This window comes from Rhodovulum sp. P5 (assembly GCF_002079305.1).
Classification (GTDB): domain Bacteria; phylum Pseudomonadota; class Alphaproteobacteria; order Rhodobacterales; family Rhodobacteraceae; genus Rhodovulum.
Map to the genome: position 1 here is coordinate 1,726,359 of NZ_CP015039.1, position 224,418 is coordinate 1,950,776.

Annotated in this window: 212 protein-coding genes and 1 pseudogene (2 of these 213 running past the window's edge); 79 read left to right on the forward strand and 134 right to left on the reverse strand. The window is 65.4% G+C overall.

Features of this window, described 5'->3' with window-relative positions:
- The 6 genes from RGUI_RS08430 to RGUI_RS08455 form a co-directional block, all read right to left on the reverse strand.
- Positions 1 to 1,195, reverse strand: partial view of a xanthine dehydrogenase family protein molybdopterin-binding subunit gene (locus RGUI_RS08430; protein ID WP_081532640.1) — the 5' portion only. It extends 1,172 nt beyond the left edge of the window; only the first 1,195 of its 2,367 coding nucleotides appear in the window; it begins with the start codon at positions 1,193 to 1,195; its stop codon lies off the left edge, out of view.
- Between the two features lie 88 nt (positions 1,196 to 1,283).
- Entirely contained in the window at positions 1,284 to 1,784 is a 501-nt protein-coding gene (locus RGUI_RS08435; protein ID WP_081536026.1) for a (2Fe-2S)-binding protein, read from the reverse strand.
- Positions 1,785 to 1,934: 150 nt separating this feature from the next.
- On the reverse strand, positions 1,935 to 2,933 hold the full coding sequence (locus RGUI_RS08440) for a molybdopterin-binding protein (RefSeq protein ID WP_081532641.1): 999 nt from the start codon (positions 2,931 to 2,933) through the stop codon (positions 1,935 to 1,937).
- Positions 2,933 to 3,913, reverse strand: coding sequence for an XdhC family protein (locus RGUI_RS08445; RefSeq protein ID WP_156883074.1), 981 nt, complete (start codon positions 3,911 to 3,913; stop codon positions 2,933 to 2,935). Before RGUI_RS08445 ends, RGUI_RS08440 begins: the two co-directional genes overlap by 1 nt.
- A 388-nt stretch (positions 3,914 to 4,301) precedes the next feature.
- Complete coding sequence (locus RGUI_RS08450; protein ID WP_081532643.1) at positions 4,302 to 5,561, reverse strand: VWA domain-containing protein; 1,260 nt, start codon at positions 5,559 to 5,561, stop codon at positions 4,302 to 4,304.
- An 80-nt stretch (positions 5,562 to 5,641) separates the two neighbouring features.
- Complete coding sequence (locus RGUI_RS08455) at positions 5,642 to 6,565, reverse strand: MoxR family ATPase (RefSeq protein ID WP_081532644.1); 924 nt, start codon at positions 6,563 to 6,565, stop codon at positions 5,642 to 5,644.
- 123 nt (positions 6,566 to 6,688) lie between these two features.
- On the opposite strand from RGUI_RS08455, the gene RGUI_RS08460 reads away from it, so the two are divergent.
- On the forward strand, positions 6,689 to 7,909 hold the full coding sequence (locus tag RGUI_RS08460; protein WP_081532645.1) for an acyl-CoA dehydrogenase: 1,221 nt from the start codon (positions 6,689 to 6,691) through the stop codon (positions 7,907 to 7,909).
- Positions 7,910 to 8,111: 202 nt separating this feature from the next.
- Here the strand turns inward: RGUI_RS08460 and RGUI_RS08465 are convergent, their stop codons facing one another.
- Entirely contained in the window at positions 8,112 to 8,717 is a 606-nt protein-coding gene (locus RGUI_RS08465) for a hypothetical protein (RefSeq protein WP_156882914.1), read from the reverse strand.
- Between the two features lie 33 nt (positions 8,718 to 8,750).
- Complete coding sequence (locus RGUI_RS21165; protein WP_156882915.1) at positions 8,751 to 9,428, reverse strand: hypothetical protein; 678 nt, start codon at positions 9,426 to 9,428, stop codon at positions 8,751 to 8,753.
- Positions 9,429 to 9,623: 195 nt separating this feature from the next.
- Here RGUI_RS21165 and RGUI_RS08470 point away from each other — a divergent pair, with 195 nt between their 5' ends.
- Positions 9,624 to 10,244: a LysE family translocator gene (locus RGUI_RS08470; protein ID WP_081532647.1), complete on the forward strand. Its 621-nt coding sequence runs from the start codon at positions 9,624 to 9,626 to the stop codon at positions 10,242 to 10,244.
- Positions 10,245 to 10,316: 72 nt separating this feature from the next.
- On the opposite strand, the gene RGUI_RS08475 is transcribed toward RGUI_RS08470, so the two are convergent.
- On the reverse strand, positions 10,317 to 10,523 hold the full coding sequence (locus RGUI_RS08475; RefSeq protein WP_081532648.1) for a hypothetical protein: 207 nt from the start codon (positions 10,521 to 10,523) through the stop codon (positions 10,317 to 10,319).
- A 206-nt stretch (positions 10,524 to 10,729) separates the two neighbouring features.
- Here RGUI_RS08475 and pyrC point away from each other — a divergent pair, with 206 nt between their 5' ends.
- The 16 genes from pyrC (at position 10,730) to RGUI_RS08550 (ending at position 25,604) form a co-directional block, all read left to right on the forward strand.
- Positions 10,730 to 11,776 (forward strand): dihydroorotase, encoded by a 1,047-nt coding sequence (pyrC, locus tag RGUI_RS08480; protein ID WP_081532649.1) that lies wholly within the window; start codon positions 10,730 to 10,732, stop codon positions 11,774 to 11,776.
- A 77-nt stretch (positions 11,777 to 11,853) separates the two neighbouring features.
- Entirely contained in the window at positions 11,854 to 12,528 is a 675-nt protein-coding gene (locus RGUI_RS08485; protein ID WP_081532650.1) for an orotate phosphoribosyltransferase, read from the forward strand.
- A 222-nt stretch (positions 12,529 to 12,750) separates the two neighbouring features.
- A complete protein-coding gene (locus RGUI_RS08490; protein ID WP_081532651.1) occupies positions 12,751 to 14,244 on the forward strand; it encodes a replicative DNA helicase in 1,494 nt (497 codons plus the stop codon).
- 41 nt (positions 14,245 to 14,285) lie between these two features.
- Complete coding sequence (alr, locus tag RGUI_RS08495; RefSeq protein WP_081532652.1) at positions 14,286 to 15,338, forward strand: alanine racemase; 1,053 nt, start codon at positions 14,286 to 14,288, stop codon at positions 15,336 to 15,338.
- The gene (locus RGUI_RS08500) at positions 15,338 to 16,114 is read left to right on the forward strand and encodes an ABC transporter permease (RefSeq protein WP_081532653.1); all 777 of its coding nucleotides are present in this window, start codon (positions 15,338 to 15,340) and stop codon (positions 16,112 to 16,114) included. Before alr ends, RGUI_RS08500 begins: the two co-directional genes overlap by 1 nt.
- Positions 16,111 to 16,857: an ABC transporter ATP-binding protein gene (locus tag RGUI_RS08505; RefSeq protein ID WP_081532654.1), complete on the forward strand. Its 747-nt coding sequence runs from the start codon at positions 16,111 to 16,113 to the stop codon at positions 16,855 to 16,857. Before RGUI_RS08500 ends, RGUI_RS08505 begins: the two co-directional genes overlap by 4 nt.
- Entirely contained in the window at positions 16,854 to 17,300 is a 447-nt protein-coding gene (locus RGUI_RS08510; RefSeq protein ID WP_081532655.1) for a paraquat-inducible protein A, read from the forward strand. Before RGUI_RS08505 ends, RGUI_RS08510 begins: the two co-directional genes overlap by 4 nt.
- 112 nt (positions 17,301 to 17,412) lie before the next feature.
- Positions 17,413 to 18,780, forward strand: coding sequence for a DNA repair protein RadA (gene radA / locus RGUI_RS08515; RefSeq protein WP_081532656.1), 1,368 nt, complete (start codon positions 17,413 to 17,415; stop codon positions 18,778 to 18,780).
- Between the two features lie 18 nt (positions 18,781 to 18,798).
- Positions 18,799 to 19,380, forward strand: a complete 582-nt coding sequence (locus RGUI_RS08520) for a CvpA family protein (RefSeq protein ID WP_081532657.1) — start codon at positions 18,799 to 18,801, stop codon at positions 19,378 to 19,380.
- A gap of 322 nt (positions 19,381 to 19,702) precedes the next feature.
- Positions 19,703 to 21,160 (forward strand): amidophosphoribosyltransferase, encoded by a 1,458-nt coding sequence (purF, locus tag RGUI_RS08525; RefSeq protein WP_081532658.1) that lies wholly within the window; start codon positions 19,703 to 19,705, stop codon positions 21,158 to 21,160.
- A 135-nt stretch (positions 21,161 to 21,295) separates the two neighbouring features.
- Positions 21,296 to 22,051 carry a hypothetical protein gene (locus tag RGUI_RS22100; protein ID WP_081532659.1) on the forward strand — a complete coding sequence of 252 codons (756 nt, stop codon included), beginning with the start codon at positions 21,296 to 21,298 and terminating at the stop codon, positions 22,049 to 22,051.
- The gene (locus RGUI_RS22490; protein ID WP_371587421.1) at positions 22,045 to 22,095 is read left to right on the forward strand and encodes a hypothetical protein; all 51 of its coding nucleotides are present in this window, start codon (positions 22,045 to 22,047) and stop codon (positions 22,093 to 22,095) included. Before RGUI_RS22100 ends, RGUI_RS22490 begins: the two co-directional genes overlap by 7 nt.
- A 132-nt stretch (positions 22,096 to 22,227) precedes the next feature.
- The gene (locus tag RGUI_RS08535; protein WP_081532660.1) at positions 22,228 to 22,890 is read left to right on the forward strand and encodes an SDR family oxidoreductase; all 663 of its coding nucleotides are present in this window, start codon (positions 22,228 to 22,230) and stop codon (positions 22,888 to 22,890) included.
- Between the two features lie 91 nt (positions 22,891 to 22,981).
- A complete protein-coding gene (gene surE / locus RGUI_RS08540) occupies positions 22,982 to 23,767 on the forward strand; it encodes a 5'/3'-nucleotidase SurE (protein WP_081532661.1) in 786 nt (261 codons plus the stop codon).
- Entirely contained in the window at positions 23,764 to 24,405 is a 642-nt protein-coding gene (locus tag RGUI_RS08545) for a protein-L-isoaspartate(D-aspartate) O-methyltransferase (RefSeq protein WP_081532662.1), read from the forward strand. Before surE ends, RGUI_RS08545 begins: the two co-directional genes overlap by 4 nt.
- A gap of 53 nt (positions 24,406 to 24,458) precedes the next feature.
- Positions 24,459 to 25,604, forward strand: coding sequence for a peptidoglycan DD-metalloendopeptidase family protein (locus RGUI_RS08550; RefSeq protein ID WP_156882916.1), 1,146 nt, complete (start codon positions 24,459 to 24,461; stop codon positions 25,602 to 25,604).
- A 27-nt stretch (positions 25,605 to 25,631) separates the two neighbouring features.
- On the opposite strand, the gene RGUI_RS08555 is transcribed toward RGUI_RS08550, so the two are convergent.
- Positions 25,632 to 26,258 carry a DnaJ domain-containing protein gene (locus tag RGUI_RS08555; RefSeq protein ID WP_081532663.1) on the reverse strand — a complete coding sequence of 209 codons (627 nt, stop codon included), beginning with the start codon at positions 26,256 to 26,258 and terminating at the stop codon, positions 25,632 to 25,634.
- A 75-nt stretch (positions 26,259 to 26,333) separates the two neighbouring features.
- Between RGUI_RS08555 and RGUI_RS08560 the strand changes: the two genes are divergently transcribed.
- Complete coding sequence (locus RGUI_RS08560) at positions 26,334 to 26,591, forward strand: BolA family transcriptional regulator (RefSeq protein WP_081532664.1); 258 nt, start codon at positions 26,334 to 26,336, stop codon at positions 26,589 to 26,591.
- Positions 26,592 to 26,595: 4 nt separating this feature from the next.
- On the opposite strand, the gene RGUI_RS08565 is transcribed toward RGUI_RS08560, so the two are convergent.
- The 5 genes from RGUI_RS08565 to gatB all read right to left on the reverse strand — a co-directional run bounded on the left by RGUI_RS08565 (position 26,596) and on the right by gatB (position 31,387).
- Positions 26,596 to 26,997 (reverse strand): DUF4177 domain-containing protein, encoded by a 402-nt coding sequence (locus RGUI_RS08565; protein ID WP_081532665.1) that lies wholly within the window; start codon positions 26,995 to 26,997, stop codon positions 26,596 to 26,598.
- Positions 26,998 to 27,133: 136 nt separating this feature from the next.
- Positions 27,134 to 29,053, reverse strand: a complete 1,920-nt coding sequence (locus tag RGUI_RS08570) for a tetratricopeptide repeat protein (protein WP_081532666.1) — start codon at positions 29,051 to 29,053, stop codon at positions 27,134 to 27,136.
- A gap of 1 nt (position 29,054) precedes the next feature.
- Complete coding sequence (locus RGUI_RS08575) at positions 29,055 to 29,450, reverse strand: hypothetical protein (RefSeq protein ID WP_156882917.1); 396 nt, start codon at positions 29,448 to 29,450, stop codon at positions 29,055 to 29,057.
- A 200-nt stretch (positions 29,451 to 29,650) separates the two neighbouring features.
- Complete coding sequence (locus tag RGUI_RS08580; protein WP_081532668.1) at positions 29,651 to 29,872, reverse strand: hypothetical protein; 222 nt, start codon at positions 29,870 to 29,872, stop codon at positions 29,651 to 29,653.
- Positions 29,873 to 29,878: 6 nt separating this feature from the next.
- The gene (gene gatB / locus RGUI_RS08585; RefSeq protein ID WP_081532669.1) at positions 29,879 to 31,387 is read right to left on the reverse strand and encodes an Asp-tRNA(Asn)/Glu-tRNA(Gln) amidotransferase subunit GatB; all 1,509 of its coding nucleotides are present in this window, start codon (positions 31,385 to 31,387) and stop codon (positions 29,879 to 29,881) included.
- Positions 31,388 to 31,868: 481 nt separating this feature from the next.
- Here gatB and RGUI_RS08595 point away from each other — a divergent pair, with 481 nt between their 5' ends.
- Positions 31,869 to 32,969 carry an ABC transporter ATP-binding protein gene (locus tag RGUI_RS08595; RefSeq protein ID WP_081532671.1) on the forward strand — a complete coding sequence of 367 codons (1,101 nt, stop codon included), beginning with the start codon at positions 31,869 to 31,871 and terminating at the stop codon, positions 32,967 to 32,969.
- Between the two features lie 18 nt (positions 32,970 to 32,987).
- On the opposite strand, the gene RGUI_RS08600 is transcribed toward RGUI_RS08595, so the two are convergent.
- Positions 32,988 to 33,368 carry a rhodanese-like domain-containing protein gene (locus RGUI_RS08600; protein WP_081532672.1) on the reverse strand — a complete coding sequence of 127 codons (381 nt, stop codon included), beginning with the start codon at positions 33,366 to 33,368 and terminating at the stop codon, positions 32,988 to 32,990.
- Between the two features lie 218 nt (positions 33,369 to 33,586).
- Here RGUI_RS08600 and tatA point away from each other — a divergent pair, with 218 nt between their 5' ends.
- The 6 genes from tatA to RGUI_RS08630 all read left to right on the forward strand — a co-directional run bounded on the left by tatA (position 33,587) and on the right by RGUI_RS08630 (position 37,913).
- A complete protein-coding gene (gene tatA, locus RGUI_RS08605) occupies positions 33,587 to 33,799 on the forward strand; it encodes a twin-arginine translocase TatA/TatE family subunit (protein WP_081532673.1) in 213 nt (70 codons plus the stop codon).
- Between the two features lie 21 nt (positions 33,800 to 33,820).
- Positions 33,821 to 34,267, forward strand: a complete 447-nt coding sequence (tatB, locus tag RGUI_RS08610; protein WP_081532674.1) for a Sec-independent protein translocase protein TatB — start codon at positions 33,821 to 33,823, stop codon at positions 34,265 to 34,267.
- Positions 34,264 to 35,148: a twin-arginine translocase subunit TatC gene (gene tatC / locus RGUI_RS08615; protein WP_081532675.1), complete on the forward strand. Its 885-nt coding sequence runs from the start codon at positions 34,264 to 34,266 to the stop codon at positions 35,146 to 35,148. Before tatB ends, tatC begins: the two co-directional genes overlap by 4 nt.
- Before the next feature lie 44 nt (positions 35,149 to 35,192).
- Entirely contained in the window at positions 35,193 to 35,987 is a 795-nt protein-coding gene (locus tag RGUI_RS08620) for an ATP-binding protein (protein ID WP_081536028.1), read from the forward strand.
- 258 nt (positions 35,988 to 36,245) lie between these two features.
- Positions 36,246 to 37,217 (forward strand): cobaltochelatase subunit CobS, encoded by a 972-nt coding sequence (gene cobS / locus RGUI_RS08625; RefSeq protein WP_156882918.1) that lies wholly within the window; start codon positions 36,246 to 36,248, stop codon positions 37,215 to 37,217.
- A 285-nt stretch (positions 37,218 to 37,502) separates the two neighbouring features.
- Positions 37,503 to 37,913 carry a hypothetical protein gene (locus RGUI_RS08630; protein ID WP_081532677.1) on the forward strand — a complete coding sequence of 137 codons (411 nt, stop codon included), beginning with the start codon at positions 37,503 to 37,505 and terminating at the stop codon, positions 37,911 to 37,913.
- 102 nt (positions 37,914 to 38,015) lie between these two features.
- Here RGUI_RS08630 and RGUI_RS08635 read toward each other — a convergent pair whose 3' ends face one another.
- Complete coding sequence (locus tag RGUI_RS08635) at positions 38,016 to 38,738, reverse strand: aspartate/glutamate racemase family protein (RefSeq protein WP_081536029.1); 723 nt, start codon at positions 38,736 to 38,738, stop codon at positions 38,016 to 38,018.
- 161 nt (positions 38,739 to 38,899) lie between these two features.
- Here RGUI_RS08635 and cobT point away from each other — a divergent pair, with 161 nt between their 5' ends.
- Positions 38,900 to 40,774: a cobaltochelatase subunit CobT gene (cobT, locus tag RGUI_RS08640; RefSeq protein ID WP_081532678.1), complete on the forward strand. Its 1,875-nt coding sequence runs from the start codon at positions 38,900 to 38,902 to the stop codon at positions 40,772 to 40,774.
- 133 nt (positions 40,775 to 40,907) lie between these two features.
- Here the strand turns inward: cobT and RGUI_RS21175 are convergent, their stop codons facing one another.
- On the reverse strand, positions 40,908 to 41,390 hold the full coding sequence (locus RGUI_RS21175; protein ID WP_156882919.1) for a hypothetical protein: 483 nt from the start codon (positions 41,388 to 41,390) through the stop codon (positions 40,908 to 40,910).
- Positions 41,391 to 41,693: 303 nt separating this feature from the next.
- Here RGUI_RS21175 and RGUI_RS08645 point away from each other — a divergent pair, with 303 nt between their 5' ends.
- Together RGUI_RS08645 and RGUI_RS08650 are read left to right on the forward strand one after the other, a co-directional pair.
- Positions 41,694 to 43,499, forward strand: a complete 1,806-nt coding sequence (locus RGUI_RS08645) for an aminopeptidase P family protein (RefSeq protein WP_081532679.1) — start codon at positions 41,694 to 41,696, stop codon at positions 43,497 to 43,499.
- A 90-nt stretch (positions 43,500 to 43,589) separates the two neighbouring features.
- Positions 43,590 to 43,931: a DUF427 domain-containing protein gene (locus tag RGUI_RS08650; RefSeq protein ID WP_081532680.1), complete on the forward strand. Its 342-nt coding sequence runs from the start codon at positions 43,590 to 43,592 to the stop codon at positions 43,929 to 43,931.
- Between the two features lie 16 nt (positions 43,932 to 43,947).
- On the opposite strand, the gene RGUI_RS08655 is transcribed toward RGUI_RS08650, so the two are convergent.
- On the reverse strand, positions 43,948 to 45,636 hold the full coding sequence (locus RGUI_RS08655) for a chloride channel protein (protein ID WP_253799026.1): 1,689 nt from the start codon (positions 45,634 to 45,636) through the stop codon (positions 43,948 to 43,950).
- A 103-nt stretch (positions 45,637 to 45,739) separates the two neighbouring features.
- Here RGUI_RS08655 and RGUI_RS08660 point away from each other — a divergent pair, with 103 nt between their 5' ends.
- Positions 45,740 to 47,113, forward strand: coding sequence for an FAD-binding oxidoreductase (locus tag RGUI_RS08660; protein ID WP_081536030.1), 1,374 nt, complete (start codon positions 45,740 to 45,742; stop codon positions 47,111 to 47,113).
- Positions 47,114 to 47,119: 6 nt separating this feature from the next.
- On the opposite strand, the gene RGUI_RS08665 is transcribed toward RGUI_RS08660, so the two are convergent.
- The 17 genes from RGUI_RS08665 to RGUI_RS08745 form a co-directional block, all read right to left on the reverse strand.
- Entirely contained in the window at positions 47,120 to 47,506 is a 387-nt protein-coding gene (locus tag RGUI_RS08665) for a hypothetical protein (RefSeq protein ID WP_081532682.1), read from the reverse strand.
- 4 nt (positions 47,507 to 47,510) lie between these two features.
- Entirely contained in the window at positions 47,511 to 49,163 is a 1,653-nt protein-coding gene (recN, locus tag RGUI_RS08670) for a DNA repair protein RecN (RefSeq protein WP_081532683.1), read from the reverse strand.
- A gap of 20 nt (positions 49,164 to 49,183) precedes the next feature.
- Positions 49,184 to 50,023, reverse strand: a complete 840-nt coding sequence (locus tag RGUI_RS08675) for an outer membrane protein assembly factor BamD (protein WP_081532684.1) — start codon at positions 50,021 to 50,023, stop codon at positions 49,184 to 49,186.
- A 123-nt stretch (positions 50,024 to 50,146) separates the two neighbouring features.
- A complete protein-coding gene (gene lpxC / locus RGUI_RS08680; protein WP_081532685.1) occupies positions 50,147 to 51,064 on the reverse strand; it encodes a UDP-3-O-acyl-N-acetylglucosamine deacetylase in 918 nt (305 codons plus the stop codon).
- Between the two features lie 321 nt (positions 51,065 to 51,385).
- Positions 51,386 to 52,975, reverse strand: coding sequence for a cell division protein FtsZ (ftsZ, locus tag RGUI_RS08685; protein WP_081532686.1), 1,590 nt, complete (start codon positions 52,973 to 52,975; stop codon positions 51,386 to 51,388).
- 485 nt (positions 52,976 to 53,460) lie between these two features.
- Positions 53,461 to 54,042: a VPLPA-CTERM sorting domain-containing protein gene (locus tag RGUI_RS08690; RefSeq protein ID WP_081532687.1), complete on the reverse strand. Its 582-nt coding sequence runs from the start codon at positions 54,040 to 54,042 to the stop codon at positions 53,461 to 53,463.
- Positions 54,043 to 54,151: 109 nt separating this feature from the next.
- Positions 54,152 to 54,763 (reverse strand): VPLPA-CTERM sorting domain-containing protein, encoded by a 612-nt coding sequence (locus tag RGUI_RS08695; protein ID WP_156882920.1) that lies wholly within the window; start codon positions 54,761 to 54,763, stop codon positions 54,152 to 54,154.
- A gap of 79 nt (positions 54,764 to 54,842) precedes the next feature.
- Entirely contained in the window at positions 54,843 to 56,177 is a 1,335-nt protein-coding gene (gene ftsA, locus RGUI_RS08700) for a cell division protein FtsA (protein ID WP_081532689.1), read from the reverse strand.
- Positions 56,174 to 57,052 carry a cell division protein FtsQ/DivIB gene (locus RGUI_RS08705; protein WP_081532690.1) on the reverse strand — a complete coding sequence of 293 codons (879 nt, stop codon included), beginning with the start codon at positions 57,050 to 57,052 and terminating at the stop codon, positions 56,174 to 56,176. The genes ftsA and RGUI_RS08705 overlap by 4 nt, the downstream gene beginning before the upstream one ends.
- A complete protein-coding gene (locus tag RGUI_RS08710; protein ID WP_253799029.1) occupies positions 57,040 to 57,918 on the reverse strand; it encodes a D-alanine--D-alanine ligase in 879 nt (292 codons plus the stop codon). Before RGUI_RS08710 ends, RGUI_RS08705 begins: the two co-directional genes overlap by 13 nt.
- 84 nt (positions 57,919 to 58,002) lie before the next feature.
- On the reverse strand, positions 58,003 to 58,932 hold the full coding sequence (gene murB, locus RGUI_RS08715; RefSeq protein ID WP_371587348.1) for a UDP-N-acetylmuramate dehydrogenase: 930 nt from the start codon (positions 58,930 to 58,932) through the stop codon (positions 58,003 to 58,005).
- Complete coding sequence (locus RGUI_RS08720) at positions 58,932 to 59,219, reverse strand: hypothetical protein (RefSeq protein WP_081532693.1); 288 nt, start codon at positions 59,217 to 59,219, stop codon at positions 58,932 to 58,934. The genes murB and RGUI_RS08720 overlap by 1 nt, the downstream gene beginning before the upstream one ends.
- Positions 59,216 to 59,470 carry a DUF2484 family protein gene (locus RGUI_RS08725; RefSeq protein ID WP_081532694.1) on the reverse strand — a complete coding sequence of 85 codons (255 nt, stop codon included), beginning with the start codon at positions 59,468 to 59,470 and terminating at the stop codon, positions 59,216 to 59,218. Before RGUI_RS08725 ends, RGUI_RS08720 begins: the two co-directional genes overlap by 4 nt.
- Before the next feature lie 31 nt (positions 59,471 to 59,501).
- Complete coding sequence (locus tag RGUI_RS08730; protein ID WP_081532695.1) at positions 59,502 to 61,136, reverse strand: hypothetical protein; 1,635 nt, start codon at positions 61,134 to 61,136, stop codon at positions 59,502 to 59,504.
- Positions 61,137 to 61,149: 13 nt separating this feature from the next.
- Positions 61,150 to 62,547 (reverse strand): UDP-N-acetylmuramate--L-alanine ligase, encoded by a 1,398-nt coding sequence (gene murC / locus RGUI_RS08735; protein ID WP_081536031.1) that lies wholly within the window; start codon positions 62,545 to 62,547, stop codon positions 61,150 to 61,152.
- Positions 62,548 to 62,576: 29 nt separating this feature from the next.
- Positions 62,577 to 63,671 carry a glycosyltransferase gene (locus tag RGUI_RS08740; RefSeq protein ID WP_081532696.1) on the reverse strand — a complete coding sequence of 365 codons (1,095 nt, stop codon included), beginning with the start codon at positions 63,669 to 63,671 and terminating at the stop codon, positions 62,577 to 62,579.
- On the reverse strand, positions 63,668 to 64,834 hold the full coding sequence (locus RGUI_RS08745; RefSeq protein WP_081532697.1) for a putative peptidoglycan glycosyltransferase FtsW: 1,167 nt from the start codon (positions 64,832 to 64,834) through the stop codon (positions 63,668 to 63,670). Before RGUI_RS08745 ends, RGUI_RS08740 begins: the two co-directional genes overlap by 4 nt.
- 177 nt (positions 64,835 to 65,011) lie before the next feature.
- On the opposite strand from RGUI_RS08745, the gene RGUI_RS08750 reads away from it, so the two are divergent.
- A complete protein-coding gene (locus tag RGUI_RS08750; RefSeq protein WP_081532698.1) occupies positions 65,012 to 66,163 on the forward strand; it encodes a DUF2235 domain-containing protein in 1,152 nt (383 codons plus the stop codon).
- A 9-nt stretch (positions 66,164 to 66,172) separates the two neighbouring features.
- Here the strand turns inward: RGUI_RS08750 and RGUI_RS08755 are convergent, their stop codons facing one another.
- The 13 genes from RGUI_RS08755 to RGUI_RS08815 form a co-directional block, all read right to left on the reverse strand.
- The gene (locus tag RGUI_RS08755) at positions 66,173 to 67,345 is read right to left on the reverse strand and encodes a type III PLP-dependent enzyme (protein WP_172841114.1); all 1,173 of its coding nucleotides are present in this window, start codon (positions 67,343 to 67,345) and stop codon (positions 66,173 to 66,175) included.
- Positions 67,346 to 67,574: 229 nt separating this feature from the next.
- Positions 67,575 to 68,999, reverse strand: coding sequence for a UDP-N-acetylmuramoyl-L-alanine--D-glutamate ligase (gene murD, locus RGUI_RS08760; RefSeq protein WP_081532700.1), 1,425 nt, complete (start codon positions 68,997 to 68,999; stop codon positions 67,575 to 67,577).
- A gap of 61 nt (positions 69,000 to 69,060) precedes the next feature.
- Positions 69,061 to 71,031 carry a tetratricopeptide repeat protein gene (locus tag RGUI_RS08765; protein WP_081532701.1) on the reverse strand — a complete coding sequence of 657 codons (1,971 nt, stop codon included), beginning with the start codon at positions 71,029 to 71,031 and terminating at the stop codon, positions 69,061 to 69,063.
- Positions 71,009 to 71,257 (reverse strand): hypothetical protein, encoded by a 249-nt coding sequence (locus RGUI_RS08770; RefSeq protein WP_081532702.1) that lies wholly within the window; start codon positions 71,255 to 71,257, stop codon positions 71,009 to 71,011. The genes RGUI_RS08765 and RGUI_RS08770 overlap by 23 nt, the downstream gene beginning before the upstream one ends.
- A 62-nt stretch (positions 71,258 to 71,319) precedes the next feature.
- Entirely contained in the window at positions 71,320 to 71,724 is a 405-nt protein-coding gene (locus RGUI_RS08775) for a hypothetical protein (protein WP_081532703.1), read from the reverse strand.
- Positions 71,725 to 71,748: 24 nt separating this feature from the next.
- On the reverse strand, positions 71,749 to 72,834 hold the full coding sequence (mraY, locus tag RGUI_RS08780) for a phospho-N-acetylmuramoyl-pentapeptide-transferase (RefSeq protein WP_081532704.1): 1,086 nt from the start codon (positions 72,832 to 72,834) through the stop codon (positions 71,749 to 71,751).
- A complete protein-coding gene (gene murF, locus RGUI_RS08785; RefSeq protein WP_081532705.1) occupies positions 72,834 to 74,282 on the reverse strand; it encodes a UDP-N-acetylmuramoyl-tripeptide--D-alanyl-D-alanine ligase in 1,449 nt (482 codons plus the stop codon). The genes mraY and murF overlap by 1 nt, the downstream gene beginning before the upstream one ends.
- Positions 74,279 to 75,766, reverse strand: a complete 1,488-nt coding sequence (locus tag RGUI_RS08790) for a UDP-N-acetylmuramoyl-L-alanyl-D-glutamate--2,6-diaminopimelate ligase (protein ID WP_081532706.1) — start codon at positions 75,764 to 75,766, stop codon at positions 74,279 to 74,281. The genes murF and RGUI_RS08790 overlap by 4 nt, the downstream gene beginning before the upstream one ends.
- A gap of 8 nt (positions 75,767 to 75,774) precedes the next feature.
- Positions 75,775 to 77,559, reverse strand: a complete 1,785-nt coding sequence (locus RGUI_RS08795; RefSeq protein ID WP_081532707.1) for a penicillin-binding protein 2 — start codon at positions 77,557 to 77,559, stop codon at positions 75,775 to 75,777.
- The gene (locus tag RGUI_RS08800; RefSeq protein WP_081532708.1) at positions 77,556 to 77,888 is read right to left on the reverse strand and encodes a cell division protein FtsL; all 333 of its coding nucleotides are present in this window, start codon (positions 77,886 to 77,888) and stop codon (positions 77,556 to 77,558) included. Before RGUI_RS08800 ends, RGUI_RS08795 begins: the two co-directional genes overlap by 4 nt.
- Positions 77,889 to 78,887, reverse strand: a complete 999-nt coding sequence (rsmH, locus tag RGUI_RS08805) for a 16S rRNA (cytosine(1402)-N(4))-methyltransferase RsmH (protein WP_081532709.1) — start codon at positions 78,885 to 78,887, stop codon at positions 77,889 to 77,891.
- A gap of 2 nt (positions 78,888 to 78,889) precedes the next feature.
- Positions 78,890 to 79,393, reverse strand: coding sequence for a division/cell wall cluster transcriptional repressor MraZ (gene mraZ, locus RGUI_RS08810; protein ID WP_081532710.1), 504 nt, complete (start codon positions 79,391 to 79,393; stop codon positions 78,890 to 78,892).
- A gap of 585 nt (positions 79,394 to 79,978) precedes the next feature.
- A complete protein-coding gene (locus tag RGUI_RS08815) occupies positions 79,979 to 81,055 on the reverse strand; it encodes an Mrp/NBP35 family ATP-binding protein (protein WP_081532711.1) in 1,077 nt (358 codons plus the stop codon).
- A gap of 662 nt (positions 81,056 to 81,717) precedes the next feature.
- Between RGUI_RS08815 and RGUI_RS08820 the strand changes: the two genes are divergently transcribed.
- Positions 81,718 to 83,148: a diguanylate cyclase gene (locus tag RGUI_RS08820; protein WP_081532712.1), complete on the forward strand. Its 1,431-nt coding sequence runs from the start codon at positions 81,718 to 81,720 to the stop codon at positions 83,146 to 83,148.
- Positions 83,149 to 83,164: 16 nt separating this feature from the next.
- Here RGUI_RS08820 and RGUI_RS08825 read toward each other — a convergent pair whose 3' ends face one another.
- Together RGUI_RS08825 and RGUI_RS08830 are read right to left on the reverse strand one after the other, a co-directional pair.
- Entirely contained in the window at positions 83,165 to 85,528 is a 2,364-nt protein-coding gene (locus RGUI_RS08825; RefSeq protein ID WP_081532713.1) for an ATP-dependent helicase, read from the reverse strand.
- Between the two features lie 92 nt (positions 85,529 to 85,620).
- Positions 85,621 to 86,304 carry an SIMPL domain-containing protein gene (locus RGUI_RS08830; RefSeq protein WP_081532714.1) on the reverse strand — a complete coding sequence of 228 codons (684 nt, stop codon included), beginning with the start codon at positions 86,302 to 86,304 and terminating at the stop codon, positions 85,621 to 85,623.
- 158 nt (positions 86,305 to 86,462) lie between these two features.
- Between RGUI_RS08830 and RGUI_RS21880 the strand changes: the two genes are divergently transcribed.
- Positions 86,463 to 88,682 carry a hypothetical protein gene (locus tag RGUI_RS21880; RefSeq protein ID WP_081532715.1) on the forward strand — a complete coding sequence of 740 codons (2,220 nt, stop codon included), beginning with the start codon at positions 86,463 to 86,465 and terminating at the stop codon, positions 88,680 to 88,682.
- 107 nt (positions 88,683 to 88,789) lie between these two features.
- Positions 88,790 to 90,676 (forward strand): monovalent cation:proton antiporter-2 (CPA2) family protein, encoded by a 1,887-nt coding sequence (locus RGUI_RS08840; protein ID WP_081532716.1) that lies wholly within the window; start codon positions 88,790 to 88,792, stop codon positions 90,674 to 90,676.
- A 70-nt stretch (positions 90,677 to 90,746) separates the two neighbouring features.
- Here RGUI_RS08840 and RGUI_RS08845 read toward each other — a convergent pair whose 3' ends face one another.
- The 5 genes from RGUI_RS08845 to RGUI_RS08865 all read right to left on the reverse strand — a co-directional run bounded on the left by RGUI_RS08845 (position 90,747) and on the right by RGUI_RS08865 (position 95,703).
- A complete protein-coding gene (locus RGUI_RS08845; RefSeq protein WP_081532717.1) occupies positions 90,747 to 91,256 on the reverse strand; it encodes a CarD family transcriptional regulator in 510 nt (169 codons plus the stop codon).
- Between the two features lie 273 nt (positions 91,257 to 91,529).
- Entirely contained in the window at positions 91,530 to 91,868 is a 339-nt protein-coding gene (fdxA, locus tag RGUI_RS08850) for a ferredoxin FdxA (RefSeq protein ID WP_081532718.1), read from the reverse strand.
- Between the two features lie 52 nt (positions 91,869 to 91,920).
- Positions 91,921 to 92,298: an RNA-binding S4 domain-containing protein gene (locus tag RGUI_RS08855; RefSeq protein WP_081532719.1), complete on the reverse strand. Its 378-nt coding sequence runs from the start codon at positions 92,296 to 92,298 to the stop codon at positions 91,921 to 91,923.
- Positions 92,299 to 92,301: 3 nt separating this feature from the next.
- Positions 92,302 to 95,175, reverse strand: a complete 2,874-nt coding sequence (locus tag RGUI_RS08860; protein ID WP_081532720.1) for a helicase-related protein — start codon at positions 95,173 to 95,175, stop codon at positions 92,302 to 92,304.
- A 24-nt stretch (positions 95,176 to 95,199) separates the two neighbouring features.
- Positions 95,200 to 95,703 carry a tetratricopeptide repeat protein gene (locus RGUI_RS08865; RefSeq protein ID WP_253799034.1) on the reverse strand — a complete coding sequence of 168 codons (504 nt, stop codon included), beginning with the start codon at positions 95,701 to 95,703 and terminating at the stop codon, positions 95,200 to 95,202.
- Between the two features lie 121 nt (positions 95,704 to 95,824).
- On the opposite strand from RGUI_RS08865, the gene RGUI_RS08870 reads away from it, so the two are divergent.
- From RGUI_RS08870 to RGUI_RS08880, 3 genes are all read left to right on the forward strand, one after another.
- Positions 95,825 to 96,112, forward strand: a complete 288-nt coding sequence (locus RGUI_RS08870) for an SCP2 sterol-binding domain-containing protein (RefSeq protein ID WP_081532722.1) — start codon at positions 95,825 to 95,827, stop codon at positions 96,110 to 96,112.
- A 4-nt stretch (positions 96,113 to 96,116) separates the two neighbouring features.
- Entirely contained in the window at positions 96,117 to 97,082 is a 966-nt protein-coding gene (locus RGUI_RS08875) for an alpha/beta fold hydrolase (protein ID WP_081532723.1), read from the forward strand.
- Between the two features lie 235 nt (positions 97,083 to 97,317).
- On the forward strand, positions 97,318 to 97,899 hold the full coding sequence (locus RGUI_RS08880) for a hypothetical protein (protein ID WP_081532724.1): 582 nt from the start codon (positions 97,318 to 97,320) through the stop codon (positions 97,897 to 97,899).
- Between the two features lie 106 nt (positions 97,900 to 98,005).
- Here RGUI_RS08880 and RGUI_RS08885 read toward each other — a convergent pair whose 3' ends face one another.
- A complete protein-coding gene (locus RGUI_RS08885; protein WP_081532725.1) occupies positions 98,006 to 98,935 on the reverse strand; it encodes a hydroxyacid dehydrogenase in 930 nt (309 codons plus the stop codon).
- 71 nt (positions 98,936 to 99,006) lie between these two features.
- On the opposite strand from RGUI_RS08885, the gene RGUI_RS08890 reads away from it, so the two are divergent.
- Both RGUI_RS08890 and RGUI_RS08895 read left to right on the forward strand, forming a co-directional pair.
- The gene (locus RGUI_RS08890) at positions 99,007 to 100,014 is read left to right on the forward strand and encodes a ligase-associated DNA damage response exonuclease (RefSeq protein WP_081532726.1); all 1,008 of its coding nucleotides are present in this window, start codon (positions 99,007 to 99,009) and stop codon (positions 100,012 to 100,014) included.
- Positions 100,011 to 101,594 carry an ATP-dependent DNA ligase gene (locus tag RGUI_RS08895; RefSeq protein WP_081532727.1) on the forward strand — a complete coding sequence of 528 codons (1,584 nt, stop codon included), beginning with the start codon at positions 100,011 to 100,013 and terminating at the stop codon, positions 101,592 to 101,594. The genes RGUI_RS08890 and RGUI_RS08895 overlap by 4 nt, the downstream gene beginning before the upstream one ends.
- A gap of 59 nt (positions 101,595 to 101,653) precedes the next feature.
- Here the strand turns inward: RGUI_RS08895 and ribD are convergent, their stop codons facing one another.
- The 11 genes from ribD to RGUI_RS08945 form a co-directional block, all read right to left on the reverse strand.
- Positions 101,654 to 102,754, reverse strand: coding sequence for a bifunctional diaminohydroxyphosphoribosylaminopyrimidine deaminase/5-amino-6-(5-phosphoribosylamino)uracil reductase RibD (gene ribD, locus RGUI_RS08900; RefSeq protein WP_256387883.1), 1,101 nt, complete (start codon positions 102,752 to 102,754; stop codon positions 101,654 to 101,656).
- The gene (gene nrdR / locus RGUI_RS08905) at positions 102,751 to 103,218 is read right to left on the reverse strand and encodes a transcriptional regulator NrdR (protein ID WP_081532728.1); all 468 of its coding nucleotides are present in this window, start codon (positions 103,216 to 103,218) and stop codon (positions 102,751 to 102,753) included. Before nrdR ends, ribD begins: the two co-directional genes overlap by 4 nt.
- A gap of 97 nt (positions 103,219 to 103,315) precedes the next feature.
- Positions 103,316 to 103,732 carry a secondary thiamine-phosphate synthase enzyme YjbQ gene (locus RGUI_RS08910; protein WP_081532729.1) on the reverse strand — a complete coding sequence of 139 codons (417 nt, stop codon included), beginning with the start codon at positions 103,730 to 103,732 and terminating at the stop codon, positions 103,316 to 103,318.
- Between the two features lie 68 nt (positions 103,733 to 103,800).
- Positions 103,801 to 104,721: a U32 family peptidase gene (locus RGUI_RS08915; protein WP_081532730.1), complete on the reverse strand. Its 921-nt coding sequence runs from the start codon at positions 104,719 to 104,721 to the stop codon at positions 103,801 to 103,803.
- A 2-nt stretch (positions 104,722 to 104,723) separates the two neighbouring features.
- Positions 104,724 to 105,722 carry a peptidase U32 family protein gene (locus RGUI_RS08920; protein ID WP_081532731.1) on the reverse strand — a complete coding sequence of 333 codons (999 nt, stop codon included), beginning with the start codon at positions 105,720 to 105,722 and terminating at the stop codon, positions 104,724 to 104,726.
- Positions 105,719 to 106,255 (reverse strand): SCP2 domain-containing protein, encoded by a 537-nt coding sequence (locus RGUI_RS08925; protein WP_253799038.1) that lies wholly within the window; start codon positions 106,253 to 106,255, stop codon positions 105,719 to 105,721. The genes RGUI_RS08920 and RGUI_RS08925 overlap by 4 nt, the downstream gene beginning before the upstream one ends.
- 180 nt (positions 106,256 to 106,435) lie before the next feature.
- The gene (locus tag RGUI_RS08930; RefSeq protein WP_081532732.1) at positions 106,436 to 106,891 is read right to left on the reverse strand and encodes a hypothetical protein; all 456 of its coding nucleotides are present in this window, start codon (positions 106,889 to 106,891) and stop codon (positions 106,436 to 106,438) included.
- A gap of 183 nt (positions 106,892 to 107,074) precedes the next feature.
- Complete coding sequence (locus RGUI_RS21185) at positions 107,075 to 107,545, reverse strand: hypothetical protein (RefSeq protein ID WP_156882921.1); 471 nt, start codon at positions 107,543 to 107,545, stop codon at positions 107,075 to 107,077.
- A gap of 42 nt (positions 107,546 to 107,587) precedes the next feature.
- On the reverse strand, positions 107,588 to 109,585 hold the full coding sequence (gene rpoD, locus RGUI_RS08935; RefSeq protein ID WP_081532733.1) for an RNA polymerase sigma factor RpoD: 1,998 nt from the start codon (positions 109,583 to 109,585) through the stop codon (positions 107,588 to 107,590).
- A 190-nt stretch (positions 109,586 to 109,775) separates the two neighbouring features.
- On the reverse strand, positions 109,776 to 111,731 hold the full coding sequence (gene dnaG, locus RGUI_RS08940) for a DNA primase (RefSeq protein ID WP_081532734.1): 1,956 nt from the start codon (positions 111,729 to 111,731) through the stop codon (positions 109,776 to 109,778).
- 117 nt (positions 111,732 to 111,848) lie between these two features.
- The gene (locus RGUI_RS08945; RefSeq protein ID WP_081532735.1) at positions 111,849 to 112,928 is read right to left on the reverse strand and encodes a polysaccharide biosynthesis/export family protein; all 1,080 of its coding nucleotides are present in this window, start codon (positions 112,926 to 112,928) and stop codon (positions 111,849 to 111,851) included.
- Between the two features lie 252 nt (positions 112,929 to 113,180).
- Between RGUI_RS08945 and RGUI_RS08950 the strand changes: the two genes are divergently transcribed.
- Positions 113,181 to 116,102 carry an error-prone DNA polymerase gene (locus RGUI_RS08950; RefSeq protein ID WP_081532736.1) on the forward strand — a complete coding sequence of 974 codons (2,922 nt, stop codon included), beginning with the start codon at positions 113,181 to 113,183 and terminating at the stop codon, positions 116,100 to 116,102.
- 14 nt (positions 116,103 to 116,116) lie between these two features.
- Here the strand turns inward: RGUI_RS08950 and RGUI_RS08955 are convergent, their stop codons facing one another.
- The 7 genes from RGUI_RS08955 to RGUI_RS08980 all read right to left on the reverse strand — a co-directional run bounded on the left by RGUI_RS08955 (position 116,117) and on the right by RGUI_RS08980 (position 124,331).
- Positions 116,117 to 116,797 (reverse strand): VPLPA-CTERM sorting domain-containing protein, encoded by a 681-nt coding sequence (locus RGUI_RS08955; protein WP_081532737.1) that lies wholly within the window; start codon positions 116,795 to 116,797, stop codon positions 116,117 to 116,119.
- Between the two features lie 105 nt (positions 116,798 to 116,902).
- A complete protein-coding gene (locus RGUI_RS08960) occupies positions 116,903 to 118,201 on the reverse strand; it encodes a lytic murein transglycosylase (protein ID WP_081532738.1) in 1,299 nt (432 codons plus the stop codon).
- Positions 118,202 to 118,330: 129 nt separating this feature from the next.
- A complete protein-coding gene (gene rnr, locus RGUI_RS08965) occupies positions 118,331 to 120,586 on the reverse strand; it encodes a ribonuclease R (protein ID WP_081532739.1) in 2,256 nt (751 codons plus the stop codon).
- A 53-nt stretch (positions 120,587 to 120,639) separates the two neighbouring features.
- Positions 120,640 to 121,788, reverse strand: coding sequence for a succinyl-diaminopimelate desuccinylase (gene dapE, locus RGUI_RS08970; RefSeq protein ID WP_081532740.1), 1,149 nt, complete (start codon positions 121,786 to 121,788; stop codon positions 120,640 to 120,642).
- Positions 121,789 to 121,855: 67 nt separating this feature from the next.
- Positions 121,856 to 122,575, reverse strand: coding sequence for a VWA-like domain-containing protein (locus RGUI_RS22495; RefSeq protein WP_371587422.1), 720 nt, complete (start codon positions 122,573 to 122,575; stop codon positions 121,856 to 121,858).
- Complete coding sequence (locus RGUI_RS22115) at positions 122,506 to 123,213, reverse strand: hypothetical protein (protein ID WP_371587358.1); 708 nt, start codon at positions 123,211 to 123,213, stop codon at positions 122,506 to 122,508. The genes RGUI_RS22495 and RGUI_RS22115 overlap by 70 nt, the downstream gene beginning before the upstream one ends.
- Positions 123,213 to 124,331 carry an AAA family ATPase gene (locus RGUI_RS08980; protein WP_081532741.1) on the reverse strand — a complete coding sequence of 373 codons (1,119 nt, stop codon included), beginning with the start codon at positions 124,329 to 124,331 and terminating at the stop codon, positions 123,213 to 123,215. Before RGUI_RS08980 ends, RGUI_RS22115 begins: the two co-directional genes overlap by 1 nt.
- Positions 124,332 to 124,541: 210 nt before the next feature.
- Here RGUI_RS08980 and RGUI_RS21190 point away from each other — a divergent pair, with 210 nt between their 5' ends.
- Together RGUI_RS21190 and hemP are read left to right on the forward strand one after the other, a co-directional pair.
- On the forward strand, positions 124,542 to 124,700 hold the full coding sequence (locus RGUI_RS21190) for a hypothetical protein (RefSeq protein WP_156882922.1): 159 nt from the start codon (positions 124,542 to 124,544) through the stop codon (positions 124,698 to 124,700).
- Positions 124,701 to 124,712: 12 nt separating this feature from the next.
- Entirely contained in the window at positions 124,713 to 124,844 is a 132-nt protein-coding gene (gene hemP, locus RGUI_RS08985; protein WP_081532742.1) for a hemin uptake protein HemP, read from the forward strand.
- A 37-nt stretch (positions 124,845 to 124,881) separates the two neighbouring features.
- Here the strand turns inward: hemP and RGUI_RS08990 are convergent, their stop codons facing one another.
- Positions 124,882 to 126,648 (reverse strand): methyl-accepting chemotaxis protein, encoded by a 1,767-nt coding sequence (locus RGUI_RS08990; protein ID WP_081532743.1) that lies wholly within the window; start codon positions 126,646 to 126,648, stop codon positions 124,882 to 124,884.
- Positions 126,649 to 127,084: 436 nt separating this feature from the next.
- Between RGUI_RS08990 and RGUI_RS08995 the strand changes: the two genes are divergently transcribed.
- The gene (locus tag RGUI_RS08995) at positions 127,085 to 128,407 is read left to right on the forward strand and encodes an AarF/ABC1/UbiB kinase family protein (protein WP_081532744.1); all 1,323 of its coding nucleotides are present in this window, start codon (positions 127,085 to 127,087) and stop codon (positions 128,405 to 128,407) included.
- A gap of 90 nt (positions 128,408 to 128,497) precedes the next feature.
- Here RGUI_RS08995 and dxs read toward each other — a convergent pair whose 3' ends face one another.
- From dxs to RGUI_RS09060, 13 genes are all read right to left on the reverse strand, one after another.
- Positions 128,498 to 130,417 carry a 1-deoxy-D-xylulose-5-phosphate synthase gene (dxs, locus tag RGUI_RS09000; protein ID WP_081532745.1) on the reverse strand — a complete coding sequence of 640 codons (1,920 nt, stop codon included), beginning with the start codon at positions 130,415 to 130,417 and terminating at the stop codon, positions 128,498 to 128,500.
- 188 nt (positions 130,418 to 130,605) lie between these two features.
- Positions 130,606 to 131,697, reverse strand: a complete 1,092-nt coding sequence (gene pufC / locus RGUI_RS09005; protein ID WP_081532746.1) for a photosynthetic reaction center cytochrome PufC — start codon at positions 131,695 to 131,697, stop codon at positions 130,606 to 130,608.
- Between the two features lie 3 nt (positions 131,698 to 131,700).
- Positions 131,701 to 132,669 carry a photosynthetic reaction center subunit M gene (pufM, locus tag RGUI_RS09010; protein WP_081532747.1) on the reverse strand — a complete coding sequence of 323 codons (969 nt, stop codon included), beginning with the start codon at positions 132,667 to 132,669 and terminating at the stop codon, positions 131,701 to 131,703.
- A 2-nt stretch (positions 132,670 to 132,671) separates the two neighbouring features.
- Entirely contained in the window at positions 132,672 to 133,532 is an 861-nt protein-coding gene (gene pufL, locus RGUI_RS09015; protein WP_081532748.1) for a photosynthetic reaction center subunit L, read from the reverse strand.
- Positions 133,533 to 133,676: 144 nt separating this feature from the next.
- On the reverse strand, positions 133,677 to 133,835 hold the full coding sequence (gene pufA, locus RGUI_RS09020) for a light-harvesting antenna LH1, alpha subunit (protein ID WP_081532749.1): 159 nt from the start codon (positions 133,833 to 133,835) through the stop codon (positions 133,677 to 133,679).
- A gap of 14 nt (positions 133,836 to 133,849) precedes the next feature.
- A complete protein-coding gene (gene pufB, locus RGUI_RS09025; RefSeq protein WP_081532750.1) occupies positions 133,850 to 133,996 on the reverse strand; it encodes a light-harvesting antenna LH1, beta subunit in 147 nt (48 codons plus the stop codon).
- A 126-nt stretch (positions 133,997 to 134,122) separates the two neighbouring features.
- On the reverse strand, positions 134,123 to 134,344 hold the full coding sequence (gene pufQ, locus RGUI_RS09030; protein WP_081532751.1) for a cytochrome PufQ: 222 nt from the start codon (positions 134,342 to 134,344) through the stop codon (positions 134,123 to 134,125).
- Positions 134,341 to 135,822: a chlorophyllide a reductase subunit Z gene (gene bchZ / locus RGUI_RS09035; protein ID WP_081532752.1), complete on the reverse strand. Its 1,482-nt coding sequence runs from the start codon at positions 135,820 to 135,822 to the stop codon at positions 134,341 to 134,343. Before bchZ ends, pufQ begins: the two co-directional genes overlap by 4 nt.
- A complete protein-coding gene (gene bchY / locus RGUI_RS09040) occupies positions 135,822 to 137,402 on the reverse strand; it encodes a chlorophyllide a reductase subunit Y (RefSeq protein WP_081532753.1) in 1,581 nt (526 codons plus the stop codon). The genes bchZ and bchY overlap by 1 nt, the downstream gene beginning before the upstream one ends.
- 132 nt (positions 137,403 to 137,534) lie before the next feature.
- Positions 137,535 to 138,536, reverse strand: a complete 1,002-nt coding sequence (locus RGUI_RS09045) for a chlorophyllide a reductase iron protein subunit X (RefSeq protein ID WP_081532754.1) — start codon at positions 138,534 to 138,536, stop codon at positions 137,535 to 137,537.
- Positions 138,526 to 139,473 carry a chlorophyll synthesis pathway protein BchC gene (gene bchC, locus RGUI_RS09050; RefSeq protein WP_081532755.1) on the reverse strand — a complete coding sequence of 316 codons (948 nt, stop codon included), beginning with the start codon at positions 139,471 to 139,473 and terminating at the stop codon, positions 138,526 to 138,528. The genes RGUI_RS09045 and bchC overlap by 11 nt, the downstream gene beginning before the upstream one ends.
- A gap of 120 nt (positions 139,474 to 139,593) precedes the next feature.
- Positions 139,594 to 140,742: a methyltransferase gene (locus RGUI_RS09055; protein WP_081532756.1), complete on the reverse strand. Its 1,149-nt coding sequence runs from the start codon at positions 140,740 to 140,742 to the stop codon at positions 139,594 to 139,596.
- Entirely contained in the window at positions 140,742 to 141,611 is an 870-nt protein-coding gene (locus tag RGUI_RS09060; RefSeq protein ID WP_081532757.1) for a polyprenyl synthetase family protein, read from the reverse strand. Before RGUI_RS09060 ends, RGUI_RS09055 begins: the two co-directional genes overlap by 1 nt.
- A gap of 129 nt (positions 141,612 to 141,740) precedes the next feature.
- Between RGUI_RS09060 and crtD the strand changes: the two genes are divergently transcribed.
- Both crtD and crtC read left to right on the forward strand, forming a co-directional pair.
- Positions 141,741 to 143,231, forward strand: coding sequence for a 1-hydroxycarotenoid 3,4-desaturase CrtD (gene crtD / locus RGUI_RS09065; RefSeq protein ID WP_081532758.1), 1,491 nt, complete (start codon positions 141,741 to 141,743; stop codon positions 143,229 to 143,231).
- 41 nt (positions 143,232 to 143,272) lie between these two features.
- The gene (gene crtC / locus RGUI_RS09070; RefSeq protein WP_081536034.1) at positions 143,273 to 144,148 is read left to right on the forward strand and encodes a carotenoid 1,2-hydratase; all 876 of its coding nucleotides are present in this window, start codon (positions 143,273 to 143,275) and stop codon (positions 144,146 to 144,148) included.
- A 357-nt stretch (positions 144,149 to 144,505) separates the two neighbouring features.
- On the opposite strand, the gene RGUI_RS09075 is transcribed toward crtC, so the two are convergent.
- The 3 genes from RGUI_RS09075 to RGUI_RS09085 are packed head-to-tail and all read right to left on the reverse strand — an operon-like array spanning position 144,506 to position 147,647.
- Positions 144,506 to 144,988, reverse strand: coding sequence for a TspO/MBR family protein (locus RGUI_RS09075; protein ID WP_156882923.1), 483 nt, complete (start codon positions 144,986 to 144,988; stop codon positions 144,506 to 144,508).
- Between the two features lie 27 nt (positions 144,989 to 145,015).
- A complete protein-coding gene (gene crtB, locus RGUI_RS09080; protein WP_081532759.1) occupies positions 145,016 to 146,071 on the reverse strand; it encodes a 15-cis-phytoene synthase in 1,056 nt (351 codons plus the stop codon).
- Between the two features lie 4 nt (positions 146,072 to 146,075).
- A complete protein-coding gene (locus tag RGUI_RS09085) occupies positions 146,076 to 147,647 on the reverse strand; it encodes a phytoene desaturase (protein WP_371587423.1) in 1,572 nt (523 codons plus the stop codon).
- 131 nt (positions 147,648 to 147,778) lie between these two features.
- Between RGUI_RS09085 and RGUI_RS09090 the strand changes: the two genes are divergently transcribed.
- Genes RGUI_RS09090 through bchO form a run of 5 tightly spaced genes read left to right on the forward strand, consistent with a single transcriptional unit; the run spans position 147,779 to position 152,130 of the window.
- Entirely contained in the window at positions 147,779 to 148,555 is a 777-nt protein-coding gene (locus RGUI_RS09090) for a hypothetical protein (RefSeq protein WP_081532761.1), read from the forward strand.
- Positions 148,552 to 149,565, forward strand: coding sequence for a magnesium chelatase ATPase subunit I (gene bchI, locus RGUI_RS09095; protein WP_081532762.1), 1,014 nt, complete (start codon positions 148,552 to 148,554; stop codon positions 149,563 to 149,565). Before RGUI_RS09090 ends, bchI begins: the two co-directional genes overlap by 4 nt.
- Complete coding sequence (locus RGUI_RS22500; protein WP_371587365.1) at positions 149,552 to 150,712, forward strand: hypothetical protein; 1,161 nt, start codon at positions 149,552 to 149,554, stop codon at positions 150,710 to 150,712. The genes bchI and RGUI_RS22500 overlap by 14 nt, the downstream gene beginning before the upstream one ends.
- A gap of 32 nt (positions 150,713 to 150,744) precedes the next feature.
- Positions 150,745 to 151,257, forward strand: a complete 513-nt coding sequence (locus RGUI_RS22505) for a VWA domain-containing protein (protein WP_371587367.1) — start codon at positions 150,745 to 150,747, stop codon at positions 151,255 to 151,257.
- A 9-nt stretch (positions 151,258 to 151,266) separates the two neighbouring features.
- Positions 151,267 to 152,130 (forward strand): alpha/beta fold hydrolase BchO, encoded by an 864-nt coding sequence (bchO, locus tag RGUI_RS09105; protein ID WP_081532763.1) that lies wholly within the window; start codon positions 151,267 to 151,269, stop codon positions 152,128 to 152,130.
- Positions 152,131 to 152,189: 59 nt separating this feature from the next.
- On the opposite strand, the gene RGUI_RS09110 is transcribed toward bchO, so the two are convergent.
- The 14 genes and pseudogenes from RGUI_RS09110 to bchF form a co-directional block, all read right to left on the reverse strand.
- Positions 152,190 to 152,627, reverse strand: a complete 438-nt coding sequence (locus tag RGUI_RS09110) for a cytochrome c family protein (RefSeq protein ID WP_081532764.1) — start codon at positions 152,625 to 152,627, stop codon at positions 152,190 to 152,192.
- A 172-nt stretch (positions 152,628 to 152,799) separates the two neighbouring features.
- A complete protein-coding gene (gene puhE, locus RGUI_RS09115) occupies positions 152,800 to 153,618 on the reverse strand; it encodes a putative photosynthetic complex assembly protein PuhE (RefSeq protein WP_371587369.1) in 819 nt (272 codons plus the stop codon).
- Positions 153,615 to 154,730, reverse strand: coding sequence for a magnesium-protoporphyrin IX monomethyl ester (oxidative) cyclase (gene acsF / locus RGUI_RS09120; protein ID WP_081532765.1), 1,116 nt, complete (start codon positions 154,728 to 154,730; stop codon positions 153,615 to 153,617). Before acsF ends, puhE begins: the two co-directional genes overlap by 4 nt.
- A complete protein-coding gene (locus RGUI_RS09125; RefSeq protein ID WP_081532766.1) occupies positions 154,727 to 155,023 on the reverse strand; it encodes a hypothetical protein in 297 nt (98 codons plus the stop codon). The genes acsF and RGUI_RS09125 overlap by 4 nt, the downstream gene beginning before the upstream one ends.
- A gap of 51 nt (positions 155,024 to 155,074) precedes the next feature.
- The gene (gene puhC, locus RGUI_RS09130; protein WP_081532767.1) at positions 155,075 to 155,542 is read right to left on the reverse strand and encodes a photosynthetic complex assembly protein PuhC; all 468 of its coding nucleotides are present in this window, start codon (positions 155,540 to 155,542) and stop codon (positions 155,075 to 155,077) included.
- Between the two features lie 3 nt (positions 155,543 to 155,545).
- Positions 155,546 to 156,178 (reverse strand): photosynthetic complex putative assembly protein PuhB, encoded by a 633-nt coding sequence (puhB, locus tag RGUI_RS09135; RefSeq protein WP_081532768.1) that lies wholly within the window; start codon positions 156,176 to 156,178, stop codon positions 155,546 to 155,548.
- Between the two features lie 17 nt (positions 156,179 to 156,195).
- Positions 156,196 to 156,984 carry a photosynthetic reaction center subunit H gene (gene puhA / locus RGUI_RS09140; RefSeq protein ID WP_081532769.1) on the reverse strand — a complete coding sequence of 263 codons (789 nt, stop codon included), beginning with the start codon at positions 156,982 to 156,984 and terminating at the stop codon, positions 156,196 to 156,198.
- Positions 156,985 to 157,001: 17 nt separating this feature from the next.
- Positions 157,002 to 158,441: a PucC family protein gene (locus RGUI_RS09145; RefSeq protein ID WP_081532770.1), complete on the reverse strand. Its 1,440-nt coding sequence runs from the start codon at positions 158,439 to 158,441 to the stop codon at positions 157,002 to 157,004.
- Between the two features lie 112 nt (positions 158,442 to 158,553).
- Positions 158,554 to 159,123 (reverse strand): annotated as a pseudogene (gene bchM / locus RGUI_RS09150) (magnesium protoporphyrin IX methyltransferase); the annotation flags it as partial.
- Positions 159,123 to 160,019 carry a ferredoxin:protochlorophyllide reductase (ATP-dependent) iron-sulfur ATP-binding protein gene (bchL, locus tag RGUI_RS09155; RefSeq protein ID WP_081532771.1) on the reverse strand — a complete coding sequence of 299 codons (897 nt, stop codon included), beginning with the start codon at positions 160,017 to 160,019 and terminating at the stop codon, positions 159,123 to 159,125. The pseudogene bchM and the gene bchL, both read right to left, overlap by 1 nt.
- A 21-nt stretch (positions 160,020 to 160,040) precedes the next feature.
- Positions 160,041 to 163,616, reverse strand: coding sequence for a magnesium chelatase subunit H (locus tag RGUI_RS09160; protein WP_081532772.1), 3,576 nt, complete (start codon positions 163,614 to 163,616; stop codon positions 160,041 to 160,043).
- The gene (gene bchB, locus RGUI_RS09165) at positions 163,606 to 165,147 is read right to left on the reverse strand and encodes a ferredoxin:protochlorophyllide reductase (ATP-dependent) subunit B (protein WP_081532773.1); all 1,542 of its coding nucleotides are present in this window, start codon (positions 165,145 to 165,147) and stop codon (positions 163,606 to 163,608) included. The genes RGUI_RS09160 and bchB overlap by 11 nt, the downstream gene beginning before the upstream one ends.
- Positions 165,144 to 166,433, reverse strand: a complete 1,290-nt coding sequence (locus RGUI_RS09170) for a ferredoxin:protochlorophyllide reductase (ATP-dependent) subunit N (RefSeq protein WP_081532774.1) — start codon at positions 166,431 to 166,433, stop codon at positions 165,144 to 165,146. Before RGUI_RS09170 ends, bchB begins: the two co-directional genes overlap by 4 nt.
- On the reverse strand, positions 166,430 to 166,933 hold the full coding sequence (gene bchF, locus RGUI_RS09175; RefSeq protein ID WP_081532775.1) for a 2-vinyl bacteriochlorophyllide hydratase: 504 nt from the start codon (positions 166,931 to 166,933) through the stop codon (positions 166,430 to 166,432). The genes RGUI_RS09170 and bchF overlap by 4 nt, the downstream gene beginning before the upstream one ends.
- A 296-nt stretch (positions 166,934 to 167,229) precedes the next feature.
- On the opposite strand from bchF, the gene RGUI_RS09180 reads away from it, so the two are divergent.
- Genes RGUI_RS09180 through idi form a run of 6 tightly spaced genes read left to right on the forward strand, consistent with a single transcriptional unit; the run spans position 167,230 to position 173,450 of the window.
- Positions 167,230 to 168,012, forward strand: a complete 783-nt coding sequence (locus RGUI_RS09180; RefSeq protein WP_081532776.1) for a B12-binding domain-containing protein — start codon at positions 167,230 to 167,232, stop codon at positions 168,010 to 168,012.
- A gap of 49 nt (positions 168,013 to 168,061) precedes the next feature.
- Positions 168,062 to 169,486, forward strand: a complete 1,425-nt coding sequence (ppsR, locus tag RGUI_RS09185) for a transcriptional regulator PpsR (protein ID WP_156882924.1) — start codon at positions 168,062 to 168,064, stop codon at positions 169,484 to 169,486.
- Positions 169,487 to 169,541: 55 nt separating this feature from the next.
- Positions 169,542 to 170,444, forward strand: coding sequence for a chlorophyll synthase ChlG (gene chlG / locus RGUI_RS09190; RefSeq protein ID WP_081532777.1), 903 nt, complete (start codon positions 169,542 to 169,544; stop codon positions 170,442 to 170,444).
- A 1-nt stretch (position 170,445) separates the two neighbouring features.
- Positions 170,446 to 171,735, forward strand: coding sequence for a BCD family MFS transporter (locus tag RGUI_RS09195; protein WP_081532778.1), 1,290 nt, complete (start codon positions 170,446 to 170,448; stop codon positions 171,733 to 171,735).
- Between the two features lie 6 nt (positions 171,736 to 171,741).
- Positions 171,742 to 172,923: a geranylgeranyl diphosphate reductase gene (locus RGUI_RS09200; RefSeq protein WP_081532779.1), complete on the forward strand. Its 1,182-nt coding sequence runs from the start codon at positions 171,742 to 171,744 to the stop codon at positions 172,921 to 172,923.
- Positions 172,920 to 173,450, forward strand: a complete 531-nt coding sequence (gene idi / locus RGUI_RS09205; protein WP_081532780.1) for an isopentenyl-diphosphate Delta-isomerase — start codon at positions 172,920 to 172,922, stop codon at positions 173,448 to 173,450. Before RGUI_RS09200 ends, idi begins: the two co-directional genes overlap by 4 nt.
- Before the next feature lie 9 nt (positions 173,451 to 173,459).
- Here idi and RGUI_RS09210 read toward each other — a convergent pair whose 3' ends face one another.
- Both RGUI_RS09210 and RGUI_RS09215 read right to left on the reverse strand, forming a co-directional pair.
- On the reverse strand, positions 173,460 to 173,939 hold the full coding sequence (locus tag RGUI_RS09210) for an NUDIX hydrolase (RefSeq protein ID WP_081532781.1): 480 nt from the start codon (positions 173,937 to 173,939) through the stop codon (positions 173,460 to 173,462).
- 160 nt (positions 173,940 to 174,099) lie between these two features.
- Positions 174,100 to 175,065: a DUF808 domain-containing protein gene (locus tag RGUI_RS09215; RefSeq protein ID WP_081532782.1), complete on the reverse strand. Its 966-nt coding sequence runs from the start codon at positions 175,063 to 175,065 to the stop codon at positions 174,100 to 174,102.
- A gap of 161 nt (positions 175,066 to 175,226) precedes the next feature.
- On the opposite strand from RGUI_RS09215, the gene RGUI_RS09220 reads away from it, so the two are divergent.
- From RGUI_RS09220 to RGUI_RS09240, 5 genes are all read left to right on the forward strand, one after another.
- Positions 175,227 to 176,066, forward strand: coding sequence for an ArsR family transcriptional regulator (locus tag RGUI_RS09220; protein ID WP_081532783.1), 840 nt, complete (start codon positions 175,227 to 175,229; stop codon positions 176,064 to 176,066).
- Positions 176,063 to 177,061: an ArsJ-associated glyceraldehyde-3-phosphate dehydrogenase gene (locus RGUI_RS09225; RefSeq protein ID WP_081532784.1), complete on the forward strand. Its 999-nt coding sequence runs from the start codon at positions 176,063 to 176,065 to the stop codon at positions 177,059 to 177,061. The genes RGUI_RS09220 and RGUI_RS09225 overlap by 4 nt, the downstream gene beginning before the upstream one ends.
- Positions 177,058 to 178,323, forward strand: a complete 1,266-nt coding sequence (gene arsJ / locus RGUI_RS09230) for an organoarsenical effux MFS transporter ArsJ (protein ID WP_081532785.1) — start codon at positions 177,058 to 177,060, stop codon at positions 178,321 to 178,323. Before RGUI_RS09225 ends, arsJ begins: the two co-directional genes overlap by 4 nt.
- Before the next feature lie 96 nt (positions 178,324 to 178,419).
- A complete protein-coding gene (locus RGUI_RS09235; protein ID WP_081532786.1) occupies positions 178,420 to 179,295 on the forward strand; it encodes a nitrilase-related carbon-nitrogen hydrolase in 876 nt (291 codons plus the stop codon).
- Between the two features lie 170 nt (positions 179,296 to 179,465).
- Positions 179,466 to 180,275, forward strand: a complete 810-nt coding sequence (locus RGUI_RS09240) for a B12-binding domain-containing protein (RefSeq protein WP_081532787.1) — start codon at positions 179,466 to 179,468, stop codon at positions 180,273 to 180,275.
- Positions 180,276 to 180,345: 70 nt separating this feature from the next.
- Here RGUI_RS09240 and RGUI_RS21710 read toward each other — a convergent pair whose 3' ends face one another.
- Positions 180,346 to 180,879 carry an HdeD family acid-resistance protein gene (locus RGUI_RS21710; protein WP_172841115.1) on the reverse strand — a complete coding sequence of 178 codons (534 nt, stop codon included), beginning with the start codon at positions 180,877 to 180,879 and terminating at the stop codon, positions 180,346 to 180,348.
- A gap of 340 nt (positions 180,880 to 181,219) precedes the next feature.
- Between RGUI_RS21710 and fabI the strand changes: the two genes are divergently transcribed.
- Both fabI and RGUI_RS09255 read left to right on the forward strand, forming a co-directional pair.
- On the forward strand, positions 181,220 to 181,984 hold the full coding sequence (gene fabI, locus RGUI_RS09250; protein ID WP_081532788.1) for an enoyl-ACP reductase FabI: 765 nt from the start codon (positions 181,220 to 181,222) through the stop codon (positions 181,982 to 181,984).
- A 20-nt stretch (positions 181,985 to 182,004) separates the two neighbouring features.
- Positions 182,005 to 184,323, forward strand: a complete 2,319-nt coding sequence (locus RGUI_RS09255) for a DUF3141 domain-containing protein (protein WP_081532789.1) — start codon at positions 182,005 to 182,007, stop codon at positions 184,321 to 184,323.
- Between the two features lie 70 nt (positions 184,324 to 184,393).
- Here RGUI_RS09255 and rpoN read toward each other — a convergent pair whose 3' ends face one another.
- From rpoN to nifE, 12 genes are all read right to left on the reverse strand, one after another.
- Positions 184,394 to 185,692: an RNA polymerase factor sigma-54 gene (rpoN, locus tag RGUI_RS09260; protein WP_081532790.1), complete on the reverse strand. Its 1,299-nt coding sequence runs from the start codon at positions 185,690 to 185,692 to the stop codon at positions 184,394 to 184,396.
- 100 nt (positions 185,693 to 185,792) lie between these two features.
- Positions 185,793 to 186,002, reverse strand: coding sequence for a hypothetical protein (locus RGUI_RS21195; RefSeq protein ID WP_156882927.1), 210 nt, complete (start codon positions 186,000 to 186,002; stop codon positions 185,793 to 185,795).
- A gap of 32 nt (positions 186,003 to 186,034) precedes the next feature.
- Complete coding sequence (gene nifW / locus RGUI_RS09265; RefSeq protein ID WP_081532791.1) at positions 186,035 to 186,370, reverse strand: nitrogenase-stabilizing/protective protein NifW; 336 nt, start codon at positions 186,368 to 186,370, stop codon at positions 186,035 to 186,037.
- The gene (nifV, locus tag RGUI_RS09270) at positions 186,367 to 187,569 is read right to left on the reverse strand and encodes a homocitrate synthase (RefSeq protein WP_081532792.1); all 1,203 of its coding nucleotides are present in this window, start codon (positions 187,567 to 187,569) and stop codon (positions 186,367 to 186,369) included. Before nifV ends, nifW begins: the two co-directional genes overlap by 4 nt.
- Positions 187,570 to 187,580: 11 nt before the next feature.
- Positions 187,581 to 188,285 carry an iron-sulfur cluster assembly scaffold protein gene (locus RGUI_RS09275; protein ID WP_081532793.1) on the reverse strand — a complete coding sequence of 235 codons (705 nt, stop codon included), beginning with the start codon at positions 188,283 to 188,285 and terminating at the stop codon, positions 187,581 to 187,583.
- Between the two features lie 10 nt (positions 188,286 to 188,295).
- On the reverse strand, positions 188,296 to 188,616 hold the full coding sequence (locus RGUI_RS09280) for an iron-sulfur cluster assembly accessory protein (RefSeq protein WP_081532794.1): 321 nt from the start codon (positions 188,614 to 188,616) through the stop codon (positions 188,296 to 188,298).
- Between the two features lie 347 nt (positions 188,617 to 188,963).
- Complete coding sequence (gene fdxB / locus RGUI_RS09285; protein ID WP_081532795.1) at positions 188,964 to 189,266, reverse strand: ferredoxin III, nif-specific; 303 nt, start codon at positions 189,264 to 189,266, stop codon at positions 188,964 to 188,966.
- A gap of 17 nt (positions 189,267 to 189,283) precedes the next feature.
- Positions 189,284 to 189,493 (reverse strand): CCE_0567 family metalloprotein, encoded by a 210-nt coding sequence (locus RGUI_RS09290; protein ID WP_081532796.1) that lies wholly within the window; start codon positions 189,491 to 189,493, stop codon positions 189,284 to 189,286.
- Positions 189,494 to 189,527: 34 nt separating this feature from the next.
- Entirely contained in the window at positions 189,528 to 190,001 is a 474-nt protein-coding gene (locus tag RGUI_RS09295; RefSeq protein WP_081532797.1) for a NifX-associated nitrogen fixation protein, read from the reverse strand.
- Entirely contained in the window at positions 189,998 to 190,441 is a 444-nt protein-coding gene (nifX, locus tag RGUI_RS09300; protein ID WP_081532798.1) for a nitrogen fixation protein NifX, read from the reverse strand. Before nifX ends, RGUI_RS09295 begins: the two co-directional genes overlap by 4 nt.
- Positions 190,442 to 190,454: 13 nt before the next feature.
- Positions 190,455 to 191,849, reverse strand: coding sequence for a nitrogenase iron-molybdenum cofactor biosynthesis protein NifN (gene nifN / locus RGUI_RS09305; protein ID WP_081532799.1), 1,395 nt, complete (start codon positions 191,847 to 191,849; stop codon positions 190,455 to 190,457).
- A gap of 3 nt (positions 191,850 to 191,852) precedes the next feature.
- Positions 191,853 to 193,331: a nitrogenase iron-molybdenum cofactor biosynthesis protein NifE gene (nifE, locus tag RGUI_RS09310; protein WP_081532800.1), complete on the reverse strand. Its 1,479-nt coding sequence runs from the start codon at positions 193,329 to 193,331 to the stop codon at positions 191,853 to 191,855.
- Between the two features lie 294 nt (positions 193,332 to 193,625).
- Between nifE and RGUI_RS09315 the strand changes: the two genes are divergently transcribed.
- On the forward strand, positions 193,626 to 194,045 hold the full coding sequence (locus RGUI_RS09315; protein ID WP_081532801.1) for a DUF1810 domain-containing protein: 420 nt from the start codon (positions 193,626 to 193,628) through the stop codon (positions 194,043 to 194,045).
- On the opposite strand, the gene RGUI_RS09320 is transcribed toward RGUI_RS09315, so the two are convergent.
- The 3 genes from RGUI_RS09320 to RGUI_RS09330 all read right to left on the reverse strand — a co-directional run bounded on the left by RGUI_RS09320 (position 194,028) and on the right by RGUI_RS09330 (position 197,722).
- The gene (locus RGUI_RS09320) at positions 194,028 to 195,785 is read right to left on the reverse strand and encodes a sugar phosphorylase (RefSeq protein WP_371587378.1); all 1,758 of its coding nucleotides are present in this window, start codon (positions 195,783 to 195,785) and stop codon (positions 194,028 to 194,030) included. The genes RGUI_RS09315 and RGUI_RS09320 overlap by 18 nt on opposite strands.
- A gap of 157 nt (positions 195,786 to 195,942) precedes the next feature.
- Positions 195,943 to 197,223, reverse strand: a complete 1,281-nt coding sequence (locus RGUI_RS09325) for a glycerate kinase (protein ID WP_256387884.1) — start codon at positions 197,221 to 197,223, stop codon at positions 195,943 to 195,945.
- Between the two features lie 58 nt (positions 197,224 to 197,281).
- Entirely contained in the window at positions 197,282 to 197,722 is a 441-nt protein-coding gene (locus RGUI_RS09330; RefSeq protein WP_081532804.1) for an Rrf2 family transcriptional regulator, read from the reverse strand.
- 214 nt (positions 197,723 to 197,936) lie between these two features.
- Between RGUI_RS09330 and cydD the strand changes: the two genes are divergently transcribed.
- The 5 genes from cydD (at position 197,937) to cydX (ending at position 204,309) form a co-directional block, all read left to right on the forward strand.
- The gene (gene cydD, locus RGUI_RS09335) at positions 197,937 to 199,583 is read left to right on the forward strand and encodes a thiol reductant ABC exporter subunit CydD (RefSeq protein WP_253799075.1); all 1,647 of its coding nucleotides are present in this window, start codon (positions 197,937 to 197,939) and stop codon (positions 199,581 to 199,583) included.
- Complete coding sequence (locus RGUI_RS09340; RefSeq protein ID WP_081532805.1) at positions 199,580 to 201,235, forward strand: amino acid ABC transporter ATP-binding/permease protein; 1,656 nt, start codon at positions 199,580 to 199,582, stop codon at positions 201,233 to 201,235. Before cydD ends, RGUI_RS09340 begins: the two co-directional genes overlap by 4 nt.
- A 162-nt stretch (positions 201,236 to 201,397) precedes the next feature.
- Entirely contained in the window at positions 201,398 to 202,999 is a 1,602-nt protein-coding gene (locus RGUI_RS09345; protein ID WP_081532806.1) for a cytochrome ubiquinol oxidase subunit I, read from the forward strand.
- A gap of 5 nt (positions 203,000 to 203,004) precedes the next feature.
- Positions 203,005 to 204,168 carry a cytochrome d ubiquinol oxidase subunit II gene (cydB, locus tag RGUI_RS09350; protein ID WP_081532807.1) on the forward strand — a complete coding sequence of 388 codons (1,164 nt, stop codon included), beginning with the start codon at positions 203,005 to 203,007 and terminating at the stop codon, positions 204,166 to 204,168.
- A 15-nt stretch (positions 204,169 to 204,183) separates the two neighbouring features.
- Entirely contained in the window at positions 204,184 to 204,309 is a 126-nt protein-coding gene (cydX, locus tag RGUI_RS09355; protein ID WP_081532808.1) for a cytochrome bd-I oxidase subunit CydX, read from the forward strand.
- 88 nt (positions 204,310 to 204,397) lie between these two features.
- Here the strand turns inward: cydX and RGUI_RS09360 are convergent, their stop codons facing one another.
- Entirely contained in the window at positions 204,398 to 204,790 is a 393-nt protein-coding gene (locus RGUI_RS09360; protein ID WP_081532809.1) for a hypothetical protein, read from the reverse strand.
- A gap of 109 nt (positions 204,791 to 204,899) precedes the next feature.
- On the opposite strand from RGUI_RS09360, the gene hemF reads away from it, so the two are divergent.
- Complete coding sequence (gene hemF / locus RGUI_RS09365; RefSeq protein WP_081532810.1) at positions 204,900 to 205,793, forward strand: oxygen-dependent coproporphyrinogen oxidase; 894 nt, start codon at positions 204,900 to 204,902, stop codon at positions 205,791 to 205,793.
- A 130-nt stretch (positions 205,794 to 205,923) separates the two neighbouring features.
- Positions 205,924 to 206,400 carry a PRC-barrel domain-containing protein gene (locus RGUI_RS09370; RefSeq protein ID WP_081532811.1) on the forward strand — a complete coding sequence of 159 codons (477 nt, stop codon included), beginning with the start codon at positions 205,924 to 205,926 and terminating at the stop codon, positions 206,398 to 206,400.
- A gap of 96 nt (positions 206,401 to 206,496) precedes the next feature.
- Here RGUI_RS09370 and hemE read toward each other — a convergent pair whose 3' ends face one another.
- Positions 206,497 to 207,528 carry a uroporphyrinogen decarboxylase gene (gene hemE, locus RGUI_RS09375; protein WP_081536040.1) on the reverse strand — a complete coding sequence of 344 codons (1,032 nt, stop codon included), beginning with the start codon at positions 207,526 to 207,528 and terminating at the stop codon, positions 206,497 to 206,499.
- Between the two features lie 104 nt (positions 207,529 to 207,632).
- Here hemE and hemC point away from each other — a divergent pair, with 104 nt between their 5' ends.
- Entirely contained in the window at positions 207,633 to 208,583 is a 951-nt protein-coding gene (gene hemC, locus RGUI_RS09380) for a hydroxymethylbilane synthase (RefSeq protein ID WP_081532812.1), read from the forward strand.
- Between the two features lie 39 nt (positions 208,584 to 208,622).
- Here hemC and RGUI_RS09385 read toward each other — a convergent pair whose 3' ends face one another.
- The gene (locus RGUI_RS09385) at positions 208,623 to 209,597 is read right to left on the reverse strand and encodes a magnesium transporter (RefSeq protein ID WP_081532813.1); all 975 of its coding nucleotides are present in this window, start codon (positions 209,595 to 209,597) and stop codon (positions 208,623 to 208,625) included.
- 78 nt (positions 209,598 to 209,675) lie between these two features.
- A complete protein-coding gene (locus RGUI_RS09390) occupies positions 209,676 to 210,371 on the reverse strand; it encodes an arylesterase (RefSeq protein ID WP_081532814.1) in 696 nt (231 codons plus the stop codon).
- Between RGUI_RS09390 and RGUI_RS09395 the strand changes: the two genes are divergently transcribed.
- Positions 210,370 to 211,065: an ABC transporter ATP-binding protein gene (locus tag RGUI_RS09395; RefSeq protein WP_081532815.1), complete on the forward strand. Its 696-nt coding sequence runs from the start codon at positions 210,370 to 210,372 to the stop codon at positions 211,063 to 211,065. The two genes, RGUI_RS09390 and RGUI_RS09395, sit on opposite strands and share 2 nt — an antisense overlap.
- On the forward strand, positions 211,062 to 213,584 hold the full coding sequence (locus RGUI_RS09400) for an ABC transporter permease (RefSeq protein WP_081532816.1): 2,523 nt from the start codon (positions 211,062 to 211,064) through the stop codon (positions 213,582 to 213,584). The genes RGUI_RS09395 and RGUI_RS09400 overlap by 4 nt, the downstream gene beginning before the upstream one ends.
- A 79-nt stretch (positions 213,585 to 213,663) precedes the next feature.
- Here RGUI_RS09400 and RGUI_RS09405 read toward each other — a convergent pair whose 3' ends face one another.
- The 3 genes from RGUI_RS09405 to RGUI_RS09415 are packed head-to-tail and all read right to left on the reverse strand — an operon-like array spanning position 213,664 to position 215,679.
- Positions 213,664 to 214,449: a metal ABC transporter permease gene (locus RGUI_RS09405; RefSeq protein WP_081532817.1), complete on the reverse strand. Its 786-nt coding sequence runs from the start codon at positions 214,447 to 214,449 to the stop codon at positions 213,664 to 213,666.
- Positions 214,439 to 215,194 (reverse strand): metal ABC transporter ATP-binding protein, encoded by a 756-nt coding sequence (locus tag RGUI_RS09410; protein ID WP_081532818.1) that lies wholly within the window; start codon positions 215,192 to 215,194, stop codon positions 214,439 to 214,441. The genes RGUI_RS09405 and RGUI_RS09410 overlap by 11 nt, the downstream gene beginning before the upstream one ends.
- Positions 215,191 to 215,679, reverse strand: coding sequence for a Fur family transcriptional regulator (locus tag RGUI_RS09415; protein WP_081532819.1), 489 nt, complete (start codon positions 215,677 to 215,679; stop codon positions 215,191 to 215,193). Before RGUI_RS09415 ends, RGUI_RS09410 begins: the two co-directional genes overlap by 4 nt.
- A 79-nt stretch (positions 215,680 to 215,758) precedes the next feature.
- Here RGUI_RS09415 and RGUI_RS09420 point away from each other — a divergent pair, with 79 nt between their 5' ends.
- Complete coding sequence (locus RGUI_RS09420) at positions 215,759 to 216,709, forward strand: zinc ABC transporter substrate-binding protein (protein ID WP_081532820.1); 951 nt, start codon at positions 215,759 to 215,761, stop codon at positions 216,707 to 216,709.
- 4 nt (positions 216,710 to 216,713) lie between these two features.
- On the opposite strand, the gene RGUI_RS09425 is transcribed toward RGUI_RS09420, so the two are convergent.
- Positions 216,714 to 217,652 (reverse strand): LysR family transcriptional regulator, encoded by a 939-nt coding sequence (locus RGUI_RS09425; protein WP_081532821.1) that lies wholly within the window; start codon positions 217,650 to 217,652, stop codon positions 216,714 to 216,716.
- Positions 217,653 to 217,775: 123 nt separating this feature from the next.
- On the opposite strand from RGUI_RS09425, the gene RGUI_RS09430 reads away from it, so the two are divergent.
- The 4 genes from RGUI_RS09430 (at position 217,776) to RGUI_RS09445 (ending at position 222,751) form a co-directional block, all read left to right on the forward strand.
- The gene (locus RGUI_RS09430; RefSeq protein ID WP_081532822.1) at positions 217,776 to 219,197 is read left to right on the forward strand and encodes a form I ribulose bisphosphate carboxylase large subunit; all 1,422 of its coding nucleotides are present in this window, start codon (positions 217,776 to 217,778) and stop codon (positions 219,195 to 219,197) included.
- A 33-nt stretch (positions 219,198 to 219,230) separates the two neighbouring features.
- On the forward strand, positions 219,231 to 219,584 hold the full coding sequence (locus RGUI_RS09435) for a ribulose bisphosphate carboxylase small subunit (RefSeq protein ID WP_081532823.1): 354 nt from the start codon (positions 219,231 to 219,233) through the stop codon (positions 219,582 to 219,584).
- A 61-nt stretch (positions 219,585 to 219,645) separates the two neighbouring features.
- Entirely contained in the window at positions 219,646 to 220,449 is an 804-nt protein-coding gene (locus RGUI_RS09440; protein WP_081532824.1) for a CbbQ/NirQ/NorQ/GpvN family protein, read from the forward strand.
- Between the two features lie 10 nt (positions 220,450 to 220,459).
- Positions 220,460 to 222,751 (forward strand): nitric oxide reductase activation protein NorD, encoded by a 2,292-nt coding sequence (locus RGUI_RS09445; protein WP_081532825.1) that lies wholly within the window; start codon positions 220,460 to 220,462, stop codon positions 222,749 to 222,751.
- A gap of 37 nt (positions 222,752 to 222,788) precedes the next feature.
- Here RGUI_RS09445 and bhcD read toward each other — a convergent pair whose 3' ends face one another.
- A complete protein-coding gene (gene bhcD / locus RGUI_RS09450; RefSeq protein ID WP_081532826.1) occupies positions 222,789 to 223,757 on the reverse strand; it encodes an iminosuccinate reductase BhcD in 969 nt (322 codons plus the stop codon).
- Positions 223,758 to 223,870: 113 nt separating this feature from the next.
- Positions 223,871 to 224,418, reverse strand: partial view of a 3-hydroxy-D-aspartate aldolase BhcC gene (gene bhcC, locus RGUI_RS09455; RefSeq protein ID WP_081532827.1) — the end only. It continues 616 nt past the right edge of the window; only the last 548 of its 1,164 coding nucleotides appear in the window; the start codon falls outside the window, past its right edge; it ends in the stop codon at positions 223,871 to 223,873.

The following is a 224,418-nucleotide window of genomic DNA, read 5'->3' on the forward strand; positions in this document are numbered from 1 at the left end:
CCGGGTCCATCCCCAGCTCCCGCGCGGCCTTGTCGATCACCCGTTCCAGCTGGAAGGTCGCCTCGGGCCGGCCCGCGCCGCGATAGGCATCCACCGGCACCGTGTTGGTGAACACCGCCTTGACGTTCACATAGATCAGCGGTGTCTTGTAATTGCCCGCCATCAGCGTGCCGTGCAGCCAGGTCGGGATCGACGGCGCGAAGGTCGACAGATACGCGCCCATATTGGCGTAAGTCTCGGTCCTGAGCGCGGTGAAGTTGGCCTCGGCATCCAGCGCCAGTTCGATCTTCGTGACATGATCGCGGCCATGGGCATCGGAGATGAACGCCTCCGACCGCGTGCAGGTCCATTTCACCGGGCGCCTGATCGCCTTCGCGGCGAAGGTGCAGAACGCCTCTTCCGCATAGTGGAAGATCTTCGACCCGAAGCCGCCGCCCACATCCGGGGCCACCACGCGCAGCTTGTGCTCGGGGATGCCCAGCACGAAGGCCCCCATCAACAGCCGGATCACATGGGGGTTCTGCGAGGTGGTGTAAAGCGTGCTGTCCTCGGTCGCGGGGTTGAAATCGCCCACCGCCACCCGCGGTTCCATCGCGTTGGGGATCAGCCGCTGGTTCACAAGCTCCAGCGTGGTGACGTGATGGGCCGCCTCGAACGCGGCATTCACCGCCTCGCGGTTCTCCTCCACGAAGCCCCAGTCATAACAAAGGTTCGAACTCAGATCGTCATGCACCCTGGGCGCGCCGTCCGCCAGCGCCGCCTTCATGTCGAGCACCGGGTCCAGTTCCTCGATATCGGGGTCGACGGCCTCGGCCGCGTCGCGGGCCTGGTCCTCGGTCTCGGCCACCACCACGGCGATCGGGTCGCCCACATGGCGCACCTTGCCCTGGGCCAGCACCGGGTGGCCGGGTTCCTGCATCGGTTCCCCATGCCGGTCGGTCACCTGCCAGCCGCAGGGCAGGCCCCCCACGCCCTCGAAATCCGCACCGGTGAAGACGCGGATCACGCCGGGCATCGCTTCGGCGGCCGCGGTGTCCACCCCGTTCAGTTTCCCATGGGCCACCTGGGAGCGCACGAAGACCGCATAGGCCTGCCCCGCCAGGTTGATGTCGTCGGTATACCGGCCCCGGCCGGTCAGGAACCGCTTGTCCTCGCGCCGCTTGGAACTGGCGCCGATGCCGTGATCTTTCGGCATGTCTCTGTCCTCCCTCAAGGAATGTCCGGTGCGCGGGACGGCCCCGTCCGGGCCCCCATGCCCGCCCGCCGCTGGTGGTGTGCCGCGCCTATTCCGCCGCGATGGCGTCGCCGCCGATATGGGACACGTCCTGACCGCTGGCCGCCAGGATCGCCTTGACGATGTTGTGGTAGCCCGTGCAGCGGCAGATATTGCCCTCCAGATAGGCGCGCACCTCCGCCTCGGTCGGCTTGGGATTGTCCGCCAGAAGCGCCGCCGCCGACATCACCATCCCCGGCGTGCAGAACCCGCATTGCAGCCCGTGATGGTCCTGGAACGCCTGCTGGATCACGCTCAGCGAACCGTCCGCATTGGCCATCCCCTCGATCGTGACAACCTCCGCCCCGGCCGCCTCTGCCGCCAGCATCGTGCAGGACTTCACCGCCCGACCGTCCACATGCACAACACACGCCCCGCATTGCGACGTGTCACAGCCAACATGCGTCCCCGTCAGGCCCAAACCCTCCCGCAGAAACTCGACAAGCAGCGTACGACCCTCAATAGCCCCACTCAACAAACGGCCGTTCACCGTCATGGATATTTCAACCATCGACATTCCTCCCTGTCATTAGTCTCAAGTTAAGCACGCACCCCCGGCTTTGAGAACCGTTTATCGGAAGCGCGACCTCCCCCCTTCTTCTTGGCCCAAATACCCACGGCACACCGCCGCCGCCCGGACCAATGGCCGGGCAAGGGCGCCTCACCCCTCCCGCGGCTGGGGGCGCGACGGGATTTCCTTCAATAGCCCCCCCACCCCCATCTGCGCGATCTCGTCGCTTGCCACGGTCAGCCCGCAGGCCACGCGTTCCAGCACCCAGTCGGCCCCGTTCAGCGCGGGCGATCGGGCACAGCCGGGAAGCCCGATCACGGGACGCGCGTCCAGTTTTCCGATGAACAGCAGGTTGCCGGGATCCACGGGCATGCCGAACCGCTCCACCACGCCGCCTGCGGCGCGCAGGGCCTCTGGCGCGGTGTCATGGGCGTCGGAGGTGGCGGAACCGCTGAGGATCAGGGCGATCTCCCCCGGCAGATCGGACAGCGCCGCGGCCATGTCCGTGACACGGTGCGGGACGACCCGTACCGCCTCAAGCTCGATCCCAAGGGCGGACAGGCGCGCGGCAATCGCCTCTCGCCCCTTGTCGATCAGACCGGGTTTCTGGCCCGGCACCTCGGACAGCACCAGACCTGCGCTTTTCCGGACAACCGGCGATACCCGCAACGCGCCGGCGGCCACGGCACAGGCATCGGCAAGGACCGGGCCCGAGACCGCATAGGGAATGATCTTGACCGTCCCGACCAGCAGGCCGGGCGTGACCCGGGTGAAGGGCGCGAGCGTGGCCAGCGTCACGCCCGGATCAATCCGGTTGAGCGCGTGGATTTTCTCGACATCCAGCCCGACGACACCGGGGCAGACCGCGTGCAGGTTGACCCGCCCCCGCGCGGCGGGCCCCACCCGCAGGAAAGCCGTGGCCGGATCGGGCACCAGCGCCCGGGCCAGTTGACCGGCCGCCGCGTCTTCGGCCACGTCACCGGGGTCGAGCCGGGCGACCGTCACCTCAAACACCCCCGCGTCCCGCAACGCGGCGAGTTCGGCGGGGCCAAGCACGATGCCTTTCTTCAGCATGACGGCGCCGGCCCGCACGGAATGGGCGAGGGTCGCGCCCTCGGCCCCGTCAACGGGCACCGGCCCGAAGCGCATCAGCCCTGCCTCAGGCGCTGGATCACCTCAGCCAGGATCGACACCGCGATTTCGGCCGGCGATTTCGCCCCGATGTTCAGCCCGACGGGGGCGTGGATCCGCGCGATGCGATCCGCGGGCACGCCGGCCGACTCCAGCCGCGCCACGCGTTTGGCATGGGTCCGGGTGGACCCAAGGCAGCCCAGATAGAACATGTCGGAGTCAAGCGCTGCCAGAATCGCGGGGTCATCCAGTTTGGGATCATGGGTCAGCGTCACCACCGCGGTGCGCGCATCCAGCCCGTGGGCGGCCAGTGCCGCATCGGGCCAGTCGTCAAGGATCGTCTCGCCCGGAAACCGCTCGGCGGCGCCAAAGGCCGGGCGCGGGTCGATCAGCGTGGGCGCAAAGCCGGCAAGACGGGCCATCTGCACCAGCGGCTGCGCGATATGCACCGCGCCGACGATGGCCATGCGCAAGGGCGGGTTGTGGATACCGACGAAGGTTTCGCCCTCGAACCCCGATTTGTCGCTTCGCATCCGTTCTGCAATCACGGCCCCCAAGTCGGGATCGTCGGGGCCGGCAAGCCGCCGCTGCCAGCGTACTACATCGACGACATAGGCGATGGCCGTCCGCTGCGCACGGGCCGCGACAAGATCCGCCAGCAGCGCCACGGGCAGGGCTGCCCCCACCGGTTCGACCAGAACCCGGATGCGCCCGCCACAGGCCAGACCCACGGCAAAGGCGTCCTCGTCGCTGACGCCGAACTCCAATAAGCGCGGCTTGCCATCCTCCAGCGCCTCCAGCGCCTCGGCGATCACCGCCCCCTCGACACAACCGCCCGACACCGACCCGGCCATCCCGGCCTCGCCCGATATCGCCAACTGGCTGCCGACGGGCCGGGGCGCACTGCCCCAGGTTTCCACGACGGTGGCAAGGGCGGCCTTCTTGCCACTCTGGTGCCAGTCCAGCGCAAGTTCCGGAATCGCATCATGATCGCCGATCTGCATGGGGTCCTCCTCCTCACGTTTCGGAATATTGGGCGGCGGAACGGCCCTTGGCCAGTCATCAAAAAGGAGGAGACCGGGGCGCACGGCACTGCACGGTCCACCCCAGAAAAGGCGGCGGCGCACGGGGTCGGCGGCAGCACCGGCCGGAATGCAACATTCCAAAATCCCAAAGAAAAACGCCGTGGGAGGGAGGGCCCACGGCGTCTCATGATTTGGTGCCTCGGGAGGGAGGGCCCTCGGCACCCGGGAACCTGTGTTGGGAAAGACACAGGGACGTGATGTGCGGTTCACCGGAGAATGTCGGGAAGTCATTCACCGCCGCAATCCGTATATCTCAAATGCATCTTTGAGTCGACCCGAACTTTGATCCAGATCAAACTAGTCAGGATTGCCGCATCATTTTCAGCATCCTGTCCCGGTCCCCGACATCGTCGGCGCGGGAAATCGCCTGCGCCAGATCCTCCAGCGACTGGATCGAATGGCCCGCGCGAAAGCAGTCCACATGCGGCAGGATCGTTCGTATCCCCTTGGCTTTCGGGGCAAATCCGTCCCAGCGCAGCAGCGGGTTGATCCAGATCAGCCGCCGTGCCGACAGGTGCAGGCGCTCCATCTCCTGCGACAGGGTGTCCGCCTCGTCCCGATCCAGCCCGTCGGTGATCATCAGCACGACAGCGCCGGTGCCCAGGACCCGCCGCGACCAGTCGCGGTTGAAGGCGTGCAGCGCCGTTGCGATTCGCGTGCCGCCCTCCCAATCCTGCGCTTCGGCCCCCGCGGCGGCCAGCGCGGCATCGACATCGCGCCGGGCCAGTTGCCGGGTGATGTTGGTCAGCCGGGTACCGAAGGTGAAGGCATGCACCTTGGCCCAGCCCGCGCCCTTTTCATTGGCGACCGCATGCAGGAAATGCAGAACCATGCGCGAATATTGCGACATCGACCCCGAGATATCGCACAGCACCACGAGGTTGGGCCAACGCTGGCGGCGGTTCTTCTGGGCGAACTCCCGGATCTCTCCGCCCTGCCGCAGGGCCGTGCGCATGGTCCCGCGCCAGTCGGGCAACCGCCCATGCCGGTCGGCCCGTGTCCGGCGAGAGGTCAGCGGTTTGACCGGCAGCGACAGCCGGGCCAGCATCCGTTTCGCCTCGGCCACCTCGGCGGTGCTCATCTGCTCGAAATCGAGGGTCTTGAGACGTTCCCGCCCCGACTGGGTCTGGCTGGCGTCGATCTCGATTTCCTCGCCCGGTTCCTCCTCGGGCACCTCCGGCAGCTCCGGCTCGATCCCGTCCAGCAACGCCTCTGCCGCCCGCTTCTCCGCCGCCTTGGCCTTCCGCTCCTCCGCCACTCCGCGCATCGAGGGCAGCATCAGGCTCATCATATGCTCCAGAAACCGCGGGTCGCGCCAATACAGGCGAAACACCTGATCATAAACCTGCCGGTGTTCGGGGCGCGAGATGAAGCAGGCGGCCAACGTGTGATAGAAATCGCCCCGTTCGGAAAACCCCGCGGCCTCTACCGCGCGGATCGCATCGATCACCCGGCCGGGCCCCACGGGCAGGCCCGCCTTTCGCAGCGCCCGTGCGAAATGGAGGATGTTGTGAGAGAGCTTTGGCTCTTCGGGGATATCGAGCGGGGGGAGGTTTGCCATACTGGATCCCGGTTCTTGGCGGAGAGGTCCGGGGCTGTCCGCCCCCGGCCCCCCAAGGATATTTGCGACCAGAAGAAGGGTCAGGCGGGGGCAAGCTCGGCGCGCACCTCGTCCAGCAACCGCTTCGCCTCCGACCCCTCGATCTTCTGGATATCGTCCTGGTATTTCAGAAGCGCCCCGACCGTGTCGGCAATGACTTGCGGCGACAAATCAATCACATCCAGCGCCAGAAGACATTTCGCCCAGTCGATGGTTTCAGCCACGCCCGGCTTCTTGAACAGGTCCTCGGTGCGCAGCTTCTGCACGAAGGCCACGATCTCGCGGCTCAGCGTCTCGGCGGCCTCCGGCGCGCGGGCGTGCAGGATGTCGAGTTCCCTTTCGAAATCGGGATAGTCGACCCAGTGATACAGGCACCGGCGTTTCAGGGCGTCATGCACCTCTCGCGTGCGGTTGGAGGTGATGACCACGATCGGCGGATGCTCCGCCCGGATCGTGCCGAGTTCGGGGATGGTGACCTGAAAATCGCTCAGCGCCTCCAGCAGGAAGGCCTCGAACGGCTCATCGGTGCGGTCAAGCTCATCGATCAGCAGCACGGGCGGCCCTTCGACATGGGGGCGCATGGCCTGCAAAAGCGGCCGTTCGATCAAGTAGTCCTGCGAGAACAGCTCATCCTTCAGCGCCTGCCGATCCGCGCCCGCGCCCTCGAACCCCATCGCCTCGGCGGTGCGGATGGCGATCATCTGTTCGGCAAAGTTCCACTCATAGACCGCACTGGCCGCATCCAGCCCCTCATAGCATTGCAGGCGGATAAGCCTCCGGCCCAGTGCGGCCGCGATGGCCTTGGCGATCTCGGTCTTGCCGGTGCCGGGCTCGCCCTCCAGAAACAGGGGCTTGCCCAGCCGCATCGCCAGAAACACGACCGTGCCCAGCGCCCGGCCACAGACATAGTTCTGCCCCGCCAGCATCTTCTGCACATCGTCGATCGACCCGAGCGTTTCGCCCATACCTCGTCCTCCCCTTTTCCCCAGACCTGCACGGGGAACGCGAGCGGTCAAGCCAACCGCCGCGATTGCCCCACCCTGCCCCGCGCGCTATCCCTCGTCCATAAGCCTAAAGGAGGACACCGCATGGACAGCGCCGCGCCCGTCAAACCCAAGGACGCCCCGGACCTTTCGCGCTTCGACTGGGAGGACGCCCTGCGGCTGGAGGACAGCCTGAGCGAGGACGAACGCATGCTGCGCGACGCGGCGCGGACCTTTGCGCAGGACAGGCTGCAACCCCGCGTGATCGACGCCTACGCGCAAGAACGGGTCGAGCCGGAAATCTTCCGAGAAATGGGCGAGGCGGGTCTGCTGGGCGTGACAGTCCCCGAAGAATACGGCGGGCTTGGCGCGTCTTACGTCACCTATGGCCTTGTGGCGCGGGAAATCGAGCGGGTGGATTCCGGCTATCGGTCGATGATGTCGGTGCAATCGTCATTGGTGATGTACCCGATCTACGCCTACGGGACAGAGGCGCAGCGCCAGAAATACCTGCCCGGTCTGGCGGCGGGTACGCTGATCGGCTGTTTCGGCCTGACCGAACCCGATGCCGGGTCGGACCCGGCGGGGATGAAATCCAAGGCGGAAAAGACCGCGACCGGCTATCGCCTGACCGGCACCAAGACCTGGATTTCCAACAGCCCGATGGCCGATGTCTTCGTCGTCTGGGCCAAGTCGGAGGCCCATGGCGGCAAGATCAAGGGATTCGTTCTGGACAAGGGCATGGCCGGCCTGTCCGCACCCAAGATCGGCGGGAAGCTGTCGTTGCGCGCCTCTCCCACCGGCGAGATCGTGATGGACGGGGTCGAGGTCGGCGAAGACGCCCTGTTGCCGGGCGTGGAGGGGCTGAAAGGCCCGTTCGGCTGTCTGAACCGCGCCCGCTATGGCATCGCTTGGGGGGTTCTGGGGGCGGCTGAATTCTGCTGGCACGCGGCGCGGGCCTATGGGCTGGATCGCAAGCAGTTCGGCAAGCCGATTGCGGGCACTCAACTGTTCCAGAAGAAACTGGCCGATATGCAGACCGAAATCACCCTTGGCCTGCATGCCTGCCTGCAGGTGGGGCGCCTGATGGACGACGCAAAGGCCGCGCCCGAGATGATTTCCCTTATCAAGCGCAACAACTGCGGCAAGGCGCTAGACATCGCCCGCGCGGCCCGCGACATGCATGGCGGCAACGGGATTTCCGAAGACTTTCAGGTGATCCGCCACATGATCAACCTTGAGACGGTAAACACCTATGAGGGCACCCATGATGTCCACGCGCTCATCCTGGGGCGGGCACAGACGGGGTTGCAGGCGTTTTTCTGAGGGGCGGCTAGTTGCCTGAGTCTTCTTGGCTTTGAGCGCGACTAACAATACCCTTTCAGAAACCTCGAACCAAAAGGAGTCTTGGACCCACCGGACGACCGGAGAGCTGGTGCAATCGACAAGCTCTCGCCACCTTATTTCAAAATCATATCAGCAGCATATCAGCAGCACATCATAATCAGCCAAATAGCATTCACCATAGCTAAAAGGAAGTACAATTTTCCGCATCCATTTCGTAAGTAACACTATCAATAATAACAATTATTTCATTCGCAGATCCCGTCATGATAACGGCAAACCCACCGATAACGCTGCTCAGGTCTTTGTCACTGACATCAATAACGTAGGTGTTCCAATCGGAATTAAGGCGAAGCCTTCCTGTCGAAACAAAAAACGAATCCTTGAACTGCCGCCCAACAGCCTCTATTCCCCCGAATTTAAACTCCACTATTTCACCACCGGAATGACCCTTAGCTCTAACTCGCACACATCGGCACCCGGAGAAGTCCTCCCCCCTAAATTCGCCCCAATTATTTGCAGAATTCTGCCAGTAGACCCCAGCCCACCTATTCGGACCCTCTCGATAGGTTAACTTATAATCAATATCCAATTGCCCCGTCGAACCGGAAATCATTTCCAATATAAGGTATTCGCCCCCCAACTCTCCGTCACCCATCCAGCCAGAGGGGACAAAACTGTCAGTGACGTTTGCGTCAGTGATGTTTGCCGAGCACACCGGCAACGGCATCGCGATAAGAATACACAAAAACCCGAATGAAAAACAATGCCTTACGTTGATCGCCTCCACTAGGCCCTCCTTCATGTTGCGATACTCACGCCATCATGGACACGCCATGATGATTTCGAACCTTCCGTCAATTGCAAAGAACAACGAGGAAACTGGAGCCTCCGAACTCTGAGCACTCTCACTTGACCTCGGATTGCATTTCCAGGCTATCAACATTTCCGGGTCAGGTCGCGCCCCCAACTCTCCTTCAAGGAGGTCGGCCACCGGAATACCAAACCTGCAAATTGTTTTTCCACCACAACAAGATTCGATTTTCGTAGTGGCATCAATCCACTCCCGCCCCTTGCCGACGATTGCTCGCTCTACTCGAATACTCCGACCGATAAGAAGCACTGGCGCCGATGGATCACCCGCCCCCTCTCTTAGGTCACCGCTCAAACTTTTCTGCTTAATCTGAACTATGCCATGAAGATCCATCAAGGCTTCGTACAGCGCAATTTGGCGACCAACCTCACCCACCAATTCATCAACACGAACATCCAACGCATCAACTTTACCCATGTACAAATATAGCCTTGTAAGACTCCACGAGGTTGAAATTATCAAAGCCACGAAGGAAAGCACAACAAAGGCCACTTGGAAGGATTGCAGCAAACTCAGCACGGAAAGCTTGCCGCCATCAGAATTCACCTCTTGCGATCCCACCACATCCCACGAAGCCCCAATGAAATAATCGCAGCAATGATACATCGAAACCAAAGAAAATGTCAATACTCCCGGAACTCACACCCAATCCAATCAACCAGTAAGATTGGCCGACCGTTAATTGAAACCGGAAAAGCATGACATTTTTCGCATGCGGTCAGGCGCCAAAGTTATGGTGACACGCACCCTGGCGACTTCCTCCGAATTCCCATTGCACCGGTCCCCATCCCATGCCTTCCTGCCGTCAAAGGAGTCCCGCCCATGCCCTTCGATCTCTGGCTTGCCTTCGCCGCCGCCTCGACCGTCCTTCTGATCATCCCCGGCCCGACGATCCTGCTGGTTCTCTCCTACGCGCTCAGCCAGGGGCGGCGGGTTGCAGTCGCGATGGCCTTGGGCGTGGCCTTGGGGGATTTCATCGCGATGAGTGCGTCGCTTGCGGGCCTCGGCGCGCTGGTCTTGGCCTCGGCCACGCTGTTCACCGTGCTGAAATGGATCGGCGCGGTCTACCTCGTCTGGCTGGGCATCAAGCTCTTGCGGTCGCGGCCCGTGCTTGCCGCCGATCTCGCGCCGGAACCCAAGGCCGCACGGGCGATCTTTTCCCATGCCGCGGCGGTCACCGCGCTGAACCCCAAATCCATCGCCTTCTTCATCGCCTTCGTGCCCCAATTCCTGCGCCCCGAAGCGGCCCTCGCCCCGCAATTCGCGACGCTGATCGCCACCTTCGTAAGCCTCGCGGCGATCAATGCGCTGGCCTATGCCCTGCTGGCCGACCGGCTGCGCGCACAGATTCGCCGCCCGTCCGTGCTGCGCTGGATGACCCGGGCCGGTGGCGGCGCGCTGATCGGGATGGGGGCGCTGACGGCCACGGCCAGCCGCGCCTGAGACGTGCCGCAAACGGAAATCGCCCGGCGCTTGGCAAAGCACCGGGCGACTGCGCTGACCTTTCAGGTCGTATCAGACGTAATAGCGATCGCGGAAGATGTGCCGCACCACATCCTGGCGGGTCACGCCGCGCGCGGCCAGTTCCTCATCGCTCATCCGGCTCAACTTCTCGATCTGCCGCGTATGCGGGTGGTTTTCCATCAGTCCAACGAGGAAATCGACGATCGACGTGAGAAACGAGCCGTGACGTTCCGTAACATTCGTGTTTGCAAGTGCCATTTCTGGAAACTCCTGTTCGCGCTTACAGTGTTCCCCCCATGCGACCAAGATAGGGCAGAATAGCTTACGTTTCAAATTCCCATCCGGAAGCCCAGCCTTGCGCCGGGCGGGCAGCTTGAGCCACGGTTTTTTCACCTTTGTGTGCTGGGGCCGCGCTGCGCTATGGCACTGGAAAGCGCCGCCGCGATTGTGTATCGCCCGGGTCCATGACCGATACCCTCACGATCCGCCGCCCCGACGACTGGCACCTGCATCTGCGCGACGGCGCCATGATGCAAGGCGTCCTGCCCGAAAGCGCCCGGCATTTTGCCCGCGCCATCGTCATGCCGAACCTGATCCCGCCCGTGGTGACCGGAACCGATGCCCGCGCCTATCGCGACCGCATCCTCGCCGCCCTGCCGGAGGGTGCGGACTTCACGCCGCTGATGACGCTCTACCTGACCGAGGACACCGACCCGGCCGACGTCGCCGCGGCCCATGCCGACGGGCTGATCGCGGCGGTGAAGCTCTACCCCGCCGGGGCCACGACGAACTCCGCCTCGGGCGTGACCGATTTCGACAAGGTCCGCGGCGTGCTGGAAAAGATGGCCGAGATCGGCTGCCCCCTTTGCGTCCATGGAGAGGTCGTGGACGCCGACATCGACATCTTCGACCGTGAGGCGGTGTTCATCGACCGCGTGCTTGACCCGATCCGCCGCGCCACCCCGGGCCTGCGCGTGGTGATGGAGCATCTGACGACATCGGACGGTGTCGATTATGTCCGCGCCCATGACGCGGATCTTGGGGCGACGATCACCACCCATCACCTGATCATCACCCGCAACCATATCCTCGTGGGCGGGATCAAGCCGCATTTCTACTGCCTGCCGGTGGCCAAACGGGCCGCGCATCGCGATGCGCTGGTGGCTGCCGCCACCTCTGGCGATGCGCGCTTTTTCCTTGGCACCGACAGCGCGCCCCATACCGACCCCAACAAGGAATGCGCCTGTGGCTGCGCCGGAATCTTCTCGGCGACCAACACGCTGTCCTGTCTGGCAGAGGTGTTCGAACGCGAAGGCGCGCTGGATCGGCTGGAAGCGTTCGCCTCTCTCAACGGCCCCGCATTCTACGGGCTGCCGCCGAACGAGGACCGGATCACGCTGACCAAGGGTGCGGCGGTCGTCTATCCCGACAGGATCGACACCGGCGCCGGGCCCGTCACCGTCTTCGACCCCGGATTCCCGCTGCATTGGCGGGTGGAGGACAGCGCCTGACCCGCCGCCCTTCCTGACCGCCCCTCACCTATCGCCACAATCCGGGCGCCCGCCCGCCGACCCCGACAGGACCGCCCATGATCCCCAGCGCCTTCCCCGACAAGACCGAAATCGCCCGCCTGACCGCGCGCATGCTTCTGGAAATCAAGGCGGTGCATTTCAATGCGGAGGAGCCGTTCACGCTGGCCTCCGGCCTGCCCTCGCCCACCTATATCGATTGCCGCAAGCTGATCTCCTTCCCGCGCATCCGGTCCACGCTGATGGACTTCCTCGCCGTCACGGTGATGCGCGATGCGGGCTTCGAGGCGTTCACCAATGTCGCGGGCGGCGAAACCGCCGGTATCCCCTTTGGCGCGCTGATGGCCGAACGCCTTGCCCTGCCGATGACCTATGTCCGGAAAAAGCCCAAGGGCTACGGCCGTAACGCCCGGATCGAGGGCGTTATGGGCGAAGGCGACCGGGTGCTGCTGGTCGAAGACCTGACCACCGATGGCGGATCGAAGCTCAGCTTCGTCGATGCGATCCGCGAAACCGGCGCCACATGCGCGCATACGGCGGTGATCTTCTACTACGGCATCTTCCCCGAAACGGTGAAGACACTGGGCGATCACGGCGTCACGCTGCACCACCTGTGCACCTGGGCCGACGTGCTGACGGAGGCGCGGGAACAGTCCGCTTTCGATACCGCCACGCTGGACGAGGTCGCCGCCTTCCTGCTGGACCCGCGCGACTGGCAGGCCGCCCACAAATAACGGTGGAGCGATCTGGGGACGAGATGTGGACACTTTGCCCACAGAATCGTTCCGACCAAACACATCTTGTGTTACCGTGCCGAAAATAACCAAGATTTCGGCCAGAGCAGACATAACCCACGCGCATGCACATGCTTCCGGGCGGCTTATCCACAAGGATATCCGCCTAGCCTGACGGCGTATCGGTGCGCTATCCGGGCCGAACGAGAAGCGGGCAGCACAATGAACGAGATCAGGACGATCCAGCCAGAGGGCGACGCGGACGACACCGCGATGCCCCACAACATCGAGGCCGAGCAGCAACTCCTCGGCGCGATCCTCACCAACAACGACGTGTTCGACCGGATCGCGGCGATCGTGGGTCCCCACCATTTCTACGAACCCGTGCACAGCCGCATCTTCGAAATCGCGGCCACGCGGATCCAGAAGAACGCGCTGGCCTCCCCCGTCACGCTCAAGGCGTTCATGGAGGATGACGAGGGGCTGAAGGAACTGGGCGGTCCCGCCTATCTTGCGCGGCTCGCGGGGGCGGCGATCTCGACCTTCGCGGCGCGCGACTATGCGCGGATGATCTACGACCTTGCGATCCGGCGGGAACTGATCCTTCTGGGGCGCGACATCTCCGACAAGGCGGCGAAGGTCGATATCTCCTCCGAACCCAAGGCGCAGATCGTCGAGGCGGAGCAGGCGCTCTACAAGCTGGGTGAACAGGGGCAGGCCGAAAGCGGGTTCCAGTCGTTCCTGAGTGCTGTGACGGATGCGGTACAGGTCGCCAACGCCGCCTATCAGCGAGAGGGGCAGTTGTCCGGCCTGTCGACCGGGCTGACCGATCTGGACAGAAAACTCGGCGGGCTGCACCGCTCCGACCTTCTGATCCTTGCCGGGCGTCCCTCGATGGGGAAGACGTCGCTTGCCACCAACATCGCCTTCAACATCGCCCGCGCCTATCGCAAGGGTCTGAAATCCGACGGCACCGAAGGCGCGGTCGACGGCGGCGTGGTGGGCTTTTTCAGCCTTGAGATGAGCGCCGAACAGCTTGCCGCGCGGGTCCTGTCGGAAGCCTCCGAAGTGCCCAGCGAACAGGTCCGCCGCGGCGACATGACCGAGGGCGAGTTCCGCCGCTTCGTGCAGGCCGCGAAGGATCTGGAGGCCAGCCCGCTTTTCATCGACGACACCCCGGCCCTGCCGATCAGCCAGCTGGCCGCCCGCGCCCGGCGGCTGAAACGAACCCACGGGCTGGATGTGTTGATGGTCGACTATCTTCAGCTTGTGCGCCCGGCCTCGGCCAAGGACAGCCGGGTGAACGAGGTCAGCGAGATCACCCAAGGTCTAAAGGCCATTGCCAAGGAACTGGATATTCCGGTCGTGGCGCTGTCGCAGTTGTCCCGTCAGGTTGAATCGCGCGACGACAAGCGCCCGCAACTGTCGGATCTCAGGGAATCAGGCTCCATCGAGCAGGACGCCGACGTCGTGATGTTCGTCTTCCGCGAAGAATACTACAAGGAACGCGAAAAGCCGGGCGATCACGACCTTGAAGCCATGGCAAAATGGCAAGAACAGATGGAGGCCGTGCACGGGAAGGCCGAGGTGATCATCGGCAAGCAACGGCACGGCCCCATCGGCACCGTCGAACTCAGCTTCGAGGGCCGGTTCACGCGCTTCGGCAACCTCGTCAAACCATGGCAGCAGGGCGAGGGCGCGGACGGGTTCGCCTAAAACGCGCTTGACCTCTGCCCCCCGACTGGCACAACAGCCCTATGGCTACCGGAACCCTGACCATCGATCTCGACGCGCTGCGGCGCAACTGGCAAGCCCTTGACCGGGCAAGCGGCGCGGATGTCGAAACCGCCGCCGTCGTGAAGGCCGACGGCTATGGCCTTGATGCGGGGCGCGTCGCGCGCGTGTTGGCAGAGGCCGGGGCGCGCCGCTTCTTCGTTGCCATGGCCGAGGAAGGCGCCGCCGTCCGGCAGGCCATCGGCCCGGGTCCCGAAATCTCCGTCTTCTCCGGCCACATGCCCGGCGACGCCGACATGATCGGCGACCTGGACCTTGTGCCGATGCTGAACTCGGTCGAACAACTCACCCGCCATTTCGAGGCGCTGCCGGGCCACGCCTTCGGCATCCAACTCGATTCCGGCATGAACCGGCTGGGCATGGAACCGGCCGAATGGGCGGCGGTGTCGGAAATCGCGCTCTCTGCCGGTCCGACCCTCATCATGAGCCATCTGGCCTGCGCGGATGAGCCCGACCATGGCTTCAACGCCCAGCAATTGGCCGCCTTCAAGGACATGACCGCCGGCACCGGCGTGCCCCGGTCGCTGTCGGCCACCGGCGGCATCCTTCTGGGCGAGGACTATCATTTCGAGGTCACCCGCCCCGGCATCGGCATGTATGGCGGCCGCCCGTTTCAGGACGCCACCCCGGTCGTGACCCTGTCCCTGCCGGTGATCCAGACCCGCGATCTGGAACCGGGCGAAAGCGTGGGCTATGGCTGCACGTGGCAGGCCGACAGCCCCTGCCGGATCGCCACCGTCGCGGCGGGATATGCCGATGGCATTCATCGCGCCATTTCGAACAAGGCCATGCTCTATTTCGAGGGCACCGCCTGCCCTCTCGTCGGACGCGTCTCGATGGACCTGATCACCGTCGACATCACCCATCTGCCGACAACACCCGCATCGCTTGACATCCTTTGCGCGGACCAGGGCGTCGATATCGTCGCCGACGCCGCCGGGACCATCGGTTATGAACTCCTCACAGCGCTGGGGGCGCGGTATGCGCGGCGCTACACCGGCGGGATGGGCGCGTGATGGTGCGGTTTCTCGCGGCCATCGGGCGCTCCACGATGGGCGGGCTGGCCGGGCTGGGCCGGATCACCCTGTTCCTGCTGGAAACGCTTTACGCCATCGTCCGGCCCCCGTTCTATGTGCGGGAATTCGGGCAGGCGCTGTGGGTCATCGGCTATAACAGCCTTCCGGTCGTCGGCCTGACGGCGATCTTCACCGGCGCCGCGCTGGCCCTGCAGATCTACGAGGGCGGCTCCCGCTTCAACGCCTCGCAGGTGGTGCCCTCGATCGTCGCCATCGGCATGACGCGGGAACTGGGCCCCGTGCTGGGCGCGCTGATGGTGGCCGCCCGCGTCGCTTCCTCCATCGCGGCCGAGATCGGCACGATGAAGGTCACCGAACAGATCGACGCGCTGGTGACGCTGTCGACCGACCCGATGCGCTATCTCACCGTACCGCGGGTTCTGGCCGCCACGCTCAGCGTGCCGGTGCTGGTGGCGGTGGGCGACTCCATCGGCATTTTCGGCGGCTATCTGGTCGGCACCGGGCGGCTCGACCTCAACGCCGCGGCGTATCTGAAGAACACCGCCGCCTATCTGGAGGTGTGGGACGTCACCTCGGGCCTGATCAAGGGCGCGGTCTTCGGTTTCATCATCGCGCTGGTGGGCTGCTATTTCGGGATGAATTCCGGCCGCGGCGCGCAGGGCGTCGGCCGCGCGACCAAGCAGGCGGTCGTCACCGCCTCGGTCATGATCCTTGCGGCCAACTACATCCTGACGGAGGTCTTCTTCGCCGCATGATCGAACTTGTCGAGGTCCACAAGGCGTTCGGCGCCAACCGCGTGCTTCAAGGCGTCAACCTGACGGTGCCCAAGGGCGAAAGCATGGTGATCATCGGCGGCTCGGGCACCGGCAAGTCGGTGCTTCTGAAATGCATCCTGGGCCTTGTGAAACCCGACAGCGGGCAAATCCTGATCGACGGGCAGGACGCCCGAAAGGCAGAGCGGGAGGATTTCCTCGCCCGCTTCGGCATGCTGTTTCAGGGCGCCGCGCTTTTCGACTCCCTTTCGGTCTGGGAAAACGTGGCCTTCCGCCTGCTGCGGGGCAAGACCAAGCGCCCCAAGGCCGAGGCGCGCGACATCGCCATCGAGAAACTGCGCCGCGTCGGCCTAAAACCCGCGGTCGCCGACCAGTACCCAGCGGAACTTTCCGGCGGCATGCAGAAACGCGTGGGCCTTGCCCGCGCCATCGCGGCCGAGCCCGAGATCATCTTTTTCGACGAACCCACCACGGGCCTCGACCCGATCATGGCGGGCGTGATCAACGAACTGATCCGCGAAATCGTGGTGGAGATGGGGGCGACGGCCATGACCATCACCCATGACATGAGCTCCGTCCGTGCCATCGCCGACGACGTGGCGATGCTGCATGGCGGTGTGATCAAGTGGACCGGCCCGGTTGCCGACATGGATGCCAGCGGCGACCCCTATCTCGACCAGTTCATCCACGGCCGCGCCGAAGGCCCGATCGAGGCGGTCAGATGAGGGCCTTGGCCTTCGCCAACCTCGCCCTCCTGATCCTCTTCCCCATCGCCTGGTTCGCGCCGCTCCTGCGCGCTGGCCTTTTGCCGCTGTTCGGCCTGTCCGAGATCTCGGTCATCTCCGGGCTACAGGCGCTGTGGGGCACCGATGTGGGCCTGGCGCTGCTGGTCACCGTCTTCGCCCTGTTCGCGCCCTATACAAAGGTCATCGGGCTGGCGCTGATCCAGTTCGGCCTTGCCTCCCCCCGGTTGTTGCCGGCGCTCCACCTGATGGGCAAGCTGGCGATGGCCGACGTGTTCCTGATCGCCATCTACATCGTCGTGGTGAAAGGCGTCGGCATGGCCCGGGTGGAAACCGCCTGGGGCCTGTATCTTTTCACCTTCTGCATCCTCGCCTCCCTCACCCTCTCGCTTCTGACCGCGCGCCGCCTGACGCCCGCGCCCTGAGCCTGCTTCTTCTTGGCCGAAATACCCCGGGGGAGGCGCCCGTCACGGGCGGCGGGGGCAGCGCCCCCATTCCCCGCTTGCGGCCGGTGCCCCGGTCCGCCAAGAACGCCCCATGGCCCGGCCGACCACCAGTTTCACCTGCACTTCCTGCGGCGCCGTCCACAAGAAATGGGCCGGGCGCTGCGACGCCTGCGGCGCGTGGAACAGCATCGTGGAGGAGGCGCCGCTTTCCGCCGCGCCGTCCGCCAAATCGCTGGGCGCGGCCCGCGGCAAGACCGTACCGCTTTCCGATCTTTCGACGGGAGAGCCCGAACCGCCCCGCGCGGCCTCCGGGATGGCAGAGCTTGACCGGGTTCTGGGTGGCGGGCTGGTCCCGGCCTCGGCGATCCTTGTGGGCGGCGATCCGGGGATCGGCAAATCCACGCTTCTGTTGCAGGCCGCGGCCAGTTTCGCCCGGGCGGGGCTGAGATGCCTCTACGTCTCGGGCGAGGAAGCCGGCGCACAGGTGCGCATGCGGGCCGAACGGCTGGGGCTGGCGGATGCGCCCGTCAAGCTCGCCAATGAAACCAACCTGCGCGACATCCTGACCACGCTGGATGCCGAACGCCCCGACCTTGTCATCATCGACTCGATCCAGACCATGTGGGCCGACATGGTGGACAGCGCGCCGGGCTCGGTCGCGCAGGTCCGCGCGGCCGCCCATGAACTGACCGCCTTTGCCAAACGCCGGGGCTGCGCGGTGATGATGGTGGGCCATGTGACGAAAGAGGGCCAGATCGCCGGCCCCCGCGTCGTCGAACACATGGTCGACACGGTGCTCTATTTCGAGGGAGAGCGCGGCCACCAGTTCCGCATCCTGCGCGCCGTCAAGAACCGCTTCGGCCCCGCCGACGAGATCGGGGTGTTCGAGATGACGGGGGAGGGGCTGGCCGAAGTCGCCAACCCCTCGGCCCTGTTCCTGTCGGACCGGGGCGACCCCGCCCCCGGCGCCGCCGTCTTTGCCGGGATCGAAGGCACCCGGCCCGTCCTGACCGAGATTCAGGCGCTGGTCGTCCCCTCCCCCCTGGGCACGCCGCGGCGCACGGCGGTGGGGCTCGATACCGGGCGGCTATCGACCACGCTGGCGGTGTTGGAGGCCCGCTGCGGCATCCCCTTTGCCGGGCTGGACGTGTTCCTGAACGTGGCCGGCGGGCTGAAGGTCACCGAACCCGCCGCCGATCTGGCCGTAGCCGCCGCACTCTTGAGCGCAAGAGAGGACGCCGCGTTGCCGCAGCAAACGGTGCTTTTTGGCGAAATTTCCCTCTCCGGCGCGCTGCGGCCCGTGGGCCAGACCGAAAACCGGTTGAAAGAGGCCCGGAAACTTGGTTTCACCCAAGCCATTGCGCCCGCACGCAGCAAGCTGGGCGTATCCACGGGGGTCGAGGTGCGGCAGATGACCGACCTTGCGGCCTTCGTCGGCCAAATATTCGGCGCGGGCTAAGCCGCGGAGGGACGAGCAATGGATGGATTCACCGCCGTCGATGGGGGCGTCGCCGCCATCATCCTGTTGTCGGCCGTTCTGGCCTATTCGCGCGGCTTCGTGCGCGAGGTGATGGCCATCGCGGGCTGGATCATCGCCGCCATCGTCGCCTTCACCTTCGCGCCCGAGGCCGAACCGCTGATGCGCGAAATCCCCTATCTGGGCGATTTCATCGCCGGCAGTTGCGAAATCTCGATCATCGCGGCCTTCACCGCCGTCTTTGCGCTGGCGCTTGTGGTGGTGTCGCTGTTCACGCCGCTTCTGTCCTCGATGATCCAGGGTTCGGTTCTGGGGGGGCTCGACCAGGGGCTGGGCTTTCTGTTCGGGGCGGCGCGCGGCGCGCTGCTGGTCGCGGTGGCGTTCCTTGTCTACGGCATGGTGGTCACCACGCAGGACTATCCGATGGTGGACAACTCCGCCTCGGCCGAGATCTTTGCGAACCTGACCGGCAAGATCGCCGAAACCGATCCGGAAAAGGCCCTAGGCTGGCTGACCGCGCAATACGAAGACCTCGTCAGCTTCTGCGAAGCGCCCGCCGCGCCGACCACGGGCACCGAATAGGCCCAAGGAACGTGTAGACCGACCGGTTCAACCGGAACGGAGAACAGGCAGCGGGGCTGAACGCGCGCCGAGCGGAGCCTCGCCATCGGCGGGTGGCGGCGCGACGATCCCACGGCATGGTTTCGCGAGTTATCGTGCCAAGCCCTTTGAACATTCGAACGTTCCGCAGGACACTTCCACGTCCCCCGGGATCGTGACCAACCGGGCACCGGCCATGTGTGATAGTTCCGTGACACCGGCAGCATAAGGCACTAGAGAAGGCGCAACCCCGCCATATGGATTCGGAGCCCTGCTGCCCATGCGCACTCTGCCCCCGCGTGAGATGCCGCCCTCTCACCCGTTCGACGATGACAAGCTGCACGAAGAATGCGGTGTCTTCGGCGTGGTCGGCGTTGCCGATGCGGCCAACTTCGTCGCCCTCGGCCTGCATGCGCTGCAACATCGCGGGCAAGAGGCCGGCGGCATCGTCAGCTATGATCCCGCCACCGGGTTCCAGTCCGCCCGCCGCTTCGGCTATGTGCGCGACAACTTCACCAAGGCCAGCCTGATGGAAACGCTGCCGGGGCAGCTTGCCATCGGCCATGTGCGCTATTCCACCGCAGGCTCCAAGGGGAACACGGCGATCCGCGACGTGCAGCCGTTTTTCGGGGAGTTCTCGATGGGCGGCGCGGCGCTGGCCCATAACGGCAACATCACCAATGCCGAGGCGCTGCGGCGCGAGTTGATCGACCACGGCTCAATCTTCCAAAGCTCGTCGGACAGCGAATGCATCATCCATCTGATGGCGCGGTCCTTCCAGCGCACGATCCCCGAGCGGATGAAGGACGCGTTGCGCCGGGTCGAGGGCGCCTTCTCGGTCGTCGCGATGACCCGGACAAAACTCATCGGCGTTCGCGACCCCCTTGGCGTGCGCCCCCTTGTGCTGGGCCGCGTCGCCGATGGCTGGGCGCTGAGTTCCGAGACCTGCGCACTGGATATCATCGGGGCGGAATTCGTGCGCGAGATCGAGCCGGGCGAGATGGTCGTGATCTCGACCGAAAACGGGATCGAGAGCTTTCGCCCATTCGGGCATGCACCGTCCCGCTTCTGCATCTTCGAACATGTCTATTTCTCCCGCCCCGACTCGATCCTCGGCGGGCGGTCGGTCTATGAAACCCGCCGCCAGATCGGCGTGGAACTGGCGCGCGAGGCCCCGGTGGACGCCGATCTGGTCTGCCCCGTTCCCGACAGCGGCACGCCTGCGGCCATCGGGTTCAGCCATGAAAGCGGCATTCCCTACGGCATGGGGATCATCCGCAACCAGTATATGGGCCGCACCTTCATCGAACCGACCGAGCAGATCCGCAACATGGGCGTCCGGCTGAAGCTGAACGTGAACCGCGCCCTGATCGCGGGCAAGCGTGTGGTGCTGGTCGATGACAGCGTGGTGCGCGGCACCACCAGCCGGAAGATCAAGGAAATGATCCTGGATGCCGGTGCGAAGGAGGTGCATTTCCGCATCGCCAGCCCGCCCACTGCCTGGCCATGCTTTTACGGCGTGGACACGCCGGAGCGTGAAAAGCTGCTGGCCAGCCAGATGACCGAGGACGAGATGCGCGACCACCTTGGCGTGGACAGCCTGAAATTCGTCACGCTCGACGGGCTTTACCGCGCAGCGGGCGAGGCGGGCGGGCGCAACGCCCAGTGCCCGCAATATTGCGACGCCTGTTTCTCGGGCGACTACCCGGTCGCCCCGTCGGACATGATCGCGAAGGGGTTCCAGACCAAGGCGGCGGAGTAAGCACCGCCCCTGCTCTCCGCCCCGGGCGAACAGACCCGCCACGCCCCCTTTTTGCCCAATAATTCGGCAAAAAAGGATTGACCCGGTCCGGCCATCTGCCATCCTTGGAGTTACCATAGCTCTAGGGAGGGAGCGATGAACAAGATCGGCTGCACAGTCCTGTTCGCGGCAGCGATGCAGGTGCAATCCGCCCCGGCGGCGACCATCTTTACCGACAGAACCGCGTTCATGGCCGCGCTTTCGGCGCTGTCCGATGTCAGCATCGTCACCGAAGGCTTCGAATCCGACGCGGTCTGGGGGCCCTCGCGCAATTCCATCGTGTCCCCGGGCAGCGCTCCGTCGATCACCTCGCAGGGGCTGACATGGCGGTCCAACCTCGCAGGGGGCGAAATCGCCACGGGAACCGGCCCCGCCGTTTTCGGCTCTTACGGGTTCTATGCCCTGCCCCACGGCAACACGTCCGACAGCAGAAACGTCAACTGCGACGCCTTCCCCGACGATCCGCCCGCCGATTCCGTCTGCTGGCAGAATGACGGGTGGCTGATCTCCTCCGAAAGCGGAGAGTCGCTTTATGCCTTCGGTGGATGGGTGGTTTCCAACACCGGCGGAGGGGCCAAGATCACCTTCCTGCTGGACGGCGCCGATGTGTCGGCCGAACTTCCCGACAACCCCGACAATGTCCAGCGCGACGGCATTCCACTGGTGCCCTATGCCCAGCCGATCTTCGTCGGCGTGATCGAGGAGGCCGGCTTCGGGACGGTCGAGGTGCGCGAACTCTCAGGGCAGGACAATCACGCCCAGTACATTTTCGGCGACCAGTTCACCATCGCGGTGGATCGCGCCAACACGCCCCCAACATCCCGCTGCCGGCAAGCGGGGTTCTGGTGTTGACGGCATTGGCCGGGCTTTTCACGGCGCGCCGCCGCGCGTCCTGACAGGGCCGGCAGACCGCAAAAGGCCGAACACCCGGCGTACCGGGGCAGGCACATGTCCTGCCCCGGGCAGGGTTGGTTTCCCCTCGCCACCGCCCCTTGACGCGGACGCCAAAAAGGCGGACAGACCGGCCCATGACAGACACCAAGATTGCCCTTGTAACGGGTGCCTCGCGCGGGTTCGGCGCGGCGGTGGCCGAGGAACTGGCCCGGTCGGGCTATCATGTCGTGGCCGTGGGGCGCACCACCGGCGGGCTGGAGGATCTGGACGACCGGATTCAGGCGGCGGGTGGCCATGCGACGCTGGCCCCGATGGACATCACCGAAACCGACGCGATGCGCACGCTGTGCCGCGGCATCTATGACCGCTGGGGCAAGCTGGACCTGTGGGTTCACACCGCGCTGCAATCTCCGCCGTTCAGCCCGGCCGAACAGATCGACCTGAAATTCTGGGACAAGGCGGTTGCCGCGAACATCTCTGCCGTGGGCGTGCTGATCCAGTTCGTCGCGCCGCTCTTGCGCGCGGCCGAGGGCGGCGGATCGGCGGTGCTGATCGATGACGAGGCCGAGGCACCGTTTCTGGGCGCCTATGCCGCCTGCAAATCCGCCCAGCGCGCGCTGTTCACCGCATGGGCAACCGAACAGGCCCGCCTGCAGGACGTCCATGTGCACCGCTTCGTGCCCGCGCCGATGCCGACCGCCCATCGCGAACGGCTCTACCCGGTCGAGGACCGCTCGGTTTTGGCCGCCCCTGCGGAAGAGGCGCGCAGACTGATCACCGAACTGGCATTGGGGTAACAGGCGCAGGCCTTGCACCCCACGCCCCGGCGGACGCGCTTTACGGCCCCGTACCGCTCCACTATGCAAGAGCGGAAAGGGACGGGCAGGCATGCGCATTCTCATTACCAATGACGACGGCATCAACGCGCCGGGGCTGAAGGTGCTGGAGGCCATCGCGGCCGAGGTCGCCGGCCCCGACGGCGAGGTCTGGGTGGTCGCCCCGGCGTTCGAGCAATCGGGCGTGGCGCACAAGATTTCCTACACCCACCCGATGATGATCGCCGAACTGGGGCCCCGCCGGTTCGCCGCCGAAGGCTCCCCCGCCGATTGCGTGCTGGCCGGCCTGTACGACGTGATGACCGATGCCCGGCCCGATCTGGTTCTGTCCGGCGTCAACCGCGGCAACAACGCGGCCGAGAACGTGCTCTACTCCGGCACCATCGGCGGCGCGATGGAGGCCGCGTTGCAGGGCCTGCCCGCGATTGCCCTGTCGCAATATCTGGGTCCGCTGAATTTCGACGAACCGCTGCAATTCGACGCCGCGAAAGCCCACGGGGCGGCCACGGTACGGGCGCTTGCCGACAGGGGGAACTGGGACAGCGCCGATTACCGGTTGTTCTACAACGTCAACTTCCCGCCGCTGCCCGCCGACAAGGTCAAGGGCCTGCGCGTCGGCCCGCAGGGCTATCGCCGCGACGCATCCTTCGGGGTGGAACCGCACACATCGCCCTCGGGCCGGAAATTCCTGTGGATCAAGGGCGGCGCACAGAACCTGCCCACCGCACCGGGCAGCGACGCGCAACTGAACCTTGACGGCTATATCTCGGTCACGCCGATGCGCGCCGACCTGACGGCCCATGACTGTCTTGCCGATCTGAAAGCCAAGCTGGAATGACGGACGCCGCCGAACAGAAGATGCAGTTCCTGTTCGCGATCCGCTCCAAGGGCGTGACCGACACGCGCGTGCTGCACGCGATGGAGCAGATCGACCGGGGCGTGTTCGTCCGCGGCCATTTCGCCCCCCGTGCCTATGAAGACGTGCCGCTGCCCATCGCCTGCGGCCAGACCATCAGCCAGCCCTCTATCGTGGCGATCATGACCCAGGCGCTGAACGTGCAGCCCCGCGACAAGGTGTTGGAGATCGGAACCGGGTCCGGTTATCAGGCGGCGATCCTGTCGCGGCTGGCGCGCCGGGTCTATACCGTGGAACGGCACAAGCGGCTGGCGGTCGAGGCGCAGAAGCGGTTCGACGAGCTGGGGCTGACCAATGTCACGGTCCTGACCACCGACGGGTCGCACGGCTTGCCCGAACAGGCCCCGTTCGACCGTATCCTCGTGACCGCGGCGGCAGAGGATCCGCCCGGCCCGCTCTTGGCGCAATTGCGCGTTGGCGGTATCATGATCCTGCCCGTGGGGCAGTCCGATCACGTTCAAAGGCTGATCAAGGTGACGCGCACCGAAAACGGGCTCGACTATGACGAGCTGCGACAGGTGCGTTTCGTGCCGCTGGTCGAGGGGCTCGGACAAGAGTAAATGACGCATCGAGGGCCCGGCCAAACGGGCTCCGCAAGCACGAGGATCGAGCAATGGCCAAATGTGCCCTCCCGTCCCGTCTGTCCGTTCGCGCCGTTTCCCTGACGCTGGGCCTTGCGCTTGTTGCGGGATGCTCCGACGGCTGGGACTACGATTTCCGAAATTTCGGCGGCACCCCGAATGACCCGCTGCGGCTTGAGACGGCACCGCGCCCGCAGCCCGACAGCCGCGGCGTGATTTCCTACCCCAACTACCAGGTCGCCGTGGCCCAAAGCGGCGACACGGTCACCGATGTGGCCGCCCGCGTCGGCCTGCCCGCCGCGGAACTTGCCCGCTACAACGGCATCCCCGAAAGCGCCGTGCTGCGCAGTGGCGAGATCATCGCCCTGCCGCGCCGCGTGCCCGAGGCAGCCTCCCCGGCCCGGCAGCCCGTCACCCCCGACGGCGCGATCGACATCCAGCGGCTGGCCGGCGATGCGATCGACCGGGCCGACCCGGCCACCTCTGCGAAACCGACCCAGCCGAAGGGGCAGGAACCGATCCGTCACAAGGTCGAGCGGGGCGAGACCGCCTATTCCATCGCGCGGCTTTACAATGTCACGGTGCGCGCGCTGGCCGACTGGAATGCGCTGGGGCCGGACCTGACCGTGCGCGAAGGCAAATACCTGCTGATCCCCGTCGCCGTCGGCGATCAGCGACGCGCCGCGGCCGACACAACCGAGGCACCGGGGGCGGGCTCTGCCGCGCCGGTCCCGCCCTCCTCCACCAAACCGCTGCCCAAACCGGAGGCGGCCACCAAGCCCGCCGCGCCCGCCTCTCCGAAGATGGCGACGGAGCGCACCTCCAAGGCCCGCTTTGCGATGCCGGCCGACGGCAACATCATCCGCGGCTACCAGAAGGGCAAGAACGACGGGATCGATATCTCTGCCAAGGCCGGAAGCGCGGTGCGCGCGGTGTCGGACGGCACGGTCGCCGCGATCACCCGCGACACCGACGAGGTGCCGATCCTCGTGCTGCGCCACCCCGACAACCTGTTGTCGGTCTACGCCAATATCGACGGCATCGGGGTGAAGAAGGGCGACAGCGTCAAGCGCGGCCAATCCCTGGCCAAGGTACGCGCCGGCACGCCGGCCTTCCTGCATTTCGAATTGCGCAAGGGCTTCGACAGCATCGACCCGATGCCGTACCTGACGCCGTAACGACGCGTCAGGCGTGCGGCCGCGGCCTCACTTGAAGCTGCGGCTGTCCTTGATCTGATCCCACGCCCAGACGACCTCTTGCAGGCGGTCCTCGTCGGAACGGTTGCCGCCGTTCATGTCCGGGTGCAGGTCCTTGACCAGCGACTTGTACTGCTTGCGGATCTCGGTCTTCGTCCAGTGGTCCTGCGCTTCGAGGATCTCCAGCGCCTTGCGCTCGGTCGGCGGCAGGCGCCGTGTGCCCGTCGTCGCGCGGCCGGGGTTGCGGGTGGCATTGTCGCCCAGCACCTGGTGCGGATCGTCGACGCCCAAGCGTGCCCAGGCCCGCTCCTCCTCGGACTGGCGGAAGGGTTTGGTCTCCCGCTCCCACACGCGGTCCTTGTCGATCTGGGCGGACAGTTCCTCTTCGGTGGCGCCGTTGAAGAAATTCCACTTCAGATTGTATTCGCGCACATGGTCCTTGCAGAACCACAGGTATTCATCAAGATGATCGGGCGATTTCGGGGCCCGGTACTGACCGACCTCCTGACAGCCGGGATGCTCGCATTTGCGTTGCGAGGTCTCGAAGGCACCGGACATGCCGCGCTTGCCACGCGTCCGCCGCTTCTTGTCCGCCGATACGGAGATGTCGAATCCGAAGGGATCGCTTTTCGTCATGTCCTGCACCTTTTCGACTCGGCCGTGGGAGTTTAATCTTTTGCGACGAGGAATGAAGGGGGCTGCGTGCGAAAAATGAGTGCAACTGAAGAAATCCGGGAAAAGCTGGAAGCGGCCTTCACGCCCACGCGGCTGGATGTCGAGGATGAGAGCGAGCGGCATCGCGGCCATTCCGGCTGGCGCGAGGGGGGCGAGACCCATTTCAAGGTCGAGATCGCGGCCCCGGCCTTTGCCGACATGTCCCGGATCGAACGTCACCGCGCCATCCATTCCGCCCTTGGGCCGGAGCTGATCGCCCGCATCCACGCGCTGGCCCTGACGGTCGAGGCGTAGGGGATCAGTCGTCGCGGTCCGCGGGGCCAAGGGGGCGCATCGGGCGGGGCAGGCGCGGCTCTTGCGAGGCGGGGCCAAGACGCAGCCGGGGGCTGGGCGCGATGTCGCGATGAACGGCGGCGGCGGCAGCCTCGGCGATCTGTTCGGGGCTGTCTGGGGTTTTCGCCGCGGCGGCCGTGTCCCGCCGGAACACCAGCAGGTTCTGATAGCTGGTGCTGCGGCCGGTCAGGCCCTTGCGTTCCTCACATGGCAGCGTCTCGGCCCGCAGGAATTCCCACCCCTCGGCCGCCATGGCGTTCAGCGTATCCTCGACCACATGGGCGAAGCGGTCCGCCGTGGTCTTGGCCCCGCGCACCCGCCGGCCCCGCTCTGGCGCGGGCATCACCTTGTATTCATATTTCCCCATCGCGTCCGCGTCCCCCGCTGATCCCACGGGAGAGTGCATAGCCGATCGCGGGGCGCAGGGGCAATGCGAGAGCATCGCTGGCGGCCCCGGGCAAAAGTTTCGCATGCGAAACGTGTTGTCAGGGGGTTAACGGGCGTCAGGGGGCGTCGAGGGCGGAGAGTTTCGCGGCGATGCGGGCGCGGAGGGCGGATCCATTCTGGTAGTGCCATGGCATGTGTTCGGGATCAAAGACCCGAAGCGCTGCCTCGACATGGCCCAATGCATTCTCAAGATGGGGGCGCGGGTCGGCGGTGCTATCATGCTCGGCCAGCGCCTCTTCGGCACTTGCCAGATTCGCCTGCGTCATGGCCCACTGCACCGGATGGTCCGCCTCAGTCCGCACCCGCAGCGCGGCGGTGAAGGCCGCCACCGCCCGCCCCAGCAGCGCCGCGCCCGCCGCCCCGCCGCTGCGGATGCCTTGCTCTTGCAGAGCGTTGCCGAGGTTGTTCTGCGTCATGGCCCACTGCACCGGATGCTCGGCCTCGGTAAACACCCGCAGCGCGGCGGTGTAGGCCTCCACCGCCCGCCCCAGCAGCGCCGCGCCCGCCGCCCCGCCGGTGCGGGTGCCTTGGTTGCACAGGGCGGCGCCGAGGTTGTTCTGCGTCATGGCCCAGTCCACCGGATGGTCGGCCTCGGTCCGCACACGCAGCGCGGCGGTATAGGCCTCCACCGCCTGCCCTAGCAGCACCGCGCCCGCCGCCCCTCCGGTGCGGATACCTTGCTCTATCAAGGCGGTGGCGAGGTTGTTCTGCGTCATGGCCCACTGCACCGGATGGTCGGCCTCGGTTCGCACCCGCAGCGCGGCGGTATAGGCCTCCACCGCCTGCCCCAGCAGCGCCGCGCCCTCCACCCCGCCGGTGCGGGCGCCTTGCTCTTGCAGGGCGGTGCCGAGGTTGGTCTGCGTCATGGCCCATGCCACCGGATGGTCGGCCTCGGTCCGCACCCGCAGCGCGGCAGTGTAGGCCTCCACCGCCCGCCCCAGCAGCGCCGCGCCCGCCGCCCCGCCGCTGCGGATGCCTTGCTCTTGCAGAGCGTTGCCGAGGTTGTTCTGCGTCATGGCCCACTGCACCGGATGCTCGGCCTCGGTCGGCACCCGCAGCGCGGCGGTATAGGCTTCCGCCGCCTGCCTCAGCAGCACCGCGCCCGCCGCCCCGCCCATACGGCTCGCGCGAGCTTGCAGGAACACCGCCTGATCATTCAACAGCATGGCGCGGTCAAGGTCAGACACGGCCCGGTCGAGCGTGCGGCGGTTGACTTCGATGGCCAGCCGCAAATCCATCGGGTCCCCGTAGCGCATTCCACTGCGCCAATAGGGGACTGCGACGCGCCGCAAGTCGTCAATTGACGCCACGCCCCCGGCCCGCAGATCGGCGATGCGCATCAGCTTGTCCGCCGCCGCCCCGGCGACGCGGCGCAGGATGTCCTGATCCAGCGCGGTTTGCAGCAGGGCGATGCCGCGCTGGCGCTGTGCGGCCTGTTCCGCTTCCCACGCCGCCAGCGCCTCCTCCGCCGTGGCGCTGGCCCCGTCATAATCGCCCTTGCCCGACAATGCCGCCACCCGCCGCTGCACCTCCGCCACGAATGCGTCAGTGCTGGGGTTGTCCTTGGCTTCGCGCTGCACGCGGATCGCGACCTCAACCGCGTTCCTCAAGGCGGCGAAGGCTTCACCCGGATCTGCCACATCGGCCGCCACACGACGGGCCAGTTCGATCAGGGCCGCCTCGGTCACGCCGGCCGCCTGCATCCGCGCATAGTCGCCCGTGGTCCGGATCTCGGCAATGATGCGGTCCTGCATGTCCCGTTGAAACTGGGCCATCTCGTCCAGTTTCCGGTCGATGGCCGCGCGCCAGGCACGGAACTCGGCCACCTCTTCCTCGCTCAGCCCGCAATTCAGAATGATCTTCTCGACATTGATGTCGCGCCCGGCCTTGACCGCGCAGTCCAGCCGGTCGCTCCACGCCAAGCCCTGCGACGGGATACTGAGCGATAGGACAACGGTCAGGGCAGCCCGGCGCATCTCAGTCTCCCGCCGCGTCGCCGTTGATGGTGATCGAGCCGCCGACGTTCAGGTCACGACCGGCCTTGACCGAGTTTGTCATCTCGTCGCCCCCGGCGAAGAGAATCGCGAAGGCCAGCAGGGCGAGGCCCAGCGCCCCGAGGGCATAGACGCCCTTGGGTATCTCGGTCGTCGACATGGTGACGTTGCCGCCAATGGTCATATCGCGGCCCGCGGCGAATCCGTCCTTCGCCTGAACCGGGGGCGTCGGCGCGGATTGCGGTTTCGGCGCCGCCGGTTTCTTGCGGAGTTTCAAATAGGCGCCCCACAGGCCAGATACGACGACGCAAACGCCGCCGCCGACCCAAGCAAGCGTCTTCTGGTTGTCCGGGTCGGACAGAAACTCCCAAAACGGCACGACATCCCCCAAAGCGATAACGCCCGAAGTGTGCCACAGCCCCGGCGTTCCACCAAGGGTCGTTAACGAAATGTCTCCGCTACTCCGCCGGGTGGTCGCGGCGTTCGTTGCGGCGGGATTCGCGGTGCGACAGGCCGATCAGCGCCGCGGCGATCAGGAGCGCCATGGCGGGGATCGCCAAAAGGCTGAGGTCTTCCATGTCAGTCCTCCTTCTCCAGATACTTCAGAATATAGTTCGCGCCGACATGCAGTGCCAGACCGGTAAACAGAAACGCCGCCGTCAGCGCGGTGGGGGCGAAAGTCCCCTCCACCAGCGGGCGCAGCACCGCGAAACCAAGAAAGCCGAGGCCCAAGGCGTTCAGAAACCCCGCCCGCAGCTTGATCCGCTCGTTATAGGCGGCCAGCGGGTCGCGGCGGCGCATCGCCCCCTACCCCAGCTTCTTCGCGACGATCTCGTTCACCGCCTTGGGGTTGGCCTTGCCGCCGGTGGCCTTCATCACCTGACCCACGAACCAGCCCGCCAGTTTGGGGTTCTGTTTGGCTTTCTCCACCTGCGCGGGGTTGGCGGCGATGATGTCGTCCACCGCGGCCTCGATCGCGCCAAGGTCGGTGACCTGTTTCATGCCGCGGGCCTCGACGATCTCGGCCGGGTCGCCGCCTTCGGTATAGACGATCTCGAACAAATCCTTGGCAATCTTGCCCGAGATGTCGCCCTTGGCGATCAGGTCGATGATGCCGCCCAGTTGCGCGGGGGAAACGGGGCTGTCGGTGATGTCGTGCTCTTCCTTCTTCAGGCGGCCGAAGAGTTCGTTGATCACCCAGTTGGCGGCCATCTTGCCATCGCGGCCTTGGGCGACCTCCTCGAAATAGGCGGCGGCCTCGACCTCGGCCGTCAGGACGGAGGCATCGTATTCGGTCAGGCCGAAGTCCTTCACGAAGCGGGCCTTCTTTTCGTCCGGCAGTTCGGGCAGGCTGGCGGCGATATCGTCGACCCAGCCCTGTTCGATCTCCAGCGGCAGCAGGTCGGGGCAGGGGAAATAGCGGTAGTCGTGCGCCTCCTCCTTGGACCGCATCGACCGGGTTTCGCCCTTGTCAGGGTCATAGAGGCGGGTTTCCTGATCGATCTTGCCGCCGTCCTCCACGATCGCGATCTGGCGCCGCGCCTCGTATTCGATCGCCTGCTGGATGAAGCGCATGGAGTTCATGTTCTTGATCTCGCACCGCGTGCCGAGATGGGAGAAATCGCCGGTCTCGCGGTATTTCTCATAGGCGCCGGGTTCGCAGACGCTGACATTGACGTCGGCGCGCAGGTTGCCGTTCTGCATGTTGCCGTCACAGGTGCCGAGGTACCGCATGATCTGGCGCAGCTTGCCGACATAGGCGGCGGCCTCCTCGGGGCCCCGGATATCGGGGCGGGAGACGATTTCCATCAGCGCGACGCCGGTGCGGTTGAGATCGACGAAGGACATGTTCGGATCCATGTCGTGGATCGATTTGCCGGCGTCCTGTTCCAGGTGAATGCGTTCGATCCGCACCAGACGCGCGACGCCCGGCCCCATGTCGACCAGCACTTCGCCCTCTCCCACGATGGGGTGATAAAGCTGGCTTATCTGATAGCCCTGCGGCAGGTCGGGGTAGAAATAGTTCTTTCGGTCGAAGGCGGAGAACGGATTGATCTTCGCATTCAGACCCAGCCCGGTGCGCACCGCCTGCGCCACGCAGAATTCGTTGATCACGGGCAGCATGCCGGGCATCGCGGCATCCACGAACGCCACGTTGGAATTGGGCTCCGCCCCGAACGCGGTCGAGGCGCCGGAAAACAGCTTGGAGCGGGAGGAGACCTGCGCATGCACCTCCAGCCCGATGACCAGTTCCCAGTCCTGTTTGGCACCGGCGATGACTTTGGGTTTCGGGGCTTCATAGGTCAGGTCAAGCATGGGGCGACGTCCTTCTCTGGGCGCGGGCATCTTTAGGACAGGGGAGCGGGGCGGGCAAGGGCGCGATGGGGTCTGCGCGCGGGGGGCCGCGCCCTTGGCAGGCTGCTGAAAAACCAGAACCCCCGCCGTCGCAAGAGAAGACCGTTTCTTGCAAGCAACGATGCAGCAGGGCAAGCAGGGCCGCGCCCGACCCTGGGTGGGCGCATTGGAACGCTTGTTCGGGTCAGTTTACCTCAAAGTTCCGAACGACTTACGGGATCCGCAGGGCATCGCCAATGCGCCCTCCCGCGGGGAGGGTCGGGCGCGGCACGGGCTGGTCGCCCGGACCAGCTTCGGGACGATGCTCCGAAAGGTTACGACCGTCGGCGTCGGTCGTGTGCTTTTTCAGCAGCCGGTCGGGCGCCCCGGCATGCGGACAGGGCATTGCCATTTCGGCCAAAATCCCGATAATTTCAATCGGAATTGACGCGCGAGGCAAGACTTGACCCCCCCGACCCCCCGGCTGGACATACGCAATATCGTCAAGACATTTCACGGCCGACGGGTGGTCGACGACGTCTCTTTCCAGGTGATGCCCGGGCAGGTGACCTGCCTTCTGGGGCCGTCGGGCTGCGGAAAATCGACGACGCTGCGCATCATCGCGGGCGTCGACATGCAGGACAGCGGCACCATCCACATCGATGGCAACCTTGTCTGCGACACGGTCTATCGTATCCCGCCAGAGCGGCGCTCGGTCGGGTTGATGTTTCAGGACTTTGCGCTTTTTCCGCATCTCACCGTGGCCCAGAACGTCGCCTTCGGCCTGAGTGGGCGGAAGGTGGACAAGCGGCGGCGGGTGGAAGAACTGCTGGAACGGGTGGATCTGCTGAACTACATCGACGACTTCCCGCACCAGTTGTCGGGCGGGGAGCAGCAGCGGGTGGCGCTGGCCCGGGCGCTGGCCCCGCGGCCCAAGATCATGCTGATGGACGAACCCTTTTCGGGGCTGGACAACCGCCTGCGCGACGACATCCGCGACGAGACGCTGACCCTGCTGAAGGAGGAAGGCGCCGCGGTTCTCCTGGTCACCCACGAACCGGACGAAGCGATGCGCATGGCCGACGAGATCGCCCTGATGCGGCGGGGCCGGATCGTGCAGCAGGGCGCACCCTATAACATCTACAACGCGCCGGTGGATCGCGCGGCGGCGGCGTTTTTCAGCGATATCAACGTGATCCGCGGCAAGGTCCGAAATTTGCTGACCGACACGCCGTTCGGCGAGTTCCTGACACCCGCGATGCCCGACGGGTCGGAGGTGGATATCATCATCCGCCCCCAGCATGTGAAGATCGATTTCGACCGCAACGGCCGCGGCCCCAGCCCCACGCCCGAGGATGGCGTGCCGGCCCGCGCGGTGGTGGAGCGGGCGCGCTTCATGGGGTCGGAAAGCCTGGTGGAGTTCCGGATGGACTATGACGGGTCGGTCCTGAAAGCGACGGTTCCGGCGGTGTTCCTGCCCAAGCGCGGCACGCCGATGTGGCTGATGATCCGGCGCGACCGCTGTTTCGTTTTCCCCGCCGCGGGACATGAGCGGGCGGCGTAAGGCCGCCCGTCCCCGGTCTTAGGCGTTGTGCACCGACACCGGCGCGCCCGAGGCCATGTCGGTGCCGACATAGGGCTTGTGCGCCGTCTTCCACGCCGCGAACCCGCCCTGCAGATGCGCCACCCGGTCATGCCCGGCCTTGAGATAGTCATAGGCCACCTTGCGCGACCGCACGCCGGAGCCGCAATGGAACACCAGCCGCTTGTCGCCCTCGTCGGGCAGGAAGGACGGATCGAAGGCGGCCATCGGCAGCAGGAGCGACCCGCGGATATATTCGAACATGTATTCCTGCGGCGTGCGGACGTCGATCAGGATGACGTTGCCGTCCTGCATGGCCTGTTGCAGGTCGTTCGCATCCCAGTGTTCGAGGGTCTTGCCGTCAATATCTTCGCTGTGCATTCGGATCGTCTCCCTGTGGTCCTACGAAGGACTCGGTGCCTTCATGCGCGACTTTGGGCAAATTTGCTGCGCCGCGGCAAGGGCGCGGGCCGCAGGATCCCGGCAAATATTCCCGCAATCGCGACTGAATGGGTCTTTGATCTGCGGTGAAGACTCAATAAGTGTGTCGAACAGATTCCGAAGCGGGGCGGGGTCCGCCTGCCCGGAGGGAGAAGACAATGCTGAACAATATCGGCCTTCCCGGCCTTCTGCTTATCGCCGTCGTCGTGCTGGTGCTTTTCGGCCGGGGCAAGATTTCCTCGCTGATGGGCGAGGTCGGCAAGGGCATCACCGCCTTCAAGAAGGGCGTGAAGGAAGAGACCGAAGAGGCCGCCAAAAGCCTTGAGTCCGCCCGCGACGTGACGCCCGAAGAGGAAAAGGACAAGGCGTAACCCGCCTGTCCGCCTGACCCCATGTTCGACCTTGGCTGGACCGAACTTCTGCTGATCGGCATCGTGGCACTGATCGTGGTGGGCCCCAAGGACCTGCCCGGCATGTTCCGCACGCTGGGCCGTTTCACCGCAAAGGCCCGCAACATGGCGCGGGAGTTTCAGCGCGCGATGGACGACGCCGCCGACCAGGCCGGTGTCAAGGACATGGCCAACGACCTGAGGGACGTGGCCAACCCGCGCAAGATGGGGCTCGACAAGCTGAGCGAGGCGGCGGAAAAATTCGAGAAGTGGGAACCGAAGCTGCCCAAGGGCGCCGGCCCCGCCACCGCCGAGATGACCGAGGAGCGCGCCGAGAAAGCCGCGAAGATGCGCGCGGCCATGGCCGAAAAGGCCGAGGCGCGCCAGGCGGCCGAAGCCGCCGCCGCATCCGAAACCGCGCCGGCGCCTGAGACCAAGGGCGACGCATGAGCACCGACGAAATCGACGACAGTTCCGCGCCCCTGATCGAGCATCTGGCCGAGCTTCGCACCCGGCTGATCTATTCGCTGGCCGCCTTCGTGGTCGGCATGATCATCTGCTTCGCGATCTGGAACCCGATCTTCAACTTCCTGACCCACCCGATCTGCGGCGCGCTGGCCGAACGCGGGCAGGATTGTGGGCTCTACCTGATCAAGTTGCAGGAAGGCTTCTTCGTCGCGATCCAGATCTCGCTTCTGGGCGGGTTCGCACTGTCCTTTCCGTTCATCGCCTTCCAGATGTGGCGGTTCGTGGCGCCGGGGCTGTACAAGTCGGAAAAGGGCGCGTTCCTGCCCTTCCTGATCGCCTCGCCCTTCATGTTCTTCCTTGGCGCGGCGTTTGCGTTCTACGTGGTCACGCCGCTGGCCTTCGACTTCTTCTTGGGCTTTCAGCAGGTCGGCTCGCTGAGTGCGGACGGGGCGGATGTGGCGTCCGAAACGGCGGGCATTACCTTTCACGGCTCCGTGCAGGAGTATCTGGCATTGACCATCAAGTTCATCATCGCGTTTGGCCTGTGCTTCCAGTTGCCGGTCCTGCTGACGCTGATGGGCAAGGCGGGGCTGGTCTCGGCCAAGGGGCTGGGATCGGTGCGGAAATACGCCGTGGTGGGCATTCTGGTTCTGGCCGCGCTGGTGACACCGCCCGACGTGATCACGCAGGTGATCCTGTTCGTGGTGGTCTATGGGCTTTATGAAATCTCGATCCTTCTGGTCGGCCGGGTCGAGAGGAAGCGCGAGAAGGAATTGCGCGAACAGGGCCTGTGGGTCGACGAAGATGACGAAGACGACCCGCTGATGCGCGAGTTCGACGAGGGTGAGGAGCCGGGGCGGTGACCGCCGCGGCCGACCTGAAACGCATCGCCGACGCGCTGGAGCGGATGCAGCCCGCCCCGGCCGAAGCCCCCGACTATAAAGCGGCAGAGGCCTTCGTCTGGCATGTCGCCCCCGACCGTCTGGCCTCGGTGTCCGAGGTCAACCGGGTCGACCTGACGCTGTTGCAGGGGATCGACCGGGCGCGCGACACGCTCTTGGACAACACCCGCCATTTTGCGAAAGGGCTGCCCGCGAACAACGCGCTTTTGTGGGGCGCGCGCGGGATGGGCAAATCGAGCCTTGTGAAGGCCGTGCATGCGGCCGTGGTCGCCGAAGGGCACGCCCTGAAAATCGTCGAGGTTCAGCGGGAGGACCTGCCCTCCATCGGCCGGTTGCTGACGCTCTTACGCGCCGCCGACGAACGCTTCCTGCTGTTCTGCGATGACCTGTCGTTCAGCCATGACGACCAGCACTACAAATCGCTGAAGGCCGTGCTGGATGGCGGGATCGAGGGGCGACCGGCCAATGTGGTGTTCTACGCCACCTCGAACCGCCGCCACCTGATGCCCCGCGACATGATCGAGAACGAACGGTCGTCGGCGATCAACCCGTCCGAGGCGGTCGAGGAAAAGGTCTCTCTCTCCGACCGGTTCGGCCTTTGGCTGGGGTTCCACCCGTGCAGCCAGGACGACTACCTTGCGATGATCCGCGGCTATTGCGCGGCGCATGGGCTGGAGATCGACGACGAGACGCTGCGCGCCGAAGCGATCGAGTGGCAAGCCACGCGCGGGGCGCGGTCGGGCCGGGTCGCATGGCAGTTCTTCACCGATCTGGCGGCGCGACGCGGCGTGCGGCTGTAAGGCCGCGCCGCGGCGCAGCAATCGGCCCCGGCCCCGCATGACGGCACCCCCGGTCATACATGCCCCCTGAACAATCCAGACGCGAAACGGCAGCGGTGCACGCCACCCTGCCCCGGTTTTTTTGGCGTTTTGACGCCCGCGACCGACCGAAGCGATTGGCGCCGGGCCTCTTTCACTTGCACCGCTTTGCGTTATGTTCCACTAGGACAGGGCACTCGGAACCGTCGTCCGTACGGACGTCAGAGATACGGATACAGGATGAACAGCGTAGTGAAACCCACCGAAGAAATCTCGGTGCGCGACATCTTCGGGATCGACACGGACATGGTGGTCAAGGGATTCGAAGAGAAATCCGACCGCGTGCCCGATTTCGATTCCACCTACAAGTTCGATCCCGATACCACGCTGGCCATCCTTGCCGGCTTTTCCCACAATCGCCGCGTGATGATCCAGGGCTATCACGGCACGGGCAAGTCGACCCATATCGAACAGGTCGCCGCGCGGCTGAACTGGCCCTGCGTGCGGGTGAACCTCGACAGCCATATCAGCCGGATCGACCTGATCGGGAAAGACGCGATCAAGCTGAAGGACGGCAAGCAGGTGACCGAGTTTCAGGAAGGCATCCTGCCCTGGGCTCTGCGCAACGCCTGCGCGATCGTGTTCGACGAATACGATGCGGGCCGGGCCGACGTGATGTTCGTGATCCAGCGCGTGCTGGAGGTTGACGGCAAGCTGACGCTTCTGGACCAGAACGAGGTGATCACGCCCCACCCCTATTTCCGCCTGTTCGCGACGTCGAACACGGTTGGCCTTGGCGATACGACGGGCCTGTACCATGGCACCCAGCAGATCAACCAGGGCCAGATGGACCGCTGGTCGATGGTGGCGACGCTGAACTATCTGTCCCACGACGCCGAAACGGCGATCGTTCTGGCCAAGTGCCCGCATTACAACACCGAGAAGGGCCGCAAGACCATCGGCCATATGGTGACGGTCGCCGACCTGACCCGCACGGCGTTCATGAACGGCGATCTGTCGACCGTGATGAGCCCGCGCACCGTGATCGCATGGGCCCAGAATGCCGAGATCTTCCGCAATGTCGGCTACGCGTTCCGGGTGACCTTCCTCAACAAGTGCGACGAACTGGAACGCCAGACGGTGGCGGAGTTCTATCAGCGCCTGTTCGACGAGGAACTGCCCGAAAGCGCCGCCAGCGTCAGCGTCAGCTGATCTTCTACCGGAGGACGCAGCCAGCGCTGGCCCCGCATGGCAGCGGGCTGGGGTCGTGCGCGCCATCGCAGCCCCCTGCATGTTTGAACTGATTGCCGGCGGGCGCCGTTGCGGCGCGCGCCATGCGGCGATTGGCTGACGCGATCCGGGTCAGGGGCGGCGCACAGGAACAATTGCCCGGAAATCGGGCAAAGCGCAGAAACAACTACATCGCGATTACATCACATGTATATACACTATTGACCGGATGCAGGCCTGTCATACAGTTGTTACATGACAGGCAAAATGACATCACTTCTTGGCGGTGCATTTCTACTGACCGTCACGACGACCACAGCAATCGGCGCCCCGGCCATGCCCGGGACACCGTGGAAACAGGCGGAGGTCTTTTCGATCTGTTCGGGCCGCCTTGCCGCGCTGGCCGCACGCCAGCAGGCCAATGACGACCCGCAATCGACCCGCACCCTGCGCCAGCGCGACATGTTCGACCTGATGCTGGAGGCGACGCTTCCGGATGCAGTCAGCTATGGCGTCCCCGAGGATGAGCCGCTCCGCTGGCGCTCCTCCGGCTGGTCGGAAACGGCGATCCTGCTGTCCAACATCTCCTACAGCTTCGATGCCGGCCGGGTGGAACGCGCGCAGGCGGCGCTGGAACAGCGCATCGCGGATTGTACGGGGCTGCTGTTGGGGGATTAACAGGCCCTCAGGCGAAGGCGGCAGTTCATGTGGGATGCCTTGCTTGCGGGGCCAAACGCGTCTTTGCGCTTTGGCGCCAAGTGGCCGGCTTGACCGCCAGCTTCACGATGACAGCGCGAATTCCACCGCAGCATCGCAATGCAGCTTTGACGTGTTGAACATCGGAAAGTCCGGTGCGTCGTCCTGATCGATCAGCAGGAATATCTCCGTGCATCCCAGGATCAGGCCCTCCACCCCATCATCGCGCCTCATGCGGGCGGCGATATCAAGGTAACGGCGCTTGGACGCCTCTCTCAGCTCGCCCTTGACCAGTTCATCGAAGATGATCCGGTCGATGTCCGTCCGTTCCGCTTCGGATGGCGCGACGGTCTCGATCCCGAACCGGTCCTGATAGCGCGCCTTGAGATAATCCATCTCCATCACCGGCCGCGTGCCGAACAGCGCGACCTTGCGCAGCCCCTGTGCCTTGATCGCAGCGCCCGTGGGATCGGCGATGTGGATCATCGGGATCGGTGCGCCCTCCATCAAGGCTTCCATCGGTTTGTGCAGCGTGTTGGAGACACACAGGATGACATCCGCGCCGCCCGCGACCAGGCTATCGATCTTCGATTGCATGTACCGGCCGAGACCGTCCCAATCATTGTCGCGAATAAAGGCCTCGATATTTCCGAAGTTCATGCCCGCGATCAGTGTCTCGGCAATTTCCCATCCCCCCAGCCGTGCATTCACGGCGTCGTTCAGGAACCGATAATATTCGCCCGTCGCCACGTTCGAGCAGCCACCGAGCAAACCGATGGTCTTTTGTTTCAGCGGTCGTGTCGGCATCGGGTGAATCTCCTCGCAGGTCGGCGCGGGGACCTTGGCCGCGCCGCAGCGCTTTTGCAAGCAGCGGCGCGGCCGGCGGGTGCGCGCGGCACAGCCCACTGGCCAATCCCCGGCGTTCTCCCTAGATTGGCAGGGTATTCTTACGCGCGGACGTTTCCCTGATGCCCAAACCGACCGACAACCCCGCCGATCCGTTCAAGAAGGCCCTGGCCGAGGCCACGAAGGTGATGGCCGACGACCCCGATCTCGGCATTTCCTACTCGGTCGATCCGCCGGGCATGGCGGGGGATGCGATGCGCCTGCCGCAGATCAGCCGCCGGATGAGCCGGGACGAGGTGCTTTTGGCCCGCGGAACGGCGGACGCCTACGCCCTGCGGCACAAGTATCACGACACCGCCACCCATGCCCGCTATCGCCCCACCGGGCAGTTGGCGAGCGATCTGTATGAGGCGATGGAAGTCGCCCGGTGCGAGGCGATGGGCGCCCGCACCATGCCGGGCACGGCCAGCAATATCGACGCCATGATCGCCGCCGAAGCGGGCAAGAAGGGATATGCCGAGGCGCGGGAGGCCAGCGAAGTGCCCCTTGCCGCCGCCGCGGGCTATCTGGTCCGGCACCTTGCCACGGGTCGCGACCTGCCCGAGGGCGCGGATAACGTCATGCAGCTTTGGCGCGGCTTCATCGAGGAACAGGCCGGCGGCACGCTGGAGGACGTGAACGGGGTTCTGGCCGATCAGGCGGCCTTTGCCCGGATGGCGCGGCAGGTGATCAGCGATCTGGGCTATGGCGACCAGCTGGGCGACGACCCCGACCTTGAGGACGACGAAAACGAAGAGGACAGCGCCGAAACGGACGAGGAACCGCCCGAGAACTACGGCGAGGAGGAGCAGCAGGACAGCGACGAGGCCGACGCCAGCGCCGAGCAGGAGCAGGACAGCACGCAGGACATGGCGCAGGCCCATATCAGCCCCGACGAGGCGGCGGATATGGAAATGGGCGAGGAGACGGAACTTCCCGACGGGGAGGCCCCGCTGGAACCGCCGCCCCCGCCGCCCCATTCCGAGGCCGACCCCGACTACACCGTCTTCTCCCCCGACTATGATGAGGAGATCGTGGCGCAGGATCTGGCAGAGCCCGCCGAACTGGAACGGCTGCGCGCCTATCTGGATCAGCAACTGGACCCGTTGAAAGGCGCGGTCGGGCGGCTGGCCAACAAGTTGCAGCGCCGGCTTCAGGCGCAGCAGAACCGCAGTTGGGAATTCGACCGGGAGGAAGGGATCCTCGATGCCGGGCGGCTGGCCCGCGTGGTGGCGAATCCCACCACGCCGCTGAGTTTCAAGGTCGAGAAGGATACAGAGTTCCGCGACACGGTGGTGACGCTGCTGCTGGACAATTCCGGATCCATGCGGGGGCGGCCGATTTCCATCGCCGCGATCTGCGCCGATGTTCTGGCCCGCACGCTGGAACGATGCGACGTGAAGGTCGAGATCCTCGGCTTTACCACCCGCGCGTGGAAAGGCGGGCAAAGCCGCGAGAAATGGCTGGCCGAGGGGCGGCCGCAGCGCCCCGGACGCCTGAACGACCTGCGCCATATCGTGTACAAATCGGCGGATGCGCCGTGGCGGCGGTCGCGCGAAAACCTGGGCCTGATGATGAAAGAGGGTCTTCTGAAGGAAAACATCGACGGCGAGGCGCTGGAATGGGCGCATCGGCGGATGATGGCCCGGCCCGAGGCGCGCAAGATCCTGATGGTGATTTCCGACGGCGCACCGGTGGACGATTCCACCCTGTCGGTGAACGCCGCCAACTATCTTGAAAAACACCTGCGCGACGTGATCGCGATGGTGGAACGCAAGAAGATCGTCGAACTGATCGCCATCGGCATCGGCCATGACGTGACGCGGTATTATGACCGGGCGGTCACGATCACCGATGTCGAACAGTTGGCCGGCGCGATGACCGAACAGCTTGCCAGCCTGTTCGACAAGGACCCACGCGCCCGGGCGCGCATGGTCGGGATCAAGAAGGCGGGATAGCGTGGAGGCGGCGAAGGGCGGGTTTGCGGACGGAGCGATCGTTCGTACACTTGGCTCAAATGGCCGCTTTGGAAAAAGCTATTTCACGAACAGCGACCATATCGAAACATTGTGACGCATGCGCGCCAACAATTTAGCTCCTACGCAGTATCGCCTTTACGGCTTCCCCATAATCGAAAGCAAGGCTAGACGGTGGGGACTCCGGCTCCCAGTTAACTTCACCTGTAGCCAAAAGAAGATGAGCTTTGAAAACTGCGAGTTCTGTTGAGTCTTGAGCACTAGAATCTGAGAAAATTTCCTCAATCGCTCTTCTCCGAATTTCGAAGAGTCGCGCCACTTCTTCGCATTTGAGTTCAGATTTTTGTGTTCGACCCATGTAATTAAGGGCCCAAAATAGCACCGAAAAAACGCCCAAGACCAGCGCCGAAGCAGCAAATGGAGCAGCCTTGACCAGCTCCAATAAGTCAATCGGTTCTTGGGCGACGAGCACGAGCGCGATTATTGAGTATGCTAGAAGAAAAAGCAACATGAAGATAATTGCTGCCGGGTTTCGAAACAGACTCCCATAAATGTATAAGGCAGCTCTAAGTCCACTGCCGGTTGCGCTTCCTGTCATTTCTCAACCCTGTGCTCTGAGGACATGTGGCATTATTGAAACACGAATCTGCACCCGTTCCAAGAGCAACTTTGTCCAATCATGCTATTGGGATTTGTCCAATCATGCTATTGGGAGGCGTGCGAACCAAGGACATTCGCTGCAATGCAGTGATTGGGCAATTTGCGCTCCGAGCCGCCGTTCCCGACGGCTCCTGCGCTCAGCGCGCCCTGTCCCACGCGAACCGGACTTGCCGCGGGCGCGGGGGCTGATACGGTTGTTCGAACCGCGCCCCATGGGGCGACTTTCCGCACAAGGTCCCCGATGTTCCAGAACTTCGACAGCCCCACTCAGCCACAGGACGGCCCGCCCCGGCTGGCGACCCTGCGGGAGGAGATGGCACGGCAGGGCCTGGCCGGTTTCCTCGTGCCCCGCGCCGACGCCCATCAGGGCGAATACGTCGCCCCCCATGACGAGCGGCTGGCCTGGCTGACGGGGTTCACCGGGTCGGCGGGGTTTGCCTGCATCCTGACGGACTGCGCGGGGGTCTTCATCGACGGGCGGTATCGGGTGCAGGTGAAGGCGCAGGTCGATCCCGCGCATTTCACCCCGGTCCCCTGGCCCGAGACGAAACTGGCCGACTGGTTGAAAGAAAAGCTGCCACAGGGCGGCGCGGTCGGGATCGACCCGATGCTGCACACGCCGGAACAGGTGGAAACATTGCGCACCGCGCTTCAGGGCAGCCAGATATCGTTGCGAGAGGTCGACAACCCGGTCGATCGTATCTGGCCGGACCAGCCCGCCCCGCCCACCGCCGCGATCACGCCCTACCCCGAGGCGCTGGCCGGCGTGCCCCATGCGGAAAAACGGGCGCGACTGGCCGCAGACCTGCGCAAGGCGGGGCAACGGGCGGCGGTGCTGACCCTGCCCGATTCCATCGCGTGGCTTCTGAACATCCGGGGCAGCGATATCGCGCGCAACCCGGTGCCCCATGCCTTTGCGGTGCTGCATGACGACGGGCATGTGACGCTTTTCACCGATCCGGCCAAGGTCTCGGACGCGCTGCGCAGCCATCTGGGGCCAGAGGTGACGTTGCGCCCCGACAGTGCCCTGGCCGCGGGGCTGCGCAGCCTTCTGGGCCCGGTGCGCCTTGACCCGGCCAGTGCGCCCCTGTGGGTGTTGCGGCAGTTGGAAGAGGCCGGGATCGCTGTCGCGCGGGCAGAAGACCCATGCATCCTGCCCAAGGCGCGGAAAACCGACGCCGAACTGGAGGGCGCGCGGGCCGCGCATCATCGCGACGCCGTGGCGATGGTCGAGTTTCTGGCATGGCTCGATGCCGAGGCGCCCAAGGGCGGCCTGACGGAAATCGACGTGGTCAAGCAATTGGAAGGCTTCCGCCGCGCCACCGGGCAGTTGCGCGACATCAGTTTCGACACCATCGCCGGGGCCGGCCCCCACGGGGCCATCGTGCATTACCGGGTGACCGAGGACACCAACCGCCCGGTGCAGCCGGGGCAGTTGCTGCTGATCGATTCCGGCGGGCAGTATCTGGATGGCACCACCGACATCACCCGCACCGTCGCCATCGGCGATGCGCCAGAGGACGCCCGCGCCCCCTTTACCCGCGTGTTGCAGGGCATGATCGCGATCTCGCGCGCGCGGTTCCCCAAGGGGCTGGCGGGGCGCGATCTGGATGCGCTGGCGCGCTATCCGCTTTGGCTGGCCGGGCAGGACTATGACCACGGCACCGGTCACGGGGTCGGCGCCTATCTGTCGGTGCATGAGGGGCCGCAGCGCCTGTCGCGCCTGTCCACCGTACCGCTGGAACCCGGCATGATACTGTCGAATGAGCCGGGCTATTACCGGGAGGGCGCCTTTGGCATCCGCACGGAAAACCTGATCGCGGTCACGGCGGCCCCGCCGCTCGACGGCGCCGACGCGCGCGAGATGCTGGCCTTCGAAACGCTGACATGGGTGCCCATCGACCGCCGGTTGATCGACACCGCGCTGTTGAGCGCAGGGGAGCGGGACTGGCTGAACACCTATCACGCCCGCGTTGCCGAGAAGGTGGGGCCAGAGGTTTCGCCCACGGCACAGGCGTGGCTGGCCGGGGCGACCGCCCCGATCTGACCTGACACATAACTGGACAAGACGGGCGCCTTGCTGTCTACAGGGCCACGAAATTTTCTGTCGCTTCAAGCATCCCGGGGGAGGCACGACATGACCGACGGTATCAAGATTCACAAGGCGGACGGCGCATGGGTTGTCCGGGCCGGCGGCGCTGTCATCGCCGAAAGCCGCGAGGCGCTTGAACTGCATGAGGGCGAGCGGGAACCGGTGATCTATTTCCCGCGCGAAGACGTCGCCATGGCCTTTCTCGAACAGACCGACAGCCGGACGAGCTGCCCCCACAAGGGCGAGGCCAGCTATTTCACGATCCATGCAAAAAGCTATGAGATCCCCGATGCCGCGTGGTCTTATGAAAACCCGACCGAGCCAGCGGCGCGGATCGCGGGCCATCTGGCCTTTTACACCGACAAGGTGACGGTCGAGCAACTGTAACCCGGCGAACGGATCATCAGGAGTGTTCCTCTTGCGCCGTGGTGGCAAGGGCACGGGTATAGGCGCGCAGCGCATCGACGTGGAAAAGCGCGCCCAGAAGCTCCGGCTCGCGCCCCTCGGCGGCGGGCTTGACCACCGGAATGAAGGAATGGCCCCATTTCTCGAACACCGGCAGCGCCTCGGCCAGCGTGGCCTCGGGCGAGAGCATGATCCCCGCCGAGATGAGTTCGCGACAGGCCCCTTCTGACGCGCCGGCCGGGCTGTCCATCCCCCGCATCAGGATCGCCGCGGAATAGACCGACAGCAGATAGGCCTGCGGCCCCGCCGCGATCCGCCGCCCCCGCCGTTCCAGTTGCGTCAGGAAGAACGACCGGTCCACCAGCCGGCTGGCCAGCGCGGTGGACATCGACACCGCCACCATCACGCCCAGCGCCGTCTGCCAGTCGCCGGTCAGTTCGAACACGATCAGCGTGGTGGAGATCGGCGCCCCCAGAACCGCCGCGGTCACCGCCCCCATCCCCGCAAGGGCATAAAGCGTCTCGGCGCCAGAGACCGCGGGAAAGGTCGAGGTCGCGACGATCCCGTAGGCCAGACCGGTCAGCGCCCCCACCATGAGAGAGGGAGAGAACATCCCGCCACCCATCCGCCCCGCCATGGTCAGCGCGACCGCCATGCATTTGACGATGGCAAACAGCATCGCCTCGTGAAACAGAAGCGACCCGGTCAGCGCGGCCGACGTCGTTTCGTACCCCACACCGATGATATGGGGAAAGAAGATCGCCATCACGCCCAGCCCGAAGCCCGCCACGCCCGGCCGCATCCATCGCGGCATGCGGGTGCTGCGCTGCACCTCGGTCGCGATGTCGTCGGCCCAGAAGATGCCGCGCATCAGAAGCACCGCGACGAGCCCGCAGACCAGCCCCAGCAGAAGAAAGGCCGGCAACTCGATATAGAAATCGAAGCGCCCGTCTTGCGGCAGGCTGAACTCTGTCACGCCGCCGAATTCCATCCGGTTGATCACCGTGCCCGCCACCGCGGCGATGGTGATGGGGGCGAAGGCGTGCACCGCAAAATGGCGCAACACGACCTCCAGCGCGAAAAGCGCCCCGGCAATCGGCGCGTTGAACGAGGCCGAGACAGCCCCGGCCACCGCGCATCCCAGAAGGTCGCGCCCGGTGATCCCGTCGGCCTTGATGCGGTTGGATACCCAGGTCGCGATCACCCCGGCCATGTGGACGACGGGCCCTTCCCGCCCGCTGGACCCGCCCGAGGACAGGGTGATGAGCGACGCCAGAGCAGAGGCGAGCCCCGCCTTCTGTTCCACCCGCCCCTCGTTCAGCGCCGCGCCCTCGATCACCTCGGCCACGGAGCGGACGCGCCCGTCAGGAGTGAACCGGTGCAGGATCACGCCCACGGTCAGCCCGCCCGCCACCGGGATCAGCAATATCCAGTACCAGGCGAGCGTTTCGGCGAAGGAATGCAACAGATGCGGGTCATCGACCCCGTAAAGCACCCGCTGAAGCGTATCGATGGCCAGACGAAAGCACAGTGCCGCGAATCCGGCCGCGGTTCCGATGAACAGCGCGAGGAACCAGAACTGGATCTGCGACGGACCGCGCAGCCGCAAGATACCCCAAGCGTTGCGCAGCGTTACATAGATACGATCAATAGTTGCGATGGTGCCTCTATTCGACCAGACTGGCACGCCAAATTCGCCTCTTTTTCCGCCTGTCGACGCGGCGGGCTTCCCCCCGACCGCGGTCTCGCCTAGGTTTCCCGCCGGTGCATTCGCTGCAAGGAGGACTTCGATGCCCATCCCCGAAGCCCTGACCGCGCTTGAGAAAATCCTAGGGGATCGGCTGAGCCGGTCCAAGTCCGATCTCGACTTGCACGGGCGCAACGAAACCTATTTCCCGGTGATGCCGCCCGATGCGGTCGCGTACCCCGAAAACACCGGCGAAGTGGCCGAACTGGTACGGATCTGCGCGGCAGAGGGCTGCCCGGTGACGGGATGGGGGGCGGGGACCTCTCTGGAAGGGCATGCGCTGGCGGTTCGGGGCGGGATCAGCGTCGATTTTCGCCTGATGAACAAGGTTCTGGCGATCCACCCCGAGGATATGGACGTGATCGTGCAACCGGGCCTGACGCGCGAGGCGCTGAACCGGGAACTTCGGGCAACGGGCCTGTTCTTCCCCGTCGATCCCGGCGCCAATGCCACGCTGGGGGGGATGGCGGCCACGCGCGCCTCGGGCACGACGGCGGTGCGCTATGGCACGATGCGCGACAATGTATTGGGGATGGAGGTCGTGCTGGCCGATGGCCGCGTGATCCGTACCGGCACCCGCGCGCGCAAATCGGCCGCAGGCTATGACCTGACGGGTCTGTTCGTGGGGGCCGAGGGCACGCTTGGGCTGACCACGGAACTGACGCTGAAACTGCATGGTCAGCCAGAGGCGATCTCCTCTGCGGTCTGTGCCTTCGATGAGATCGGTCCCGCGGTGGATACGGTGATCGAGACGATCCAGATGGGCATCCCGATGGCGCGGATCGAATTCGTCGATGCCGCGACCGCCGCCGCCTTCAACGCCTATGCGGGTGCGGATATGCCGGAAAAGCCGCATCTGCTGGTGGAGTTCCACGGCTCCCGCCGCGGCGTGGCCGAACAGGCGCAAAGTTTCGGCGAGATCGTGAACGACAACGAAGGCGTCGGGTTCGAATGGTCGTCCCGCCCCGAGGAACGCACCGCGCTCTGGACGATGCGGCACAACGCCTATTACGCCTGTCTGGGCCTGCGCCCCGGCGCAACGGCCCTTGTGACCGACATGTGCGTCCCGATCTCGCGACTGGCCGAGGCGGTGGAGGCGACGCGCGCCGATATCGAGGCCGCCTCGATCCCCGGGCCGATCCTTGGGCATGTGGGCGACGGCAATTTCCACGCGATCCTTCTGGTCGAACCGGGCAACCATGCGGAGCTGGAAGAGGCCAAGTGGCTGTCCCACCGGATGGTGGAACGCGCGCTGCGCCTGGGCGGGACGGTGACGGGCGAACACGGCATCGGCATGGGCAAGCTGGACTACATGGCGGCCGAACACGGGCCCGCCTGGGACGTGATGGGACAGATCAAGCATGCGCTTGATCCGCAGGGGATCATGAACCCCGGCAAGATGGTGCGCGGCAACTGAGGGCGGCTATCGGCGCAGGGCCGGAAAGGCCGCAAATGCAAGCTGACCGGCGAACCCAAGCGCCCCCGACAAGGTCGCAAGATGCGCCAGATGTGCGTACAGGCTGCGCCCCATCAGATCGAGAGCGACCCAGAGATCGGCCACCATCAATAGCCCAAAGGCCACAGCCCCCATCACAAGACGCGGCCACAAGCCGGGCACCAGCGGGATGCGCCGCAGGATCAGACCCGCCGAGACCCAGCAGATGACCAGCATCAACGGCAGTTCCAGCACGACCGCGCGCCCTTCGCCGATCGCGGGGGCGACCGCAAGCGTTCGGAGCGTGCCGAGGATAAACCCCGCCAGAAAGACCAGGGCGAAATAGGCCACACCGGCACGCACGGCGCGGACCACGATGCTATCCGCCCAACAAGGCACGGGCGGCGGCGCGGGCCTCGTCCGTGATCGTGTCGCCCGCGACCATGCGGGCGATCTCATCCACCCGCGCAAGCGGATCGAGCGGCGCGACGGTGGAGAAGGTCGCCCCGTCTTCCACCCGCTTTTCGACGCGCCAGTGATGCGCCCCCCGCGCAGCTACCTGCGGTGAGTGGGTGACGACCAGAACCTGCGCGGTCTGGCTGAGCGCGGCCAGCCGCCGCCCGACGGCATCAGCGGTGGCGCCGCCCACGCCGCGGTCGATTTCGTCGAAGATCAGGGTCAGCGGGCTTGCGCCGTGGGCCAGGCAGACCTTCAGCGCCAGCAGGAAGCGCGACAACTCCCCGCCCGAGGCGATCTTGTTCAGCGGTCCGGCGGGCGCGCCTGGGTTGGTGGCGACGGTGAAGGCGACGGCGTCGCAACCCTCGGGCCCCGGCGGGCCTTCGGACAGGTTCGTGGCGAATTGCGCGCGTTCCAGTTTCAGGGGGGCCAGTTCCCGGGCCATGGCCGCATCCAGCCGCGTGGCGGCCGCCCGCCGGGTGTCGGTCAACTCCTGCGCGGCCCGGTCATAGGCGGCCTGCGCCGAAGTGGCGGCATCGCGCAGGGTGGCAAGGTCCCCCTCGCCGGCGTCCAGCGCGTCCAGCCGGGTGCGCAGATCGCCGGCCAGACCGGCAAGGTCGTCGGGCAGCACCCCATGCTTGCGGGCCAGCGCACGGATCGCGAAGAGCCGCTCCTCGGCCGCCTCCAGCGCGCCGGGGTCGAAATCGAGCGCCTCGATGCAGTCTTCCACCGCCTGCACGGCCTCTCCCAGTTCGACAAGCGCCCGGGACAGCGCTGCAATCGCGGGGTCAAGCCGGTCCTCCGCCCGGTCGGCAGCCCCTTCCAGCCAGCGCAGCGCATCGCCCATGCGCCCCTCTGCCCCCTCCCCGGGGCCAAGGGCGGCATGGGCGCGCGCGATATCTTCGCGGATACGGTCAGCCGCCTGCATCGCGCGGCGGCGGGCATCAAGCTCTGCCTCTTCCCCGGGCTGCGGGTCCAGCCGGTCGAGTTCCGCAACCGCGTGGCGCAGGAAATCCTCTTCCGCACCAAGGGCGGCAAGCGCCTCTTCCGCCTCTGCCAACGCCTTTTCCGCCCGTGCGCGCTCCCGCCATGCCTGCCGGACGGCGGCGACCCGCGGTTCGAGACCACCGAATTCATCCAGCAGCTTGCGGTGGATGCGCGGGTTCAGAAGACCCCGGTCATCCTGCTGGCCATGCAGTTCGACCAGCGTGTCCGACAGCGCGCGCAGGACCTCTCCGCTCACCCGGCGGTCATTGACCCAGCCGGTCTTGCGGCCCTCGGGCGTGTTCACGCGGCGCAGGATCAACTCGTCCTCTGCCGGCAGTCCGGCCTCCTCCAGCACCGCGCGCGCGGCGTGACCGGGGGGCAGGTCGAACACCGCGACCACCTCTCCCTGCGCGGCGCCGGGGCGCACCAGTTCCGCGCGCCCGCGCCAGCCCAGAACGAAGCCCAGCGCATCGAGAAGGATCGATTTGCCCGCGCCGGTTTCGCCGGTCAGCACGTTCAGACCCGGCTGGAAGGCAAGATCCAGCCGGTCGATAATCAGCATGTCCCGGATGTCGAGACTGCGCAGCATGGCACCCCTTTACGGTCAGGCTAGAGCCATTCGCCCTTGATCATCTGGCGATAGACCTTGCGCAGCCAGCCCGTTCCCTTGGCTTCGGGGGCCAGCCCCTCCCCCTTCAGCAGGTTATAGGCGTCCTCGTACCACTGCGTCCCCTGGAAATTGTGACCGAGGATCGCACCCGCCGTCTGCGCCTCGTCATCGAGGCCCAGCGCCAGATAGGCCTCGACCAAGCGGTACAGCGCCTCGGCAGTGTGGGTGGTGGTCTGGAAATCCTCGACCACGACGCGGAAGCGATTGATCGACGCGGTGTAATGCCCACGCTTGAGGTAATAGCGCCCGACTTCCATCTCTTTCGCGGCGAGGTGATTGAAGGCAAGGTCGAATTTCAGGATGGCGGACTGGGCGTATTCGCTGTCGGGATAGCGTTCGATCACGGTGCGAAGCGCCTGCAACGCCTGATAGGTCAGCCCTTGGTCGCGCCCGACCTCATCTATCTGGTCGTAATAGGACAGGGCCAGCAAATACTGCGCATAGGCCGCGTCTTCCTGTGCGGGGTAGAAGTCGATATAGCGCTGCGCCGTGATCCGCGCGTTTTCATAGTCGCGGCTGCGGTGGTAGGAATAGGCCTGCATGATCAGCGCCCGCCGGGCCCATTCGGAATAGGGATAAAGCCGTTCGACCTCGCCAAACAGGCGGGCGGCCTCTTCCGGCTCCCGGTTCTGTTCCAGTTCGAATTCGGCCTTGTTGTAGATCTGGCGGGCGGTCAGGCTTTCCAGCGGGGCTTCCTTGGTGCCGCCACCACAGGATGCGAGAAGCACCACCGCAAGACCAGCCCCGAACGCCCGGATGCGCATGCTTCTTTTCGTCATTCGCCTGTTACCCCGTCCTTGCGACGCTGCGCGAAACCCCAACACGCCAAGCGTATCGGATCGAGGTTCGTCCTAGCATAGAAAATTGGGGGGCAAAACGCCTTTGGCCGCGATTTGCGACGCTTACGCCACGGCCTTCAGATCCACGACGTTCAGCCCCGCCCCGGGAAGACGCGCGCATTGCGCGGGCGAGCAGACCTCCATCCGGAAGGCGCCCGGCCGTGCGAAGAGGGCCCGCAACAGACGGTTGGTCAGCGCATGGCCGGCGCGGATGCCGGTATAGCGGCCAAGGATCGGCGTTCCGGCCAGATACAGATCGCCCAGCGCGTCCAGCATCTTGTGGCGCACCGGTTCGTCATCATGGCGCAGCCCGTCGGGGTTCAGCACGATGTCCCCGTCGAACACCACCGCGTTGTCCAGCGATCCGCCAAGGGCCAGCCCGTTGGCGCGCATCGCTTCCACGTCCGCATTGCGGCAGAATGTCCGGCTGTCGCACAGTTCTCTCACGAAGCTGCCATTGGCCATGGACAGCGTCTTTTCCTGCCGGCCGATCGCGCCCTCGGCAAAGTCGATGGCGAAATCGATTTCAAGGTTGTTGGCCGGGGACAAGGCGGCACGGGCCTCTCCCTCAGTGACCTCGACGGTTTCGAGAATACGCACCGCCCGCACCGGCGCATCAAGACGGCGCAGCCCGCGGGCAAGGATACCCTCGACAAAGGGCGCTGCGCTGCCGTCCATAACGGGCACTTCGGGGCCGTCGATTTCGATCAGCGCGTTGTGGACACCGCATCCGGCAAGGGCGGCCATCAGGTGTTCGACTGTCGAGACCTCGGCATTTCCGTTCGACACCATCGTGCACAGGCGCGACGGCACCACGGCATCCCAGCGCGCCGGGATCAGCGCATCGCGCCCTTCAAGATCGGTGCGGCGGAACCAGACGCCGTATTCGGCCGAGGCTGGATGGATCGTGACCTGAACTGCACGACCGGAATGCAATCCGGTTCCGGAAAAGGATATCGGCGCTTTCAATGTCGTTTGCACGGGTCACCTGCTCATCTGCATCCAAGCTTCGGCGGCTTGTTACAAGTTAACTAAGGCTGCGACCATTTGTTCACAATTCAATCTTTGCAACCTTTTGAAACATGGCACCCGTTCGCCAAGCGGATTTTCGCCAATGCAGCAAGAGCATGAAACTTATCGATAATTTTCTTCGCGCGCGCAGCAATCATCGGATCCGTCCTCACGCAATGCGCAGCATTGTTTCTCGGCCCGCACAAGCGTGGCAGTGCCCTGCCGACACCCGAAAACATGAAAGGGGCCGACGATGCGGCCCCTTCCGGTAAACTCGTTGTGCCTGGTGGCTCAGTTCGCCTGGCGCCGCAGGAAGGCCGGAACCTCGATCCCGTCGCGATCCATGTCGTAGTCTTCGTCTTCCTGGTACATGGTCGCGCTGCGGGAATGCAGCGGCGGCTGTTGCCGCAGGGGCTGGGCGCCGCGCTCGGGCGCCTCGGGGCCGTGGCCCGACATGCGGTTGATCAGAACGCCGATACCGAAGCGGCCCTTTTCGGTCCGCGGCTCTTCCATGGTCGCGGCGGGCGCGGCCTGCGGCGGAACCTTGTTCACCGCCGCGCGCAGACGTTCCATCGCCTCGGGCGTCGGGGTTCCGGGCGCACGCGGTTGCGGCGCGACGACGACCTCCGGCTCGGGCTCTGCGATCATGTGCGGTTCTTCGACCGGACGATAGGCGGGGGGCGGCAGATCGTCGGCCGCGGTCTCGGCAAAGGTGTCGTCCCCCTGCCCCGCAAGCGCCGGGTCGAACCCGCTGAAGAGCGTCGGCTCTTCAACCTGCTGTTCCGCGACGACCTGCGCAACCGCCGGCGCGGGCTCGGCCGCCGTCTCCGGCGCCGCATCCTCGAACAGCGGCTCGGGCCGGTGCAGGGGTTCCCGCATCGGGCGGCGCGGCAGCGGAATGTCGCGGCGCACCTCGCCCACATCGATCCCGGTGGCAACGACGGACACGCGCATCGTGCCGTCCATATCCGGGTCGAGGGTGGAGCCCACGATGATGTTCGCATCGGCATCGACCACGTCGCGAATGCGGTTCGCGGCCTCGTCCAGTTCGAACAGGGTCAGGTCGTAACCGCCGGTCACGTTGATCAGAACGCCGCGTGCGCCATTCAGGCTGATCTCGTCCAGCAGCGGGTTGGCGATGGCCTTCTCGGCCGCCTGGATCGCGCGGTCTTCGCCGTTGGCCTCTCCGGTGCCCATCATCGCCTTGCCCATTTCGTCCATCACGGCGCGGACATCGGCAAAGTCGAGGTTGATCAGGCCCGGGCGGACCATCAGGTCGGTCACGCCCTTGACGCCCTGGTAAAGCACATCGTCCGCCATCAGGAACGCCTCGGTAAAGGTCGTCTTTTCATTGGCGAGACGGAACAGGTTCTGGTTGGGGATGATGATCAGCGTATCGACCACCTTTTGCAGGCTTTCGACGCCGTCCTCGGCCTGCCGCATCCGCTTGGTGCCTTCGAACTGGAACGGCTTGGTCACCACGCCGACGGTCAGAACGCCAAGCTCGCGCGCGGCCTGCGCGATGATCGGCGCCGCCCCTGTACCGGTGCCGCCGCCCATGCCCGCGGTGATGAAGCACATATGCGCCCCGGCAAGGTGATCGACGATCTGTTCGATGCTTTCCTCGGCCGCCGCGGCGCCGACGGTCGGACGCGCCCCAGCGCCCAGCCCTTCGGTGACTTTCACACCCATCTGGATGCGCGCCTGGGCGTTGGATTGCTGCAACGCCTGCGCATCGGTGTTGGCCACGACGAATTCCACGCCTTCCAGCCGCTTTTCGATCATGTTGTTCACTGCGTTGCCGCCAGCGCCGCCGACGCCGAACACCGTGATCCGGGGTTTGAGCTCTTCCTGCTCAGGCATGGTGAGGTTCAGTGCCATGTTGTCTCCGCCTGTTTTTGCCGCCCTGTTCCCGGGCGGCTCTCTGCCATGTCCCCTTTGGCCCTGCTCGCCCCGGGAACCCGCGTCTTTTCGGGCAGCATACCGAAATGCAAGCCCTGCGTCACCAAAAAACCGCAATTTCGCCACAAAATGTGGTTAAGGACTTGACGGAATCTTAGCATCTATGGGTGTTCGCACAGCATCTGGTAGAGAAGTGCGGACACGCCAATAGGGCCCGCGGAAACGGTGTTCCACACGGGGCCGCACCCCATGGACATGGGCGCATTTACATATCTGTCGGGCGGCTGCTCTGCCTGCCGGTTTCGGGCGTTTGCCCGCTTGTTATTACGTCCACCATACACCGGCAGGCGTGGAAGCGCCAGCGCAATAACCGCTGGCCGGACGGATGGCAGGACCATGACAAAGGGGCCGCGCAACAGCGCAGCCCCTTTCCGAAACTCTACGAATGGACGTGCCCCAGGCGATTATCCGCGTTTGGCACGCATCCCAAGAGCGCCCAGCAGCGCAAAGGCCCCGATCATCAGCGGGGCCCCGGCCGGCAGCGGCACCGCGGGGGTAGCAGCCACATCGGCGGTGACCGTGACGGTGGCGCGGAACGACCCCGGCCCACCGAGGTCGACCGCCTCGTAAGACAGCACATTCAGGCCCGGCAGGAAATAGCTGGCTTCGGCCGTGCCGTAGCTGACCAGGGACGTGAAACCGGAATGGCTGAAGAACTCATTCCCGTTCAGGTAGACGGTCACGGTGTTGTCGACGCCGATAAGCCCCGCCAGAGAAGCGGTCGAAACATCATAGCCCGTCAGGTCGAACTCGAAGCTGAAATCGACCTCATCGACACTATAGGCATCGCCTTCCCACACCCATTCGGACTCGGGCGTCGTGGTGCCCTGCCAATAGGTGGCATAGTTGGCATAGATCGAAACGGCGGTGCCGGTCACGTTGATGCCGCCGGCATCGTCGCGCAGTGTCGCACCGGAGGCAACGGTCGCCGCGTCCGCCGTGGCAGGCAGCGCAGCCGCAAGAATGAGAGCGGGAAGAATACGCATATCTATACTCCAAGTTTTCATGTGCGGGCACGGTACGCCGCCCCGCCCGCCAGTCAAGGTGAAAGAAAATCAGGCATTACGCCTGTCAGTTGTTCCTCGTGCGCCGCCTTTAACGGGCCCTGCGTTCTGCGCCATAGGCCGCCAGAACACCCAGCCCCGCCAGCAAGAGCACGCCACCGGCCGGCAGCGGGACATCCCCCGAAACCGGGTCAGCCGTCACCACGACCGCCGCTCGAAAGCCCATATGCCCGCCGTCATCCGTCGCCACAAAGCGCAGGATGTTCGCCCCGGCATTGAACAGGCTTGCGTCGCTGGTGCCATAGTCATGCAAGCTGGTGAAATTCGACGTCAGCAGACTGGGCAATGCGCCGATTTCTGTCCCGTTGAGATAGACCCAGGCATAGTTGTCCACGCCCCAAAGGCCGGACAGGGACGCCGTCGAGAGGTCATACCCGGTCATGTCGAATTCGAATTCGTAGTAGACGCTGGCCCCGCTCCACCATGCGCCGGCCCAGACCCACTCCGACACCGGGTCGGTGACCTCGGCCGAATAGCTGCTTGCCGGATTGCTGTAAGATACGAACGGACCGTCAGGATTGGACCCGCCCACGGCGTTGATCCCACCGACATCGCCCACACGGGTCGCGCCGCTTACCACGGTTTCGGCCTGCGCGACCGCGGGCAACAGGGCACAGGCGACGGCACACATCATCTTGTGCATCGTAAACACTCCACCAAACGCGCGCGTCCACGGGAACAGTTTACCATCCGTTTACGATTCGAGGAAGATCGACCGCCGCTTACCAGTTGTCGCGGAACCAGCGCACCGCGCGCTTCAGCGACCGGGCCGGATAGCGTTCGATGGGCATTTCGAAATCCCACCATTCATCCTGCGGATGCGCCGCGAACAGGCACAACCCGACAGAGGCCGCAAATCCCGGGCCCGTTGCCGATTGCGGCAGACCTTGCACGCGCAGGGGGCCGCCCGGCCGAACCTGGTTTCCGAGGATGCGGCCGGCCAGCCCGTCAAGACCGGGGATCTGGCTGCCGCCGCCGGTCAGCACGATCCGCTGGCTTGGCAGATGCTCGAACCCGGCCGCGTCTAGGCGCGCGCGCACCTCTTCCAGAATCTCTTCGACCCGCGGGCGCATGATGCCGATCAGTTCCGCGCGGCTGATGGTCCGGGTGTCACGCTCGAAATCGCCGCTGTTGCCGCCAAGGTCGATCATCTCGCGATCATCCATGCCGGTCGCGACGACGCCGCCGAACAGGGTCTTGATCCGCTCGGCCATCGACATCGGCACCTGCAACCCGTGCGAGATATCGGCGGTCACATGGTCGCCGCCGATGCGCACGCTGTCAGCAAAGATCATGTGCTTTTTCAGGAAGATCGAGATACCCGTGGCGCCGCCGCCAAGATCGATGCAGGCCGCGCCCAGCTCCTGTTCATCCTCCACCAGCGCGGAAATCCCCGCCACATAGGCCGAGTTCGCCAGCCCCGCCAGTTCAAGGTCGCAGCGGCGGATGCAATGGGCAAGGTTCTGAAGCGCGCCCTCGCCCACGGTCAGAAGATGCATGTCGCAGGCCAGTTGCCGCCCCATCTGCCCGCGCGGGTCGATCAGGCCCGACCGGTCGTCGAGCGCGAAGTTGACCGGCTGGGCGTGCAGGACCTCGCGCCCCGGTCCGATCTCGGGCATGTCGCAGGCGGCCAGAACGCGGGCGACGTCGGACTCGGTCACCATCCGGTCGGCAACATCCACCGTCCCGTCCAGCCCATAGGACCGCGGCGCACCGCCCGACAGGCAGGCAATCACGTGGTCGACACGCACCTGCGCCATCTTCTGCGCGGCCTGAACAACGGTGCGGATGGCGCGTTCGGCCTCGTGCATGGCGTGGATTTCACCAAAGCGCACCCCGCGCGACCGGGTCGTTGCCGCACCGATGACCCGGAACCGGGACTGCCCGGCCAGCGCGCCGATCTGTTCCACGCCGCCCCGCGGCTCGATCGGGTCGAAACGCAGCACAAGGCAGGTGATCTTGGAACTGCCCACGTCGAGTATGGCGATCACGCCGCGATCCATGGCCTGCTGCCGCATGCGCCGCATCGCCCGCTGGGCCTGGTAAAGGTCGGTCATCCGTCGCGTGCTCCTGACTGAAGTCTTCTTATGCGCCTGAGGTCCTCGACCGCATCCGGGGCCAGGCGCACCGTCGGGCGCGCCGGGTTCCGCATGTCCACCACCGATATGTCGCGCGCCAGCATGTCCGACAGCTTGTCCAGCGCGATCACCCGTTCCAAAGCCGCGACAGGCCTGTCTTCGGGCAGAAGGATGCGCTGGTCGCGGTCCAACACAACGTCCCAGCGCCGTTCGCCCTGCCGGACCAGCCCGCGGATACGCCCCTGAAGCGGCCCGGTCGCCGCGATCAGACCCAACGCCTCATCCACCTTCCGGTCGGCCCCCTGCCCGGCGATCAGCGGCAGATCCGCCCGCGTCGCGCGCGTTGTCACGGCCGCAACCCGGCGCCCGGTTTCGTCCAGCAGGAACAGGCCGGTTCCGTCGCGCCAGACGACGGCCGGAACACGCTCCACCAGCTTCAGTTCCAGTATCCCGCCCGGCCGCACATGCAATTCGGCGGTCTTCACGACATCAAGGTCGGCGACCATGTCCCGCAGGGCCTTCAGATCGAGATCGAAGGACGACATCGGAAAGTCGAGCGGCAGCATCTCGCGGATCTCGGCATCCACGGCGGGCGAGGCACCCTCGATCGCCAGAAGCCGCACCATGAATTCCGGCCGCGTCTCGATCTGGCGCCACAGGCTCTCGGCCTCTTCCTTCAGGATCAGGCGCCGGTCGGCATCGGCCAGCCAGATCAGCGGCACCGACAGCGCAATCGCCAGCGGCAGGCCGCGCAGCACCGCGCTGCGAACGGCCGGGGTCAACCACAACCGCTGCGCCCGGTACGCCCAGCGCGAGGGCGCCGGATCGCGCGCCGGATTGCTCATCGCGCACATGAGGCGTCCTCCACCATCCAGCGGCACAGCGCCCCGAAGGACACGCCGCAATGGGCCGCCTGTTCCGGCGCCAGCGATGTGGGCGTCATGCCCGGCTGGGTGTTGGTTTCCAGAAGGATCAGCCCGTCAAGGCCCCGCGTCTCGTCCCAGCGGAAATCGGTGCGGCTGACGCCGCGACAGCCCAGCGCCCGATGCGCCCGCAGGGCATAGTCGAGACAGGCATCGAAGATCTCGGCCGGCAGGTTCGCCGGCAGAACATGGCGCGACCCGCCGGGGGCGTATTTCGCGTCGTAGTCATACCAGCCGTCGGTCAGGATGTCGGTGACCGTCAGCGCCCTGTCGCCCATCACGGTCGTCGTCAACTCTCGCCCCGGGGCGTAGGTTTCCACCATCACGACCTCGGGCATCTCCGCATCCAGGTGCGGCGGGGCATTCGCGGCCTCGTGGACGATGTGGATTCCGACCGACGACCCCTCGTTGTTGGGCTTCACGACATAGGGCGGGTCGATGACGTGGCGGGCAGACACCTCTGCCTTGCAGGCCAGGCGGCTCTCGACCACCGGCAGCCCTGCGGCGCGGTAGGCCTCTTTCGATCGCTGCTTGTCCATCGCAAGGGCCGAGGCCAGAACGCCCGAATGGGTATAGGGAATCCGCAGCCACTCCAGCAGGCCCTGAACGCAGCCGTCCTCTCCCCACCGGCCATGCAGCGCGTTGAAGACGACATCAGGCGCACACCCGACAAGCTGCGCGGGCAGGTCCTGCCCGGCATCCAGTTCGATCACCTCGAACCCTTCCCCACGCAGGGCGGCGGCGCATTCACGCCCCGATGACAAGGACACCTCGCGCTCTGCCGAGGGTCCGCCCATCAATACCGCCACTCTGGGGGCTGTCCTGCTCGACTCGCCCGCCACCTGTGCCTCATCTCACGGGGCGTTCTTCGGCCCCGTCTGTCAGTCTTTTTCCGGGGCCGGTTCGCCGACCCTCATGATTTCCCAGTCTAGCTGAATCCCGGAATTTTGGAAAACGCTTTTTCGGACATCCTCGCCCAGCCTTTCCAGATCGGCCGCCGTCGCGCCGCCGGTGTTGATCAGGAAGTTGGAGTGCTTTTCCGACATCTGCGCGCCCCCCCGCCGGGCCCCACGCATCCCGGCCTCGTCGATCAGCTTCCACGCCTTCAAGTCTTGGCTGTCATCGGCCCGCCCGGTGGAACTGAACCCCGCCGGATTGCGGAAGGTAGAGCCTGCACTCCGCTCCTTCGTCGGCTGGGTCGCGTCGCGCTTGGCGATCTGCTCCTCCATCGCGGCCTCCAGCGCCGCGGGGTCGCCCATGGGCCCCTCCAACAGCGCCTCGACGATCACGCAGCCCTCGGGCAGGTCGGTCTGACGGTAGCGGAAATTCAGGTCTTCGGGGCCAAGGATCAACCGCTCACCGCTGCGGCTGACGGCCTTGGCCCGGACGAACACATCGGCCATGTACCGGCCGTAACAGCCCGCATTCATCCGCACCGCGCCGCCGATGGCGCCGGGGATGGTGCGCAGGAAGGTCAGGTCGATGCCCGCCGCCGCCGCCTTGCGCGCGACATGGCCGTCCAGCGCGGCGGCCCCGGCGGTGACCCTTTGCCCTTCCACCGCGATCCCGTTGAAACCCCGGCCAAGTCGGATCACCACGCCGCGCAGCCCCCCATCCCGCACGATCAGGTTGGAGCCGACGCCCATCGGGAACACCGGCACATCGCCGGGCAGCGCGCGCAGAAAATCCGCCAAGTCCTCTGCATCCGCGGGTTGGAACAGCCAGTCCGCCGGGCCGCCCACGCGCAGCCATGTCAGATCGCTCAGCGCCTTTTTCGGGGTCAGGGCGCCGCGCACCGGGGGCAGGTCCATCACTCGCCCCCCCCGATCCGGGCGCCCACGGCGAACAGCACCAGCGACAGAACCATCACACCGGCCCACGGGCCCAGCACGGACAAGGGCGCGACGGTGGCGTAGGGCGCGCCGTCGACCTCGACCCGCAGCGCCGCCCAGACCAGCCACACCGCGGCGGAATAAAGCGCAAGCAGCAACCCGAACCCCCGGGGCGAGCGGCGAAGCCCCAGTTCCAGCGCGGCATAGGCGACCAGCGGCGCCGCCGCCCAGCTTGCATAGGCCAGAAGAACCGACAGCCCCGTCATTCCCCGCCCCGCCCCCGCGGGCGGATCAGCCAGCGCCCAAAATGAAGGATCGGCCAACGCAGGACAGAGACCCCCGCCGCCAGCGCAATCAACCCCCAGACCGGCCCGTTCTGATAGGTGACATACCCCACCAAGGGAATCCCCGTGGCGATCAGCCCATAGGCCGCGGGCCAGTGGATGCGTTCGGGCATCGCGGCGATGACGCTGGCCACCACGACCCAGACACAGGCGAGGATAAGGGAGAGGGTCATCGGGGGTGGCCTTGTGTAACTGTGCCGTCCATCATGACACCGTTCCGCCTGCATCCAGAAACGCCTGAAGCGCATCATAAATATCGCTGGCCGTCTTCACACGCTTGTACTGCTTGATGGCGCGGTCCATCTCCTTGCCTGCATGCCCGGCAGCCCCGGACGCAGTTTCCCAGAACCGCGCGAAGGCGAGGCCGGTGCTGCCAAAACTTTCGGCAAAACGGTCTTCCATGATGGCCCGGAACGCCTCGGTCGTGGCTGCGGCGATGGTGGCGCGGAATTCCCGCACCTCGCGCAGCATGTCGCGGAACACGGCCATGCCGTCCGCGTCGAGCGCGACGAGGGCGTTGGAGGGCAGGGCCTCCATCCGGGCGATCATCTGGTCAAACAACTCGACCACCGCGTCCTGATCGACATGGTCCAGCGACAGGTCGGCCAAGGGCGCAAGGGCGGTGTAGGATGGGCCAAAGTGCTTTCGCGTGACCGCCTGCATCAACGCAATCGAGTCGTCGACCATCCTGCTCAGCGTTTCACCCAGATCGGCCCTCGCCTTTTCCTCCTTGGAAAAGGCTTCAAGCTGCCCGCACAGGCGCACGAGGTGGCGCGCGCGCAAGTGGGTCATGTCTTCCGTGCGCTGCAATTCGTCCAGCACGTTTTTCGAGGCGCGGTGCAGAACCCCGGCGAAGTTCCCGCCGCCTTTCAGGTCAAACGCGAAATCGTTGAAGTTTCGCAGCGTATCCCGCAGTTCCTCGCAATCGTCGAGGAAGGCCTGCACCACGGCCGGGTCGCGCAGATGGGCAGTGTCGTCGTCAATGCCCACCATCCGCATGACGCGCAGCAGGGAATCGAAGGTGAAATCGACGGGGTAGGCTTTGGCGAGCGGCGTGCGCTCGTCTTCCTGCAACCGCCTGATCGCCTCGGCCACGCGCTCGGGGTCATCCCAGAACGCCTTGCCGTTCTCCTTCTCCCCGTCCAGCAGCGCGATCTGGCACAGCAGGTCCCAGTCTTGTGCCCCGCCGTCGAGTGCGCGCTGATACCAGCCGGTCCAGAAACCCCAGACCGGATGGGTGGGCGGGTAGGTGTCGCGCAGCAGCAACCAGCGGTCCTCGAAAGGGGGCTTTTCGTCGTGCCAAAGCGCACAGGCCATTAGGTGAGGCAGGTCGTCAACCTCCGCGCAATCGCTGCGGAGCGCCGTCCAAGCATGATCCGCACAGGCGATATCGCGATTGACTGAAAGTGCGGCGAAGTACGCAGGGTCGGTGGCTGTAGTGTAGGCAACTGCAGCATGTTGAACTGCGTAAGAGGTAGCTTCGGCGGCAGCGCCGAAATCCTCGGCTGCGGAGGCCGAAATAGCGCCAGCAACGGCGGCGAAGGCGCCGGTGGCAACGATAGTCGCCATCACAGCAGCGTCTGCGGCAAGCCGGTCTTTGACATCGGCAAGCCCTGCGCCCCCAAACAAGGCACTTGTCACTAGTGGACGAAAGGCCGTCAGCACCGTCAAATCGCGTTGATGTGCCCAGACTGCAGTTTCAAATTCATCCCAGGACAGCGGCAGAACTCGCATCGCGGCGCGATGGGCCAGCGCGACCATGGCCTCTTGCGGCAGGTCTTCCTGCCTCAGCCAAGCCTGGAAGCTCTGCCCGTCAACGATCTCCGCGATCTCGACCATCGCCCCGTGGCCCCTATGCCTCCAGCCGTTTCGGCAGACCGTTCGCCCAGGCGCTGATCGTGCCGGCGCCGAGGCAGACCACCATGTCGCCCGGGCCCGCCTGTTCGCGGACCAGCCGTTCCAGATCGTCCTCGCAGAGTATCGCGCGGGCGTGGCGGTGGCCGTGGCGGATCAGCCCGGCGACCAGATCGTCGCGGTTTGCGCCCGGGATCGGGTCTTCGCCGGCGGCATAGACCTCGGCAATGCCAACCACATCGGCCTCATTGAAGCAGGTGCAGAAATCTTCGAACAGCGAGGCGAGGCGGGAATAGCGGTGGGGCTGGTGCACGGCGATCACGCGCCCCTCTGTCGCCTGCCGCGCGGCCTTCAGCACCGCGGCGATTTCCACCGGGTGGTGGCCGTAATCGTCGATGATGGTGATCCCGTTCACCTCTCCCACCTTCGTAAAGCGGCGGTTGACGCCCCCGAAGGCGGCCAGCGCGGTGCGGATCTCATCGGCCTTCATGCCCAGATGGCGGGCCACGGCGACGGCGGCCAGCGCGTTCGACACGTTATGGTCCCCCGGCATCGGCAGGGTGCAGCCCTCGATCACCATGTCGTCCGCCCGCAGCACGATGTCGAAATGCGCGGTGCCGGCCTTGTAGGTCAGGTTCACCGCCCGCACATCCGCCTGCGCGTTGAAACCGAAGGTCACCACCTTGCGGTCCGTCACGCGGCCGACCAGCGCCTGAACCTCCGGATGGTCGGTGCAGCAGACGGCGAGGCCATAGAACGGGATGTTCGACACGAAGTCGTAGAAGCCTTTGCGCAGCGCATCGAAATCGCCCCAATGCTCCATATGCTCGGGGTCGATATTGGTGACGATGGCAATGGTCGCGGGCAGGCGGGTGAAGGTGCCGTCGCTCTCATCGGCCTCGACCACCATCCACTCACCCTCCCCCATCCGGGCGTTCGAGCCATAGGCGTGGATGATGCCGCCATTGATCACGGTGGGATCGATCCCACCCGCATCCAGCAGCGTCGCGACCATCGTGGTGGTCGTCGTCTTGCCGTGGGTGCCGGCCACCGCGACGTTCGATTTCAGGCGCATCAGTTCGGCCAGCATCTCTGCCCGCCGCACCACCGGCAAACCCTGCATCCGGGCCGCGTCAAGTTCGGGGTTGCCGGGCTTGATCGCCGAGGAGATCACCACGACCTGGGCGGTTTCAAGATTCTCGGCGCGCTGGCCCTCGAAAATCGTGGCGCCCAGTTTCTTCAGCCGGTCGGTGATCTTCGTCGCCTTCAGATCAGACCCCTGCACCCGGTAGCCGAGGTTGAGCAACACCTCTGCAATGCCCGACATGCCGATTCCGCCGATCCCCACGAAATGGATCGGGCCCACATCGGTCGGCAGCTTGGTCACCGCGTTCATCCACTCACCACTCCGTGCAAGGTTCATTCTCAGGCTTCCTTTCCCGAAAGCGCTTCTACCATCTCGACAAGCCGTTCCGTCGCGTCCGGCCGCCCGCAGGACAGCGCCGCATGGGCCATCTGCACCGCGCCCCGCGGCTGACCCAGAACCGTCGCGATTTGCGTGGAAAGCCTGGCCGCGTCAAGGGCGGATTCGGGGATCAGGATCGCGCCGCCGGCCTCGACCAGCCCGCGGGCGTTGGCGGACTGGTGGTCGCCCGTGGCAAAGGGATAGGGGATCAGGATCGCCGGCCGCCCGATGACCGAGATATCGGCGATGGAGGACGCGCCCGCCCGGCTGATCACCAGTTGCGCCTCTGCCAGACGGGTGGGGATGTCGTCGAAGAAGGGGCGCACCTCGGCCTCCACCCCGGCCGCGGCGTAGACCGCGATGACGCGCTCGGCATCCTCTGCCCGCGCCTGATGGGCCACGCGCAGGTGGCGGCGCATGGGTTCGGGCAGGGCGGCCACGGCGGCGGGCACGGTATCGGACAGCGCCCGCGCCCCCTGGCTGCCGCCGATGGCCAGAAGGCTCATCGGGTAGTCACCGGGCGGGATATAGGGGGCAGCGGCGCGTTCCAGCACCGCGGCGCGCACCGGGTTGCCGGTGTGCCAGCCCTCTATCCCTTCGGGCAGGTCGGTCGGCCATGTGCCACAGGCCACGGCATGCACGCGTTTGGCATACAGACGATTGACCTTGCCCAGCACGCCGTTCTGTTCGTGGATCATCCGCGGCAGCTTCAGCGCAATCGCCGCCGACAAGGCCGGAAAGGAAGGGTAGCCGCCGAACCCGGCCACGACCGAAGGCCGGTCGCCCAGCATGCCCGTGACGGAGGATACGACCCCCGCGGTCAGGCGAAACGGCGCGACGGCCCGTTCCACGACCCCGCCGCGGGCAAGGCTGTCGGCCGCGATCCGTTCGATCTGCACCTCTGCCGGGAAGCCGCCCGCATAGCGCGCGCCGCGCGCGTCCGTCGACAGCTTTACCCGCCAGCCGCGGGCCAGCATCGCCTCGGCCAGCGCCTGCGCCGGGAACATGTGCCCGCCGGTGCCGCCCGCCGCGATGACCAGAAGCGGCGCCATCATACCCCCTTCCGCCGAAGCAGGTCGCCGATTTCACCCTGCGGGCGGGTCCGCGTCAGCGCCAGCAACATGCCCACGGTGATGCCCGCCGCGATCAGGGACGACCCGCCATAGCTGACGAACGGCAGCGTCATGCCCTTGGCCGGCAACAGCTTGACCGCGACCCCCATGTTGATCAGTGCCTGCACGCCGAAGACGCAGGCGAGCCCCGTTCCGGCCAGCCGGATGAAGGTGTCCCGCTCTCGCATCAGGCGGAAGAGAGAGCGCAGCACGATGGTGCAGTAAAGCGCGATGATCCCGACGACGAGGACCAGCCCGTATTCCTCGGCCGCCACGGCGATGATGAAATCCGTATGGGCATCGGGCAGCGACCATTTCACCTGCCCCTCCCCCACGCCGACCCCGAAGAAGCCGCCCTCCTGAATGGCGTTGGTGGCGTATCCGATCTGGGTGCGGGGGTCGATCTCGGGGCTGAGGAACCCGTCGATCCGCCGCGCGAAATGTTCGGAGTTCTGGTAGGCGACGACGCCCATGAACACCACGCCGCCCGCCATGCCGACGAGCAGCAGGAAGGGCGCACCGGCCACGAACCAGATCACGCCCCAGCCAAAGAGAACCAGCGCCGCCTGCCCGAAATCCGGCTGCAGGGCGAGGAAGGCAACGACGATCATCGCAATGGCAAAGGACATCGTGCGCCCCGGCGGGCCGTTCACCTCTTGCGCGGCGGCCATCATCCATGCGGCCAGCACGATGAAGCCGGGTTTCAGGAATTCCGACGGCTGCACGCTGGCAAAGCCCAGCGAATACCAGCGCACCGCCCCCTTGCCGAAATCGGTGCCCAGAAGGGGGAGAAGCATCAGCGCCACGAAGGCCGCGAAGAAGCCGATCACCCCCAGACGGCGCACCAGATCGGGCGGCATCATCGACAGGACCAGCATCACCACCATACCCATGCCGCCGAAAACCGCCTGACGCTGAACATAATGGAAGGCGTCCAACCCGTTCTTGGCGGCCAAGGGCGGCGACGCCGCAAGCCCCAGCAAAAGCCCCAGACCGAACAGCATCAGGATGCAGGACAAGGTCCACTTGTCCACGGTGCGCCACCAACGCGGCAAGACCGGCTCGCCCGCGCGAATGGGCGCGGTGCCATAGACCATCTCCGTCATGGGGCCACTGCCACGATTGCCTCTGCTCAGCCCGTTTTCCGGGTCTGCCGTCAGGATAGCGGAATCCGCGCTTTCGTGCCAGCGCAAAGCGACCAACCGGCACGACCACGCGATCTCGGCGCTTACCCTGCCCGGTCACAAGTGCTACGCTTACCCCAAAGCGCAGGGAGAACCCCGATGAAACGCATTGCGATTTTCTGCGACGGCACCTGGAATCGCGCCGATGCCCCGCACGGCACCAACGTTGTCAAGCTGGCCCAGGCGCTGGAGCCGGTGGCCGATGACGGCATCTTTCAGGAACTCTTCTACGTTCAGGGCGTGGGCACCGGCCGCGGCAGCGGGGCCTTTACCCGGCTCATCGACCGGTTGGGGGGCGGCGCCTTCGGCTGGGGCCTGACCGAGAATGTGGAAGAAGCCTATCGCCACCTCACCTTTTCCCACCGTCCGGGGGATGAGATCTTCATCTTCGGCTTTTCCCGCGGCGCCTATACGGCGCGGTCGCTGGCCGGGCTCATCCGCGCGTCGTCGATCCCGCCGGCGGGATGCACCGACAAGATCCCGCAGGCGATCGACCGCTATCGCTCCCGGCTCAAATCCACCCATCCCGACCATGTCGAAAGCTTCAAGTTCCGCCACCGCCTCAACCCCGCGCTGACCACCAGCGAGAAAGAGGAAGAGTGGCGTCGCGACAACGGCCTTGAACCGGGCACGCCGATCAAGATCCGCTATCTGGGGGTCTGGGACACGGTTGGGGCGCTTGGGCTGCCGGGGCATTACGGCATGCTCGCCCGGATGGTGAACGCGAAATACGATTTCCACGACACCGACCTGTCCCGCCTCGTGCTGTCGGCCCGCCATGCGGTGGCCGTTGACGAACGGCGCGCGACATTCCCGCCGGCGCTTTGGGACAATCTCGACAGCCTGAACGACAGGCGGGCCGACCGCGACACGCCCGCCCCCTATCGGCAGGAATGGTTTCCGGGCACGCATGGATCGGTGGGCGGCGGCGGCGACATTTGTGTCCTGTCGAATGCCGCGCTGACCTGGATCGCCGAAGGGGCCACCGACGCCGGCCTGAAATTCGAGCCCGACGCCATGGCGACCTATGCGCAGGATCAGGACCCCTCTGGCCCGCTTGACAACAAGTCGGTCAAGCAGGCGGGGGTCTTCTCTTCGATCATGACGCTGAACGAACGTGACCGCGCCGGGCCGGACCGCGCCGACCGCGTGCATGCCTCGACCAGGGCGCGGTGGTGCGCCCTGCCCGGGTATCGGCCCAAGACCTTGCGCAAGGTCGCGGACGATTTGACGAAGGGTTGCGGGGGCTGAAACGCCCCCTCAGATCACCACGACATCCAGCGGCGGGAAGCCGTTGAACCCGACCGAGGCATAGGTCGAGGTATAGGCCCCGCAGCTGCGGATGATCACCCGGTCGCCGGCGCACAGGCCCAGCGGCAGTTGCACCGGGCGGTTCTCATACAGCACATCGGCACTGTCGCAGGACGGCCCGGCAAGGATGCAGGGGCCCGTCGCTTCGTCGTCCCGGTCGGTGAGGAACTGATAGCGGATCGCCTCGTCAATGGTTTCGGCCAGCCCGGAAAACTTGCCGATGTCCAGATAGACCCAGCGATGGGTATCGGTTTCGGACTTGCGCGCAACCAGCAACACCTCGGCCGCGATGGCCCCGGCCTCGGCCACAAGACCGCGGCCCGGTTCTGCCATCACGCGCGGCACGTCGCCGAAGCGTTCGCCCACAAGGCGCATCACCTCGGCCGCATAGAATGCGGGGGGTTCGATGTCTTCGCCATAGAAGGCGGGGAAACCGCCACCGATGTTCAGAAGCTCCAGATCGAACCCGGCCTCGCGCGCGGCATGCCAGATCTCGGCCACCTCGTTCAGGACCGGCACCCACATCGCGGCCCGGCGCGTCTGGCTGCCCACATGGAAGGACAGGCCGACAGGGGACAGACCGGCATCGGTCGCGCGGGCCAGGAGCGCGTGCACCTTGTCGGGCGCGCAGCCGAACTTGCGGCTCAGAGGCCAGTCTGCCTCGCTCGCCGTCACGACGATACGGATATAGACCTCGGCGCCCGGGGCATGGGCGGCGATCTTGTCGATCTCTTCCTCGGAATCCGCGGCAAACAGAACGATCCCGGCGCGATGCGCAAAGGCGATGTCAGTCGCCCGCTTGACCGTGTTGCCGAAGGAAATCGCCCGGGCGGGCGCGCCAAGGCCAAGGCAAAGCTCGATCTCCGCACGCGAGGCCGCATCGAAATGGCACCCCAGATCGATCAGCCGCTCGATGATTTCGGGCGCAGGGTTGGCCTTTACGGCATAATGGATATCGGCATGGCCCAGCCCAGCGCGCAGCGCATGGAACCGGTCGGCCACCACATCGGTGTCCAGAACCAGGGTCGGACGCTCAAATTCGTTGGCACGGATGTACTCCTCGACACGCGAGGGCACAGAGACAGAGCGTCGGCCGACGAAATCGGCTTGCGTAGCGAACATGGTCATCTCCAATAGACCCGGCCATATATGACCGCTCAGTTCCAAGGGAGACGTTACCGTCGCTACTTAACCCAATCGTTAAGAGGGACAGAGGCGCGTGCGTTGGCGTCTTTCGCGCGGCAGATAGGGCCGAAACTGAGTCGGTGCAAGAAGAATTCCGGCCCCGCGCACAAGTTGACTGTTTTTTCCCGCAGACGTGATCGGCGTGCCGTCCTTGCGTCTTGCCCGGTCAGGGGCGCGCACCCTCTGCCTGTGCCGTTGTCCACGCCGCGACCCGGGCGATGAAGTCCTCGCCCCGGCGTTCGAAGTTGTCGTACTGGTCGAAACTGGCGGCCGCAGGCGCCAGCAGCACCACGTCCCCCGGCTCCGCCTCCGCCGCGGCGCGGGCGACGGCGGCGTCCATCGTCGTGCAGACCTCGTGCGGGATGTCCTTCAGGTGCAGGGCGAAGGCCGCGGCCTCGCGCCCGATGACATAGGCCTTGGCGACATGGCAGAACTGGGGCACCAGCTCACCCAACCCGCCTTCCTTTTCCAGCCCGCCGCAGATCCAGCGGATACGCGGAAAGGCGGCAAGCGCCCGGGCCGCGCTGGCGGCGTTGGTGGCCTTGGAGTCGTTGACAAAGCGCACCCCGCCGACCTCTGCCACCGTCTGGCTGCGATGGGGCAGCCCCTGAAAGCCGTGGAAGGCCTGTTCAACCTGGCGCGGCCCGATCCCAAGACAGCGCACCGCGGCATAGGCGGCGCAGGCGTTCTGGTGGTTGTGGGCGCCGGGCAGGCCCGCGACGGCCCGCAGATCGATGCTGCCCACCTGTCGCCCCTTGCGCCATTCCGCCAGAAACCCTTTCCGCGCGAAGACCGACCAGCCGGGGCCTGACAGCTTCGCCGCGGCGGATGTACGGATCACCCGGTCGTCGCCCGGCCCTTCGGCCAGTTGATTGGCCAGAAACCGCCCCTCGGCCTCATCCACGCCGATGATGGCCCGGTCCGGCCCACCCTCGGCGAAAAGCCTGCGTTTGGCCGCGAAATAGCCCCCCAGCCCGCCATGCCGGTCAAGGTGGTCGGGCGACAGGTTCGTGAAGACGGCGATATCGGGGGTCAGCGCGCGGGCGAGTTCCGTCTGATAGCTGGAAAGCTCCAGCACCACGACCCCGCCATCGCCAGGCGGATCGATATCCAGAACGCCCCGCCCGATATTACCCGCAAGCTGGCTTTCCCGGCCAGAGGCCGTCAGAACATGGTGGATCAGCGCCGCCGTGGTCGATTTGCCGTTGGAGCCCGTCACGGCGATCACCCGCGGGGTGGTGTCGTATTCCTCCCACCGCTCGATGGCGAGGGAGCGGAAGAAGAGGCCGATATCGTTGTCGACCGGCACGCCTGCGGCCCATGCGGCGGCGACCACCGGGTTGGGCGCGGGGTAGAAATGCGGGATGCCGGGGCTAACGATCAGCGCGGCCACGTTGTCGAACGCGCCGGGTTTCGACAGGTCGACGGGTTCGAACCCCTCGGCCCGGGCGGCCTCCCGCGCGGCTTCATAGTCGTCCCAGGGCAGAACCTCGGCCCCGCCCGCGCGCAAGGCCCGCGCCGCCGACAGGCCCGACCGCCCCAAGCCCAGCACCGCCACCCGCGCCCCCGTCACACCCCGTACCGGAATCATGCCTCACCCCTTCATGGTCGCCGCGACGATGCCCGCGCCGGCGGGGCGGTGCAAGCGGTGGTCAGGGGGTGGGGCGGTTGGCGAGGAAGGTTTCGAGGTTGCCGCGCACCTGCTGCGTGCTCGGATGGTCTGGGCCAAGGGCGGCTTCCAGGACAGCCACCGCCTCGCGGTAAAGCGGCTCCGCCTCCTCATACCGCCCGGTCGCGCGGAGCAATTCGGCGAGGTTATTGAGCGAAGTCGCAGTGGCCGGATGCGCCTTGCCCAGCGCCCGCTCCCGAACCGCCAGCGCTTCGCGGAAAAGCGGCTCTGCCTCCTCATACCGCCCGGTCGCGTGGAGCAATCCGGCGAGGTTGTTGAGCGCGGTCGCCGTGTCCGGATGCGCCTTGCCAAGCGCCCGCTCCACCACCGCCACCGCCTCGCGGTAGAGCGGCTCCGCCTCCTCATACCGCCCGGTCGCGCGGAGCAATTCGGCGAGGTTGTTGAGCGAACCCGCCGTGTCCGGATGCGCCTTGCCAAGCACCCGCTCCCGAACCGCCAAAGCCTCGCGGTACAGCGGCTCTGCCTCCGCAGACCGCCCGGTCGCGTAGAGCAACGCGGCGAGGTTGTTGAGCGCGGTCGCCGTGTCCGGATGCACCTTGCCAAGCGCCCGCTCCCGAACCGCCAAAGCCTCGCGGAAAAGCGGCTCCGCCTCCTCATACCGCCCGGTCGCGTCGAGCAACAGGGCGAGACTGTTGAGCGCGACCGCCGTGTTCGTATGCGCCTTGCCAAGCGCCCGCTCCAAGACCTCCAAAGCCTCGCGGTAAAGCGGCTCCGCCTCCTCATACCGCCCGGTCGCGGAGAGCAACAGGGCGAGATTGTTGAGCGCGGCCGCCGTGTTCGTATGCGCCTTGCCAAGCGCCCGCTCCAAGACCTCCAAAGCCTCGCGGTAAAGCGGCTCCGCCTCCTCATACCGCCCGGTCGCGGAGAGCAACAGGGCGAGGTTGTTGAGAGAGGTGGCCGTGTCCGGATGCGCCTTGCCAAGCGCCTGCTCCGTGACCTCCAACGCCTCGCGGAAAAGCGGCTCTGCCTCCGCATACCGCCCGGTCGCGTAGAGCAATTCGGCGAGGTTGTTGAGCGAGGTGGCCGTGTCCGGATGCGCCTTGCCAAGTGCCTGCTCCCGAGCCGCCAGCGACGCGCGGTAAAGCGGCTCCGCCTCCTCATACCGCCCGGTCTCACCGAGCAACCCGGCGAGGTTGCTGAGGGAACCCGCCGTGTCCGGATGCGCCTTGCCAAGTGCCTGCTCCCGAACCGCCAGCGCCGCGCGGTAAAGCGGCTCCGCCCGCGCGAAATCGCCCGCATCGTGATAGCTCCCTGCAAGGTTATCTACGGCCTCCGCCGTGCGGGCATCCTCCGGGCCGAAAATGGCCCGGCAGAGCGCGACCGCCGCGTCCTGATGCCGGATGGCCTCCCGATACCGCCCCATGCGCCAGAGGAATTCACCTGCTTTCCCGAGCGTCTCATCGGTCGGATCCAGCCGCGCGGCCTTTTCGAAATGCGCGGCCGCCTCGGACCAGCGCACCTGTTCCTCGGCGATCAGCCCGCGGCCAAAGGCGGCCTCGGCCGCGCGTTTGACGGCCGCGGCCTCCTGCTCTTCCACCTCGGCGAAAATCTCGTCGGCCTTGCTGAAATCCCCCGCCGCCATCGCCGCCTGCGCATCGCGGATGCGGTTTTCCCCGATCTCGGCGGGGGAGTCTTCCAGCAGCTTTTCCAGTTCGGCAATCTTGGCCTTGTATTCCGCAAAGGATGCTTCGGCATCGCGCAGGCGGGCACGGTCCGTGTCGATCTGCTCGCGCAATATGGCGATCTGGCTGCGCTGTTCGGCCTGCACCGCTTCGCTCGCCGAAAGCTGGGCATCAAACAGCTCGCGAAGCTCCGCCTCCCGTTTCTCGACCCGGCGGGTGACATGCGCCTCATACGATGCAATATCATTGATCGCGACCGAGATATTCTCGGACCGGTTGATCTCGACCTTATGCGTCGGTTTCCCGGTCACCGCCGATCCGAACCTTCACGTCCTTGCTGCGCCCGATGCGGATATCCGTTTCGGATTTGTCCGTCGCGGCCACATCGACTCTGTCCGAGCGATGGATTTTCAACCCGAGCCGCCTGCGAACCGCAGGATACCGCAAACCTAAGACCGTCGCGATCAATGTCGCGGCGGCCAAAGCTATCATGATCACCGCTTGGTTCTGGTTCACCCAATCCAGCGCAGCCTGCATCGCACACCTCCCCACTCACCCTCCGGCAGTCTACCGGGGATTGCGAAAAAGGAAGACGTCCCTCAGAAGATCACCTTCCAGCCGAGGATCAGCGGCGGCAGCACCGTCACGGCCAGCGCGAAGGCGAGGCCGGTTGCGCGGTTGCCGCCCATCCGGCGCACCGCGCCGCCGATGGCCGGGGCCAGCACGATGCCGGCCAGCGCCACGGGGGCGATCTTTTCAAACAGCGGCGCGCAGTTTTGCGGGCGGGCAAAGTTTGCCTCGCAATAGGGGACGACCTGGCCAGAGAACAGCACCGCCAGCGCCAGCAGGTAGCCGAAGAACGCCCAGACCGCATAGGGCGGCACGCCGTCCCAGGCCTTGAGGTTGACGTTCGGCGTGACCGCGTGGAACGGCTTGTCGGCGGCCTTGGCCGGCTTGTCCGCGGAGAAGGATTCATCCACCAGTTTCATCTGCATTTCTTGCATGTCCCTCGACTCCTACCGGGTCCTTTAGCGGACCTTCAGCGTGGCCAGCCCGATCAGCGCAAGGATCAGGCTGATGATCCAGAACCGTATCACGATCTGGGGTTCGGCCCATCCCTTCTTCTCAAAGTGGTGGTGGATGGGTGCCATAAGGAACACACGTTTGCCGGTCGCCTTGAAGTAGGCCACCTGGATGATCACCGACAGCGCCTCAAGCACGAAAAGCCCGCCTACTATGGCCAAAACGATCTCATGCTTGGTCGCAACGGCGATCGCACCAAGGGCCCCGCCAAGGGCCAGAGAGCCCGTATCGCCCATGAAGACGGCCGCAGGTGGGGCATTATACCACAGGAAGCCAAGCCCCGCGCCGATCAACCCTGCGGTGAAAATCAGGATCTCGCCGGTGCCCGGCACGTAGTGCACGTCGAGATACTCGGTAAAGTCGACCCGGCCCACCGCATAGGCGATCACGCCCAGCGTGGCAGCCGCGATCATCACCGGCATGATCGCAAGGCCATCCAGCCCGTCGGTCAGGTTCACGGCATTGGCCGAGCCCACGATCACGATCATGGCGAAGGGCACGAAGAAGACCCCCAGATTGACAAGCGTGTCCTTGAAGATCGGGAAGGCCAGTTGAAAACTCAGCCCCTCGGGATGGACAAGGGCCGCCATCAGCCCGGCGAACGCCCCGATGGCAAGGCCAAGGCCGAACCGCACCCGTCCCGGCACCCCCTTGGTGTTGTTCTTCGACACCTTGGCATAGTCGTCGGCAAACCCGATGGCGCCGAAGGCCAGCGTCACGAAAAGCAGGATCCAGACATAGGGGTTGTCGAGCCGCGCAAACAGCAGTGTCGACACGATCAGCCCGCCAAGGATCAGAACGCCCCCCATCGTGGGCGTGCCCGCCTTGGTTTCCAGATGGCTTTGCGGGCCGTCCTCCCGGATCGGCTGGCCGTTCTTCTGGCGCCGCTTCAGCAGGTTGATCAGCGGCCGGCCGAACAGGAACCCGAACACAAGCGCGGTGAAGAAGGCCGCACCGGCGCGGAAGGTGATATAGCGGAACAGGTTGAAGACACCACCGCCGTCGGAAAGATCGGCCAACCAATACAGCATCAGGAACTCTCCTCGTCGTCGCGCGGCACGCCTTGTCCCAGTTTCTTCAGCGCGTCAACGACGATCGACACGCGGCTGCCCTTGGACCCCTTGACCAGCACGACATCGCCGGCATCGACAAGGTGGTGGACCTTCTGCGCCAGGGGCGCGGCCTCGTCGAACCACTGCCCGCGCTTTTTCAGCGGCAACCCGAAATAGAGCGCCCGCATGCGCGGACCCACGCAATGCACCAGATCGACCCGCCCCATGGCGGGCAGATCGGCCAGCGCGGCGTGCATGGCGGATTCCTCGGCCCCCAGTTCCAACATGTCGCCAAGGATCGCGATGCGCCGGCCACGGGCGACGCGGCCGACATCGTCCTTTGGCTCAGCGACCGCCAGAACCTCCAGCGCGGCGGCCATCGAGGCGGGGTTGGCGTTGAACGCGTCGTCGATCAGTTCAAACGCCATCCGGTCGTCGACGATATCAAGCGAAACGGTCAGCCGCGCGCCGCGCCCATCGGGCGGCACCCATGCGGCCAGATCGCAGGCGGCGACGGCCCGGTCGATGCCCAGCGCCTCTGCCACCGCAAGAACGCCCAGCGCATTGGTCGCGAAATGCCGCCCGGCCGACTGGATCTTGAACAGCAGATCCTCGCCGAAGGCCTGTGCCTCGACCACGGTCGAGCTTCGGTGGATGTCGATCCTCGACAGCCGGAAATCGCAGCCCTTCTGCGCGCCGAAGGTTATCGTCCGCGCGGCACGTTTGGCGGCCTGTTTCAGCAACAGGGGGCTGACCTCCAGATCGCCGGGACAGACCGCGGCCCCGTCGCTTTCAAGCCCCTCGAAAATCGCGGCCTTCTCGCGGGCGATGGCGTCCAGATCCTCGAACGCCTCAAGATGGGCCGCGGCAATCGTGGTGATCAGGGCGACATGCGGACGGGCCATCGCCGTCAGCGGGGCGATCTCACCCGGATGGTTCATGCCGATTTCGATCACCGCGAAATCCATATCCGCCGGCATCCGCGCCAGTGTCAGCGGCACGCCCCAATGGTTGTTGAAACTCGCCTCGGCCGCATGAACACGGCCCTGCCCCGCCAGCACCGCGCGCAGCATCTCCTTGGTGGAGGTCTTGCCGACCGACCCGGTGACCCCGACGACCCGCGCCCGGCTGCGCGCCCGCCCGGCCCGGCCCAGCGCGCCCAACGCCGCCAGCACATCCGGCACGATCAGCAGAGGAGCGTCCTGCGCCACGCCCTCGGGGATACGAGACACCAGCGCCGCGGCCGCGCCCTTGGCCAGCGCATCGGCGACGAAGTCGTGCCCGTCGCGCTGGTCCTTCAGTGCCACGAACAGATCGCCTGGTTGCAGGCTTCGGGTATCGATGGACACACCCCTTGCCGCCCAGTCGCCCGAGGTCTGCCCACCGGTCGCCGCCGCGGCCTCTGCCGCTGTCCACAGCACGCTCATGACACCCGCCCGTCCAGCGCGGCCACCGCAACGCTGGCCTGTTCCACGTCGTCGAAGGGATAGACCGTGTCGCCCACAACCTGCCCGGTCTCATGCCCCTTGCCGGCGATCAGCAGCGCATCGCCCGGCCCCAACGCGTCGACCCCGCGCAGGATCGCCTCGGCCCGGTCGCCAACCTCGATACCCTCGGGGCAGCCTTCCAGAACGGCGGCGCGAATATCGGCGGGCTCTTCCGAGCGCGGGTTGTCGTCGGTGACATAGGCCACATCGGCATGGGCGGCCGCGGCCTGCCCCATCAGCGGGCGCTTGCCCCGGTCGCGGTCGCCGCCCGCGCCGAAGACGACGACGATCCGGCCCATCACATGGGGGCGCAGCGCCCGTAGCGCGGTGGCCAGCGCGTCGGGGGTGTGGGCGTAATCGACGAACACCGCCGCACCGTTGTCACGGGTGGCGGCCAGTTGCATCCGGCCGCGCACGCCCTGCAGATCGCCAAGGCAGTCGAAGACCTGCGCAGGGTCCTCTCCGCAGGCGATTGCCAGCCCCGCAGCCAGCGCCACGTTCTGCGCCTGAAATCCGCCGATCAGGTCCAGCCGCACCTGCCGGGCTTGCCCCTTCCAGTCGAACCGAACCTCCTGCCCCGTCGCGTCGAAGCGCTGCCCGGCGATGCGCAGATCAGCCGCGTCATCGGTGCCGACGGTGATCACGGCCTGGCCCCGCGCCTCGGCCCGGGCCTGCAAGACCGCGCCCTTGGGATCATCGATATTCAGGACCGCGGTGCCATCGTCCGAAAGGACCCGGTCGAACAACCCGGCCTTGGCCGCGAAATAGGCGTCGAAATCGGCGTGGTAGTCGAGGTGGTCCTGCGTGAAATTCGTGAACCCCGCCGCGGTCAGCATCACGCCGTCCAGCCGCGCCTGCGCCAACCCGTGGCTGGAGGCTTCCATGATCGCGTGGGTCACGCCCTCCCCCGCCATGTCGGCCAGAAGCCGGTGAAGCGTCAGGGCATCAGGCGTGGTATGGGCCAACGGTGCCTCGAACGCGCCCTCGACCCCGGTGGTGCCAAGGCTGACGGCGCTGTGGTCCAGCAAGGCCCAGATCTGCCGGGTGAAATGCGCCACCGAGGTCTTGCCATTGGTCCCCGTGACCGCCGCCATGGTTTCAGGCTGCGCCCCGAACCAGAGCGCCGCGGCCCCGGCAAAGGCGGCGCGCGGGTCTTCGGACAGGATCACCGCCACGTCGCTTTCGGCCAGCACGTCCGCGGCAATGCGCGCGCCCTCGGCATCGGTCAGGATGGCCGCGGCATCCATGCGCAGCGCGAACTGGATGAACTCCGCCCCGTGCACCCGGCTGCCGGGAAAGGCCGCGAACAGGAAACCGGGCTTTACCTCGCGGCTGTCCAGCGCCAGCCCCGTGATCGACGCCTCGCGGCCGCCCTTGGCCCTGAGCCCCAAGTCCGCCAGCGATGCCCGTCTGCGCCCTGTCATCGATTCTTCTACCCCCGGTTGCCAGAGAGGGTTAGCGCGAGCGACGGGTCGGGTTCAATCTCCGGCCGCAACCCAAGAAGGGGGGCCACGCGGCGGATCACCTCGGCCGCGACGGGCACCGCCGTCCAGCCCGCGGTGCGCCGCGGCTTCGGCCCGGTCAGATCCTCCGGCTCATCCAGCGTGACGACCAGCACATATTCGGGGTCATCCGCGGGGAAGATGCTGGCAAAGGTCGCGATCACCTTGTCCTTGTAGTAGCCGCCCGTCGGCTTGGGCTTGTCGGCCGTCCCGGTCTTGCCGCCGACGCGATAGCCCGGAACCTCGCCCAGAGAGGCCGTGCCTTCCTCCACCACGGCGCGCAGCATCTCGCGCATGGCGCTGGCCGTCTGTTCCGACATCACGCGTTCGCCGCGCGCGCCGCGCCCGGCGATCAGCGTGGGCCGCACCCGGTAGCCGCCATTGGCGATCGCGGCATATCCCGCGGCCAGGTGCAGCGGACTGGCCGACAGCCCGTGCCCATAGGAAATCGTCATGGTCGAGATCTCGGACCAATTGGCCGGGACCAACGGCTTGCCGCCCGCGGCCTCCAGAATTTCAAGCGGTGTGGGTTCCAGAAAGCCGAGACTGTCCAGAAATTCCCGCTGCCGTGCCGCCCCGATCCGTTGGGCAATCCGCGCCGTCCCGATGTTGGAGCTTTTCACCAGAACCTTTCGCACGGACAACTGCGGGCCGTAGTTGTGGAAATCCCGGATGCGGTACTTGCCCCAGACCAGCGGGCCCTTGGTGTCGATCATCGTCTCGGGCCGCACCAACCCCTCCTCGATCGCCTGCGCAAGCGTGAAGGCCTTGAAGGTGGAGCCGAGTTCATAAACCCCCTGAACCGCCCGGTTGAACAGCGGGCTGTCGGAGGCGTCGCCTTCGGTCAGCGGTGCGGGCCGCTCGTTCGGATCGAAATCGGGCAGCGAGACGAGTGAGATCACCTCTCCGGTCTGCGCATCCATCAGGATCGCCGCGGCGCCCTTGGCGTTCATCAGCTTCATGCCGCCGGCCAGCACACGCTCCACCGCCGCCTGCACGGTCAAATCCAGCGACAGCCGCAGGGGCGCCCCGCCATTGGCCGGGTCGCGCAGATAGGCATCGAAGGTCTTTTCCACGCCCGCCACGCCGATCACCTCGGCCGAATTCACGGCCTCGCGCCCGAAACCCGACCCACCCAGAACGTGAGAGGCAAGCCGCCCGTTGGGATAAAGCCGCATCTCGCGCGGGCCGAACAGAAGCCCCGGATCGCCGATGTCGTGCACCTGCTGCATCTGCTCGGGGCTGATCCGGCGCTTGATCCAGACGAATTTCCGCTTGCCGGTAAAGTCCTTCAGCAGCCGCGCCCCATCGAGATCGGGAAAGATCTCCGCCAGTTGCCGGGCCGCATGTTCGGGGTCCACCATCAACGGCGGTTGGGCATACAGGGAATGCGTCGCAAGGTTGGTGGCAAGGATATTGCCGTTGCGGTCCGTGATGTCGGCCCGCTGCGCCACGATGGATGGGCCGGAGCGGACCGACCGCGGCTCTGACGGGTGGGAGGCGGCCAGCGTGCCCATGCGCCCGCCAACGGCTGCGAAGGCCGCCAGGAACATCACGCCCAGCACCAGAAGACGCCCCTCGGCCCTCAGCCGCGCCTTGTCCCGCATCTGTTCGTGGCGCAAGCGCAGGTTTTCGCGTTCGATGGCGTCCGGGTTTTCGCCCCGTGCCCGCGCCTGCAGGATCCGGGCCAATGGACGAAGCGGTTTGCGGATCATGGCAACGTCTCTCCGGTGTCTTCCCCGACGAGGGCTTCTTCTGCCACCGGATAGGCGACCTGCTCGATATCCACGAACTGATCTGCCGTCAGCGGCAAAAGCTCCAGCCGGGCAAAGTTGATCTCGGCCAGCGCGCGCAGGCGGTCGGGACGGTTGAGATAGGCCCATTCGGCATTCAGGATGGCAAGGCTTTCGCGCAACTGGCCGATTTCGAGGTTCAGCGCCTCGACCTCGTCCAGTGCCTGCTGTGTCAGGTAGTTTTCCCGGTAAGCCCAGAAGGCCAGTGCCATCACACAAAGCGCGGTCAGAGCGTAGAAAAGGCTGCGCATCTATCCCGTCTCCATGATCTTGGGCAGGCCGAGTTTGCCACGGTCGGCCGGACCCGCCGGCGCCTCCGTCCGGCGGGCAACCCGAAGCTTGGCAGACCGCGCCCGGGGGTTCGTTGCCGTTTCATCCTGATCCGGGCCAACCGCACGGCGTGTCATCAGCGTGAAGCGCGGCGCATCCTGCCGGATTTCCGGCGCATGGCGGCTGCCGCCCGCGCTGGTGGCAGAGCGAAGTTGGAGGAAGCGTTTGACGATCCGGTCCTCCAGCGAGTGGAAGGTCACGACGGCCAGTTTGCCCCCCGGCGCCAACGCGCGTTCCGCGGCCTCCAGACCGGCGACAAGTTCGCCAAGTTCGTCGTTCACCGCGATGCGGATGGCCTGAAAACTGCGCGTTGCCGGATGGATTTGCCCCGGGCGGGGGCGCGGCAAGCAGCCGGCGACAATCTCCGCCAGGTGTATCGTCGTCGTGATCGGGGCAAGGGCACGGGCGGCGACAATGGCGCGGGCAATCCGCCGCGCGGCCCGTTCCTCGCCATAATAGTGCAGAATATCGGCCAGCGCGCTTTCGGGCAGATCGTTGACCAGATCGGCGGCCGTCGGGCCATCCGCCCCCATGCGCATGTCGAGCGGGCCGTCCTTGGCAAAGGAAAACCCCCGCTCCGCCTGATCGAGTTGCATCGATGACACGCCGAGGTCGAGCACCACGCCGTCAAGCGCGGTGTCGGTATAGGTATCCATCCCCGAGAACGTACCTTCGACCATGGTCAGCCGGTCGCCGAACCCCGCGGCCCAGCCCTGCGCCATGTCGAACACCATCGGGTCGCGATCGACCGCGATCACCCGGTCGGCCCCGGCCTCCAACAGGCCGCGGCTATAGCCCCCGGCGCCAAAGGTTCCATCCAGCCAGACCCCGCTGACCGGCGCCACGGCCTCCAGCAGCGGGCGCAGCAGGACGGGGATATGAGGCGGCGCGTCGGGGGTCGGGCGGTCCGCGGCGGGCATCGTCAGCCCCCTTCGGCCTGATCGAGAAGGGTCAGCGGATCGAAATCGTCGGGCTGGTCGTCAAGCCAGGCCTCGGTCTTGGCCAGTTCCTCGGACTCGAAGGTCTCTGGCTTCCAGATCTGGAAGGTCTCGCCGGCCCCCAGAAACAGCGCCTCGCCCTCCAGCCCGATCTTTTCCCGCAGCTTCTGCGGCAGGACAAGGCGGCCATCATTATCGACCTCGGTGGGATAGGACTGGGTCTGGAACAGGCGCTCCAGCAGGCGCCGTTCCTGCGACCCGCGGGGCATAGTGGAGATCTTGTCGTCAACCGCCTCGATCTCTTCCATGCTGTAGCATTCGAGGTATTTCCGGCGGTGGTCGCCATAGACGATGACGAGTTGCGGGCGCAGGCCGTCCGTCCAGTCGGGGTCGCGGGCTTCCAGCACGCGGCGAAACAGGGCGGGGATCGAGACCCGCCCCTTTGCATCCACCTTGTGGTGGCTTTCGCCTCTGAACCTGCGCGCCACCGGATCGACGCTCCTTTTGCCTCACCATCCGCCGGGTACGAAAACGGCGGATTGAGCTGCTGCCAGTGCCCAATCCGCCGCCCTCGTCCCGTTTCGGGATGTCCGACTGCGCGTGTCACCTTGGGGGGATCTGCTCGTCAGCGCGCCGGATCTTCTTTGGTCGAAAACGGCGGGGGCCTGTATGAAACCTGACTTACCGCGGGGTCTTGGTGCCCCTGTTGATCACTGCCCGTCGTCATCCGATGACTCAGGGATGCCACGGGAATTCATGGAAATCAACTGATTTTGCCTTAACAAAGCCGTTTTCAGGTCGGAATGCGACCGCTCCGCCCACCAAGAGCGGTCCGAACTTGCCAATCTAGCACAACCTGTGTGGCACCAATCGCCTGAATCGTCAAAATCTTGCGCAGATGACCATACACGCTTGGGTTCCATGAATTCCCAGATACTCATCGGATTCAACCCAACACTCTCCGGCCACCCGCATCAAACCATCCGCGGAGCGCGATTTTCGCGTGCCAGAGCGCACGAATCGGAACGGGGCAGCCTTTCAGCCACCCCGTGCCATGAATTCCCATGCCGGGTTCAGGCCATTCCGCCGCCGATCAGCCGATCCGCAATCTGGCCATAGGCATCCGCGACGGGGCCCTCGCCCAGCGCGACCGGCGTGCCGGAATCGCCCGCAAGCCGCACGTCCAGCGCAAGGGGCAGCGCGCCAAGGAACGGCACGTCCATCTTCTCTGCCTCGGCGGCGACCCCGCCATGGCCGAAGATATGCGCCTCATGCCCGCAATTGGGGCAGACATAGGTGGACATGTTCTCGATCAGCCCCAGGATCGGCGTCTTGAGCTTGCCGAACATGTCGATGGCCTTGCGCGCATCCAGAAGCGCCACGTCCTGCGGTGTGGATACCACGATGGCGCCGGTCATCTTCGTGCGCTGGCACAGCGTCAGTTGCACATCGCCGGTCCCCGGCGGCAGATCGACGATCAGCACATCAAGCTCGCCCCAGTTCACCTGCCCCAGAAGCTGTTGCAGCGCGCCCATCAGCATCGGCCCCCGCCAGATCAGCGCGGCGTCCTCTGGCAGCATCAGCCCGATGGACATCATCGTCACCCCGTGCAGCTTCAGCGGATCGATCCGCTTGCCATCGGGCGAGGACGCCGGACGCGTGGCGCCCATCATCCGCGGCTGGGACGGCCCGTAGATATCGGCATCCAGCAGACCGACCCGCCGGCCCTTGCGCGCCAGGGCCACGGCGAGGTTGCTGGCCACCGTCGATTTTCCGACGCCGCCCTTGCCGGAGGCAATCGCGAGGATGCGGTCGATCCCCGCCGGGTTCTCCGGCCCGGCCTCGGGCGTGGGGTGTTGCCCGATCTTCAGGTTCGGGGGATCCTTGGGCGGCGTCTGCCCGCCGCCATGGGCAGTCAGCACGACCGACGCCTTGGTGACACCCGCAAGCGCCTCTACCGCCGCCTGTGCCGCGGCCCGCACAGACCCCATCTGGGCCGCCACCCCCGCATCCGGCGCCTCGATCACGAACTTGACGACGTCGCCCTCGACCGAAAGCGCCCGGATCATGTCGCGCGCCACGGGATCCCCCCCGTCGGGCAGCGCGATTCGGGACAGGGCGGCCAGAACATCTTCGCGAGAAACGGGCATGGGGCTTCCTTTTCTTAACCAATCCGTCATGGGAATTACTTGGCCAGCCCCGGAAAAAGGGCAAGGGCGTTTCACGCCTGCACGATCTTGCAGCAGCGCCCCGCAAAGCGCCCACAGAAATGTCAGCAACACTTATGCATCTTCCGCATGGCGGCATTTACCCCGCAAGCCATTGTGCAAGCGCAGCATAAGCGTATCTTCAGATCAACGGCGGCGGGACGGGCTGCCAACGGGAAACGGTTGAAATCTACTGGTCTGACGCTGACGGGACAGAAGGTCCGGTCAAGACATCGGCCGCACGAACGATCGGGAAACCCCTCCTCCTCCCTGGGTTTCCTCATCTCGCGGCGACACCTACCTCCTCCCAGGTGTCGCCGCTTTTTTACGATACGGGGTGCAGACCTTGCATCCTATCCGAATACGGCGGGACGTCTCCTCCTCCCTGACTGTCCGCCGTTGACAAGACGGCGGCGCCTCCTCCTCCCTGGCGTCGCCGTTCCTTTTTTCCAAGGACATGCCGGTCAGGCCGCGCGCCCAATACGCCGCCAAGGCGCAGGTATCCAAGCGAAAAAACGCTTTCTGGGTTTTCTGTAACTTATTCTAAAGCACGTTCGTCAATACTCCTTCGCAAGCGGTCAGGACGACCGTTCGGGGAGGATCCGATGCACAAGCGCCTCAACACCGGAAAACCGGTCCATCTGAATCACCGCACTGTCGCCGCCTTGACGATCTTCTCGATCGTGGGGGCGGGTCTTCTGTGCAGTGTGACGAGGGCAGATAACGGCTGGGGCCCCTACCTGCACCCGATCTCGGCCGCGGGGTATTTCGTTCTCGGCCTCGGCCTTCTGTGCGACAACCGGCACACCGCGCGGACCTGTCTGGTCGCCGGACTGCATGCCGCGATTGCGCTGATCTCGCTCCAACGCCTTGCAGAGGCGTTGGTGCCGGGTTGGTTCGTGCTTCTGAAGGCCCCGGTCTTTCTGAACGTTCAGGACCAGATGGGGATCAATGGCAATTTCTCGGTCGAAGCCGCGATTTCCCTGATCCTTCTCAACCTCGCCTTTCTCTCAAGACGCATGGACCACCGGGTTTCGCTGACCCTGACCGTCGGCGCATGGGGCGCGGCGACCATGTTCCTGCTGCAGGCGGTGTTCGGCCTTGTCCTATGGCATACCGAATTCTCCGTCTTCTCGCTGTCCTGCACCGTGGTCGCGACGATGGCCCATACCTACACGCTGCGCGACATGCCGCTGCTGCGGCCGATCTTTTCCCACAGCAACCACGGCGCGATCATCCGCGGCCTGCTGGTGGGCGCGCTTGTCATCCCCTGGCTTGCCGGGTTCATCTACTTCAATCTCGCCGAGATCTCGCGCATCGACCACCACGCGCTGCAACTCGTCTTCGGCCTGATCGGCTGGTCGATGATGGGGCTGGTGCTGTTCACCGGCCAGCTTCTTGAAACGGCAAGCGAGGCGATGCGCTTTGCCGCCGACCATGACTTCCTGACCGGCATCATGAACCGAAGCGGTCTGACCCGTGCCGTTGCCGCAGGCCGGTCGGGGGTCGGGATCATCATGTTCGACCTCGACAACTTCAAGCGGCTGAACGACAGGTTCGGCCACGAATTCGGGGACCGGGCGCTGCGAACGGTCGCCGATACGGTCAAACCCCAGTTGCAGCAGGGCGACCTGTTCGCGCGCTGGGGGGGCGAGGAATATCTGATCGTTGCCGATTGCGACGACGAGACGACCCTGGTCGCTATTGCCGAGCGTCTGCGCAGCAGTATCGAGGAGGACGTTGGCCAGTCGCTCGACCAGCTGCGCTTCCCGATCACGGCGTCCTTTGGTGTCAGCGTCCTGCAGCCGGGCGAACCCGGCCTCGAACCCGCGATGGAGCGGGCGGACCAGGCACTTTATCTGGCCAAGCGCCTTGGGCGGAATCGCGTTTGCGCGTCGTCGGCCCTGATCACCCTGTCGGCCTTTCCGGGCCACGCCTCCGGGGCCGGCCTTCCGCGGCCGGTCGCCCAAGACAGTTGCATCGCGACAAGCATCATCGAAACCCCGACGTCACCGGCGCTGGCCCACAGTCGCTGAAACCGGCCCGCGGGCGTCAGAACGGCACGTCGTCGACGTTACCCGCGGCGACCACAAAGCGGGCGACCACCTTCTTCGGCCCTGACGTGTCAAAGTCGATGTCCAGCTTGTCCCCCTCGATCCCCGTGACGATGCCATAGCCGAATTTCTGGTGGAACACGCGCTCCCCCGTGGCGAAGGCGGCAATAGCCTCCGCGTCGATGACGACCGTACGGCTTTCGCGCGGTTGGGAGACGGGCCGCGACGCGCTTCGGCTTTGCAGCCGCCGCCAGCCCGGCGAATTGTAGACATCGGCCCGCGCCGCGGCCTCCTCCACCGTCGATTGCGCCGGCGCGGCGGCGCCGTAGCCGCCCCCGTAAAGGCCCGGGGGGGTGAGCACATCCACATGCGCAGACGGCAGTTCATCGATGAACCGCGAGGGCAGCGCCGACTGCCACTGGCCATAGACCCGGCGGTTCGCGGCAAAGGACACCGTGCAGACCTCCTCGGCCCGGGTCAGGCCGACATAGGCAAGGCGGCGCTCTTCCTCTAGCGCGGTCAGCCCGTTTTCGTCCATCGCACGCTGGCTGGGAAACAGCCCATCCTCCCAGCCCGGCAGGAACACGACGGGAAACTCCAGCCCCTTGGCGGCGTGCAGCGTCATGACCGAGATCTTCGCGCCGTGGTCTTCGGATTCATTGTCCATGATCAGCGCCACATGTTCGAGGAACCCTTGCAGGTTGTCGAACCCCTCCAGCGCCTTGACCAGTTCCTTGAGGTTTTCCAGCCGCCCCGGTGCCTCTGGCGTCTTGTCGTTCTGCCAATGGGCGGTATAGCCGGAGTCGTCGAGGATACGCTCGGCCAGTTCGATATGGCTTTCGGTGGCGTCCAGCGCCGCACCATGCCAGCGCCCGATCCCCTGCAACAGCGCCGCCAGTTCCTTCGCGCCCTTGCCCGTGATCCCCTTGGTTTCCAGCAGCAGCCGCGCGCCCTCCACCAGCGGCACGCCATTGGCCCGCGCCATGGTCTGGATCTTCTGCTGCGCCTTGTCGCCAAGGCCGCGCTTGGGCGTATTCACGATCCGCTCGAATGCCAGATCGTCATCGGGGCTGACGGCGAGGCGGAAATAGGCCATCGCGTCGCGGATCTCCATCCGCTCATAGAACCGGGGCCCGCCGATCACGCGATAGGGCAGGCCGATGGTCAGGAACCGGTCTTCGAACGCCCGCATCTGGTGCGACGCACGGACGAGGATCGCCATCTCGTCCAGCGAATAGGGGCGCAGCCCACGGGAGCCGCCCTGCATCGCCTCGGCCTCTTCGCCGATCCAGCGGGCCTCTTCCTCCCCATCCCAATGACCGATCAGGCGGACCTTCTCGCCCCCCTCGGCCTCGGTCCAGAGTGTCTTGCCCAACCGGCCCTTGTTGGCTGCGATCAGGCCGCTGGCCGCCGCAAGAATATGGGGTGTGGAGCGGTAGTTCTGCTCCAGCCGGATCACCTGCGCGCCGGGAAAGTCCTTCTCGAACCGCAGGATGTTGCCGACCTCTGCGCCCCGCCAGCCATAGATCGACTGGTCGTCGTCGCCCACGCAGCAGATGTTGTGATGACCGCCCGCCAGAAGCCGCAGCCACAGATACTGCGCGACGTTGGTGTCCTGGTATTCGTCCACAAGGATGTAGCGGAACCAGCGGCGATATTGCGCCAGCACATCCGGCTGGGCCTGAAAGATCGTGACCATGTGCAGAAGCAGATCACCGAAATCGACCGCGTTCAGCGTTTTCAGGCGGGCCTGATACTCCGCGTAAAGCTCCACCCCGCGGCTGTTGAAGGCCGAAGCTTCGGCCACCGGCACGGCATCTGGCACCCAGGCGCGGTTCTTCCACCGGTCGATGATCCCGGCCAGCTGCCGCGCGGGCCAGCGCTTTTCATCGATATTGGCCGCGACGATCAGCTGTTTCATCAGCCGGATCTGGTCGTCGGTATCTAGAATCGTGAAATTCGACTTCAGCCCCGCCAGTTCCGCATGGCGGCGCAAAAGCTTCACGCAGATCGCGTGGAAGGTGCCCATCCACTTTAGTGGCTCATACAAATGGAAAGGCGTCTTTGACAGCCGCTCCTTCATCTCGCGCGCCGCCTTGTTGGTGAAGGTCACTGCGAGGATCTCATTTGGCCTTGCCCGCCCTTGCATGATCAAATGAGCGATCCTAGCCATAAGCGCCTTGGTCTTTCCCGTACCGGCGCCCGCCAGCATTAGCACTGGCCCTTCCAGCGTCTCGACCGCGGCCCGCTGGGCGGCGTTGAGATCGTCAAGATAGGGCGCAGGCCGCGCGGCCATGGCTCGGGCGGAAAGCGGGACGGGATCGTCGGCCTCGAAGGCCTCTGCATCATCAATCGGCGACATGGGGCAGAGTGTAGCGCGGTGACCCGATGAAGAAAAGCGGTGTTCCCACTATGTTCGCATGCGCTGTGCGGAGGCCCGGCACGGGCGGCACCTCACTCCCCGATCTGGAAGACCATCGTCACCGATGCCGAGATCGTCACCTCTCCCGGCGCCACGGGAACCGCATCCGAGGCCGCGCGCATGCCTTCCAGCATCATCGGGCGCGGGGTCTGCACGCCCCCTTCCTCGATCAGCAGAATTGGGCCAAGGGCCACGCCGGCCGCATCGGCATAGAGCTTCGCCTTCGCCCTCGCATCTTGTACGGCCGCCCGGCGCGCGGCATCCAGAATCGGATCGCGATCCTGCACGCCAAAGCTCAGGCCGCGAAAGCCGTTCGCGCCATCGGCGATCACCTCGTCCAACAACACCCCCAGCCGGTCCAGTTCGCGCAGCCGGGCCGTTACCGTGCTTGAGGCGACGAAACCGGTTATTTCGCGCCGTTGCCCCGACCCGTAGCTCGACCAGACCGGCGACAGGTCCAGACCGCTTGTCTGAAGGTCGGTGTCTGCAATCCCGGCCGACCGCAACCCGTCCAGCACCGCCGACAGATCGTCGGAAACGGCGGCCATCGCGCGGTCGGCGGTTCTCGCTTCATGTGTCACGCCAAGCGTCACGGTCGCCATGTCGGGGATGACGTCGACCGCGCCGTAGCCCGAAACGGTCAACTGCCCCGCGCTTAGCGCAGGCAGCGGACTGGCTAGACCGGCACATACAAGAAGCAGCGAGATGAGGCGCATTGTCAGGCTCCGTTCCCAGGACGCGGGACCTCAGACTGGGGCGCGTGGGGCGGCATGGCAAGGAATTCCGCCCGGCCCCTTCTGCCCCGTGGCGATTTCCTGCTATATTCCACCCGCTATGCGTTGGGACCGGCGAAAAACCGGTGTAGAGGTCAGGAATGAAACCGAGTTTTGCGCTGACGCTGTCCGACGACGGGATCGGGCTCTTGCATCATGGCAAGGGGGGGTGGACGCGCCTTGGCGGGGCATCCCCGTCCGACCCCGACCTCGACACCACCCTCAGGGCGCTGCGGGACAAGACAGAGCCGCTGCGCGACGGGCCGCTGCTGACCAAGCTGGTCATTCCCGACAGCCTGATCCTTTACACCACGCTTCCCTGCACCGGCGCGAACCGGGCCGAGAAAGAGGAAGGGTTGCGGCGCGGTCTTGACGGGCTGACTCCCTATGCGCTGGAGGAGTTGGCCTTCGACTGGGTCGAGGCTGGCGACACCGCCCGCGTCGCCGCCGTTGCGTGCGAGACGCTGGAGGAGGCCGAGGCCTTTGCGCGTCAGCACGCGTTCAACCCCGTCTGTTTCGTCGCCGCCCCGCCGGAGGGCACCTTCCCGAGGGAGCCGCTTTTCGGCCCGACCTCGATCGCCGCGGACCTGTTGCCCGCCGATGTCGTGCCGGAGCGGGAGGCGAAGGCCGTGCCCCCGCTCGTCAAACCCGCGGGTGCAGCGGGGTCGCAACCGTCCAAGCGGGCCGCAACGCCGCCACCCGAAAAGCCGGTCGAACCGAAAAAACCGGCCGGTGCGGCCCCGACGCCAGAGTCAGCGTCCGCCGCCGCGACACCTGCGCCTGTCGCGGCGCGGCGCCCCACGGCCAAAGGGGCGGTCAAGCGCGGGCGGCGCATCCCCGTCGGCCTAGTGGCTGCGGCGGGGGCGGTGATGGCCATCGGCCTTGGCGCCATCATGATGACCGGCGGGGATGAGACGACCGAACCGCCCCGCGAGACCGAGCTTGCCGCCCTGCCCGAGCGACCGGCCCCAACTGTTCCAGCCCCCGTTGCCGACGAGGCCCCCGAGGCCGATACGCCGACCGCAGCCGCCGAACTCCCCCCGGCACCCGACGCACCGGCCCCGCCGGTGTCTGCCGAGATCGCCGCGGAAACACCCCCACCCGCCGCCAAGCCCGCAGAGCCGGAGGAACCCACGGCAGAGGAACCGGCCCCGGTCTTTCCCGCAACGCTCGACATCGCGTGGCAAACGGCCCCGGACCAGCCCAGCCCGCCCCGGCAGGACCGGATCGAGGACTTGTACGTCGCCGCACTCGGCCCCTCTATCCGTCCGCCCCAATCGGTCACGCTGCCCGCCCCGGCAGCGGTCATGGCCACGGACGCCCCCTTGCCCGTTCAGCGCCCGCCCGGCCTTCAGGCGCAACCTGTCCCGCCCGAACCCGTCGATCTTGTCCGGGCGACGCCGGAGGGCGTGCTGACACCGGACGGGATCACCGTCATCGCGGGCCGCCCGGATCTGTTGCCGCGCCCCCGCCCCTTTGAAATCGCGGTGGAGCCGGAACCAGCAGCGGAGCCAGAACCGCCCGAGGCCGTTCCCGAGCCGCCCGCGCGCGCCAACGAAGGCTCCGTCGTGGTCGCTGTGATCAGCGGCCAGCCCGAGCGAACCCCACCGGCCCGGCCGCAGGACGCCCCCGGGGCCGACCCCACCGCAGAGGAACAAGTCGAGATAACGGTCACGACCTCTCGGCCCCCCGCCGTTCCGCCGCCGCGCCCGGCGGGCCGCGCCGACGACCCGGCCGCGGTCGAGGGCACCGCCCCCGATCCCGACGACGAAGCCGCCGCCCCCCAGGCGGTGCCCCTGCCCGAGACCGCCGTTCTTGTCGCGAGCGCCGAGGCGGCGGCGCGGCTTGCCGGGTTTCGCCCCAAGTTCCGCCCGCCGGGCCGCGTACCCGCCGCCCTGAGCCCCGAGGCAGACCCGCCGGCGACCGACACCGCTGATTCAGCCGATGACACGGACGTGTCAGAGCAGATGCGCACCACCTCGCTCCGCCCCGCGGCGCGGCCGTCCGATTTCGCCGAAAAGGCCCAGGCGCGCACCGCCCCCGCCACGGCCGAGGCACGCGCGCCGAAGATCCCCACCAAGGCGTCGGTGGCCAAACAGGCGACCTTGCGGAACGCCATCAACCTGAACGCCGTGAACCTGATCGGCGTCTACGGGTCGTCCAGCGACCGTCGGGCCCTCGTCCGCCTGCCATCGGGGCGGTATCTCAAGGTCAAGGTCGGGGACCGGATCGACGGCGGCCGCGTCGCGGCCATCGGCGACGACCGTGTGCGCTATGTCAAGAATGGCCGGAATATCGTCCTCGATCTGCCGGGCGATTGATCAGCCGCATCACGACAGGCCCGGTGCGGCCTTGTTCAGCTTGGGCTTGCCCGCAAGGCCGCCTATGCTCGCTTCGGTTCCAACATTGAGCAAAGGACTGCCCCGCCATGGATGGGTTCTTCCTTCAGGCCCTGATCTACCTGACTGCGGCGGTCATCGCCGTACCGATCGCCACGCGGCTTGGGCTTGGCTCGGTCCTTGGCTACCTGTCCGCGGGCATCGTGATCGGCCCCGTTCTGGGGCTGGTCGGGTCCGAAACCGCCAACCTGCAACATTTCGCCGAGTTCGGCGTGGTCCTGATGCTGTTCCTGATCGGGCTGGAACTGGAACCGAAAAGCCTGTGGCAGATGCGCGGGCGGCTTCTGGGCCTCGGCGGGCTTCAGGTCGCGCTGACCACGGCGGCGATCATGGCCACGGCGCTGGCCTTCGGCCTTGTCTGGCAGCAGGCGCTGGCCATCGGCATGGTGCTGGCCCTGTCCTCGACCGCCATCGTCCTGCAAACCCTCAACGAAAAGGGCCTGATGCCGACGGTGGGCGGACGGGCGAGTTTCTCGGTCCTGCTGACGCAGGACATCGCGGTGATCCCGATGCTGGTCGTTCTGCCGCTGCTGGCCAATGGCCCAAAGGCGAGCTTTGCCCCCGACGGATCGGTGATCCGCCATTCGGTCGAGGCTGCCAAGGCGCATGGGCTGTCGCTGGTCGACGGCCTGCCCGGCTGGGGCGTGGCGCTGGTGACGCTGGGGGCGGTGGCCTTCGTCATCCTTCTGGGCCACTACCTGATCCGGCCGCTGTTCCGCTTCGTCCACATGGCCCATCTGCGCGAGATGTATACCGCCGTGGCGCTCTTGCTGATGATCGGCATCGCCGTTCTGATGAGCATGGTGGGCCTGTCGCCGGCGCTTGGCACCTTCCTTGCGGGCGTGGTTCTGGCCGACTCCGAATTCCGCCACGACCTTGAAAGCAATATCGAGCATTTCAAGGGCCTGCTCCTCGGTCTCTTCTTCATTACCGTGGGCGCAGGCATCGATTTCGAATTGCTGCTGGCCGATCCCGGTCTTCTGGTCACGCTCGCCCTGCTGGTGATGGCGATCAAGGCGGTGATCCTGTTGATCGTCGCGCGGATCTTCCGCCTGAAGGGGCAGGATCGGTGGCTCTTTACACTGGGCCTTGCGCAAGCGGGGGAGTTCGGCTTCGTCCTGGTGGGCGTCGCGTTGCAGCAGCGGATCTTCCCCGAAGATACCGGCCAGACGCTGCTTCTGGTGATCGCGCTGTCGATGCTGCTGACGCCGCTGGCCTTCATCGCGCACAAGCTGCTGTCCGAACGGCTGGCCCGGTCCGGGCAGTCGGCCCAGCACAGCCCCGACGAGATCGACGAACGCCACCCGATCATCATCGCCGGGATCGGGCGGTTCGGGCAGGTGGTCCAACGCATGCTGCAGATGTCGGGCTATCGTGCCACGGTGATCGACGACGACCTGCAGACGATCAACCTGATGCGGCGCTTTGGCGTCAAGTCGTTCTTCGGCGACCCGACCCGGCCCGAAACCCTGCGCGCCGCCGGGCTGGATACGGCGCGGGTCCTCGTAGTGGCGCTGGACGATCCGGAGCAGACGACAGAACTTGTCACCTATGCCCGCCGGGTGCGCCCCGATCTGCGGATCATCGCGCGGGCCCGCGACCGAGGGCATGTCTATCACCTCTACCGGGCGGGGGCGTCCAACATCGTGCGGGAACTCTTCGACAGTTCGCTGCGCGTCGGTCGCTACGTTCTGGAGGAAATGGGCCTGTCCGACTTCGAGGCACGCGAACTGGAAAGCGCCTTTTTCGATTTCGACCGCCACGCGGTGCGCGAACTGGCACAAGTCTGGAAACCCGGCGTACCGGCCCACAAGAACGAGGCTTATGTCAAACGCGCCCGGGAATTGAATGCCGGGCTGGAAACCGCGCTGCTTGGCCGCCTGCGCCGCGACGATGCCGCAAGCAGCGAGGAATAGAACGTAGCGGGCACGAAAAAACCGCGGCCCGAGGGCCGCGGCATAGACTTCTGGATCAAATTCAGACCGCTCAGGCCGCGCGGGAGACGAGAACCTCTCCAACCTTTTTCTGCGCGCCGGCCTCATCCACACCGGAGACGGCCGCCACTTCGCGGGTCAGACGCTCTAGCGCGGCTTCGTACAACTGACGTTCGGAATAGCTCTGCTCCCGCTGATCGTCGGCACGGTGCAGGTCACGCACCACCTCGGCAATCGAGATCAGGTCGCCCGAGTTGATCTTCTGTTCGTATTCCTGGGCCCGGCGGGACCACATCGCGCGCTTGACCTTGGCCTTGCCCTTCAGCACGGTCATCGCCTTCGACACGACGTCGGGCGTGGAGAGCGAGCGCATGCCCACCTCGGTCGCCTTGTTCGTCGGCACCCGCAACGTCATCTTGTCCTTCTCGAACGAGATCACGAAGAGCTCAAGCGGGATGCCCGCGATCTCCTGTTCCTCGATCGACATGATCTGACCCACACCATGGGCCGGGTACACAACATAGTCGTTGGGGCGGAATTCAGACTTCTTGGTTTTGGACATTCAGTGCTTCCTCACATGGACCCCTGTGAATTCGAGACAGCGCCGACGTCCGGAAAGAGTGATTCCGGCCACTAGGATCCCTCTGGCGCTGAAAAAACACACCGCAGAACGGAGCGCTGCGAGTGGATATCAGGAGTCGGTCAGCCATTTGTTCAAGCAATGTAACAGAAAAACGCAGCGAAGAAAAGCGCTGCGCTGCAGGATGGCAGCCAACTCATTGATACAAATTGTGATTTCCCGCCCAAACCATGGGCGGGAACTGCGAATCAATCCTTAACCGCCCTCGCCCGGCGTCTCGGAGAAGTATTTCTCCCGCTTGCCGGTCTCGCCATCCTTCGCCTCGGCCTCGGGCAGCGGGTCCTTGCGGGTGATGATGCAGGGCCACTGTTCGGCGTATTTCCGGTTGAACTCGACCCATTCGTCCATGTCGGGTTCGGTGTCGGGGCGGATCGCGTCGGCGGGGCATTCCGGCTCGCACACGCCGCAGTCGATGCACTCGTCGGGATGAATCACCAGCATGTTCTCACCCTCGTAGAAGCAGTCCACGGGACAGACTTCGACGCAGTCGGTGTACTTGCAGGCGATGCAGTTGTCGGTCACGACATATGTCATGTGCAGAACCTCGGTTTACAGATCGGGGGACGACGTAAACCACTGACGCGCATCATTCAAGCGGCCCTTTTCGGCTTTGCTCAAACATGCGGCGATCTTTCTTCGTGGGACGTCCGCGCCCTTCGTATCTAGGCGCCTTGGCCGGCATTTCCTTGATCGGGGTCAAGTCTTCGTAAAGCGCCTGCGCCTCGGGGGCCGGGCCGCGGCGCTCTCCGGGCGCGATGATGCGCACGACGCGGATGTCGTGCCCCTGTGGAAAGGTCAGCGTGTCGCCGGGCCCGACCTTGCGGGCGGGTTTGTCGGTCTTGGCGGCATTCACACGAACATGCCCGCCCGCAACGAGTTTCGCGGCCAGCGTGCGCGTCTTGAAGAAACGCGCATGCCAAAGCCACTTGTCCAACCGTATTTGCGGGCGCGGCGCGTCCGTCACGGGCTATTTCTTGTCCTTCAACCCCATCAGCGCGGCGGCGAACGGGTTATCGGGATCGATGGGCTTTTCCTTCCGCGGCGGGCGCGCCTCAAAGCTCTTGGGCTTGTCGCCGCGCGGGCCGCCGCCCTTGCCCTTGGGTTTGCCGCCCGGCTTGCCGCCGCCACGGGGCTTGCCCTTGCCCTGGGGCCGGTCGCCCCGCTCTCCGCGCGGGCCGCCACGCCGGCGGGGCGCCCATGCGAAGGTGTAGAACACCTCGATCTCGGGCACGCCATCGGCGGTCTCTTCGGCGGAGTCGGCTGCGTCCGCAGGCGCGGCGTCCGCGTCGACCTCGGTCGCGGGGGGCACCTCCTCGGGCGCTGTCTCGACAGGCGCCGCCTCGGGCGCAGCCGCTTCGACCGCTGCCGCCTCGGCCTCGGACGATGCAGCGGGCGTCTCTTCGGCTGTGGCCTCTGCCACATCGGCGGGCTGCTCCCCGGCAGGCTGTTCCGCCGGGGCCGGTTTGACCTTGGGCCGCTCGCCGCGTTCCGCCTTGTACCCAAGGCCCTGCATCAGGTCCGCGAACTGTTCCAGCGTCGTGCCGGTGATCGACAGCATGTCGGGCTTGGCCTCGAATCCGCCACGGGTGTCCTCGACCCGCAGCAAGTCGGCCAGACGCTCCAGCATGTCGATCCGAATCGCCCGGCTGCCCGCGGCGCGATAGCCCGCCAGGGTGTGATGCTCTGCCGGCGTGCCCTCGGCGACGGGAATGGTGACCAGACCCGGCGGCGGGCTTTCGGGAAACTCGTCCAGCCCCTTGTGCAGCGACCAAAGCACCAGCCGCAGCCGCGTCGGCGCGGGTTTCAGCAACAGCGGCATGAAGATCGTGAACTGACCAAAGCGCAGCCCGTGCTTGCGCAGCGCACCGCGCGCATCCTGATCCAACGCCTTGACGTCATCGGCAACCCGATCGCGCGGCAGGATGCCCAACGCCTCGACCATCTGGAACGCAAAGCCCCGGGGAAGCCCGGTCAGCGTTTCGTCCCGTTGCAGGTTCAGAAGCGGCTCGAACAGGGTGGCGATGCGGCGGTCGATGAAATGCTGCAACCGGCGGCGCACCTTTTCAACGATCTCGGCCCCGGCCTCTTCATCGACGAAGGCCTCGACCATGGGTTTCAGCGGATCGGCACCCGCAACCAGCTTGCCGACCGCATGTTCGCCCCACATCAGGCCGCCCTGCTCGGTGAAATCAAGCTCGGTATCGGGCGCGTTGTAGAACCGGTCGGCGCGCAGGTGGAATTCCGGAGCCAGCGCCGCCAGAGCGGCCTGGCGCAGCGTTCGGGCCTCATCCGGGCTCGACGTCGAATCCTGTCGGAAGCGGCACCCCTCCAGCCGGCCGACGAATTCTCCCTCGACCGTCACCTCACCCTTGTCGTTCACCTCGGCCACAAGGCCCTCCTTCTGCTTCAACCGGCGGAGCAGCACGCTGGTCCGCCGGTCAACAAATCTTTGCGTCAATGCGCCGTGCAGCGCGTCGGACAGGCGGTCTTCTACAGCGCGGGTAAGCTCACGCCAATGTGATTCATCACTCACCCAGCCGGAGCGCTGCGCGACAAACGTCCAGGTGCGGATATACGCCAGTCGTTTCGACAGTGTGTCAATGTCGCCATCTGTCCGGTCGATCCGCCTGATCTGACCGGCCAGCCAGTCGTCGGGCACCCGCCCGCCGCCCTGCAGAAACCCGAAGATGCTTTCCAGCATTCCGGTATGCTCTGCCGTTGAAATCCCGCGAAAATCCGGTATCCGGCAGACATCCCACAGCAGTTTCACATCGCGACCGTCACGCACGCGATCCCGGATTTCGGGCAATGCCGACAGGGTCTTCAGCGCATGCAGGTCGTCGACTTCCCGCGCACGGGAAAGCCAGTCATTGCTGGTCCGCGTCTCAAGCGCGGCAATCAGCCGCTCCGGGCTGCCGAAGTCCAGACGCGAACTGCGCCATTGCAGCTTGCGCACCGGATCGAACCGGTTCTCGACGATGGCCTCGACAACCTCCTCGTCCAGCGGGCGCGCCTCTCCGGTCACGCCGAAGGTGCCGCTCTGGGTGTGCCGCCCGGCGCGGCCCGCGATCTGCGCCAGTTCGTTCGGCCAGAGCGGGCGCATCCGCCGCCCGTCGAACTTGGCTAGCGCCGAGAACGCGACATGCTTGATGTCGAGGTTCAGCCCCATCCCGATGGCATCGGTCGCCACCAGGTAATCCACGTCGCCATTCTGATAGAGCGCGACCTGCGCGTTCCGTGTCCGCGGGCTGAGCGCCCCCATCACCACGGCGCAGCCGCCCTTTTGCCGACGGATCAGCTCCGCGATGGCATAGACGTTTTCAACCGAGAAGCCGACGATGGCCGCCCGGGGTGGCATCCGGCTGATCTTTTTCGACCCGGAATAGGACAGGTCGGAAAACCGCTCCCGCCGCATGAACTGCGCCCGCGGCACCAGCGCGGCAATCGCCCCGCGCATCGTCTCGGCCCCGAGAAACAGCGTCTCGTGCTGGCCGCGGGCGTTCAGCAGCCGGTCGGTGAAGACATGGCCACGCTCGGGGTCGGCGCAAAGCTGGATTTCATCGACGGCCAGGAAATCGGCGCCGGTGCCGGTCGGCATCGCCTCCACCGTGCAGACCCAGTATTGCGCCCGGTCGGGCACGATCCGCTCTTCCCCGGTGACCAGCGCCACGCAGGACGGGCCGCGCAGCGCGACGATCCGGTCATAGACCTCGCGCGCCAGCAGGCGCAGCGGCAGGCCGATAACCCCCGTCCGGTGGGCCAGCATCCGCTCGATCGCATAGTGGGTCTTACCGGTGTTCGTGGGCCCGAGGACCGCCGTGACCCTCGACTGCTCCGCCATGGCTTGCCTCTTTGGCCGCGTGTCTTACAGCGTCTGGCCCGAGGTGAGGCGTTCCAGCCGCGTCACGGCGTCTTCTAGGTCAGGATCATGGGGATGTATAGCGCGCGCAGCCTCGAACGCGCGCAGCGCGTCATCGTAGCGCCCCACTTCCTCAAGGATTGCACCAAGGCCGGACAGCGCCCCGAAATGCGACGGGTTCAGCGCCAGCGTGCGCTCCAGATCGGCCATCGCGGGGCCATAGCGCCCGGATCTGAAGAACGCGAGAGCACGGACATTGAACCCCTCGGCGAAATCGGGGGCATGGTCGGTCAGCGCCGTCAGATGCGCGATTGCGGTGTCGAAATCGCTTTCCTCCACCGCGTCGCGCCCCCGCTTCAGCAACAGATCGGCAGACGGAGAGCCGGACCTGGACCATTCCGACCAGATCGCGTTTTCGACATTCTTCCAGTTCGGCAGATCGGGGCGCTGCAATTCCTGCAACAACTCGGCCGCGCGGTCGTCCGCGGCCAGCGCAGGGCCCGACCACATCAGGCAAATTCCCGCAAGCCCAGCATTGAGAAGTGATCGGAATGTACCCATAACAAGGATCAGCATAGCACCGGCTGCGCAAAAGGCGACAGCCCCGCAATCACAATTCGGAGGACGAGGCATGAGCGAAACCATCGACAAGGTTGTCGAGATCATGGGCGGGAAAGTCGGCCCCGGCTTCGACGGCATCGCGAAATTCGTGATCGAGGACGAAGGCGCGGTGATCGTGGATTGCGACGGGGTCCGCGCCGGCGATGACGAGGCCGATGTGACACTGACCGCCACGCTCGACACCTTCCGCGACATGCTGGAGGGGGATTTGAACCCGACCGCCGCCTTCATGACCGGCAAGCTGAAGGTCGACGGCGACATGGGCAAGGCGATGGCACTGGCACAGGTCTTCACCTGACGCGATGAAGGCGGCCCCGCTTTACCACGACATCAGCGAAGGCCCCGACGACGGCGCCGCCTTCTGGATCACCACGGGCGACGATGTCCGCCTGCGGATCGCGGTCTGGGGCATGGGCGCTGCCAACGGTACCGTGCTGCTGTTCCCCGGCCGCACGGAATACGCCGAGAAATACGGCCGCGCGGCGCACCAGTTCCGGGATCGCGGCTTTGCCACCGTGGTCGTGGACTGGCGCGGGCAGGGTCTGGCGGACCGCCTGCACAGGGACCCGACGCTTGGCCATGTGGACCGCTTTACCGCCTATCAACGCGACGTCGCGGCGGTTGTGGCCGCGGCGGGGCGGCTGGGACTGCCGACGCCGCTTTACCTTGTGGCGCATTCCATGGGTGGGGCCATTGGTCTGCGGGCCTTGCATGAAGGGTTGGGCGTCAGCGCGGCGGTCTTCTCTGCCCCGATGTGGGGCATCGCGATCCCGCGCCTGATGCGGCCCGCGGCCTGGACGATCAGCGCGATCAGCCGCCCCTTGGGCCTTGGAACCCGCTTTACCCCCGGCACCGGGGGCAACACCTATCTGGTCGCCAACAATTTCGACGAAAACGACCTGACCGGCGATCCGGAGATGTTCGGATATATGCGCAATCAGGTCATCGCCCGGCCGGAACTGACGATCAGCGGGCCAAGCCTTGCATGGCTGCACGAGGCGCTGACCGAAATCCGCACCCTCACCCGGCGCAGACCGCCCGCATTGCCGACCCTGACCTATCTTGGGACGGATGAGCGGATCGTCTGCCCCAACGCGATCCACGGGCATATGCAGGACTGGCGGCACGGCGCGCTGCAGGTGATCGAGGGCGCCCGGCACGAGGTCCTGATGGAAGGCCCCGAGATCCGCGCCCGGGTCTTCGACGAGATCGCGGAACATTTCGCCCGACATCGGGAAACGCCCGAGAAAATAAGACTCCACGGTTGATGGGCATCCGAACGACATGGGGTCGTGCGGATAAACCGGAAGAACGGGCGCCTGCCCCAACGCGGGCCTATCCTTCGAATACACCACGGCAAAGATCGCTGGATCCGATGTAGGCTTGCGGTCTTGCCCCAGAGCATTTGCAGGCGAAAATGGCGGCACGCCTCCCTGAAGCTCGGCACAAACATTGGAGCAAATCTATATAAATGCTAAGTATCACCCATTCAGAAACACCGGGATGGATACCAGCGGCATGAAAATGCTCTTGAATGGAAGCGCGATTGCGGCGGTTGTGACACTTGCGGGTGCTGCCCATGCGGCCACCTATTCGGTCGATCACGACGGGCCCACCATCGATATTTTCGGCACCATCGAATTCACCGGAACGGGAACGTACACGCTTGACGCATTCGGCGCTGCGCTTGGCGGATATTCGTTCACCGCATCGAACAACGGCACCCTTGCCTATCTGTTCACCGACGCAAATAGCAGCATGGGCGGTGGCATCGGCTCCGAAATCACGGTCGAAGTCACGGCAAGCCAGATTCTCCTATGGACGACGAACACCGCACGTTACGAGCTTGATGGTTTTTTCGTGATGGCCGACGTGATAACCGACGGGTCGAGAGAGAACCTCCGCCTGTCGACGACCGAACTGGGGTATCGCACGCCCGACCGCGATACGATCGTCTTCGAAGCCGCAACCGTGCCTTTTGTCCTGGCCGAAATCGACACGCCCACGGTTCCCATTCCGGCAAGCTTGCCTATCCTCGCGTTCGGCCTGGGAATGCTGACAGTTGCAGGACGCCGCACAGCCTGAGGCCCGGCCCGGAAGCCAGCCTTCGGGTCTTCGGTGACATCGCGGACCATGTCGCCCGACACCGGAAAGCGCCCGCGTCGGACTGAACCGCCGGCGCGGACGCGGCCTAGCCCTGCGCCACCAGCCGATCCCGCGGCGGATGCCCGTTGAGCGTGTCGATCAGGTTCTGCGCGGCCATCATGCCCATCTGCCGGAAGGCCCGCGGGCTGAGCGCTGCGGCATGGGGCGAGAAAAGTGCGTTTTCCAGCCCGAAAAGCGGATGATCGGACGGGGGCGGCTCCGCCTCGAACACATCGAGGCCAATGCCGCCCAGCCGGGATGCCGCTTGGGTCAACGCGTTCTCATCCACCACGCCGCCCCGCCCGGTGTTCAGCACGATCGCCCCCGCTGGCAACAGCGCCAGTTCCGCCGCCCCGATCAGCCCCCGCGTCTCGGGCGTCAGCGGCAGATGCAGGCTCAGCACATCCGCCCGGGGCAAGGCCGCCCGCAGGTCCCGCACGACCTCAAATCCGATCTCCTCGGCCGTATGCCGACGGTGCCAGACGGTCACATTCATCCCGAACGCCTTGGCCAACTGCGCCACCCGGCGGCCAATGGCCCCGAAGCCCGCGATCAGCAACCGCCGCCCCTCCAGATCCTGCGGCACCAGGGCCCCGGCGCCTGCAAACCCGGTCCGCGCCGACCGGTCCATCGCCACGACGCGGCGCGACAGCGCCAGCATCATCATCAACGTATGCTCGGCCACCGCCCCGGCATTGGCGCCTGGCGTGTTCGTCACGACGATCCCGCGGGCCAGAGCCTCTGCTACCGGAATGTTGTCCACCCCGACCCCGTGCTTGGAGATCGTCTTGAGACCCGGCGCGGCGTCCAGCCACGCAACATCAAGCCGCGCGGTCCGCACCAGCCACGCCCGCGCCGCCATCAGGCCCGGCAATGGGTCCGCCATTTCCCAGCCCTTGCCGACATTCAGCCCCGCACCCTGCAACAGCGCCAGCGCGTCGTCATGGATCGGCTCTGTCAGATGCACATCGGTCATGGCGTGATCATGGGCATGGGGCAGGCCCGTTTGCAATGGCTGCCGCCGCAGGCCGGCCTATACTTCCCCGCATGGGCGTGCTGACCTTCACAGACCGGGGCATCTATTGCCCGGCGGGCGATTTCCATATCGACCCTTGGGCGCCGGTGGACCGGGCGCTGATTACCCACGGCCATGCCGACCATGCCCGCCCCGGTCATCGTGCCTATCTGGCCACAGCGGCGGCCGCCCCGGTGATGCGGCATCGGCTGGGCGATATATCGCTGGACACCGTCGCCTTTGGCGAAGCCCGGCAGATCGGCGATACGACGGTCTCGTTCCACCCCGCCGGCCATGTGCCCGGCTCTGCCCAGATCCGCGTGGAACATAGGGGCAAGGTCTGGGTGGTTTCCGGCGACTACAAGCTGACAGAGGACGGGCTGTCAGAGCCGTTCGAGCCTGTCGCCTGCCACGCCTTCATCAGCGAATGCACCTTTGGCCTGCCGATCTTCAAATGGGCCCCGCAGGGCGCGGTGATGGCCGAAATCAACGACTGGTGGGCCGGCAATGCGCACGCGGGCCGCTTTACCCTTCTGGGCGCCTATGCCCTTGGCAAGGCGCAGCGACTTCTGGCGGGCGTCGATGCCAGGATAGGCCCGATCCTGACCCATGGCGCGGTAGAGGCGACCTGCGCGGTGATGCGCGCACAGGGCATCGCGCTGCCCCCGACCGTTCCGGTCACGCCCGACACCGACCTACAGGCGCATCCCGGCGCGCTGGTCCTTGTCCCGCCTTCTGCCCTTGGCGCACCGTGGGCGCGGCGGTTCCGCCCGGCCGCGACCGGCGTGGCCTCGGGCTGGATGGCGCTCCGCGGGGTGCGGCGGCGGCGTGCGGTCGACCGGGGGTTCATCCTCTCCGACCACGCGGACTGGCCCGACCTGAATACCGCGATCCGGGAAACCGGGGCGGAGAAGGTCTTTGTCACCCATGGCTACACCGCCCCGTTCCGGCACTGGCTGGCCGAACAGGGATACGACGCGCACATCGTCGAGACGGCCTTTCAAGGCGAGAACCTAGAGACAGCCGAGGACGCGCCATGAAACGGTTCGCGGCCCTCTTCTCCGCACTCGACGGCACCACGAAAACCAACCCCAAGGTCGAGGCGCTGGCCGCCTATTTCGCCGAAGCGCCGGAGGACGACCGGTTGTGGACCGTCGCACTTCTGTCCGGCCGCCGCCCGAAACGCGCCGTCACCACCACCCGGCTGCGCGAATGGGCGGCGGAGCGGGCGGGCATACCCCTTTGGCTGTTCGAAGAATGCTATCCCGTGGTCGGCGACCTGGCAGAGACCATCGCGCTCTTGCTGCCGCCCGCCGCGGGGCAAAGCACCGCGCGGCTGTCGGACTGGATGCAGGCCATCCGCGATCTGGCCACGGTCGAGGAACCCGCGCGCAAGGCCCGTATCCTTGAGGCATGGGACAGCCTGAACGGCACGGAGAGGTTCCTGTTCAACAAGCTGATCACCGGCGGCTTTCGCGTGGGCGTCAGCCAGAAGCTGATGACCCGCGCGCTGGCCCGCGCGACCGGGATCGAAGAGACCGAACTCGCCCATCGCCTGATGGGCGACTGGACACCGGCCACGACCACATGGGGCCAGTTGATCGAGGCGCCCGACCCCGACGCCCGCAAGGCGACGCCCTATCCCTTCTACCTCGCCTATCAGCTTGAGGACGCGCCAGAGGCCCTTGGCCCGCCCTCCGACTGGTTCGCCGAATACAAGTGGGACGGCATCCGGGGGCAACTGGTGGTGCGGGGCGGCGCGCATTTCGTCTGGTCCCGCGGCGAGGAACTGATGACCGACCGCTTCCCCGACCTTGCGCCCGCCCGCGATTTCCTGCCCGAGGGCACGGTGCTGGATGGCGAGATCCTCGCCTGGGCCGACGACCGCCCCCTGCCCTTCGCCGCCCTGCAAAAGCGGATCACCCGCAAGACCGTGCCGAAGAAACTGCTGGCCGAGGCGCCTGTGGTATTCCGCGCCTATGACCTGCTGGAGGCCGACGGGCAGGACATCCGGCAAACGCCGCTGGCCGACAGGCGCGCGCGGATGGAGGCGATCCTTGGCGACGTGCCCGCCACCGCCCCCCTGTCCCCGTCGCCGCTGTTGCCCTTCGATGACTGGGCGCAGTTGGTGGCGTTACGCGGCGGCGCGCGAAAGATCGGGGCCGAGGGTGTCATGCTGAAACGCAAGGCCGCGCCCTATCTTTCAGGTCGGAAGAAAGGCGACTGGTGGAAATGGAAGCTCGCCCCCCTGACGGTGGACGCGGTGATGATCTATGCGCAGGCGGGGCACGGGCGGCGCGCGACGCTGTATACCGATTTCACCTTCGCGGTGTGGGACGGTGACGAACTGGTGCCCTTCACCAAGGCCTATTCCGGCCTGACCGATGCGGAGTTTCGCGAAATCACCGCCTGGGTGCGCAAAAACACGCTGCAACGCTTCGGCCCGGTGCGGCAGGTCAAACCGGAGCATGTGTTCGAGATCGCGTTTGAAGGCATCCAGGAAAGCCCCCGGCACAAATCCGGCATCGCGCTGCGGTTTCCCCGGATGGCCCGCTGGCGCCGCGACAAGCCGGTGGCAGAGGCGAACACGCTTGAGGATTTGAAGGCGCTGCTGGGGTGACCTCCCCCTGCGCCAAGGCGATGCCCGCGCCGGATTCTTGGGTCGGCCGCCCGGATACTCTATGCCCGCGCCCACCGGTGCATCACATCGCCACCGATGATCCGGGTCTCACACAACTGAAACCGCGGCGCCTCGGCCAAACGGTCGACGCCCATCGCGCCCAGCGACGGCCGCCCCTCTGCGCCCAAGGCCAGCCCGGCGGTGAAGCCGACCAGCTCGTCCACCAGCCCCGCCGACAGGAAGGACGCCGCCAAACTGCCGCCGCCTTCGCAGAAGACCCGGGTCAGGCCCGCCGCGCCAAGGGCCGACAGGATCGCGGCGGGATCAAGCTGCCCACCCGGCCCCACCGCAACCTCGATCAGCCGCGCCCCAAGGGCCTGCCACGCCGCGGCGATGTCGGGCGCCACCCCCGGACCGTGGCAGAGCCAGACCGGAACATCGCGCGCCGTGCGCCCCAACTGCCCGTCAAGCGGCAGATCCAGCCTGCGGGAACAGACCACCCGCACCGGCTGATGGGCCACACCCAACCCGCGCACGGTCAATGACGGGTCGTCATCGCGCGCGGTCCCGCCGCCGACCAGAACCGCATCATGGCGCGCGCGCAAGGCATGCACCATCCGCCGGGCCGCGGGGCCGGTGATCCATTGGCTTTCGCCGGTCGCAGTCGCGATCCGTCCATCGAAGGAACTGGCGAGCTTCAGCGTCAGCGTCGGCCGCCCCTCCATCCGGGCCAGCAGGAACCCGCGATGGTCGCGCCGGGCAACATCGGCCAGCACACCCGTCACGACCTCCACCCCGGCCGCGCGCAGCATCGCGTGCCCGCCGCCCGCAACCCGGGGGTCCGGGTCTTCAATCGCGGTCACAACGCGGGCGACCCGGGCCGCGATCAGCGCCTCGGCGCAGGGCGGGGTCTTGCCGTGATGGGCGCATGGTTCCAGGCTGACATAGGCGGTGGCCCCTTGTGCGGCCGCGCCCGCCTGCGCCAGGGCCTGCGGTTCGGCATGAGGCCGCCCCCCGGGCGCCGTCCAGCCCCGGCCGACCACCCGGCCATCCTTCACGATGACACAGCCCACGGCGGGGTTCGGCCAGACACGGCCCTGCCCCCGCGCGCCCAGCGACAAGGCCAGCGCCATGAAGCGCGCGTCGGTGTCGGGGCTCACTCCTCGCCCGGGGCGTTGGGGCGCAGTTCGCTGACGAACTTGTCGAAATCGCCCGCTTCCTGGAAGTTCTTGTAGACGCTGGCAAAGCGCACATAGGCGACGGTGTCGATCCGGGCCAAGGCCTCCATCACGATCTCACCGATGGTTTTCGACGGAATGTCGGTCTCGCCCATGCTTTCCAGCCGCCGCACGATGCCAGAGACCATCTGGTCCACCCGTTCCGGCTCTACCGGGCGTTTCTGCAACGCGATGCGGATGGAGCGTTCCAGCTTGTCGCGGTCGAAATCCTCGCGCCGGCCGTTCGACTTGATGACGACAAGGTCGCGCAACTGCACCCGTTCATAGGTGGTGAAGCGCCCGCCACAGGCCGGGCAGAACCGGCGCCGCCGGATCGCCACGTGATCCTCCGCAGGCCGGGAATCCTTCACCTGCGTGTCGATATTCCCACAAAACGGGCAGCGCATGGGCCTGACCTCGGTGCTGAAATAGACTTTTCCACAGCGACTATAGGGGCCCCTCCAGAATTTGGGTAGAGGCCATTTTGCGTTCTATATGTTGGGCTCAGTCCTGATGCAGATGGGCCGCAATCTCTCGCCGATGGGGCGCTATCCGGTGCTCGTACAGGTAAATCCCCTGCCATGTGCCCAGAACCGGGCGCCCCGCCTGCACCGGGATCGACAGCGACACCGGCAAGAGGGCTGCCTTGATATGGGCGGGCATGTCGTCGGGCCCTTCGGCCGTGTGGCGCAGATAGGCCATCGACGGATCGGTGGTCGGTGGGATCAGGCGGGACAGGAATGCCTCCATATCCGTGCGCACATCCGGATCGGCGTTTTCCTGGATCAGCAGAGAGCAGGAGGTATGGCGCACGAACAACGTCAACAGGCCGTCGCCATGACCCCGGGGCCAGTCCCGCACCTCGCCCGTGAATTCATAGAGTCCGGGGCCGCGGGTCTTGACGGAAAAGGTTGTCTGCATTGGGGTCACCTCCCACGAAAAGGGGCGCCGACCGCGCCCCTGTCCGATACCAGTCTCACGTCAGCCCGTCAGGCGGGCACCAGATCCTCGGCCACCCATTCGTGACCGGACTTGCCGTGGTAGAAGCCGTTGACGAAGGGCGCGTCGATGCCAAGTTCGCGCAAGCGCGCAGCCCCTTCCCCGGCCCCGATACGGCCTTGCAGCACATCGTCGTAGAGCCGCGTCACGGCGATCATGTCGCAGCTATGGGGCATCACGCGGAAATGGGTCACGCCGATCCGCTTCATGTCGTCCATGTCGGCCATCATGTCGAGATAGCCGTAGCTGAGCGTCTGGATCCCGTTGATGGCGAGGAACGGCTTGTCGTCCATCGTCTTCAGCACCATGCCGTCCGGGTCCTCGCCGCAGACGAACTGACAGTTGTCCTTGGTGCGGGCATGGGCCCGGGCATGATAACAGCGCGCCGACAGCGCCAGAGAGGCGCGGCCGAAGACCTGAAGCTCAAGCCCCACGCCCAGTTCCTGTGCCTTGGCGCCGAGTTTCTCGACGGCCGAGCGCGGCAGTTCCGGCAACAGCGCGAAATGCGTCGCCCCCTGCGCGGCCAGATAGGCCATCGTGTCCTCGTTATAGACGTTCAGCAGCGCGCCGATGCGGTGCGGCTTGTCCTTCAGATGCAACAACGCGGCGGTGTTGTTCACCTCCAGGTCGCGGCCTTCCTGCTGCGACCACTCCATCAGGATGTTGCGCTCGCGCTTGATCACGACCTCGGAGAAGGAGGCATAGACAACCGTCTTGCCCGCCTTCGTCAGGCGCTCGGCCACCTGATCCATGTGCTTGTCGTCGAAGAAGGGCGTCCGCTTGGAACAGATCACCTCGCCCAGATAGACGGTGCTGACCGGGCTTTCATCGGCGATGCGGTTGTAGAAGTCGATCTTCTGTTCGGCAGGCCAATGGAAGAGGTTCGGCCCCAGTGTAAGTTCGACAGCCATCGTTACCTCCACTTCTTGGTCTTCAGCGCACCCTCGGTGTGCTTCTGACCCTCGGTCAGCGCGACGAGGTCGGCCAGTTTCGGCTCTTGCCCCGCCATGATCGAGTCGACGGCCTCGCGGAAGGCGGCGACCACCTTCTTGACATAGGCCCGGCTCCGCTGCCGCCCCTCGATCTTGAAGGCGTGCACTCCCGCATTGATCAGTTCCGGCAGCATGGTGGAGGCGTTCAGGCTGATCGGTTCCTCGAATGCGTAATAGCCGTCATCCCGGCAATCGGCCTTGTAGCGGCCCTTGCAGATGGTCGGATAGCCCGCGGTTTCATCGGGCTTGAACCGGTCGATCATGTAGTCGCCAAGGATCGTCGACAGGCTGCCATCGGCGCCGCGTTCGTATTTCACGCAAGCGGCCGGAGAGCACGCCCCGTCCATGTTGGTCGACTGACCGGTGACATAGTTGGTCAGCGAGCAGCGCCCCTCGACCATCAGCCCGTGGTTACCGAAGATGAAGGTCTCCACCTCGCAGGGGATTTCCTCGACCAGCCCCTTGATCTCGGAAATCGTCATGATGCGGGGCAGGACTACCCGCTTCACGCCGAATTCGCGCACGTAATAGGTGATCGCCTCGGGCGAGGAGGCCGCCGCCTGCACCGACAGGTGGATGCGCATGTCGGGGTGGTTTTTCTGGATGTAGTCGGCCACCGCGATATCGGCGACGATGCAGGCATCCGCGCCAAGGCGGGCCGACAGGTCCACCGCCTCTTTCCACAGGTCGACATTCCCGGCGGGCGGGAAGGTGTTCAGCGTGATCAGCACCTTGGTGCCGCCGTCATGGGCGTACTGGATGGATTTCTCCATCTCTTCGGGGGTGAAGTTCAGCCCCGTGAAGTTCCGCGCATTGGTAGCGTTCTGATAGCCGCAATAGACGGCATCGGCGCCCGCGTCCACGGCGCTGCGAAGCGCCGCAGGGGTACCGGCCGGGCAGATCAGTTCGGGCTTGATCATGACGTGGCCTCTTTTCGTTTCTTGGAGTTCTCGGCGGCACGGCGCAGCACGTTCAGTGCAGCCCGCCCCGGCGGACCGAACATGTCGGCCACGCTTTCGGCGATCGGGTCTTCCACGTCGTCCAGCGCGTTACGCAGGCACACGATGGCCTCGGTATCCCCGGTCACGATCAGGTCGCGCGAGAAGAACAGCGCATCGCCGTCCTGTTCGGTGTCCATCAGCGTCAGCAGGTCGAGGAACTTGCCCGAGATGCGCGCCGCATGGGGCGGCGGGTTGCGGCGATTGACGGCGCGGAAATCCAGCGCGTCCGGATCGGGCCGCAGATACAGCATCAGCGGGATGTCCACCGGATCGATCAGGAAATAGGCGTGCCGATGCGGCCCCAACCGGTCGAACATGTCCGGGTTGTCGGCGGCGATCTTGTGCACGACGCGCTTCAGGATCGGGTTGAGAAGAAACAGCGGCAGCGGCGGCGCGAAGGGAAAGCCCCCCCGCCCGCCCGGAACGCTTTGCTTTTGCGGTTCGGTTATCATGTCAGGTCGATACCCGGCTTGGGACAAATCCGACTTGACCTACGTCAAACCGCCGCGGCTGTCGGCAGCACGAATTGTCACAGCGGGGACAGTGGCGCGGGACCGCCCCGCCACGCGAAAAGTTTCGCATGCGAAATCAAGGATTTGTTAAGGTCTCACATGGGCGTGAGGGGCGCGGGCTCAGCCGTCCCACGGCCATTGGAAGACCGGGCGGCAAGAGATGCGCCCATGGGCCATGCTGAAATTGCTGCCGACCCTGTCCACCTGCATCGACAGGTCATCGCCCCGCGGGGTCTGGGCGGCCTCTTGCAGGTCGGCATCCGGCTGGATGGTGAAGACAACGCTGGTTCGCCGCGGGTCCGCATCGCTGCGCCCGCGTGGTTTGACCACGTAAAGGCGCCGGTTGGGAAGCGCGCGCAGTTGGCGCTCCGCATACTCCGCTGCCGCGCACCAGAAATCGCCGGGCCCGTCGCCGGGGCCGGCAAAGACCTCGAACTGGCCGGGGATGGTGGCGTCGGGGACGACAAGGTTGCCGCGGGTGGGGGTATGGATCGCGCGGGGAGCGTCGGATTTCGGCGCCGGAACACAGGCGGTGAGGAGGAGCGCGGCGGCAAGCAGGGCGGCGGGATGGCGCATGGGACGGGCTTTCGGTTCAGACGTCCCCAAGGCTACGACGGATCGGCGCCCGGCAACAGACCATCACGCCGCGGGAACGTACACTTTGGCGAGACCGTTGGGGGTTATGCCGGCGTTTGGCCCGTGGGGGAGCGGGACAGGCGTTGGCCAATGCAGAGCATCGGGCACATCCCATTCTAGCCGTCATCCGCTCATATTCGCGAACGGTAAGCGGCCGTATTCAGAAACGAAACCTTTCAGCAAACACCTTTTGAGTGCATGAGGATCATCACTTGTCGTCCTGCAAAAGACCGGCAAGGATCGGGCGTTGGCAATCTGCCACATCATGCGCCCACCCCAATGCGCGGCTCGCTTACCGCAACCAAATCGCGCGAACGCTACAAGCCGGGTCCGTAGGTTAGATTTCTGTCCAGTCCCACCAGCTTTTCCAAAGTAGAGCACGGATGCGCCGGAGACCCAGTTCTCGTGCAACTCGGACACCGACACATTAGGGTTCTGTCCTTTGAAAAAGCCGCCCGTACCAATGCCCAAGAACTCCGGCTTCTCAGAAGGATCGAAACCTACCGCATAGACACCCTGCGCATCCGGCACACGGCTTGGATTTAGAAGGATATCTTCAAAAGACCCTGCCGCCGTAAATCCAGCAAGTTCCATTTCCACCCTTCAGAGCTGTAATTTCCGTCCAAAAGCGCTCCCTCACTGATCCAGGAAACTCCGCAACCTTCTTGACCGGCTCGGATGCTTCAGCTTCCGCAGCGCTTTCGCCTCGATCTGGCGGATGCGTTCACGGGTGACGCTGAACTGTTGCCCCACCTCTTCCAGCGTGTGGTCGGTGTTCATCCCGATGCCAAAGCGCATGCGCAGCACCCGTTCCTCACGCGGGGTGAGGGAGGCCAGAACACGGGTCGTGGTTTCCTTCAGGTTCTCCTGAATGGCACTGTCCAGCGGCAGCACGGCGTTCTTGTCCTCGATGAAATCGCCAAGCTGGCTGTCTTCCTCGTCGCCGATGGGGGTTTCCAGCGAAATTGGTTCCTTGGCGATCTTCATCACCTTGCGAACCTTTTCCAGCGGCATTTGCAGCTTCTCGGCCAGTTCCTCGGGCGTCGGTTCGCGGCCGATCTCGTGCAGCATCTGGCGGCCGGTGCGCACCAGCTTGTTGATCGTCTCGATCATGTGCACCGGAATACGGATCGTCCGGGCCTGATCGGCAATCGACCGGGTGATCGCCTGACGGATCCACCATGTCGCATAGGTAGAGAACTTGTAGCCGCGGCGGTATTCGAATTTGTCGACCGCCTTCATCAGGCCGATATTGCCTTCCTGAATCAGGTCGAGGAATTGCAGGCCGCGGTTGGTGTATTTCTTGGCGATGGAGATCACGAGCCGCAGATTCGCCTCGACCATTTCCTTCTTGGCTTGGCGCGCCTCTTTCTCGCCCTTTTGCACCTGGTTCACGATGCGGCGGAATTCGGAAATGTCGACGCCGACATATTGACCGACCTGCGCCATCTCGTCCCGAAGTTCCGACACCTGATGGCCGGAACGCTGGGTAAAGGCCTGCCAGCCGCGGCCGGCCTTCTGGCCCATCCGCTCCATCCAGTGCGGGTCCAGTTCGTGGCCGCGATATTCGTCGACGAATTCCCGACGGTTGATGCGGGCCTGATCGGCCAGTTTCACCATCTTGCCGTCGATCGACATGATCTTGCGGTTGATGCCGTAAAGCTGGTCGATCAGCGCCTCGATCCGGTTGTTGTGCAGGTGCAGTTCGTTGACCAGTTCGACGATCTCGGCGCGCAGTTTCTGATATTCCGCCTCGTCCTTGTCGGTGAACCGGTTGGTCTTGTTCAGCGTGGCGTGGATCCGCTTGTCCTGAATGTCAGAGAGGTTGGCATAGTCCTCGGCGATCCGGTCGAGCGTTTCCAGAACACGGGGTTTGAGCGCGGCTTCCATCGCCGCGAGGCTCATATTCGCCTGCTCGTCCTCGTCGTCGTCTTCCTCGCGCTTGATCGGGTTGCCATCGGCGTCAAGCTCCGGCTCGTCGCTCTTGGAGGCGGACGGCGCGGCCGCGGCTTCGACATTCAGGTTCTCGACAACGGGTTCCTCGGCATCGCCGTCCTCTTCCAGCGACCGGCCGAAGGTGGCATCAAGGTCGATGACATCGCGCAGCAGGATGTCTTCGTTCAGAAGTTCGTCGCGCCAGATGGTGATGGCCTGAAAGGTCAGCGGGCTTTCGCAAAGCCCCGCGATCATGGTGTTCCGGCCGGCCTCGATCCGCTTGGCAATCGCGATCTCGCCTTCGCGGGACAGAAGTTCGACCGAGCCCATCTCGCGCAGATACATCCGCACCGGGTCATCGGTACGGTCGAGAGTTTCCGACTGGGTCTGGGCAACCGCCACCTCGCGCGAGGTCGAGGCCTCGACCACCTCGGTCGAGCCCTTGTCCTCGCTGTCCTCGGCCTCTTCCTCCTCGATGATGTTGATGCCCATTTCGGACAGCATCGACATCACGTCCTCGATCTGCTCGGACGACACCTGATCGGGCGGCAAGACCTGGTTGAGCTGGTCATAGGTGATATAGCCGCGTTCCTTCGCAGCGGCGATCATCTTCTTGACCTGCGCCTGACTCATGTCGAGGGTGATTTCCTCGTCACCCTGCTCCTCGGTCTTGCGGTCGTCGGTGTCTTTTGCGGCCATTAAGCGCTCCTGCTCAGGGGAGTGTGATTCGCCCGAAAAACGTGATCCGAATCAATAGCGCGAATCGTTGGGAGTCACACCCATTTACCCCGGATTCTTTACCAAGTCTTATCCATACGCCCCCGGAATCGGACCTTTTTCAAAGCTATGGCCGATTCGCCAAGGGCACTTCATTGCGTGGGACAGTCCTTTACCTCTGGTCGTCGTCCGGGGACGGGGGCGTGCCCAGAAGACTGTCGAACAATTCCCGCGACCGACGCCGTTCATCCTTGGGCAGCGCCACGCCGTTCGGGGCAATCTCGAATTCCGGGGCGTCCTCCTGGGAAGCGGCCCCGGCCCGGTTACGTGCCTCGGCCGCCTGGCTCAACCGCCATGTCAGCCCCTCATGCGCCAGCCCCGCCAGATCGCGCATCGCTTCCTCGATTTCCTGTACCGCGCCGCGCTTGGCGGCAAGCTTGGCGATATCGTCCGCAAGACAGGCCGCCGCGTCGTCGTCACCGGGATATAGAACGGGCGGCGCAGTTCGCACATGGTTTTGCGAAAACAACTCGTCAAGGGTTTCGGGCCCCAGCCGGTTGTCCATCTCGGCCCGGAATGCCGCCGCGTCGTCGATCTGCGGGGCCATCAGAAGCGCCGACTGAATCCGGGCGTGCCGGTCCGACACGCAGTGCAACAGTTCAAGGTCCCCAGCGAAACGGGCGATCAGGCGGGGATGGGCGATCAGCGTGGCCAGAATGATCGATTCCAGCACCTCTTCCTCGAATTGCGGGGGGGCGACCACCATGGCCGAGGTCTTGGTGCTGGGCCGGGTTGCGGGCGTCGCGTTCCAGCGCGCCGCGCCCTTTCCCGGCTTCGTCCGCGCGGGCCGGAATAGCTGCCAGCTTAGGCGCTTGATCTCGTCCTCGTAGTGGCGGCGGATGGTCGGGTCCTTGATCCTGGACGTGGCTGCGTGCAGATCGCGGTCCAGCGCCGCCTTGCGTTCGGGGCTATCGAAACGCCGGCCCTCTGTCTCCCGCGCCCATAGCAGATCGACCATCGGGCAGGCCGCATCGAGAATACGCTGCATCGCCCCGGCCCCGCCCGCGCGGATCACGTCGTCTGGATCCTTGCCCGGCGGCATCAGCGCGAAACGCAGCGCGTGCCCGGCCTCCAGCAGCGGCAGCGCCAGATCGATCAGCCGCCGCGCCGCCGCGATCCCGGCCTTGTCGCCGTCCAGCGCCACCACGGGTTCGGGATGGATGCGCCACAGAAGGCGCAACTGGTCCTCGGTGATCGCGGTGCCCAGCGGCGCCACCGCCGCGGCGAACCCGGCCTCGGCCAGCGCGATCACGTCCATATACCCCTCGGCCACGATCAGGGGCTGGCCCTTGCCGGCCGCTTCTCGCGCGGGGGCGTGGTTGAAGAGGTTCCGCCCCTTGTCGAAAATCGCCGTCTCGGGCGAGTTGAGGTATTTCGCGCCATCCTGCGGGTCCATCGCGCGGCCGCCGAAGGCAATCGCCTGCCCCCGCCCATCGCGGATCGGGAACATGATCCGGTCGCGGAACACGTCATAGGGCGGGCGGCCGCGGTCGGATTCACGCGCCAGACCGGCGGCCAGGATCAGGTCGCGTTCCACGCCCTTGCCGGTCAGGTGATCCCACAGATTCTGCCAGCCCGGCGGCGCAAAGCCGATTTCCCACCGCTCCAGCACCTCTGCCCCAAGACCCCGCCGGTCCAGATAGGCCCGCGCTTCGGCCGCGGCGCCGGTCTGCAATTGCAGCCGGAAGAACCGCACGGCCTGTTCCATCACCTCGATCAGACGGCTGCGTCGGTCTGCCTTTTCCCGCGCCTGCGGGTCGCGCGCGGGCATCGGCAGGCCGACCTCCTGCGCGAGAATCTCCACCGCCTCCATGAAGTCGACATTCTCGGTTTCCCGCACGAAGGAAATCGCGTCGCCCTTCGCATGGCAGCCAAAGCAGTAATAGTACCCCTTGCGGTCATCCACATGGAAACTGGCGGTCTTTTCCTGGTGGAACGGGCACGGCGCCCACATGTCGCCCTTGCCCTGGTTCGACTTGCGCATGTCCCATGTCACCTTGCGCCCCACGACATGGGACAGCGACACGCGGCTGCGCAATTCATCCAGGAATCCGGGGGGCAAACTCATGTCATGCAATATCGGGCTGGGCACCGGTCTTGTCCAGATATCCGATGCCGCCCGGGCCGGTTGGGGCCTTGGTCGCCGACCGGTCCAACAGGGCCGCGACAGGCGCGGCTCGTGCCCCTATTGCCCCAGGTTCTGGGCGCTGTTCAGCGGCGCCAGACTGCCCGATACGATGGACAGCGCCTTCATCAGAGACACATAAGGTGCTTCGCTGACATAGACGGTATCGCCATCGCGGATCATGAATTCACGGGCCAAGAAGATGCCGGTCGGCTGGGTCAGATCAAGGACATAGACCACCCGCTGCGGGTTGGTCAGGTCATTGCTGCCGACCACGGCCCGTGCCGTCCCGGCCGGTTCGTTGCGCAGGATGAACACGCCCTTGGGATTGGCAAGGTTGGTGGCCAGCCCGCCGACCTGAGCGATCGCCTCCACCGCGGTCAGGGTCTGCTTTTCGAACGGGATGCGCCGTTGCGCGACCGTGGCCCCCAGCGCGGTAAAGCTGCGCGTATCCCGCTCTACCAGGATGCGGTCGCCGTTGCGCAGGGCGACATCGAATTCCGGATGTTCATAGACATCCTCGAACCAGACCTGCCCCCGCTGCCGTCCCCGCAGAATCGTGATGCGGGCCACTTCCGGCGGGACCGAAACCCCCCCGGCGGTCGCCAGCATGGCGGTCAGCGTGCGGTTCGGCCGTTCGATCGGATAGACACCCTGCTTGCCCACGCCGCCCGCAACCGAAACCGTGGCGCCGTCCCCCGCGGTGCGGTTCACCAGAACCTGCGGGTCGGGCGACACGTCGGCAAGCTTTTCGGTGATGATCCTGCGCAATTCCTCCGGCGTCTTGCCGGCGGCAAGGATCCGGCCCGCATAGGGGACGAAGATGAACCCGTCCCCGTCCACCTGAATCGCCTGCAGCGCCGCGGCGTTGGTATCGGCACCGGCCAGAAGCCCGATATCGACACTTTCAAAAACCGTCAGGGCAAGCGTATCGCCGACCCGGATCCGGTCGGGCGCGATGACCGGGGCATGCACGAATTGCGACGGAAAGGCCGGGGCCGGCACCGGCGCCGTGGCCTTCGCCACCCGGTTGTCGACCAGCACCACATAGGCGTCGCCGCTTTTCTGGATCGAGCTTTCGATCAGTTCCGACGGGCTTGGCCCCGAACGCGGCAGACCGCAGCCCGCCAAAGACGCCATGATGGCGACCAGCGCAAGACCCCTCGCCTGTGGAAAACGTGCCTGCCGCCGCGATAATTTCATTGATTTCCGAAACACAGAATGCCCAGCCCCTGACCGGTCTAGTGAATTGTATCGCAAAAGACCAGCGGCCGGAGGCGCGCAGTCCACCCATCGCACACACCGGGCAGATCCTGAGTCCAAGATATCACAGTCGACCCGTCACGACCGACTCCCGATGAGAACAAAGGGGGAATATAATGCCGAGTCGCCATGTTCGCCGAATTGTCCATCACCTCGAACTTCAGCTTCCTGACGGGCGCGTCGCACCCCGAGGAATACATGCACCGTGCCGCGCTTCTGGGGATCGGGGCGCTGGCCGTGGCCGATGAAAACGCCGTGGCCGGCATCGTGCGTGCCCATAGCGCGGCGCGAGAGATCGCCCGGGCCGTGCGGGACCGTCGCGCCGCCGATGCCGACCCCATCGGCCCGCCGCGGCCGGCGCATATCCCCGCCCCGCCATCGGCCCCGATCTACACCGTGCCGCGGCTGATCCCCGCCGCGCGGTTGGTGCTGGAGGACGGGTTTGCCGCCACCGCCCTGCCCCGCGACCGCGCGGCGTGGGGACGGCTCTGCCGGATGCTGTCCAAGGGGCGGCTGCGGGCGGCCAAGGGGGACTGCCGTCTCACCCTGGGCGATCTTCTGGACCGGGGCGCGGGGCTGGACTTCCTGCTCCACCCGCCACAGGCGGCCCCGCAACCGCGCGGCGCGGGCGCATGGGTGAAACAGGCACAGCGGCTGACGCGCCGCTTCCCCGGGCAGGTGTCGCTGCTGATGGCCCCGGTCTATGACGGGCAGGATGCCGCCCGCTTTGACCGGCTTGCGCAACTGGGGCAGCGGCTGGGCCTGCCAACGGTCACCTCGGCGCAGCCATTGATGCATCACGCCCGCCGCCGACAGCTTGCCGATGTGCTGACCGCGATCCGCACCGGCACCCGCGTCGACGCCCTGGGCCGGGCCGCGCTGGCCAATGCCGAGCGGCGCCTGCGGTCAGAGGCAGAGATGCTGCGCCTGTTCCGCGGGCACGAGGCCGCCGTGCATCGCAGCGGCGAGATCGCCGCCCGCTGCACCTTCTCGCTGGACGAACTGCACTATGAATACCCTTCGGAACTGACCGGGGAGGAGACGGCGGCCCAGCGCCTGACCCGCCTTGCCCGGGCCGGGCTGAACTGGCGCTATCCCGATGGCGCGCCGGACCGGGTGCGCGCCATGATGGATCACGAACTCGCCCTCATCGCGAAGCTGAATTACGAGCCCTATTTCCTGACCGTCCATGACATCGTCGCCTTTGCCCGGTCCCGCGGCATCCTGTGTCAGGGGCGCGGGTCGGCGGCCAATTCGGTGGTCTGCTACGCCCTTGGCGTCACCTCGGTCAGCCCCGAGATCGGCACCATGGTGTTCGAGCGTTTCGTGTCAGAGGCCCGCGACGAGCCCCCCGATATCGACGTCGATTTCGAACACGAACGGCGGGAGGAGGTGATCCAGCATATCTACGACCGCTACGGCCGCCACCGCGCCGGGCTTTGCGCCACCGTCATCCATTACCGCGGCAAGCGCGCCGTGCGCGAGGTCGGCCGGGCGATGGGCCTGTCCGAAGATACGCTCGCCGCGATGTCCAGCCAGATCTGGGGCTGGGGGTCGGGCGCGATCGAAGATCACCGGCTGGCCGAGATCGGCCTTGACCCAGCCGATCCACGCCTGCGCCGCACACTCGCCCTGATCCACGACATTCAGGGCTTCCCCCGGCACCTGTCCCAGCATGTCGGCGGCTTTGTCATCACCGAAGGCCGGCTTGACGAACTTGTGCCCATCGAGAACGCCACGATGGAGGGGCGCACGGTCATCTGCTGGGACAAGGACGATATCGACGCGCTCGGCATCCTCAAGGTCGACGTGCTGGCCCTGGGCATGCTGACCTGCCTGCGCAAGGCGTTCGACCTGATCGCGGTCCATCATGGTCAGCGGCTGGACCTCGCCACCCTGCCTGCCGAAGACCCCGCCACCTATGACATGCTCTGCCGGGCCGATTCCCTTGGCGTCTTTCAGGTGGAAAGCCGGGCGCAGATGAACTTCCTGCCGCGGATGCGCCCGCGGAAATTCTATGACCTCGTGATCCAGGTGGCGATCATCCGCCCCGGCCCCATTCAGGGCGACATGGTCCACCCCTATCTGCGCCGCCGGAACGGAGAGGAAGAGGTTCGTTTCCCCTCCGACGAACTGGGCCGGGTGCTGGGCAAGACGCTGGGCGTGCCGCTGTTTCAGGAACAGGCCATGCAGATCGCCATCACCGGCGCAGGGTTTTCACCGGAGGAGGCCGACCGCCTGCGCCGCTCGCTCGCCACCTTCAAGAAGCACGGCTCGGTCAGTGAATTCCGCGGCCGCTTTCTGAAAGGCATGGCCGCCAATGGCTATGATCGCGACTTCGCCGAACGCTGCTTTTCCCAGATCGAGGGGTTCGGGTCTTACGGCTTCCCCGAAAGCCATGCGGCCAGCTTCGCGCTGCTGGTCTATGCCTCGGCGTGGATCAAGCGGCACCACCCGGCCATCTTCGCCTGCGCGCTGCTGAACGCGCAACCGATGGGGTTTTACGCCCCCGCCCAGATCGTGCGCGATGCCCGTGAACACGGGGTCACGGTGCGCCCTGTCTGCATCAATGCCAGCCACTGGGACAACACCGTCGAACCCGACAGCCATGGCGGGCTGGCGTTGCGGCTGGGCTTTCGCCAGATCCGCGGCCTGCCCGAGGATGAGGTGCTCTGGATCACCAGCGCACGCGGCAACGGTTACCGGTCGGTCGAGGATGTCTGGCGCCGCGCCGGCCTGCCGCCCGCCCTGATCCGGACACTGGCCGAGGCCGATGCGTTTGCCGGGCTGGCGCTGTCCCGGCGCGAGGCCTCTTGGGCCGCCCGTGCGCTGACCAGCCCGACACCGCTGCCGCTGTTCCACGACGATCTGGACGGAGAGGGGATCGTGGAGCCCAAGGTCACGCTGCCGAAGATGGGCGAGGGTGAAGAGGTCGTCGAGGACTATCTTGCCCTGCGCCTGACGCTCCGCCGCCATCCCGTCGCGCTGCTCCGCCACCGGTTGACGCCACAGCGAAAACAGAAAGGGGGCCGCGAAGGCCCCCTCCCTTGACGATATGACAGGGGTCAGGCGCCGCGGCGGCGCAGCCCGACAACGCCAAAGCCCGCAAGCGCCGTCAAGACCAGCGGAAGCCCCGCGGGCAGCGGCACGACCGGACTGCCATCGCCGATCACGAAGGAGATCGACTCGCCGCTGAGCGCGTCGGTGACCGTGTAGGTGCCTTCGTACATGTTCAACGACGCAAAGGTCTGACCGGTCACCAGCCAGTTCTGGTCCGGCGTCCAGATGCCGTTCACGACATCGGCCGATTCCACGCCGAGCCCGGGATAAAGGTCGTTGCCGTCGAACATGTAGGTCGCAAAGCCCTTCTCGCCGGACGTGACGGTCCACGGGAAGTAATCGACGTCCCACGGGCCGACACCGTCTGCCCAGTCCCATGCCGAGAAATCCGTCCCGGCGTTGAAGCCATAGCTCGCATCCACCTGGCCGACGGACGTACCGCCCATGATGCTCGCCGCGGGTGCGGCGGAATAGTCATAGTATTGAATGCCGACATTGCCCCACGTATGGGCCGTGCCCAGATCGACAAGTCCGGTAAGGTCGATCGAGCCGGAAGACTCCATCACCACGTCGCCGCTGACCTCACTGAACGTAAAGACCAGCGCCGCCTCGGACATGTCCGGAACCGCCGTCATCGCGACACAGGCCAGACCGCCCGCGGCAAGTGTACTCTTGATAAACGCCATGATACCCCCATTGACGAAACGCAGGCCCCAAACCAATTTCGCGGCCTGTCATCGCAACATAACATCGACGGTCCGCGCGATCTACAAGAACGCGTGGCGGGTCACTCACCTCATGCGGTTCAGCAGATCGAGGCTTGCATAGCCGTCCGGCGCCATGCCGACCGATTTCTGATAGGCCCTGACCGCGGCAATCGTATTGGGGCCGATCCGGCCATCGATGCCCTGGGTATCGAACCCGGCCTGCGTCAGACGTTCCTGCAACTCCTTGCGCTCGGCCAGCCGCAGCGCACGGTCGCCACGGGGCCAGGACGCCTGTATTGCCGGGCCGCCCGCGATCCGGTCCGACAGATGCCCCACCCCGATCACATAGGCATCGGCGGTGTTGTAGCGTTCGATCACCGCGAAATTGTCGAAGATCATGAAGGCCGCCCCCTCGGCCCCCGCGGGCAGCAGGATCGAGGCGCGGCCGTAATCGGGCACGGCCTTTCCGCGGATGTCGCGCACGCCCAGCGCGGTCCAGTCCGACGGCATCCGCATATCGGCGCGGTCCGCAAGTTCCACATCGAAGTCCCGCGGCAGGCGCACCTCCACCCCCCAGGGCTGGCCCTTGGTCCAGCCAAAGCGCGCCAGATACGCCGCGGTGGAGGCCAGCGCATCCGCCGGATCGTCGGCCCAGATATCGCGCCGCCCGTCGCCGGTGAAATCCACCGCATGTTCGAGATAGGAGGTCGGAATGAACTGGGTATGGCCCATCGCCCCCGCCCATGACCCGGTCATGTGCCGCGCGTCGGTATCGCCCGCCTGCAGGATCTTCAGCGCCGCGATCAACTGCCCCTCGAAGAAGGTTCCCCGCCGCCCGTCAAAGGCCAGCGTCGCCAGCGCCTCGATAATCGGGGTCGATCCGCGATAGCTGCCATAGGCGCTTTCCAGCCCCCAGATCGCGACGACGACCTCTTTCTCGACACCGTATCTGGCCTCGATCCGATCCAGCATCTGCCGATTGTCGGCCAGCGCCGCCTGGCCATTGCGCACCCGCGTCTCGGACACCGCGGAATCGAGATAGTCCCAGATCGTCTTGGTGAATTCCGACTGGTTGCGGTCCCGCTGGATCACATCGGTGTTGTAGCGTATCCCGCTGAACGCGGTATCGAAGACATCTGCCGAAATGCCTTGGCCCAGCGCCCGGTCGCGAAAACCCGCGATCCAGCGCTGAAAGGCGCGATTGGCGGTGGAAATCTGCATCGTCGTCACCCCTGCCCCGGCAACCTGCCCGACGGTCAGGGCAATCGTGCCCGGCCGTGGCACCGGAAACGGGGAGCGCTGCAACTCCATCGCGCTACTCGCCACGGCCCCAAGGCCCATGGCGGCGGCCACACAGGCGGCCGTGTACGTCCTGATCGACATCTGCTCGGTCCTTCCCGAAGAGGGGCGCCCGGTTTCGGGCCGTTATTCTTGGGGCGGAGTGTACCGCGAACGGCCGAAATCTCAAAGCAGCGAAAAAGACCGGGCCTCGCGCCGGCCGGCCCCTGGCCCTTAGCGGCGTTTCCGGGTGACCTTGCGGCGGGTCTTCGCCGCCTTTGCCTTGGCCTGCCCGACCTTGCGCCGGGCCGGGCGCCCCCGAACACGGGTCGGCCCGGTGCGCACCGCCTTGTCCTCGATCGACAAAAGCTCCAGCGTCAGGCCGCCGGTCACCGGCACCGCTTCGGACAGGCGCACGGTCACGCGCTGACCGATGCCGATTTCCAGCCCCGTATCCGCCCCCATCAGGGTCTGCGCCTCGCGGTCATAGTGGAAATACTCGTTGCCCAATTCCCGGATCGGGATCAGCCCGTCGGCACCGCTTTCATCAAGCGTCACGAACACGCCGAACCGCGCGATGCCAGAGACACGCCCCGAAAACTCGTTACCCACCCGTTCAGACAGATAGGCGGCAAGATACCGGTCGGTGGTGTCGCGTTCGGCCGTCATCGACCGGCGCTCGGTTTCCGAGATATGCTGCGCGGTCGCTTCCAGCGTGTCGATATCCTCGGGGCTTAGGCCGTCCTTGCCCCAGCCATGGGCCGTGATCAGCGCGCGGTGCACGATCAGATCCGCATAGCGCCGGATGGGGGAGGTGAAATGCGCGTAGGACCGAAGCGCCAGCCCGAAATGCCCGAAGTTTTCGGGGTTGTAGTAAGCCTGCGTCATCGACCGCAGCGTCGAGAGGTTGATCAATTCGGAGAACTCGCTGCCCACCGCCTGATCCAGCAGGTCGTTCAACTGGCGCGTATGCAAGACCTGCCCCTTGGCCAGCGTAAAGCCCGAGGCCGCGGCGACGTCGCGCAACGCGTCCAGCTTCTCCGGAGAGGGTTCCTCATGCACGCGGAACAAAAGGGGCCGGTGCAGACGGGTCAGTTCCTCGGCCGCCGCGACATTGGCAAGAACCATGAACTCCTCGATCAGCCGGTGCGCATCCAGACGGTCGCGGAACCGGACCGAGGTGACATGGCCGTCCTCGCTCAGTTCGATCTTCCGCTCCGGCAGGTCCAGATCCAGCGGTTGCCTTGCCTCGCGCGCGCGGGTCAGCGCCCCATAGGCGCCGTAAAGCGGGCGGATCACATCCTCCAGCAGGGGCGCGGTCCGCTCGCTCGGATGGCCGTCCTGCGCCGCCTGCACCTCTTCATAGGCCAGCGCGCCGGCAGACTGCATCAGCCCACGGGTGAACCGGTGGGACAGCTTGTTGCCGTTGGCGTCGATCTTCATCCGCACCGCGATACAGGCCCGCGGGACGCCCTCATGCAAGCTGCACAGGTCCCCCGACAACCGGTCGGGCAGCATCGGCACCACGCGGTCGGGGAAGTAGGTGGAATTGCCGCGCTTGCGCGCCTCCCGGTCCAGCGCCGACCCGGGTGTCACGTAATGGGCGACATCGGCGATGGCGACCCACAGCAGATACCCGCCCTCGTTCCTGGGGTCATCGTCGGGCATGGCCAGCACCGCATCGTCGCGGTCGCGGGCATCGGCGGGGTCGATGGTAACCAGCGGCAGGGCGCGCAGATCCTCGCGCTCCCCCAGCCCGGCGGGTCTGGCGCGGTCGGCCTCCTCAATCACACGGTCGGGAAACGCGTCGGGTATGCCATGCTGGTGGATCGCGATCAGGCTGACGGCCTTGGGCGCGGCCGGGTCGCCCAAGCGTTCCACGACCCGCGCCCGCTGAAGCCCCATGCGTCCGCGGGGGCCGGCCTGTTCGGCCTCCACCAACTCACCGTCCTTCGCGCCGTGGGTGGCACTCGCCGCGACCTGCCATTCCTTGTCGGCGCCCTTGTCGATGGGCACGATCCGCCCGCCCTCGGCCCCCTTGCGGAAGATGCCAAGAATGCGCCGCGGATTGGTGCCGATCTTTCGGATCAGCCGCGCCTCGTACTGATGGTCGTCGCCGCGGACCTCTTGCAGGCGCGCGAGGATCCGGTCGCCCTCGCCCAGCGCCCCGTCGGTCTGGCGCGCAATAAACAGCACCCGCGGCTCCGGCCCCTCGCCATGCCATTCCAGCGGCTTGGCGAACAGGTCACCATCGGGCGTCGGGGCCAGCATCTGCAGGACCGACACCGGCGGCAACCGTTCGGGGTCGCGATAGGTCTTGCGGCGCTTTTCCAGATGCCCCTCGTCCTCCAGCTCCTTCAGCACGCGTTTCAGGTCGATCCGGTCGGCGCCCTTTATCCCGAACGCCTTGGCGATATCGCGCTTGGAGGTCTGGCCGGGATTGGCGGCAATCCAGTCGAGGATCTGGGTCTTGGAGGGGATTTGGCTCATGCGCTCAGAGGTAGCACGGCCCCCCTGCCCCGTCAGCCGGAATCGCGGGCCGCTCAGGCGAAATAGCCCGACAGGATGCGGCTGTAGATCCGCGTCAGGGTCTCGATCTGCGCGATCTCCACCCGCTCATCGACCTGGTGCATGGTCTTGCCCACAAGGCCGAATTCCACCACCGGGCAGAAATCCTTGACGAAACGGGCATCCGACGTGCCACCCGAGGTCGACAACTCCGGCCGCCGCCCGGTTTCAGCCTCCACCGCGCTGGCCACCAGATCGGACAGCGGCCCCGGCGGGGTCAGGAAGCTTTCGCCCGACACCTTGATCTCCATGTCAAAGCGGATGCCGGTTTCTTCGGTAATCTTGTCGGCCTCCGCCCGAAGCCAGTCGGTCAGACTGTCGGAGGAATGCACCTCGTTGAAGCGGATGTTGACGGTGGCATGGCAGACACCCGGAATCACGTTGGTCGCCGGATTGCCGGTGTCGAAGGTCGTCACCGCAAGCGTCGAGGGGTCGAAATGCGGTGTGCCCTCGTCCAGCGGATAGGCGGCCAGCCGCTCCACCAGCCGGGCCATCGCCGGGATCGGGTTTTGCGCCCGGTGCGGATAGGCGGCATGGCCCTGCCGCCCATGCGCCGTGAAATAGGCAGTCATCGAGCCGCGCCGCCCGATCTTCATCATGTCGCCCATGTCTTCGCGGCTGGTCGGCTCTCCCACAAGGCAGGCCGACATATGCTCCCCTTGCGTCGCCATCCAGTCGAGTATCGCGGTCGTGCCGTCGACGGCGTCGCCTTCCTCGTCCCCGGTCAGCGTGATGACGATGGCGCCCTCTGGCGGTGTCTCGGTCACGAAGTCGATGGCCGCCGCCACGAAGGCCGCAACGCCCGATTTCATGTCGGTCGCACCCCGCCCCCATAGCCAACCATCGCGCCGGTCCGCCCCGAACGGGTCGGCCGTCCATGCGGCGGTGTCGCCCGCCGGCACGACATCGGTGTGACCGTTGAACCCGAAGGTCTTCGGGTGCCCCTTGCCCCCCCAGCGCGCGAAAAGGTTCGCCACGCCACCGCGGTCGGCCCGGTGGCATTCGAACCCCGCGGCGGCAAGCCGGGCCTCGACCAGCCGCAGCGCGCCGCCTTCCGTGGGGGTCACCGACCGGCAGCGGATCAACTCGGCGGTCAGGGCAATCGGGTCGGCTGGGTCGGTCATGGCGCGTCTCTTCTGGCTGGCGGACCAGCGATATCCTGCCCGATGCCGCACCGCAATAGCACGCCCCTCATCGCCCCAGCCCCAGCACCCGGCCAAAGGGCGCACCCTCGCGCGGCGGGTCGCCCGGCACCGCCCAGACCACCGGCAGCCCCGTGGGCGGGGGCGGGCCGAACGGCCCCTGCAGATCGGTCAGGATCACGATGGCCGAGGGGTTCAGCGCCAGCGCTTCCTCCATCACGCCGATGAACGACGTACCGCCGTCGCGGCTGAACAGGATGTCGGTGATCTGCCGCTCCCACAGCCCGCCGCCCATCTTGGCGCGGTTGCGCACGGCCACGTCGAAGACCAGCACATGGGTCTCTGCCCCGGTGCGTTTCGCGATGCCCGCCACCTGGGCTGCGAACATCGCCAGCAGCGTGCCGTCGACAGAGCCGGAGCTGTCGACACCGACAACGATCCGCGGAATGTCCTTCTCCCGCACCCAGCCGGGTTCATAGGCCGGGTCGGGCCCACCGTTTTCGCGCGCATCGCTGTCGCGCGCCAGCCAGCGCCGTGCGGGCCGGGTGCCGCGGGGCTGGGGGTGGTGCATCACCGCGCGGGTGACAAGGCCGCGCAAGACGACCTCCCACGGCGTATGGACGGTCGGCAGATCGGCCAGCCGGTGCCCGATCATGCCGATGCCGTGGCCCGCCAGCCGCCCGGCCTCCATCGCGCGGGTCACACGCTGGCGCCACTCCGCGTCTTCCTCGCGCCCCGCGCCGTCGTCGTTCTCGGTCCCTGCGTCGATATCGGGGCGGAACCCTTGGCCGTCGGCATAGGCGCGGGCGGCCTCGGCCAGTGCGCCGCCGGGCCGGGGGCGTTCGCCGCCTTCGCTGCCGCTGCCGCCACTCTCGCCCTTGGCGCCGCCGCTGCGATCGCCGCGCGGCCCCCTTTTGCCCCCTGCCGCGCGCCGCCGTCCTGCATCAGCAAGATGTAAAGGCGTTCGGCATCGTATTTCGTCACCGCCTCCTCGCCCTTCATCTCCTCCCGCGTGGTGGCCTTCAAAAGCCCCGTCAGCCGCACCAGCGGCCGCGGCAGGATGTGCCCCGACAGAAGCAGCGTCTCATTCACGATGGCGTCGGTGGCGAGGTTGAAGATGTCCTGATCGAACCGGTTCCCGAAGCGGACGAACATCGCCCGCGACCGCGGCGCATGGCGGAACGCGATATGCAGGATGTGGTGGGCGGCCAGCCCCATCTGTTCAGGCAGGCTCAACCCCTCATAGGTGGGACCGTAGTAGATCGCCTTGCCGTCGGTCCAGGCGGGACCATCCTGCACGTCGCTGTCCAGATGGGTGCACCACAGCGCCAGCCCGGCAAAGGCCGGGTCCTGCTCGGCCAGCTTCTGCAATGCGCGGGTGGCGCGGGCGGAATGGCGTTGAAGCATCACGCCAGCCCCGCCGCCTCCCGCTCCTTCGCATAGGCCTTGTAGGCGTCATGGGCCAGGAACCGCTGCCCGATCCCAAGCTCCAGCCCCTTGCGGATCAGCCCTTCAAATCCGTAGGTGCACAACTCCCCCAACGGCATCCGCTTGAAGTCGTCTTCCTCCCGCAGGCGGGCAAGCTGCCGGATATCGGCCATGATATCGATGGCACCATTGACGTTGCGCGCATCGAGGATTCCGATCAGCCCGTAGATCAGCGCGTTCAGCCCATGCATCGACGCGGGGTAAAGCGCGATCCGCGCCTTGCGGTCGGCCTCCAGCATGTCCTGCACCTGCACCGTGGCGGCGATGTCGTCGGCGATCAGCGCAAATTCCGCGGCCACCGCATCGCCCACCGTGCCCGCCACCAGAATATTGCGCATCCGCCGGTCGGGCACCGCCTGCATGATCTGGCTGACCCGTTCCCAACTGCGCGGCGTGGTGGCGATCAGGTGGCCCTGTTCCAAAGCCTGCTCGGTCGTGTCCAGCAGATCCGCCCGCGTCTTGATAAAGGCGACCACGGTCGGGTGAAGCCCCTTCGGCACCGCGTAATTGTCCAGCCAGTCGGCCGCCGCAGCCTGCACATGCAGATGGATCAGGCGGTCAGACAGCGCGGTGTTCATCTGATAGGCAATCGCGCCGTCCTCCACCGTATTGCCCGCGGCCACGATGAACACGCTGTCCGGCAACCGGTGCCGCCCCACGCGTCGTTCCTGCAACAACCCATAGACCGTGGGCTGCAACATGGGCGAGGCCGCGGTCAGTTCATCGAGGAACAGGATCGCGGGATGCGCCGGATCATCGGGCAGATCCTCGGGCCGGTACCACTTGGTCTTCTGGCTCTGATGGTCATAGTAGGGCAGGCCGCGCAGATCCTGCGGCTCGATGGTCGTCAGGCGCAAATCGAACAGCAGGCCGCCCATGTCGCGGGCCAACTGCTCCACCACCTGCGTCTTGCCCACGCCGGGCCGCCCATGCAGCATGTAGGAGGCCAGCATGTGCCCGTCCTTCTGCACCTGCCAGGCGGTGCGCAGCGCGTCCAGCGCCTCCCCCGCCGACACGATCATCGCGTTTACGCTCATCGGTCCTCCTGTCCTGCCGGTACGACCCCGCTATCTAGGGCGGTCTTGGCGCGGATCACGGGACGCGCGCGTCATCAGTCGGCGACCCGCCCTGATCGGGCATGAAAGGAGTGGCTTTACATATCCGACCGTTTCAGTCAGACTTTAACGCATGCTCCCAGCCACACCCAAGGTCAGCCCGGAGTCCGTCGATCCAGATCGGAGGTGAGAATGCGACAGAATCCGTCAGACCAAATCCCCGCCGGGGACTCTTTCCAGACGCCGCTGCGCGATCTCTGGCACGAAGTCCTCTCGACGGGGCTGTTCGAGGTGTCCTCGGGCGAACGCTTCGTCGAGCAGATGATCGACCGGATCGAACGACGGCCCTGATCGACCGTGGCCATGCAAGACCAGACCCCGACACATGACGCCCGCATCCTGACAGGCGGGGGCACCTGCGCGGTCATCGTGCTGGACGGTATCCCCTATACCTTGCGCATCACGCGCGCGGGCAAGCTGATCCTGACCAAATAGGCCGGCCGCGCCACGGGCGTTTCAGCCGCAGGCCGCCTCAGGCGGCTTGCGTATGAAAGCCGCCATTGTCCCCGCGCAGCCGGAAGAGCGATACAAGATCGCGCAGTTCCTGAACCTCGTTCTGCATCGCCGTGGTCGCGGCGGTCGCCTCTTCCACCATGGCCGCGTTCTGCTGAGTCACGCGGTCAAGTTCGCCCACGCCGATATTGATCTCGCCCAGACCGACCGATTGTTCCTGCGCGCCAGAGGCAATTTCGTCGACCATGCCCGCGATGGCGCCGACACGTTCCGCGATGTCCTTCAACGCTTCGCCCGCGCGGGCAACCAGCCCCACGCCGGATTCGACTTGCGCGGAACTGCCGCCGATCAGGTCCTTGATGTCCCGCGCCGCCTCTGCCGAACGCTGCGCCAAGGCCCGCACTTCCGACGCGACGACGGCAAATCCGCGCCCGGCCTCGCCGGCCCGCGCAGCCTCAACACCCGCGTTCAGGGCCAGAAGGTTGGTCTGGAACGCGATGTCGTCGATCACCCCGATGATCTGGCCGATCTCGTCCGAGGAGCGCTTGATCTCGGACATTGCGCCGGTCGCATTCTGCACGACCCGTCCGCTTTCCTCTGCCCGGCCACGCGCCTCGGCCACGACTCTCGACACATTGGCCGCGCTGTCGGCGGCCGACCGTACCCCGTTGGTCAGTTCGTCCATCGCCGCCGCGGTCTCTTCCAGCGTCGCGGCCTGGTTCTCGGTCCGTCGGGACAGTTCGTCCGACGCGGCCGTCAGGGCCCCGGCCCGCGCGCCGATCTCGTCCGCGTTCTTGACCACCGATCCCAGCATGTCGTTCATCCGGTCGAGCGTGGTGTTGAAATCGGAACGAAGCTGTTCGTACTCTTCGGGGAACGGCGCGTGGAGCGATTGCGACAGGTCCCCGTCCGACAGCTTTTGCAGGGCCGTGCCAAGGTCGGCCACCACGCGGGCCTGATCCTGCCGGTCTTGTTCCCGCCGTTTGGCAAGCCTTTCCGATTCCGCCAGACGGCCGCAGAATTCCGACAGCATGCGGCCAAGTTCGCCGATCTCGTCGCGCCGCGTGGCGGCATCGACGGTCACGTCGTAATGCCCGTGGGAGACCTTCTCCATCGTGCCGACGAAGGCGGCCAGCGGGCGTGTCACGGTCCGCACCAGCACCGTCGAGGCGATGGCCAGAACGACAAGGCCAAACCCCAGAAACGCCAATGACACGTTCCGAAGGGCCGCCATATCGGCGTGGATGTCCGACACATAGGCACCGGTCCCCACGAACCAGCCCCAGGGCTTGAACGCGACGACATAGCCCATCTTCATCTCGGGCACGTTCGCGCCCGGCTTCTGGAACGCGTAGTTGACCTCACCCGCGCCTTCGGCCATCCCGACCCGGCGCATCTCCTGAAACACCGGCAGCCCGTTGATGTCTGAGTAATCTGCCTGTTGGGTGCCCACCCACTCCGGTTTGAACGGGTGCACCGTCACCCTGATGTCCTTGTCGAAGGCAAAGAAGTACCCCGATTCGCCGAAGCGCATCGTCGCCAGAAGGGTGCTTCCCATCTGTTTCGCCGTTTCCTCGTCGAACTCGCCCGCCTGCGCCCTCTGGTCGAGATCGGCAAGCAGGCTGACGGCGCTTTCCAGGATGGATTCGAGTTCCTGTTCGCGCATCTGGAAGGCGTTGTCGATCGCCCGGGACAGCATCAGGAAAGACAGCAGCGCCGAAAAGACCATCGCCAGGGCGGCGATCGCATAGACGCGAACGGGAATGCGATAGAAAACTGCAGGCATGGAGCGACCTCGGGTCTGGAATTAGAGTAGAAGTTCTAAAAAACCGGGTCTTAACGACCGCTTACAGACCGCTTTCGCGACAAATTTGAACGGCCCGCACAGGGCCCGTGCCCGGTCCGCCGACCGGGCCGTTTGCTGCCGTGTGACAGCCGCCATACAGCCAATTGTTCGCCAAACTGTCTTGAAAAGGCCGGGAAATTTCGTTGATTTACCCATCAACCCTCGGCACGGCCCCGGTCACGCAACCCGCGTGGTATACACCCAATAATTGTAAACCTCTTCGCATTTCCCCGGTCCGGGCGGGCGATGTTCGCGCGATCCGCCCCGATCCGACCCACGGCCCCACAATTGAGACGGAGGGATTTGTGCCTATGTCACAGCGAAAGCCGCATCGGAAACGTATGTTCGCGGCAAAGAATCCTCATAGGTCGAATTCATGTCTGACAGCAAATCCGAGTCCCGCGCCCTTGCCGTGCCCAGCGGACGGTTATCCCGTCTTGCCCGCTTCGGCGCGCTGACCTCCAACATCGCGGGCAATGTGGCGCTGCACGGCGCGCGGCAGGTGGCGCAGGGCAAGCGCCCGCAGGCCCGCGACCTGCTGCTGACCCCCGCCAACGCCCGCAAGGTGGCCGACCAGTTGGCGCATATGCGCGGCGCGGCGATGAAGGTGGGGCAGCTGATCTCGATGGATGCGGGCGACATGCTGCCGCCGGAACTGTCCGACATCATGGCGCGCCTGCGCGCGGACGCCCATTACATGCCGGGCGGACAGTTGAAGAAGGTGCTGATCGACAACTGGGGCGCCGACTGGCAGAAGCGCTTCGACAAGTTTCAGGTCCGGCCCATCGCGGCGGCCTCCATCGGGCAGGTGCACCGGGCGCATACCAAAGACGGCCGCGATCTGGCGATCAAGGTGCAGTATCCCGGCGTTCGCCGCTCCATCGACAGTGACGTCAACAACGTGGCGGGCCTGATGCGGATCTCGGGCGTGATGCCGAAGGAACTGGATATCGCACCGATGCTGGCCGAGGCCAAGCGCCAGTTGCACGAAGAAGCGGATTACGAGCGCGAGGGCCGCTATCTGCGCCGCTTCTCCGAATTGCTGGCCGATGCGCCCGATTTCGTGGTGCCGCAACTGCACCAGGACCTGACCACCGAGAACGTTCTGGCGATGGACTATGTCGCGGGCGTGGGCATCGAAACCCTGATCGACGCCCCGCAGGAGGAACGCGACCGGGTCATGACCCTGCTGATCAGCCTGCTGTTCCGGGAGTTGTTCGAATTCCGCCTGATGCAGACCGACCCGAATTTCGCCAACTACCGCTACGACCCCGAAACCCGCAAGGTGATCCTGCTCGACTTCGGCGCCTCGCGCGAATTCCCCGCCGCGATGACCGAGCAGTTCCGCCGCCTGATGCGCGCGGGGCTGGACGGCGACCGGGCGGGCGTGCGGCAGGCGATCCTGGATATCGGCTTCTTCGCCGAGGATACGGCGGCCCACCACAAGGACACCATGCTGAACATGTTCGAGATGTCGCTGGAACCGATCAAGCGCCCGGGCGCCTTCGACTTCGCCGACAACGACGTGGCGATGCGGATGCGCGATGCGGGCATGGAACTGGGCAAGGATCGCGACTTCTGGCACATCCCGCCGATGGACACGCTGTTCATGCAGCGCAAGTTCGGCGGAATCTACCTGCTGGCCAGCCGCATGAAAGCCCGCGTCGACCTGCGCGGAATCCTCGAACGCTATATGTAAGTCACGCGCCCCGGACCTGATCCGGGGCCGCGCCGAAAACGCCAAAGGCCCCGGCACATCAGCCGGGGCCAGCGCTTGCCGACCAGCGCCTCAGCCCCGGACCGCGGCGAACTGGCCCGGGGCCAGCCCCAGCGCCTGCATCGCGGTATCGGCCACGTCGCGCGCGGTCAGTCCCGCCTCGGCATACATCGCCGCGGGGCTGTCCTGCTCGATGAACTTGTCGGGCAGGGTCATGGTGCGCACCGCCAGTTTGCCGTCCAGCCGCCCGGTCCGGGCCAGCCAGTGCAGGACCAGCGCGCCAAAGCCGCCCTCGGCCCCATGCTCGATGGTGACCAGCGCCTCGTGCTCGGCCGTCAGGCGCGCGATCAGGTCGGTATCCAAGGGCTTGGCGAACCGCGCATCGGCAACGGTGCAGGAAATCCCCCGCGCCTCCAGCTCCTCGGCGGCGGTCAGACAATCGGCAAGGCACGGGCCCAGCGACAGGAAGGCCAGCTTGGTCCCCTCCTTCACGATGCGGCCCTTGCCGATTTCCAGAAACTGGCCGCGCTCGGGCATTTCCGCGCCCACGCCCTCGCCGCGGGGATAGCGGAACGCGATGGGCCCTTCGTCGAAGGCCGCTGCGGTGGCGACCATGTTCTTCAACTCTGCCTCATCGGCGGCGGCCATCACCGTCATCCCCGGCAGGTTCGACAGGAAGGCCACGTCGAACGCGCCGGCATGGGTCGACCCGTCAGCCCCGACAAGCCCCGCCCGGTCGATGGCAAAGCGCACCGGCAGCTTTTGCAGGACCACGTCATGCACCACCTGGTCATAGCCGCGCTGCAGGAAGGTCGAATAGATCGTGCAGAACGGCTTCAGCCCCGAGGCCGCCATGCCCCCGGCAAAGGTCACCGCATGCTGTTCGGCGATACCCACGTCGAACACCCGCGACGGGAAGCGGTCCTGCATGATATTCAGCCCCGTGCCCGAGGGCATGGCCGCCGTGATCGCCACGACCTTGGGGTCGCGGGCCGCTTCCTCGGTCAGGGTCTGACCAAAGACAGAGGTATAGGAGGGCGCGTTGCCCTTGCTTTTCTTCTGGGTGCCCGAGACGACGTCGAATTTGGACACGCCGTGATACTTGTCCTTCGCGGTCTCGGCCGGGACGTAGCCCTTGCCCTTGACCGTGCAGACATGGATCAGCGTCGGCCCCGAGGCCCGCGCACGCGCCGCGCGCAGCACGGTCAGAAGCTGGCTCATGTCATGGCCATCGATCGGACCGACATAGTCGAAGCCCAGTTCCTCGAACAGCGTGCCCCCGCCCGGGAAACCGGTGACCAGTTGCCGGGCCCGGCGCGCCCCTTCGCGGATCGGCCCCGGAAGCGTGGCTTCGAAATCTTCCGCCATGTCCTTGAGCTTGCCCAGCGGCGTTTCGCTGTAAAGCCCCGAGAGATATTTCGACATCGCACCCACGGGCGGGGCGATGGACATCTCGTTATCGTTCAGCACCACGAACATCCGGCGCTTTTCGTGGCCGGCATTGTTCAGCGCCTCATAGGCCATGCCGGCGGAAATCGACCCGTCGCCGATCACCGCCACGGCGTCGCCGGTCGGCTGGCCCATGTCGCGGCCGACCGTAAAGCCAAGAGCCGCGGAAATCGAGGTTGACGAATGGCCCGCGCCGAACGCGTCATAGTCGCTTTCGGACCGTTTGCAGAACCCGGCCAGCCCGCCGCCCTGGCGCAGCGTGTGCATCCGGTCGCGCCGACCCGTCAGAATCTTGTGGGGATAGCATTGATGGCTGACATCCCAGATCAGCTTGTCGAAGGGCGTATTGAAGACCGCATGCAGCGCCACCGTCAGTTCGACGACACCCAGCGAAGAACCCAGATGCCCGCCGGTCTGCGCCACGACGGAGATCACCTCCTCGCGCAATTCCCGGGCAAGCTGCGTCAACTCCGGCTGGCTCATCCCCTTGAGGTCCGAGGGACCGGCGACACGATCGAGGGTCGGGGTCTGGGGCTTTGTCATTGGTCTTCTCCCGCGCGTTTCTCATGAAAAAAGCGCCATGTGGATCAGTCTCCACATGGCGCCAGTGTCCTGTGTCTGACAGGAAGGGAACCGGGGTGTGGAGGCCCCGAATACCGGGCCCCGTGAAGAGCCCGATGGGAGGAATGCCGCGGCCCTTGTTCGCGAAGGCCGCGGCATCCGTGTTCAGATCACTGACCGGAGGCCAGTTCCGGCCATTCGGCGACCATGTCCTTGCCGTTCAGCGGGCTCACGACGCCCATGTGGCAGGTCATGCAGTTCACCTTGGCCGACTCTTCGCCCAGGATCTCCGAGCGGGGCTCGTAGAAGGTCTGGTTGATGTCGATCGACATCTGCTGGGCCAGCGTGGTGATGGACCATTGCGGCGTCACCTGGGTCGCATCGTAGAAGGCGCGGGTGTTGTGGCAGTAGACACAGCCCACATCCAGCGCGTTCGCCTGATGGTTCATCAGGTTGAAGGTCCGCTCGGCATCTTGCCAGACGGGATCGCCCGGCTGCTGGTCGACGCGGCTTTCAAGATCGCTGACCTTGATGCTGTTGCCGTCCAGCAGGAACTTCTCGACACCGTCCACCGGCAGCGAGGAGTACTCGCTCTGGGTGTACTTGTGCACGAAGTCCGTCGCCGTGTGGGCGCCTTCGAACGTCAGCAGGCGGTTCTGGATCGCTGCCCAGCCTTCGGCTGCCGAGTTCACCGCACCCGCCTTGAGCCACGAGCCCGGAGGCGTCGGCTGGCCACGGTGGCAGGTGTAGCAGTTCACGCCGCGACCGTCGGACGCCAGGTTATGGGTATCCCAGTCGTCGTTCAGGTACTGCGTGGCCTCGATGCAGTTCTTGGTGATCGCCAGCTTGGTCTGGTCGGCTTCCTCGCTGTTGACCAGCGAGATTTCCGTTCCGGTCCAGGCGGACATGGCCTTGGTCAACTGATCGAAGTTGGCCTGATCCATGTCGCCAAAGGCGATCACGTCCCCGTAGGCTTCGGCAGCCGTCGGCGTGCCTTCCGCCACCTCGACCCGTTCGAAGACCGGATACTCGGCCGCGTAGGGATCGTTCTGGGGATCGTCCTTCACGAACTTGGAGACAGCCATGCCGATGCCGCGCGGGCCCGTCTGGAAGTCGGTCGTCTTGTAGGGGTTGTCGAGGGCCACGATCAGAGCTGCGGCTGCGGCTGCGGTCGTCACCGTCCCCACGAGGATTGCCGGACCCATAAGGTCATTCGGGTTTTCCTCGTTCCATTTGAAGAACCACTTGGGAAGTCTCAGCATGGTTCAGCCTCCTTGACCTTGATAGGCTTCAAAGCCGTAGGGTTGGTCATACGAGGGCGCGAAGTGGTGCTCTTGTGCCCAGATGAACCAGTTGTCGACAACCGTACCGGAGAGGAGGATGCCGATCCCGCCCGTGATCGGGGTGAGGACAGCGAACCACCAGGCCCAACGGTGGATACCTTCCATCGTCGCGTTGAAGCCCATCGTCCAGCGCCAGAACAGCGCCGCACGTTCCGCGGCGGTCCCGCGATCGTAGATTTGCTCCAGCTCGCGGTCGCCGCCGAAGCGGGTCACGGCGAGGATGGTGCCGCCGTGCATAGCGAACAGCAGGGCAGAGCCATAGAGGAACGCAATCGAGAGCGCGTGGAACGGGTTGTAGTAGAGGTTGCCGTAGCGGATCGAGAACGCGGTCGTCCAGTCGAGGTGGGCGAAGATGCCGTAGGGCACCATTTCCGACCAGGACCCCATCAGGATCGGGCGGAAGAAGCCCAGCACCATCCACAGCCACATGGCGGCGAGGAAGGCATAGGCGATGTGCTTGCCCATCTTGTGCTCGACGGCCAGCATGTAGGTACGCACCCACCAGAGCCAGACCGAGACGAGCAGGAAGAAGCTCGCGATCATGTACCAGCCACCGTCATGCAGCGGCGGGAACTGGAGGCCGTATTCCGGGCTGGGCGGTTCCAGCGCCAGCCAGAAGCCCTGACGCAGGAACTGGACGATCGACCAGTCCACTTGGCTCAGCATGTTGAGCCCGACGATCACGAACCAGGTCAGACCGGCGAAGAGCGAGGCCACACCAGCATAGCCGAGGTAGATCGGACCAAGCTGGGCGTTGCCCATCCAGCCGAGGATCGGGAAGTTGCCGATACCGCCGACGCGCTCTTCCATCATGTTGTTGTCGTTGTCCATGCCCCAGTCGCCGGGGCCCTGAACTTGGACCTGATTGAAGATGTTCTGATACTCAGCCATGATTACAGTCCCCCTTGGCCAGCACCAGCCGGTGCAACGTCCGGCCAGATCGGCATGTTGCTCCACCAGGTCCACCATTCAGGCCAACCTTCGGTCCAGAGCGGGCCGGAGATGATGATACAGACCGCCGAGAAGAAGACCGCGTTGATGGCCAGAAGCCAGCCGAGGCGGTGAATCCCGAGCGTCCCGATCGAGTAGCCGATGAAGTCGCGGAAGAAGGTGTCTTCGTGATCCGGCGTCTTGGCCTCTTCACCCTTTTCGGGGTTACAGGCCGACAGGACCAGGCCACCATGCATCGCAAGCGCAAGACAGGTGGTGAAGAACAGCGTCACACCGAGCATGTGGAACGGGTTGTAGTGGAAGTGCAGGTACGCATAGCCCGTGTTCGACACCCAATCGAGGTGGCTGAAGATGCCGTACGGGAAAGCGTGACCCCAAGCGCCCAGCAGCAGCGGGCGGAAGACTTCCAGGCAGAGGTAGGCGAAAATAGCCATGCTGAACGCGATCGGGACGTGGTACCCGATGCCCAGCTTGCGGCTGATTTCGACCTCGCGCAGGGCCCAGCTCACGAATGCGCCGATAGCGCAGACGGTGATCCATTGCCAAAGGCCGCCTTCGGCCAGCGGCGCAAGGCCAAGGCCGTAGCTAAGATCCGGCGGGGCCACATGGATGACCCACGGATTGAATGTCCCCTGCAGCGAAGCGCTGTAGAAGATCAGAATTGTGCCGAGGGTGGCGAAAAAGGCTGTCGTAACTCCGAAGAAGCCTACAAAAAAAGGCCCCACCCAAAAGTCGAACAGATCGCCACCGATGAGCGTCCCTCCACGGACGCGATACTTTCTCTCAAAACTGAGCAGTGCCATCGTCTGTCTCCGCAAATGGCGGCCGCGTCCGTCTGGGCCTCAGCCGTCCTTTTTTCTTCGCGATAGCTGCGGGCGGAAGATCGGGGCTCCCGCCCGCAGCGATGGTGTCACTTCCAGGTGCTGTCCACCGGAAGGCAGCGCCTATTAGGACGCGGCCTCGGCGGCGACGGTCAGCCAGTTGAAGTAGGGGTTGCTGAGCACGAAGAGGTGAATCATCACAGCCAGCAGGAAGAGGAAGACGCCCTGTGCAACGAGAACACGACGGGGGTCGAAGATCATCCAGATCTTGTAGAATTTTGCCATTTTTCAGGTCCTCCTCAGAGCCACGGACGCCAGATGTAAACTGCCAGGTGAGCCAGAACGGCCACAGCAGAGAACAGCCAAAGCCCGCTCATGTAGACAGCGTGCACTTCTTGCGCCTGCTCGTCGGTAAGACCCGAGAACGACAGATCAGATTCAGCCATTAACTTTCCTCCGGATCGTCAGACTGATGCCGCGCACCCCGGCGGCCGGGTTCCAGCAAGACACCATGCCTTGCCAGTATTCGCCCAACCGGGGGGATGGGCGAATTCGATGAGCTGCCTGATGTCTCAGGCAGCGAATATCATGGGCGTGATGATCCGCGCCTGGCTCCAGGCGCGGGCGATCGGGCCCTTGGTTTTCAGATCACCCCGTTTCACCACGGCCAGTACGGTCGCGATGACAGCCAGCGGCAACGCGGCAAGGAAGATGATCGTGAAATAGACCATGAATTCCGCTTTCGGCGGGCGGTGCGAGCGCACCAGATGGACATCGGAAGTCTGGTCGGTCATTTCGCGTCTCCTTTTGAAACACTTTCAAAACCGGCGGGCGCAAGCGCCTCGACGGTCTCACGCACCACGCGTTCCGCGCCCTGCTCCAACGCGGCTTTTTCCGCCGCGTCGCGCAACGACTTGGCGGCAGAAATGCGGGTGAGAACCGGATGTTCGGCCACGATGCGGTCCAGAAGCGCCTGTGCGTCCTGATCCCACGGGAAATCGCGGCGAAGCCGGGTGGGTGTCGCTGCGGCCGAGTCCATCTCGGTGCCCAGCGGCAGAATGTGGAAGAGCGCGTCGAAGAGAGAATTGCACACTTCCTGAACGAGGTAGGTCGCCCCGGCATAGCCCATGAAGGGCGTGCCCGTGGCGCGCCGGATGGCGGCACCGGGGAAGCCTGCGGGGATGAAGGCCGGCTTGGGCCCATGCCCCGCGCCCAGTTCGGCGAGGTAGATCTTTTCGTTGATCGAGCCGAAGACCACCAGCGGGCGCTTCTGCGCCATCATGGTCCGGACTTCCTCGTTATCGGTCTTGGCGCCGCGCTTGCGGGCGACGGCAAAGGCACAGGGCAGACCCAGATCGCTTTCCAGGAAATGCCGCACGCCGCGGGCATAGGTTTCGTTCGCGACGATGGCGAAGGTCGCCGTCGCGAAGAAATCCTGCGTCACCGACCGCCACAGATCCCAGACCGGCTTGATCGTCGAATGCTTCTCGCGCTCGATGAACGGTTCGGGGTCAAGGTCCAGCATCTCGCCCAGCTTGCGCAGGAACTTGGTGGTCGAGTCGATCCCGATCGGCGCCTGCAGGTAGGGCTTGCCCAGAACCTCGGCCAGACCGCGGCCGAATTCGCGATACATCACGATATTCGCATCCGCGTTCACCAGGTCCCGCATCTCGGCCACATGGGCGCCCAGCGGCATCACCATGTTGACCTCGGCCCCGATGCCTTCGACCAGACGCCGGATCTCGGCCAGGTCAGAGGGCATGTTGAACACGCCATACATCGGCCCGAGGATGTTGACCCGCGGCTTGGCGCCCTCTTCCCGCTTCTTCTCCGGCGGCATCCGACCCTTGGTCATGCCGAATTCGGTGAAGATCCACGTCATCGCGCGGTCAGCGGCTTCCCACTGATCCTCGTCGATGGTGCGCGGCAGAAAGCGCTGGATGTTGGTGCCCATCGGGGTGACGCCGCCGCCGATCATCTCGGCGATGGAGCCGGTGACGACCACCGCCGGAAGCGCGGGGTCGAGCGTTTGCCAGGCGCGTTTCATCGCGCCCTCGGTGCCGTCGCGACCCAGTTCTTCCTCACCCAGACCGGTGACGACGATGGGCAGTTCATGCGGCGGCAGCGCATCGGTGTAGTGAAGAACGGAGGTGACCGGCAGATTCTCGCAGCCGACAGGGCCGTCAATCACCACCTGCAGGCCCTTGGCAGCACAGAACGCATAGACTGCGCCCCAGTACCCTCCTGCCCTGTCGTGATCCAGCACCAGCATCAGATCATCTCCTGCGCCTTCTCGGCGCGTCTCTTCTTCTCAAGTTTCTTTTCCTGGAGAGCGCGGAATTCCGGGTGGAGATTCGGATCACCTTCCCAGACACCGGCTGTGTCTCCCTCGCCCACACCTTCGAAGAATTCCTTCATCGACGCCATGCGTCGCTTGTTCGCAATGGCCGCATTTACCACTTGCGCGAGCGATCCTGCCCCGGCCGGACCCATCAGCGGGCGGGCCGAAATCAGATTCGTGAAGTAGAGAGATGGGATTCCCATCTCTTTCGCGGCCTGTACGACGGGCGTCGTTCCGATGGCCAGATCGGGTTTGATCGCCTCGACGGCGGCCTTGTCGTCTTCCAGGGACGCGCGGTAATTCACCTTCACGCCCTTGGCTTCCAGCCATTGCCGATCTGCCGCTGATTGCGGCGTCTTCGGGCAAGCCGTTCCAACATAAGGGATATTTGCGCCCGACTCGATCAGAAGACGGGCTACCAGAAGCTCTGATCCCTCATAGCCCGAGAGGGTGATCGTGCCGTTGACCGGGGCACCGGCCAGCGCGCCCTTGATCGCGGGCAGGAAGATGTTTTGCGCCTGGGCGACCTTTTCGGCGGGCAGCCCGAAGGCGTCGCCGATATTCGCCAGCCACTCGGCTGTGCCATCATGTCCCACCGGGGCAGAGCCCACGATCGGGCGCCCCGCCGCGTCGAATTCACGCATCGCAGAGGTGTAGAACGGATGGATCGCCGCCACCGCGCCGCAGTCGAGTGCGGCATAAAGTTCACGCCACTCCCGCGCGGGCACAACCGGCCCGCAGGCCAGCCCCAACGGCTCCAGCATCTGGCCGATCACGATGGGATCTGCCGGGAACATTTCGCCCAGAAGCGTGACGGTCGGACGGTCGGAAACCCCGCCTTCGGGCGCGGCCACGGGGCCGGCCTCGATCTCTTGCCGGGCATAGTTCAGCATGGCCCCGGCGAGGACGTCTTTCGCCTCCGCATGGGTCGGCACACCGAATCCCGGCACGTCGATTCCGACGATTCGCACCCCGTTGATCTCGTCCGGCAGCAGGCGCAGCGGCACGCCCGACGCGGTCGGCACACACAGATTCGTCACCACGATGGCGTCGTAACGCTCCGGGTCGGCAAGCTTGTGCACCGCGTCGCGGATATCCTCGAACAACTTGCCGGTGACCAGCGTCTCCGAGCTGAACGGCACATACCCCACCGAGCGCCGCGCGCCGTAGAAGTGGGAAATGAAGCTGAGCCCGTAGACACAGCAGGCCGAGCCCGACAGAACCGTCGCCACCCGCCGCATCCGCAGGCCGACGCGAAGGGAACCGAAGGCCGGGCACATGCTTTGCGGGCGGTCGTGCGGGCCCATCGGATAGTCTTTTCTGAATTGGTCGAGGAGGTCGGACGCGCCCGCCTCGCGGGCTGCCTTTTCCATCTCGTCCCCGGCATGGCACCCCATGCCGTCGCCCGGCGCCATGGCGGCGCTGCCGCAAGACCGTTCTTCGGCCTCCCGCGGCGCGCCCTCGATCACCTCGGCGGTGTGGGCATCGTCGTATTTGACCTCTTCGGTCATGTTGCCTCCAGTTCGCGCAGAGAGGCCACGGCCATCCGGCGGGCACCCTCTTGGAGTTCATTGCTCACGGTGTTCGATTCAGGGCGCACAGGGCGCCCGCGCGCCCCGACCCAACGGTCGAGAGCGCGGCGATCAGGCATCGTCGTACACCACTTCCAGCGATTTCTTGGGCTTGGCGTTCTTGCCGCGCATGTCGGCATCGGTCGCCGGGGTCAGTTCGAAATCGGCACCGACATCTTCCGGTGCGAACAGACCCAACAGCCCGTCATTGTCCAGCGGCGCCGGCCGGATCGGCGGCGCTTCGGCCACGGCCTCGGCCAGGGCGGCGAACATCGGACCCCATTGGCTCGCCTGCGTGCCGACGATCTGGTAATTGGCCGACTTGCGCCGCAGATCTTCGTCCGCCGGGATCGCGGACAGAACCGGGATACCGACCGCATCGGCAAAGGCCTGCGCCTCGCCCGTGCCGTCATCCTTGTTGATGACCAGCCCCGCGACGCCGACATTGCCGCCAAGCTTGCGGAAATACTCCACCGCCGAGCAGACATTGTTGACCACGTACAGCGATTGCAGGTCGTTCGACCCGACCAGGATCACCTTTTGCGCCATGTCGCGGGCAATCGGCAGGCCGAAGCCGCCGCAGACCACGTCGCCCAGGAAGTCGAGCAGCACATAGTCGAAATCCCAGTCATGGAAGCCCAGCTTTTCCAGCAGTTCGAACCCGTGGATGATGCCACGCCCACCGCAGCCGCGGCCAACCTCGGGCCCGCCAAGCTCCATCGCGAAAACGCCGTTCCGCTTGAAGCAGACATCGCCGATCTGCACTTCTTCGCCGGCGAGCTTCTTCTTGGTGGAGGTTTCGATGATCGTCGGGCAGGCCTTGCCGCCGAACAGCAGCGAGGTCGTGTCCGATTTCGGGTCGCAGCCGATCAGCAGAACGCGCTTGCCCTGTTCGGCCATCATGTTGCTGAGGTTGGCCAGCGTGAAGGACTTGCCGATACCGCCCTTGCCATAGATCGCGATGATCTGCGTCTTCTTGGTGGGCTCGGTTACGGGAATGTCGTCCAGCGGTTCGTTCGCTTCGTCACGCAACCGTTGGTCGATGTCTTTGATATTCGGGACGTCAAGCGTCATGCACGGCTCCCCAGTTCAGGATCATTTTCAGACAGGCAGGATCGTTAAAGGCGGTTTCATAGGCTTCTGCGGCCTTTTCCGCCGGTTCGCTGTGGGTAATCAGCCCCCCCAGCGACAACGCCCCCGCTTCCACAAGCTGACGCGTTGCAATCAGGTCATCGCGTTCCCATTCGGCAGCGATGCGCAGCCGGGCCTCCTTCATGAAGGCGGGCGGGAAAGCGAATGACAACGGGTCCGTGTAGAACCCCGCAAGCACCACCTCGCCGCCCTTGGCGATGCGGGTGATGAGCGTATCGAGCAGCGACCCGACGCCCGAGGCATCGTAGATCGTGCGGTAATCCATTTTCGGATCGTCGTCGGGGTGGAGCACTTCATAGCCCTCTGCCCCGGACTGCCGGTCGGGATTGATCTCCCACACCGTCGGGGCGGGCGCACCGGCGGCAATGGTCAGACGCGCCAGCAGGCGGCCAAGCACACCATGGCCCACGATCAGTTCGGGCATCTTCTTGTCGACGCCCGCCAGCGAATGCCGCGCGGTCGCGGCCAGCGCCAGCAGCGCGCCTTCGGCCCCCAGCCCCGGGTCGATCCGGGTCACGCGGCTGCAATCGGTCACCAGGCGGCGGGCAGAGCCGCCGAACAGGCCGAACGCCCCGTCATAGCAGTTGGCCCCGGGCACGAAGACCCGTTCACCGACCTTGAAGTTCGTCTCCGACCCGGCCTCGACCACCTCGCCCGCAGCCTCATAGCCCGGGACCAGCGGATAGCCCATGCCGGGGAACGGGGGCATGTTGCCGGTATAAAACAGCTTTTCGGTGCCAGTGGAGATGCCGGAATGGGAGATCTCGACCACAAGGTCTTTCGACCCAGGCTCCGTCAGCCCCAGCTTGCCAAGGCCGATATCCCGCGGCCCCTTGAGGATGACAGCAGTGGTTTGCATGGGCGTCTCCCATCCCTTCTTATCCGACAGCGTCGGGACTCACTCTTCGGTGAATTCGTGCGTGACAGTGTACTTGGATGGGCCGAAGTGTCAACTTTCTTAGACAGATCGGCCCGGCCATTATGTCGCCCCAGGCTTACACCCCGTCACGACCGAGGTGACATAGGGCCGGTGGGTCCGGGGCATCTTGATATCCGCGAACCCGGCCTCGGTCATCAGCGCCGCGATTTCGGCCTGAGAGCGAACCTTCCCGGTCTGCATGGCCATGCAGTAGAAGGCGAAATAGTTGTCCCCAAACCGCTCTGGCCGGTCGCCGCCCGACATCGGTTCGGACACGATGAACCGCCCACCCGGCGGCAACGTGGCATGGATCTTTGCCATCAGCGCGCGCACGGTGTCGTCCGCATGGTCGTAACAGACGCGGATCAGCGAAATCGCATCCGCCCCCTGCGGCAACGGGTCGTCCCGGAAACTGCCCGCGGTGACGGTCGTCCGGCCCGACATCCCCGCCGCGGCAAACCGCGCCTCGGCCGAGGGCACGACGGCCGGCAGGTCGAACAGCGTCATGGTCAGGTCGGGGCAGGCCTTGCCCACCGCTGCCAGAAAAGCGCCGGTGCCGCCGCCCACGTCCAACAGATGCGTGATCCCGTCGAAAGAGATCGTGCGCAGCGTCTCTTCCGCAACCAGCGTCTGGCTTTCGGACATCAGCAGGGAATAGCGTTCGGCCACCTCGGGGTTTTCCGCCGCGCCCGCGCCGAAGACATAGGGCCAGAAATGCGCAAGCTCGGTGTCCTTCTCGCCGCGCAGCATGGCAATCGGGTCGGCCATGTCGCGGTAAAGTACATCATGGTGGCGCACCATGCCAATCACCCCCGGCACGCCCATCAGCGCCGCGCCAAGCGAGCCAAGCTGATAGCCGTTCCCCACCCGGTCGAACAGGCCCAGCGCCGTGGCCGCGCGCATCAGCGCCTCCATCCGCACTTCGGGCACGCCACAGCGGTTCGCCAGCACGGCCACGGTCTGCGGCGCGTCGCAGGTGGCCTCCAGCAAATCCAGTTCCACCACGGCCCACAGCACCTGGCTGTGCACGAAGCCCGCGATCAGATCGAAAAGTTTCTCCCCTTCTTTCCGGGACTTGGCCCGGGTCAGGGGAAACTTGCTCGCCCAGCTTTGGAAGGCGGGAGAGGCGATCTTGTGGTTACGCCAGCGACGCCAGTTGAACCCGCGCTTGGCCTGCGCGGGGGCGGGGGTCGAAACGGTATCGGTCATTACTCTGCGGCCTGAAACGCCTTGGCCGGCACCAGCCGCTCGGCCATCTTCTGCACCAGTTGCGCAAGCTGCGCCTCGCCCGGACAGGAGGGGATGGAGGCAATAGCCCCCGACAGGATATCCTGAAACCGCTGAACCGCGCCCTCGACCCCCAGTTCGGTGACCGCGCTGGGGCGGCTGTTGGCCTCGTCCTGACCGGCGGGCTTGCCCATCTCGTCGGCATCCAGCAGCGCGTCCTTCAGGTCGTCGGCCACCTGGAACGCCTCGCCAATGCGGTCGCCCAGTTCTTCCCAAAGCTCGGCATCCTGCCCCGCGGCCACCGCGCCCATCTGGGTCGCGGCGATGAACAGCGCCCCGGTCTTGGCCTTGTGATAGGCGGAAAGATTGATCTCTTCCTCGCTCTCCCAGCCTTGCCCCGCGCAGATGCCATAGGGCATGCCGGTGCGCTTGCCGATGATGCGGATCATCTCCATCGCGCGCTCACAATCATGGTGCGCGGCCCGCGCGATCACCTCGAACCCGGCGACGATCAGGCTGTCCCCGGTCAAAAGCGCCAGCGGTTCGCCGTAAGCCTTGTGCAGCGCGGGCTTGCCACGGCGAATATCGGCATCGTCGAAACATGGCATGTCGTCATGGACGAGGCTGGCACAGTGGATCAGCTCGACCGAGGCCGCCGCCGCATCCGCCAGTTCCGGCTTGTCGTCGCCGCAGGCCAGCGCCACGTTCAGGCAGATCGTGGGCCGGATGCGTGCGCCCCCGGGCGTCAACGCATATTCGAGGGCCGAGGCCAGTTTTGCCGGGGGCGTGCCTGCCTGCCCCTCTGCAATCGCCCGGGTGATCGCCGCTTCCACGCGCGCCGAGATGTCCATGGACAACTCCCATTTTCTGCTGTTCAGTCCCGCGCCCCTCGCATGTGTCAGGCAAACGAGACATTCAAAGTTGTAAATCAGGATGGACAGTCTATGGTCCCGAGTCAACATTCCTTGAGGTGGATCAAAATGACCTCGACATCGCAAAAAGTCGTCGTCATCGGCGCCGGAATGGGCGGGCTTTCAACCGCGATCCGGCTGGCAAATGCGGGCCTAGACGTTCAGGTTGTGGACCGCGCGCCCGTTCCCGGCGGCAAGATGCGCACCTTCGCCACCGATGCCGGCCCGTCCGATGCGGGCCCCACCGTGATGACCATGCGCCCGGTCTTCGAAGAACTGTTCGACAGCGTCGGCGCAACCCTTACCGACTATGTCACCCTCCATCGGGAGGAGGTCCTGGCCCGCCACTGGTGGCCGGACGGATCGTCGCTCGACCTGTTCGCCAGTCGCGAGGACAGCGCCGCCGCCGTGGGCACGTTCGCGGGCGCAAAGGCCGAAAAGGAATTCCGCGCCTTCTGTCGCCGGGCCGAACGTCTGTTCCGGGCGTTCGACGCGCCGATGATGCAGGCCGCCGAACCCTCGCAAGGCGCGCTGACGCGCGAGGTGATGACCCATCCGTGGCTGATCTTCGACATGGCGCCGCTGAAAAGCCTGTGGTCCAGCCTGAACGCGCAATTCTCCGACCCGCGGCTGGCGCAGTTGTTCGGGCGTTATGCCACCTATGTCGGTGGCTCCCCCTTCAAATCCCCCGCCCTTCTGGGCCTGATCTGGCATGCCGAGGAACAGGGCGTCTGGCGGGTCGACGGCGGCATGCACAAGCTCGCCCGCGGCCTGCACAAGCTGGCAGAGGACAAGGGCGTCACCTTCACCTTCAAGACCCGCGCGACCCGGATCGAGACCCAGGGCGGGAAAGCCGCCGCCGTGCATCTGGAGGACGGCACCCGCCTGCCCGCCGATATCGTGGTCTTCAACGGCGACCCCGCGGCGCTGCACTCGGGCCTGCTGGGCGGTGACGTTCGCAAGACCGTGAAGACGGGCGCCACCCATCCGCGCAGCCTGTCGGCCTATGTCTGGTCCTACGCCGCAAAGCCCCACGGGCCGGAAATGGTGCACCACAACGTCTTCTTCTGCGCCGACCCGCATACCGAATTCGACCCCATCGCCCGCGGCCATATGCCCGAGGACGGAACGCTCTATATCTGCGCGCAGGACCGCGGCAGCGGGAAAACGCCGCAGGGTCTGGAACGGTTCGAAATTATAATGAATGGACCGCCCATGGCCGACGGGGCCGACCCGACCGACGAGGAGAAAGAGACGTGCCGGACACGCACCTTCGAGACGCTGGCCAAGTTCGGCCTGACCTTCGATCCGACACCGGAGGCGACATGGCTGACGACGCCGCGACAGTTCGCGAAGCTGTTCCCGGCGTCGGAAGGTTCCATCTACGGGCGGAGCCCGCACGGCCTGACAGCCTCTCTGAAACGGCCCACGGCGCGGACGAAGCTGCCGGGCCTCTATCTGGCGGGCGGGGGGGCGCATCCGGGGGCGGGCATCCCCATGGCAACCCTCTCCGGCAGGCACGCGGCCGCGGCGATCTTGACGGACCTTGCTTCAACCTAGAGGTCCCCTCCGACGGCTATGCCTGGTGGTATGTCGACGGGATCAGCCATGACGGCGACCAGCAGATCTCGATCATCTCGTTCATCGGTTCGGTCTTTTCGCCGTGGTATCGCTGGTCGGGCCGAGTGAACCCCGAAAATCACTGCTGCATCAACGTGGCCACCTATGGCAAGGGCGGCCGCTGGACGATGACCGACCGGGGCCAGGCCGCCCTGCGGCAGACCGCGAACACGTTCGAGGTGGGGCCATCGAAGCTGACCTGGAAAGGCGGCAAGCTGTACATCGATATCGACGAGATGTCGTGGCCGCACATGACCCGGCTGAAGGGGCGGGTGACGGTGACGCCGTCCGCGGTGACCGATGTCGAACTGCCGCTGAAGGCGGACGGATCCCATGTCTGGCGGCCCTTCGCGCCCTCGTCAGAGATCGAGGTCGACCTGAACCAGCCCGGCTGGCAATGGACGGGGCATGGCTATTTCGACTCCAATTTCGGGATCCACGCGCTGGAGGATGACTTCAGCTACTGGACTTGGGGCCGCTTCCCGACAAAGGACAACGGCGCCTATTGCTTCTACGATGCCTCGGTGCGGGACGGGTCGGAACTGGCCGTGGGGCTGCATTTCGGCGCCGAAGGCTCGGTCGAGGTGATCGACGCCCCGCCGCGCACGCGGTTCTCCCGCTCGAAATGGCTGGTGAAACGCGAAACCCGTGCCGACCCGGGATACAAGCCTCGGCAGGTGCACGACATGCTGGATGCACCATTCTACTGCCGCTCCACCGTCAAGACGCAGATCTTCGGCGAGGAAACCGTGGGCGTGCACGAGGCGCTGGACCTGAACCGGTTCGCCAGCCCGCTGTTGAAGCCGATGCTGGCGGTCAAGGTGCCGCGCAAGACGGGCTGGTCGTTCGAGGGGTGAGGGGCCTGCCCGTACAGCCCACACCAAGCGATTTCCTTCGGACTGTTACGGAGCATCATTCCGATGTGGGCCCGGACGACCAGTCCGGGCCGCGCCCGACCCTCCCCTAGGAGGCCGCTTTGGCGATGCCTCAAACCGGACACACGCCATTCGGGCTTATTAGATAAATCGCTGCCGACAAGACTTGGGCGGCGCCCTCCAGGGTCGGGCGCGGCCCTCCGCACGCGGCTCAGTCCGGCGTGGCAAAGTTCAAGAACAGACCGCCACTAACACACGCCATCCTTTCGCGTGCCTCTCAGTCGTAGCACACGCATCTTAACCCGCCATCAACCTGTTTCGCATGCGAAACTTTTGCCGTCAGGCGCCGGCCAGTTGCTCTGCATCGGGGTTGCGGCGCCAGATGGAGAAGTTCAGCGCAAAGGCATAGCTGCCCCAGACCACGTAAGGCGCGATCAGCAGACCGGCGACCATGTCGACCCGGTAGAACGCCACCGCCATCGCCACGACCGACAGCCACAGGCCCATCAGCGCCACCAGCGCCGCGCCCAGCTTGTGCAGCCCGAAGAAGATCGGCGACCAGAGCGTGTTGAACGCCACCTGCAGCGCCCAGATGCCCAGCGCGTACATGACCTCGGGGTGGCCAGAAATCGCGACCCGCATCGCGGCATATGACATCATGATATACAGCACCAGCCATGCCAGCGGGAACAGCCAGTTGGGCGGGGTCCATGAGGGCTTGTCGATCCGGCGGTACCATTCGCCGGGGCCGAAGAACTGCCCTGTCGACCCCGCGGTCAGACAGGTGAAAAAGAACAGCGCGAAGAGGGGCCAGTCGATCATCACGACCTCCGATTGTGCGTCCTGCCCCTAGATAGCCCGTCGTCCGCTTTGTTCCAATGCGGCAGCGCGTCGTGCCTGTTCCTGCGCCTTCAACTGGGCGAGAGCGGCGATGACGGTGCCCGCACGCCCCTCTCCCCACGGATTGTCGGACGGAAGGCGTTCGGCCGCGGCCTCCACCAGATAGGCGCATTCGGGCAGCGGCTTGGCATAGAGCACGGCCGAGCGCGGCATCACCGCCACCAGCACCGATTCAAACGCCGACAGGATCAGCCAGCCGATCTTTTGCCCTTTGTTCGTATAGGCGCGGCGGGTGATGTTGTCGTAATCGGCCCGCGCAACCTCTCGCGAGATACCGGCATAGATGTGCCGCGCAGCGAAAATGCCGGGGCGGCAGCACCACGGCAGTTCGGCGATGCCCGGCTCGGCGCGAAAATACAGACGGTTGGCATCGGCCACCAGACGCTTGGTGATCCGGCGGATCTGCCGGGTCGGCTGCGGATTGGCGAGGAACTCCTCGACATCGACGCCGGCCTCTTCCATCCAGTCGAGCGGCAGGTAGAACCGGCCCTCCCGCGCGTCTTCGCCGACGTCGCGGGAGATGTTGCTCAGCTGCATGGCCACGCCCAGGTCGCAGGCCCGCGCCAGCGCATGGGGGTCGCGCACGCGCATCAGCACGGTCATCATCGCCCCCACCGCCGCGGCGACGCGGGCGGAATAGGCGTAGACGCCAGAGAGGTCTTCGTATCGCTTGTGCACCGCGTCCCAGGCCATGCCTTCCAGCAGGGCCTCGGGCAGGGTGCGCGGCATCTCGAATTCCTCGACCACGGCGGCAAAGGCCCGGTCGGCGGGGGCGTTTCGGGGCGTGCCGCGATAGATCAGCTCCAGCCGCTCGCCCAGCGCCAGGACAGCGGCGCTTTTGTCCTGCACCAGATCGACGGCGTCGTCGGTCATCCGGCAAAAGGCATAAAGCGCAAGGGCAGGATCCCGCACGCGGCCCGGCATCAGGCGCGAGGCCGCGTGGAAGGAGTACGACCCGGTGCGGATCGAGTCTTCGCAGTGCTTCAGATCCGCCGGGTTGATCATCGCCTCAGTCCGCCGATGCCGGTGCCGCGTCGGGCACGAGTTTCGCCATCACCTCGGCCGAGGTGATCACGCTGGGCAGGCCCGCCCCGGGATGGGTGCCGGCGCCGACCATATACAGGCCCTCGACCTCTTCGCTGATATTGTGCGGGCGGAAATTCGCGCTTTGGAAAATCCGCGGCTCCAGCGAGAAGCCCGCACCGAAGGGCGACAGATACCGCATCTGGAACGTCTCCGGCGTGAAGTAGAGGCTTGTCGACACCTTGTCGCCCAGACCCGGCATCAGCTTTTCTTCCATGAAGTCCTGCACCATCTGACGATAGCGTTCGCCATTGGCCTTCCAGTCGATGGGATTGTCGCTGTGCAGGTTCGGCACCGGCGACAGCGCATAGAAGGTATCGTCGCCCTCGGGCGCGGCACTGGGGTCGGTGACGCTGGGCCGGTGGATATAAAGGCTCATATCGTCGGCGAGGTTTTCCTGATCGAAGAAGATCTCGCGCACCAGGCCCTTGTAACGCGGGCCGTTCAGCACCGTGTGGTGGCCCACGTCCTTCCACATGTCGCGCGTGCCCTTGGTGCCGAAATACCAGACGAACAGGCCCATCGACCACCGCTTCTTGTTCAGCGTCTCGTCGGTCCAGCGCCAGCGGGGCACGTTGCGCATCAGGTGGCTGTAGGTGAAGCCCGAGTCGGCATTGGATACGACCAGATCGGCATCGATCACCTCGCCCGAGGCGAGTTTCACACCCGTCACCTTGCCGAAACGTTTGGGGCTGGTCTTCTTCACGAGGATCTCGTCGACCTCGGTTTCCAGCCGCATCAGGCCGCCCTGCCATTCCACGACATCGGCCATGGCCTTCGCGATGGCCGCCACCCCGCCCATCGCGTAGTGGACGCCGAATTCCTTCTCAAGGTAACTGACGAGGATATACATCGAGGTCACGTTGAACGGATCGCCCCCGATGAAAAGCGGGTGGAACGACAGCGCCATGCGCAGGCGTTCGTCCTTCACCCGGCTGGCGGCATGGGCATAGACCGACTTGTCCGCGCGCAGCATGCCGAAGATGTGCAGCACCTTGCCCAGTTCCCACCACTCATGCATCGGGCGGCGGCCAAGGTTTTCGAACCCGAACCAGTAACGCTTTTCGCTGTCCTTCAGGAACTTGTCATAGCCTTCAAGGTCAGAGGGCGAGAGCCGGGCAACCTCGGCCCGCATGCGGTCGGTGTCCTGACAGGCCCGGAAGCGTTCGCCATCGTCGAACACGATTTCATAGAACGGGTCCATCGGGGCAAGCTCGACGTCCTGCTTGAATTCGCGCCCGCAGGCCTTCCACAGCTCTTCGAACACCCAGGGCACGGTCACGATGGTCGGGCCAAGGTCGAAGCGGTGCCCGTCCTGCCAGATCGCCGATCCGCGCCCGCCGGGCACGTCGAGCTTGTCGACCACGGTCACGCGATAGCCCTTGGCCCCAAGGCGCATGGCAGCCGCAAGACCGCCCAGCCCGGCGCCGATCACAACAGCATGGGGACGGTCTGCGCGGACGGCCTCGTCCGCCAGGGCGGGATCAACTCGTGTCATCATGTCGCTAGGTTAAACCTGTCTAGTTTAGTTTACAATGCTTCTACCGGATACGCACCGGGGACGGCAGGCACCTTGCCGTCGCACCCCCGATGCCACAGAAGATCGACAGTTGCGAAGGAGAATCGCACATGCAAGTCACCACCGTCAGCTTTTTCCGTTACAACAACTGGGCGTCCCGCCTGGAAGCGTTCAGCCAGATGGCGCGCGGCCGGTATGCCCTGAAGAATGTTGCGGGGCTGGAGTTTTTCAAGCTGCTGGGCACGGGGTCGGATGCGGGCTTCAACCCCCGGCCGAATATCAACGTCAACGCCATCTTCTGCGTGTGGAAAGACATGGATGCCGCCAAGGCGGGGCTGGCCAGTTCGATCACCCACCGCGTGCTGCGCGCCCACTCGGTCGAGACCTACACGATCTACCTGACCCCCACCTCGGCCCGCGGCATGTGGTCGGGCGTGGAGCCGCTGACGGTGACCGAGTCCCCCGACGATAGCGGCAACGTCGCCGTTCTGACCCGCGCCACCGTGAAACTGCCCGTCGCGCTGAAATTCTGGGCCGAGGTGCCCGAAGTGCAGGAACGCGTCGCCAAGCACCCCAACTGCGCCTTCCACATCGGCATGGCCGAGGTGCCGTGGGTGCAGCAGGTGACCTTCTCGCTGTGGAACAACATGACGGAAATGGGCGGCTTCGCCTATGGCAACTGCCCCCATGGCAACGCGGTCAAACATGTCCGCGAAGGCGACTGGTTCAAAGAAGAGATGTATGCCCGCTTCAACATCCTTGAAGAAGAGGGTACTTGGGAGGGCGGAAGCCCGATGAGTCTGCTCAAGACCGGTCGGACATTCGACGAGCCCAAGAAAGCGCCGAAGAAGAAAAAGGCGCCCAAGAAAACGGAAGAGCCTGCATGACACAACCCTTTCCCTTCTCCGCCATCGTCGGTCAGGAGGAGATGAAACAGGCGATGATCCTCACGGCAATCGACCCGGGGATCGGTGGCGTTCTGGTGTTCGGCGACCGCGGAACCGGCAAATCGACGGCCGTGCGCGCGCTGGCCGCCCTGTTGCCGCCGATCCACGCCGTCGCAAGCTGCCCGGTCAACTCGCCCTCGCTCGACAAGTGCCCGGACTGGGCGCATCTGACCACGACCGAGATCGTCACGCGGCCCACCCCGGTGGTGGACCTGCCGCTGGGCGTGACCGAGGACCGGGTGGTCGGGGCGCTGGATATCGAAAAGGCGCTGTCGTCGGGTGAAAAGGCGTTCGAACCGGGGCTCTTGGCCCGGGCCAACCGCGGGTACCTCTATATCGATGAGGTCAACCTGCTGGAGGATCATATCGTCGATCTCCTGCTTGACGTCGCCCAGTCGGGCGAAAACGTGGTGGAGAGGGAAGGGCTTTCGATCCGGCACCCGGCGCGCTTCGTGCTCGTCGGGTCCGGCAACCCCGAAGAGGGTGAGCTTCGGCCGCAGCTGCTGGACCGGTTCGGCCTGTCGGTCGAGGTCGCCTCGCCCAAGGATATCGATACCCGGATCGAGGTGATCCGCCGCCGCGACACCTACGAGATGGACTATGACGGCTTCATGGACAAATGGCGCCCCGAGGACGACGTGCTGCGCGACAAGATCCTCGCCGCCCGCGATCACCTCAAGACCATGGCAAGCGAAGATGCGGTGCTGCGCGACTGTGCGGAACTGTGCGTGGCGCTGGGGTCCGACGGTCTGCGCGGGGAGCTGACCCTGCTGAAAGCCGCGCGGGCGCTGGCCGCGTTCGAAGGCGCCGACAGCGTCAGCCGGTCCCATGTGAAAAAGGTTGCGCCGTCGGCGCTGCGCCACCGGCTGCGCCGCGATCCGCTGGACGAAGCCGGCTCTACCACCCGTGTCGGCCGCGTCGTCGAGGAGGTGTTGGGTGAGCCTGCCTGACAATTCGGTCTGGACCCGGGCAGAGGTTGGCCTGAACGCGCTGGCCGTCGACCCGGCGGGGCTGGGCGGCATGTGGCTGCGCGCCCGGTCCGGCCCGGTCCGCGATCGTGTGACGGCGGCCCTGTCGGGGCTGCCGCTGCCGCAAAAACGCCTGCACCCGTCGATCGGCGATGACCAGCTTTTCGGCGGGATCGACCTGACCGCGACGCTGTCAAGCGGCCGGCTGGTGCAGCGCAAAGGCCTTTTGGCCGATCCTGCAACGCTTGTCCTGCCGATGGCGGAACGGACCCAGCCGGGGCTGGCCGCACGTCTGGCCGGGGCGATGGATCAGGGCGCGGGCCATTGCCTGATCGCGCTGGATGAAGGGGCAGAGCCGGAAGAGGCGCTGCCCACCGCGCTGACCGACCGCCTGGCGCTGCATGTGGACCTTGACGCCCTGCCCTATGGCGAGACCGAGGACATCGTGCTGGACCAGGACGCGCTGGCCGAGGCCCGGGCGCGCCTGCCCAAAATCCGCGCCGCCGACAAGGTGCTGGAGGATCTGACGCTGTTGGCGATCCGGCTAGGCGTGGATTCCCTGCGCGCGCCGATGCTGGCGCTGCGCTGTGCCCGTGCGCTGGCCGCCATCGCCGGGAATGACGAGGTCGAGGCCGACGACCTGACCGCCGCGGTGCAACTGGTGCTGGGCCCCGCGCCACCCAGTTTCCCGAAGATGAGCCGGAGGATCAGCCGCCCCCCGACCAACCGCCCCCACCGGAAGAGGAACCCGACAAGGGCGAGAACGAGGATCAGGGCGAAACCCAGTCGCTGGAAGACCTGCCGCTTCAGGACATCCTGCTGGAGGCCGCCAAAGCCACCCTGCCCGCCGATCTTCTGGCCTCTCTCGCCACGAAACGCGCCAACCGGGGTGCGGCGGGCAGTGCCGGGGCCGGGGCCAAGATCAAGGGCAACCGCCGGGGCCGCCCGATCCCGTCCCGTCAGGGCCGGCTGGAGACCGGCTCTCGCCTTGACGTCATTGCCACGCTGCGCGCAGCGGCGCCCTGGCAGACGATCCGCAAGCGCGAATCCCGGTTCGAGCGGAACCTGCATATCCGCACGGACGATTTCCGCATCAAGCGGTTCGAGGAAAAATCCGACCGGCTGCTGATCTTCGTCGTCGATGCCTCCGGCTCTGCCGCGATGACCCGGCTGGCAGAGGCCAAGGGCGCGGTGGAACTGCTGCTGGCCGAGGCCTATGCGCGGCGCGACCATGTGGCGCTGGTGTCCTTCCGCGGGGAGGAGGCGGAACTGTTGCTGCCCCCCACCCGGTCGCTGGTGCAGACCAAGCGGCGGCTGGCCGCCCTGCCCGGCGGTGGCGGCACGCCGATGGCCGCGGGTCTGAAGACCGCGCTTGAGGTCGCCATTCAGGCCAAGGGCCGGGGCATGACGCCTACGGTGGCGCTGTTGACCGACGGGCGGGCGAATATCGCGCTGGACGGCACCCCGAACCGGGCGCTGGCGGCCGAGGACGCGCAGAAGATGGCGACGGCCATCCGCTTCAACGGGTTCCCGTCGATGGTCATCGATATGGGCAACCGGCCGGAACGCTCGCTCAAGGCGCTGGCCGACACGCTGGGCGGGCCCTATATCCCGTTGCCGAGGGCCGATTCAAACCGGCTCTCTTCCGCTGTATCGGCTGCGCTCGACGCCTAGAGGTGCCCCATGGACTGGACCCGGGACGGAACCGATTGGCCGAACCGGGACCAGTCCCGCTTCGTCCGCCACCGCCCCCATTACTGGCATATCCAGCAGGCCGGCGCCGGCCCTGTGGTGCTGCTGCTGCACGGCACCGGGGCGGCCACCCACAGTTGGCGTGACGTCTTTCCCCTGCTTGCGCGTGATTTCACGGTGGTCGCGCTCGACCTGCCCGGGCAGGGCTTTACCAAGCTGGGCGCCCGCCAGAGGTGCAGCCTTGATGCGATGAGCAAGGACATCTCGGGCCTGTTGCTGGCCGAGGATCTGTTGCCCGATGCCATCGTCGGCCATTCGGCCGGCGCGGCGCTGGGGCTGCGGATGGTGCGCGATCTGGCCAGACCGCCCAGGGCGATTGTCGGAATCAACGCCGCGCTTGAAAACTTCAAGGGGGCGGCGGGGTTCCTGTTTCCAATGATGGCCCGCCTGATGGCGCTGAACCCGTTCTCGGCCCCCGAAATCTCCCGCTGGCTGGGCAATGCGACGGGGGTGGAAACGATGATCGCCGGCATCGGCAGCCGCTTGTCGCCAGAGGGTCTGGCGCTGTACCGGCGGCTGGTGGCGGACCGGCACCATACCGATGCCACGCTTGCCATGGTGTCCCAGTGGTCGCTGGAGGGGTTGCAGCACGACCTGCCCGGAATCGAGGTGCCGACGCTTCTGATGGTGGGAGAAAAGGACCGGGCGGTGCCGCCGTCCAGTTCGGCCGATGCCGCGAAACGGTTGCCGCAGGCAGAGTTGCTGTGCTTTCCCGGTCTCGGGCATCTGGCCCATGAAGAGGCGCCAGAGGATGTGACCCGCGAAATCGGGGCTTTCCTTTCACGACACTTTTGAACGGCAAAGGCCGCCGGCATCTGCCAGCGGCCCTGCAAACCTGAGATCGAACAGGCGCCTTAGTCGGAGGAGCCGAGGCTGTTCAGATAGGCGTAGACGTCAATCGATTCCTGCTCCTTGCGGACCTTGTGGGTCATCGCGCCGCGGGCCTTGGGGTCGCCCAGGTAATCGCGGAGGAACGCGGTCGGGTCCTGCGTGTAGGTCACGAAATGCGCCTCATCCCAGACAAGGCCCTTCTCGCCCGCTTCTTCCATCGACTTGGAATATTTGAAGTCTTCCACGGCACCGGCATGGCGGCCGGGCACCTTGTAGAGGTTCGGACCGACCTTGGCGTTGCGGCCGGCCAGCGTTTCGCCGGCGTCGTTCACGACCACATGGCAGGTGATGCACTGCTTGAACGCCTTTTCACCGGCGGCCACGTCGCCCGATGCGTCAGCGGCCAGCGACGGGCCGGCGATCATGAGGGCGGCAGCAGCAACAGCGAGTTTCGAAGTCATAAAGTCTCTCCCTGACTCGATTTATCCGGTGCATACCATGGGGTGCTGCGGCGGTAACGTCAAACGCAAATAGTCAAGCCTTGCAACCGAAAGCGGCTAATTTGCATGGATTCCAAGTCTCTGCCCCCACGACAATGCCGCCGCTTACCGAGACGGCACACCAACGGCGCGATCAGATGCCGCGCAGGTCCTTGCGCCGGATCTCGGCTTTCTCGGCCACCGGCTTTTCCGGCAGCATCCAGCGCCAAAGCTTCTGATCCGGCAGGGGCAGGACCATCAGCCAGTGTTCCAGAAGCGCCAGCGCCGTGATCGCGGACAAGAGCGCAAAGCCGACCGTATCCGCCGTTGTCTGCGCGGAATAGAGGCGTTCGAGCCAGCAGAACACCGCGAAACTGAGAAACGACACCGATAGCGGGAAAAGCCAGTTCAGCTTGGCAATCCGGAAATGGCTGGGCAGATGGGCCAGCGGGGCCGGCAGAAACTCTACATTGATCTTGGGCACGCCCAGAAACAGGTTCAGCTTCGCCGAGATGCGCGCGAAGAACAGAACGATGAACGTCCATAGCCCGACGGTGTTCGGGGCATCCTGGCTGGTCAGCAGCATCGCCAGCAGAATCGCGACCAGAAGCGTTTCGTGATAGGCGATCGTGCCATAGGCGCGCAGGAATCTTTCCCACCCTTTCGCCCTGTCATGGCAATGGGTGGTGTTGGGGCCGGTGACGATGCCGGTCAGAAAGGCCAGTTCGACCCAGCCCCAGATCAGGATCGCGGCAAGAAAGGCAAGGTAGGACGTCGCCACATGTTCGACATGGCGGGTCAGTTCGAACAGCCACACGCCACCGCCAAGGGCCGGAAGCCCCATGATGGTGGCGCGCAGATGGGCCAGGTGGCCCCTGTGTTCGGCGTGGCGCACGACAATCAGGATCGCCCCGGTGGAAAACCACCAGATGAACAGGGCCGCAAGCGCCGCGAACCACGCCGTCGAAATCAATACACAGGCTCCAATCGTGTGGAGGCGGGCACGTCATGGTGCACCGCCGGGATGGTAAAGAGCATCGCAAAGGCCCAGACCGCGCGGGCCGACCCCGCCCATTCGCGCAGTTTGCCGGACAGCCCGCCGGACTGCTTGCCATCATCCACCTGAAGCGAGGCCGCCTGCAGCGCGCGCAGACCCTTGGCCCAGCGGGGATGGTCGATGTCCAGCGTGATCGGGAAGATCTGCTTGGACATCTCGGATGTCTTGCGGAAGACCTCATGCCCGAACGCGTCGGGGTCGATGCCGACCGCCTTGTGAAAGGCCGGGCGCTGGTGGTCGCGGACATGCATCGTGGCATACACGGCGGTCAGGAAGAACTTGATCCACCACACATTGCCGCCAGAGGTCAGTTTGGGGTCGGTCTTCATCAGCAGCGCGAATGCCTCCCCATGGCGGAACTCATCCCCGCACCATTCCTCGAACCACTTGAAGATCGGGTGGAACCGCTTGTCGGGATGCGCCTGAAGATGGCGGAAGATGGTGATATAGCGGGCATAGCCGATCTTTTCCGACAGGTAGGTGGCGTAGTAGATGAACTTGGGCCTGAAATACGTATACTTTTTCTTCTGAGTTAGAAACCCCAGGTTGACGGCAATGCCGGCCTCGCGCAGGGCGTCGTTGATGAACCCCGCATGCCGGGCCTCGTCCCGCGCCATCAGCTGAAACAACTCGGTGACGTCCTTGTTGCTGCCGCGGCGTTTCATTTCCTTGTAAAGGACACAGCCAGAGAATTCGGCGGTGCAGGAACTGATCAGGAAATCGATGAATTCCTTTTTCAGCTCGGGCTCCATCCCATCCCAGTCGACATGGTCCCAGTTCTCGTCCTTGCGGAAATGGCCCTTGTTGGGGTCGGCCTGCATCTCGGCGATCAGCGCGTCCCAGTCGGTGCGAACCGGGGTGACGTCGATGGCGTCCAGCGCCTCGAAATCGGTGGTGTAGAAGCGCGGGGTCAGCAGGGTGTCCTGCATGGCCACGGCGGTCGCGCTTTCGCTGTCAAGGACGGCCTGCGCCTCTTGAATCGCAAGACCTTCTTCGACGGTGGTCGCGTCGGCGGTATGGACATTCATAGCGTGGCCTCCCCGGAGAAGGAGAATTCGCACAGTTCCATGAATTCCAGATCGCCGGTCATCCGCGTCCACAGGCGCTGCAGGGCGTTGGCGCGGGTAATGGTGGCGACGCGGTCCTCGATCACGACCTCGCCATAGGGGGCCATGATCTCGGGGCCATGAACCAAAACTTCGTCGCCCGGATGGACGACGGCCCCGTTATTGAAGCGCAGATGCGCGTGAAGACTTTCGAACTTATGGGAAACTTCAACCGTGCACGGTGCAGTCTCCCTCTCCCGGGTGAATAGTCCCATCTTCTGGTTCCCTGTTTTTTGTGATGAGGGGCATGTTCCCGATCCCCTCGGTCAGTCCAGCAGCCGCGCGAAAGCTGCCTTGTTGTCGGCGCCGAAACCGACAAGCTCTGCCCGCCAACCGGTCAGGTCGTCGAACATAGAAATGCGCCCGCTTTCATAGCGGACAAGCCGTACGGGGGCATCCATCGGGGCGTCGATCTTGCCACGCTCCCGCTGAAGAACCCGCCAGATACCGGCGACAAACCCGCCCTTGTCGGCAGGGAACTCGTGAATCACATTTCCTTCGGTGTCATACACCGTGGCCGCCCCCGTCATGCTGCCCACAAGCACGACCTGCCGCTCTGCGGCGATCGGTTCGGCCAGATCCGGCATCGCCTCCAGCGGGCGGTCGGTGAACCGCGCATAGCCGGCAATCAGCAGCGCGACCAAGCAAAGGGCCAACATGCCCTTCAGCAGAAACGGGGGGATTTTCTCGTCATCCGGATGGACGGGAGGCTTGTTCGATTTTCTTGCGGCCATGTTCTACTCCGCAGCCACCGTGTCGTCGTCGGTGATGCGCGTCAGCTTGGGTTCGGCAACCCGCGTTTCCGCCGCTTCGGCAATCAGCCGCGCGACCTTGGCCGCGTCAGGGATGCAGCGGAACGCGGGTTCCGTACGGGCCATCCGCCACGGGCGGACATGCGGCCACGTCATGAGATAGGAGAACCGGGTGGTTCCCATCAGTTCGAATGCAATGGTGCCCGTCCCGGATTTGCGCAGGTCAAGCCCTGCATTGCCGATCCAGGTGTAGGGCAGGTTCAGCGTCATCGACAGCGCCGCACCGATGCGCAGCGCAACACGCCGGTTGGTGACGGTATATACCGTCGCCTTGGCCTGGACGAGGGCCGTGAGCATGAGAAGCCCACACACCACGGCCCCCAGGACCAGGAAGAACGAAGACGCGACCGCCGCCTGAGACAAGGACATCGTCTCGGTGGCGACGATCATGCGCCAGAGAAACAGCACGACGAAATATCCGGCCACCCAGTAAAGCGCGAGCGCCTCGCGGGCCAGTGCCCACCAGTCGGGTGCCCCCTGCCAGAGGATTTCCTCCCCCTCTGGCAGGTTTTCGGGCAGACCCTTGATAGGCTCAAAGTCGAAATCGTCGTGGGACATGCGTCCGGTCCGTTTCCTCAGAGTTGGAACTGCGCGTCAAGCCGCTCGTCGATGTCGGCGTAAAGCTTGCCGCCGGCGTAGTAGGCGCTGACCTTTTCCTCTTCCAGCTTGGTGACCTGGGTCGAGGATTTGATGGTCGGCACATTGGCGAAGTGCTTGCCGTAGATCGAGTGCACCATCACCTTTTTCTGGAAGAAGCCGATACGGGCCAGCGGCATCGGCAGCAGGCGGCGGCCGCCACCATGGGCGCCGTCGAGTTCCAGTTCCAGATAGCGCACGACGGCTTCCGGTTCGTCCACCCACATGTCGACGATCTTGCCGACGATTTCGCCATCGGCGGCCTCGACGGGCATGCCGCGCGGATCGCGACCGGCGCTGACCTTGAACGATTTCAGCGAGGCCAGCGGCACGATTTTCGGATGGCCCTGACCGGTCAGTTCCGGCTCATCCTCACGGGCACACCACGCGGCCGGGCCGACGCCGTCGATCATCGGATCGCCGGTGGGAACCAGCGGGTAGCCGTTGTTCGGGTTGGTTTTCTTGAGCGGCAGATTCGCGTTGCGCGGATCGGTCTTGCCGTTCGGCACGGTCAGTTCACCCTTGCCGTGGGGCAGGATGAAGGTTTTTTCCGCGGGAAGCGGGAACATGCCCTGGTTCGGCGCGGGATTGCCCGCCTCGTCTTCCAGGGGATAGCCTTCATGCATGTTCATGCGCTGGAGGTGGAATACCAGCCCAGCGAAGAACAGCCAGAACGACCAGATCGCCAAGGCGGCCAGATCGAAGTTTCCAAAGAATGCGTTGACCATTGGTTCGGTCCTCCAGGTCAGGTTGGGAAGTCGGCCAGCCCGATCTTGGCCGAGGAATCCCTGTTGGGATGGTTGCTGTCCTGTGGCCGCACGAGCGGCCCCAAGGCAATGAGTGTCACGAAGAGCAAGACGATCTCAATGTGGTAGACCGCCGCGTATCCGGTTGTCGCCGTTTCAAGCCCCTTGCCAAGCTGGCCCGACAGTGCGTAGTGATTCACCACGTCGCGCACGGACCCTCCGATCGCCACCGACAGGCCCGCCGCAGTGGCCTGCGCCGCGCCCCAGGCGCCCAGCGCCAGACCCCGGCCCGCCTTGCCCTCCGCTGGAAGCGACATCGCCGCGGTCAGGGTCGCAACGGCAAAAAGCCCGCCGCCAAACCCGATCAGCATCGCGCCCAGATAGAACATCGACGCGAACCCGAATGGCCCGGCCATGATCACCATGGAAAACGCCGCGATGCCCGACATCAGGCCCACCGCGCCCATGCGGTAGATGTTCATGCCCTGCCGCAGCCAGCGCGCCGCCATGGCGAAGCCGGCCAGCGAGCCGACCGCCCATGTTCCGGTCAAGAGCGTGGTGGCCGCCACGGACAGGCCCAGCACCTCGCCCCCGTAGGGTTCCAGCAGCACGTCCTGCATGTTGAAGGCCAGCGTGCCCAGCGCCACCACGGCCAGCAGCCGCCCGGCCCGGCCGCCCGCGGCGAAATCGTGCCACGCGTCGCCAAAGCTCGGCGGGCGGGTCGACCGCTCCTGCTTGGACATGGGGTTCATCGGTTCCTGCTTCCACAGCGCGATGAGGTTCAGCACAAGCGTCATCGCCGCCGCCCCCTGCACCACGCGGATCAGGGTCATTTGCGAGAAATCCCGCAGCAGGAACCCGATCACCAGCGCCGAAATGCCCATGCCCAGCAAGAACATCGCATATAGCAGCGCAACAACCCGCGGGCGGGATTCATCCGTCGCCCGGTCAGAGGCCAGCGCCAGCCCGACCGTCTGGGTCATGTGGATGCCAAGGCCGGTCATCAGGAAGGCCAGGGCCGCCAGGACCTCGCCCGCCCAGGCCGGGCCCAGCGTCTGGTCGCCCGACAGCACGATCAGCGCAAAGGGCATGACGGCAAGCCCGCCCATCTGCCAGAGCGAGCCGAACCACATATAGGGAATCCGCTTCCACCCGATGGCAGAACGGTAGTTGTCGGATTTGAAGCCCATCAGCGCGCGGAACGGGGCGGTCAGCACCGGCAGGGCGATCATCACCGCGACCATCGTTGCGGGAATGCCCATCTCGACGATCATCACCCGGTTCAGCGTGCCCAGCAACAGGACCGTGGCCATGCCCACCGAAATCTGGAACAGCGACAGCCGCAGCACCTGCCGAAGCGGGAAGTCCTGCGTCGCGGCATCCGCGAAGGGCATGTAGCGCATGCCAAGCTGGGCCAGTTTCCGGCTGCTCAGGATCATGGCTCAAGCTCCATCGCCTGGCTGATGTAAAAGCCCTTCGCCACCCGGTCGAGCGGGCGGAACGCCCCTTGACGCCCGCCTTGCGCAGGGCCTTGGCGATCCGCGCCTCCGAATGAGGGATGATCCGGGGGGAGCGGTCGGAGCGGGGGAAGATCTTGCCCACGACATGCATCGCCGACAAAAGCGGCGTCTTCGGCGCCACGGTGAAGACGATCTTGCCACGGGTCCGCGCCGCCAGCTTGGCCAGCGCGTCGGCGATATCCTTGGCCTTGTAGTGGATCAGGCTGTCCATCGCCATGACGTAGTCGAAGGACCCAAGGTTGTTGCCCAGCATGTCACCCGCCACGAAGGTGATCTGGCGGTGATACTTGTCGGGGATCCGCTGTTTCGCGACCTCCAGCAGGCTTGCAGAGATATCGACGGCCGTGACCTCCGCCCCCCGCTGCACCAGTTCCAGCGTCATTGGCCCGGCCCCGCAGCCGGCATCCAGCACCCGCTTGCCGGTCAGGTCGTCGGGCAGGCGGCTCAGCATCTGGGCGCGCATCTGGTCGCGGCCTTCGCGCACGGTCTGGCGGATACGGGACACCGGCGCATCAGAAGTCAGCCGCTCCCACGTCTTGGAAGCGGTGCTGCCGAAATAATGTTCCAGCCGTTCCCGGGTCTTGGCGTAGCTGCTGCTCATCAATCGAACCCAAGCAATTCAAAGATTTCGCGGTCGGGCAGCGGCGCGGGGGCCAGCGGGTCGGTCCCGTTCCACAGCGTCTCGGCCAGACGGACATATTCGGCGCGGCACTCGACGATGTCCTGATCGTCGGGCATCTCGAACAGCGTCTTCTTCATCAGGCGAGAGCGGCGGATCGCGTCGACCAGCGGCATATGCGCCAGCCGCTTGAAGCCCACCCGGTCGCAATACTTGTCCACCTGATCGGTGTCCTCGGACCGGTTGGCGATGCAGCCGGCAAGCCGCACGTTGTAGTTTTTCGACTTCGCCTGCACCGCGGCGATGATCCGGTTCATCGCGTAGATCGAGTCGAAATCGTTGGCGGTGACGATCACCGCGCGGTCGGCATGCTGCAGGGGCGCGGCGAACCCGCCGCAGACGACGTCACCAAGGACGTCGAAGATCACCACATCGGTGTCTTCCAGCATGTGATGCTGCTTCAACAGCTTCACGGTCTGGCCAACCACATAGCCGCCGCAGCCGGTGCCCGCGGGCGGGCCGCCGGCCTCGACACATTGCACGCCGTTGAAGCCGGGCGTCACGAAATCCTCGGGGCGCAGTTCCTCGGGGTGGAAATCCACCTCTTTCAGAACGTCGATGACCGTGGGTTGCAGGTGGCCCGTCAGCGTGAAGGTCGAGTCGTGTTTGGGGTCACAGCCGATTTGCAGCACGCGCTTGCCCAGCATGGAAAACGCGACGCTGAGGTTCGACGAGGTGGTCGACTTGCCGATCCCGCCCTTGCCGTAGACAGAGAAGACCTTGGCCCCCTCGATCTTCATGCTTTCGTCCTGATGGACCTGGACGGAGCCTTCGCCGTCCTCGCCCTTCAGCACGGGAATTTCATCTCTGGGGCTCATTGGTTCCCTCCGTTTGCGGCTCTATTCGGCCGCGATTCCTTCAAGCCGGTCTTCCAGCTCGTCGGCCGCCGCCTGCAGCGCGGCCAGTGTCTCGGCGTCGGGTTGCCAGTAGTTGCGGTCATGCGCCTCCAGCAGGCGGTTGGCCATTTTGGCGCTGGCCGCCGGGTTCAGGCTGGCCAGCCGTTTGCGCATTTCCTCGTCCAGGACGAAGGTTTCCGACAGCCGTTGATACACCCAGGGCTCCACTTGGCCAGTCGTTGCCGACCATCCCAGGGTGTTCGTCACTTGCGCCTCGATCTGGCGCACGCCTTCATGCCCGTGTTTCAGCATGCCCTCGAACCACTTGGGGTTCAGGCTGCGGGACCGGGTTTCCAGATCGACCTGCTCTTTCAGGGTGCGCACCTTGCCCTCGCCGCGGGTGGTGTCGCCAATATAAACGGCCGCATCCTTGCCGCCACGGGCGCGCTTCACCGCACGGGAAATCCCGCCGAGCGTGTCGAAATAGTGGTCGACGGTGGTGACACCCAGTTCCACGCTTTCGAGGTTCTGATAGGCGACATCCACGTCTTTCAGGGTTTGCTGCAACAGCGCCGCATTGGCCTTGGACTTGCCATCGCGACCATAGGCAAAGCTTTTCCGCGCCTCGTAGGCATCGGCCAGTTCATCCTCATCGCCCCAGGCGCCGCTGTCGACCAGCCCGTTGACATTCGACCCATAGGCCCCTTCGGCGTTGGAAAAGACGCGGAGCGCGGCACATTCCATGTCGACGCCCATCTTCTCGGCATGGGCCAGCGAATGGGCGCGGATGAAGTTCATCTCCAGCGGCTCATCCTCGGCCATCGCGGCCTTCCACGCCGCTTCGGCCAGCATCCGGGTCTGCAGCGGCAGAAGGTCGCGGAAGATACCCGAGAGCGTCATCACCACGTCGATGCGCGGGCGTCCCAGGTCCTCCAGCGGCACCAGATCGGCCCCGGACAGGCGGCCATAGCTGTCGAACCGCGGCTTCGCCCCCATCAGGGCCATTGCCTGCGCGATCGGGCCACCGTCGGACTTGATGTTGTCGGACCCCCACAGGACCATCGCGACGGACCGCGGCAGGCTGTCATGGGCGTCCAGCAGTTTCTGGGCCTGTTTCGCGCCCTCGTTCATCGCGAATTGCGTGGGCATGCGGAACGGGTCGAACGCATGGATATTGCGGCCCGTCGGCAGAACCTCGGCCGACCGGATCAGGTCACCGCCGGGCACGGGCTGGATGTACCGCCCGCCCAGCGCGCGCAGGATCGCCGGCAGTTCGGTATCCTGCTGCAACCAGTGATCGACGCGGTCGCGGGTTTCGTCATCCACGTCGCACATGACGCGCAGATGTTCCTTGCGCTCGTCATCCGTAACCGGGCGGCCCACCACGTGCAGACCGTCGGGGATCAGCGCGTCTTCGGTTTCCAGCAGTTTCAGCCACAGCTTCTCGGGCGGGGTGCCGCCCATGTCCACGGCCTCCGCCTGCATCTTGATCAGTTCTTCCAGATCGGCCTGTTCGGGGGAGCCGGGTTCGGTCTTCCGCCACCGGGTCAGGCTGTCTTTCAGTTCCTGCAACCCCTTGTAGAGGCCGGAGGACGCCAAGGGCGGGGTCAGGTGCGTGATGGTCACCGCGTTCGACCGGCGCTTGGCCAGCGTCGCCTCGGACGGGTTGTTAGAGGCGTAGAGATAGACGTTCGGCATGTCGCCGATCAGCCGGTCGGGCCAGTCGCGCGCGCCCATGCCCGCCTGCTTGCCCGGCATGAATTCCAGCGCGCCGTGCATCCCGAAATGCAGCAACACATCGGCGCGGAACATGTTCTTCAGCCACAGGTAGAAGGTGCTGAACGCATGGGTCGGCGCAAAGCCCCGTTCGAACAGAAGGCGCATCGGGTCGCCCTCATACCCGAAGGTCGGCTGCACGCCAACGAAGACATTGCCGAATTCGACACCGAGGACGAACACCCCGCGCCCGTCGGACCGGACCTTGCCGGGGGCCGGGCCCCAGACCTCCTCGATCTCGGACAGCCACGGCGTGCCACGCACGATGTCATCGGCAGAGACATGGGCGCAGACATTGGCCTCTTGCCCATATTGCTTGGCGTTGCCTTCAAGGATCGCGGTGCGAAGCTCTTCGACCGAGGCGGGCAAGTCGCCGGTCTGGTAGCCCTCGGCCTTCATCCGGTGCAGCGTGTTGAAGAGGCTTTCAAAGACCGACAGATAGGCGGCGGTGCCCACGGCGCCCGCATTCGGCGGGAAGCCGAACAGGATCACGCCGACCTTGCGGTCCGCCACCTGGCTGCGGCGCAGGCGGGCCAGACGGTCGACCTTGGCCGACAACGCGTCGACACGTTCGGAACAGGCGTCCATCTGCTTGGATTCGCCCTTGTTGCTGCAATCCCGGCCACAGCCGGTGCAGCCCTGCGGCCCGTGGCGCCCGCCAAAGACCGTCGGCGAAATCGCCCCGTCCAGTTCGGGCAGCGCAATCAGCATGGTGGTTTCCACCGGGCCCAGACCGCCGGAGGAGTCGCTCCACTGGCCCAGCGTCTGGAATTCCAGCGGGTGCGCGGCGATGTAGGGCACATCGAGTTCGCTCAGCACCTCGACCGCGGCCTCGCTGTCGTTATAGGCCGGGCCGCCGATCAGGCTGAACCCGGTCAGCGAGACCAGCGTGTCGATATGCACGCTGTCCTCACCCTTGAAATAGGCGTCGATCGCCGGGCGCGCATCCAGACCGCCGGCGAAGGCGGCGATGACGCGAATGCCGCGCTCCTCAAGCGCCCGGATCACCGCGTCGTAATGCGCGGTGTCAGAGGCGAGGATGTAGGAGCGCATCATCACGATTCCGACCGTCGCCACCGGGTTTTCGGGGCGCGGCAGGACCTCGATATCGGTGGTGATGCCGTGGGGAATATCGGGGTGGTACAGACCGACCTCGGGGTATTCGACCGGGGCCTCGGACTTGGTGCCGCGCCATGCCTCTTCATGGGCATAGCGGGAGACGAGGAAGCGGACCATCTGCTCCACGTTGTCGTCGGACCCGCCCAGCCAGTACTGCATCGTCATGAACCAGGCGCGCAGATCCTGCGCCTTGCCGGGGACGTATTTCAGCATCTTCGGCAGGCGGCGCAGCATCGCCATCTGCTTTTCGCCGCCGGTCTTTTTCGGGCCCTTGTCGTCGCTCGACCCGCGCAGCTTCTTCAGCAGCTTCATCGGGCCCGAGGCGGGCTTCATCATGTCCAGATCGCCCATCCTGGTCAGGGTCACGATCTGCTTGTCGGCGATAATGCCGATCATCGCGTCGCAATGGTCGCGGCGCTGCTGCAACTCCGGCAGGATGGCGTTGATATGTTCCTCGATGAACAACAGGTTCACCAGGATGATATCGCCGTTCAGCACGTCATCCTTGGCCAGGGCCAGGGCATCGGGGTTTTCAGACCATGTGGCCGCGGCGTGAACCGAGACCATCAGCCCCGGAAAGTCGTTCTTCAGACGTTCGGTGACGCGCTCTGCGGGACCGGCGGAATGGGAGTCCAGCGTGACAATGACGACTCGGTAACCGGGGATATGGCGATCATCGCGCATAGTGGGCCTTTGCCTCGTACAGTGTTTCGACGCTGATTTCGGACACGCCCTTTTCGAGCGCGAATTTCTCGGTGTTCCGCTTGGCCTTGCCACGGACGAAGAAGGGGATCTTCTTCAGCTCTTTCTCAGCGGAGGAGAGCCAGACGATTTCACCCTCCTGCGGGGCGGCGGCGGGCGTTTCCGCCTCGGGTTCGGGCGCGGCATCCAGATCGCGCAGCTTGGCTGCGCCGCCGTGGTGCGAGGCGCCGGCCTCGTCGTGGAACTCGAAATCTTCGCGGAACATGTGCAGAAGGTGCTCTTCCAGCCCCATGACCAGCGGGTGCACCAGCGTGTCGAAGATCACGTTCGCGCCCTCCCAGCCCATCTGCGGGCTGTAGCGGGCGGGAAAGTCCTGCACATGGACGGGGGCAGAGATCACGGCGCAGGGGATGCCAAGCCGCTTGCCGATATGGCGTTCCATCTGCGTGCCGAGGATCATCTCGGGCGCCAGATCCTCGATCGCCTTCTCGACCTCAAGGTAGTCGTCGGTGATCAGCGCTTCGACACCGTATTCCTTGGCGAGCGCACGGATATCGCGGGCGAATTCGCGGTTGTAGCAGCCAAGGCCGACCACCTCGAACCCCATCTCGTCGCGCGCGACGCGGGCCATGCATTTGACATGGGTCGCATCGCCGAACAGGAAGACCCGCTTGCCCGTCAGGTAGGTGGAGTCGACCGAACGCGAATACCACGGCATCCGCAGGCGCGAGTCGTCGGCCTTGGGCGCGACCCCGGCGATCTTGGCGACCTCGGCGATGAAATCGCGGGTCGCGCCGATGCCGATGGGCACGGTTTTCGTATAGGGCTGGCCGAGGTTCTTTTCGGCCCAGCGCGCCGCGGTCTCGGCATGTTCGGGATACATCAGCACGTTGAAATGGGCCGCGCCCATCCGGGCGATGTCCGCCGGCGTCGCGCCCATCGGGGCGACCACGTTCACGCTGATCCCCATGTCTTCCAAAAGCGCCGTCACCTCGACGATATCGTCACGATGACGGAAACCGAGGCCGGTCGGGCCGATCAGGTTGGCAGAGACATGCGCAGTGCGGTCCATCGGCCTGGCCAGACGCTTGACGATCTGGAAGAACGTCTCATCCGTGCCGAAATTCTCTTTCCGCTGATAGCTGGGCAGTTCAAGCGGGATCACCGGGATGCCCAGATCCATGGTCGCCGCCATGCCCTCTGGGTCGTCCTGGATCAGTTCTGCGGTGCAGGAGGACCCCACGATCATCGCCTGCGGCTGGAACCGCTCATGGGCATCGTGCAGCGCGGTCTTGAACAGGTTCGCGGTGTCCGAGCCCAGATCGCGCGCCTGAAAGGTGGTATAGCTGACCGGCGGGCGATGGTTGCGACGCTCGATCATCGTGAACAGCAGATCCGCATAGGTATCGCCCTGCGGCGCATGCAGGACGTAGTGCAGCCCCTTCATGCCGGTGGCGACGCGCATCGCGCCGACATGGGGCGGCCCCTCATAGGTCCAGACGGTCAGCTTCATGCTGCGCCCTCCATGTCAGCGAGGATTTCCCGGCGGCGCAGCGGGCGCGCGAAGAGCCCAGCAAGGTCCCCCGCCTGCTCGTACAGATGCACCGGCGTGAAGACCAGTTCGATTGCCCATTTGGTCGACAGCCCCTCGGCCTCCAGCGGGTTGGCAAGGCCCAGCCCGCAGACCGTCAGATCGGGCCGGGCGGCCTTGCAGCGATCAAGTTGCAGATCGACATCCTGCCCTTCGGCAATCGTCGGACCCTCGGCCAGCAGATCCAGATCGGGGCCGACGATCTGCTTGTTGATGAAGGGCGCCCCGACCTCGACCGCCGTCATCCCGCATTCACGGGTCAGGAAGCGGGCCAGCGGTATTTCCAACTGGCTGTCGGGGAAGAAGAAGATCGACTTGCCGTTCAGCGTCTCGGCCGCCGCGGCGATCGCCTTGCGGGCCCGGGCGCGGGGGGCGTCGGTCACCTTGGCGAAGGTTTCGGGCGAGACCCCGAATTCCTGCGCAATGGTCCAGAGCCACGCGGTGGTGCCCTCTTCGCCGAACGGGAAGGGGGCGGACAGGATTTTCGCCCCGCGACGCTCCAAAAGCGCGGCGGTTTCGTTCAGGAAGGGCTGGGTCAGCGCAACAAGCGTGTTCGACCCCACGCCCGGCGCCTCGGCCGCGCGGTGGGCGGGCAGGCAGTGGATCGGCTTCACGCCCATGTCGGACAGCAGGCTGACCGCCTGATCCTCGACGACATCAGGCAGCGCACCCACCAGCAGCAACTGCCGCTCGTCGGTGTCGGCCAGCGTCGGCACCATGGTGGCAAGGCAGGCGTCCTCGCCCTCGGTAAAGGTCGTCTCGATGCCGGAGCCGGTGTAGTTCATCACCCGGACGCTGGGCGCGTATTTCTCGGTCAACCGTTCCGCCGCGCGATGCAGGTCGAGCTTGATCACCTCGGACGGGCAGGAGCCCACGAGGAACAGCTGCTTGATGTCGGGGCGGCGGGACAGCAGCCGGTCGACCTCGCGGTCAAGTTCGGCATTGGCATCGGCAAGACCGGCCAGATCCTTTTCCTCAAGGATCGCGGTGCCAAAGCGCGGCTCGGCAAAGATCATCACGCCGGCAGCCGATTGCAGAAGATGGGCACAGGTGCGCGACCCAACCACAAGGAAGAACGCATCCTGCATCTTGCGGTGCAGCCAGATGATCCCGGTCAGGCCGCAAAAAACCTCGCGCTGGCCGCGCTCTTTCAACACGGGCGCGTTGCGGCACCCATGGGCCGGCGGCTGGGGCGTGAAATCGTTCATGCGGGCACCTCGGCGGCGTCGGCCTGCCCCTGCAGGCGCGCCATGCGCAGTTTCCAGAGGAATTGACCGGCGTTCACGACATAGGTCGCGTAAGCCGCCAGCGCGATCAGCATCTGGCCCGTCGGCCCGATATTGCCCGTCAACAGCGCCCACATGTAAAGCGTGTGCAGGAAGATCACCGCCATCGAAAAGACATCTTCCCAGAAGAAGGCGGGGGCAAACAGGTACTTGCCGAAGACGACCTTTTCCCAGATCGCGCCGGTGACCATGATCGTGTAGAGCACGAAGGTCTTCAGCACGATCGAGATCGTGGCCGCGGTGTACCCCTGGTCGGTCACCAGATAGCGGATGACAAGACCGAGCGAGACCAGGAAAACCAGAAATTGCAGCGGCGCAAGAACGCCCTGAACGGTTGTCCAGACGGTTTCGTCGCGGCGGCGACGTTCTTCCGGGGTATAGAGCTGCACCGCCTTTGCGGCGGCTTTCTTGTGCTCTGACATCCTCCGACTCCCTGACAGGCGGTGGCTTCGTTAAACTAGACACCAGTCCCGGAAAGTGTCAATTGTAATTTACACTCTTTGCGTCTACACTTCCCGCGGAACGAGGGTCATGTCGAGCCTTGACACACCAACAAAAGCCCATTGTTTTCAGGTGGCTGGGGCGTCAAGACTTGATTCCTCCGAGCACGGGGAAGCCAGAGTGTCAATCGGGTTTGACAATGATGGACAGGACGCAGGCAGGGCAACGCGGTCCGTATCGCGAATCCGCCCCGTCCCGACCGTGACGGAGATTCAGGATGCCTGACACCCACAAGCATCTGGAGCAGGAACCGGTGCGCCATGGCGAGGTAGAGTCGCTGGCCACGCAGGTTCTGTCGGCACTTGCGCAACGCGCAGGGCATTCCGGCAAGACCGTCGACGAAGGGGTGCTTGCGCATTTCTGCGCGGATATTCTGAAGACAAACAGCGCGGGCAAGCCCGACGCGGTTGCCGACCTGCGCCGGCAGGGCATCGACCCCGGTGCGATCCTCGACGGCTATATTCCCGCCGCGGCCCGGGAACTGGGCGATCGCTGGTGCCGGGACGAGTTGAGTTTTGCCGATGTCACCATCGGCACCGCCCGCCTGCAGGCAATCCTGCGTGAGTTGAGCACCCCGCACGCCACCGACGCGATGACCGCCCCCGACGCGCCCAGCGTTATGCTGATCGTGCCGGCGGACGAATTCCACACGCTGGGCGGCATGGCCGCGGCCAGCCAGATGCGGCGCATGGGCCTGTCGGTCTGCCTGTGCCTTGGCCAGTCCGAGGACGACATCCTGCACAAGGCATCAAGCCGGCAATTCGACATGATTTCGATCTCTGTGTCCTGCCGCAGCCGGCTGGAGACGGTCCGACAGCTGATCAATCGTCTGCGGGCCGCCGCCCCCAAGGGAACGCCGGTCGTCATCGGCGGCATGATCCTGGGCAACAGCGAAGACGTTCCGGCCCTGACGGGCGCGGATTTCGCCACGTCGGACGTGCGGGAAGCCTTGCGCCTGTGCGGCGTGACAGCACCCGCCGAGCGGGCGGTGAAGCCATGAGCACGGGCATCAACATCGGGGGGCGGCCGGGCGGGCCGGGCACAAGACGGTGACCTCACGCGGCGCGAAATACTGGAGCAATGGCGCGATCCCGCTGATCGCCCCCGAGATGCTGGGCGAAATCATCGCGACGGCGTCCGACATCGCGCTTGTGATCAATCTGGACGGCAAGATCCTTTCGGTTCTGGTGAACCGTCAGCACCGGGCCTTCAACCAGCTTGACCACTGGGAAGGTCGCGACATTCGCGACGTTCTGACCGAGGACAGCCGCCCCAAGCTGGAAGCCCGCCTGAGGATCTTTGCCGAGGGCGGTGAAAGCTCCAAACAGGTGGAACTGAACCACTATGACGGCGAGAACTGGGATTTCCCGGTGCGCTACTCGTTCCACCGGATCGGGGCAGATGCCAGCATCCTGCTGATGCTGGGCCGTGACCTGCGCCCGATTGCCGAGATGCAGATGCAACTCATCGAGGTGCAGATGGCGCTGGAGCGGGACTATGAGACCCAGCGCGAATACGACACCCGCTATCGCGTATTGACCGAAGCCACCCGGGACGCCTTCGTCTTCGTCGGCACGAAATCGGGCCGCGTCGTCGATGCCAACGAGGTCGCCTGCGACCTGCTGGGCCTGGAGCGGGACGCCCTGGTCGGCAACGCGTTGGCACAGGAATTCGACAGCCGCCGCCGGGCGGAATTCATGGAAGCGTTGACGCAAAAGGCGATGGATGCCGACGCCCCGCCGCTTGAGGTGGAAACGCGCCGGACCAAGACCCGAGCCGTGCTGACCCCCACCGCCTTCCGCGCCGCGGGGGAGCCGCTGATTCTGTGCCGCATCGACCCGATAGAGGCGGCCGGGGCTGGCAGCGGCGAGTTGGGCGAAAACCTTCTGGCGCTTTACCACAAGGGCGTGGATGCCATCGTCTTTACCGACAAGGACGGCGTGATCCTTGCCGCCAATGAAAGCTTCCTCGGCCTGTCGGACGCCCCCCATATCGGGTCGGTCAAGGGGCGGTCGCTGGGGGAATACCTTGTCCGGGGCAGCGTCGATTTGCGGGTGCTGATAGAGAACGCCACGCGCGCGGGCCAGATGCGGATGTTCGCCACGAAACTGGCCGGCGAATACGGGGCGCAGGTCTCGGTCGAACTGTCGGCCACCTATCTCAGCGACCAGTCCGTGCCGTGCATCGTCTTCGTGATCCGCGATGCCAGCCGGATGGAAGGCGTTCGCAAGCCCGGCGTTGCGGTATCGGACGACGCGATGCGCAGCGTGATGGAACTGGTAGGATCGGCGAACCTGAAAGACATCGTGGCAGAGACCACCGACGTCGTCGAAAAGATGTGCATCGAAACAGCCGTGGAACTGACGCGGAACAACCGCGTGGCCGCGGCCGAGATGCTGGGGCTCTCACGGCAGAGCCTGTATGTGAAATTACGCAAATACGGGCTGCTCAGCCGCGACGGAGGCGACGGCTGAGCGACCCGATCAGGAAGGAAGGCCCCGCCCGGGGCAAGGAGATCGTGCGGAAGACATGACCGATATTTCTGTTCAGACCCGGCGCCTGCCGGAACCGGCCGCGATGCTGTCGGTACTGCACCCTGTGACCTGGTTCCCGCCGATGTGGGCCTATCTGTGCGGCACCGTGTCCTCGGGCGTGTCGCCGCTGGAAAAGCCGGGCCTCGTGCTTTTGGGCATCGTGCTGGCCGGCCCCGTCGTCTGCGGGATGAGCCAGGCGGCGAATGACTGGTGCGACCGCCATGTGGACGCGATCAACGAACCCGACCGCCCGATCCCGTCGGGGCGAATCCCCGGGCGATGGGGGCTTTACCAGGCCATCGTCATGTCGCTGCTGGCGCTGGTCATCGGCTGGCAACTCGGCCCGTGGGGCTTTGTCGCCACGATCCTTGGCGTGGCCGCGGCCTGGGCCTATTCGGCCGAACCCGTCCGGTTGAAGAAATCCGGCATCTGGGGGCCGGGGCTGGTGGGCCTGTCCTATGAATCCCTGCCCTGGTTCACCGGGGCGGCCGTTCTGTCGGCCGGTGCGCCGTCGATCTATGTCGTGGTCATCGCGCTGCTTTACGGCATCGGTGCGCATGGCATCATGACGCTGAACGATTTCAAGGCGCTGGAGGGCGACAAGGCGACCGGCGTGAACTCGCTGCCGGTGACGCTTGGGCCGGAAAAGGCGGCTTGGGTGGCCTCCATCGTGATGGCGATCCCGCAGATGGTGGTGATCGCGCTTCTGTGGCTGTGGGACCGGCCGTGGCATGCAGGCGGCGTGACCGTCGTGCTGCTGGTGCAGTTCTGGGCGATGTCGGTGATGATGCGCGACCCCAAGGGCAAGGCGCCCTGGTACAACGGCGTGGGCGTGGTTCTGTACGTGTCGGGCATGATGATGTCGGCCTTCGCGATCCGCTCGCTCGGGGGCGCATGAGATGACGCTCACCTGGCTTCAGATCGTCCGGCTGGGGATGGTCCAGATGTGCCTTGGGGCCATCGTGGTGCTGACCTCGTCGACGCTGAACCGGCTGATGGTGGTCGAACTGGCGTTGCCCGCGATCCTGCCGGGCTTTCTGGTGGCGCTGCACTACGCGATCCAGATCACCCGGCCAAGCTGGGGCTTTCTGTCGGACACGCGCGGCCAGCGGACGCGATTCATCATCGGCGGCATGGCCGTTCTTGCGCTTGGCGGCTATGCGGCGGCGACCGGTGTCGTGGTTCTGGAAAACAGCTATTGGGCCGGGCTTGGGATTTCGATCCTCGCCTACGCGCTGATCGGCGTGGGGGTTGCGGCCTCTGGCACATCGTTACTGGCGCTTCTGGCCACGGCCACCGCGCCCGACCGGCGGGCCGCGGCGGCGACCATCACCTGGCTGATGATGATCGCGGGGATCGCGGTCACCGCCGGCACGGTGGGCCAGTTCCTTGACCCCTACACCCCTGCGCTGTTGATGAAGATCGTCACCATCGTGACCGTGGGCGCGGTGGCCGTGACCACGCTGGCCGTCTGGGGGATCGAGCGTCGCGTCATCGCCCAGCGCGAACCGGACGAGATGCCGTTCTGGCAGGGGTTCAAGGAGGTGTGGAGCGAGCGCCGCGCGCGGATCTTCACCCTGTTCGTGTTCCTGTCGATGTCGGCCTATTTCATGCAGGAACTGATCCTCGAACCCTTCTCGGGCCTCGTCTTCGATTTCACGCCGGGGCAGTCGACCTCTCTGTCCGGCGCGCAGCATGGCGGCGTGTTCCTCGGCATGATCGTGGTTGGCGTCGGGTCGTCGGTGCTGCGCATCGGTGCCCTCCGCACTTGGGTGATCGCGGGCTGCCTCGGCTCCGCCGCGGCGCTGGTCACCATCTCAAGCCTCGGCAATTTCGGCAGCCACCTGCCGCTGACACCGGCGGTGATCGCCATGGGCTTTTTCAACGGCATGTTCACCGTCGCCGCGATCAGCGCGATGATGGCACTGGCCGGCGAAGGACGCGATGCACGCGAAGGCACGCGCATGGGCCTTTGGGGCGCGGCGCAGGCCATCGCCGCCGGATTTGGCGGCCTTCTTGGTGCCGCCGCCGCCGACAGTTTGCGCCAGATCATGGAAGACGCCCCCGCGTTCGGGTTTGTCTTCCTGACAGAAGCGGTTCTCTTCGTGCTGTCCGCATGGATGGCACTGAGGATCATGGATTCCAATAAACCCTCAACGGAAAACGCGGGCCTCGTGCCAGGGGAGTGAAGAAAAATGATCTATGACGTCGTCGTCGTTGGAGGAGGCCCTGCCGGGGCCACGGCAGCCGAAGACCTCGCCCGGTCGGGCAAGAAGGTCGCCCTTCTGGACCGGGAAGGCCGGATCAAGCCCTGCGGTGGCGCGATCCCGCCGCGGCTGATGCGCGATTTCGATATCGGGGACGATCAGCTTGTGGCGAAGATCGACACCGCCCGGATGATCTCGCCCACCGGGCGCTTCGTCGATATCCCGATCGAGGACGGCTTCGTCGGCATGGTCGACCGCAAGGATTTCGACCCGTTCCTGCGCGACCGCGCAGCCAAGGCCGGGGCCGAGCGGCACACAGGTACCTTCCTGCGGGTGGAGCGGGAAGAGGAAAAGACCTTCCTCGTCTACCGCAACAAGGAAACCAAGGAAGAGGTCAAGCTGCAGACCAAGTTCATCATCGGCGCTGACGGGGCCCGGTCGGACGTGGCCCGGGCCGAGGTGCCGGGCGGCGACAAGATCCCCTACGTGATCGCGTATCACGAAATCATCGACGCGCCGATGGCCGTGGGCAACTACATGCCCAACCGCTGCGACGTAATCTATGACGGCCGGATCAGCCCCGATTTCTACGGCTGGGTTTTCCCGCACGGCAAGACATGCTCGGTCGGCATGGGCACCGGCGTCGACGGGTTCGACCTGAAACAGGCCACCGCCGATCTGCGCAAGATGGCCGGGCTCGACCAGGCCGAAACCATCCGCAAGGAAGGCGCGCCGATCCCGCTGAAGCCGATGAAGAAATGGGACAACGGCCGCGACGTGGTTGTGGTTGGCGATGCGGCGGGCACCGTGGCCCCGTCCTCGGGCGAAGGCATCTATTACGCCATGTATGGCGGGCGGATCGGCGCGATGGCCGTGTCGGCGGCGCTGGCCTCTGGCCGGGCGTCCGATCTGAAACTGGCCCGCGCGCAGTTCATGAAGGATCACAAGATGACCTTCAACGCGCTGCAAAGCATGCAGGATGCGTATTACCACAGCGACGAGCGGCGCGAACGCTTCGTCTCGCTCTGCCATGACGTGGACGTGCAGAAGCTGACGTTCGAATCCTACATGAACAAGAAGCTGACGAAGAAGCGTCCGCTGGCCCATATCAAGATCGGTGTGAAGAACGTCGCCCACCTGACCGGCCTCGTGTCGCCGCAATACACATGAGCGAGATGATCCCGGCCTGGGTAAACGGTGAACTGACGCCCGTGGAGAAGCTGGAGGCCCACCAGAAGGGCCTCCGCCACAAGGCGATCTCGGTATTCGTGATGGATGGCGACCGGGTGCTGATCCAGCGCCGGGCCTTGGGCAAGTATCACACGCCCGGATACTGGGCGAATACCTGCTGCACCCATCCCCGCTTTGACGAGGCGTCGGAGGATTGCGCCCGCCGCCGGCTGGAGGAGGAGCTCGGCATCACCGGCCTGACCCTCGATTTCCGGGAAACGGTGGAATACCGCGCCGATGTCGGCAACGGGTTGATCGAGCACGAGGTGGTCGACATCTACGTTGCCCCCGCGGGCCCGGACCTGAAGATGGACCTCAACCCCGACGAGGTGATGGACGCGAAATGGATCGCGATGGACGATCTGGCGCGCGAAACCCGCGAGAACCCGGATGCCTATACCCCGTGGTTGCAGATCTATCTGGAAAAGCACAGCGACGCGATCTTCGGGACGTTGTCGCCGGCATGAGGTCAAGCCCTACGGGGCCTTGACCTTGTACAGCGGACGGATTTCGGGGCGCTTGTGCGCCTCGTTTTCCAGATGGCGCAGCAATTCGGCAAGTTCGGGTTCCATCACCCGCTTGGCCGCCTGATGCGGCGTGAACCAGTGGCGCTTGCGCTCCCGGCGTTCCTTCCACCGGGGGAGCAGTTTCTCGACCAGCATCGGATACACCCTGACCCGGCACCAGACAGAGCCGCCGTCATCCAGCCGCTTGTCATAGTGATACTGCCCGATTTCTTTCCGCCCGATGCGGCCCACGGCGCCGGCCTCTTCCAGCGCCTCGATCCCGGCCGCCTTCCAAGGCTTCTTGCCATCGATGCGCCACCCCTTGGGCATCACCCAGCGCCCGGTATCGCGCGAGGTCACCATCAGAACCCAGAGCTTGCCCTTGTTGTCCCAACGCATGGGCAACGCGGCGATCTGATCGCCGATGACCTGTCCGTCGCCATCTGCCATGCAGACGTCGCCTCCCCCCAGACAATTTCACACCGCGCGGCCCCAGCCTGCGCGGCAGTTGCGGAACACTCCTTGCGATGAAGTCGAGACCTCCCCCTAACAGGTCATCGAAACAGTTTTGTTACAGGGACACAAGGCCCGGGTCTTCCCGGCCCCCAGGTCATCCCCCCCGGTTGAAAAGACGGGCGAGCGGCGTGATGCCGTAGACCACCACCGGGATCAGGACAAACCCCAGCAGCAGACCGATCACGCCGTCAAGGGCGGCGGTCACGACCCACCCCACGCTGCCCGACAGGGTGGCCGGCGCCGCGTGCGCGGCCCCTTCGGCGACGTGGTGAATGCTGTCATAGGGCCAGTGCCAGCCCAGATCGTGCAGCCCGTGCACGATGATCGAGCCGCCGACCCAGATCATCGCGGCCGTCCCCACCAGAACCAGAAGCGTCATGAAGCCCGGCATGTTGCGCACGATGGCCCTGCCCAGCGCCCGCGTCGCCGCAAGCCGCCCCCGCTGCGCCATGGCCAGCCCCGCATCGTCGGCCTTCACGATCAGGCCCACCGCTCCGTAGACGCCGACCGTGATCAGCACCCCCGCCGCCGCCAGAACCACGGCCGTCGTCCAGAGCGAAAGCTCGCCCGGGATGGCCGACAGGATGATCGTCATGATCTCGGCCGACAGGATGAAATCGGTCTTGATGGCGCCCTTGACCTTTTTCTGCTCCAGATGCGTGGCCGAAAGCTTTTCCTTGTAGAGTTCTTCGGCGGAATGATCGGCGGGGTTCAGCGCGTGCCAGACCTTCTCTGCCCCCTCGAAACACAGATAGGCGCCCCCCAGCATCAGAAGCGGTGAGATCGCCCAAGGCGCAAACACCGACAGCAGCAAGGCCACCGGCAACAGCAGCACCAGCTTGTTGAAAAGCGACCCGCGCGCGATCTTCCAGACGATGGGCAGTTCCCGGTTGGCCGAAAAGCCGTGGACGTATTTCGGCGTGACGGCCGCATCGTCGATCACCGCGCCCGCCGCCTTGGACGAGGCCTTGACCGCCTGCCCCATCACATCGTCGACCGAGGCCGCCGCGACCTTCGCAATCGCCGCGACATCGTCCAGCAGCGCCAACAGACCGCTCATGCCATGCCTTTCCCTGAAAATCTCTTGTGCGGACCATAGCGGGCCGGAGTCCGGCGTCCAATGACGATTGGGCCAGAGCTGCAGGCAGAGGGCCATGCCTATTTCGGGCTTTCGTGAAATAGGGATTGCGCCAAGCGGCATGTTTCGGTAGTTTGTGAAATATGGAAAAAGAATACATCGCCTCGCTCGCCACGCTCGGGCATGCCGGCCGGATGGCCGTGTTCCGGCTGTTGATGCGCCGCTATCCGCAGGCGGTGCGGGCCGGCGATCTTGCCGCCGCGCTGTCGCTGAAACCCAGCACGCTGTCGATGTACCTGTCGGCGCTGCAAAATGCCGGGCTCGTCGCGCAGCAGCGGGAGGGCACGGCACGGCTTTACCGCGCGCGCATGGACCGGGCCGAGGCGTTGATCGACTTTCTGTTTGCCGATTGTTGCCGCGCACGGCCGCAACTCTGTGCGCCGCCCCTGCCCCTTTCCGAAAAGGAGACCCAAGAAATGCCGATCGAAAAGTACAATGTGCTGTTCATCTGCACCGGAAACTCCGCCCGCTCGATCTTTGCGGAGTCGATCCTGCGCGGCATCGCCGGCGACAGGTTCACCGTATATTCCGCGGGCACGAAGCCCTATTCGGAGTTGAACCCGATCGCCATCGAAACGCTGAAGGACAAGGGCTATGACGTCTCGGGCCTGCGCGCCAAGAACGTGAACGCGTTCCGCGGGCCCGATGCGCCCCGGCTCGATTTCGTGTTCACGGTCTGCGATCAGGCCGCGAACGAGGAATGCCCGCCCTGGGAAGGCCAGCCGATCACCGGCCACTGGGGCGTGCCCGACCCGGTCAAAGCCGAAGGGACAGAGGCCGAAAAACGCCTCGCCTTTCAACACGCCTATGGCCAGTTGAAGAACCGCATCACCGCCTTTGCCGCCCTGCCCCTTGCAACGCTGGATCGCGTCGGCCTGCAATCGGCCGTGGATCACATCGCCGACGACATGGAGACCGCATGACCCGCTATGCCCTGAACGGCCTTGGCCGGATCGGAAAACTCGCGCTGCGCCCCCTCTTGGAGCGGGGCGCCGACATCGCCTTTGTCAACGACAAGACGGGCGATCCGGAGATGCATGCGCATCTGCTGGAATTCGATACCGTGCATGGGCGCTGGCCCGCCAGTTTTGGCCATGACGACACGTCGATCACCATCAACGGCACGCGCCTGCCGGTGACAAGTCATGCGAGGGTCGAAGACCTGCCGCTTGACGATGTCGATGTGGTCATCGACTGCACCGGCGTCTTCAAGACCGAGGCCAAGATCGCCCCCTATTTCGAGGCCGGTGTGAAAAAGGTCGTCGTCTCTGCCCCGGTCAAGGACGGGGACGCGGCGAATATCGTCTATGGCGTCAATCACGGCATCTATGACGCGGACCGCCACCGGATCGTCACCGCCGCAAGCTGCACCACCAACTGCCTTGCCCCGGTGGTCAAGGTGATCCACGAAAGCCTTGGCATCCGCCACGGGGTCATCACCACGATCCATGACGTCACCAACACGCAAACCATCGTGGACCGCCCCACGAAAGACCTGCGCCGGGCGCGGTCGGCGCTCAATTCCCTGATCCCGACGACCACCGGGTCGGCCACGGCAATCACGCTGATCTACCCCGACCTGAAGGGTAAGCTGAACGGCCACGCGGTTCGGGTGCCGCTGCTGAATGCTTCGCTCACCGACTGCGTGTTCGAGGTGGAACGGGAGACGACGGCGGCCGAAGTGAACAGCCTGCTCAAGACCGCCTCCGAGACCGAGTTGCAGGGCATCCTCGGCTTCGAGGAGCGGCCGCTGGTGTCGTCGGACTATGTCAACGATGCGCGGTCTTCCATCGTCGACGGGCCGTCCACCATGGTCGTGGACGGCACGCAGGTGAAAATCTATGCGTGGTATGACAATGAATGGGGCTATGCCAACCGGCTGGTCGACGTGGCCTTCATGGTGGGGGAGAGCCTGTGAACCGGTCCGACGGACTGTCCGCCTATATCGCGGTCACGGCGGCCTATTGGGCGTTCATGCTGACCGACGGCGCCCTGCGCATGCTGGTGCTCTTGCATTTCCACACGCTGGGCTTCAGCCCGGTGCAACTGGCCTATCTGTTCGTCCTGTATGAAATCGCCGGAATGGTGACGAACCTGTCCGCGGGCTGGATCGCGGCGCGGTTCGGGCTGACCTCCACCCTGTTTGCCGGGTTGGGCCTGCAAGTCGCGGCCTTGATCGCACTGGCCTTCCTTGACCCCGGCTGGGCCATCGGGGCGTCTGTTGCCTATGTCATGGCGGTTCAGGGGGCGTCCGGCGTGGCCAAGGATCTGGCCAAGATGAGTTCGAAAAGCGCGGTGAAGCTCTTGGCGCCGAAATCCTCGGACGGGCTGTTCCGCTGGGTCGCGGTGCTGACGGGGTCGAAAAACGCGGTCAAGGGCGTGGGCTTCCTGCTGGGCGCGGCTTTGTTGGCGCTGTTCGGTTTCGTGCCGGCGGTGCTGGGCATGGCCACGGTGCTGGCGGTCATTCTGGCCACGGTGCTGTGGCGGATGCCGCCGGGCCTGCCTGCGGGCCGAAAGGACGCCAAGTTCCGGGAGGTCTTTTCGAAGAACCCCGATATCAACTGGCTGTCGGCCGCGCGGGTGTTCCTGTTCGGGGCGCGCGACGTGTGGTTCGTGGTCGGCATCCCGATCTACTTTTACGCTGTGCTGTCGGACGGCAGCGAGGCGGGCAACCGCGCGGCGTTCTTCATGATCGGCACCTTCATGGCGGTATGGATCATCCTTTATGGTGCGGTGCAGGCCAGCGCCCCCCGCCTGCTGGGCGCGGCGCGCAAGACCCAAGGGGAGTTGGTGGCGGGCGCCCGTGTCTGGGCCGGCGCTCTGGCCGCGGTGCCTGCGGTCCTTGCCCTGCTGGTCTGGGCGGCCGGCGCCCCGGCAATGTGGCTGACCGCCGCGTTGGTCGTCGGGCTTCTGGTTTTCGGCGGGCTCTTCGCGGTCAACTCCGCGCTCCATTCCTACCTGATCCTTGCCTTCACCAGGGATGAGCGGGTGACGATGGATGTGGGTTTTTACTACATGGCCAATGCCGGTGGGCGGCTGCTGGGCACGGTGCTGTCTGGCCTGACCTATCAGTTGGGCGGCGTGGCGCTTTGCCTTGGCACCGCTGCGGCGATGCTGGCCATCAGCAGCCTGATTGCCGGCCGGTTGCGCACGACCGGGGCCGACCCGGTGGCGACCTAGGCTTTTTCACCTCCTGCCCTTGCGCTAGGAAGGGGCAGGAGGACACCCAATGCCCGCCATTGCATGTCCGGTATCGGACGAACGGAAAGGCCCCTGATGCCCCGTTTCCTGACAGTCGGCGCGGCGCAAATCCACTCCGCCACCGGTGACATCGACGCCAATCTCGACAAGCATCGCGAGATGATCGCCCGCGCGCGCAGCGCGGGTGTCGATGTGCTGATCTTCCCCGAACTGTCCCTTGTCGGCCATTACGGGGCAGAGCGTCTGCTGGACGTCTGCATGCCGCGCGGCGATGACCGCCTGACAGCCCTCAGCCAAGAGGCCGGCGAGATGGAGATCGTCGTGGGCTTCGTCGAGGAAGCGACGGGCGCGCAGTTCTACAATGCGGCGGCCGTGCTGCGGGCCGGGCGGCTTTGCTATATCCATCGCAAGATCAACCTGCCGTCCTATGGCCGTCTGATCGAAACCAAGTACTATGCCCATGGCCGTTTCGTCGACACGCACCGCCGCGACGATGACTGGATCATGGGCCTGTTGATCTGCGCCGATCTTTACAACCCGGCGCTGGCGCATCTCTCCTTTCTGCACGGGGCAACCTATCTGTGCGCACCGATTTCCAGCGGGCGAGAGGCGGTGGGCGACGATTTCGACAATCCGCGGTCATGGGCCACGACAATCCAGTTCTACGCGATGATGTATGGGGCACCCGTGATCATGGTGAACCGCGTGGGGCGAGAGGGGGACCTGACCTTCTGGGGCGGGTCGCGCATCCTTGATGCCTATGGCCGTGTGCTGGCCCAGGCGGGCGGACATGAGGAGTTGATCACCGCCCGGCTGGACTATGCCGACACCCGCAAGGCGCGCGCGATGCTGCCCACGGTACGCGACAGCAATCTCGCGCTGGTCCAGCGAGAAACCAACCGCCTGATCGAGCGTCTTGGCGTTCCCGATATGGTCCGCGACGAGTCCTGAGGCATGGCGCCTGCCGATTGGGCATTACAGGCGAAAGGGTGCCAACGCGCCATCACCCGACGGTTGCATTGACATGGATCAAGGCCGATAATCGACATATCGGAAATGAGTTCCGCAAACGCCGCCCGAACAGAGAAGCGGCAACAACGGGAACCTAGGGGAGGGTGGCAATGCCATCTGAACAATCGCGTCTGCCGGGCGACGCATCGGGCGCGCATGCGTCCTTGCCATGCCGTCCGCTGCCAGAATCGACGCTCCGCCGCGTCGCAAGCGAAGCGCTCTTGCGGGTGGCAACGACACCCTCGACCCGCGCCGGAAGGATACCACGCCCAGCCCCGAAAGAGGTCGCGCGCCTGTGCGCGGCCCTGCTGGAACCGGGCGCCATGGCCGGGCAGACGGCGATCGAGGATCTGCTGGCCGCCGGCATCGGCCGGTCGACCCTGATGCTGGGCCACCTGCCCGAAGCCGCGCGACGACTGGGCGAGATGTGGGAACGCGACGAGGTGTCGTTCATCCAGGTCGGTCAAGCGGTCGGTCGCCTGCAACGACTGATGCGGGTGTTGCGCGCGCCCGGCGAAGGACGCACGCCCCATGCCGGCCGTCGCGCCCTGTTCGCGACGATGCCTGGAGAGACCCACACCCTGGGCGTAATCATCGCGGCCGATGCCTGCCGCGAACGGGGCTGGGCCGTCGATCTGTCCCTTGGCGAGGACCGGCAGGTGCTGCTGGACGAGATTGCCAACAATGCCTACCCGCTGCTGGGGCTTTCGGTCGGCAGCGCGCGAACCTGCGCCGCCCTTGCCGATCTGCTGCCGGACCTGCGGGCCGCGGCACCGCAAACACCGTTTCTTCTGGCGGGGTCTTTCGTGGCCACCTCCCCCTGGCGGGTGCGCAGCCTTCCGGTCGACGGCTGGGCCAAGGACGCGACAGAGGCCCTGTCCGAAATGGCCCGCCTGGTCGAGGTGAACCGCGCCGGATAGGCACCGGCCCTGCCCCTTTTAGTGCGCCCCCACGGCACGCCCCGAACGGCGCGCCGTGGCGCAGTGATTTCTAGTCGAAGTAGTCCTCGTCCGAGACATAGCGCACGAACATCGACGCAAGGATCAGCACAAGCCCCGTCACCACAAGCTCGATCGACAGCAGGACGCCAAGCACCACCTCGATAGAGTTGGGGAAGGCGAAAAGGATCATCCCCGCCAGCACGACCGACACGCCCCCCGACATAACGATGGGCCAGAACACGCGCTTGCCCCAAGCCGACAGGCCCAGCCACATCTTGGCCGCACCGCTTGCCAAGAGCAGCACAGCCAGCACCAGCGTCAGCGAAACGATGCCCTCAAGCGGGTTGAGCAGGAGCGCGATGCCCAGCAGCACGAACGCGACAGAGAGCAAAAGCTCCCACACATAGGCCGCCATGCTCTTCTCACGGGTCGAGCCGAAAAGCTGCAGGGTACCGCCAAGGATGAAGACCCAGGCGATGAGTTGTTCGACGGTCAGGGACGCCGCAAAGGGGTTGAAAAAGGCGGCCACCCCGCCCGCCAGAATGAGTAGGCCGATGATCAGCCAAAGAAACCAGTTCGTCATCATGTCGCTCCTTGCTTGCGCCGGGTATCTGCGTCTTGTGCGGCCCCGGCACCTTGTCTGCTGACCCAAGTAAGCCAGACTGCACCGGCACTGGCAAAGGCTTTCCCAACCCTTTCGCACATTCCCGGCCCCAATCCATCGCAACGCTTCTGTGCGCTTCGGGGTCGGCACTGCCAAAAGATGCAGCGCTTGATGCTGCAGTGCAGCGATGTAATAAAAGTGACTTGGTCCCGCTCTATTCAGGCGGTGAAGATTGAAACCTGCGCTTTGGGGCTCCGGCCGCCCTCTCCAACGGGTGCCCGCAACCACGGGGCAGAGGTCATTGCAAGGAGTAGACTTGATGTTCTCGCTTGAAGGGAAAAAGGCGCTTGTCGTTGGGGTGGCCAACGACCAGTCGATTGCGTGGGGCATCGCCCGCGCGCTCAAGGCGCAGGGGGCCGAGCTTGCGATCACCTATCTCAACGACAAGGCCGAGAAATACGTGCGCCCGCTGGCCGAAGAACTCGACGCCGCACTCATCGAACCGCTCGACGTGACCGAGGACGCGCAGCTTGATGCGCTGTTCGACAAGATCAAGGCCGAGTGGGGCCGGCTTGATACTCTGGTCCACTCCATCGCCTTCTGCCCGCGGGACGACCTGCATGGCCGCGTCGTCGACACCTCGCGCGAGGGGTTCAAGCTGGCGATGGACATCTCCGTTCATTCCTTCGTGCGCATGATCAACCGGGCGGAGGCGCTGATGCCCCATGGCGGCACCTGCATGACCGTCAGCTTCTACGGCGCCGAGAAGGTGGTCGAGAACTACAACGTCATGGGCCCGGTGAAGGCGGCCCTTGAATCGGTCACGAAATACATGGCCGCCGAACTGGGGCCCAAGGGCATTTCCGTGCACGCCCTGTCGCCCGGGCCACTGAAGACGCGCGCGGCCTCTGGCATCGGTCATTTCGATGACCTCTTGAATGCCGCGGCCGAACGCGCGCCGACCCATCACCTTGCCACCATCGACGATGTCGGGGCCTATGCCGCCTTCCTTGCCAGCCAGGAAGCCTGGAACGTCACCGGCAGCGTGCACCATATCGACGGCGGTTATCACATCGTCGGCTGACAAGAGGAAGGACTACAGCAATGGCCAATTCCACGACCATTCCCGACCCGACCGAAACGCTCGACTCGTTGAACAAGAATTCCGAGATCTTCCGTACCGCCGCGACGCGCCACGTCGAACGCGCACAAGCGACGATGAAAGAGCGCAGCGATGCGATGACCGATCGCGCGACGGGACTGGCCGAAAGCTTCGGCTCGCTCAGTTCGCCGCAGGCGGTCGCACAGGCGTGGAGCGACTACGCCAAGGACGCCAGCCAGCGCGCGGTTCTGTTCGCCGATGCCCTGCGCGCGCGGGCCGACATGCTGGTCGACCACAACAAGGATTATGGCGCCAAGCCGGTGCTGGTCTATGACAGCGAACTGGTGATGGACGGCGCCGACCTGCCCCGGCCGTGCAACTATTTCCTGCTGCGCATTCTGCCGCCCGAAGGCGTGACGGTGGACGAGAGCAAACGTCCCTATGTCATCATCGACCCGCGGGCCGGTCACGGCGCCGGGATTGGCGGCTTCAAGCGTGAAAGCCAGGTGGGGGTCGCGCTGGCCGGCGGGCATCCGGTCTATTTCGTGGCCTTCCACCAGATGCCGGAGCCGCACCAGACGCTGGCCATGGTGACCGAGGCCGAGGCCGCCTTCCTGCGTGAAATCGAACGCCTGCATCCCGATGCGCCCAAACCCGTCGTGATCGGCAACTGCCAGGGCGGCTGGGCGACGGCGATCCTTGCGGCCACCAACCCCGATCTGACGGGGCCCATCGTGCTGAACGGCGCGCCGATGTCCTACTGGTCGGGCAAGGTCGGGCAGGACCCGATGCGCTATTCCGGTGGCCTGTCCGGCGGCGTCGTGCCCGCGATGATCGCGGGCGATCTGGGCGGCGGCATTTTCGACGGCGCGAACCTCGTGATGAATTTCGAGGGGCTGAACCCCGGCCGCACATGGTTCAAGAACTACTTCGACCTCTACCAGAACATCGACCGGGGCGTGCCCCGCTTCCTCGACTTCGAGAAATGGTGGGGCGGCTTCTACCTGATGACGACCGAGGAAATCACCTGGATCGTCGAGAACCTGTTCGTCGGCAACAAGCTGTCCAAGAACATGGCGCAGATCGAACCGGGCCGCCCGATCGACCTGAAACGCATCAAGGCGCCGGTGATCTGTTTTGCCTCTCACGGCGACAACATCACGCCGCCGGGCCAAGCCCTGAACTGGATCGTCGACACCTATGCCAGCGAGCAGGAGATCGAGATCCGCGGCCAGCGGATTCTCTACATGCTGCATGAAGAGGTCGGGCATCTGGGCATCTTCGTGTCGTCCTCCATCGCCAACCGCGAGCACAGCCAGATGGCCGAGACGCTGGCCAATATCGAGGCGCTGGCGCCGGGCCTGTACGAAATCATGATCGAGGACACCAAGGGCGAGGGCGACCAGAAGCACTTCAAGCTGTCCATCGCCCGGCGCAAGTTCAGCGACATTGTCGAGGCCACCGGCGGTCGGGCCGAGGAAGCCGCCTTTGCGGCCGTCGCGCGTGGCTCCGAAGCGCTGGCAGAGGTCTATGACGCCACGCTGCGTCCCTTCCTCGTCAAGTCGGCGACGCGCGAACTGGGCGAGATGCAGCGCAAGACCAACCCGATGCGGGTGACGCGCGAGATCTTTGCCAGCTCCAACCCGGCGATGAAGCCCGTCGCCCTGGCCGCCGAACAGGCGCGTGAGAACCGGACCCCGGCCGACAAGTCGAACCCGTTCCGCCAGGCGGAACTGCTGTGGGGCGAGGTGATTGAAACCGCCTGGAACAACATGCGCGACATGCGCGAGGCGATGATGGAACTGGGCTTCCTGGGCTTCTACCTGTCGCCCTTGCCGATGCTTTATGGCGCCAAGCGCAACCATGAACGCACGCGCAAGGATCCTGGGCTTCTGTCCCAGTCGCCCGAGGTGAAGATGCACCTCAACCGCATGGGCGAAGGCGGATTGGCCGAGGGCCTGATCCGGATGCTGATCCTGCTGGCCGGCACGCGCGGCGATGTCCGCGCCGACCGGCTGGCCCGGTCGCTGGAGACGCTGCATGAAAAGGCCCCGCTGAAAGACCTGACCGTGGATCAGCGGGTCGCGATGATCCATTCGCAGACGGTCATCGCCCATTTCGCCCCGGACGAGGCCTTTGACACGCTCTCCATGCTTCTGCGCACGCCGACCGACCGCAAGAAGGCGCTGGACATGGTGATCTATGTCGTGGGCGCCGAGGACGAGATGGCCCCCGAAACCAAGGCGATGATGCAGCGGTTCCGGGATGTTCTGGGGCAGCCTGAAACAAAGCCCGTCGCCGAAACATCGGCCGCAGAGTAGACGACCGACCGACAACGACAGCACACGCCCCGGGCTTGTCCCGGGGCGTTTCCTTTCGGCCCCGCGCCCATCAGGCGGCGGTGCGGCGACGTTCGTAAGAGGCAGGAATCCCGAGGATATCGCGATACTTGGCGACCGTGCGCCGGGCCAGCGGCGTGCCCTTTTCCTTGGCCAGCTTCGCAATCGCAGAGTCGCTGAGCGGACGAGAAGCGTCTTCACCAGCCACAATATCGCCGACAAGGGCGATCAACGCATCCTGCGACGGCCCCGCATCGCCGGTGCCGGGTGTGAAGGCCCGGCTGAAAAAGGCGCGCAAGGGCACGGTGCCCCGCGGCGTTTCGATCATCCGGTGCGCGACCGTGCGGCTGATGGTGGAGGGATGCAGGCTGAGTTCTTCGGCCAGATCCTCGGTGGTCAGGGGTCTAAGATGCCGTGTGCCCTGTTCCAGATAAGCCACCTGCCGCCGCACGAGACAGCCCGCCGCCGCCAGCAGCGTGGATTGTCGCTTTTCCACCGCGCGGGACAGCCAGCGCGCCTTGGACCGGGCGCGGTTGATATAGGCCCGCGCCGCGGCGTCGTTGCCGGTATCGGGCGCCTCGGTGATCCGGATCTCGGGCAGGTTGGAGCGGTTCAACTCCACCACCCAGTCATCGCCACGGCGGAACACGCGCAAATCGGGCGGCATGATCGGCGTCTCGGACGCGGAAAAGGCAATGCCCGGCTTGGGGTCGAACCCACGGATCGCGACCAGCGCGTTGCGCACATCCTGGGGCGTGCCATCACACAGATCGGCCAGTTCCGCGATGCGCCCCTCCGCAACCATCGACAGGTTGTCGAGGATCACCGACAATTCCCATGTCAGCAGGTCCTTTTCCTGCGCCTGCAACTTCAGGCATTCGGCCAGGTTGCGCGCGAACAGACCGGCGGGCTCGAACCCTTGCAGGCGGGCCAGAACGGCCTCTGCCACGGAAACCGGAACCCGCGCGGTCGCCGCGACGGTTTCCAGCGGGGTGATCATCCAGCCGGTCGGCTCCAGCACCTCGGCAAAGGCAAGGGCGGTGCGTTGCAGCGTGGGCGACTTGAAGGCGATGTCGATCTGGTCGGCGACATGGACGTAAAGGCTGGGCTTGTCGGCGGCCAGTGCCGCGACGGCGTCGAAATCGCTTTCCCGTGCGCCGCCGGCAACGCCGGTGGGCAGCGGCGGCGCATCGTCGGGCAGCTTGACGTCCAGGCAGGGGTTTTCCTGCGCCTCGGTCGCAAGATAGGCGGTCAGGTCGAGATTGTTCATCTGCAGGATGCGCAAGGCCGCCTGCATCTTCGCCGTCATGGCCAGACCTTGGGTCTGGCGTGGCGCGAGCATCATCTCCATCGTGCTACCCTACCACAGGTTGAGGCCGTTGTCGCAGCCCGGATCGGTTTCGGTGAACGCTGGCAACGGCACCGAAATGCCGGCCCCTGCCCCCAAGGTCCTAACCGACCCGGAAAAGCAGGCCATAGCCCCCCGGCGTTGGCCGCCGGTCGCGAAGGCCAGAGGCCGGACAGGCCCCGCATTGCATGCAGCCGGCGGTATCGACGTCGACACTGCCATCCGCACGCAGGGTATAGCACCCCGCGGGGCATATCCTCGCCAATGTCTTCAAGTCGTCACCATCGCCCGTTTCCAGGTCGTCTGTTCGCACGTCGTCCCACCTTTCCCGGATCGGTCATTCGATCACTTGGGGATAGGTTGGATTCCCGCCATTGGCACCATGTTTCCGCGCGATTGCGTATAGATTTTCAGCGCCTTCTGCTCGCGCGGGGAGGAGTTTTCGAAATCCGCATGGGCCTGGGCCAGCGCTTTGCGCGCCTCGGCGAACACCGCGTCCTCGTCCAGCCCGTCAAGATCGGCCTTATCGAGGTAGTCTCCCATCCGCTTCATCATGTGCAGGCGGGACCGGTTCAGCACCGCCTCGTCGAACGGCAGGTCGAGAAAGACGAACATGTCCTCGGCCGAGGAGAGGGACTGCAACCGGTCAAGGACGTCGGACTTCGTGTCGGGGCTGGTCATGTCAGGCTCCGTTCTTTGGTTTCGGAGGTCTCGGCGCCTTGCGACAGCGCCTCGGCCCGGGCGGTGATGAGAACAAGATCGGCGGCGGTTGCCGCGCGTTTTTCCTGCGTGGCCCACTCGCGCAACAGCGGAAGGACGTTACGCGCGGTTTCGATATCGGAGGGCAGGCCGGCCTCGGCCAGCGCCCGGGTCAGGCCGGCAAGGCCGGAATGCTTGCCGACCACGATCTCGCGCGCCCGGCCAAAGCGGGCGGGGCTCAGCGCCTGCGCCTCATAGGTGCCGGGGTCTTTCATCAGACCGTCGACATGGATGCCGGATTCATGGCTGAAGGCATGGGCGCCGACGATGGGCCGCGTGGCGGACACCGGGCGGCCCGCCGCCGTGGCGACAAGCCGGGACAGGTCGCACAACCGGTCGAGCGCGACCGAGGTCGGCCGCCCCTGCACCGCAAGGGCCGCCACGACCTGTTCCAGCGCCGCATTGCCGGCGCGTTCGCCCAGACCGTTCACGGTGACCGACAGATGCGTCGCGCCCCCGCGCACCGCCGCCAGCGTGTTCGCCGTGGCGAGGCCCAGATCGTCATGGGCGTGGAATTCCAGCGGCAAGGGCCCCTGCCCGACCAGCGATACCAGCGTATGGGCATCGAACGGGTCCATCAGGCCCAGGGTGTCGGCAAGGCGCAGGCGTTGAGCCCCCGCCTCTGCCGCGGTTTCGCCGATCTGCATCAGGAACGCCAGATCGGCGCGGGAGGCATCCTCGGCCCCGACGGACACGTCGAACCCGGCCTTGGTGGCCAGCCCCGCAAGGCGCGAAAGTTCCGCAAGCGCCCAGTCGCGGGTCTGGCCCAGCTTGCCCGCCAGTTGCCTGTCGGAGGCCGGAACGGTCAAGTGCAGCCGGGTCAGCCCCGTCAGGGCAGCCATCTCCAGATCGCTTTCCCGAAGGCGGCACCAGGCCACCCCGCGCGCCCGGGTCAGGCGCGACCCCGCCTCGCGGATCGCGGCGACCTCCACCATGCCCATGGCGGGCACACCCAGTTCGATTTCGGCCACCCCCGCCGCATCCAGCGCCTGCGCGATCCCCGCCTTTTCCTCGGCCGAGAAGGCGACACCCGCCGCCTGCTCGCCGTCACGAAGGGTGGTGTCGCAGATCAGCGGCGCATCGGGGGTCTGGAACTCGTCATGGGATACGGGGGCAGTCATTGTGGCAGTCCTTATGATCGGGCGGGGGCGGGGACGACAAGCACGGTACGGCCAAGAACCTCGGCCAGACGTTTTTGCAGGCCGCCGAGCGTCAGCCCGGCAAGCTGGCACCCCGAACAGGCGCCTTTCAGATCAACGCGCACCCGGGGGCCGACGATGTCGACCAGATGCACGTCCCCGCCATCGGCACGGAAGCGCGGGCGCATCTCGGCCAGAACGTCCTCCACCGCGGCGGTTTCCTCTTCCGGCGACAAGGCCTTGGCCGGCCCCTTGACCGGGGTGGAGGGCTGAAGCGGCGCAATCGACAGCGGTTGCTCGACCCGCGGGCCCTTGGCCGCGCGGAAGGCGGGCGGCTGGGCGTGGTCCTTCAGCGCCGCGGCCAGTGCTGCCAATCCGTTCTCGGCAGAGCTGCGGTCTTCCTCGGGCAGGCCGCCAAGGGCAGCCACGACATCGTCATAACTCAGCGCACGCGCCTCTGCCGTGCTTTTGCCGATCAACAGTTCCGTCAGGGCCGAGGCCGCGGCGATATCGGGGCCGCTGCCGGTGCTTTCGAACCGGGCGGCAGCGATCACGCCCCGTTCGATCTTCAGCATCAGGCGCAACGCGTCGCCGGTGCGCACCGATCCCGCCTCGCCCAGCGCATTGACATCGTCCAGGACGCCGCGGTTGCGGGGGTTCAGGAAATGGTCGGTCAGGACGTCGGAATAATCGAGCATCTTGCCCTCCTCAGCAGAAGGACTTGCCACAGCCACAGCCCCCTTGGGCATTGGGGTTGTCGAACACGAAGCCCGACCCTTCCAGCCCGTTCACGAAGTCGATGGTGGTGCCCAGAAGATAGCCCTGGCTGTCGGGGTCGATCAGGACGGTCACGCCCTCGGCCTCGACGATGGCATCGTCGTCCTCGCGGCTGAGTTCCAGCGCCATGGCGTATTGCAGGCCGGCGCAGCCGCCCGCCTGAACCATCAGGCGCAATCCGGCGATGGGTTGTCCGGCCCCCTCGATCGCGGTGGCCATGGCGTCACGTGCAGCTTCGGTGATCTGGATCATGCGGGCTCTCCTGTCGGTCGCGTTTCCCTTTGGCATGGAGTCAAAGCATGAAGCGTGCCAAGTCTGTCGGACCAGCGTTTTCAAATGCTTAACAAAGTTGGCACGAAGTTTGTCGGGTTTGTCTGGCGCCTGATTGGCGGATTTCCGACAGGTGACAGGGCGACAAAATCCGCGACATTCCGACACACACGATACCACCGGGGCCGCAAACCGACGGGAATTGGAACGGCGGCACCGTCATTTGCCCGCCGTCGCCAATGCCGTCCCTAGGCGGGCATCCACGGAATCAGCAACGCCGGGGACGGGTCCCCGGCGCGGCATGTACTGGTCAGATCCGGTCGTCGGTGTCAGGCCGCCTCGGCCGGCGCGTGGGTCTGGCAGTTCGACGGGCAGACGCGGGCGCAGGCGCCGCAGCCGATGCAGTCATCGGCATCGGAGACGACCATGATCTTGCGCTCGATGTCGTCCTCGTATTCCTCGTCATCGACATCGACGATCTCGTCCTCGTCGGTGACGCCCTTCAGGTCCAGCACGTCGCGGGCGCAGACCTTGTAGCAGCGGCCGCAGCCGATGCATTTCTCCATGTCGATCTCGACAAGGAATTCGGGGACATATTCGGTGCCGCCGCGGGTCGTAGCAGTGATAGGCATGTTCGGTCTCCTAGGGGTCAGGCCTCTGCCGCGGCTTTCTTGGCGGCTTTCAGTTCCTTGCGGGCGGCGGTCAATTCCTTGAACACCTCGAAGGTTTCGGCGGCGACTTCGGGGATCTTCTCCCAATCGGTCGGCAGTTCCTCGGCAAGGTCGTGCAGGTTCATCTTGGCATTGGTGGAGCGCATCGACAGTTTCTTCACGCGCGTCTCAAGCTCTTCAAGGCTCATGGTTTCTTCCTCGGTTCGTTATGGTCAGGCCGGATCAGGCGTTGGCGGCGTCGGGGAAACGGGCCACCATGTCGGCGGCGTCCTGCGTGGCGGTCTCTCCCGCTTCGGCCAGCTTGGCGTAGGTCTCGAACCCGTAGCGGTGGATGTCGCGCACATGTTTCGACAACACGACAAGACGACCCGACAACAGCACGATGCGGCCAAAGCCTTCATGGTGGATCTTCGACATCTGCGCGGCCCGCGCGCCGGTGCGCTTTTCGAGAAGCAGGGCGACGGCCTCGTAGAACTTCTCCACCCGCCACAGGATGTCGGGATCGGGGTCGCCGATGATCGGCATGTCCCGGCGCTCTTCCTTGGTGACGATGAACTCTTCCAGAAGCTCGGCGTCGGACTTGCCGTCCCAGCTGCCATAGCTGTCTTCGGCGCGGATCACGGCGACAAGCTGCTTGATGAAGTCGCTGGTCGGCATCTCGCCGCCGCGGGGCAGGGTTTCGGCTTGTTCGCTCATTCGCTCATATCCTCGGCATAGTCATCGGCGAAATCGGACTTCGGACGCCCCAGCACCTTGCGCAGGAACGGCGGCGGGGAACCGGAAAGCATGGTCTGGGTCTGCTCCAGCACCGCGCTGATCGGCTCGGGGTCCTTGCGCTTGATCGGGTGGATGCCCGCGCGCACGACCTTGGCCGCCGACGGGCCGCCGATGGCGAGCACGAAGAGCAGCGCGCAACCGGTCAGCGCCTCGACCTTGGGGGTGATGCGGTCGTCCTGCGAGTTATGCTCGCCGCTTTGCGCGGTCACATCGCCGAATTCCAGCACCTCGATCATCCGGGTGGTGGTGGTGGTCACCTCGTAGACGACGAATTTCTTAGCCGAACCGAAATGGGCGTCGAGATGCTCCATATCGTTGGTGGCGATGGCGATTTTCAGCGGGGTTTCGCTGTCGGTCATATCGTTCTCCGGCTCAATGAGGCGTAGTCTGCGGGCGGTCATGGTCGAACTCCGGGTCAATGGGCGCGGCGCCGAAATCTTCCGGCCGGGCCACATGCGGGCGGGACAGCACGGCGTTGGCCACCTCGAACAGGAAGGCCCGCGTGCCGCGATAGCCGGTGCGGCAGATATCCTGCGCGCCCAGCCGGTCGTTGATGGGAAAGCCTGCGCGGATCAGCGGCAGGTCAAGGGCCTGTGCCGCGTGCCGCGCATGGGCATGGCTGATCAGGATCGTGGCACCGTTGGCGCGCGCGCCGTCCTCCAGATCGCCCAGATCGCCGAGGATGATCTCTTCGCACGGGATCAGGTCGAGGATCGGATTCGCGGCAGAGGTGGTCACGGCGCAAACCGCCTCGGCGCCGATGCCGGCCAGCGCGGACGACAGCGCGTAGACCAGATCGGGATCGGCGGCGATGGCGTATTGCAGCCCACCGATCTGGAAATGGGCATCCAGCATGGCATCCTGCAGGCGCGCGCGGTCACGCTTGATCGCGGGGGGCGCGTCGTCCACGCCGGCCACATTCATCAGGGCGCTGACGAAATTGTCGACCGCCTGCAGCCCGGTAAGCGACGGGAAGACCTGCATCGGCATATGCGCGCGGTCGGCCAGAAGATGCGCAGACCCCGCCATGCTTTCGCCGATGGCGAAGGTCACGGCGGATTTCGCCATCGCCGGGATATCGTCGATTTTCGTGCCGCCCAGCGAATGGCCCGACCAGTCCTCGGCCAGGTGCCCGTCGAGCGAGGACGAGAGATCGGGCAGGACGATGGGCTTCAGCCCGAAGGCGCGCACCATGCGCACGATTTCCTCAACCTCGGCCGGGGTCAGATAGTTGGCGGGCAGGATGTTCACCTGCCGCAGATCCGCATCGCGGTGCAGCGGGTCGATCTCTGGCACCAGCGTGTCGATGATCGCGGTCACCGCCTTGGCCCAGCCGTCTTCCATCGCACCCTCGAAATCGGGGGTGGAGGCATAGACGACCTTCAGATCACCCAGATCGCCGCGGCGCGACATGATGTCATTCAACTCGCCCGGGATATCCTCGCCCCGGGTTTCGGTCAGCGCGGTCGAGGCGATGCCGATGAGACGCGGATTGGCCTTTTTCTTGAGGTTGGCGATTGCCTCCTCGATCTGCTCGGCCCCGCCAAGGATCGTCGAAACCTCGGTCATTGCCGTGGTCTGCAGCGGGATCGCTTCCTTGAAGTGGCGGACAAGATGGACCATCGCGAAGGCGGTGCAGCCCTGCGCGCCGTGGAACAACGGCACGGTCTTCTCGACCCCAAGATAGGCCATCGCGGCACCAAGGGGCGCGCTCGACTTCAAGGGGTTGGTGGACAGTGCGCGGCGGGGGCGGGTCAGACGGGCCATGGATCAGTCATCCTCGAAATCGGTGGGATCGTTGGCGAAGCCCGAGACCGGGCAACGGTCCTTCACGCGCGGGCGATAGCCTGCGAAGGGACGTTCCTCTTCCCACGGGGCGGGGCGGCGGACGTCTTCCCACATCGGGTTGTTCACCGACCGGTCGATGGCGCGGACAAGGTCCACCATCCCCATGTAACCGGCATAGGGTTCGTGCTTTTCCTGATTGACGTCGATCCAGGGCGTCCGGGCCTTCAACCCGACGAACTGGCTGCGGGCACCCGACATCAGGATATCGGCGCCGGATTCCTTCAACGTCTTGTACATGTCGCGGGGCGCCATGTTTTCATACATGTGGTTGGCGTTGCCCATGACCTCGATCACCTTGGCCTTGTCGTTGTCGGTGGCCTTGCGCACCGATGTCCCGACGACCTCGATCCCCAGTTCCTGCAGGGCAGAGACGACCGACCAGCTTTTGTGCCCGCCGGTGTAAAGCAGCACGCGACGGCCCTGAACCTTGGGGCGATAGGGTTCCAGATCGGCCCAGACCTTGGCCTCTTCCTCGGCGATCAGCGCCTCGCAGCGGTCCATCAGCTCCGGGTCGGCGCCACGCTCGATCAGCATCGAACATATCTTGCGCAAGGAGTCGGAGGTATCGGAGATGCCGTAGAACGACCCCTCGAAATAGGGGATGCCGTATTTCTCCTCCATCTTCCGGGCAAGACCCTGAAGCGCGTGGGAGCAGACCAGCATGTTGATCTTGGCCCGGTGCATCATCGCGACCTGCTTGTAGCGCGCATCGGCGGCGAGGCTGCCAAGGATGCGGATGCCAAGCTTGTCGAGCAGCGGCTTCACCTGCCACAGTTCGCCCGACAGGTTGTAGTCGCCCATGATGTTGATGTCGTAATCGGTGGTATAGCTGGGCTCCACCGTGCCGATCACGTGGCGGAACATCATCTCGCCACCCAGCTTGCAGCCAAGGTTCTTCGACCCGGCATAGCCCGGCACGTCCACCGGGATTGCGGGGGTTCCGAACGCCTCGGTCGCGGCCTTGCAGACGGCGTTGATGTCATCCCCGATCATCGAGGTCACGCAGGTCGAATAGACGAAGACGGCGGGCGGCTGGTGTTTCTCGACGATCTCCTTGATCGCGCGGTAGAGCTTTTTCTCCCCTTGGCCCATGACGATATCAAGTTCGGTCATGTCCGTGGTGAAACCGGTCTTGTAGATCATCGGCCCCGAAGACGCGGATCCGCGGTTGTCCCAGGCGTTGCCCTCGCAGGCGAGTGGGGCGTGGACGAGGTGGGCAACATCGACGATGGGTTGCAGCGTGATCTTTGCCCCATCGAAGGCGCAGCCACCTGCCGCCGCACCCGGGGTCAGCGGCTTGGCACAGCCTTTCTTGCGCTCGCTCGCGGATTTGGCACGATTGGTCGCGCAGGCCGGTTCGTTGAAGGCGTCCGCGACGGTCTGCTTCAGGGCGTCTGACATGGAACACTCCGGTTGCTCAGACAATTGAAAGCAAACTTCGTGCCAAAACCGGCCGAACGACCAGCCAACGCCAGCCGAACAGCACGGGGAAACACCGGTATCGCGTTCAAACTCAAGAGGTTGAGCCCGAATGACCCGGCCTGTCCGGCAGCCTGTCATTTTTCGACACCGGGCCCGTTTGTGACGCCAGGAGTGCTCGGAGGGCCCGATTGTCCCATCTGCGACAAAAAATGGCGGCACCGCCCCACCTCTCGCGCCCTCGCCGCGCCGGCCGTATCTCCCTATATGCCCGGTATGACCGATCTGACCCGTTTCCTTGACGCCCAAGCCGACAGTTACGACACGGCGCTTGCCGAACTCCGCGCGGGGCGAAAGGCCACGCACTGGATGTGGTATATCTTCCCGCAACTGGCCGCGCTTGGCCGGTCGGCGACGGCGAAGTTCTATGGCATCGCGGACATGGCGGAGGCGCGCGCCTATCTGGCCGATCCCGCGCTTGGCCCGCGCCTTGTGGAATGTGCTGAAGCGGTCATCGCCCACGGGGACAAACCCGCCGAGGAGATCATGGGGCCCGTCGATGCGCTGAAACTGCGGTCCTCGGCGACATTGTTCGACCGGGCGGGCGGGAACGGCGTGTTCAAAGGGGTGCTAAACACCTTCTACGGCGGTGCGCCCTGCCCGCTGACGCTGCAAGAGCTAGATCGGGGTCCGTGACCCGTGAACGGGCCGCGCCGCATAGGCCCGGTTGCTGATCCAGCGGCATTGATAGGGCGCAAAGGGGATGTCGGTGCCGGTCGGTGAAATCGTCTCTCCCGACAACAGGTCGACCCATGCCTCGCCCCCGATCAGGTTGATCGACAGGGGGGATACGGCCAGTTCTTCGCCGCTGACATTGTGCAGTGCGAAGATCGACTGGTCGCGATCAAGGCTTTGACGCCAGAGCCCGAACAGACGTTCATCCAGATGCAGGGTGAATTGCGTCGCATTGGGGTGGAAGGCGGGTTGGCGACAGCGGATCGCAATGCGCCGTTTCATGTGGCGCAGAACCTGCGCCTGCACGCTGGCCGGATCGTCCAGCCGGCCCAGAAGCGTGGGATAATCCCAGCGGTGTCGGTTGATCGCCCGCTTCACGCCGGTTTTTTCGACCCCGGCATGATCGTTGGGCGTCCCCAGCAGCGAATGGACATAAAAGGCCGGCACACCTTCCAGCGCCATCACGATGCTTTGCGAACAGAGAAACCGTTCAAGCTGCCACTGGTCTTCGCCCGCAAAGGTGCCCTTCATCGCGTCGAAATAGGTGATGTTCAGTTCATAGGGCGCCTCGCCCCCGCCGTTCAGCGTGCGCATCGACACCTCGCCCCCGAAGGAGCGGACCGCGGCGATGATCTCGCTGATCTGGTCGTCGGGCAGCAGCCCCTCGACCGGGCGCATCCCGATCCCGTCATGGGAGGCGGTGAAGTTGAGATAGGCACAGCCCAGTTGCGCGGGCGGCATGGTGGCCTGCCAGCGGTGCAGGTATTGCGCGGTGCCCGACAGAAGGGCGTGCAGGATCAGCGGCGGCAGTGAGAAGTTGTAGACCGCATGCGCCTCGTTCCGGTTGCCGAAATAGGACAGGTTCTCGACATTCGGGACGTTGGTTTCGGTCAGCAGGATGATCGGTTCCACCGCGAAGTCGCACAACACGCGCATCAGCTGCACGATGGCATGGGTCTGGGGCATGTGGATCGACCGCGTGCCGATTTCCTTCCAGATGAAGGCCACCGCATCCAGCCGGACGATCCGCACGCCGTTTTCGACATGCAGGCGCATGATCCGCAGGAATTCCAGCAGCACCTCGGGGTTGCGGAAATCCAGGTCCACCTGATCGTGGCTGAAGGTGCACCAGACATGGCGGGGGCCGTTGACCGTTTCGACCTCTCGCAACAGCGGGTTGGTACGCGGGCGGACCACGGCGGACAGGTCGTCGTCGGGCGAGGCCTCGAAAAAGAACCGGTCATAGGGTTCGTGCCCCTGCCGGTATTCATTGAACCAGGTCGACTGGCTGGACACATGGTTCAGCACCAGATCCGACATCACGCGGAATTCCTCGGAAATCCGGTTGATGTCGGGCCAGTCCCCGAGATTGGAGTTGACGGCCCGATAGTCCGTCACCGCGAACCCGTCATCGGAGGTGAACGGAAAGAAGGGCAGGATATGCACCGACGACACAGTGCCCTTGAGAAAGCGTTGCAGGAAGTCGTTCAGAAGGTCGAGCGGCTTGTGCTGCCCATCGATGAAGGTGTTGCCATAGGTGATGACCATGGCGTCTCGGGGCGACCACAACCGGTTCGAGGGCGTGCGGGCGCGCTTTCGCGGATGGGAACCTTCAGGCCAGAAAGCGCCGATGATTTCGCCGACCAGATGATCGCGGTCACGGTCCGGATAGATGCGGCCTACCAGCTCGGCCAATTTCATACGCAGGTTCTGGGAGGTCTCGGCCATCGGAACTAACTGAACAGTTTCACGCATCATTCACGCGGGTCGGGCCCGGGTTCAAGGCACAACTGGGCAGGAAACGCACTATTCAAAGCATGCGCACAAGAATCGGGCGGAATTCAGGGCGCATATGCGGTCAGGCCCGGGGGAAAACCAGGATCGCGCGGAAATCGTTGACATTGGTCAGGGTCGGGCCCGGCACGACCTGATCACCGAGGGCTGCGAAAAAGCTGTGGCTGTCGTTGCGATCAAGCGCGCGCCCGGGATCGACCTCAAGCGCCGCGGCGCGGGCGAGCGTGTCGGGCCCGACAACCGCGCCGGCGACTTCCGCGGCGCCGTCCACGCCATCGGTATCGCAGGCAATCGCGTGGATGCCGGGGACCCCTTGCAGCGCACAGGCCATCGCAAGCGCGTATTCCGCGTTGGGCCCGCCCACCCCGCCATTGCCGTGGGTAACCGTGCATTCGCCACCGGACAACAGCACCAGCGGGGCCTCGCCCGCGCCCAGCGCCGCCTGCCGGTCAAGCGCCAGCCGGGCATGGGCCACCGCCAGTTCGCGCGCCTCGCCTTCCAGTGCGTCCCCCAACATCTCGACCTGACAGCCATTCGACAGCGCCTGCTCGGCCGCGGCCTCCAGCGACTGCGCGGGGGCGGCAATCACCCGGTTCTCGACACGGCTCAGTCTTTCGGAGTCGGGTGGCAAGACACCTGTCGGGCCCGACAGGACCCGGTCAACCGAGGCCGGTGCCGAAATCCCCCAGCGTTTCAGAATGTCGCGCGCATCCGCGGGCGAAGACATGTCGCCGACCGTCGGGCCAGAGGCGATGAAGGCCGGGTCGTCCCCCGGCACGTCGGAGATCATCAGGGTCAGCATCCGGGCCGGCCATGCGGCACCGGCAAGCTGGCCGCCCTTGACCCGGCTGAGATGCTTGCGCAGCATGTTCATCCGGGTGATCGGCGCCCCCGAGGCCAGCAATTCCGACGTGACCGCCTGTTTTTCAGCAAGGGTGATGTCGCCCGCGGGCTGAATCAGAAGGGCAGAGCCGCCACCGGAGATCAACGCCAGAACGAAATCGTCTTCGCCAAGGCTGTCCAGCAATTCAAGCATCCGCCGGGTCGCTCGGGCGCCCGCCGCATCCGGCACCGGATGTGCCGCCTGAACGATTTCGATGCCTTGGGTCGGCCGGGCATAGCCGTAGCGGGTGATGACCAGCCCCTCAACAGGGCCCCACGACGCCTCGACCGCTTCGGCCATGCGCGCAGAGGCCTTTCCCGCCCCGACAACGACAATGCGACCGGCGGGCTTTTCGGGCAAGGCGTCGGGCACTGCCCGCATCGGGTCCGCTGCCCGCACGGCAAGATCGAAGAGACTTCTGAGAAATCCGTCTGGGTCGTCCACGGGGCTGGGTCCAGTCAAGCGCACCCTCCGACATTCAATGTCCGGTCTCGGTCAGTGCAGACGGTACCCTAGGCCGTTATTGTGGCACAAGCGAAAGCGCCTCTTCCAGCGACTGGTTTCCGACCACGAGATCGGCCAGCGTGATCGCGTCAAGTGTCGCGTAGAACTGATCGAGCGCCTTGTGAATCGCTTCCTTCAGAAGGCAACAGCAGGAAATCGGACAGGTATTGGTTTCCGGGTCAAAACATTCCGCGAAGGGAACGCCCGATTCCAGATGCCGGAAGACCTCGCCCACGGTGATCTCCTCGGGCTTGCGGTTCAGCGTCAGCCCGCCATTGCGCCCGCGCGTCGTTTGGACGAAACCGTGATGCGACAGCGTGTTGATCACCTGCGCCATGTGGTTTTCGGACGTGTTGCAGGCCGACGCGATATCCGCCTTGCGGACCATCCGATCACCATTGACAGCACAGTACATGAGCGCGCGCATCGCAATGTTGGTGCGTGTGGTCAGGCGCATTCGGTGGTTCTCTTTTCCAACCGTCGCGGATAATGATCTATGCCACATACGGGTTCTAAACAGCATAGAGCCTGTTATTGATCAGGCAAGCCCCCATCACTGCGGCGAAGAGGGGCGGCATCGGACAGGGAAGACGGGGCGAGGTGTGACTCGGAAACGCGCGAAGACGAAGGATCCCGCCGCCGGGCGGCTGGCCCTGATGACAGCCCCGGTCATGAGCACGCTGGAACGTGCGGGCGCAATTGCCGCCGCATCCTCCCTTTTATGGCTGATTCAGGCCGGTGCGGTGGCGCTTGCCATCGGCGACATGCTGGCCCCCGAGACGCATCCGGGACATTTCGCGATCTACGCGGTCATCTTCATCATCATCGGGGCCAGCCGGGCCGCATTGGACAGCCTTGCCGGCGGCATGGCGTTTCGCGCCGCCGACACCGTGCTGGCGATGGAACGGGCAAAGCTTCTGACCCGCGAATCCCGCCGTGCCACCGATGACCCCTCGCGCCCGCCAGCCGCCAAGACCGCGACGCTTGCGGCGGAAAAGCTGGCGGCGCTGACCCCGTTTCTGACACGCTATGCCCCGGCGCGCCGCCGCTCTCAGGTCGTGCCGCTCGTATTCCTCGCGGTGGCCTTTTACTTCTCGTGGGCCGTGGGGCTTGTGTTGCTGGTTGCGGGACCGCTGATCCCCGTCTTCATGGCCCTGGTCGGCATCGCCGCGAAGAAGGCCAGCGAACGGCAGATGGAAGAGCTGTCGAACATGAATGTGCTGCTGCTGGAACGGCTGACGGCGCTGGTCGATATCCGCCTTCTCGATGCCTCCGACCGCACGACGGCAACCTTCCGCGACGCCGCCGACCGTCTGCGCGCCCGCACGATGGAGGTTCTGCGCGTCGCCTTCCTGTCCTCCACCGTGCTGGAGCTTTTCGCGGCCATCGGCGTGGCCATGGTGGCTGTCTATGTCGGTTTCTCGCTGCTCGGAGAGCTGAGCTTCGGGGCATGGGCCACGCCGCTGACCGTGGCCGAGGGGGTATTCCTGCTGCTGCTCGCGCCCGACTATTTTCAGCCGCTGCGCGATCTGGCCGCCGCCTGGCATGACAAGGCCGACGCCACGGCCGTGGCCCGCGAGATCGCGGAGCTGGAGGCCAAGCCCGAGACGGGATTCCTTGGCCTCGGCGCAAGCGCGCAACCCATCGACACGACGGCCAGCCTGTCGGTGCGCGGGCTGGCCTATCGGCCTCCGGGCGGGCGGTTGATCCGGTTTCCGGACTTCGACCTCAACCCCGGCGAAACGCTGGCGATCACCGGGCCAAGCGGCATCGGCAAATCGTCTCTTTTGCGCCTGATCGCGGGTATGGCGGTGCCCGCCGAAGGCGAAATCCGGTTGGGTGACACGGTTCTGGATGCAAGCAATGCCGATGCGTGGCGGGCCCGCCTTGGCTGGCTGCCGCAGCAGCCGCGCTTCGTCTCGGGCAGTCTGCGCAAGAACCTGACCCTGGCGGTGCGGCCCGGCCATTCGCTGCCGCTGGATGCCGCGCTGGAACTGGCCGCGGCCGATGGGGTGGTCGCCACCCTGCCCCGAGGACTGAACACAAGGCTGGGCGAGACCGGCATGGGGGTTTCAGGCGGAGAGGCCCGGCGCCTGATCGTGGCGCGTGCCGCCCATGCCCATCCCGACCTGCTGCTCGCCGACGAACCGACCGCCGATCTGGACGAGGAGACCGCCGCGATGGTGACCGAGGGTCTGCTTGGCCTTGTCGCCGGCGGGGTCGCGCTGATCGTGGCCACCCATGACCCCAAGCTTGCCAGCACGATGGACCGGCAGATCAGCATGGAAGCCGACAGTGCCGAGGAGGACACCGCATGAGGGACATCCTTCGGGTTCTTCGCCTGATCTGGCGGGCACAGCGGGCTTCCCTGCTCCGGGGCACGATCCTTGCCGTTACGGTGGTTGCGGCCGGCGTCGCCCTTCTGGGCCTGTCGGGCTGGTTCATCACAGCGGCCGGTGCCGCAGGCCTGATGGGGCTGGGCAAGGCCTTCAACGTCTTCCAGCCCTCGGCCGCGGTGCGGTTTCTGGCACTTGGCCGGACGGCGGCACGGTATGGCGAACGGCTTCTGACCCATGATGCGACGCTGAAAAGCCTGACCGACATCCGTATCAGCCTTCTGCGCGGCGTGCTGGGGCTTCCGTTCCAGACGCTGGCCCGGCTGCGCGGGGCCGAGACGATGAACCGGCTTGTGGCCGATGTCGATGCGCTCGATGGCATTGCGCTGCGCCTGTTCATCCCTGCGGTGTCGGCAGCGGTGGTCTATGTCGGCACCTTCGCCCTGCTCTGGTGGCTGACCGATCTGATCCTCGCGCTCTGGATCGTGCTGAGTTTCACCTTCGGCGTCAGTGTGGTTCTGGCCTGGACCGGGCGCCATGCGCTTTCCCCCTCGCGCCGCGCGGAAAAGGCGCTGCAGGCCTTCCGCATCCGGATCATCGACATGCTGCGTGCGCGCGACGACCTTGTGGTCTATGGCCGTCTGCCCGACCAGACCGAGACCGTGCAAAGCGCAGAAATGCGCATGCGGGACAATCTGGATGCCGTCGACCGGCTGGAACGGCGCGCGGGGCTGGCCCTGTCGCTGACCACGACGCTGTCGGCGGGAACCGCGCTCTGGCTCGGCGGGGCGCTGGCGGCCCGGGGCGACATCACGCCCGCGCAGGCCGCGCTTGGGTTCTTCGTCACGCTCGCCCTTGCGGAAACGGTGCAGCCGCTGCGGCGCGGTCTGGCTGACCTTGGCCGGATGCTGGACGCTGCGCGCCGGGTGCAACGCCTTTTGCCGGAGGACGGTCCCGCACCTGCCTCACCGGCTGGCCCGGCCCCACAACCGCACCTGCCCGCCCTAGACATGGACGGGATCCGGTATCGCCACCCCGGCGCCGAAAACCCCGTCGTTGATGGTTTCGCGCTCAGCGTCGCCGCGGGGGAGACCGTCGCGCTCGCTGGGGCGTCGGGGCGCGGAAAGTCGACGATCCTCGCGCTTGCCGCCGGGCTGATCCGTCCCGAGGCCGGCACCATCCGGATCGCAGGGCGCCCGATCGGAACGCTCAGCGACACCCAGCTTCGGAGCGAGATGACCTATCTGCCCCAGCGCAGCGTGCTTCTGGGCCAGAGCTTTTTCGACATGCTGGCCCTGGCCGATCCCGATCTTGACGAGGCCGCCGCGCTTGAGGCGCTGGAAGCCGTGGCCCTGACCGCAACGGTCGCCGGGCGCGGTGGGCTTCATGCCCGCCTGTCCGAAAACGGCGCGGGCCTGTCGGGCGGCGAACAGCGCCGGCTTGCGGTTGCCCGGGCGCTTATGCGCCGCCCCAGGCTCTTGTTGCTGGACGAACCGACCGAGGGGCTGGACCGGGACACGGCAGACAGGGTCCTGAAGGGGATTCGCGACATACTGCCCGATGCGGCAATCCTGACCGCATCCCACCGCCGCGCCGAGCAGGACTGGTCGGACCGAATGATTCGGATGACATGAAGATGTATTTTGAATACATCATTTGACATAGGTCAAAGTCCGCCCCAAAAGGTGTAACTAGAACTAATCTAATATGCTGCGCCCGCCATTAACCACCCTGGCGGCGCTTCGGTGCATATTAGGGATGTATACGGGGTAACGGCCACAAGGAGGCCTCGCCAAATGGAACTCGACATTGTCGAGCTGTCCCGGCTCCAGTTTGCCATGACAGCAATGTATCACTTCCTCTTCGTGCCGCTCACGCTTGGTCTGTCGATCATCGTGGCGATCATGGAGACGGTCTATGTGATGACCAACCGCCCGATCTGGCGCCAGATGACGAAATTCTGGGCTACGCTTTTCGGGATCAACTTCGTCCTCGGGGTCGCCACGGGGATCACGATGGAATTCCAGTTCGGGATGAACTGGTCCTATTACAGCCACTATGTCGGTGACATCTTCGGCGCGCCGCTCGCGATCGAGGGGCTGATGGCCTTCTTCCTGGAGGCGACCTTTGTCGGGCTCATGTTCTTCGGCTGGGACAAGATGTCGAAGCCGATGCACGCGATCGTCACATGGCTTGTCGCCATCGGTTCGAACTTCTCGGCACTGTGGATCCTGATCGCCAATGGCTGGATGCAGCACCCCGTGGGGGCCGAATTCAACCCCGTCTCGATGCGTATGGAGATGACCTCTTTCTTCGACGTGATGTTCAACGAAGTGGCGCAGGCCAAGTTCGTGCATACCGTCTCTGCGGGCTATGTCACCGCCTCGGTCTTCGTGCTGGGCGTGTCGGCGTGGTATCTGCTGCAGGGCCGTCACACGGAACTCGCCCGCCGCTCCATCGCGGTGGCCGCCAGTTTCGGTCTGGCCGCGGCGTTTTCGGTGGTCATTCTGGGCGACGAATCCGGCTACTCGGCCACCCATACCCAGAAGATGAAGCTCGCCGCGATCGAGGGCATGTGGGAAACCCATGAGGCCCCGGCCCCCTTCAACCTGTTCGGCGTGCCCGACCGGGAAGAGCGTGAAACCAAGTACGCGGTGCAGATTCCCATTGCCATGGGCCTGATCGGCACACGGTCGCTGACCGAGGAAATGTCGGGCATCAACGATCTGGTGGACGAAGCCGAAGACCGCGTGCGCAATGGCCTGATCGCCTATGACGCCCTGATGGACATCCGCGCGGCCAAGGGCGATGCCTCGCCCGAAACCATGGCGCAGTTTGAAGACCACAGCGAAGATCTGGGCTTCGCCTTCCTTCTGAAACGCTATGTCGACGACCCGCGCACCGCGACGGAAGCGCAGATCGAACAGGCGGCCAGCGACACGATCCCCGGTGTGTTCCCGCTGTTCTGGGCGTTCCGCATCATGGTGGGCCTTGGCTTTGCCTTCATCGGCGTGATGATCTTCTTCTTCGTCCGCGCCAACTTCTACCGTATGCAGTTCCCGCGCTGGTCGCTGTGGCTGGCGGTGGTGGCCATCCCGACGCCGTGGATCGCGGCCGAAATGGGCTGGTTCGTGGCCGAGTTCGGACGGCAACCCTGGACGGTGGATGGTGTCCTGCCGACGGCGCTGTCGGTCAGCCATCTAAGCGTGACACAGGTCGGGCTGACGCTGGCGGGCTTCGTCACCTTCTACTCGATCCTCTTCATCATCGAGATGGGGCTGATGCTGAAATACATCCGCAAGGGGCCGTTCATGGACGTCTCCGAAACCGATGCCTGGACCAAGCGGCATAGCGACCGCCTGTCGGGCCGCGGCAGCAGCATCCAACCGGCGGAGTAAGACACATGATCCTGCATGAACTTATCGACTTCGAACTGCTGCGCGTGATCTGGTGGCTGCTGCTTGGCGTCCTTCTGATCGGCTTTGCCCTGACCGACGGGTTCGACCTTGGCGTGGGCGCCCTTCTGCCCTTCGTCGCCAAGACCGACCTGGAACGGCGCGTCGCGATCAACACCGTGGGTCCCGTCTGGGAGGGCAACCAAGTATGGTTCATCCTTGGCGGCGGCGCCATCTTCGCGGCTTGGCCCCCGCTTTACGCGGTCAGCTTCTCGGGCTTCTACCTTGCGATGTTCCTGATCCTCGCGGCGCTGATCCTGCGGCCCGTGGGCTTCAAGTACCGCTCCAAGCGTGAAGACGAACGCTGGCGCGCCGCGTGGGACTGGGGCCTTTTCATCGGCGGGTTCGTCCCGGCGCTGGTCTTCGGCGTGGCGGTCGGCAATGTCCTTCAGGGTGTGCCCTTCCGCCTGACAGAAGACTTGCACTCGATCTACGAGGGCAGCTTCTTCGGCCTTCTGAACCCCTACGCCATCCTTGCCGGTCTGGTGTCGGTATCGATGCTGGTGATGCACGGCGCGGCCTGGCTGGTGCTGAAGACCGAGGGCATCGTCAACGACCGCGCCCGCGTGTTCGGTGGCTATGCGGCACTGGCCACGATCGTGACCTTCGCACTGGCGGGTTTCTGGCTGGCCGTGGGCATCGACGGCTATCACTTCGTGGGCGAGGTCGCGACCGACGGTCCGTCCAACCCGCTGCTGAGCGAGGTCGTCAAGGGCGGGCAGAACGGCGGGTCGTGGATGACGGCCTATGCCGACCGTCCGTGGATCGTGATCGCCCCGGCGCTGGCCTTTGGCGGCGCGGCGCTGGCATGGCTCGGCTTCCGGTCGGGGGCCGAGGGCTGGACCATGATCGCCTCGAAACTGTCGATCACCGGCATCATCTCGGCCGTGGGTCTGACGATGTTCCCGTTCATCCTGCCCTCCAGCATCGATCCGAATTCGTCGCTGACGGTCTGGGACAGTTCGTCCTCGCACCTGACGCTGTTCGTGATGCTGGTCTCGGCGGTGATCTTCGTGCCACTGATCCTTGCCTACACCGCCTGGGTCTACAAGGTGCTGTGGGGCAAGGTCACGGCCGAGGATGTCCTCGACAACTCCGACAGCGTCTACTGAGAAAGGACCTGAGACATGTGGTATTTCGCCTGGATCCTCGGGCTTCCCCTCGCCGCCCTTCTGGCCGTGGTCAACGCGATGTGGCTTGAGATGCATTGCGACAACGAGATCATCGAAGACGGGCCGATGTCGCGCAAGTAGGCCCATCGGGGCGGGCTGCTCCCGCCCTCCGGATACACGAAGGCCCGCATTGCGATGCGGGCCTTTTTCGTTGCAGGGGGCCCCTGCCCTACCCCTCGGGATAGCGGGCCCGGCAAACCTCCAGCTTGCGCAGCGCCGTCCGACCCAGATCGTGCCGGGACGCCTTCAACTGGCGCAGCCTGGCCCGCTCTGCCGTCAGGTCCACGGCGACGGGGCGGTCGCGCCAGGCGGTTTCGGGTGCCGTGCAGAACGACAGGCCCACCCGGTTGCGGTCGCCCCATTGTCCACCATAGCAGAAATTGACCCGCATCCGCCGATAGGGTTCGCGCTCGACCCCATAGCCCCGCGCCAGCGTGCGCTCGGTCTCGGCGATCAGATCGTCCAGCACGCGCACATCGCGCGTGGCGTCCCGCTCGCACGCCGCCCGCGGGGAAGCGCAGGCCGCAAGCAGCAGAAGCGTCAGCAGGGCGGCGGTTCGCATGGCGGGTCTCCCAACGCGCGCGGTGTCCTGTTCCCTTTGGGGCATGGCCGCATGGTGGCAGAGGCCGTCGAAAGCTGCTAGGCCGGTGTTGGGACATGGGAGATGCGCGATGACCGAAATGTTCGATGATCGCAAGGCACAGGCTTCGGCCTGGTTTCAGACCTTGCGTGACGAAATCGTGGCCGCCTTCGAGGCGCTTGAAGACAGTCAGACAACCGGCCCCTTCGCCGATCAGCCCGCCGGCCGGTTCGAGGTGACCGAGACCCGCCGCAAGAGCGAGGACGGTTCTGACGCCGGCGGCGGCGTGATGAGCGTGATGCGCGGCGGCCGGGTGTTCGAAAAGGTGGGCGTCAACATCTCGACCGTACACGGGCGGCTGAACCCTCAGGCGCAATCGGCGATGATGGCGCGCAAGGACATGCCCGGCCTGGCCGAAGACCCGCGCTTCTGGGCCTCGGGCGTCAGCCTTGTGGCGCATATGCAAAACCCCCACACGCCCGCAGTGCATCTGAACACGCGGATGTTCTGGACACCCCATGGCTGGTGGTTCGGGGGCGGCACCGATCTTAACCCCTGCCTGCCGCGGGACGAGGACACCGCCGATTTCCATGCGGTGCTGAAGACCCATTGCGACCGGCACGACACCAGCTATTACCCCCGCTTCAAGGCCTGGGCGGACGAGTATTTCTTTGTTCCCCATCGCGGCCGGGCGCGGGGCGTCGGCGGCATCTTTTTCGACGACCACAATACCGGCGACTGGGACACGGATTTCGCCTTTGTCCGGGACGTCGGCCGTGCCTTCCTGCCGGCCTTCCTGCCGATCACCGAACGCCGCCGGGACGAGGCATGGACCGACGACGACCGCGCAACGCTTTTCGCCCAGCGCGGCCTCTATGCCGAGTTCAACCTGCTCTACGACCGCGGCATCAAGTTCGGTCTGGCAACGGGCCACGACCCCGACGCCATCCTGATGAGCATGCCGCCGCTGGCAAGCTGGCCGTAACCCGCGCGTGGGGACTATCGAACAGCTTTTCAAGGCAAGCATTTGAAAAAATTTACCAATCCACCCCGGAACCTTGGGGTGGGTGGTTCGGTTGTGGACATGAAGCGAACAACAAAGGAGGAAATCGCTCATGAAACTGATGACAGCAACCGTGACTGCCCTGACGCTTGCCGCGACCGGCGCACTGGCCGAAAACACTGGCGCGGGCATGAAGACCGGCTCGTCGATGGAGGTCGGCCAGACCTCTGGTGCGATGCAGCAGGCCGACGGCCTGATCCGCACGCGCGACATCACCGGCGGCAAGATCTACACGACGGCTGACACGACCGAAGGCGGCTGGAACCCGGCGGGCATGTTCGACAAGGTCCACGATGACTGGAAGGTCATCGGCGAGATCGAGGACGTGGTCCTGTCGCATGACGGCCAGATGATCGGCGTTGTCGGCGAGGTCGGCGGCTTTCTCGACATCGCGGACAAGCACGTGATGATCTCGGTCAGCGACCTGAACCTCGTCGCAGTGGACGACATGAAATACGCGTTGGTGACGCGGCTGACCGAAGAGCAGCTGGAGCAGAAGCAGAATGTCGACGAAGGCTTCTGGAACTGATCTGCCATCATCGGATGCACGAAGGGCGCCGGAACCATTCCGGCGCCCTTTTCTTTTCTGAACGATGTGCGTCGCGGCGCCTTGCGGCTGGCTGCCTTAGCCCCGCAGCGCCTCCAGCATGATCGTCACATTCTCGGGGTCGGCCTCGGGCGTGATGCCGTGGCCGAGGTTGAAAATATGGGGGCCTTTCGAGAAGGCTTCCTTGATCCGCTTGGTCTCATCGATCAACTCTTGCCCGCCGGTGACCATCAGGCCGGGCGCCATGTTGCCCTGCACGCAGCCATCGACCTGCACATTGGCCGCCGCCCAGTCCGCATCGACGGAGTTGTCGAGCGCGACGCAATCGGCGCCGGTGGCCTTGGCGAAGCCGATATATTTCTCGCCCGCTTCGCGCGGGAAGGCGATGCAGGGCAGGCCCGGATGGCGGGATTTCAGCTCGTCGATGATCCGCTTGGCCGGGGCCATCGCGTATTTGTCGAAATCCTCACCCTTCAGCGACCCGGCCCAGCTGTCGAAGATCTTGATGACCTCGGCCCCGGCCTCGACCTGCTTGGACAGGTATTCGATGGTGGCGTCGGTCAACAGGTCGATCAGCGCCTCAAACGTGGCGGTGTCCTCGGCCTTCAGCGCGTGCGCCGGGGCCTGATCCTTGGTGCCGCGGCCGGCGATCATGTAGGTCGCCACCGTCCAGGGCGCGCCAGCAAAGCCGATCAGCGTGGTCTCGGACGGCAGTTCGCGGGACAGGATGCGCACGGTTTCATAGACCGGCGCCATGTGGTCGTGGATGTCGTCCTTGCCCTTCAGCGCCTTCAGCCCGTCGGGCCCGGTGATGGTGGACATGCGCGGACCTTCGCCCGTCTCGAACCACAACTCTGCCCCAAGCGCCTGCGGCAGAAGAAGGATGTCGGCAAAAAGAATCGCGGCGTCGAACCCGTAGCGGCGGATCGGCTGAAGCGTCACCTCGGCGGCCAGGTCCGAATTATAGCACAGCGACAGGAAGTCGCCCGCCTCGGCCCGCGTCGCCCGGTATTCGGGCAGGTAACGGCCTGCTTGCCGCATCAGCCAGACCGGGGGCACATCCAGAGTTTCACCCGCAAGCGCCCTCAGCAGTTTTTTGGTTTCCGCCATCGTCATCCCCGTTTATTGGTGCGGCCTGTCGTCCCCTGCTTGCGTCAGCATGTCAAGACGGGCCGAGTTGTCAGGACGACGTGACGCGATTAGAGGTTTGGCGCATGGCTATCACACTTCCTTCCCCCGCTTCACCCCTCAAGATCGGCACCCGCGGGTCACCGCTGGCGCTGGCGCAGGCCCATCAGACGCGCGAATTGCTGATGAAAGCCTTCGATCTGCCCGAGGATGCGTTCGAAATCGTGGTCATCCAGACCATCGCTGACCGCGTGCTGGACCGCGCCTTGAAAGAGATCGGCGGCAAGGGCCTGTTCACGAAGGAAATCGAGGAGGCCATGATCGAGGGCCGGATCGATATCGCCGTGCACTCGACCAAGGACATGGCGGTGGAACAGCCAGAGGGGCTGATTCTGGACACCTTCCTGCCGCGCGAAGATTATCGCGACGCGTTCATCTCGCCCAAGTTCAAGGGGATCAAGGAGCTTGCCGAGGGGGCGGTTGTCGGCACATCCTCCCTGCGCCGCCGGGCGCAACTGTTGAACTATCGCCCCGACCTGAAGGTCGTGGAATTCCGGGGCAACGTACAGACCCGCCTGAAAAAGCTGGAAGACGGCGTGGCCGAGGCAACATTCCTTGCCATGGCGGGCCTCAACCGCCTGGGGATGCAGGAAATCGCGCAATCGGCCATCGAACCCGAAGAAATGCTGCCCGCGGTTGCCCAGGGCGCGATCGGGATCGAGCGGCGCAAGGACGACCCGCTGGCCGTCCACCTGCTGGAAGCCCTGCACCACAAGGAAACCGGCGAGCAGATGGCGGCGGAACGTGCTTTCCTCGGCGCGCTGGATGGATCTTGCGAAACGCCCATCGGGGGCCTTGCCCAGCATGAGGGTGGCAATATCTGGCTGCGCGGCGAGATTCTGCGCCCCGACGGCAGCGAAAGCATCAAGGGCGAAGATCGCGCGCCGATCGAGGATGCCGCCGAAATGGGCTGGGCCCTTGGCAAGAAACTGCGCGAACAGGCCGGCGAAGGTTTCTTCGACTGGGTCGGGCAGTAACCCCCTGACGTTTGGCGCCGGGCCGAAAGGTCCGGCGCGCTACAGGATCAGCAGGCTGACCATCACGAAATAGATGATCAGGCTGGCGGCGTCCTGAATGACCGTGCAGACCGGGCCGCTGCCCATCGCCGGATCTGATCCCAGCCGGTCGAACAGCCACGGCAACGCAAAACCCACCACCGACGACACGGCACCACCAGCCAGCACGGCCAGCCCGACGGCCAGCGCCAGCAGCCCATCGCCGAACACGACCAACACGCCCAGGCCTGCGATTCCGCCCAGCGCCAACCCGATCGCGCCGCCGATCACCATTTCGTCGCGCAACAGGTCGCGGATCGAGACATCGCTTGTGGACAGCCCGCGGACCGACACAGAAACCGCCTGCGTCCCGATGGCCCCGGCAATGTAGACCAGCGCCGGGACGAAGAACGCGACCGAGACATTGGCCGCCAGCGCCTCCTCAAAGCCGACCATGACCAGCGTGACGACCGTGGAGGCCGCGAGCCCGAATATGAGCCATGGAAGACGCCGCGTGATCCGCTCTCGCACCGGGGCATCCAGCGCGGCACCGGGGCCGTCGTCATGGGCGGCGATCCCGGCAAGGCGCTGCAAATCCTCCATATGCTCATCGCGCAGGATGCGGAACAGCGCCTCGGGCGGGACCGCGCCGATCAGGCGGCCATCGCCATCGACCACGGGCACGGCGATCATGTTCAGCCGGATCGCCAATGTGGCGATCTCCTCTTGGTCAGCCTCGGGCGTCACCGCCTCGTGCTCCGGCTCCATCATCTCGCCGATGGTGCGTCCGCCGCTGCCGAACAGATCGTTGATGCGGACGATCCCGATCAGGCGCTCGTCGTCGTCCGTGACAAAGACCGTATCGGCACAGAGGAAGCTTTGCCCGCTCAGATCCGCGATCACCCAGGCCGCCGGCAGGTCGGGCCGCGCAGTGGGGATCGAGGTCACCATATGTTCGGCCGCGGTATCGCGGTGCGCGTCTTGCTGATCGGTCATGACCTGTTCCCTGTCCTGTCGGGGCGAGGGTAGACCGGTCAACCCGTTCGAACCAGACACCTTTCAACCCTGCGGCGATCAGGGGCCCTTTGCGCGTTCGACAAGCTGCAGAACGGTGGGGCCCATCCCGTCGACGATCACCTCTACCCCGGCTGCGGAGGGGTGAATGCCATCGTCCTGCATATAGGTGCGCATCGCCGAAGGCCGGTCGGAGATATCCGTCAGCCCCTGGAAAAAGCTTTCGAGGTAGAGTGTATCGTAGGTCGCGGCCAGCTCTGGGTACATCGCATCGAATGCCGCCTTGTAATCGGGCCCGTAATTGCCCGGCGCCTGCATGCCGATCAACAGCACCGCAACATCCGCGGCCTGCGCGGCCTGCAGGATCCCGTCGAGATTCGCGCGGGAGGCCGCGGGGTCGATCCCCCGCAGCAGGTCATTGCCGCCCAGCGCCACGATCAGCGCATCGACCTCGGGCGTCAGGGTCCAGCCGACACGCGACAGGCCCCCCGCCGTCGTATCACCCGACACGCCCGCGTTCAGCACGCGCACATCCGCGCCATTCGCCTGCAACCAGCGTTCCAGTTGCGGCACGAACCCGTCCTCCTGCGGCAGGCCGTAGCCTTGGGTCAGGCTGTCGCCCAGCGCCGCGATTGTGACCGGGTCGGCCAGGGCCGCGCCCGCGCCAAGGAGCAGTGCACAGGCAATCGTGAACTTGCGGGCCGTGGCCCGTGCACCATATGCAAGCCCAACGACCAGACCGGAAAGGCCCCCCATGACTGACCCGATCCTTTCGCTGTCCGACGTGACGCTGACACTTGCCGGCAATGCCGGACCGGTGGAAATCCTGCACGGCATCAGCCTGTCGGTGTCCAGGGGCGAAACACTCGGGTTGATCGGTCCATCGGGGTCGGGCAAGTCGTCTCTCCTCATGCTGATGGGCGGGCTGGAACGTGCCAGCGCCGGTCAGGTCACGGCCCTTGGGCAGGATCTGACCGCGATGAACGAGGACCAGCTTGCCCGGTTCCGCAGGGAGCATATGGGCGTGGTCTTCCAGTCTTTCCACCTGATCCCGACGATGACGGCGCTTGAAAATGTCGCAACGCCGCTGGAGTTGGCGGGGCACAAGGACGCCTTCGACCAGGCAGAGGAAGAGTTGCGCGCCGTGGGCCTTGGGGCGCGGATCGGCCACTATCCCAGCCAGATGTCGGGGGGTGAACAGCAGCGGGTCGCCCTGGCCCGGGCTGCTGCCCCGCGCCCGCATATCCTGCTGGCCGATGAGCCCACGGGGAACCTCGACGGGGCCAACGGCGCCGCGATCATGGACTTGCTGTTCGGACTGCGCGACCGGCACGGGGCGACTCTGGTGCTGGTCACCCACGCCCCCGACCTGGCCGCCCGATGCGACCGGGTGGTGCGCCTGTCGGACGGTCGCATTTCAGGGGAAGACGTGCGGAGGGCCGCGGAATGAGCCTGACCGTCGCCGCCCGCATCGCACGGCGGGAACTGCGCGGGGGGCTGCGGGGCTTCTACGTCTTCCTGTCCTGTCTGGCGCTTGGCGTGGCCGCGATTGCCGCGGTGGGGTCGGTCCGCGAAAGTATTCAGGACGGGCTGAAGCGTGAGGGCGCAGTGCTCCTGGGCGGCGACGCGGAGATGTCCTTTACCTACCGCTACGCCGAACCGGACGAACGCGCATGGATGGAGCTGATCGCGACCGAGGTGTCAGAGATCGTGGATTTCCGTTCCATGTTGGTGGTGGAGCGGGACGGGGAAACCGAACGCGGCCTGACACAGGTCAAGGGCGTGGACAGCGCCTATCCGCTCTACGGTCAGGTGGCGCTTGCCCCCGACATCCCGCTGGATGAGGCGCTGGCGGGCAACGGCGCGGTGATGGAGCGCGTGCTGGCCGACCGTTTGGGCCTGAAACCGGGCGATGCTTTCCGCCTTGGCACCGGAGATTACACCCTGTCGGCCGTCCTGACGCGCGAACCGGACGGCGCGGGCGATGGCTTTGGACTGGGCCCGCGGCTGATCCTGCGGACAGAAGCGCTGGACGGGTCGGGCCTGTTGCAGCCCGGCACGCTGTTCGACACGAAATACCGGCTGGCCCTGCCACCCGGCGCCGACATGGCCGCGCTGGAACGGGAGGCCGACCGCCGCTTTGCCGATCACGGCATGCGCTGGCGCGATGCCCGCAACGGGGCGCCGGGGCTGACCCGTTTCGTGGACCGGATGGCGTCGTTCCTGGTGCTCGTTGGCCTCGCGGGGCTTGCGGTTGGCGGGGTGGGCGTGTCGGCCGCCGTGCGCGCCTATATCGACGGCAAGACAGAGGTCATCGCGATCCTGAAAACGCTGGGGGCCGAGGGGCGCACGATCCTCTGGGCCTACCTGCTCCAGATCGGGGCGCTCGCGGTCCTTGGGATTGCGTTGGGCCTGACCCTCGGCGCCGTGGCGCCACTGGCCTTCGCGCCGCTGATCCAAGCGAAACTGCCCGTGCAGGCCGAGATCGCGGTCTATGGCCGGCCTCTGGCCGAGGCGGCGCTTTACGGCGCGCTGACGGCCTTTCTGTTCACGCTCTGGCCGCTGGCCCGGACGGAAGAGGTACGCGCCGCGGCACTGTTCCGCGATGCCTCGGGCCGCACCCGCGCCTGGCCCCATCGCCGCTATGTCATCGCGACGGCAATGCTCGCGGCCGTGCTGATCGGGGTGGCGGCGTGGTTTTCCGGCGTCGCCAAATTGGCACTCTGGATGGCCGTCGGGATCGTGGCGGCGCTTGGGCTGCTGCTGCTGGCCGCGGCGGGCTTGCGGCTCGTCTCCCGCCGGCTGGCCCGGGCCCGGGTGGTCCGGGGGCGCACGGCGCTGCGTCTGGCCCTGGGCGCGGTCGGGGGCCCGGGGGCAGAGACCGGATCGGTCGTCCTTTCACTGGGGCTGGGCCTGTCGATCCTCGCCGCGGTGGGGCAGATCGACTACAATCTGCGCGACTCCATCCGGCAGGAATTGCCCGAGGTCGCGCCGTCCTATTTCATCGTGGACATTCAGGGCCACCAGCTTGACGGCGTGATGGACCGGCTGACATCCGACCCCGGTGTCAGCCGGGTCGAAACCGCCCCGATGCTGCGTGGCGTGATCACCCGGATCAACGGCCAACCGGCAAAGGAGGTCGCGGGCGATCATTGGGTGATCCGCGGCGACCGGGGTCTGACCTACGCCGCCGAACCGCCCGCCGGCACCATCATCAATGGCGGCGCATGGTGGCCAAAGGACTATGACGGCCCACCGCAAATGAGCTTTTCCGACGAAGAGGCCGAGGAGATCGGGCTGAAACTGGGCGACACGGTCACCGTCAACATCCTTGGCCGCGACATCACCGCCACGGTCACAAGCTTTCGGGACGTCGATTTTTCCACCGCCGGGATCGGTTTCGTGATGTCGATGAATCCCGGTGCGCTGCAGGGGGCCCCCCATACCCACATCGCCACGATCTATGCCGAACCGGAGGCCGAGGCCGCGATCCTGCGCGATCTGGCCAGCAGCTATCCCAATATCACGGCGATCCGTATACGCGACGCCATCGACCGGGTGTCGGAGGTCCTGTCCTCGCTAGCCGCGGCGATCACCTATGGCGCCTCTGCCACGCTGGTCACGGGGCTGATCGTGCTGATCGGGGCCGCCGCCGCGGGGGAACGGGCGCGGGTGTATGAGGCTGCCGTTCTGAAAACCGTTGGCGCCGTCCGTGGGCAGGTGCTGGCGTATTTCGCGCTGCGATCCGCCCTTTTGGGGGCCGCGGCCGGGGCGGTGGCGATCGTTGCGGGCGGGGTGGCCGGCTGGGCGGTGATGGAGTTCGTGATGATGGGCGGGTATGAGTTCGAACCCGTATCGGCCCTGGCCATCGTTACCGGCGGCGCGCTGGCCACCCTGCTGTCCGGGCTGGCCTTTGCTTGGCGGCCACTGGCAGCGCGGCCCGCACGGGTTCTGCGGGCCCGGGAATGAGGCCCGCGGCACAGCAGCATGACCGCCGTGCGTTTCTTACCTGCCGTCGCAACAGAACCGGGCGCGGGTTCGCGGCGCGTCAACCCCGCCGCGGCACCGCCAGGCTGACCGCGAACAGCACCGCTGCCGCCACCACGATACTGGGCCCCGCCGGCGTATCCTGAAGAAGGGACAGGCCCAGCCCGCCCAGAACCGCCGCACTGGCCAACAGGCTGGCCAGCAGGGCCATTGCCTCCGGTGAGCGGGCCAGCGGGCGGGCGGCGGCGGCCGGGATGATCAGCATGGCGACAATCAACAGCGCACCGACGACCTGAATCGCGACGGCGACGACCAGCGCCAACGCCACGGTCAGCACCAACCGCTCCCGCGCGGGGTCAAGCCCCGAGGCCGTCGCCAGTTCCTCGCTGACCGTGACCGTCACCAGCGCGTTCCAACGCCAAAGCAAAAGCCCAACGACACCCAGCGCGCCCAAGGCGATGGCGGCAAGGTCAGCGCGACTGACCGCAAGGATGTCGCCGAACAGATAGGCCGACAGGTCCACCCGGACCCCGTGCAGGAAGGACACCGCGACAAGACCGAAGGCCAGCGCCCCATGGGCCAGAACGCCCAGCGCGGTGTCCATCGCCATGCCCCGGCCCGACAGTTGCGTGACCAGCAGCGCCATCGCCAAGGCCGCCACCAGCGTCCCAGCGAAGATCGACAGCGAAAACCCCAGCGCCAGCGCCACGCCAAGGATCGCCGCGTGCGAGGTCGCCTCTCCGAAATAGGCCATGCGCCGCCAGACGACAAAGGCGCCAAGGGGCCCGGCGGCAAGTGCCACGGCCAGCCCCGCCAGCGCGGCGCGGACAAGGAAATCATCCAGCATCGGCCACCTCCGCTTCGCCGTGATCGTGGTCGCATCCGTCATGCCCATGGTCGTGTTCATGCCGGTACAGCGCCATGGTCCCGTGGGTGCCATGGCCGAACAGCGCCCGGTATTCGGGCGCCGCGGTCACCACATGGGGCTGGCCTTCGCAGCAGACATGCCCGTTGAGGCAGACCACGCGGTCCGACGCGCTCATCACCACATGCAGGTCGTGGCTGACCATCAGGATGGCGGCCCCGGTTTCCTGCCGCACATCCGCGATCAACTGGTAAAACGCAGCGGTGCCGGGCTGGTCCAGCCCTTGTGTCGCCTCGTCAAGGATCAGAAGATCCGGGTCCGACAGCAGCGCGCGGGCCAGAAGCACACGCTGGAACTGCCCGCCGGACAGCGCCGTCATCTGCCGGTCTTCCAGCCCATCTGCACCGACATGGGCCAGCATCGCCCTGACATCCGCGAATGACCGCCGGTCGGGCAAAGACAGGAACCGCCGCACCGTCAGCGGCATGCGGTCATCCACGGCCAGTTTCTGCGGGACATAGCCGATGCGCAGCCCGGCGCGGCGCGTGATCTGCCCCGCCGCGGGCCGAACAACCCCCAAAAGCGCCCGGACGAGCGAGGATTTCCCCGACCCGTTCGGCCCGATCACCGTCACGATTTCCCCGCTGTCGATGGTGAAATCCAGTTTGCGCAGGGCCACCACACCGCCATAGCGGATCTCCAGCCCGCGCGCCGCGACCAGCGTCATAGCCCGGCCTCGCGGCAGATCGGGCAAAGGCCGACGGCCTCCACATTCATGCGGTCTACCCGGAAATCCATGCCCGCTGCGGCCTGCTCCAGCGCGCTTGCCACGTCGGCCCCGGGGGCTTCGGCCACGGCCCCGCAGCTATCGCAGATCAGGAAGATCGGCACATGCGCCTTGCCCGGATACATGCAGGCAGTAAAAGCGTTCAGGCGCCGTACCCGATGGGCCAACCCGTGGTCGACCAGGAAATCGAGCGCGCGATAGGCCACGGGTGGCTGCCGCGCGAACCCGTCCTCGGCCAGACGGTCCAGCACGTCATAGGCGCCAAGCGCCCGATGCGCCTCCAGCAAGATCTCAAGCGTGCGGCGGCGAACCGGCGTCAGCCGCAGGCCGCGTTCGCGGGCCAGTTCCTCGGCCCGGGCAAGCGATGCCGCGCGGCAGCGGGCGTGGTCATGGGCCGAAAAGGCGGGGGCGGGTTCGGAAGTCATCGTCTTCCCCTTGACTTGTTATCTTATAACATATTCATTCCCGGCATCCCGATGCAACCGCCTTTTGACGGAGAACCCCATGACAATCCTGCGCGCCTTCGCCCTCTCCCTGCTGGCCTCGCCTGCCCTAGCCGCCCCGCCCGCCGTGATGACCGACATTCCGCCGGTGCATGCGCTGGCCGCGGCGGTCATGGGCGATCTGGCCACGCCGGGCATTCTTCTGGACCAGGGCGCCGACCCGCATCATTTCCAGTTGAAACCCTCGCAAGCCCGCGCCCTGTCGGAGGCCGATCTGGTGTTCTGGATCGGCCCGGAACTGACGCCGTGGCTGGAACGCGCGATCCAGGGCGTCGGTCTGTCCGGCGAAAGCGTCGAACTGATCGAGACGGCGGGCACCCATCGGCGCATGTTCGACGAAGAGGATGCCCACACCCACGAAACCCACGACGATGCCCCTGCCGACATGGCCAAAGACGGCGACGATCACGACCACATGCATGAAGGGATCGATCCCCATGCCTGGCTCGATCCCGCAAACGCGCGGCACTGGGTCGACCGGATCGCCGGGGCGCTGGAGGTTGCCGACCCGGAAAACGCCGAAACCTATCGCGCCAACGCCGCCGCCGCCGCCGAAAGCATCGCCGCGACGGAAACCGAGGTTCGGCATATCCTCGACGGCGTCGGCGATGCGCCTATTGTCGTGTTCCATAACGCCTATGCCTATTTCGCCGATCATTTCGGCCTGAACGTCGCGGGGGCCATCGCGCTGGGCGATGCTGCGGATCCGGGGGCCGCGCGGATGAAAGCGTTGCGCGCCGAGTTGAAGCACGACCACGCGGTCTGCCTGTTTCCCGAGGCTCAGCACGACCCCGCGCTTGTCGCCTCCATCGTCGAGGGCACGGGCGTGCGCGTCGGGCGGGAACTCGACCCGTCTGGGTCAACGCTGACCTACGGGCCCGATCTTTATGACGCCCTGCTGACCGGCCTTGCGCAAACGATTGCCGACTGCGTCAGCGCCGCCCGCAGCTAGGGCCTCACTCACCAACGGCCGGGCCGGGCAAGGGCCCCGACCCGGCCTCGACCGCGGCCTGCCCATTGGCGACGAGGTGATCCATGAACGCCTCTGCCACCACGGACAGGTGCTTGCCGCGGGGATAGGCCACCTGCCACTGGCGCAGAAGCGGGAAGCCCGCAACATCCAGCGTCTTCAGCACGCCCAACTGCCCCTCCAGTGCAAGCGTATCGCGGGACAGCGCCGCAAGCCCCAACCCGCCGATCACCGCCTGTTTGATCGCCTCGTTCGACCCCAGTTCCATCCGCATCGGAAGGGACAGCCCGCGCGCCTTGAAAAAGCGTTCCGCCGCCAGCCGCGTGCCCGACCCCGGCTCTCGCAGGATGAAGGGTTCGCGGGCGACGCGTTCGGGGGGAATGTTGCGCTCGCCCACCAGCGGATGGTCATGGCGGGCCAGGATCACCAGCGGATTGTCGGCAATGACCGTCGCCACGACATCCAGCCCACCGGGCACGGTGCCCAGGATACAAAGGTCATCCTCGTTCTGTGAAAGCCGTTCCAGAACGGTCTGGCGGTTGGTGACCATCAGCGCCACCTCGATCCCCGGATTGGCGTCGCAGAAGCTTCCCAGCAGCCGGGGCAGGAAATACTGCGCGGTCGACACGATGGCGATTCGCAGCTTGCCCTGCCTCAGCCCCTTCATGTCGGCCAGGCGCATATGCATCCGCTCCACCGCGTCCAGCGCCTCTCGCGCGCCGTCCACCGTGACCTTGCCCGCCTCGGTCAGGAACATCCGCTTGCCGATCCGTTCGAACAGGGGATGACCCAGCCGTTCCTCCAGCTGCTTGACCTGCGAAAACACCGCGGGTTGCGTCAGGTGCAATTCCTCGGCCGCACGGGTGTAGCTTTCGTGGCGCGCCACGGAAAGGAAGACGCGAAGCTGGCGGAGACTGGCCGGCATGAATAACCTATTACCTATTCTTCCGATAAAAACTATTCAGTTTTGTATATGACATCAAGCGGCCATAGTCCTCCCGACTCGAGTGATCGAGGCAACGACAGCATCAACCGCGGAGGAGGACAGATGTCTGCCAAGAAATATGATGCCGGTGTGAAGGAATACCGGTCCACCTACTGGGAACCCGAATACTCCATCAAGGAGAGCGACGTTCTAGCCGTGTTCAAGGTGATCCCGCAGCCGGGCGTGTCGCGCGAAGAAGCCGCTGCCGCCGTGGCCGCCGAAAGCTCCACCGGGACGTGGACGACGGTGTGGACCGACCTTCTGACCGATCTGGACTACTACAAGGGCCGGGCCTACGCGATCGAGGACGTGCCGGGGTCTGACGATGCCTTCTACGCCTTCATCGCCTACCCGATGGACCTGTTCGAGGAAGGCTCGGTCGTCAACGTCTTCACCTCGATCGTTGGCAACGTGTTCGGCTTCAAGGCCGTCCGCTCGCTGCGTCTGGAAGATGTCCGCTTCCCGCTGTGGTTCGTGACCTCGTGCTTTGGCCCGCCGCACGGCATCAATGTCGAACGCGACAAGATGGACAAGTACGGCCGTCCGCTTTTGGGCTGCACCATCAAGCCGAAGCTGGGCCTGTCGGCAAAGAACTACGGCCGGGCAGTGTACGAGGTGCTGCGCGGCGGTCTCGACTTCTCGAAAGACGACGAGAACGTCAACTCGCAGCCCTTCATGCGCTGGCGCGACCGCTTCCTGTTCTGCCAGGAGGCCATCGAGAAATCCGAGGCCGAAACTGGCGAGCGCAAGGGTCACTACATGAACGTGACCGCGCCCACCATGGAAGAGGTCTACAAGCGCGCCGAATTCGCGAAAGAGATCGGCACCCCGATCATCATGTCGGACTACCTGACGCTGGGCTGGGCGGCGCATAACTCGCTGTCGAAATGGTGCCGCGACAATGGCCTGCTGCTGCACGTTCACCGCGCCATGCACGCCGTGATGGACCGCAACCCCAACCACGGCATCAACTTCCGCGTTCTGGCGAAACTGCTGCGCCTGCTGGGCGGCGACCACCTGCATTCGGGCACGGTTGTCGGCAAGCTGGAAGGCGACCGCGCCGCGACGCTGGGCTGGATCGACCTGCTGCGCGACCGCTATGTCAAGGAAGACCGCGACCGCGGGATCTTCTTCGACCAGGACTGGGGCGCGATGCCGGGCGTCTTCCCGGTGGCCTCGGGCGGCATCCATGTCTGGCACATGCCGGCGCTGGTCTCGATCTTCGGCAACGACTCGGTGCTGCAATTCGGCGGCGGTACGCTGGGCCACCCGTGGGGCAACGCGGCGGGCGCCGCTGCCAACCGTGTGGCGCTGGAGGCCTGCGTGCAGGCCCGCAACGAGGGCCGCGAACTGGAAAAGGAAGGCAAGGAAATCCTCACCGCTGCCGCCCAGCACTCCCCCGAACTCAAGATCGCCATGGAGACCTGGAAAGAGATCAAGTTCGAGTTCGACACCGTGGACAAGCTGGACACCCAGCACCGCTAAGCCGCGCCACGATCAAAGGAAAGGAAGAACACGATGAGCGTTCAGGACTACAAGTCGCGGCTTTCGGATCCGGCCAGCCGCAAGATGGAGACCTTCTCCTACCTGCCCGAAATGACGGACGAGCAGATCCGCAAGCAGGTGGAGTGGATCGTCAAGCATGGCTGGAACCCGGCCATCGAACACACCGAACCGCAATTCGCCCGGTCCAACTACTGGTACATGTGGAAGCTGCCGATGTTCGGGGAAACCGATGTCGACGCGATCCTGGCCGAGCTGAAGGCCTGCCACGAGGCGAACCCCGACAACCATGTCCGCCTGATCGGGTACAACAACTACACCCAGAGCCAGGGCGCCAACATGGTCGTCTATCGCGGCACGCCCGTGTGATGAACCTTTCCCGCCGGCCTCGCGTTGGGCCGGCGGGCACCATCGTTCAGGGAGGGAACCGATGAAAGACATGATCGAGCAATACCGTGTGACGGACGAACCCTATTACCGGTCGGTGTCCGACGAGGTTGACCTGTTCGAAGCCGCCTATGCCGCGAAGATGCCGGTGATGCTGAAGGGCCCCACCGGATGCGGCAAGACCCGTTTCGTCGAACACATGGCGTGGAAGCTGGGCAAGCCGCTGGTCACCGTGGCCTGTAACGAGGACATGACCGCCAGCGATATCGTGGGCCGGTTCCTTCTGGATGCGGACGGCACGCGCTGGCAGGACGGGCCGCTGACCTTTGCCGCGCGCAATGGCGCGATCTGTTACCTGGATGAAATTGTCGAGGCCCGGCAGGACACGACCGTCGTGATCCACCCGCTGACCGACAATCGCCGCGTTCTGCCCCTTGAGAAGAAGGGCGAATTGCTCCGCGCGCACGAGGATTTTCACCTCGTGATCTCGTACAACCCCGGCTACCAGAGCCTGATGAAGGACCTGAAACAGTCCACCAAGCAACGCTTTGGCGCACTGGATTTCAACTATCCCGAACATGGGGTCGAGGTCGAAATCGTATCGCACGAATCCGGTATCGATGCGAAGGATGCCGACAAGCTGGTCTCGATCGCCGAACGCGCCCGGAACCTGAAGGGCCACGGGCTGGACGAAGGGATTTCCACGCGGATGCTGATCCATGCAGGATCACTGATGGCGGGCGGGATCGAACCCGTCGCTGCCTGCCACATGGCCCTTGTCCGCCCGATCACCGACGACCCGGATATGCGCGACGCGCTTGACGCTGCCGTCGCCACCTATTTCTGAGGGGGGTCGCATGGCCCTCGCCCTTGAAGACCACGCCGAGTTGACCGACGAGTTGGACGAGGCGCAGCGTGCCATTCTGGAACAATGCTGGCCCGATGCGATCCGGGTGCTCAGCCCCCGCGGCATCGACAACTGGCTGAAGGGCGCCGTCGCGCTGGCGCATATGGGCCGGGGCGACCACATCGTGCGGACATGGATCGAGGTGGTGCCGACACTTGCCCGCGATCTGGGCGAAGACATCATTCCCGATCTGGCGCAGGCCTGTCTTGGCTTTGCCTCCCGCACCTCGGGCGCCGTTATCGAACGCGTGATCGCGACCGCGCCGGTCGCCTCGCGCCGCCTGTCCGACCCCGACCTTTTCCGCGCCTATATCCAGCTTTTGAACCAGATGCTGGCCCAAGCGCCGCGGGGCCTGCGCCCCATGCTGGAACATCTGGAAGAGTTGCTGGACGTTCTGACGCTTGGCGGGCTGCGCCGCTGGGCCAACTGGGGCGCGCAGGCCCATCGCACGAATTACGAGGAACTGACCCGCTATTTCAGTCTTGAGAGCGCGGAGTCGAAGGCAATCCTGCAGAATGAGCGCAAGGGCACGCTGTTCGTCGATATCCACCGGCGGATCGGTATGTATCTGCGCGCGCTCTGGGGCCGGGATTTCCTGATGCGCCCCACGGCGGGCGATTTCGAAAGTCGGGAGGGCGCCCGCCCCTTCATCGCCGAATTCTTCCTGCACCTGCCCGATGCCTATGACGACTGGAACGGCCTGCCGGGGCTCGATCTCTACCGCGCCGCCGCCGCCCATGCCGCGGCCCATGTGGCCGAAACCACCGCGGCCATTCCGGGTGACGAGTTGAACGCCCTGCAACAGTCCTGCGTCGGCCTGATCGAGGATGCGCGGGTCGAGGCGCTGGCTATTGCCCAGTTCCCCCGCCTGCGCGATCTGTGGCGGAAGTTCCACGCCCCCGCCAGCGATGGCGGCATGGGCGCGCAATTCGACCGCATCGCCCTTGGGTTGCTGGACCCGGAGGCCGAGATCGACGACCCCATCGTCGATTGGGCACGCACCGAATTCGCCAAGGCCGATCTGTCTGATGCCGCCATGTCGCGCGACCTAGGTCTGCAACTGGCCCATCAGTTACGGGCCAAGCCATTCTCGGCCTATCGCGACGGGCAAGGCGCGCCCTATCGCGACGACAACCGCTATATCTGGGAGTTCGAGGAGATCGACTGGGAGAAGGGCTTCGCCCCCGAACCGCAGGTCCGCAAATACGTCTCCGTCTCGGAAATGGTGAACGAGGTCGAGGTCGAGACGGCCGGGGACGACGCGCAGGAAATCTGGGTGTCAGAGCACGAGTTGTTCGACGATGACGGCCTGTCCTTCAACGAGAAAGAGGGCAAGGAACCGACCTCGCCCCCTGTTCCCTATGACGAGTTCGACTACAAGATCCAGATGCACCGCCCGGCCTGGGCCACGGTGATGGAAAAGCGCCCGAAGCTGGGCGACCCGACCGAGATCGACGCGATCCTGACCGAGAACCGCAAACTGACCCAGCGGATGCGCCACCTGCTGGACGCGATGCAGCCGCAGGGCGTCCAGCGCATCCGAAAGCTGGAAGATGGCGACGAGATCGACATCAACGCCGCGCTACAGGCGATGGTGGATATCCGCATGGGCTATCAGCCCGACCCGCGGATCATGATGCGATCCGTGCGCAAGGTGCGCGATATCGCGGTGATGACCCTTCTCGACCTGTCGGAGTCGACCAATGATCAGGTCGCGGGGCGCGATGAAACCGTGCTGGACCTGACCAAGGCCGCCACGGTTCTGCTGGCCGAGGCGATCCACAAGGTCGGCGACAGCTTTGCGCTGCACGGCTTCTGTTCCGACGGGCGGCACAACGTGTTCTATCAGCGCTACAAGGATTTCGACCAGCGCTGGGACGAAATGCCGAAAGCGCGCCTTGCGGCCATGCAGGGGCAGTTGTCCACCCGGATGGGCGCGGCGATCCGTCATGCGGGCGCGCATCTGGCCAAGGTGACCGCCAACAAGAAGCTGATGCTGGTCCTGACCGACGGGGCACCATCCGATATTGACGAGCGCGACCCGCAATACCTGCGCCAGGACGCCCGCGCGGCCGTGGTGGAGGTTCAGAAACAGGGCGTGATCCCGTTCTGCCTGACGCTCGACCCGCGGGCCGACCAGTATGTGGCGCAGATCTTCGGGCAGCGGAACTACCTGATCCTCGACCATGTGGAACGTCTGCCAGAACGCCTGCCGCAGCTTTACGCGGGCCTGACGCGGTAGCGGAGAAGCCGGGGCGACACCCGCCCCGGCCTGAGCGTTATACCTCGACCTCGACGGCAATGCCCTTTTCGCGCGCCAGATCGACGGCCCTGGCCGCAACGGCAAGATCCTGAAGGCCGACGCCGGTCCCGTCGAACAGGGTCACGTCCTCGTCCGACGACCGCCCCGGATGGGTTCCGTTGATGACCTCCCCGATCTGGGTGATGTCGCCTTCGGCTTTCAGCCCCGCGCCAACCGCGTGCTGCGCCTCACCGATGCTGATCGACTGCGCGATCTCGTCGGTGAAAACGGTCGCGCGGGCCACCAGTGCGGCCTCGACCTCCTGCTTGCCTTTGGTGTCGGTGCCCATGCAGGCGATATGGGTGCCGGGTTTCACATGCGCGTCCATCAACGAGGGCGAGAAGGCCGAGGTGATGGTGATGATCACATCCGCCTGCGCGCCCAACTGTTCCAGCGAGACGGTCTCGAACGGCAAACCAAGTTCTGCCGCCGTTTCCCCCAGCTTTGGCAGCATCTCTGGGTGATAGTTCCAGGCCACGACCTTTTCGAAATCGCGTTGGCGCACGGCCGCGCGCAACTGGAAATGCGACTGGTGCCCGGCACCCACCATGCCCAGCACCTTGGCATCGGGGCGCGCCAGATGCTTGATCGACACGGACGAGGCCGCCGCCGTCCGCAGCGCGGTCAGAAGGTTGCCGCCCACCATGGCCTCCACCCGGCCGGTATCGGGGTCGAACAGGAACACCGTCGACTGGTGGTTGATGATGCCCCGGCGTTCAAGGTTGTTCGGCCAGTAACCCCCGGCCTTGACGCCCAAGACCAGCCCCGACCGGTCGAACCCGCCCTTGAAGCCGTAAAGCGCGTCTTCGTGCCCGATCGCCTCGCGCACAACGGGGAAGTTGTAGGCATCACCCGCCGCCATCGCTGCGAACACCGCCTCGACCGCGTCGAAACTTTCTTCTGCCGAGATCAGCCCGGCAATCTCCTTCTCGGGAACGATGAACATCCCTGCCCCTCCTCACAGTTCATGGAAAAGGGCGCCGGGATCGCGCCCGCGCGCCCTGTGTTCTTGTTGGCGTCATGTCACGCAGAAGGCCGCCGCCCATTGGGCGGCCCCGCTCAATACGCCTTGCCGCGGGCCGAAACGGGCCAGACGGATTCGACCTTGCCGTTCCGCACACCGACATACCAGTCGTGCACGTTGCAGGTCGGGTCGCAATGGCCGGGCACCAGTTTCAGCTTTTCGCCAACCTTCAGATGACCGTCGGGGTCTTCGATCACCCCGTGCTCGTCCGAGCATTTGATGTATTTCACGTCATCGCGGCCAAAGATGAAGGGCAGACCGCTATCGACCGACTGCGCCTTCAGCCCGGCATCGCAGATCGCCTTGTCGGCCTTGGCGTGGCTCATCACGCTGGTCAGCAGGAACAGCGCGTTTTCCCACTCGCCATGGTCGATCCGGTTGCCGTCCTTGTCGAGGATACGGCCGTAATCGGCATCCATGAACGCGTAGGAGCCACACTGAAGCTCGTTATAAACGCCCGAGGTACCCTCGAAGTAATAGCTGCCCGTGCCGCCACCACCGACGATGTCGCATTCCAGACCCTCGGCCTTCAGCCCCTCGACCGCGTCTTTCACCATCGCGACCGCGATGTCGATCTTGGCCT

What these genes read in the sequence shown, in the direction of transcription:
- RGUI_RS08435 (WP_081536026.1), bottom strand. Translation starts at nt 1,784, where the DNA reads ATGGTTGAAATATCCATGACGGTGAACGGCCGTTTGTTGAGTGGGGCT.
- RGUI_RS08440 (WP_081532641.1), bottom strand. Translation starts at nt 2,933, where the DNA reads ATGCGCTTCGGGCCGGTGCCCGTTGACGGGGCCGAGGGCGCGACCCTC.
- RGUI_RS08450 (WP_081532643.1), bottom strand. Translation starts at nt 5,561, where the DNA reads ATGGCAAACCTCCCCCCGCTCGATATCCCCGAAGAGCCAAAGCTCTCT.
- RGUI_RS08455 (WP_081532644.1), bottom strand. Translation starts at nt 6,565, where the DNA reads ATGGGCGAAACGCTCGGGTCGATCGACGATGTGCAGAAGATGCTGGCG.
- RGUI_RS08460 (WP_081532645.1), top strand. Translation starts at nt 6,689, where the DNA reads ATGGACAGCGCCGCGCCCGTCAAACCCAAGGACGCCCCGGACCTTTCG.
- RGUI_RS08470 (WP_081532647.1), top strand. Translation starts at nt 9,624, where the DNA reads ATGCCCTTCGATCTCTGGCTTGCCTTCGCCGCCGCCTCGACCGTCCTT.
- RGUI_RS08475 (WP_081532648.1), bottom strand. Translation starts at nt 10,523, where the DNA reads ATGGCACTTGCAAACACGAATGTTACGGAACGTCACGGCTCGTTTCTC.
- pyrC (WP_081532649.1), top strand. Translation starts at nt 10,730, where the DNA reads ATGACCGATACCCTCACGATCCGCCGCCCCGACGACTGGCACCTGCAT.
- RGUI_RS08485 (WP_081532650.1), top strand. Translation starts at nt 11,854, where the DNA reads ATGATCCCCAGCGCCTTCCCCGACAAGACCGAAATCGCCCGCCTGACC.
- RGUI_RS08490 (WP_081532651.1), top strand. Translation starts at nt 12,751, where the DNA reads ATGAACGAGATCAGGACGATCCAGCCAGAGGGCGACGCGGACGACACC.
- alr (WP_081532652.1), top strand. Translation starts at nt 14,286, where the DNA reads ATGGCTACCGGAACCCTGACCATCGATCTCGACGCGCTGCGGCGCAAC.
- RGUI_RS08500 (WP_081532653.1), top strand. Translation starts at nt 15,338, where the DNA reads ATGGTGCGGTTTCTCGCGGCCATCGGGCGCTCCACGATGGGCGGGCTG.
- RGUI_RS08505 (WP_081532654.1), top strand. Translation starts at nt 16,111, where the DNA reads ATGATCGAACTTGTCGAGGTCCACAAGGCGTTCGGCGCCAACCGCGTG.
- RGUI_RS08510 (WP_081532655.1), top strand. Translation starts at nt 16,854, where the DNA reads ATGAGGGCCTTGGCCTTCGCCAACCTCGCCCTCCTGATCCTCTTCCCC.
- radA (WP_081532656.1), top strand. Translation starts at nt 17,413, where the DNA reads ATGGCCCGGCCGACCACCAGTTTCACCTGCACTTCCTGCGGCGCCGTC.
- RGUI_RS08520 (WP_081532657.1), top strand. Translation starts at nt 18,799, where the DNA reads ATGGATGGATTCACCGCCGTCGATGGGGGCGTCGCCGCCATCATCCTG.
- purF (WP_081532658.1), top strand. Translation starts at nt 19,703, where the DNA reads ATGCCGCCCTCTCACCCGTTCGACGATGACAAGCTGCACGAAGAATGC.
- RGUI_RS22100 (WP_081532659.1), top strand. Translation starts at nt 21,296, where the DNA reads ATGAACAAGATCGGCTGCACAGTCCTGTTCGCGGCAGCGATGCAGGTG.
- RGUI_RS08535 (WP_081532660.1), top strand. Translation starts at nt 22,228, where the DNA reads ATGACAGACACCAAGATTGCCCTTGTAACGGGTGCCTCGCGCGGGTTC.
- surE (WP_081532661.1), top strand. Translation starts at nt 22,982, where the DNA reads ATGCGCATTCTCATTACCAATGACGACGGCATCAACGCGCCGGGGCTG.
- RGUI_RS08545 (WP_081532662.1), top strand. Translation starts at nt 23,764, where the DNA reads ATGACGGACGCCGCCGAACAGAAGATGCAGTTCCTGTTCGCGATCCGC.
- RGUI_RS08550 (WP_156882916.1), top strand. Translation starts at nt 24,459, where the DNA reads ATGGCCAAATGTGCCCTCCCGTCCCGTCTGTCCGTTCGCGCCGTTTCC.
- RGUI_RS08555 (WP_081532663.1), bottom strand. Translation starts at nt 26,258, where the DNA reads ATGACGAAAAGCGATCCCTTCGGATTCGACATCTCCGTATCGGCGGAC.
- RGUI_RS08560 (WP_081532664.1), top strand. Translation starts at nt 26,334, where the DNA reads ATGAGTGCAACTGAAGAAATCCGGGAAAAGCTGGAAGCGGCCTTCACG.
- RGUI_RS08565 (WP_081532665.1), bottom strand. Translation starts at nt 26,997, where the DNA reads ATGGGGAAATATGAATACAAGGTGATGCCCGCGCCAGAGCGGGGCCGG.
- RGUI_RS08570 (WP_081532666.1), bottom strand. Translation starts at nt 29,053, where the DNA reads ATGCGCCGGGCTGCCCTGACCGTTGTCCTATCGCTCAGTATCCCGTCG.
- RGUI_RS08580 (WP_081532668.1), bottom strand. Translation starts at nt 29,872, where the DNA reads ATGCGCCGCCGCGACCCGCTGGCCGCCTATAACGAGCGGATCAAGCTG.
- gatB (WP_081532669.1), bottom strand. Translation starts at nt 31,387, where the DNA reads ATGCTTGACCTGACCTATGAAGCCCCGAAACCCAAAGTCATCGCCGGT.
- RGUI_RS08600 (WP_081532672.1), bottom strand. Translation starts at nt 33,368, where the DNA reads ATGCACAGCGAAGATATTGACGGCAAGACCCTCGAACACTGGGATGCG.
- tatA (WP_081532673.1), top strand. Translation starts at nt 33,587, where the DNA reads ATGCTGAACAATATCGGCCTTCCCGGCCTTCTGCTTATCGCCGTCGTC.
- tatB (WP_081532674.1), top strand. Translation starts at nt 33,821, where the DNA reads ATGTTCGACCTTGGCTGGACCGAACTTCTGCTGATCGGCATCGTGGCA.
- tatC (WP_081532675.1), top strand. Translation starts at nt 34,264, where the DNA reads ATGAGCACCGACGAAATCGACGACAGTTCCGCGCCCCTGATCGAGCAT.
- RGUI_RS08620 (WP_081536028.1), top strand. Translation starts at nt 35,193, where the DNA reads ATGCAGCCCGCCCCGGCCGAAGCCCCCGACTATAAAGCGGCAGAGGCC.
- cobS (WP_156882918.1), top strand. Translation starts at nt 36,246, where the DNA reads ATGAACAGCGTAGTGAAACCCACCGAAGAAATCTCGGTGCGCGACATC.
- RGUI_RS08630 (WP_081532677.1), top strand. Translation starts at nt 37,503, where the DNA reads ATGACATCACTTCTTGGCGGTGCATTTCTACTGACCGTCACGACGACC.
- RGUI_RS08635 (WP_081536029.1), bottom strand. Translation starts at nt 38,738, where the DNA reads ATGCCGACACGACCGCTGAAACAAAAGACCATCGGTTTGCTCGGTGGC.
- cobT (WP_081532678.1), top strand. Translation starts at nt 38,900, where the DNA reads ATGCCCAAACCGACCGACAACCCCGCCGATCCGTTCAAGAAGGCCCTG.
- RGUI_RS21175 (WP_156882919.1), bottom strand. Translation starts at nt 41,390, where the DNA reads ATGACAGGAAGCGCAACCGGCAGTGGACTTAGAGCTGCCTTATACATT.
- RGUI_RS08645 (WP_081532679.1), top strand. Translation starts at nt 41,694, where the DNA reads ATGTTCCAGAACTTCGACAGCCCCACTCAGCCACAGGACGGCCCGCCC.
- RGUI_RS08650 (WP_081532680.1), top strand. Translation starts at nt 43,590, where the DNA reads ATGACCGACGGTATCAAGATTCACAAGGCGGACGGCGCATGGGTTGTC.
- RGUI_RS08660 (WP_081536030.1), top strand. Translation starts at nt 45,740, where the DNA reads ATGCCCATCCCCGAAGCCCTGACCGCGCTTGAGAAAATCCTAGGGGAT.
- recN (WP_081532683.1), bottom strand. Translation starts at nt 49,163, where the DNA reads ATGCTGCGCAGTCTCGACATCCGGGACATGCTGATTATCGACCGGCTG.
- RGUI_RS08675 (WP_081532684.1), bottom strand. Translation starts at nt 50,023, where the DNA reads ATGACGAAAAGAAGCATGCGCATCCGGGCGTTCGGGGCTGGTCTTGCG.
- ftsZ (WP_081532686.1), bottom strand. Translation starts at nt 52,975, where the DNA reads ATGGCACTGAACCTCACCATGCCTGAGCAGGAAGAGCTCAAACCCCGG.
- RGUI_RS08690 (WP_081532687.1), bottom strand. Translation starts at nt 54,042, where the DNA reads ATGCGTATTCTTCCCGCTCTCATTCTTGCGGCTGCGCTGCCTGCCACG.
- RGUI_RS08695 (WP_156882920.1), bottom strand. Translation starts at nt 54,763, where the DNA reads ATGCACAAGATGATGTGTGCCGTCGCCTGTGCCCTGTTGCCCGCGGTC.
- ftsA (WP_081532689.1), bottom strand. Translation starts at nt 56,177, where the DNA reads ATGACCGACCTTTACCAGGCCCAGCGGGCGATGCGGCGCATGCGGCAG.
- RGUI_RS08705 (WP_081532690.1), bottom strand. Translation starts at nt 57,052, where the DNA reads ATGTGCGCGATGAGCAATCCGGCGCGCGATCCGGCGCCCTCGCGCTGG.
- RGUI_RS08710 (WP_253799029.1), bottom strand. Translation starts at nt 57,918, where the DNA reads ATGGGCGGACCCTCGGCAGAGCGCGAGGTGTCCTTGTCATCGGGGCGT.
- murB (WP_371587348.1), bottom strand. Translation starts at nt 58,932, where the DNA reads ATGGACCTGCCCCCGGTGCGCGGCGCCCTGACCCCGAAAAAGGCGCTG.
- RGUI_RS08720 (WP_081532693.1), bottom strand. Translation starts at nt 59,219, where the DNA reads ATGACGGGGCTGTCGGTTCTTCTGGCCTATGCAAGCTGGGCGGCGGCG.
- RGUI_RS08725 (WP_081532694.1), bottom strand. Translation starts at nt 59,470, where the DNA reads ATGACCCTCTCCCTTATCCTCGCCTGTGTCTGGGTCGTGGTGGCCAGC.
- RGUI_RS08730 (WP_081532695.1), bottom strand. Translation starts at nt 61,136, where the DNA reads ATGGTCGAGATCGCGGAGATCGTTGACGGGCAGAGCTTCCAGGCTTGG.
- murC (WP_081536031.1), bottom strand. Translation starts at nt 62,547, where the DNA reads ATGAACGCGGTGACCAAGCTGCCGACCGATGTGGGCCCGATCCATTTC.
- RGUI_RS08740 (WP_081532696.1), bottom strand. Translation starts at nt 63,671, where the DNA reads ATGATGGCGCCGCTTCTGGTCATCGCGGCGGGCGGCACCGGCGGGCAC.
- RGUI_RS08745 (WP_081532697.1), bottom strand. Translation starts at nt 64,834, where the DNA reads ATGACGGAGATGGTCTATGGCACCGCGCCCATTCGCGCGGGCGAGCCG.
- RGUI_RS08750 (WP_081532698.1), top strand. Translation starts at nt 65,012, where the DNA reads ATGAAACGCATTGCGATTTTCTGCGACGGCACCTGGAATCGCGCCGAT.
- RGUI_RS08755 (WP_172841114.1), bottom strand. Translation starts at nt 67,345, where the DNA reads ATGTTCGCTACGCAAGCCGATTTCGTCGGCCGACGCTCTGTCTCTGTG.
- murD (WP_081532700.1), bottom strand. Translation starts at nt 68,999, where the DNA reads ATGATTCCGGTACGGGGTGTGACGGGGGCGCGGGTGGCGGTGCTGGGC.
- RGUI_RS08770 (WP_081532702.1), bottom strand. Translation starts at nt 71,257, where the DNA reads ATGCAGGCTGCGCTGGATTGGGTGAACCAGAACCAAGCGGTGATCATG.
- RGUI_RS08775 (WP_081532703.1), bottom strand. Translation starts at nt 71,724, where the DNA reads ATGCAAGAAATGCAGATGAAACTGGTGGATGAATCCTTCTCCGCGGAC.
- mraY (WP_081532704.1), bottom strand. Translation starts at nt 72,834, where the DNA reads ATGCTGTATTGGTTGGCCGATCTTTCCGACGGCGGTGGTGTCTTCAAC.
- murF (WP_081532705.1), bottom strand. Translation starts at nt 74,282, where the DNA reads ATGAGCGTGCTGTGGACAGCGGCAGAGGCCGCGGCGGCGACCGGTGGG.
- RGUI_RS08790 (WP_081532706.1), bottom strand. Translation starts at nt 75,766, where the DNA reads ATGACAGGGCGCAGACGGGCATCGCTGGCGGACTTGGGGCTCAGGGCC.
- RGUI_RS08795 (WP_081532707.1), bottom strand. Translation starts at nt 77,559, where the DNA reads ATGATCCGCAAACCGCTTCGTCCATTGGCCCGGATCCTGCAGGCGCGG.
- RGUI_RS08800 (WP_081532708.1), bottom strand. Translation starts at nt 77,888, where the DNA reads ATGCGCAGCCTTTTCTACGCTCTGACCGCGCTTTGTGTGATGGCACTG.
- rsmH (WP_081532709.1), bottom strand. Translation starts at nt 78,887, where the DNA reads ATGCCCGCCGCGGACCGCCCGACCCCCGACGCGCCGCCTCATATCCCC.
- RGUI_RS08815 (WP_081532711.1), bottom strand. Translation starts at nt 81,055, where the DNA reads ATGCCCGTTTCTCGCGAAGATGTTCTGGCCGCCCTGTCCCGAATCGCG.
- RGUI_RS08820 (WP_081532712.1), top strand. Translation starts at nt 81,718, where the DNA reads ATGCACAAGCGCCTCAACACCGGAAAACCGGTCCATCTGAATCACCGC.
- RGUI_RS08825 (WP_081532713.1), bottom strand. Translation starts at nt 85,528, where the DNA reads ATGTCGCCGATTGATGATGCAGAGGCCTTCGAGGCCGACGATCCCGTC.
- RGUI_RS08830 (WP_081532714.1), bottom strand. Translation starts at nt 86,304, where the DNA reads ATGCGCCTCATCTCGCTGCTTCTTGTATGTGCCGGTCTAGCCAGTCCG.
- RGUI_RS21880 (WP_081532715.1), top strand. Translation starts at nt 86,463, where the DNA reads ATGAAACCGAGTTTTGCGCTGACGCTGTCCGACGACGGGATCGGGCTC.
- RGUI_RS08840 (WP_081532716.1), top strand. Translation starts at nt 88,790, where the DNA reads ATGGATGGGTTCTTCCTTCAGGCCCTGATCTACCTGACTGCGGCGGTC.
- RGUI_RS08845 (WP_081532717.1), bottom strand. Translation starts at nt 91,256, where the DNA reads ATGTCCAAAACCAAGAAGTCTGAATTCCGCCCCAACGACTATGTTGTG.
- fdxA (WP_081532718.1), bottom strand. Translation starts at nt 91,868, where the DNA reads ATGACATATGTCGTGACCGACAACTGCATCGCCTGCAAGTACACCGAC.
- RGUI_RS08860 (WP_081532720.1), bottom strand. Translation starts at nt 95,175, where the DNA reads ATGGCGGAGCAGTCGAGGGTCACGGCGGTCCTCGGGCCCACGAACACC.
- RGUI_RS08865 (WP_253799034.1), bottom strand. Translation starts at nt 95,703, where the DNA reads ATGTGGTCGGGCCCTGCGCTGGCCGCGGACGACCGCGCGGCCGAGTTG.
- RGUI_RS08870 (WP_081532722.1), top strand. Translation starts at nt 95,825, where the DNA reads ATGAGCGAAACCATCGACAAGGTTGTCGAGATCATGGGCGGGAAAGTC.
- RGUI_RS08875 (WP_081532723.1), top strand. Translation starts at nt 96,117, where the DNA reads ATGAAGGCGGCCCCGCTTTACCACGACATCAGCGAAGGCCCCGACGAC.
- RGUI_RS08880 (WP_081532724.1), top strand. Translation starts at nt 97,318, where the DNA reads ATGGATACCAGCGGCATGAAAATGCTCTTGAATGGAAGCGCGATTGCG.
- RGUI_RS08885 (WP_081532725.1), bottom strand. Translation starts at nt 98,935, where the DNA reads ATGACCGATGTGCATCTGACAGAGCCGATCCATGACGACGCGCTGGCG.
- RGUI_RS08890 (WP_081532726.1), top strand. Translation starts at nt 99,007, where the DNA reads ATGGGCGTGCTGACCTTCACAGACCGGGGCATCTATTGCCCGGCGGGC.
- RGUI_RS08895 (WP_081532727.1), top strand. Translation starts at nt 100,011, where the DNA reads ATGAAACGGTTCGCGGCCCTCTTCTCCGCACTCGACGGCACCACGAAA.
- nrdR (WP_081532728.1), bottom strand. Translation starts at nt 103,218, where the DNA reads ATGCGCTGCCCGTTTTGTGGGAATATCGACACGCAGGTGAAGGATTCC.
- RGUI_RS08910 (WP_081532729.1), bottom strand. Translation starts at nt 103,732, where the DNA reads ATGCAGACAACCTTTTCCGTCAAGACCCGCGGCCCCGGACTCTATGAA.
- RGUI_RS08915 (WP_081532730.1), bottom strand. Translation starts at nt 104,721, where the DNA reads ATGGCTGTCGAACTTACACTGGGGCCGAACCTCTTCCATTGGCCTGCC.
- RGUI_RS08920 (WP_081532731.1), bottom strand. Translation starts at nt 105,722, where the DNA reads ATGATCAAGCCCGAACTGATCTGCCCGGCCGGTACCCCTGCGGCGCTT.
- RGUI_RS08925 (WP_253799038.1), bottom strand. Translation starts at nt 106,255, where the DNA reads ATGATAACCGAACCGCAAAAGCAAAGCGTTCCGGGCGGGCGGGGGGGC.
- RGUI_RS08930 (WP_081532732.1), bottom strand. Translation starts at nt 106,891, where the DNA reads ATGCGCCATCCCGCCGCCCTGCTTGCCGCCGCGCTCCTCCTCACCGCC.
- RGUI_RS21185 (WP_156882921.1), bottom strand. Translation starts at nt 107,545, where the DNA reads ATGGAACTTGCTGGATTTACGGCGGCAGGGTCTTTTGAAGATATCCTT.
- rpoD (WP_081532733.1), bottom strand. Translation starts at nt 109,585, where the DNA reads ATGGCCGCAAAAGACACCGACGACCGCAAGACCGAGGAGCAGGGTGAC.
- dnaG (WP_081532734.1), bottom strand. Translation starts at nt 111,731, where the DNA reads ATGAGTTTGCCCCCCGGATTCCTGGATGAATTGCGCAGCCGCGTGTCG.
- RGUI_RS08945 (WP_081532735.1), bottom strand. Translation starts at nt 112,928, where the DNA reads ATGGCGTCTTTGGCGGGCTGCGGTCTGCCGCGTTCGGGGCCAAGCCCG.
- RGUI_RS08950 (WP_081532736.1), top strand. Translation starts at nt 113,181, where the DNA reads ATGTTCGCCGAATTGTCCATCACCTCGAACTTCAGCTTCCTGACGGGC.
- RGUI_RS08955 (WP_081532737.1), bottom strand. Translation starts at nt 116,797, where the DNA reads ATGGCGTTTATCAAGAGTACACTTGCCGCGGGCGGTCTGGCCTGTGTC.
- RGUI_RS08960 (WP_081532738.1), bottom strand. Translation starts at nt 118,201, where the DNA reads ATGTCGATCAGGACGTACACGGCCGCCTGTGTGGCCGCCGCCATGGGC.
- rnr (WP_081532739.1), bottom strand. Translation starts at nt 120,586, where the DNA reads ATGAGCCAAATCCCCTCCAAGACCCAGATCCTCGACTGGATTGCCGCC.
- dapE (WP_081532740.1), bottom strand. Translation starts at nt 121,788, where the DNA reads ATGACCGACCCAGCCGACCCGATTGCCCTGACCGCCGAGTTGATCCGC.
- RGUI_RS22115 (WP_371587358.1), bottom strand. Translation starts at nt 123,213, where the DNA reads ATGCTTCAACGCCATTCCGCCCGCGCCACCCGCGCATTGCAGAAGCTG.
- RGUI_RS08980 (WP_081532741.1), bottom strand. Translation starts at nt 124,331, where the DNA reads ATGAGCGTAAACGCGATGATCGTGTCGGCGGGGGAGGCGCTGGACGCG.
- RGUI_RS21190 (WP_156882922.1), top strand. Translation starts at nt 124,542, where the DNA reads ATGCGACAGAATCCGTCAGACCAAATCCCCGCCGGGGACTCTTTCCAG.
- hemP (WP_081532742.1), top strand. Translation starts at nt 124,713, where the DNA reads ATGCAAGACCAGACCCCGACACATGACGCCCGCATCCTGACAGGCGGG.
- RGUI_RS08990 (WP_081532743.1), bottom strand. Translation starts at nt 126,648, where the DNA reads ATGCCTGCAGTTTTCTATCGCATTCCCGTTCGCGTCTATGCGATCGCC.
- RGUI_RS08995 (WP_081532744.1), top strand. Translation starts at nt 127,085, where the DNA reads ATGTCTGACAGCAAATCCGAGTCCCGCGCCCTTGCCGTGCCCAGCGGA.
- dxs (WP_081532745.1), bottom strand. Translation starts at nt 130,417, where the DNA reads ATGACAAAGCCCCAGACCCCGACCCTCGATCGTGTCGCCGGTCCCTCG.
- pufC (WP_081532746.1), bottom strand. Translation starts at nt 131,697, where the DNA reads ATGCTGAGACTTCCCAAGTGGTTCTTCAAATGGAACGAGGAAAACCCG.
- pufM (WP_081532747.1), bottom strand. Translation starts at nt 132,669, where the DNA reads ATGGCTGAGTATCAGAACATCTTCAATCAGGTCCAAGTTCAGGGCCCC.
- pufL (WP_081532748.1), bottom strand. Translation starts at nt 133,532, where the DNA reads ATGGCACTGCTCAGTTTTGAGAGAAAGTATCGCGTCCGTGGAGGGACG.
- pufA (WP_081532749.1), bottom strand. Translation starts at nt 133,835, where the DNA reads ATGGCAAAATTCTACAAGATCTGGATGATCTTCGACCCCCGTCGTGTT.
- pufB (WP_081532750.1), bottom strand. Translation starts at nt 133,996, where the DNA reads ATGGCTGAATCTGATCTGTCGTTCTCGGGTCTTACCGACGAGCAGGCG.
- pufQ (WP_081532751.1), bottom strand. Translation starts at nt 134,344, where the DNA reads ATGACCGACCAGACTTCCGATGTCCATCTGGTGCGCTCGCACCGCCCG.
- bchZ (WP_081532752.1), bottom strand. Translation starts at nt 135,822, where the DNA reads ATGCTGGTGCTGGATCACGACAGGGCAGGAGGGTACTGGGGCGCAGTC.
- bchY (WP_081532753.1), bottom strand. Translation starts at nt 137,402, where the DNA reads ATGACCGAAGAGGTCAAATACGACGATGCCCACACCGCCGAGGTGATC.
- RGUI_RS09045 (WP_081532754.1), bottom strand. Translation starts at nt 138,536, where the DNA reads ATGACGCTTGACGTCCCGAATATCAAAGACATCGACCAACGGTTGCGT.
- bchC (WP_081532755.1), bottom strand. Translation starts at nt 139,473, where the DNA reads ATGCAAACCACTGCTGTCATCCTCAAGGGGCCGCGGGATATCGGCCTT.
- RGUI_RS09055 (WP_081532756.1), bottom strand. Translation starts at nt 140,742, where the DNA reads ATGACCGATACCGTTTCGACCCCCGCCCCCGCGCAGGCCAAGCGCGGG.
- RGUI_RS09060 (WP_081532757.1), bottom strand. Translation starts at nt 141,611, where the DNA reads ATGGACATCTCGGCGCGCGTGGAAGCGGCGATCACCCGGGCGATTGCA.
- crtD (WP_081532758.1), top strand. Translation starts at nt 141,741, where the DNA reads ATGACCTCGACATCGCAAAAAGTCGTCGTCATCGGCGCCGGAATGGGC.
- RGUI_RS09075 (WP_156882923.1), bottom strand. Translation starts at nt 144,988, where the DNA reads ATGATCGACTGGCCCCTCTTCGCGCTGTTCTTTTTCACCTGTCTGACC.
- crtB (WP_081532759.1), bottom strand. Translation starts at nt 146,071, where the DNA reads ATGATCAACCCGGCGGATCTGAAGCACTGCGAAGACTCGATCCGCACC.
- RGUI_RS09085 (WP_371587423.1), bottom strand. Translation starts at nt 147,647, where the DNA reads ATGACACGAGTTGATCCCGCCCTGGCGGACGAGGCCGTCCGCGCAGAC.
- RGUI_RS09090 (WP_081532761.1), top strand. Translation starts at nt 147,779, where the DNA reads ATGCAAGTCACCACCGTCAGCTTTTTCCGTTACAACAACTGGGCGTCC.
- bchI (WP_081532762.1), top strand. Translation starts at nt 148,552, where the DNA reads ATGACACAACCCTTTCCCTTCTCCGCCATCGTCGGTCAGGAGGAGATG.
- RGUI_RS22505 (WP_371587367.1), top strand. Translation starts at nt 150,745, where the DNA reads ATGACCCGGCTGGCAGAGGCCAAGGGCGCGGTGGAACTGCTGCTGGCC.
- bchO (WP_081532763.1), top strand. Translation starts at nt 151,267, where the DNA reads ATGGACTGGACCCGGGACGGAACCGATTGGCCGAACCGGGACCAGTCC.
- RGUI_RS09110 (WP_081532764.1), bottom strand. Translation starts at nt 152,627, where the DNA reads ATGACTTCGAAACTCGCTGTTGCTGCTGCCGCCCTCATGATCGCCGGC.
- acsF (WP_081532765.1), bottom strand. Translation starts at nt 154,730, where the DNA reads ATGAATGTCCATACCGCCGACGCGACCACCGTCGAAGAAGGTCTTGCG.
- RGUI_RS09125 (WP_081532766.1), bottom strand. Translation starts at nt 155,023, where the DNA reads ATGGGACTATTCACCCGGGAGAGGGAGACTGCACCGTGCACGGTTGAA.
- puhC (WP_081532767.1), bottom strand. Translation starts at nt 155,542, where the DNA reads ATGGCCGCAAGAAAATCGAACAAGCCTCCCGTCCATCCGGATGACGAG.
- puhB (WP_081532768.1), bottom strand. Translation starts at nt 156,178, where the DNA reads ATGTCCCACGACGATTTCGACTTTGAGCCTATCAAGGGTCTGCCCGAA.
- puhA (WP_081532769.1), bottom strand. Translation starts at nt 156,984, where the DNA reads ATGGTCAACGCATTCTTTGGAAACTTCGATCTGGCCGCCTTGGCGATC.
- RGUI_RS09145 (WP_081532770.1), bottom strand. Translation starts at nt 158,441, where the DNA reads ATGATCCTGAGCAGCCGGAAACTGGCCCAGCTTGGCATGCGCTACATG.
- bchL (WP_081532771.1), bottom strand. Translation starts at nt 160,019, where the DNA reads ATGAGCCCCAGAGATGAAATTCCCGTGCTGAAGGGCGAGGACGGCGAA.
- RGUI_RS09160 (WP_081532772.1), bottom strand. Translation starts at nt 163,616, where the DNA reads ATGCGCGATGATCGCCATATCCCCGGTTACCGAGTCGTCATTGTCACG.
- bchB (WP_081532773.1), bottom strand. Translation starts at nt 165,147, where the DNA reads ATGAAGCTGACCGTCTGGACCTATGAGGGGCCGCCCCATGTCGGCGCG.
- RGUI_RS09170 (WP_081532774.1), bottom strand. Translation starts at nt 166,433, where the DNA reads ATGAACGATTTCACGCCCCAGCCGCCGGCCCATGGGTGCCGCAACGCG.
- bchF (WP_081532775.1), bottom strand. Translation starts at nt 166,933, where the DNA reads ATGTCAGAGCACAAGAAAGCCGCCGCAAAGGCGGTGCAGCTCTATACC.
- RGUI_RS09180 (WP_081532776.1), top strand. Translation starts at nt 167,230, where the DNA reads ATGCCTGACACCCACAAGCATCTGGAGCAGGAACCGGTGCGCCATGGC.
- chlG (WP_081532777.1), top strand. Translation starts at nt 169,542, where the DNA reads ATGACCGATATTTCTGTTCAGACCCGGCGCCTGCCGGAACCGGCCGCG.
- RGUI_RS09195 (WP_081532778.1), top strand. Translation starts at nt 170,446, where the DNA reads ATGACGCTCACCTGGCTTCAGATCGTCCGGCTGGGGATGGTCCAGATG.
- RGUI_RS09200 (WP_081532779.1), top strand. Translation starts at nt 171,742, where the DNA reads ATGATCTATGACGTCGTCGTCGTTGGAGGAGGCCCTGCCGGGGCCACG.
- idi (WP_081532780.1), top strand. Translation starts at nt 172,920, where the DNA reads ATGAGCGAGATGATCCCGGCCTGGGTAAACGGTGAACTGACGCCCGTG.
- RGUI_RS09210 (WP_081532781.1), bottom strand. Translation starts at nt 173,939, where the DNA reads ATGGCAGATGGCGACGGACAGGTCATCGGCGATCAGATCGCCGCGTTG.
- RGUI_RS09215 (WP_081532782.1), bottom strand. Translation starts at nt 175,065, where the DNA reads ATGAGCGGTCTGTTGGCGCTGCTGGACGATGTCGCGGCGATTGCGAAG.
- RGUI_RS09220 (WP_081532783.1), top strand. Translation starts at nt 175,227, where the DNA reads ATGGAAAAAGAATACATCGCCTCGCTCGCCACGCTCGGGCATGCCGGC.
- RGUI_RS09225 (WP_081532784.1), top strand. Translation starts at nt 176,063, where the DNA reads ATGACCCGCTATGCCCTGAACGGCCTTGGCCGGATCGGAAAACTCGCG.
- RGUI_RS09235 (WP_081532786.1), top strand. Translation starts at nt 178,420, where the DNA reads ATGCCCCGTTTCCTGACAGTCGGCGCGGCGCAAATCCACTCCGCCACC.
- RGUI_RS09240 (WP_081532787.1), top strand. Translation starts at nt 179,466, where the DNA reads ATGCCATCTGAACAATCGCGTCTGCCGGGCGACGCATCGGGCGCGCAT.
- RGUI_RS21710 (WP_172841115.1), bottom strand. Translation starts at nt 180,879, where the DNA reads ATGACGAACTGGTTTCTTTGGCTGATCATCGGCCTACTCATTCTGGCG.
- fabI (WP_081532788.1), top strand. Translation starts at nt 181,220, where the DNA reads ATGTTCTCGCTTGAAGGGAAAAAGGCGCTTGTCGTTGGGGTGGCCAAC.
- RGUI_RS09255 (WP_081532789.1), top strand. Translation starts at nt 182,005, where the DNA reads ATGGCCAATTCCACGACCATTCCCGACCCGACCGAAACGCTCGACTCG.
- rpoN (WP_081532790.1), bottom strand. Translation starts at nt 185,692, where the DNA reads ATGGAGATGATGCTCGCGCCACGCCAGACCCAAGGTCTGGCCATGACG.
- nifW (WP_081532791.1), bottom strand. Translation starts at nt 186,370, where the DNA reads ATGACCAGCCCCGACACGAAGTCCGACGTCCTTGACCGGTTGCAGTCC.
- nifV (WP_081532792.1), bottom strand. Translation starts at nt 187,569, where the DNA reads ATGACTGCCCCCGTATCCCATGACGAGTTCCAGACCCCCGATGCGCCG.
- RGUI_RS09275 (WP_081532793.1), bottom strand. Translation starts at nt 188,285, where the DNA reads ATGCTCGATTATTCCGACGTCCTGACCGACCATTTCCTGAACCCCCGC.
- RGUI_RS09280 (WP_081532794.1), bottom strand. Translation starts at nt 188,616, where the DNA reads ATGATCCAGATCACCGAAGCTGCACGTGACGCCATGGCCACCGCGATC.
- fdxB (WP_081532795.1), bottom strand. Translation starts at nt 189,266, where the DNA reads ATGCCTATCACTGCTACGACCCGCGGCGGCACCGAATATGTCCCCGAA.
- RGUI_RS09290 (WP_081532796.1), bottom strand. Translation starts at nt 189,493, where the DNA reads ATGAGCCTTGAAGAGCTTGAGACGCGCGTGAAGAAACTGTCGATGCGC.
- RGUI_RS09295 (WP_081532797.1), bottom strand. Translation starts at nt 190,001, where the DNA reads ATGAGCGAACAAGCCGAAACCCTGCCCCGCGGCGGCGAGATGCCGACC.
- nifX (WP_081532798.1), bottom strand. Translation starts at nt 190,441, where the DNA reads ATGACCGACAGCGAAACCCCGCTGAAAATCGCCATCGCCACCAACGAT.
- nifN (WP_081532799.1), bottom strand. Translation starts at nt 191,849, where the DNA reads ATGGCCCGTCTGACCCGCCCCCGCCGCGCACTGTCCACCAACCCCTTG.
- nifE (WP_081532800.1), bottom strand. Translation starts at nt 193,331, where the DNA reads ATGTCAGACGCCCTGAAGCAGACCGTCGCGGACGCCTTCAACGAACCG.
- RGUI_RS09315 (WP_081532801.1), top strand. Translation starts at nt 193,626, where the DNA reads ATGACCGATCTGACCCGTTTCCTTGACGCCCAAGCCGACAGTTACGAC.
- RGUI_RS09320 (WP_371587378.1), bottom strand. Translation starts at nt 195,785, where the DNA reads ATGAAATTGGCCGAGCTGGTAGGCCGCATCTATCCGGACCGTGACCGC.
- RGUI_RS09330 (WP_081532804.1), bottom strand. Translation starts at nt 197,722, where the DNA reads ATGCGCCTGACCACACGCACCAACATTGCGATGCGCGCGCTCATGTAC.
- cydD (WP_253799075.1), top strand. Translation starts at nt 197,937, where the DNA reads ATGAGCACGCTGGAACGTGCGGGCGCAATTGCCGCCGCATCCTCCCTT.
- RGUI_RS09340 (WP_081532805.1), top strand. Translation starts at nt 199,580, where the DNA reads ATGAGGGACATCCTTCGGGTTCTTCGCCTGATCTGGCGGGCACAGCGG.
- RGUI_RS09345 (WP_081532806.1), top strand. Translation starts at nt 201,398, where the DNA reads ATGGAACTCGACATTGTCGAGCTGTCCCGGCTCCAGTTTGCCATGACA.
- cydB (WP_081532807.1), top strand. Translation starts at nt 203,005, where the DNA reads ATGATCCTGCATGAACTTATCGACTTCGAACTGCTGCGCGTGATCTGG.
- cydX (WP_081532808.1), top strand. Translation starts at nt 204,184, where the DNA reads ATGTGGTATTTCGCCTGGATCCTCGGGCTTCCCCTCGCCGCCCTTCTG.
- RGUI_RS09360 (WP_081532809.1), bottom strand. Translation starts at nt 204,790, where the DNA reads ATGCGAACCGCCGCCCTGCTGACGCTTCTGCTGCTTGCGGCCTGCGCT.
- hemF (WP_081532810.1), top strand. Translation starts at nt 204,900, where the DNA reads ATGACCGAAATGTTCGATGATCGCAAGGCACAGGCTTCGGCCTGGTTT.
- RGUI_RS09370 (WP_081532811.1), top strand. Translation starts at nt 205,924, where the DNA reads ATGAAACTGATGACAGCAACCGTGACTGCCCTGACGCTTGCCGCGACC.
- hemE (WP_081536040.1), bottom strand. Translation starts at nt 207,528, where the DNA reads ATGGCGGAAACCAAAAAACTGCTGAGGGCGCTTGCGGGTGAAACTCTG.
- hemC (WP_081532812.1), top strand. Translation starts at nt 207,633, where the DNA reads ATGGCTATCACACTTCCTTCCCCCGCTTCACCCCTCAAGATCGGCACC.
- RGUI_RS09385 (WP_081532813.1), bottom strand. Translation starts at nt 209,597, where the DNA reads ATGACCGATCAGCAAGACGCGCACCGCGATACCGCGGCCGAACATATG.
- RGUI_RS09395 (WP_081532815.1), top strand. Translation starts at nt 210,370, where the DNA reads ATGACTGACCCGATCCTTTCGCTGTCCGACGTGACGCTGACACTTGCC.
- RGUI_RS09390 (WP_081532814.1), bottom strand. Translation starts at nt 210,371, where the DNA reads ATGGGGGGCCTTTCCGGTCTGGTCGTTGGGCTTGCATATGGTGCACGG.
- RGUI_RS09400 (WP_081532816.1), top strand. Translation starts at nt 211,062, where the DNA reads ATGAGCCTGACCGTCGCCGCCCGCATCGCACGGCGGGAACTGCGCGGG.
- RGUI_RS09405 (WP_081532817.1), bottom strand. Translation starts at nt 214,449, where the DNA reads ATGCTGGATGATTTCCTTGTCCGCGCCGCGCTGGCGGGGCTGGCCGTG.
- RGUI_RS09410 (WP_081532818.1), bottom strand. Translation starts at nt 215,194, where the DNA reads ATGACGCTGGTCGCGGCGCGCGGGCTGGAGATCCGCTATGGCGGTGTG.
- RGUI_RS09415 (WP_081532819.1), bottom strand. Translation starts at nt 215,679, where the DNA reads ATGACTTCCGAACCCGCCCCCGCCTTTTCGGCCCATGACCACGCCCGC.
- RGUI_RS09420 (WP_081532820.1), top strand. Translation starts at nt 215,759, where the DNA reads ATGACAATCCTGCGCGCCTTCGCCCTCTCCCTGCTGGCCTCGCCTGCC.
- RGUI_RS09425 (WP_081532821.1), bottom strand. Translation starts at nt 217,652, where the DNA reads ATGCCGGCCAGTCTCCGCCAGCTTCGCGTCTTCCTTTCCGTGGCGCGC.
- RGUI_RS09430 (WP_081532822.1), top strand. Translation starts at nt 217,776, where the DNA reads ATGTCTGCCAAGAAATATGATGCCGGTGTGAAGGAATACCGGTCCACC.
- RGUI_RS09435 (WP_081532823.1), top strand. Translation starts at nt 219,231, where the DNA reads ATGAGCGTTCAGGACTACAAGTCGCGGCTTTCGGATCCGGCCAGCCGC.
- RGUI_RS09440 (WP_081532824.1), top strand. Translation starts at nt 219,646, where the DNA reads ATGAAAGACATGATCGAGCAATACCGTGTGACGGACGAACCCTATTAC.
- RGUI_RS09445 (WP_081532825.1), top strand. Translation starts at nt 220,460, where the DNA reads ATGGCCCTCGCCCTTGAAGACCACGCCGAGTTGACCGACGAGTTGGAC.
- bhcD (WP_081532826.1), bottom strand. Translation starts at nt 223,757, where the DNA reads ATGTTCATCGTTCCCGAGAAGGAGATTGCCGGGCTGATCTCGGCAGAA.